Below are 230,686 nucleotides of genomic sequence, written 5' to 3'. Positions count from 1 at the left end.
ATTTTAGCTAAATTAACGGTGGGCTTTATTTTATATATCTTTTGATTTTACTCGTAGCCATTCATGTTGATCTAAGCCAATTCTTGAAAGATTTCCAACGATATCCGTTGTTATTTTTTGTGCATGGCTTGTTTTTATTTCACCAATCCATTTTAATAATTTAGAGGGGGGGGCATCTGTGATAAATAGTGGAGAAGATGATATTTGGTTAAGGTATTCGGTATCATGTTTCCTTCCGATTACTACACCTTTTCCAGGTTCAACAAGAAAAGCAAATGAAACTATATTAGAGGCTTTTGCTGGCATCTTTATCTTAAAGAAACCGCTATCGGCATCCTCAATTAATAAATTATAGTTATTTTCATCGATAGTGCCTTTAATGAATAAAAAGTTTGCTTTTTCGTGCAATCGAACGCTATCACATAATGGTTGAATACATAGATATACCATATTATCATTATCTAAAAGTAAGGTCCCCTGTTTTAAAGAGACGTTATCTATATTAGAGTGGTATCTTAAATTTCTACGAGTGATTTCGAGAGAACATAATTGCATTAGTTTTTTATCTTCTTCACCATCTTGGCTTAAGTATTCTTTTTTTCCCAGAGATGCGCGTTCGATAGCACTTTGAGTTTCTACTAAAGAATCAGCAGAGAGTATTGCACTTAGATTTTCAACTGATAATTCTTTTTGCTTTTTCCCAGTTAACAGAAAATCCTTGCAATTATTTCTTTTGTAATGAAAAACAGGCCAATGAGATAGTGTTTCTTTGCTTAAAGATTTTTTTAACTTCTCACTTATTTGCAGTGTTGATCTTATTTCTTCAGAAATTAAATCGACTGCATAATCATGAGCATTTTCATAGGCGTATGGTCTTAATTCTCTGGACGTTATTAAATTTAAAATATGTGAAACATATGCTGTATCTAATTTATTGTTATATCGGGTTAATATACTGTGGGTCTTTTCTCTTATTTCAGAAATGCATGAAAGCGCGGCGTTGGATAACAATCCAGCTGTAAGGCTCGTGAATTTCTTTATTAGCACATTTGGAAGATCTTTTTCATAGATGTCTTTGCTAATAACAACTATACACCATTGTTCTAGTGCATGGTTATCTTCAATAAAAATACTATCATTATTTTTTATTATGCTATTGTATTTTTTCTTTAGTTCATTATTCAACTTGGTTATAACAACATCAACATTTTCACCGGTATAGATAGAAAGAAGACGTAAACGCCCTCCAGAATTTACATCTGATGTGATAATTGACTTTATTATTTCAATAGCAAATTGTCCACTATCGCTTTGCATATCCCAGTCAAGTATTGTTATATCCGCTTTACGGGACGAAGCTGTAATGATGTCTCTTTCTTCAACATCAAAGCTTTTAGCTAATAATCCGCAACAAGCAATACCATCTTTGGCGAAAGCCTCTGCTAGAGCTTGGTAATCAAAAGGATGGTTTTTTATCTTTGATTTTGATTTAGTAGATTCTACCTCTCGGTGTGCTAAGGGTGTTATTATTTTTGTAGGTTCATCATCAGGATCAACTAAAGCATCAATATCGTCGTCTGTAGGGAAAGTATCACTACCTGCTCCAAAAGACATGTTGTCATCTACAGCAACTACAGAATGTAAAAAACGGCGAACGCAGTCTTCTGAAATTTTATGGAAATCCGTAGAGCTTGTCATTAATTTATATCCATTATTCACTTGTTTCTTCTGATGGTTCAATAATAAAGAAAGCACCTTGATCAGGAGTGTAATCATCCAATCTTATAGTAAACCCATCTCGGGATAAACATTCTTTCGAAATGAATAATCCCATTCCACGACCTCCTGCTTTTCTTGTAAAACCCATATCAAATATTATATCTCGATCTCTAGTTGAAACCCCGGGTCCAGTATCACCAATAACAAACCCAGTATCTGTTGCATCAAGTATAAGTCTTTTTTCTCCAGTTGTTTTCCCGAGCCAGTATATTGCATTATCAATTAGATTTATAAAGACAGGGTAAATAGTTGATGTGTAAGTTATAACTTCTTGGCTAACAAATTTTGAGGTAGTGAATAATTCAATCCCTTCTTTCTCAAGGCGATCATCGAATACATCTCTGATAAACTCTAAAATAGCAGTTCCAGTTATATTTATTTTAGAACGACTTAAACGTCTAGTCATTGGTGTAAAGGTTCTTAAATAACCATCTAAATGATCAAAACTAGTTCTGATTTTCTGGTATATAATATCAAGTTTAGAGTTTCTGTCAGCCCACGCTTTCAATTCCCTTAACGCGCTTCTAATTGCCCTTATATTACCATTAAATTCATGATGTACTACCGAAAGAGCCATGCCAAGCAGTATTAGCTCTGCGTTATTTGCTTGTTGGTCACGTAAATGTTCAAGTTCCGTTTCGATGGCTTCAGTTACTTGAGCTGAAGATAAATTTTCTGGAGTAGTGCTATCACTAATTATAGCAATCTGGTCAGTTAGTTTTTTTATTTCATTAATAACTTCGTTTGAAGTATTCTCAATTTTACTTTCTAATTTCTTCTTTACATCTAAAATATACGCAGTGTCTTTGCCATTGAGATTAGTCGATTGGAACTCATAAGAAATATTTTTTAGCTCACTTTTATGTTTTTTCTTATTATCATAAATTAGCTTATTTGCTTTAGATTGCACATTTTTTAAAGCATTTTTTGCATCATTATATAGTTTAGTTAGTTCTTTGTCGTAGTAATTCTGTTGTAAAGTCAATGAATCCTCAAGTCTCTTCCTTAAGTTGAGAAAATCATTATTTTTATTATCTAATTCTATAAGCTTTCTATCAACGTTATCTTTTAATTCATTTAATGATGATAATATTTTTTGCTTTCTATGTGATATCTATCCCATAGGTTAGATAACTCTTTTGTTAGTCCAACCCCAGTGGGTTTCCTAATGTCTACAGAATCACGTAAAATTTTTATAATAGCGTCATTCTCTTCTTTAATTTTATTATAAACATAATCGATATTGGTTTCTGTTATTTCGATGCTGGAAAAGTATTCTTCGTTTTTATTTATTAACTTATTTATTTCATTATTCCAGTAATCATTATCTAATTTATCAAAAAAATCATACAAATCTTTTTTTAATTTGTCTTTTTTAGCTTTAGTTTGTTTAGATCTTTTAGATAACAGATCATGCTCTTCGTTTCTACGTTGCCTTGTCTCAACAAACAATTCAGACATATCGCCATCATCTTTAAAAAAGTCTCTTGCTATTTCTATAAAGAAATTTTCAAGCATTTCTTTAAACTGTTTATATGACTTATTTTCAATGAACCCTTCTCGGCCAGCTTTTTCGACTAACGAAGCATTGTTTTCTTTTGTTAATTCAATTGCTCCAAACAGACGTCGATATGAGAAAAAATATTCAGAAGCAGATAACGTTCTTCGCTTTTCTATTTTCAGAAAATCTGTATCTGAATCTCCATAAGGCAAAATTCTTAATCCATCTCGATAGATATATAAACCACCATACCTATCAGTTTTCTCCTTCAAAGGGGCCCACAACTCCATAGGTAACCGTGAATCACGGAGACGGCCATGAATATATGCTAATTTTATTTTCAAGGGGCCGCATTGGGTTAATTGATTATTGTTTTTCCAAGTCACAACATGGTGAATTGGCTTTTCACCATAAACGGAAACAGTACCACTAAATTGGCCAAATTCATTGAACCATCCTTCAATATGGTGGTCTGCAATATTGAATTCTTGCGGTGTGAAAAAAATTGATTCGCTAATTCTGTCAATGCATTCGCCATCCTCCAAATAATCTCTAAAACGAGCTATAATAGGAGGGTTCGAATCGCTGTACATTGTATTTGTGAAACCTAATAAAGCTTTTTCTAAGCGGGAAGACTGCTCTGTTGATTTATTACTATCGCTCGATGAAATGTCATCTATTAATATTTCTTCAGTAGGTGTTATTATGAAGTGAGTTCCATGGCCATCCCCAGATAATTTTAGGCCGCCTAGTTTTTTTTCCCATAAAACAGGATCAAATTCAAAGGATGATAATTGTTTTTTTATTTGTGATACTTTTGTTTTTGATATTTTATGTGATAAGTAGTCTAAGTTATTCTTTGCTTGCTCAAGCATTTCATCAAGATTTTTTTTACTAAGCAGATCGCCATTGTTAATGCTTCTAATCGGTATATCTATATCCTCAAGATCAAGTGATGGTATGGCAAATAAACTCCAGTTAACAAATGCAGCAACTAAAGGCTTAAGTTCATTGTCTCTTTTAGCCCTAGAAAGAACCAGCACTTGTGGTCCAATCGCTGCGATGGATAGACGGCCTATCCCTTTCTCGCCCATGATAGGACGGAAGGCTTTACTACTATCCACTGCTGGTTTATGAATTGCATCTTCGTCAATTAATTTGCTGGAGGTTCCAATAGTCAACCATCTTTCTTCAAATTCATCAGCAGTCATGCCTAAACCATCATCTCTCAAGATAAGAAGATTTTCTTTCCTGAAGAAATCAACTTCAACATTATCGGCATAAGCATCGTGAGCATTTTTAAATAACTCACTTAAGGCAGTAGGTATACCTGCAATTTGTTGCCTGCCAAGCATATCCAAAGCTCGGGCTTTTGTTCTTATTTTAGCCATATATCTATCAATCCTTATCAGTGCAATTTTCTATAAGATGTTTTCCAAATATTTTGGCTAGTTCACAAGGTACAGCATTGCCGATTTGCTTCGCCATTGAGTTTAGTGAACCTTTAAATACATAACTTAGAGGAAATGTTTGTAATCTTGATGCTTCTCTTATACTTATTGCTCTATGTTGGGTAGGATCTGGATGTCCAAAACGACCATTAGAGTAACTATTACATTTCGTGGTAAGTGTAGGTGCGGGCTTATCCCAACTCATTCTTCCGTAAGTATCGGTATGGCCATCATAATTTTTATGGCATTTATTAACTAATTCTACTGGCCAATTTCTTCTATCACCACCCTCTGGAGTGTGCATAATTCTTTTTAAGTTAAGAGGAGTTAGTGTTCCTGCCCTATGTAAAGGATCTTGTGGATCGATTTCGCCTGAACATAACGTTTTGAAATCTTGGATATAATCCCGCACAGTCTTGAATGGGATCTTATTTTTACCATGAGTTATATTTGGTGGAGTAACTTTACCTACTCTACTGGCTAAAAGGACCAGTCTTTTTCTTCTTTGGGGGATCCCATAATTCTCAGCATTAGCTATAAAAGATATATAATTATACTCTAACTCTTTAAGTACTTTAATAAACTCATGAAATGGGCCTTCTTTTTCTTCATCAATTTTTTGCATTCCAGGCACATTTTCAAGCATAATATATTCAGGAAGGAGTTTTCTAATAAAACGGTGGGTCTCATTTAATAGATTTATTCTTGAGTCGTCACTGCTTTTATTTTTATTCTGTTGCGAAAATGGCTGACATGGCGCACATGCACTTAGTAGCAAAGGACGTTTAGCTTGGATATCAATGATGTCGGAAATATCTTCAGGTTCGGTTTTCCTAATATCACCTTGAATGAATTTTGCACCAGGAAAGTTTGCTTTAAACGTTTCTGATGCTTGCGGGTCAATGTCTAATCCAAGCTCGATATCAAAGCCAGCCTGACGTAGCCCTTCACTGGCTCCGCCACAGCCACAAAAAAAATCTATAACTATCAATTTGATACCTTCTTTGAACTAAATAAAATAACTCGGATAAGTTGATATTTTAAATAAAATTGGTTGGCATGGATATAAACTTTGGTCACGCTACCGCCCTGAGGTCAATGGCCATCCCCAGACCTTTTGAAGGGATTATGAACAACACTCAACCGATGTTCAATGCTGTTAACCCATACATATCACAAAGTTAATTAATGGATTGGTTGTAAAGCGACCAAAAATCAATATGGATAATGCTAAAAAAACACTAAAAAATCTTTTGCCGCGCGTGCTTGGAAGATGCCAAGCCTGAAAAAATTTGGAATGTAGTTTACTCAATAGAAGCGATATTTCATTACATTTTATGTGGATAATACTAAAGAAAATCTGGTTAATCACCTCCAATTCATCCCCCCAGCTTTATCCACACTATCTTGCTCCACCTTAACCCCACCTGCTAGTTCACCATTTACCGCCGCGCCAAGCCCTTACTCTATCCCACGTTATCGCGCCCAGCCAGAACGTCGGCAGTGCCAGAAACATCGATACTATTACTAAATTAATTATGACGTCATCCCGCTTATTCTGGAGCACAGCCAGATTTCAGCTACTGTGAGTATCGCTATTATATGGCTCACCCAGCGGCCAGCTATCAAGCCACCGCGCCGGCTCCCATCAGTAGGTGAGTAAGATCAGTGCAAACTGCATAAACGTCAGCGTCATTACCGCCTTCACATCCAACACCGAACAGAGCGTTATTAACAGAATGCAGATCACCAGTGCCATTTACAGCAGCGCCTGTACCATCAGCAGTGCCTGGCCACGCTGTCAAACGCTGGAAACGTCACAAGGCTGCCGAGGATATTTCCGGCGCTGGATATCAGCCGGATTGCTGCATTGACGACGGTGCCATCGATATTGCCAGCCGCAAGGCAGACAGCGCCAGCAGCCAATTGGAATAGGTTTACAGCAGCATTTGCGGCACCATATCGCCGCCAGCAAGGCCGCGCTGGCAGTGCAAAGCTCCAATGTTGGGCACAAGATAAAATCAAGCCTCACTGTTCCCGCCTCTTGTCGGTGATAAGTACCGGATAGGCGGAGATAGGCAGGTGTTTCGCCATATCGTCAGCGCTGACGGGCAACAGCGTCAGTTCCGGCGCGATGGTCCAAAGAATATTCATCCGCGCTAGTATGGCGACGTTCACTACCAACCTATGGGCGGGCAGTTTTTTTTAATGCGTCCCGGTGCTGGCGCAGCTATTCTGTGGATAGCGGATCGTCACCGATTAAAAATAGCGGCGTCACTCCTGGCAGGCTGAGCGCCAGGCAAGGTTGTTGACCGGAGTGTAGGCTGGCGCCTATTCGCTGCCAGTCGTCGTCACCGAGACCGCCGCTGCTTAGTCGGGTTTGCGAGACGCGGCTAATCAGGGATACCCATTACAAGCAATACTGCTATCCCACTTTCCCAATAATCGCATTAACCCACCTGTCATTTCGATCAGGCCGCCGATCCTCACTCATCCATTCCTGCACCACCCTCAGCCCCGCAATTTCATTATCCGTTAACATCCCCCCAATCTCCCCCTCACGCATATCCGTAAACACCCGCCCATTATCCTCCCGCTTGCCCTGACCATATTTAAAGGACGCATACAGTACGCCGCCAGCCTTTAACGCTTTCGCCAGCCGCCTGAACACCTCCGGCAGCTCCGCACGTGGCACATGCAGCAGCGATGCGCAGCACCAGATGCCGTCATAGTGCGCAGAGACATCCAGCTCCTGAAACCGCATCACCTTAACCGGCAAGCCGCTATGCTGACTCGCCAGCTCAGCCAGTTCCGGCGAGGCATCAAACGCCTCTACCTGAAATCCCTGTTCAGCAAAGGCCTTAGCATCACGTCCAGAACCACAACCCGCATCCAGAACAGAGCCATGCGCAGGCAGTAGGGCAGTGAACCGATCGCGGATCTGTGCCATATCAACTGCGACCGTGCTCTCGAAGAACTGCTGTGCATTGTGCTGATAATAGTGTTGTGTGCTCAAAATAAGGCATCTCCACAGGCCTGAGGTTGCCAGATATGGAACAGCATACTGCGCGCCGCCTGCCAGCCTGATGCCAAAAAGCTGCGACGCATGGCTTCACTACTGCCAGTCTGTTGAATCAGCGTCTCGCGCAGCGGCAGATGGCTGTTAATAAAATACTCGTTGCGCTTATGCAACCGTTCCAGCAACTGTTGCGACGGGATATGGGCGAACTTACCTTCCTTGCCGCGATTGCAGCTCTGACACGCCAGCACCAGATTCCATACGCCGTTGAGGTTCGGCACCTGGTCACGCGCCGCCCAGGGAATAAAGTGATCGACGTCGGTGAGATCTGCGTGACCCCGCTCAAGACTGACCGGCCGATAGCAGTAGAAGCAGCGGCCTTTCTGATAGCCGTTCAGGCTGTTGCGACAGCTGGTGATATCGACGCGCCGCTCACGCTGGCGCGTAAACAGAATCTGCTGCTCACTGTCATACTCCACCGCCACCAGATTACGTGATACGCCCATCGACCAGGCCTGTTCGACCAGCCGCCAGCGCGCATCGGTTTCATGGATGAGGTTCTGAAACTGCTGGGTCTCGGTCAGCCGGAAGAACGCTTCGGTGAGCCGGATACCCTTATGCGTTTTACGTTCATCGAGAAAAAAACGCACGTCAATCTCAGCGCGGTTCACGTTGTGAAAGGCATCAATCACGTTAGCGAAGCCACGCTTAACGGTTAACGCCAGCAGTGTTTCTTCACTGATGTCGCCATGATTGAACTGCGTACAGGCGTCGAGGAACTGACTGCTTTTGGTGGTGATCTGCTTTGGGGCCTGCTCTAGATGGCGGCACAAATGCTGGCTGAAAGGACGCGCCAGCGCTTCCAGAGAGATGAGATCGTTGCCCTGTGTATGCAGATCGTAAAGCGCATGCGCCAGGGCGAATTTGTAGGATGCGACGTTGTTGCCAAACAGAATGACGCCGCGCCAGTAGTTTTCCAGCGTGGGATCGGCCTGGTAAAAAAGCATGTTGCCTTGTCCTGAACGGAGCCGATTTGCGAACTGGCTTCCAGATTAACGAAACAAGTAACAGCTTTGCATAACAGGTAAAGAAATGCATCTCGCCCCTTTTTCTAATTCCAACCCTGTATAACTTTTCCCAACTTCCTCTAAAAACCCTTTGTGATAACAAACAGTCTTTACCTGTTTCCCGACGCGTTTTATTAGCACAAAGGCAGCCCCCGACATCCCTTCTTAAAAACACGCCACGCTCTGCTTACCAATGCAGGATCTGCCGCAGCGCGTCATCAGCGAAACCAAACATCACCCTTACAAAACGAACGCTCACCGACCACACCTCATTCAGCTGGCGTCACAGCGTAAATTTCCTACATGCGTCGAGGGAAATGTGTTGGCTGAATCTCAGTCCAGTCGGGACGTTCGCCCGACATTATTGCTCGCTGCTGAGAAGGGGAGACCGACTGGAAAATATCTGGCATGGTGCGTCCTGCTTTTCCCGGCGCTCTGCTCGTCCCGCTGTTATCGTAGCTACAGGCTGATAAGCCGCAGGTAATCAGCGCCGATACGAGAAGTTTTTTCATAAATCCTTTTCTCCCGAGTAAGTAAAACAGGGAACAGTCGGGCAGAGCGCTCGTCATTGCTGCTCCGTTCTGTGCTTCGTCCTGAATACGTCAGCTGTATGGCGCTATGCGCAGCACGCGCTTGAGGTAACGAGAAAGAATGACCTAACCCGCTATGCCTGAGTTAAAATCCATTGAAAGATAACACTATGCTGTCAGACAGCATAATCAGGCTGCCCGTCTTACCTTGTATGAGCCTGACTGCGTTAATGGCAACTACTGGCTGACTTTTATGCGATTAAGGATCTATCGAGGGTTATTCCTCTCTGCCATTGCGCTCCTGCTAACCGGATGCGCGCGCTCTGACGCGCTGTGGATGGTCACGCAGGATCTCTGCATGACCAACTACCGCTACCGGCACGATCCCGCGCCATGTCAGCAAATCTATCAGCCGCAGAGTAAAGAGCAGGGCTTCAGCATCCTGCAGAACCCCCGCTACAAATATCATTTTATCCTGGTGCCAAACCTGGCGATGTCCGGTATCGAGAGCATCTCGCTATCGCGCGCGGGCCGCACCGACTACTTTGGCTATGCCTGGCTGATGCGTTATCGCTTAATGTCGGCCTATGGCGCAGATGTTCCCGACGATATGTTGGGGCTGGCGATTAACTCCGCCTGGGGACGCAGCCAGAACCAACTGCATATTCATCTGACCTGTCTGCGGGAAGATGTGCGTCGTCAGCTTCAGGCTGAGCGACCCTTCATAGATGAGCAGTGGCGTCCTTTGCCTGACCGGCTGCTGAACCATACTTATTATGCCCGCCGCGTGATGCAGCCGACGGTGATGGGCATCTATCCCATCGCCTTAGTGGCGCGCGACTTCCGCTTATCGTCGCCTGAGCTGGCTGACTATGGCATCGCGTTGATACCAGCCACCTTCTCGGGAGAGAAAGGGTTTATCCTGTTAACCACCCGTCGTGGCTGGGATAAGGGCAACCGTGCCTCGGTGGAATCTTTATTAGATAAGCGCTGCGAGATACTTACGGCTCCGTTGGCTGTTCATGCAGTCGACAGAGAAGGTTGATGTTGCGTGTTCAATGCTGGCTATCGCCTAAAAATTAAAGGCAGATTGCGTTACACGGGATCGTTAATACTGTCACAGGAAGTTTTTAACTAACAGCTATTAAAACTCTCGCTTCACCACCACGTATCCATTCCAGCGCACCGCGCAGTCGGTATCACTGACGAATGCAGAGATAATTAAAATATTCTCCTTTCCCTGATGATTATAAAAATTATATTTCACTATTATATTTTTAGCGTTGTTCCGCATAAATCCTTCTGCGTATTGCTCTGCGGTGGTTTTGTCATCACTCATTTCTCCGCCACTAAGGATTCTCTCTTTTTTACCATAGAGCATGGCAAGCTCATGATTTACAGGCTCTGTATAGAGTATCTCTGTTTTGGTTTTGCTCCGGTCTACTTGAGCAATTGGGATATCAAAATCCTCTACCATAGTAAAAAGCGTAGCTATGCCTACATGGTTTTTAACTGGTATGCATTGTTCAGGTTTTACAGAGGAGACAACGCTAAAACTAATGAAGAATATTGTTAAAATAAAAATTTTTTTCATATGACGATAACCTCACGATCTCGCGATTCAAAAATTTGTTGTCTGTATCGAGGCGCTAAAATAATGCAACCATTTGATGCCGCTCCGGGGTTTTTTCTACTGTCTCCGTGGATAAGAAAACCGGCTCTGCCGCACATGTTATTTTCTGCATAAGGTTCAAGTCTCAATGTAAAAGCACCTGCGATCTCATGGGTGAAAGGAATTCCTACGATTCGATACTTACCTCTTGGCAGCGGCCCTTTATTTTTCAAACACTCATAATCAGGATTGTCTTTATAGCCCGGCGCGCCCGCATAGCGTGCGCTAAACTGATACACACCGTTATGCGTGAATGTCTTTTTTCTGACATCATAAACCCATGTCATCACTCTTCTCCTTGTGATGGATGGCGCAAACCTGCGCCATGCAAACTCAACCTTATGCTCGCTCTTTCCAGCTGTCGGAATGCTGAATATTACCATCGCAATATTTCCAGGTGATTCGCTCGTAGCGCAGCGTGACAGACTCGAGATGGTTCATGTTTTCGATGGTTTTAATATTATGCATCAGAGGGTTAACAGAGACGACCTTTACGCCTTCAAGCAACATGTTGAAGTACTCCTCTTCCTGGCCAGCGTAATTGATGCAATACCATTTTATTTCAGCACTTTTTAGCGTCTGGCCGGAGGCTACAGCCTTATAAAGATAAGGGCTGGATGAATCAAATTCTTTTTCAAACTCAAGCGCACTGTGGATACGTGTACCCGTTAGCTTTCCGGTATGAGGATCGGTAGGAATACTCACACCATGCATAAAGCTAAGGATCTCAATGCTGCCTTCCCGATCTTGTACATCTACCGAACCTTTAATATCTGCGCCGCCGTCATCTTTTAGCCATAAATAAGCAGGGATAGCCATGATAAAAAATCCTTTTCATTAAAAGAGCATTGACGCTACCCCTCCAGTTGAGACCGATTATTGATCGGTATCAAAAATATATAGCCTGTTGCTTCTGAGATTCTCAAATTACTATAAATTCCGCAATTTAATTGCTTCTATCATTAATGCCTTTATGTAAGAGGGATGTAGTTAAAATAAATGATGAGCGGGCTGATGGTTATTTTGTTTATGGCTTTCTAATTAAAGGGAATTTTAAAATACTGCGAGATTAGCGATACAGATAATGCCGCGCAGCAAGTAATGTGCTGGAGCAGTCTTGCATAGCCCGGCATGGCGACGGATTTCCCCGCCGGGGAGGTGATAAAGATTTGTTCCCGACGGCTGGGCGGATCGGGAGCGGCGCGACGCGTTTCTTTACATTTACCTGCCTCGCATGCGGAACTGAGAGGCTGTACAGATTGTCTTTATCCTGGTCTACTGTTAACAAAATCAATCAACGTGGAAAACACTATGCGCAGGACTCAGAACGCACTCTTTTTAGCGGGATTACTGTTTGGCTCGCTGAGCCTTGTTCCCGCCGCACAGGCGGAAGGCGACGCTACCGATACCGTTCCGCCACCGCCGCAGGTGCAGCAGCAGGCACCTGCCGATGCGCAGCCGCAGGGCGATAGCACCGACAGCAGCGGCCAGCCGCCGCTGGGACCAAACGCGGAAGAGCCGGAAGCGGGCAGCACCCCCTCGCCAGCGCCAGACGCTAACGCCGGCACTTCGCAACCGCAGTCAAAATACGATCTCGACCGCATCATCATCGACTACAAAGAGTACAAGGTCGGCGACAGCGTGCCGCAGCAGTATCTGGATAAAACCTACACCATCGTTGAGTGGCAGAAGCGTAACCTGCCTGCGCCGGAAACCGGCAGCCACTGGACCTATATCGGCGGCAACTATCTGTTGATCACCAATGACGTCGGCAAAATCCTCAAGGCAGAAACAGGCGATATCTACTATCGCGGCTAAGTGCGAACGCGGCTAAGAAGGCAGCGCTAACCACGCGTATACGTACCTCATCCCTGAGGTGCGCCTGTCGCCGGGCCAGCGCGCCCGCGTGCCATATACGGGCACCAGCAGTTTACAGCCGGTCAGCGTGACCGGCTTTTTTATGCGAAACGGGCAGGCCGGAAGCTCTCCAGCATCGGCTGCTTCTCGCCCGTCAGGATCTCCTCCGCCAGCAGCTCGCCCGCAATCAGCGCCAGGGTCGCGCCAGAATGGGTAAAGGCGACAAAGCAGCCCGGCACGCTCTCCAGCTCGCCCAGCACCGGTTCGCCGTCGCCGGGGATCGGTTTTAACCCCAGCTTCCAGCTCGCGGCGCGCAGCGGCTCGCCTTTCATTAACTTGCTCGCCTCGGCGGCGAGCTGCGCCACCACGCGCTCATCAATGGAATAGCTGCCGTCAGCCTGTTGCTGAATATCCTCTTCGTACCAGTCGTGATCCAGCGCGAAGGTATTGCCCGGATTGGGGCGTACCGCCGCGCGTGGCGTATTCAGCACCGCCTTCAGCCCGTGCGCGCTGGGTGCTGTGATCACCAGCATGGAAACGGGCGAACCGTTGGGGATAGTGACGCCGAGCGGCGCGACCACATCCGGCGTGGCGGGGCCGCAGGCGACCAGCACCGCGTCGGCGTGCAGGATATCCCCGCTCGCCAGCCTGATGCCGCTGGCGCGTTGCCCGTCACGCACGACTTCACATTTCCCGGCGTGCTCGACGATCTCGCCGCCCAGCGCGCGCAGCTGATGCGCCAGATGCGCCACCAGGTGCGGCAGGCTGACCCAGCCTTCGCCAGGGTTGAAGATCGCCTCCTGCGCCTGCGCCAGCGCCTCGCCCTCTACCTGTGCATCCGCCTGCGCCAGGCTGTCGCGCGTGACCAGCCGCGAGTCGTAGCCGTGTGCCTTCTCATAGGCATGGCGCGCGCGCGTACCGCTCAGGTCGTCCGCCGTCCAGTACAGGCCGCCGTCGAAGCGCAGCCAGTCGCGCGAGGGATCGTCAGCGAACAGCGTGCGGTAGCGATCGATGCCCGCCATGCGCAGCGCGTGATAGGGCGTGGAGCGTTCGCCCGCTGAGTTCAGCCACGAGAGCGAACGGCCAGAGGCGCCGGAACAGAGTTCTGCCTCAGTCACCAGCGTGACCGCCGCGCCGCGTTTTGCCAGCTGCAGCGCGCTGGAGACGCCAAGCGCGCCGCCGCCCAGTACCACTACGCGAGGGAGTTGTTCAAAAGCCATGATTCGGTTCCTTGTTCATTACGAAAGAGAGAAGGCTTACAGCACTTCCGACAGAAAACGTTGCAGGCGCGGCGACTGGGGCGCGTCGAACAGTGCGGCGGGCGGGCCCGCTTCAACGATCTCCCCTTCGTCCATAAACACCACCTGATCGGCGACCTTGCGGGCGAAGCCCATCTCATGGGTGACCACCACCATGGTCATGCCGCGCCGGCAGAGATCGGCCATCAGCGTCAGCACCCCTTTCACCAGCTCGGGATCGAGCGCCGAGGTCGCCTCGTCAAACAGCATCACCTCGGGGTCCATCGCCAGCGCGCGGGCAATCGCCACGCGCTGCTGCTGGCCGCCGGAGAGATCGCGCGGGCGGTGATCGGCGCGCTGGCCTAAGCCCACCTCCTCAAGCCGCTGGCGTGCAATCGCCATCGCCTGCGCCTTCGGCAGGCCTTTTACCTTCCAGGGGGCCAGCGCCACGTTCTCCAGCGCGCTGTGGTCGGGAAACAGGTTGAAGTGCTGGAACACCATACCGATGCGCAGCCGCAGCGCGTCGGGCTTGTCTTTCAGCACCGAGCGTCCCGCCAGCAGCACGTCGCCCGATTTAGGTTCATGCAGGCGGTTGATGCCGCGCAGCAGGGTCGATTTGCCGGAGCCGGAAGGCCCGATAATGCAGGTGGTGGTGCCGGGTGCGATGCGCAGCGACACGCGACGCAGCACCTCGATCGGTCCGTAGGCCAGCGAGAGATCGCGCAGCTCCAGGCTCGATCCTTTCCAGCTCGCCGCAGCGGGCGGTTCACTCAGTTTCATTGCAACGCTCATTATTGCCCCCGATTGCTGGTTAAGGATGGTGTGGTCAGCGCGCCCTCGGGGCGCTTTAGCACTTCTTCGACCTCTTTCAGGCCGCTCTGCGGCGCGGTGAGGCGACGACGACCGGTGCGGTAGCGCACGTCGATATAGTTCACCGCATGGGTCAGCGGCACGGTAATCACCAGGTAGAAAAGCCCTGCCAGCATCAGCGGCGACAGGTTGCCGGTAAGCACCGCCGCGTCCTGTCCGACGCGGAACAGCTCGCGCTGGCCGGTCATCAGGCCGAGCAGGTAGACCAGCGACGAGTCTTTAATAATGGCGATAAACTGGTTCACGATAGCGGGCAGCACGCGGCGGATGCCCTGCGGGATCACCACCTGGCGCATCGCACGACCATAGCTCATGCCCAGCGCGCGGCACGCCTCCATCTGCCCGCGCTCCACGCTCTGAATACCGGCGCGGAAAATCTCGCCCATATAGGCGCTGGCGATCAGGCTGAGGGCGAAAATGCCGAGCGGGTAGGGCGTCGGCCCGAACAATTGATAGCTGAAGCGTGCCAGACCCTGCCCAATCAGCAGAATGGTCAGAATCGACGGCAGGCCGCGAAACAGGTCGGTATAAAGACGCGCGGGCAGCCGTAGCCAGCGCGACGGCGAAATGCCCATCAGCGCCAGCAGCAGGCCGAACAGCGTGCCGAGCAGCGTGGCGGCAACGGAGATGATCAGGGTATTGACCAGCCCGGTCGCCAGCAGCTGCGGCAGCACTTCCTTCATTGAGTCGAGATCGAAGAAGGTGCGGGAAAGCATTGTCAGAAGATCCATCGCCGTACTCCATCAGTACGCGTGACGGACGATGCCGTCACTGGTGAAAAGCCGAACGCTCAGCGCTCACGCATTACTGGCCGCCGGGCAGATACTGCTCAGGCATCGGCGAGCCGGGAAACCACTTCTGATAAAGCTGTTTCCAGGTGCCGTCCTGCATGGCGGCTTTGATCGCCTTGTCGAGCGCGGCCTTAAACGCCGGTTTATTTTTGGCGATGGCGACGCCCGCCGGCGCATCGAACGACGGGATATCGGCGGCGGAGATCAGCTTGAAGCGTTCGGCGTAGCTTTTGGCGGCTTCATAGTCGAGGAATACCGCGTCCAGCGTGCCGTTGTTCAGCGCGGAGACCGCAGCGTTATTGTCAGGAAAGCGCACCACGTCGCTCTGGGTGAAGTGCTGGACGGCGTAGTTCTCCTGCAGCGTGCCCTGAACCACCCCGAGCCGATGCTTCGCCAGCGTCTCAACGTTTTTCACGCCGCTGTCGCTGCGCGTCAGCACCGTCAGGTAGCCCGCCAGATAGCCGGTAGAGAAGTCCACCGTCTTCTCGCGCGCCGGGGTGATGCCGATAGCGGCGACCGCGGCGTCAAACTGACCGTTGGCGACGGCGGGCAGGATGGCGGAGAAATCCTGTCCGACGAAATCCACCTGATCGATGCCCATGCGGTGCGCCACATTTTTAAAGAACTCCACGTCGAAGCCGGTGAACTGGCCGCTGGCGTCGGTAAAGGTATAGGGTTTAGAGTCGCCCACGCTGGCGATGCGCAGGTGGCCCGGCTCCAGCAGCCCGTAGGGGTTATCGCTGCTGGCCGCCAGCGTGCTGAACGAGAGTGAACAGAGTGCGATTGCGGCGCCGCACAGGGCGCTCAGGTGAATTGGCGATTTCATAGCTCATCCGTTTTTGCAGGTTAAACATCAGAGACAGTCGAGCCGGTAGTAATAGAGTTATGAGACCGGTCTCAACGCAGGTGACGACAAGAGCACAGTTGTTGTGAGACCGGTCTCAAGGCGTTACAATGAGTTTAAGCACAGCCTTTTTTCGACGTCAATCTTCCTGTCATCAACCTGTGATTCGAATTAATTATGACCATTCAAAAAATGCGATCCAAAGCGCCTACCGTTGCCGACGTCGCCCGGGCGGCCAGCGTTTCAAAAGCGCAGGCGGCCAGGGCGCTCGGCGGCTACGGCGCCGTCAGTGAAGAGGTACAGACGCGAGTCAACCGCGCGGCGGCATCGCTGGGCTACCGGCCTAACGAGGTGGCGCGCACCATGAACACCGGGCGATCTAACACGATCGGCGTGATTGTCGGCGATATCGAGAACCCGCATTTTGGTCTGGCGCTGCGCGGCATGGCCGACGTGGCGCGCCAGGCGGGCTTTCATCTGCTGCTGGGCAACAGCGACGAGAAAGGGCAGGCCGAGCAGGATGCGGTGCGGGTGATGCTGGAGAAGCGGGTCGACGGCATTATCGTCGCTCCCAGCCACTCGTCGCGGGAAAAAAACGGCCATCTGCTGCAGGTTCTGGAAGAGGGACGCGCGCTCAGGCTGTTCGATCGTGCGGTAATCGATCTGGATGTCGAGGCGATCTGCTGCGATTTTACCGCCGTGGCGCGCGAGGCGACGCAGCAACTGCTGGAGGCGGGTCACGAGCGCATCGCCTATATCACCAGCATGGAGCTGGAGGGGGAGTACCGCGAAGCGGCGGACTTTGGCCTGACGCCGGTGGCGCAGCGCGTAGGCGGTATGATGGCGGCTTTTGCCGCCGCCGGTCGTCGCTATGACACCTCGTTAATCCAGGCGAATGCCGGTAGCGACGCGCAGATTGCGCGCATCGTCGAGACGCTGTGGCAGCGCAGCGCGCCGCCGACCGCGCTGATCGCTTCCGACAGCCTGGTCGCCATGTCGCTGCTGCGCGCCGTGGCGCAGCGCGGGCTGCGTATCCCGCAGGATCTCTCGTTCATCATGTACGATAACTTTCCCTGGAGCGAAATCGTCGCGCCGCCGCTGACGGTGGTGGCGCAGCCGGTCTATGAGATGGGCCGCGAAGCGGCGCGTCGCCTGATTGCCGACATTCGCGGCGAGCCGGTCGGCCCGCTGCCCGCCTTCGGCGCCGAGCTTATTCTGCGGCACTCTGTCGCCGCGCCCGCTCCGTAGCGGACGGCGCGGCGTCCAGCAGCCGACGGATTTGTCGCGCCCCCGCCTTAAGCTGCGCGGTGCCGGTATTGCCGTAGCCCAGCACCAGCCCGCGCGGCGGCGCATCGCCAGAGCAGTAGCTGGAGAGCGCGCCAGGGGCGTAACCGGCCTGCCACAGCCGCGCCGCCAGCGCAACGTCGTCGATCTCGTCAGCCAGCCGCAGCACCAGATGCAGACCGCATTCGCCGCCCAGCAGCCTGACGTTTTCGCCCAGTGTCTCGCGCAGTGCCTGTCGCAGCGTCTGCTGTCGCTGACGGTAAAGACGGCGCATCTTGCTCAGATGACGCGTAAAGTCGCCGCTGGCGATAAAAGCGGCCAGCGCCTGCTGCTCAAGGCGGTTGCCGCCGCGCAGCAGCTCATGCAGCGCCGGATGCAGCGTCGTCGCCAGCGCGGCAGGCAGCACCATAAATCCCAGGCGCAGCGCGGGAAACAGCGTTTTGCTGAATGAACCGATATAGATAACCGGTGCGCCGGACGTCATGCCCTGCATGGCGCCGATCGGTTCGCCAACGTAGCGAAAATCGCCGTCGTAATCATCCTCGATAATCCACGCCTGATGCATCTGCGCCTGTGCAAGCAGCGCCAGCCTGCGCGCCGCGCTCATCACCGCGCCGGTTGGGTACTGATGGGTTGGCGAACAGTAGATCAGGCGCGGCGGAGCGCTCTGCCACAGCCGGGCGTCGGGCGCTAATCCCTGCTCATCCACCGCAACCGGCTGCACACGCAGGCTACCGGCCAGCATGGCCGCTTTCGCGCCGCGATAGCCGGGTTCTTCCACCCAGCCGGTATCGCCGGGATTGCTGAGCAGCGTGACGCAGAGCGACAGTGCCTGCTGCGCGCCCTCGGTGATAACGATCTGCTGCGGCTGGCAGCGCACGCCGCGCGTCAGGCTGAGATGCTGCGCCAGCGCAACGCGCAGCGCTATTTCGCCCAGCGGATCGCCATAGCCCAGCAGGCGCTGCGGCGTGTCGCTCAGCACTCTGTTAAGCGCGCGACGCCAGGCGGCGAAAGGAAAGTGCGTCAGCGCCGGCACGCCGGGACGTAGCGGCATCTCTTCGCTGCTGTAGCGATGACCGGAACGCAGCAGCGCTACTCGGTCGGCCACCGGCACTTCGCTGCCGACGGCGGGGGCAGGCGGGGCGGGCAGCGCAATCGGGCTGACGCGGCTGCCCTGACGATCGCTAATCAGATACCCTTCCGCCTGCAGCTGCATCCAGGCATTGATTACCGTGTTACGCGAAATCCGCAGATCCTGCGCCAGCTGGCGCGTCGCGGGCAGGCGCGTGCCTGCCGGAAGCTGGCCCGTCAGGATCGCACGCTTCACGCGCAGAAAAAGCTGCTGCTGAAGGGTTTCGCCGTCGCGCAAGGCGAGCGGGGTGGAGAGCAGCTGGCCGGTCGGGAAGGGGCGGGCATCAGGCATCATGGATCCATCATTCTCTCTGGCGGTGGCGCTTTTTAGCCTACCAGAAAAGCGGCAATCTCAGGATGACCACAACAAGGAGATGCTATGTCACACACCATCAATGAATATGGCCAGCCGGTGGGCCAGCCTTTGCCGGGCTGGCAGCCGCGCCCGCTTCCGCAGCGCGAGACGCTGGAGGGACGCTACTGTCGGCTGGAGCCGCTAAGCCTGGCGCAGCACAGCGACGATCTGTTTGCCGCCTGGGCGCTGGCGCAGGATGGCCGCGACTGGACCTATCTGTTCGCCGGGCCTTTTAACGATCGGGCTGAATGGCTCAGCTATATGCAGCAGATGGAGAACAGCCGCGATCCGCTGCACTTCGCCGTGGTTGATCGCGAAAGCGGGCGCGCAGTGGGCACGCTGGCGCTGATGCGCATCGCGCCGGAACATGGCGTGATCGAAGTCGGGCACGTCGCCTTTTCGCCGCCGTTGAAACAGACGCGACAGGCGACCGAAGCCCATTATCTGCTGATGCGCTACGCCTTTGAGCAGCTCGGCTATCGTCGCTATGAGTGGAAATGCGACAGCCTGAACGCGCCTTCGCGCCGCGCCGCCGCACGGCTGGGCTTTCAGTATGAGGGCGAGTTCCGCCAGGCAATTGTGTATCGCGGGCGAACGCGCGACACCAGCTGGTTCTCGATTATCGACGGCGAGTGGCCGCAGGTGAAAAGGGGCTTTGAGCGCTGGCTGGCCGTGGAGAACTTTGATGCCGGGCAGAAGCAGCGGGAACGGCTGGAGACGCTGCGGAAGAACCTCTAGGTTTTAGACGTTACGTATATAAAATGGCTAAATGCTGACGTTTCATTCTGCTGATGCGTCAGCATAAATAGCGGGTTCTCTCTTTATGAAACCGGTCTTTGCTAAATTTCTATTCTCATTTTGGAACGCATTTTAATTTTTTGATCGTTATATTTTATTAGCGTAAAGATAAATGCGACCACCTCTTGCCTGACAACAATATTCTTATTTGAGAATGGGTAGGGATATATTAAGGCTGCTAAAGGCTAATAAAGAAAACGCGCTTTCGCTAACGCATTGAATGCTATTGTTAAATTTATAACATTGTGTTTTTTGTAAGGTTTATGTAATGGAAAAGGTAATAAAATAGATCTTCAAATCAGGAAAATGAGAGTATATAGTGCCTGAGTGGTTAGCACAGGGAATCACTTAAAGATTATCGCCAGGTGAGGGCTGAATTAATGGAATGCGTTATAAGAACGATTCATTTCAGGCTGGGTGTTCCTATTCAAATCCTGAGCAATCAGTAAAATAAAACTCAACGTTAACCCGTCGCAGGGCGTAATGCCTGTTTAACGTGTGGCTAACGTAACGTTTCTCGTTAAATTGACTACTTAGACATCACCTTATGGAAAATTATTACCTTATTGACGGACGCCTCTGTTTTTATCCTGTGACGAACGTACTCAAGCCGCTCGATGACAGTATAGCTGAGGTTGTTTTAAGTAAACCCGCTTCGCGTTGCTTTTTATTACTGATTGAGCGGCAGGGCGAGGTGGTGAGTCATGATGATTTCATTAATGAGGTATGGGGTAAAAAGGGTATTGTTGTCACAAGAAATACCTATTACCAGAGCATATCCATTTTAAGGAAAAGGTTAAAAGCGCTGGGTTTTGACGACGATGTTATTGTTACCTTGCCGCGTAAAGGGCTTATGCTTTCAGAAGAGGTAGCGGTTATTAAGCAAAACAATCTCAACCCTGAGTCTGTTAGCGCTGAGGCAGAAGAAGCCAGCGCGCCCGGTGGTGACGCAATGACCAGCAGCAGTTTGCCGGGCGACAATCAGCAGGCACTCCTTCATGCTAGCGAAACCGAAAAGAGTAACAGTCAATCCTGGCTTTTAAATGTGAAAGCCAGATATGGCGGCGTAATAATAGCGGCCATTGTTTGCGCGCTGGTCGTGGCGGCTTATCTGGCTTTGTGAAAGGTTCTGCTCTTTCATATAAAAAACCTGATCTACTTCTTTTTTTAACTGCATGCCTCCGGGCATGTTTCCCTGCCTCAAACTTATCTTCTCCCAGAAGCAAATTCCCCTTTCTAAACGCAGAACGTTGCCGCACTCTATGTAATAAAACAACGGATTTAAATCCCAGGCTTGTCTGAAGCTAGTGGTGATATTTTCGCGGGATAACGGTCTGTTTTTTATCTGCCGCTTTATTTAACTTCCGTTCCGTTTTTATAATCCATGATGTATTTAAGTTAATATCGAACGTTTTTACACGCCTCTTTGATTAAGATGCTTTTTTGCTGCGCGCTAATAAGTAAATAAAGTCGTTTTCGTTTTGTGAATTTAGCGCGTAACTGTTTTATTTTCACTTTTTTTGTATCCCTTCATGACTAATTATAGCCCCCGTTGAAGAGAACGCGTCTTAACAGGCGTAATACACTCTGGTTCTGTTCTCTATCAGCCCTATGGAAACTCTTTGTGTAATTATAATCTGGAGAAAAGAAAAATGGGTAAAACGAAAGTTGCTCTGCTGGCGGCTTCTCTGTTACTGGCGAACGTCGGCGCTCAGGCAGCATCAAGCGTGACTGCTTCAGGCGGCACCATTCACTTTACGGGTAGTCTGGTAAATGCCGCTTGCGCGGTTGCCACCGAATCTGCGGATCAAACTGTAGCCCTGGGTGAATACCGTACCGGTGCTTTCTCGGCGGTTGGCGATAAAACGGCGCTGATTCCTTTCGAAATCGTGCTGAACGAATGTGACACCAGCGTATCTACTGCCGCTACCGTTACCTTTACCGGTCAGACTGACAATGAGAACTCCGGCCTCTTTGCGGTTAACTCCTCTTCTAACCAGACAACGGCAACTGGCGTAGGTATTCAGATCCTGGATACTGCAGATAAAGAAGTAACGCCGGGCACCGCAACGTCTTCTTTCACCCTGGCTGACGGCACCAACACGATGCACTACACCGCACGCTATGTTTCAACCAGCGCCACACCAACAGCCGGTGTTGCTAACGCCGACGTCACCTTTGTCGTTAACTACTCATAATATCGACGTTAACGTGAAGTGATTTGAATTAAAGAAGGAGACTAAAAAATGCTTAATCGGACTATCTCTTTATTCATTTTTTCTGGTCTCCTTCTTTATTGCTCGTGGTGTTCCGCTGATATTGGCATCTATAACCAGGGCAAGGTGAAAATGCGCGGTAACCTCATCAATGGCGCATGCGTTGTTACAGTCAATAACCATGCTTCAGATGATATTATTGTGGATATGGGGAGTTACAGAAGCGATCAGCTAAAAGAGGTTGGCTTCTATCCTGACAAAGAGTACGTCACGTTCCGGATCTACGTAGGGCAGTGCAATATCGATTCTAAAAGAAACATTGAAATAGTGTTTAACGGTGAAACGGCACCTGAAGACAGCACGCTGTTCAGGGTGTATACCGACAAAACGCCTTCGGCCCTGAAAGAAGAAAGGGGCAGTAAAGAGGTTGGCCTGGGGCTGGCTCTGTTCGACCAGGAATATAATGCGCTTATTCCCAACAGGGTACTCAGTAGTTCGAAATTTCGTGGAAGAGACGGGTTACTGACTTTTCTGGCAAAATATAAAGTATTAAAAAATGAAGTGCGTCCCGGAGAGCTTTTCTCCGAAGTGAATTTTAAGGTTTTTTATCCCTGATAACGCAGAGATTTTAACATGACACTATTCAGTTCTCCTCTGAGAAGAGGAATGGCTTCGCTTTTTGTTTTTTTTGCGCTTGTATTTGCTAACAGTTATTCAGCTGTAGCGGGTGGCGTGTTGCTTGGCGCCACGCGGGTGATTTATTCTCAGGGCGATAAACAGGCGTCTCTCGCCGTTAAAAATACGGATGATAAACTTCGCTACCTTATTCAGACGTGGGTTGAAGACAAAGGCGGAAAGAAATCATCTGATTTTATTATTACGCCGCCTTTATTTGTCAGTAATGCCAAGAGTGAAAATACGCTCAGAATCGTCTACGTTGGCGGCGCGCTGCCTACTGACAGAGAATCCGTGTACTACCTTAATTCCAAAGCGATCCCTGAGTTCGATAAAGATAAGCTTGAAAATAAAAACGTGCTAAAAATGGCGGTGCTGACGCGTATTAAGATATTCGTCAGGCCGAAAGATCTTGCTTTAATGTCAGAAAGCGCCCCCGAAGCGCTAAAGTTCCATTTTGACGGCAGCAAGCTGACAATTGATAACCCAACTCCTTATTATGTTTCGCTCGTTCAGTTTTATGTGGGCGGAAAAGAACAGCCTAACACCCTGGTTGCACCTAAAGGTAAAACAATAGTTAACACCGGGAACTCTATAAAAAGAGATATTACCTATAAAGCGGTGAATGATTACGGTGCAATAACGAAAAAATACAATGGTGTGCTTTTTTAACAGAGAGTCTGCCCGCCATTGTTCCAGTGAATACGGATTATTAAAATGAGAAAAGTGAACCGAAAGCTACTCTTTTGGAGCGCACCATTCATGACGATTTTTTCCGGTTCGTCAGGCGTTCAGGCAGGGATGTATTTTGATCCAGCATTCTTATCGGAAAATGGGAGTACCGTCGCCGATCTTTCGCGCTTTACCAGCGGCAAGCAGGCACCAGGGAAATACAGGGTCGATATCTATGTTAACGATCAGTTTATTACCGCCTCTGATATTGAGTTTCGTGACGCCGAAAAAGACGCTGCCGCGAAAAGCGATGATAACACCGGGCTGTACCCCTGCCTGAGCGCGAAGTGGCTGCGGCGGTTTGGCCTGGATTTTAAGCAGTTCCCGCAATTGCAAAGTCAGGATGGTAATCAGTGTCTCGTCCTGAAAAAACTGATTACCGAGGCAACGGTAAACTTCGATTTCGATAAGCTGAAGCTCAAAATTACCCTTCCCCAGGCGATGCTCAGCAATTCCGCCAAAGGTTATATTCCACCAGAGGAGTGGGACGAAGGCGTACCAGCCTCCTTACTCAGCTATACCCTGACGGGGGATCGCTCCAGCCATAGCGAGAGCATCTACCTTGGACTGAATGGCGGCGTGAACTGGGGGCCATGGCGATTAAGGCATAACGGAAGCTATACCCATTCCGAGAGCGACAGCTATACGCGAAACAGATGGAACAGCATCAGCACCTATGCTGAAAGGGCCATTATTCCGCTGAAATCGCAGCTGGTGTTGGGGGATACCTCAACAGACGGCAAAATATTCGACAGCCTCTCTTTCCGCGGTCTCAGACTCTACTCTTCAGAAAGTATGTATCCCAATAGTCAGCAAGGATACGCGCCGACGGTAAGAGGCATTGCGCAAAGCAAAGCCAAAGTGGTGATCAGGCAAAATGGTTACGTTATCTACACTACCTACGTTCAGCCTGGCCCCTTCGTTATTAACGATATTTCGCCTGCGTCGTCCAGCGGTGACCTGGTGGTGTCGGTTGAGGAAACGAGCGGAAAAACACAGACCTTTACCGTTGCCTACTCAACCGTGCCGTTCCTGCAGCGCGAGGGACGCGTGGTTTACAACATGAACGTGGGTGAGTATCGCAGCGGTTCATCCAACCGCAGGAAACCGATATTCGCTGAAAGCGCCGCCATGTATGGCATTACGAAAAGCAGTACGCTTTATGGCGGGATGCAATACGCTGAACGCTATAGATCGCTCGTCGGCGGCATTGCGCAAAATATCGGACATGTTGGCGCGGTTTCTTTAGATGTGACTCAGGCCTGGAGCAAGCTCGCAGATGATAAAGACTACTCAGGGCAATCCCTGCGCTTTTTATACGCGAAATCTCTGAACGAGTGGGGGACGACCTTCCAGCTGCTGGGATACCGTTACTCAACCAAAAACTTTTATACGCTGGAAGATACCACCTATAAGAACAGCTCAGGCTACGAGTACGACTACTATACGGATGAGAACGGCAATAAGCAGAAGGTATTATTAAACTACTACAACACCCGTAATGCCAAAAAAGGAAAGTTTCAGGCCAACGTCACTCAGCAGCTTGGCGATTATGGTTCCGTCTACTTTAGCGCAACGCAGCAGAGTTACTGGAATACCGATGAAACGGACTCAACATATCAGGCCGGTTATAATTCTAACTGGAATGCGCTGAGCTATAGCGTATCCTGGTCATACAATAAAAGCCGTGGTACCTCTGAATCGGATCAGGCTATCGCGCTGAGCTTCTCTTTACCGCTGGCGTTTTTAACGAATAATAATGCTTACCGGCAGAAGCTGAAAAATATCCACGCCACCTCGACATTTAACAATAATTCAGACGGCAAAACGTCAATCCAGACAGGCGTGAGCGGCACTGCGCTCAGTGACGGTCGCCTGCAATACAGCGTTAATCAGGGATACAGCAACAGAAGTTATTATACCGGCAGCGCCAACCTTAACTATATGAGTGAATATGGCAACGCTGGCCTGGGTTACTCCTATAACCGCAGTTATAAAATGCTCGACTATCGGTTAACCGGCGGCCTCGTCGCGCATCACGACGGCATAACGCTAAGTCAACCGCTGGGCGATACCAACGTATTAATTAAAGCGCCAGGCGCGCAAAGCGTTAAGGTGCAAAATACCACCGGAATTAAAACTGACCTGCGCGGTTATGCGGTAGTGCCTTATTCCACCAGCTACAGAAATAACCGTGTCGCGCTGGATACAAGAACCTTAGACGATCATACGGATCTGGATGACAGCGTGGTCAACGTGGTGCCAACCAAAGGCGCGCTGGCGCTGGCGAGTTTCAATGCCAGAGTCGGCTACCGGGCCATCTTTAATTTGCTGACGGCTGATAAAAAGCGCCTTCCTTTTGCCTCTACGGCGCTGGAGAAAGCGAGCAGCGCAACCGGCATTATTGATGACAACAGCCATGTCTACCTGACCGGTATTGGCGAAAAAGGCACCATCGTGGTGAGCTGGGGCCCAGGCGATCAGGATAAATGCACCGCCAGCTACACCTTTACCGCAGCCCAGTTAAAACAGCCGGTTATTCAAACCGACGCCGTTTGTCTCCAGTAGACAGGATGAGTATTTAATGAATAACAAATATTTCCTCGCACTGCTTATTGTGCTGCTGAATATGTGCATCGTTAGCAGAAGTTACGCCATAAATAACGGGGTTTGTCAGTTTTCATCAGGTAATACGCTTAAAGAACTGGATATCCCTGCCGATATTATTAGTGATGCCACCGTAGGCACGGTGGTAACCAGCACCAGCAAGGATTACGTGGGCGTTAATGCCGTATGTCCTAATACAAGCTGGTACCTGGGGGCAGGAGATGACACTACATACCGTAGCTATCGCACTTCGCTTACCGCCGTTTCAACGGAAGACAGCTATCAGTTTCTGAAGGTGAATGATTATCTTGCTATCGCTGTCTCTATCGTTGACGACTACGCAAAACGTTTTTACCCGCCCGCTGAGTATGTGCATATGGGCTGGCACGGTAACGTTAATAAATCTCAAGAGTTCCCTGTGCGTGACAGCAACCTGATATATAAGTTTAAGGTGCTTAAAGCCTTTACCGGGACAATGACTATTCCTTATACCGAAATATTTAGCGTGTATGTCGGCGCGGATATAGGCTCCTATAACCCGCCAGAGATGAAAAGCGTGGTATATAAAATTGTTATCAATGGCGCGACGATCTCAGTGCCGCAAACCTGTACCGTTAATGCCGGAACAACCATAGATTTTGACTTTTCAGATATCAACGCCTCTTCTTTTAGCCGTGCGGGCGCAGGGGTTAAACCCAGCGATGTCTCAACGCTGTCTAAGTCATTTGATATTGCATGCACAGATGGCGAGGCGAACTCTACGTTAAAAATAACGCTGCAAACCTCAACCACCTCAGGCAATACCATTGTTTCTTCTAATCCGGATCTCGGTTTTATTATTACAGATGACCAGGACAATATTATTGTTCCGAATGATACCACCAGCGCTATTACCACGACCTTAGACAGCACCTCTCAGGCTACCGTGACGATCAAGGCCTATCCGGTCAGCGTAACGGGCAGTAAACCCGAAGAGGGCACCTTCTCTGCGACAGCCTATTTACTTGTTGAGTTTGCCTAGAATCGGAGAGAGAAAAGATGAAAACACCTTTTTGTTTCAGGGGAACGGCGTGGGCTCTCGCGCTTGCACTCTTTAGCCCCTCTTTGCTGGCTACCAACGCAGGTTCGGTTGAGATCACCCTACACGGTAATATCGTCGCCTCTTCCTGTACCCTAAGCGAAGGGGACGATAGTCAGACTATCGTGCTGGGTGACTGGGCAGTAAAAAATTTCACTGACAGCGGAGTACGTTCGCAACCGGTCTATTTTGGCATTGCGCTGACCGATTGCTCGGCATCTACCGCTGAGCTCACTTTTAGCGGCACGCAGGACAGCAGTTCGGCAGAATTACTGGCGTTAGACAGCGACAGCACGGCGGAAAATATCGCGATCGAGATCCTCGATGCGGATAAAAACCGCGTGCCGCTTAACCAGTCTGTCTCAACGACCATCGATAGCGACGGCACTGCCGCCTACACCTTTTACGCCAACTATATCTCTACCGGCACCGTCAGCGCAGGCACGGCGAATGGAACCTTAACCTTCACCATCAACTATTCCTGACTTAACTCTGCGGCTGCACGATTTTAATCTCTACCATCCCGATACCCAGCCGGCGCGGGTCCTGGCCGGTAATATTGCCCAGATTGCTCTGCTGCGGCTGCGGCGGCGCAATCGTCAAGGTATGCGCCCCTGTCGGGTTGCTGAAGTGCAGGGTGGTGGTGGTGAGTTCCTCGCCCAGCGTCAGCTGCTGCTGCTGATCGCCGACGCGTACCGGAATCGGCTGGTGCGCGTTAGGCCCGAAAGCGCGCGCGGTGATCACCAGGTCGAAGCGCGCGGGCAGCGGATCGACATATTCAATGTTAACCGCCGGCGCCAGGTTGGCGTTAGACCAGCGGCCCCAGTTCTCCCAGCGCGAAATACCGCTAAAGCGCTTCACGCTGGCCGGCGCGCCCGGCACAGCGAAGAGAAAGCGATCAGCATCGTAGCGAATATCGTTATCCTCAACGCGGAGCAGCGCTTCATTCCGCTGATAGTTCGCCGCGCTCAGCGTCTCCTCAGGGAATTTCGCCTGGCCTTTCCACTGCGCTTTGTCGATACGCGCCACGCTCGGCTGGCCGCCGAGCCGCCCCATCGCCACGCAGAAATCGGTGGAGAGCGCCAGTTCAGGCTTCCACAGCCGCGCCATACGGAAGCAGCGATCGACCCAGACAAACTTTTCGCTGGCGGTGAAGTCCGCCAGCTGGTAGCGCAGCGGCGCGGAATATTCCCCTTCCGGCAGCGGCTCGACGTGGCTGCTGGCGACGCGGAACAGGATCGGCAGTTTGAACGTGGCACCGGAGAAGCTGAAGCTGTTTTTCGTCTGGTCAATGACGAAGCGGTCGAGCTTTTTCGGGAAATTCCACAGCTGAATAATATCCGCCTTCCAGCGGCTGATATGGTTCTGGAAATCGGTAAAGCGGCCGGTCAGCGTCGCGCCCGCCAGGCTGCTGCGGCCAAGACCGATCGCCTTATCGCCGCCGAGGATGTCCAGCACCGTCGCACCGTTATCCAGCGTGCTGCGCGGCCGGTCGATCACCTCCGCCTGCGGTCGATCGCCGCGGATCACCATAAAAAGATCGCGCCGCGGCTGCTTGATCAAATAGGGGTGAGCGGTGTTATTCATCGCCAGATGATCTGAGGTTACGACGATAACGGTGTTTTTAAAGTACGGAGAGGCCTTGATGCGCTCAATCAGCCGCGCCACATGCTCCTGCGAGCAGGCCACCGCGCTGAAAGACTGGTTGGGCTTGCCTGCATAGCTGTAGCTTTTGCGCTGGCAGCTCCGTGAAATAAAGCCATCGGGATGGTGCGTGTCCACGGTAAGGGCGAACAGGGCGAAGCGTTTCTGCTGGCGCGACAGCGCCTCATATTGTTCATACACCTCATCCATTACCGTATCGTCGTAGTAGCCCCAGTTGTTGCGGTAGGCGGGATCGGCGACGCGATCTTTTAGCTCCTGCGATCCGTACATATGAGCGGGATCGAAGCCGTGCGATTTCAGGAAGAGGTCTTTCCCGGCAAAGCGCAGATCCGCGCCCTGAATAAACCAGTTTTCATAGCCGGAATTTTTCAGAATATCGCCGAGGCAGATGTTTTGCGGATAGAAGCTGGAAAGCGCGGCGGAAGCGTTGCCGTCAAAGGGCGCGAACAGCGGAATGCCGCACTGTGAGGCCACCATACCGGCAATGGTGTAATCGGTGCCGGGCAGCTGTACGGTCTCGCTGAAATCCAGGCTTTGTGCTTTTTCTCGTCCCAGCTCCGGCGCGAGATCGGGAAACGCCTGATCGTTAAAATAGGTGCGCTCCAGGCTTTCGCCGTAGATATAGACCAGGTTGAGATGAGGGTTGCTGATGACCTTCTGCGGCACTTTATAGTAGTCGTCGAAGTCGGAGTCAGCGGGGCGGGTATGCGAAGCGACCAGACTGGCGACCTGGCGAAACGCGGGCGTAGTCTGCACCGATCCGGCGGCGCAGGCGAACGCCAGCAGGCTCCAGCCGAGATGGTGCGGTCGCTCATGGCGGCGCAGCAGCCAGGTCAACAGGCAGATCAGCAAAAAGAGCAGCAGCAGCAGCGCGAGAGCGGGCACCACATATTTGCTGACGCCCGCGCCGGTCAGGCTGTTGGTCAGTGTATAAAGCACCGCATCATTGATGCCGTCCCCGGTGAAGTAGTTGCTGGCGAAAAGGGTGGCGTTGAGTAGCACAAACAGCACCAGCAGAAGCAGCACAAAGGAGAACCAGATTTTATTTCGTCCGGCTTTCCAGGAGTAAACGGCAATGGCGGCCAGAAACAGCGCCACTGAGACACATTCGGACAACGTCAAATCCTCTCTTGAAGTGAATTAGCGCTTCCTGCGCAGCCCGCGATGAGCATGAATAGATTTGCGTCAATCTATAATGGCTGTCATAGCGCTGCAACATATGCCGCCCGAATTGTGCAGTGGGTAATCTTTCAGAGAAAAAAGAGGACGACAGCCGCCTGGCTGCCGTCGATAACGGGGGGAAAACTGCGTGGAATCAAAGCCGACCGGTGAGGTATTGCGCTTCGCCGTCAGCGAAGCTCCAGTCGCCTTTGTCGTTAGTGATAAAGCTGATCATTAAATCGTTGCCCTGCACGCCGCTGCTTTCGCGCAGCTCGCGCGCCAGCTCCGCCATAAAGTGCTGCTTTTGCTCGGCGCTGCGCGGGCTGGTATAGACGCGCACCATCACCAGATTGTCGCTACGCTGGAAGCCGAGTCCGGTATCCTGGAAAACCATCTGGTAGCCTTTGTTTTCGTGAACAATCTGATAGCGGTCGCGCTCCGGCACCTTAAAGGCGGTCAGCACCGCGCGATGCGCCGCGTCCAGCAGCGTGCGCAGTTCTGACTCTGATCGGCCTTGTATCACATCGAATTGCAGTAATGGCATCGCTATTTCTCCTGTTGAACGCGTAATTTTTGTATGCTCTGGTGACTATCCTGGCGTTTCTGCGGGCAAAGAAAAAGCGCGCTCGCTAAACTGATTATTCAATATTGTGAACAATCCAACATGAAAGAGATGAAAACGGACGCGCTCTGGATGCATCTGCACTGGCTGCTGGTGCTGGCGGAGCAGGGCAGCTTTACCCGCGCGGCGGAGCGGCTCGACGTCAGCAAAGCGGCGATGAGCCAGAAGATCAAAGAGCTGGAGAAGGCGGCGGGAACAGCGCTGGTGCAGCGCACTACGCGCAGCGTTCGGCTGACGGCGGCCGGGGAAAAGCTGGTGGAAGAGCTGCGAGACCCCTTCGCGCGTATTGAGCAGAGCTTTTTCGGCGTGCGCGACGCCGCCGGGCCGGTGCGCGGTCTGGTCAGAGTTACCGCGCCGGTCGCCTTTGCCCGCCAGCAGCTGGTGCCAATCGTCGGGGATTTTCTGCGCGCTTACCCGCAGATTCGACTGCAGCTCGACGTGACGGACCGCATCGTCTCGCTCAGCAGCGAAGGGTTCGACCTGGCGATTCGCCACAGCAGCGCGCTGCCGGAAACGCACGTCGCGCTGCCGCTGTGCGAAACGCGCACCCTGCTGGTGGCCTCGCCGGACTATCTTGCGGCGCACGGCGCGCCGCAGACCCCGCACCAGCTGACGCAGCACAACTGCTTATACTACCCGCGCGGCGTGGAAACCCCGCGCTGGACCTTCGCCGACGCAGAGCAGGAAGAGCGGGTGCAGGTACGGGTGCAGGGCAGCTTCGCCACCAACAACAGCGAGTCGATACGCGATGCGGCGCTACAGGGGCTGGGCATCGCCATGCTGCCGGACTTTAGCGCCAGCGAGGCGCTCGCCTCCGGCGCGCTACAGCAGGTACTGCCGCGCTGGCGAGCCGTTGAGGCGTTTGCGGAGAAGCTGTGGATCGTCAGGCCTTACGCCGCGCAGGTGCCGCGCGCGGTAACGACCTTTACGCACTGGCTACGCGCGCGCTTTGTCGGCGCCTGAAGGCAACGCCAGCGTCGGGCGCACGGGTGTCAGCATCATCTCGCCCAGCAGACTGGCGCGGTTATAGAGGCCAATGCGCAGGTTAAAGTCGAGATGCAGCCGTTCGTCGCCGCTCAGCCTGATCACCGGCGGCGGCGTTTGCGGCCGCTGATGGAACAGCACCGAGCAGGCGAACGCATCGCTGTTGCCGGCGTGCAGCCGCTGATAAAACCAGGCGTTGGCCTCCGCTTTGCGTAAATGGAGATTCACGCGGCGGTACTCTTTGACCGCCACCTGCTGTGCCAGCGATAACAGCGCCTGCGCTGGATGATGGATTTTCTGCACGATAAGCGGATAGTCGTCGCGCTTCTTCAGCTCGTTAATATAGTTCTGCGCGCCGAGGTTTTTAATCGGTGCCAGCTGCTTCAGCCATTCGCGAATAAAGGCGTTGCCTGGCGCGGCGGCGATAAACCAGCTTTCGATAACCGGCGACAGAAAATTAAGCGTGCAGCTTTCACGATAATAGCCAATAACGTCCATCGGCTTATCCTGCTGCGTCTGATGGACCCAGTCGAGCTTCTCAAATAACAGCGTGCCGCAGTCGATGCCGATGCCGCCGAAGCGGTGGAGCAGCTCCAGCCGGATAATTTCGCTTTTATGCCTCGGCGTCAGGTCGGCGGAAATAAACTCCATATCCGGCAGCCACTGCGCCAGCGTGCTCTGCGTCACCAGATGCAGCGTATGGTCGGGATTATCCTGACGCAGCTGGTTGATATTCAGGCGCAGAGAGAGCGGCAGCTGATCCTCATGCCAGTACATCCAGATGGTTTTCGGGATCTCCGCAGGGGCCTTCTCCGCCGACAGGATCACCAGGTTCTCCTCCTGGCTGGCGTCATATTCCGGCGCGGTAAGGGCGCTGTGCTTTTTCTTCTGCCACAGCATTTGACTGCTGAAAGAGACGCGTTTCCAGTTGCGCCAGAGCGTATGTGCAGGATGTCGACGGTGTTGATTCATGATGCACCTGTTATTGTGATGACTGTCGCGGATATTTCCCCGGTGAGGCGCAGCGCAGAACGCGCATTGGTTTCCTCACGGTTGTGTATAAAATCTCTTCACCGATTTAATAAAGCATTATTTATATGCGCGCTACGTCTTTTGCTGAATTTCAGATAAACCGGAAAGCGACAGAGGTATTTGTCGCTTACCGTTTCCCGTCTGCCTTATATTTAAATAACGCGCTTATTTTTATTTTTTACCGGGCGGCTAAAGAAATTCCTGGTTTTTACCTGTGCGCTCCAGCAACAGAAGGCGCTGGCCCATTATTTAAGCGCGCGTTGGGCTTATTCAGGTTGTTTAATCATGCTGATGTTTTTCTGCGGTCATGATGGCATAACAGCGGTTGTCTACGCTTAAGGAAGGCTTACTGAGAAAGGAGTGGCTATGTCTGAACCAACCCGTGGGTTGCTGGCGGTCGACAAGCAGGGCAACCGCGTGCTGTTTCTTAATCCTGAGACCTTCGCTGTCGAGCGCGAACTCAACGCTTTCCCGCCGCGCCCGCATGAGCTGCTGATGCTGACCGCCTTGAAAAAAGCCTATGTGCCCATCTACGGCGACGGTATCCACGGCGACAATCCGCATCCGGGTCATAAAGTGGCGGTGATCGATCTGGCGAAGCGCGAAATTAGCGGCTTTATCGATCTGTCGCCGCTGCGCGCGCCGCACAGCGGTCAGCTGGGGCGCGACGGCAAGGTATACCTCTGCTGCGAAAACAGCGCGGCGGTCGCGGTAATCGATCCGGTGAGCGATCGGGTAGAGAAAACCATTCCCCTGCCTTCGCATAACGCCCACCGCCTGACGCTGTCGCCCAGCGGGCGCAAGCTGTTTACCGAAAATGAGGAAGATGCCAGCATTACCGTAGTGGATCTGTGCGAAGCGGAAGGGCGGGTTATCGATACTATTCTGCTGCCCGGACCCATCGCCGGGATCGCGGCGTCGCCGAAGCATCCCTATCTGGTAGCCAGCGCGGCGGATGCGACTTATCTTTACGTTATCGATCGTCAGAGCCATCGCGTGCGCCAGCGTCTGGCGCTGCCGGGACATAAAAAGCCCTGTCAGGTGGTGCGGTTCAGCGCGGACGGCGAGCGGCTGGTGGCGATAGGCGATGAGGAGCCGGTGATTACCCTGTTCGACGATCTGCTCAATCCGCTGGGCGATATCACGGTAGGGAATAAACCGATGGATGGCTGCTTTAGCCCGGATAATCAGCAGCTGCTGATCGCTAACGAAGGCGACGGCACGCTGAGCGTGATCGATCTGGCGACGGCCCGCGTCATCGCCACGCCGCGCGTCGGCACTGGCTGCGAAGTGCTGAGCTTTTTCGATCTGGTCAGATAAAAGGGCGGTGATAGATCGCGGAACTCCAGTGGCGGCTGCTGGCATGCTTTTCCGCCTGCCAGCCGCGCTTACGCAGCTCCCGCGCAATCATTTTATTCATCAGGCCGTGGCCGAGCAGCAGCACCGTACCCTGTTCCGAGAGCGCGATCAGCCTGTCGGCGGCGCGTGCGGCGCGCTGGCGCGCCAGAAGCAGCGACTCGCTTTCGCCTGCGTAGCCGCACAGCCACAGCATACGCAGCAGCGCCAGCCAGAGCAGCGTGGGTAGTTCAAGGCGCTGCGCGGCAATCAGCGGAACGGAAACTTCGCTGAACAGCGCATCAACATGGACCGGCTGCAGGCCCAGACGCGCCAGCGAAGAGCGCGCGCGCGGCAGCGGGCTGCAGACGATCACCGACGCCTGACGCGCAATCGCAAGGCTGCGGTCGGGCGGCATATCGCACACCAGCGCCATGTCATACGCCTCGCACCAGTCCGCCAGGCCCTGGGCGCTGAGTCGGCCGCCTGCGCGATGGTCCGGTTTGCCGTGTCGCATCAAGATAATGGTCATAAGCCTCCTGCTTCGCTCTCTCTTAAGACTAATGCAAAGCGGCGCAATGTTAAAATTTGCGCTTTCCAGAAGAAATAAAACGCGCTGTCATCCTCCGGTCATGATTTCAGGCGATAACTCTGTCCGCTGCGGCTGACAGGTTGCCAATGGGTATTATTAAGAGAAAGTGTTACTTGTTTAGCGACAAGAGTTAACCTGCAGGCAGGCGGTAATGGTTAATTTATTGAAAAATAGTAGTAATTTTTCTTTATGCTCTTGCGGTATACTGTGATTCCTGACGCCTATGGCTAAATTTACTTGATTTATCTACGCGCGTAGATAAACTGGCGCCCAGTGATTGCTCGCGGCGGACGATGCGAGAACGGCCCAGAAGGTTTAGTCCTTTGCCTGCTTAATGCGACCGGTGATTAACATCGGCAGAGCACGGCAAAGATAGAGATCCTGACACCAGGGAATCCTTTACTGACCGCGACAAGGGTTAGCCAACCAGTACATCGCCACCCGGGGATATCTGATTGCTATCAGGGCTCGTCCCACGGAAGGGCGTTCACAATCGCTGAAACAGGGAAATGGTATGACGGTACGACACTCCGTTGAGCGTGATTCAACACGTTCGCACTCCGCCGCCGACGAGCGGCTGACCACCTCTTCCGGGCGCAAAGATTTCTGGCGCGCCACCTTATCCTGCTGGCTGGGCACGGCGATGGAGTATGCGGATTTCGCGCTCTACGGCCTGGCGGCGGGCATTATCTTTGGTGACGTCTTTTTCCCGCAGGCGACTCCGGCGATGGCGCTGCTCTCCAGCTTCGCTACCTGGTCGGTCGGTTTTATCGCGCGCCCCATCGGCGCGGTGCTGTTCGGCTGGATTGGCGACCGGAAAGGACGAAAGACGGTGATGGTTATCACCATTATTCTGATGGGCGCTTCTACTACCTTAATCGGCTTAATCCCCAGCTATGCGTCTGTCGGCCTATGGGCGCCCGCCTGTCTGGTGCTGCTGCGTTTTACCCAGGGGCTGGGCGCGGGCGCGGAGCTTTCCGGCGGAACGGTAATGCTTGGCGAATATGCGCCGGTCGAGCGGCGCGGGCTGGTCTCGTCGGTTATCGCCTTAGGCTCCAACAGCGGCACGCTGCTTGCCGCGCTGGTGTGGCTGGCGGTGGTGCAGATGGATCAGGAGAGTTTGCTGGCCTGGGGATGGCGTATTCCGTTTCTCAGCAGCGTGCTGATAGCGCTGGCGGCGCTGTGGATCCGTCGCCATTTGCGCGAAACGCCGGTTTTTGAACGCAGAAAGCAGGAGCTGGAAGCGGAACGCGCCGCCATGCGCGACGGGCAGCCTGTCGCGGATACGCGCGGATTCTGGAGGCGCACCCGCGCCTTCTGGACGCTGGTGGGCCTGCGTATCGGCGAGAACGGCCCTTCCTATCTGGCGCAGGGATTTATGGTCGGCTATGTGGCGAAAGTGCTGATGGTCGATAAGTCGGTGCCGACGACGGCGGTCTTTATCGCCTCGGTGCTGGGATTCGCGGTGATCCCGCTGGCGGGCTGGCTGTCAGATCGCTTTGGTCGACGCATCACCTACCGCGGATTTTGTCTGCTGCTGATGTTTTATGCCTGGCCTGCGTTTTACCTGCTCGACAGCCGCGAGCCCGCGATTGTTATTCCGGTGATTGTCGTGGGTATGGCGCTGGCGTCGCTGGGCATCTACGGCGTGCAGGCTGCGTGGGGCGTTGAGCTGTTCGGCGTCAGACATCGCTACACTAAAATGGCGGTAGCAAAAGAGCTGGGCTCGATTCTCTCGGGCGGCACGGCGCCGCTGCTGGCGGCGGCGATGCTCTCCTGGAGCGGCCACTGGTGGCCGATCGCGGTCTACTTCTCTGCGATGGCGGCCATCGGTTTCTTTACCACCTTTGTCGCGCCGGAAACGCGAGGGCGCGACCTTAATTTGCCGGAAGACGCCATCTAGTGCGGCGTTATCTCTGGCGCACTAACGAGCAGGCCGTGATGATTCACGGCCTTTCGTGTTTACATCGGGAGCGAAAAGCTTGAAACAGCCGTCAGGCAAAGTGACGCGCAGCGACGTCGCAAAACTGGCTGGCACATCGGTTGCGGTGGTCAGCTACGTCATCAATAACGGTCCGCGTCCAGTGGCGGAAAGTACGCGCCAGCGCGTCCTCGACGCCATCCGTCTGACCGGCTATCGCCCCAACGGCGTGGCGCGCGCGCTGGCGTCGGGCAGCACCAAAACCTATGGCCTGATCGTGCCGAATATCGGCAATACCTTCGTCGCCTCCATGGCGCACGTGCTGCTGCAGGCCTCGCTGGATCACGGCCACGTGATGCTGCTTGGCGACGCGGGCGACGACCGGCAGCGCGAGCTGGAGCTGATCCACAGCCTGCTGAACCGCCAGGTCGACGGCCTGTTTTATAACAGCGTCGATCGCCATCCCTATATCGACGTGATTAAGGCCAGCGGCACGCCATTTGTGATGCTGGATCGCGTCGAGCCGCAGCCCGGCGTCAGCATGCTGCGCGTCGATGAGCGACAGGCGGCGTTTCAGGTCACCTCCCACTTGCTCAGCCACGGCTATCAGCAGGTCGGCATCATCAGCGGTCCGCTGGATATGCTTAACGCGCAGGATCGGATTCAGGGCTGGCGCGAGGCGATGGCGGCGCACGCGGTGCCGGTCGATGAATCACAGATTTTTCCCGCCAGCTATACGCGACAGGGCGGTTACGCGGCGGCGCAGCGGATGCTGGCGGGTCCAGGCGCGCCGCGGGCGCTGTTCGCCAGTAACGAAGGTCAGGCGATCGGCGCGATTCGCGCTTTCTCCGAGCGCAATATTCGCGTGCCGCAGGATGTGGCGCTGGTCTGTTTTAACGGCACCGATCAGTCAGCCTTCCATGTCCCGACCTTAACCACCGTGCGCCAGCCGCTGCGTGATATGGCGCGCTGCGCCATCGCCATGCTGCAGAACTGGAACGGCGAAGCGCAGCTTCAGGAATTTCCGCACTACCTTGAAATCGGCGAATCCTGCGGCTGTATGCCGCATAAAGAAAATAACGCGACGACAATATGAAAAGAGTAATTATTGACTGCGATCCGGGCAACGGCATCGCTGGCGCCAATACCGATGATGGCCTGGCGATCGCGCTGGCCCTCGCTTCGCCAGCGCTGTGTGTGGAGCTGATCACTACCGTGGCAGGCAATACGCCGAGCGATATCGGCGCGCAGGTGGCGAAAGATCTGCTGGTGCGCCTTGGCTCGACCATTCCGGTGGTGCAGGGCGCGGCGCAGGCGCTGGCAGAGGATCAGGCGCCCTGGCGAGCAGCGCTCGATAAACGCGTACAGCAGCTTGATATGGTAAAGCTCTGGCAGGGCGTGCGCACGCCTGCGCCGGTGACGGTGGATGGCGACGACGCGGCTGAGGCTATCGGCAGGCTGATTTGCGACAATCCCGGCGAGATCACCCTGGTGGCGATCGGTCCGCTGACCAACGTGGCGCTCGCGATGCAGCGCTACCCGGCAATGGCGGAAGCGGTGGCGGAAATCGTGATTATGGGCGGGGTTTTCGCGCTGGATGACTATATCAAGGACACCAATTTCGGTCTCGATCCTGAAGCGGCGCATCAGGTACTGCACAGCGGCGCGGCCATTACGCTGGCGCCGATGGACGTCACCACCCAGACGCTGCTGACGCATCAGGATCTGGCGCGCATTACCGTCAGCGATCATCCCCTTTCTCACTTTGTGCGCGATACGCTGCGTCCGTGGATCGACTACTCCGTCCGCACCCGCAATCTGCCGGGCAGCTGGATCCACGACGCGCTGGCGGTCGCCTGGCTACTGAATCAGCGCGTGGCGAACGGCACCGACTATCGGGTGGATATTGAGCTTCGTCCCGGCGCAACGCGCGGCAAAAGCTGGCGCTACCGCACGCCGCTGCGCGTTGACGTCGGCATCCCCGCTGACAGCGGCGCGCTGGTGCATGTGCTGCACCACGTCGATAACAGCCTGCTGCTCACGATTATTGAACAGGCCCTCACGCAGCTCAGCCGCTAACCCGCATTAAAACAACCCTGCCCGCGCGGGCAGGGTTGTCGCTTTTTCCTCTTTTCGAGCGGGCCATTTTATCTGCCTGCCCCCACGCTTTTTAAGCGCCTCCCCTCAACCAGCATGAAACCTGCCGACACCCTTAGTTACATCCTGACGTCAGGGATAACAGCTTTTGAACGCGCTAACGTTTAGCAAGGTGGTATAAACAAAATGTTAACAATGTCGTAACCGTTACGGCGGCTGCGCCCCTCTTTTTCGGACGGTTGTCCGATTGGCACTGAAGGATACGTTTATGTTTAACTGGACCCCGACCCAGCGGAATGTGGCGTTTGCCAGCTTCGCCAGCTGGACGCTGGACGCGTTTGACTTCTTTATACTGGTGTTTGTTCTAAGCGACCTCGCGCAATACTTTCATACCTCCGTTTCCGACGTCTCAATCGCCATTATGCTGACGCTGGCGGTGCGCCCGATTGGCGCGCTACTGTTTGGCCGTCTGGCGGAAAAATTTGGCCGTCGGCCGATACTGATGCTCAATATCGTGATGTTTTCGCTGTTTGAGGTGCTCTCTGCCTGGTCGCCGAGCTTTGGCGCCTTTCTCGCGTTTCGCGTCATTTACGGCGTGGCGATGGGCGGTATCTGGGGCGTCGCCTCGTCGCTGGCGATGGAGACCATTCCCGACCGCTCGCGCGGGCTGATGTCCGGCATCTTTCAGGCGGGCTATCCGTGCGGCTATCTGCTGGCGTCTGTGGTCTTCGGGTTGTTTTTCGAAACGGTGGGCTGGCGCGGCATGTTCCTGATCGGCGCGCTGCCGATTTTGCTGCTGCCGTTTATTTACTTCAAGGTGCCGGAGTCGCCGGTCTGGCTGGCGGCGCGCGAACGCCAGGAGAGCAGCGCGCTGCTGCCGATTATTCGCCAGCACTGGAAAATGTGTATCTATATGGTGCTGCTGATGGCCTGCTTTAACTTTTTCAGCCACGGCACCCAGGATCTTTATCCCACCTTCCTGAAAGTGCAGCACCAGTTTGATGCGCACACCGTCAGCATTATCGCCATTAGCTACAATATTGCAGCGATGCTGGGCGGCGTGTTCTTCGGCTCGCTGTCGGAGCGCATTGGCCGTAAAAAAGCGATTATTCTGGCGTCGCTGCTGGCGCTGCCGGTGCTGCCGCTCTGGGCCTTCTCCAGCGGCTCCTGGGCGATTGGGCTGGGGGCGTTTCTGATGCAGTTTATGGTGCAGGGCGCGTGGGGCGTGGTGCCAACCTATCTTACTGAGCTGGTGCCCGCAAACGCGCGCGCGGTGCTGCCGGGTTTTGTTTATCAGCTGGGTAATCTTATCGCCTCGGTCAACGCCACGCTGCAGTCGCGTATCGCCGAGGCGCATAACGGCAACTACGGCCTGGGGATGGCCATTGTTGCAGGTACGGTGGCGGTGCTGATCTCGCTGTTTGTCGCCTTCGGCCGCGAAACGCGCGGCATTGAAATCTCAGGCGCGGTGTCGAAGCCGCCTCATTAAACCGCTTCGCACACGTCTACCCACTGCGCATGCGTCAGTTCGGCCATGCGCTGTGGCGTAATACGCACGGCGCTATGGATGGCGCCGGCTGCGGGCAACACTTCCTCGAAGTGGCGCAGCGACTCATCGCAGTAAACCTTCAGCGGATTCTCCAGCCCGAACGGGCAGACGCCGCCGACCGGATGGCCGGTCCAGTTCACGACCTCATCGACGCTCAGCATGCGCGCTTTCGCGCCCAGCGTCGCTTTTAGCTTGCGGTTATCGAGCCGCGCATCGCCGCGCGTGACAATCAGCACCACTTCATCTTTGACTTTCAGCGACAGGGTTTTCGCTATCTGTCCCGGCGTAACGCCGTGAACGCGCGCAGCCATCTCAACGGTGGCAGTGCTTTGCGCCATCTCGATAATTTCAATCTCAGGTGCGTGTTCGGCGAAAAACTGCCGTACCGACTCCAGGCTCATCTTTTTCTCCATGCAGGTCGAAGGCGTAAAAACTGCCACAAGGCGGAAAAAGTGTAAACGAGAGAAAGAGAGAAATTGCGTCGGGATGCGTATTTATACGCTGAGCGTGCAGTTGCCGCAGCGTTCGACGTCCGGGATGCGGTAGCGCTGACAGCAGCTGCGTCTCACCATCTCGCCGCTGCGCGGCAGCATGGTGCGGTAGAGCGGGTTATCGCTGCCGTCCTGCAGGCGGCTGGTGAAAAAAAGCGTCTGCTCAAGCTGCAAAATGGTTGCCTCATCCAGCAGCGTTTTCAGTTCACCGAGGAACCAGTAGAAGGAGAAACCCATATTGTTCCAGATCAGCCGGGTATTAATGCCGCCGTGCTGGGCGATAGCATTTACCACCGGGATGAGATGCTGCTGGATCAGGCGATCGATACGCTGCGGCGCATTAAGGTAGCGCGCCTCTTCATCTTCATGCGTTGCAATCCAGAAGGCGCAGGGGTGGCCATTCTCGTGGAACTGGACGTGAATATGCTGTGGCGAGCAGTCAAGGGCGCGCGATTCCGCCAGCAGCGCCAGCATCAGCGGCGGTAACAGCAGGCCGAAATACCACTGCGCCCAGAGTGACTGAACCGGCTTCGCCTCCTGAACGGCGTCGGGATGCTGGCGATAAAGGTAATCGCTGTAGCGCTGCGCCAGCGTGGGGAAATGGTCAGGGCGAGCCCAGTCGGCCAGCGTCAGGGCGTCGGAAGGGGCGGCTTCATCAAGGTGAATGCTGTCCAGCATATAGCTGTGCTGCTCATGCATCAGATCGCGCAGGGCGCGCGCCAGCGTGCGATCGCGCTGCATAAAGACTGGCTGAGCGTGCTGAAAGCGTTGAGAGTGCTGCCTGATGATCGCCATGCTGAGTAACGCGTCCTGGAAGCAGAGAAGAAAGAATGATAATCGTTCTTAGTCCTATTCACAAGATGGCTGTTTTGATTGCGCGTCAGGAAAAAGCAGGGCGGGTGAAGGGGAAAACCGGCACGGCGGAAAGCGCAGGATAAGCGGCGAGGCTCAGCGACTACCGGGCATCGCCGCTAAGATTGAGCGAAGATTAAAGCGCTTCGCCGCTGACAGTCAGCGTTTTAGGCAACTCTTCCCAGGCGAGAATCGTATTGCGGCCCTGATTTTTAGCGACGTAAAGCGCGCGGTCAGCATTCGCGACCGCCTGATCGAATTCATCGTCAAATATCGGCGCGATACCGGCGCTGACGGTGACATGCGTGGAGACCTTTTCGTTGAAGCGATGAGGGATCTCCAGATCCAGCACGTACTGACGGATTCGCTCCGCCAGCTTCATGGCGATAGACGCGTTAACGTTGGTCATCAACACCAGAAACTCTTCACCACCGTAACGCACCACCACATCGCGTGAACGGACGGCGTCGCGGATCGCCACCGATACGCGCGCCAGCGCCTGATCGCCCATGGCGTGGCCGTAATTGTCGTTGTACGCCTTGAAGTGGTCGATATCCAGCAGCAGGACGAAGTGGCTGCCCGCGTGGTTTTCCAGAATATTGTCCAGCCGGTTTTTCAGGCCGCGCCGGTTATAGAGGCCGGTGAGCGGGTCCAGCATGCTGAGATCGCTGAAGGTCTCTTTCTCTTCGTAAAGCTGGCGCATCAGGCGGCGGGTAAAATGGTCGACGCGACGGCGCATCAGATGTTGCAGAGAAAAGCCGATCAGCGGCAGGGAGATCGTCAGCAGCAGCATCGCCAGATGTTCGCCATTATCCAGCAGCAGCACCGTTATCACCGGCGGGCAGATATGCAGACAAAATGCCAGCAGGTAATCACTCAGGGCGATGGCGCTGATAAAAAAAACGCTGAGCAGGCTGATAATCAGAAAATTGCCGTCAAAAAAGAATACCTGATGGTATTTCAGGTAAATATGCCAGGCCCAAAGCGCGCCAAGCAGCAAAGCGACAGGATTTAATAAAGGTAATTTTAGTTTTGGCCTGATTAAACAACAAATTAATGTCGTTGCGCTAAAAAGAGCGACAGTAATAACCGGAAAAGGCCATTCCCCTGTCGGGCTGCCGGTAAAAGGGATCAGGCAAAAAAGCGATACGGCGACATTTAAAAACAGGAAAAGCATCAGCGACAGCCGATATTTACTGTGTTTCAACTCATCGTAAGATTGTAATTTCATTATTAATACTCGAAACGGCCCTGAAATATCAAAGCGCATTCCGGCGAGAATAAATTCTTTTGCCGGAAAATGAGCAAATTTGCTGTGTTATGAAAAGTGTTATCGGCCGCAATCTAGCATTTTCCAACTGGTCTGTCATCTTCGGCCAGAGGGCGAAAAAAACAGGCTGCAAGATAAGAATTATTACATTATGATAATGGTAATTATTATCATCTGAGGTCAGCGCGATGTTAATGGCAGTGTTCGCCGCCTGCGGCTTGTGGGGAGTTAGCTGGATGATGGGGAAGAGACTCGACAGCGCCTGGGGCGTGCTGTTGCCCTGCGCGGCGATGCCATGCTTTGCTCTCTGGGAGCCGAGCTTTAGCCAGTGGCGTATTGTGATGATCGTGGCGCTGCTGCTGACGGTGGTTATGCTGTTTCATAGTCGGCTGCGTCACTATCTGCTGCTGCCTTCGTGCCTGGCGTTAGCGGGCGGACTCGCGGCTGTCGCAGTGAATTTTCATGGGGTTTGAAAAGGAGAGGCAAAACAGGGAGGTGAAGCAGGGAAGGACAACTCTGGTGCGAAGAGAGGGACTTGAACCCTCACGTCCGTTAAGACACTAACACCTGAAGCTAGCGCGTCTACCAATTCCGCCACCTTCGCGCAGTGCGATGCGAGATGAAAATCGTGGTTGTTGGTGCGAAGAGAGGGACTTGAACCCTCACGTCCGTTAAGACACTAACACCTGAAGCTAGCGCGTCTACCAATTCCGCCACCTTCGCGCAGTGCGATGCGAGATGAAAATCGTGGTTGTTGGTGCGAAGAGAGGGACTTGAACCCTCACGTCCGTTAAGACACTAACACCTGAAGCTAGCGCGTCTACCAATTCCGCCACCTTCGCGCAGTGCGATGCGAGATGAAAATCGTGGTTGTTGGTGCGAAGAGAGGGACTTGAACCCTCACGTCCGTTAAGACACTAACACCTGAAGCTAGCGCGTCTACCAATTCCGCCACCTTCGCGTACCAGCAATACATGACAGTATTGCAACCACGGAGGCGCATTCTAGAGATTTTACACCCGGCGTCAACAGATATTTCGCGACGGCGAATCGACTGCTGTAAAAAGCAACGTTTTCACCGTCGCCTCTCTTTAGCGCGCTCGGGCGCCGCGGCCGTAAACGGCGCGGTAGACCTTAAAGCGACCGTTTTGCGCCAGCACTTCATGGCTGCCGAAGGTCTCATCCAGCACCTGCGGGTAGGGCAGGAAGGCGTTGGCAACAATACGCAGTTCGCCGCCGGTGTTGAGGTGCTTCACCGCGCCGCGGATCAGGGTCTGCGCCGCATCCAGGCTGGTCTCGCGTCCTTCGTGGAACGGCGGGTTAGAGAGGATCAGATCGAAGCGGCCGGTCACGTCGGAGAAGACGTTGCTGGGGAAAACGTCACCCTCGAAGCCGTTGATCGCCAGCGTCGCCTTGCTTGATTCAATCGCCGCGGCGTGCACGTCGCACAGGGTCAGGCGCACCTTCGGCGAATGGTTCGCCAGCACTGCTGAGAGCACGCCCGCGCCGCAGCCGATATCCAGCACCTTGCCTTTGGTGTGCGGCTTCAGGGTAGTGAGCAGCAGCGCGCTGCCGATATCGAGGTCGTCGCGGCTAAAGACGCCAGGCAGCGTGCAGATGGTCAGCGGATCGAGATCGTAGCTGTCGCGGAAGCTCTCGGCGTCAAACGTCGGCTGGCTTTCCAGACGACCGTGATAGAATCCGCAGCGGCGCGCGCTGTCGATTTTTTCCAGCGTCGCCCACTCCTCAACCATGCCTTCGGCGCTGCGCACGCCGCTGCGGTTTTCGCCCACGACGAAAATGTCGCAGCCCAGCGGCAGCAGCGATAACAGGTTCATCAGCTGGAACAGCGCTTCTGGCTTGTTTTTCGGCCAGTAGTAGACCAGCGTGTCGCAGCCTTCAACGTCTTCCTGCGTTGCCACCAGACCGTAACGCGCCCGTTCGCCCAGCAGGCGACTCAGGTTTTGCCAGTGATGATACTGCTGGGTATGCACGCGCGACGAGGCGGTCTCCAGCTGAGCGGGCAGGTCATCCTGCATATCGCCAGCGAACAAGACATGGCGGGCGGTAAATTCATCACTGTGGCGCAGTATGACTTCGCTGGCCGGGGTAAAAGCAGACATGAAAGGCTCCTGTTAGATCAGAGCGGCGATTATAGTGGTTTGTTGGCGCATGTTCGATGGGTTTGCTAGCATAGCGTCGCATTCCGGCAGCACATCAAGGGTAAAACATGACGTCCAGGCGCGACTGGCTGTTACAGCAAATGGGAATTACGCAGTATCAACTGCGACGCCCGCGCGTGCTTCAGGGCGAAATCGCGGTACGGCTGACGCCTGGCACCAGGCTGATTATCGTCGCCGACGTCGTACCCAGCCTGCACGAGCCGCTGGTGCGCGACGTTTTGCACGCGCTCGGCCTGCAGCCCGCCCAGGTGATGACGCTGACGCTCGATCAGCTGCAGATGCTGCCCGAATCGCTCGACTGCGCGGGCTGGCTGATCGGCATCGACGGGCCGCATCCCTTTAGCGGCGTCGCGCTCCGCTCAGCCTCTTTAAATGAACTCTCCAGCAGCGGTGCGGCGAAACGCGCGCTCTGGCAACAGATGTGTAACCATGACAGCGATCTCTTTCCTCACCCCTGAGGACAACGCCCAGGCTTTTGCTATTGAGTGCCGCAGCCACGCTTTTCCGTGGCGCGAACAGACGTTCGCCAGCAATCAGGGCGAGCGTTTTCTTAACTATCGCCTCGATGTCGATGGCGTTATGGCTGCCTTTGCCATCACTCAGGTGGTGCTGGATGAGGCGTCGCTGTTCAATATCGCCGTCGATCCCGCTTTCCAGCGCCGCGGCTACGGTCGCCAGCTGCTGCAGCATCTTATCGCCGAGCTGGAGAAGCGCGAGGTGATGACGCTGTGGCTGGAAGTGCGCGCCTCTAACCATCCTGCTATCGCCCTGTACGAGCAGCTCGACTTTCATCAGGTGAGCCGCCGCCCCAACTACTATCCCACCGCCAGCGGACGTGAAGACGCCATTATTATGGCGCTGACGCTGTAGGCTTTAAGGAGCTGTAATGTTAAAAGACTGGGATTGCATCCTGTTTGATGCCGATGACACCCTTTTCCATTTTGATGCCTTCGCCGGTTTGCAGCGTCTCTTCGCCGGTTACGACGTTCAGTTCACCGATCAGGATTACGCCGACTACCAGGCGATCAACAAGCCGCTGTGGGTCGATTACCAGAACGGCGCGATCTCCGCGCTGCAGCTGCAGACGCGTCGCTTTAACGGCTGGGCGGAAAAGCTGAGCGTGGCGCCTGATGTGCTCAACAGCGGCTTTCTGAGCGCCATGTCGGAGATCTGTATGCCGCTGGAGGGCGCGGTCAGCCTGATGCACGCGCTGCACAATAAGGTGCCGATGGGCATTATCACCAACGGCTTTACCGCGCTGCAGCAGGCGCGTCTTGAGCGCACCGGTTTTCACGACTACTTCTCAGCGCTGGTGATCTCTGAACAGGTTGGGGTGCCTAAGCCGGACGCCGCCATTTTCGACTACGCGCTGGAGAAGATGGGCAACCCGGATCGCAGCCGCGTGCTGATGGTAGGCGATACGCCGGAGTCAGATATTCTCGGCGGTATGAATGCTGGCGTGAAAACCTGCTGGATCGATCACGGCACGCGCCCGCTGCCTGCGCATATCCATCCGACCTGGACGGTGACGTCGCTGGGCGAACTGAAGGCGCTGCTGCTCGCCTGAGTATCTATTCATAAATCGGTCAGCTTTATCGCTAAGAAGCCCGTATAGCGGGCTTTTTTTCATTCAGAATCGATTCACGAATCTATTCATGATAAGCGAGAGTCGGTATGGACGGGCAAAGCAGTGACGGGATATCGCCTTCATGAACTTACCAACGTGCATCTTGAAAGCATACTATTTGACCGCATGTAGGTTGCACCTGGCGGTAAATAGCGTGACGGGAGAGGCGAAGCGGGCGTTTCCGTCTACAGAAAGCATTCCGCAGGCGCAGGGCGCATCTTACTTAAGGCGCAGGATCTTTTTTCTCGCCCTCGTCGTCGCGATCCTCTTTAACCGGCGTGCTGGCGGTCAACAGAAACGGCGACTGCTGCCAGCGGGTGCGGCGATCGCGCAGCAGGGTACGGGTCAGAATAATGCCGATCGCCAGCGCCAGCAGCATCATCAGACGCAGAATATTGGTGGTGTTGTCGACCTGACGCGATTCGGTAACCAGCACGTGGGTATCCAGCGTGACGCGCAGAAAGCCGAGCGGGCCGTCGCTGTTGCCGAGCGGCTCCACCAGCTGGTGATTGAAGTAGCTGCCAGCGCGCTTGCCATCGAGCGCCAGGCGGTCGCGGACGTTGATGTTTTCGCCGCTGTGCGCCACCAGGCTGCCGTCGTCGGCATAGACAGAGGCGTCGAGAATACGGCTGTTGGTGGTCATCTGGTTGAGGATGGCTTCGATCTGACCGCGGTTATCGTCGCTGTTGTCCATCAGCGGCGACAGGCTAAAGGCGACCTGCTTCGTCAGGGTCTGCGCCAGTTCTTCGACCTGCTCGGAACGCGCCATCTGATGGCCGAGGCTGAACCATGAGGCGCCCTGCATCAGGACGACCAACAGCGCCAGCGAGATCAGCACAATCACCGTGCGATGTAAGCGAAATTTCAGTGCCCTTTTAGCCATCAATAACCTGTGTCACGTCACAACAGAAACCAGGAGATTATGTTGCCAGAAGCGGCGCAGACAAGGTAGCCTCTTGCGTGGTTTTGTTGTCCCCCTACAGGAGCTCTGATGCCGAACCGTCTTACCTGGTGCGATTTGCCCGCCGAACTCTCCGAATGGCCGGGTTTACCTCTTTCCCTTAGCGGCGATGAAGTGATGCCGCTGGACTACCGTGCCGGTCGGACCGGCTGGCTGCTGTATGGTCGCGAACTGAATAAACAGCAGCTCACCGACTATCAGCACCAGTTAGGCGCGGCGATGGTGATCGTCAGCGCCTGGCGCGTCGATGAGTATCAGGTGGTGCGACTGGCAGGCTCCCTGACGCCGCGCGCCACGAAGCTGGCGCATGACAACGGCCTCGACGTCGCGCCGCTCGGCAAGATCCCGCATCTGAAAACGCCAGGCCTGCTGGTAATGGACATGGACTCCACCGCGATTCAGATCGAGTGCATCGACGAGATCGCCAAACTGGCGGGCAGCGGCGAGCTGGTGGCGGAAGTGACCGAACGCGCGATGCGCGGCGAACTGGACTTCGCTGCCAGCCTGCGCCAGCGCGTAGCGACGCTGAAAGGCGCCGACGCCAATATCCTGAAGCAGGTGCGCGACGCGCTGCCGCTGATGCCGGGCCTGACCGAGCTGGTGCAGAAGCTGCAGGCGCTGGGATGGCAGGTCGCCATCGCCTCCGGCGGTTTTACCTATTTTGCGGAATACCTGCGCGACACGCTGCATCTGGCGCACGTCGCCGCCAATGAACTGGAGATGCGCGACGGCAAGCTGACCGGCGAGGTGCAGGGACAGATTGTCGATGCGCAATACAAAGCCGACACCCTGAAGAAACTGGCGCAGCGTTTTGATATCGCGCCGGAGCAAACTGTCGCTATCGGCGACGGCGCCAACGACCTGCCGATGATAAAGGCCGCGGCGCTGGGTATCGCTTATCATGCTAAACCAAAAGTGAATGAGCAGACGCAAGTGACTATCCGTCACGCCGATCTGATGGGCGTATTTTGCATCCTCAGCGGCAGCCTGATTCACGAAGAGCGTTAGAGGTACTGATTTGGCCAAAGCGGCAAAACGCGCCTTCGTTTGTAACGAATGCGGCGCAGATTATCCGCGCTGGCAGGGGCAATGCAGCGCCTGTCACGCCTGGAACACCATCACCGAAGTGCGCATTGCAGCGTCGCCAGCGGCGGCGCGCAACGAGCGCCTGAGCGGCTACGCCGGCAGCGCGGGCGTCAGCCGGGTGCAGAAGCTGTCGGAAATCAGCCTGGAGGCGCTGCCGCGCTTCTCTACCGGCTTTAAAGAGTTCGACCGCGTGCTGGGCGGCGGCGTGGTGCCGGGCAGCGCCATCCTGATCGGCGGCAGCCCCGGTGCGGGGAAATCGACGCTGCTGCTGCAGGTAATGTGTCGTCTGGCGCAGGAGATGAAAACGCTCTATGTGACCGGCGAAGAGTCGCTGCAGCAGGTAGCAATGCGCGCGCATCGTCTCGGTCTGCCGAGCGAAAATCTCAATATGCTGTCGGAAACCAGCATCGAGCAGATCTGCCAGATCGCCGAGCAGGAGCAGCCGAAGCTGATGGTGATCGACTCCATTCAGGTCATGCATATGGCGGATATTCAGTCGTCGCCAGGCAGCGTGGCGCAGGTGCGCGAAACCGCCGCCTATCTGACGCGCTTCGCGAAAACGCGCGGCGTGGCGATAGTCATGGTCGGCCACGTCACCAAAGATGGCTCGCTGGCGGGTCCGAAAGTGCTGGAGCACTGTATCGACTGTTCGGTACTGCTGGACGGCGACGCCGACTCGCGCTTCCGCACGCTGCGCAGCCATAAAAACCGCTTTGGCGCGGTCAATGAACTGGGCGTTTTCGCCATGACCGAGCAGGGGATGCGTGAAGTCAGCAACCCTTCGGCGATCTTTCTGTCGCGCGGCGACGAGATTACCTCCGGCAGCTCCGTAATGGTGGTGTGGGAAGGCACGCGCCCGCTGCTGGTCGAGATCCAGGCGCTGGTGGATCACTCGATGATGGGCAATCCGCGTCGCGTCGCGGTGGGGCTGGAGCAGAACCGTCTGGCGATCCTGCTGGCGGTGCTGCACCGTCACGGCGGCCTGCAGATGGCCGATCAGGATGTTTTCGTTAACGTGGTCGGCGGCGTAAAGGTGACCGAGACCAGCGCCGATCTGGCGCTGCTGCTGGCGATGGTGTCGAGCCTGCGCGACCGACCGCTGCCGCAGGATCTGGTCATCTTTGGTGAAGTGGGGCTGGCGGGCGAGATCCGTCCGGTGCCGAGCGGTCAGGAGCGTATCTCCGAAGCGGCCAAACACGGCTTTAAGCGCGCCATCGTTCCGGCCGGCAACGCGCCGAAGAAAACCATCGACGGCATGAAAGTTTACAGCGCGAAAAAACTGGCGGACGCGCTGGCGATACTGGATGAGCTTTAAAGACTGAGCGGGTACACTCGCAGGCAACTTCAATCCATGCAGGAGGCAGCATGACGTCGTTCGACTATCTGAAAACCGCCATTCGCCAGCAGGGGCATACCCTGCAGCAGGTGGCCGACGCCAGCGGGATGACCAAGGGCTATCTGAGCCAGCTGCTCAACGCCAAAATCAAAAGTCCGAGCGCGCAAAAACTGGAAGCGCTGCATCGCTTTTTGGGTCTGGAGTTTCCGCGCCGCGATAAAACCGTCGGCGTGGTGTTCGGCAAGTTTTATCCGCTGCATACCGGCCATATTTACCTGATCCAGCGCGCCTGCAGCCAGGTCGACGAGCTGCATATCATTATGGGGCACGACGAGCCGCGCGATCGCGAGCTGTTCGAGAACAGCGCCATGTCGCAGCAGCCGACCGTCAGCGATCGGCTGCGCTGGCTGCTGCAGACCTTCAAGTACCAGAAGAACATCCGGATTCACTCTTTCAATGAAGAGGGCATCGAGCCTTATCCACACGGCTGGGACGTCTGGAGCAAGGGCGTAAAAGCCTTTCTCAGCGATCAGGGCGTCGCGCCCGACTGCATCTACACCAGCGAAACCGCGGACGCGGAGATGTATCAGCAGCACCTGGGCGTGCGCACCGTGCTGGTCGATCCGGCGCGATCCTTTATGAATATCAGCGGTGCGCAGATCCGTCAGGATCCCTTTCGCTACTGGGAATATATTCCGACCGAGGTTAAGCCCTTTTTCGTGCGCACCGTCGCCGTGCTCGGGGGCGAATCAAGCGGCAAGTCCACGCTGGTCAACAAGCTGGCGAATATCTTCAACACCACCAGCGCCTGGGAGTACGGCCGCGACTACGTCTTCTCGCACCTGGGCGGCGACGAGATGGCGCTGCAATATTCCGACTACGACAAGATCGCTCTCGGCCAGGCGCAGTACATCGACTTCGCGGTGAAGTACGCCAATAAAGTCGCCTTTATCGATACTGATTTCATCACTACGCAGGCGTTCTGCCTGAAGTATGAAGGGCGCGAGCATCCCTTTGTGCAGGCACTGATCGACGAATACCGTTTCGACCTGGTGATCCTGCTGGAGAATAACGTGCCCTGGGTGGCGGACGGCCTGCGCAGCCTGGGCAGCTCAGTGGATCGCCGCGAGTTTCAGTCGATGCTGGTGACGATGCTGCGCGAGAATAACGTCTCGTTCGTGCATGTGCGCGAGGATGATTACGACACGCGTTTCCTGCGCTGTATTGAGCTGGTGAAAGAGATGATGGACGGCAAAACGACATAACCCTTCGTCTGCCGTCCATCAGTAGCGTTGTCCGCGCCTGACAGTCGGCCTTGCTCAGGCGCAGTGATTAACTGCGCCTGGGCTTTACGCCTGCCGCACCGGCTGACGCTTGCCTTTCAGCATGTTACGCACCGCCGGTTCGGCATATTTTGTAATAGCCAAAGCGATAAAATAGAGCGCGACGGCAATAATAACCGGCATCAGCAGCATTAGCGTCTCGCTCTTAATATACCTGTTCGTCTTAATAAGCGTCGCCACCAGCAGATTCTCGTAGATTAAGTAGAAGGCGTAACTGACGAAGCCAACGGCCGTAAAAAAGCGGAGCGAAAGAAAGCGTTCTATCTGCTTTGAGTAAAAGCTTGCGATAAAAAACAGCATAACGATGAGCAGCGGTACAAGGCTTATAACGCCGCTATTTTTTACGTAGTAACTGAAGTTAATCAGCAGCGCCAGTACCACCAGCGCATAATGATAGCCCTTGTCGCGCTCATGAAATCTTTCGTAAACCAGGCAGCCCACCATAAACCAGGCGTAATGAATAAAGCCGAATTTAGACACAACATCAATTAACAGTGGATGTCCCAGCGATTTTAATACCGACGAGGCTGACAGCAGCAGCATTGGCACGATAAGCGCAGGCAGGCAATATTTTCTCCCGGCGGTAAAGTAAACCACCCCAATAATCAGATAAAACATTGCCTCCACATACAGCGACCAGAAAGAACCTGCCATTGAATGGAGTTCCACACCGCTAATCTGCGTCAGGGTCTCTGGGTTAAAGAATAACAGCCCCGGCAGAAGGTTCTTTGCGTAGGGCGTCATCGCTGACCATTCGGGAAAAAAGCCGTCCGTAAAATAAAGTAGCACGCTAACAGTTAGCATTGCAGGGAACAGGCGCAGCCAGCGTTTTTTCAGGAAGCTCATGTAGCTCTCTGACTTATCCAGCGACATAAATATAACAAAGCCCGAGATCATGAAAAAAAGCTGTACGCCCACCCAGCCAAAAGAAAACAGGGGAATATGCTGCGTCGTCTGGACAAAAGGTAATAAATCGGGCCAGCGAGCGTAGGCGTGGTAGCCCATGACCAGCAGGATGGCTAAGCCGCGCATCCCGTCCAGATGCGTAATACGTGCGCGCATAATTCCCTCATTAATCGTGGTCTTAAATGTAAACGCGAATTTACATTAACGAAAAACTGTGATCAATCAGACGAATTCTTAATAACAAATATAAGAAACTAAAGTTATTTATCTCAATCAGGAAAGTAAGAGCGCTATTTTTCGCTTTTATAATGCTGAAGATTCTGGCAGGAAATTAAATATTATTATTGATATACAGGCGATTATCGAAAAACTGGAAAGCAAGGTTCCATAAATTTTAAGTCCACTATTTGGCAGGGGGCGAACATTTTATTCTTATATTAACGAACGCTAATTATAAATAACGGAATAATCTTAACTTGAGAGGGTTGCACAGGCTAAGAAAAAGGGTTCATGCATGAGCATGAACCCTTTTTACAGCAGCAGGCAGCCTGATGCTTACTTGGTAATACGCTTGTACTTGATACGTTTTGGCTCCAGCGCATCCGCGCCGAGCGTGCGTTTCTTGTACTCTTCGTATTCGCTGAAGTTGCCTTCGAAGAACTCCACCTTGCCCTCATCCTGATAGTCGAGGATATGGGTGGCGATACGGTCGAGGAACCAGCGGTCGTGCGAGATCACCATGGCGCAGCCCGGGAACTCAAGCAGGGCGTTTTCCAGCGCGCGCAGGGTTTCTACGTCCAGGTCGTTGGTTGGTTCGTCAAGCAGCAACAGGTTGCCGCCGACCTGCAGCAGCTTCGCCAGATGCAGACGACCGCGCTCGCCGCCGGAGAGTTCGCCGACGCGTTTGCCCTGATCGGTGCCTTTGAAGTTAAAGCGGCCGACATAGGCGCGGCTCGGCATTTCGAAGCTGCCGATGCGCATAATGTCGAGACCGCCGGAAACCTCTTCCCAGACGGTTTTGCTGTTATCCATCGAGTCGCGGAACTGATCGACCGACGCCAGCTTCACGGTTTCGCCCAGCTCGATGCTGCCGGAATCAGGCTGTTCCTGACCGGTCATCATGCGGAACAGGGTCGATTTACCTGCGCCGTTAGGGCCGATAATCCCGACGATAGCGCCTTTCGGCACGGAGAAGGAGAGATCGTCGATCAGCACGCGGTCGCCGTAGGATTTGGTCAGGTTTTTCACCTCAACCACTTTATCGCCCAGACGCGGACCTGGCGGAATAAAGAGTTCGCTGGTCTCGTTACGTTTCTGATATTCGGTGCTGTTCAGCTCTTCAAAACGGGCCAGACGCGCTTTGCCTTTAGACTGACGGCCTTTAGCGCCCTGACGCACCCACTCCAGCTCTTTCTCGATCGACTTACGACGCGCAGCTTCGGCAGAAGCTTCCTGCGCCAGACGCTGATCTTTTTGCTCCAGCCAGGAGGAGTAGTTGCCTTCCCACGGAATGCCTTCGCCGCGGTCCAGCTCAAGGATCCAGCCCGCTACGTTGTCGAGGAAGTAACGGTCGTGGGTAATTGCCACAACGGTGCCTTCAAACTCGTGCAGGAAGCGCTCCAGCCAGGCCACAGACTCGGCGTCCAGGTGGTTGGTCGGTTCGTCCAGCAGCAGCATGTCCGGCTTTTCCAGCAGCAGGCGGCACATCGCTACGCGACGACGTTCACCCCCGGAGAGGTTGCCGATTTTGGCATCCCAGTCCGGCAGACGCATCGCATCGGCGGCGCGCTCCAGCTGAGTTTCCAGGTTATGGCCGTCGTGCGCCTGGATAACCTCTTCGAGACGACCCTGTTCGGCCGCCAGCTTGTCGAAATCGGCGTCCGGCTCGGCGTAGAGCGCGTAAACCTCATCCAGACGCTTCAGCGCGCCGACCACTTCGGAGACGGCTTCTTCAATAGATTCGCGTACTGTCTGTTCCGGGTTGAGCTGCGGCTCCTGCGGCAGATAACCCACTTTGATGCCCGGCTGCGGACGCGCTTCCCCTTCGATATCTTTGTCGATGCCCGCCATGATGCGCAGCAGCGTTGATTTACCCGCGCCGTTCAGGCCAAGCACGCCGATTTTCGCGCCCGGGAAAAAGCTGAGGGAGATGTTCTTCAGAATATGACGCTTCGGCGGTACCACTTTACCGACGCGATGCATGCTATAGACGAATTGAGCCACGTTGTAATGAGCCTCTGATTCTGGTGGGTGAATTAGTGACGAAGTTTAGCCTTTTTGACTGGCTAATCCCAGCCGCGCGCCGGGATTATTCCGGGCGCGCCAGCTTGTTACGCGTAAAGAGAAAAAGGCGAGCTCAGGCTGAATCGGGCAGACGCAGCGGCAGCGGCTGCTGCGCCAGCCACTCCGCCAGCGCTTTGTCCGGCGCGCTGTCGCTCACCAGCAGGTCGAAGCGGTGCAGCTCGCCGATGCGAGCAGGCAGCACCTTGCCGAATTTGCTGCTGTCCGCCACCAGGATTCGCTGACGCGCGCGCAGCATCGCATGGTGCTTCATCGCCAGCTCGTTGAGGTTGTAACAGGTCGCGCCCTGATCTTTGTCGATGCCCGCCGCCGAGATAAACGCCAGCGACGGGCAGAGATCGTCAAGGATCGTGTGCGCCCCGATCGGCGTGAACAGGGCGTTATCGACGTGAAACTCGCCGCCGCTCAGAATAACGTTGCAGGCCGGTTTCTCTTTTAAGGCCAGAAAGGTATTCATGGCGCAGCAGACAGCGGTGAAGGGCAGATCGTCAGGCAGGGCGTCAATGATATAGGGAATGGTGGTACCGCAGTCGAAAAAGACCGTATCGTTCTCGCCAATCAGGCTGGCGGCAGCCTGCGCCAGACGCTGCTTTTTCGCCGCGTTCTGGCCGTGCTGGTCAGAGACAAAATAGTGCCCGACATGGTTTTTCGGATCGCTGACGATGTAACCGCCCAGCAGCACCACGGTCGATGCCGGTTCGCTCAGATCGCGTCGAATGGTCATCTCCGAGACGCCCAGCAGCTGCGCAGCATCTTTCAGATGTAGCTTGTCGGTACGTTTTAACGCCAGGGTCAGTTTCTGGATGCGTTCGTCGCGCCGGGTTTCCATAGACGTCTCTGTTGTGGTTGATGGCCGAAAGGGATGCGATGCAGGCGATCGGGCCGCCTCGCCGATAAACAGCGATAATTCTCGCAATTTTAATAAGTTGCGTGTTTAGTCTACTAAGCGATCAATCTTACCTGTAATAAGATCGCCTCGCAAACGCCGCCGTGCTCGCTCCCGCTTCGGGCTACTGTCATAAAAGTGTCATGTAAAACATTGGTTTATGGCGTAAAGCCTGCGCCCGCCGGGACGATAACCAGGGGGGATGCCGTCCGGCGTCTCACTTAATTATCTGCGGGTATCGGCTTTATGAAGCTTAATCATTTCAAAATCGGTCAGCGACTGGGATTTCTCGCCACGCTGTTGTTGCTCGCCACCCTGCTGATGGGACTGCGCGCCCTGCAGATCAACCTGCAGGCGTTGCATAATAATGAGGCGATAATGGCGCGTGAGATGCTCATCGCCGAGAGTATCGATACGGCGCGCAGCGCCCAGGTTCAGTTCAAAATTCAGGTCCAGGAGTGGAAAAACACGCTGCTGCGCGGGACGCAGGGCGAGGAAGTCTTCAATAAATATAAAAACGCCTTTCTGCAAGAGAGCCGCCAGACCCAGACGCTGCTTACCAGGCTGAGCCACATCCAGGCGGCGCTTGGCATCGACGGCGCCAGCGTCGCGAAGACGCGCGAGGTGCATGCCGGGCTGGAACAGCGCTATCTGAGCGCGCTCAGCGACTATAACGTTCAGGACGTCAACAGTGCAGGACGTGTCGATAAGCTGGTCACCGGCATCGACCGCGCGCCGACGCAGATGATCGATGGACTGGTTAACGACACGCTGCAGCGCGCACAGGTGATGCATAAAGAGATTGAGAGCGATAACCTGGCGCACTATCACCAGACCCGGCTGCTGCTGCTGGCGGTTATGCTCTGCATTTTGCTGACGGGCGGCCTGGTGACGCTGTGGCTGATCAAAAGCATTACGCGACCGTTAAATCAGGCGATCGACATTGCCAAAACCGTGGCGTCGGGCGATCTGCGCGCCCATATCGAGGTGTCGGGCCGTGACGAAACTGCACAGCTGATGACGGCGCTGCGCGATATGAACCATAGCCTGACGCGGATTGTGACCGGCGTGCGTACCGGCACCGACGCTATCGCGCAGACCACCGAACAGGTCGCGCACGGCAGCCGCGAACTTTCATCGCGCAATGAGGCGCAGGCGAGCGCGCTGGAGCAGACGGCGGCATCAATGGAGCAGCTTACCTCCGTGGTGAAAAACAACGCCGGCAATGCACAGCACGCCAGCGATATCGCCCGTGAGGCGCGGCAGCGCGCCGGGGAGGGCGGCGAAGTGGTGGAGAAAGTGGTGGTAGCGATGGATGAGATCCATCAGTTCTCACGCGAAATCAACGAAATCGTCAGCGTTATCGACGGCATCGCCTTCCAGACCAATATCCTGGCGCTCAACGCGGCGGTAGAAGCGGCGCGCGCCGGTAATGATGGTCGCGGCTTTGCGGTGGTGGCCTCGGAAGTGCGCGCGCTGGCGCAGCGTTCGGCCTCGGCGGCGCGTGATATCCGCACCCTGACCGATCGCTCCGTCAGCCTGATCTCGCAGGGCAATGCGCTGGTGAAAGGCGCTGGCGTCTCTATTCAGGAGATTATCGCCAGCGTCAAGGCGCTGGCCGCGCTGATGGAGGATATCTCGTCAGCCAGCGCCGAACAGAGCACCGGCATCGAGCAGGTCAACCTCGCCGTTACGCATATGGATGCCGCCACGCAGCAGAACGCCACGCTGTCGCAACAGTCGGCACAGGCGGCGCGCGCGCTCAATCAGCAGGTCGGCGCGCTCATGGAGAACGTAAGCCTGTTCCAGCTTAACCTCAGCGAAACGCCGGCCGCTTAAGCGATGGCTCCCGCGTCCAGCGGGAGCCAGCACCATCCTTACGACGCCTCTTTAGCCTGCATTGCGCTTCGCGCTGCGTAAATTTTGTGAAGAACATGGCAAGAGCCGGTTCCCCTGGTTAGCATGAAGAATGCCTGGCACGCAGCCGGAGAGCAGCAACATGAGGAGATTTTCGTGGAGAAGTGGCGTAACTGGATGATAGGGATCTGTCTGGCCGGAGCGGCCAGCAGCGCGTGGGCAGACTCGCTGGATCAGCAGCGACAGCGTTATCAGGAGATCAAGCAGGCGTGGGACAGCAACCAGATGGCGACGGTGGAGCAGTTGCTGCCGACGCTGCAGGATTATCCTTTATACCCTTATTTGCAGTACCGCCTGCTGGCACAGGACCTCGACCAGGAAACGCCGCTCGCCGTTAAAAACTTTATTCAGCAATATCCGACGCTGCCACCGGCGCGCTCGCTGAAAACCCGCTTTGTCAACGTGCTGGCGCACCGCCAGGACTGGCAGGGCATTCTGAGCTTTAGCCCGGAAGCGCCAGGCCCGGTACAGGCGCGCTGCAACTGGCTCTACGCCAAATGGGCGACGGGCGCGCAGCAGCAGGCGTTTGAGGGCGCGAAGGAGATCTGGCTGCGCGGCACCTCCTTGCCCAACGATTGCGATCGTCTCTTCTCCGTCTGGCAATCTTCCGGCCAGATGTCGCCGATTACCGTACTGGAGCGCATACGCCTGGCGATGAAGGCGGGCAACGACAGCCTGGTGAGCTTCCTGGCAAAAACCCTGCCGGAGGATTACCAGACCATCGCTAACGGCGTGCTTGCTCTGCAGAACGATCCGCAGACGGTGGTGACGTTCGCGCAGTCCGTCGGCCCGACCGATTTTACCCGCCAGGCGACGATTTACGCCTTTACCCGCGTCGCGCGCGCCGATATGGAGAACGCGCGCAGCATGATCCCGCTGCTGGTGCGCGGGCAGAAGATGGAGGCGGACGACGAGCAGGCGCTGAAAGAGATTGTGGTCTGGCGCATGATGGGCTCCGATTTAACTTCGGAGCAGGCGCGCTGGCGCGATACGGTGATCATGAACAGCCAGTCGACGTCGCTGGTTGAACGGCGCGTGCGTCTGGCACTGTCGCAAAACGATCGGCGCGGCCTGAATACCTGGATCGCGCGACTGCCGCTCGAGGCGAAAGAGAAAGATGAGTGGCAATACTGGCAGGCCGATCTGCTCTACGCCCAGGGGCGTAAAGAGGAGGCCGACGAGATCCTGCATAAACTGATGCAGGCGCGCGGCTTCTATCCCATGGTGGCGGCGCAGCGGCTGGGCGTGAAGTATCCGATGCAGATCGACGAAGCGCCGAAGCCGGACAGCGCGACGGTGCAGGGACCGGAGCTGGCGCGCGTGCGTGAGCTGATGTTCTGGGGGCTGGATAACCTGGCGCGCAGCGAGTGGGCCAATCTGATCGCCAGCAAGAGCCGCACGCAGCAGCAGATGCTGGCGCGCTACGCCAACGAGCAGGACTGGTGGGATCTCAGCGTGCAGGCGACGATTACGGCGAAGATGTGGGACAGCCTGAAAGAGCGCTTCCCGCTGGCGTGGGAGAGCTTCTATAAGAGCAACACTCGCGACAAAGGCATTGCGCCGAGCTACGCCATGGCGATCTCGCGCCAGGAGAGCGCCTGGAATCCGAAAGCGCGTTCCCCGGTCGGTGCCAGCGGTCTGATGCAGGTGATGCCGGCGACGGCGGCGCATACCGTGAAGATGTACAATATTCCCGGCTATATGAACAGCAATCAGCTGCTGGATCCGCAGACCAATATCCAGATAGGCACGCAATATCTGGAGTATGTCTATCAGCAGTTCGGGCAGAACCGCATTTTCGCCTCCGCGGCTTACAATGCGGGACCGGGACGCGTGCGCAGCTGGCAGAACGTCAGCGCGGGCAATCTCGATGCGGTCGCCTTTATCGAAACCATTCCCTTCTCAGAAACGCGCGGCTACGTGAAGAACGTGCTGGCCTACGACGCCTACTATCGCCATTTTATGGGCGAGCCGGATAAGGTGCTGTCGGACAGCGAGTGGAACCGCCGCTACTAGCGTGTTATGCTTCCGTACTCGCTAGTGAGTACGGAAGCCTGTTTTATGACGCAATCTCCCGCCCGGTCGGCGCAACGTTCCCTTTCTGAAGATAACTGGCGGCGTTTTATCGCGCTGATGCAGCAGGCTTACGCCGATGACGTGGCGTTGCCTTTGCTGCAGCTGATGCTGACGGCCGATGAGCGCGAAGCGCTCGGTACACGCCTGCGCATCGTGGAAGAGTTAATGAACGGCACCATGAGCCAGCGAGAGCTGAAAAATGAACTGGGCGTCGGTATCGCGACGATCACGCGCGGCTCGAACAGTCTGAAAGAGGCGCCGCCTGAACTGCGGCGCTGGCTGGAGGCGCATCTGGGACGCGCCGGGATCAACGCTGATAAAGCGGATGAGTAAAAGGGCAGAGCGCCAGGATTAACGCCTGGTGATAAACGCTGGAGCGCGTCAGCAGGCCCTGCGTAAAGGCACCGATGGCGCCGCCTTTGTGTTTGATATTTTCCACGCCGGTCAGCCGCGCCATCTCATCGCCCAGCTCGCGCCCGGCGCGTAAGCCGGTCAGCACCACCTGCGGCAGCGTAAAGCTGGCGGAGCGCGACTCGCCGCGCCGTTCGGCATTTTCCACCACCATCCAGGCGAAAGCGCACTCCTCTTCAATCCCGGCCTCAATCGCCACCCAGAAATCCGCCTCTGGTTCTGCCAGGCGCGCATTGGCGACGCGCTGACGTGCGCCGGTTCGCGTTTCCGCATCGCTCAGGGGCTGCGCCGCGACGCCGCTATCGACCTCGACCCCGCGAATATGGCAGGATCCTTCGCCGAAAACGTCGTTGAACGCCTGAGAGATTGCGCGAATTTTTGCCGGATTGATGGTGGCTGCGATAACCTGGTACATAATCTATTGAACCCTTTAGGCAAATTTGTCGCAGTATAACGGAAACTCAGCATGCTACAGGTCTATCTTGTTCGTCACGGTGAAACGGTATGGAATGCGGAGCGCCGCATTCAGGGACAATCCGACAGTCCGCTGACGGAGAAAGGAGAGCAACAGGCCCATCAGGTGGGCGAGCGCGTTAAACATCTTGGCATTACCCATGTTATCGCCAGCGATCTGGGGCGCACGCAGCGCACCGCCGAGATCATCGCCGACGCCTGCGGCTGCGCGGTGACGCTGGAGCCGCGCCTGCGCGAGCTGAATATGGGCGTGCTGGAGAAGCGTCCGCTGGACGGGTTAACCGAAGAAGAGGAGCGCTGGCGCCGCACGCTGGTGGACGGCACCGAAAATGGCCGTATTCCGCAGGGCGAATCAATGGCGGAGATGGCAGCGCGCATGCACGAGGCGCTGAATGCCTGTCTGGCGCTCCCCGCGGGCAGCCGACCGCTGCTGGTGAGCCACGGTATGGCGCTTGGCGTGCTGATCAGCACTATCCTCGGCCTGCCGGCCCATGCGGAGCGTCGTCTGCGCCTGCGCAACTGCTCAATCTCGCGCGTCGATCATCAGCACAGCGCCTGGCTGGCGGAAGGCTGGGTGGTAGAGACGGCGGGTGATATATCGCATCTGGACGCGCCTGCGCTGGATGAGCTGCAGCGCTAAAGAAAAAGCCGTCGTGGCGACGGCTTAATGGTCAGTTCGCCTGCTGATGGCGAATCGGGATCAGGTATTCGCAGCGGATCTCTTTTGGTGGCTCGCTGCGCTTCTTGCCGCCGTGGGTAATGAAGCGTTCGATATCCTGACCCTGACGACGCGTCAGGCCGAGCGTCGGCATGCAGGTGCCGTAGAGCAGCAGGATAAAGTCCTGCAGTTCGTTGCGCGGGCCGTTATAGGTGAACTGCACATAGTCTCCCGCTTCCAGCAGCACGCTCTGGCCGGAGTGCAGGTTAACCGCCTGGTCGGACGGCACGGCGGTGGTGTAGAGGATCTCCTGCTCGTCGTCCTTCTCCTGGCTGGCGCGTACCTGATGCAGGCCATACAGCACCGGCGGAATGGTGTCGGTTTCCAGTAGAAACTGCTTCCAGAAATGGATACGCATTTCGTCGCGATAGCGTGAGATCTGCTCCAGAGTGCAGTTATAGCTTTGCGTTTGCCCCACCAGCACGGTTTCTGGCAGCGTGACGAAGGTCGACTCCGGCATGCTGTTGTCGTCGAGACGAATCGGCGGGCGAATGCCGAATGAATTCCATTCCGATGAACGACGATACCACGCGGGCGTCTGGTTAAACTGCTTTTTAAAGGCGCGGGTAAAGGTTTGTTGTGAATCGAAACGGTATTGCAGAGCGATGTCCAGGATCGGGCGGCTGGTCAGGCGTAGCGCCACGGCCGCTTTAGACAGGCGGCGGGCACGAATATAGGCGCCGATTGCATGGCCTGTTACGTCTTTGAACATCCTCTGTAAATGCCATTTAGAATAACCCGCCTTCAGGGCAACATTGTCCAGTGAAAGGGGCTGATCCAAATGGCTCTCCAGCCAGACAAGCAAATCGCGAATGATACCGGCTTGGTCCATAAAACATCCTCATACTCTCTGGGTGCGACTAACGCAGTCGCCGAATAATAGCACTAATTGCACATCTGGCGTGGGCAGTTTTGTTGGGAGATTGTGCCATGTCAATGTGGGATAAAACCGGTTCTGGTTTGGTCAACGCGGACAATTGCCAGTACATTACATGCTCGTCTATTAGGTTTGCAATGGTAACGCTATGACAATATCTCGCTTTTTCGCTGCTTCATTCGCTACGCTGCTGCTGGCGTCCCCGGTTCTGGCCGAAGAGATCGGCTCGGTAGATACGGTGTTCAAGATGTTTGGCCCCGATCATAAGATCGTGGTGGAGGCGTTCGACGATCCCGACGTAAAAAATGTAACCTGTTATATCAGCCGGGCAAAAACCGGCGGAATCAAAGGCGGCTTAGGACTGGCAGAGGATACCGCCGATGCGGCGATCTCCTGTCAGCAGGTAGGGCCGGTGGAGCTGAGCGACGCCATTGCTAACGGTAAGGCGCAGGGCGAAGTGGTGTTCAAGAAACGCACCTCGCTGGTGTTCAAAAAGCTGCAGGTGGTGCGCTTCTTCGATCAAAAACGCCATGCGCTGATCTACCTGAGCTATTCCGACAGGGTCGTTGAGGGGTCGCCGAAAAACGCGCTGAGCGCAGTGCCGATTATGCCGTGGCGGGAATAAAAAACGCCCGTAAGGGCGTTTAATTCCGAGCCTGCGTGAGTCAGCTCGAGGCGTAACGCAGCGCGTTGGCCCGTTCAGGGGCGCACCTCAGGGATGAGGTGCGTAGCCGCGCGGGCCAAACCGGCATGGATGCCGCTTTTTGCGTCTTTGCGATCGGGCCGTCTCACCCGCATTAGCGCGGTTTCAACCAGCCCTGACTTCCGTTAAGGAATTACTCTTCCAGGTCGCCGCAGAAGCGGTAGCCTTCGCCGTGAATGGTGGCGATGATCTCCGGCGTATCCGGCGTGGACTCAAAGTGTTTACGAATACGGCGAATAGTGACGTCGACGGTGCGATCGTGTGGCTTCAGCTCGCGGCCGGTCATCTTCTTCAGCAGATCGGCGCGGGTCTGGATTTTGCCAGGGTTCTCGCAGAAGTGCAGCATGGCGCGGAATTCGCTACGCGGCAGCTTATACTGTTCGCCGTTAGGGCTGATCAGCGAGCGGCTGTTGATGTCCAGCTCCCAGCCGTTGAACTTGTAGCTTTCTACCTGACGGCGCTCTTCATTCGGCATCGCCAGATTCATGGTGCGCGACAGCAGGTTACGTGCGCGAATGGTCAGCTCACGCGGGTTAAACGGTTTGGTGATGTAATCATCCGCGCCGATCTCCAGACCCAGGATCTTGTCCACTTCATTATCACGACCGGTCAGGAACATTAGCGCCACGTTTGCCTGCTCGCGCAGTTCGCGCGCCAGCAACAGGCCGTTTTTACCGGGCAGATTGATATCCATGATCACCAGGTTGACGTCGTTTTCGGTGAGCACCTGGTGCATTTCAGCGCCGTCGGTTGCCTCATACACGACATAACCTTCCGCCTCGAAAATGCTTTTGAGGGTATTACGCGTGACCAGTTCGTCTTCAACGATAAGAATGTGTGGGGTCTGCATGTTTCGCTACCTAAAATTTGCCAACAAATCGAAAACAGGGCGTACGCGGGTATTCAGGCTCGCTAAAAAGCGCGTTATGTGGCGCTTAACCGTTGTACGAAATTATGTTCTTGATAAACCATCTATCAACGTCAACAACAGTGTTAGCTCAGCCAGTCAGAATGAATATTGCCTGCCCCAGGAGAGAATCTTTTGGCGCATATCCTAACCGCATTAACAGCAACCTAACAGCACCGACAACAACCGATAAGCATAAAAACAACGCTTCGTTGACTTATATCAAATGCAATTGTAGCACGTTAACACTTATGTGAAAAACTTCTCTTGTAATGCAAGCTTAGCTCACAAAAAATATCAATTTCGCTACATATTTACGCGATGTATACGTAAAACAAAATTGTAGTTACGCTTTTGCTATTAGCCTGTTTAAAAAGCTATTTCGCCTGTTAATTTGATTTATTGCCCGTTCGTAACGCAATAGGGTTCTGCAGGGTTTTTTATTAAATTTTAATATCCTTAACAAATTATTTTCTCAGCCTGCTGCATTCCGGCTTTAACAGCGGCGCGTGCTACTATACGGCGCGATTTCTAAACACAAATGGAATAATCATGCGTTTCCCCCTTATTCTGGTTTCGCCCGCCCGGGCGGAAAATATTGGCGCAGCGGCGCGTGCGATGAAAACAATGGGCTTCAGCGAACTGCGCATCGTCGCCAGCGACGCCTGGCAGGATCCCGCCGCGCGGCGAGTCGCGCATGGCGCCGGGGATATCCTGGATAACCTGCGCACCTTCGACAGCCTGAACGACGCGCTGGCCGATATCGACTTCTCCGTAGCCACGACGGCGCGCAGCCGCGCGAAGTTCCGCTACTACGCCACGCCGCAGCAGGTTGAGGCGCAGCTGCTGGAGAAGCGTCAGTGGGTAAACAGCATGGCGCTGGTCTTTGGCCGGGAAGATAGCGGGCTGACTAACGAAGAGCTGGATCAGGTCGATCTGCTGACCGGCATCCCCATGGCGCAGGATTATCCCTCGCTTAACCTCGGTCAGGCAGTGATGGTTTATTGCTATCAGCTCTCCGCGCTTAATCGCGTGGCGCCGCCTGCCGCGCCGCAGGCCGACGCGCAGCAGCTGGACGCGCTGCGTCAACGCTTTGAACGCCTGTTGCAGACGCTGGAGGTCAGTGACGATCGCAAGATGGCTGACTGGATCGATCAGCGTATCGGCCTGCTGGAGCAGCGCGACAGCGCAATGCTGCACCGTCTGCTGCATGATGTAGAAAAAAAACTTATAGATAAATCTTCCTGAAAAATCGCCTTTCGTAGCGGCTGATCGTAAAAAGCGCGTGGCGAGCAAACGATTCTGCAAGCGTTTTTGCCGACAGCGCGCAGCAGTGCGCAGCGGCGATAAAATGACCGCCGGACAAATTCGTTGACTTGACCGGCGCTTTGCTTTACTTCTGGAAGGCAGACAGACTTTAAAAGACAGACAGAAAAAATCCCAATGCGTAACTCAACCAGCCTGAACACCATCATTATTACCACCACCATTACCACAGGTAACGGTGCGGGCTGACGCATACAGGAAAAACAAAAATAAGCCCGCACCTCAACAGTGCGGGCTTTTTTTTCGGCATAAATTCAGGAGAGTTTTAATATGCGAGTGCTGAAATTCGGTGGGACCTCGGTAGCGAATGCGGAACGTTTTCTTCGCGTCGCTGACATTCTGGAAAGTAATGCGCAGCAGGGACAGGTTGCCACCGTACTCTCTGCACCTGCAAAGATCACCAACCATCTGGTGGCGATGATTGAAAAGACCATCAGCGGTCAGGATGCGTTGCCAAACATCACCGACGCCGAGCGCATTTTCGACGAGCTGCTGCAGGGGCTGGCGGCGGCGCAGCCGGGTTTCGACTATGACGGACAGAAAACCCGCGTCGATCTGGAGTTCGCCCAGCTAAAACAGGTGCTGCACGGCATCAGCCTGCTGGGGCAGTGTCCTGACAGCGTCAATGCCGCCATTATCTGCCGCGGCGAAAAGCTCTCTATTGCTATTATGGAGGCACTGCTGCTGGCGCGCGGACACGGCGTCACGGTCATCGATCCGGTAGAAAAGCTGCTGGCCGTCGGCCACTATCTTGAATCCACCGTTGATATTGCCGAATCGACTCGCCGCATCGCCGCCAGTCAGATCCCGCCGCAAAATATGATCCTGATGGCCGGCTTTACCGCAGGCAACGAAAAGGGCGAGCTGGTGGTGCTGGGGCGCAACGGTTCTGACTACTCCGCCGCGGTGCTGGCCGCCTGTCTGCGCGCCGACTGCTGCGAAATCTGGACCGATGTAGACGGCGTTTATACCTGCGATCCGCGTCAGGTGCCCGACGCGCGCCTGCTGAAGTCGATGTCTTATCAGGAGGCGATGGAGCTCTCCTATTTCGGCGCGAAAGTGCTGCATCCGCGCACCATTGCGCCTATCGCGCAGTTCCAGATCCCGTGCCTGATCAAAAACACCGCCAACCCGCAGGCGCCCGGCACCCTGATTGGCGGCGAAGGCGACCAGGACGAAAACCCGGTGAAGGGCATCACCAACCTGAACAACATGGCGATGTTCAACGTCTCCGGGCCGGGCATGAAGGGCATGGTGGGGATGGCGGCGCGCGTTTTCGCCGCGATGTCGCGCACCGGCATTTCGGTGGTGCTGATTACGCAATCCTCCTCTGAATACAGCATCAGTTTCTGCGTGCCGCAGAACGAGCAGGCGCGGGCGCGTCGCGTGCTGGAAGAGGAGTTCTATCTGGAGCTGAAAGACGGGCTGCTCGATCCGCTGGGCGTGATGGAACAGCTGGCGGTGATCTCCGTGGTCGGCGATGGTATGCGCACGCTGCGCGGCATCTCCGCCAAATTTTTCTCCGCGCTGGCGCGCGCCAATATCAATATCGTCGCCATCGCGCAGGGCTCGTCAGAGCGTTCTATCTCGGTCGTGGTCAGCAACGATGACGCCACGACCGGCGTGCGCGTGGTGCATCAGATGCTGTTCGCCACCGATCAGGTGATTGAAGTCTTTGTGGTCGGCGTCGGCGGCGTCGGCGGGGCGCTGCTGGATCAGCTTTATCGCCAGCAGGCGTGGCTGAAACAGAAGCATATCGATCTGCGCGTCTGCGGCATCGCCAATTCGCGCGCGCTGCTGACCAACGTGCACGGCATCGACCTGAGCGACTGGAAGGGCGCGCTGAGCGAGGCCAAAGAGCCGTTTAACCTTGATCGCCTCAATCGACTGGTAAAAGAATACCATCTGCTGAACCCGGTGATTGTCGACTGCACCTCCAGCCAGGCGGTGGCCGATCAGTACGCCGATTTCCTCGCCGACGGTTTTCACGTCGTGACGCCGAACAAAAAGGCCAACACCTCGTCATGGAACTACTACCAGCAGATGCGCGCCGCCGCCGCGAAATCGCGTCGCAAATTCCTTTACGACACCAACGTCGGCGCGGGCCTGCCGGTCATTGAAAACCTGCAGAATCTGTTAAACGCCGGTGACGAGCTGATCAAATTCACCGGTATTCTTTCCGGCTCGCTCTCTTTTATTTTCGGCAAGCTGGATGAAGGCGTTTCGCTCTCGGAAGCGACGAAGATGGCGCGCGAGATGGGCTTTACCGAGCCCGATCCGCGCGACGATCTCTCCGGCATGGATGTGGCGCGCAAGCTGCTGATCCTGGCGCGTGAAGCGGGCCATAAGCTGGAGCTGAGCGATATTGAGATTGAGCCGCTGCTGCCCGCCAGCCTGAATGAGATCGCTGACGTCGAAGAGTTTATGCAGCGTCTGCCGGAGCTGGATAACGCCTTCGCCGCGCGCGTCGTCAAAGCGCGTGATGAAGGAAAAGTGTTACGCTTCGTCGGCGCGATTGAAGAGGGCGGCGTTTGCAAAGTGAAGATCGACGCGGTCGACAGCAACGATCCGCTCTATAAAGTGAAAAGCGGCGAGAACGCCCTGGCGTTCTACAGCCGTTATTATCAGCCGATTCCGCTGGTGCTGCGCGGATACGGCGCGGGAAATGATGTGACGGCGGCGGGCGTATTCGCCGATCTGCTGCGCACACTGTCGTGGAAGTTGGGAGTTTGATGATGGTAAAAATTTACGCACCGGCCTCGATTGGCAACGTCAGCGTCGGCTTTGATGTGCTGGGCGCGGCGGTGTCGCCGGTGGATGGGTCGCTGCTGGGCGACTGCGTCACGGTGGAAGCCGCGCAGCGCTTTTCGTTGCAGAACAGCGGACGCTTCGTCAGCAAACTGCCGGACGATCCCAAAGAGAATATCGTCTATCAGTGCTGGCAGCGTTTCTGCGAGGCGATCGGCGACGAGGTGCCGGTGGCGATGACGCTGGAGAAAAATATGCCGATCGGCTCTGGCCTCGGCTCCAGCGCCTGTTCGGTAGTGGCCGGTCTGATGGCAATGAACGAGTTTTGCGGCAAACCGCTCAGCGACACCCAGCTGCTGGCGCTGATGGGCGAGCTGGAAGGGCGGATTTCCGGCAGCGTGCACTATGACAACGTGGCGCCATGCTTCCTCGGCGGCATTCAACTGATGCTGGAAGAGAATGGCATCATCAGCCAGTCTGTGCCGGGATTCGACGACTGGCTGTGGGTAATGGCCTATCCGGGCATTAAGGTTTCTACTGCCGAAGCGCGCGCGATTCTGCCCGCGCAGTATCGCAAAGAGGATGTGATTAAACATGGCCGCCTGCTGGCCGGCTTTATTCATGCCTGCCATAGCGGTCAGCCGCTGCTGGCCGCTAAACTGATGCAGGATGTGATCGCCGAACCTTACCGCACCAAGCTGCTGCCGGGCTTTGCCGAGGCGCGGCTGGCTGCCGCCGATATCGGCGCGCTGGCCTGCGGCATCTCCGGTTCCGGCCCCACGCTTTTCGCCGTTTGCAATCAGATGGAAACGGCGCAGCGGATGGCAGACTGGCTGCGCCAGCACTATCTGCAGAATGATGAAGGCTTCGTCCATATTTGCCGTCTTGATACGGCTGGCGCACGTAAACTGGGATAACGCATGAAACTCTACAACCTTAAGGATCATAACGAGCAGGTGAGCTTTTCGCAGGCGGTGAAACAGGGCCTGGGCTCACAGCAGGGGCTGTTCTTCCCGCTTGAGCTGCCGGAATTCGAGCTGACCGATATCGACGCGATGCTGGAAATGGATTTTGTCAGCCGCAGCAGTAAGATTCTCTCCGCCTATATCGGCGATGAAATCGCGCCGCATCAGTTGGCCGAACGTGTAAAAACCGCTTTTGCGTTTCCCGCGCCAGTGGCGAAAGTCAGCGAAGATATCTCCTGCCTTGAGCTGTTCCACGGCCCGACGCTGGCGTTTAAAGATTTCGGCGGCCGTTTTATGGCGCAGATGCTCTCTTACGTGTCAGGCGCGGACGAGCAAATTACCATCCTGACCGCGACCTCCGGCGACACCGGCGCGGCAGTGGCGCACGCCTTTTACGGTATGGAAAACGTGCGCGTGGTGATCCTCTACCCGCAGGGCAAAATCAGCCCGCTGCAGGAAAAACTGTTCTGCACGCTGGGCGGCAATATCGAAACCATCGCCATCGACGGCGATTTCGACGCCTGCCAGGCGCTGGTTAAGCAGGCGTTCGACGATGAAGAGCTGAAAAAAGCGATTGGCCTGAACTCCGCTAACTCCATTAACATCAGCCGCCTGCTGGCGCAGATCTGCTACTACTTCGAAGCGGTCGCGCAGCTGCCGCAGGAGAAACGCAACCAGCTGGTGGTGTCGGTGCCGAGCGGCAACTTCGGCGATCTTACCGCAGGCCTGCTGGCGAAATCGCTGGGTCTGCCGATTAAGCGCTTTATCGCCGCCACCAACGCTAACGACACCGTGCCGCGCTTTCTGCAGGGCGGCAGCTGGACGCCGAACGCGACGGTCGCCACCCTGTCGAACGCCATGGATGTCAGCCAGCCGAATAACTGGCCGCGCGTGGAGGAGCTGTTCCGCCGTAAGACCTGGCGTCTGACCGATCTCGCCTACGGCGCGGTGAGCGACGAAACGACCGAAGCGACGATGCGCGAGCTGGCGGAGATCGGCTATATCTCCGAGCCGCATGCGGCTATCGCCTATCGCCTGCTGCGCGATCAGCTGCAGGAAGGGGAGTTTGGTCTGTTCCTCGGTACGGCGCATCCGGCGAAATTTAAGGAGAGCGTAGAGGCGATTCTGGGCCAGGCGCTGCCGCTGCCGCAGGAGCTGGCGGATCGCGCCGGGCTGCCGCTGCTGTCGCACAGTATGCAGGCTGATTTCGCGCCGCTGCGGGCGTTCCTTCTGAAGGCGTAACGGCTGACGGCGCGCCTGCTGTTAAGCGCGCCGGTTTACCCGGCTTTTGCGGGCATAAACCGGCGCGCTGCATTCCTGCTTAGTTATAAACAAGGTTAAAGGTCGCGCTGCTGCGGGCTTTTCCTGCCTCGATCCGCTCACTCGTCTGAATAGACTGCGCGCTGAACGCCAGCGACTAAACCTGGTACGCCCTATAGAGAGTGGCTAACACCGGCAATTCTGACTGTTAATTATTCTGGCTGAAGCGCAGCCAGAACACTTTACTTTTGCTCGTAGCGTTTAAAGACCAGTTCGTTCTCGCTGCTGCTGGCTTCATCGAAAAAATAGCCATCTACATCGAACGCTTTCAGCGCGTCGGGTGTGGTTAAGCGATGCTGGATCACGTAGCGGCTCATCAGCCCGCGCGCCTTTTTAGCGTAAAAGCTGATCACCTTAAACGCGCCATTCTTTTCGTCGAGGAAGACCGGCTTCACCAGACGGCCTTTTAGCTGCTTCGGCTTAATCGCCCGGAAATATTCATCTGACGCCAGGTTAATCAGCACGTCGTCGCCCTGTTGCTGCAGCGCGGCGTTGAGATTTTCCGTCAGCAGATCGCCCCAGAAGCTGTAGAGATCTTTGCCTGCCGGACTGGCCAGCTTAATACCCATCTCCAGGCGGTAGGGCTGCATAAGATCGAGCGGGCGCAGCACGCCATATAAGCCAGACAGCATGCGCAGATGCTGCTGAGCAAAGTCGAAATCCGCTTCGCTGAAGCTCTCCGCCTGCAGACCGGTATAGACGTCGCCTTTAAACGCCAGAATGGCCTGGCGCGCATTTTCCGGCGTGAAATCAGGCTGCCAGCTGTTGAAACGTTCAGCGTTCAGATGCGCCAGCTTGTCGCTGATGCCCATAAGCGAAGCGATCTGCGCCGGTGAGAGATCGCGCGCCACCTCAATCAGCTGTTGTGATTTTTCTAACAGCGCAGGCTGGGTAAAACGCTGGGTCGCCAGCGGGCTGGTAAAATCGAGCGTTTTGGCGGGTGAGATCACCATTAACATAGTCGCTTCCTCGGTTATCCCTTGTCATGACAGGGAAACTGTTAATTATCAGGCTGCCGAGTGTAACAAAAAAGCCGCAGCGACAGGCAAATCACAGCCATTCGTTAGCGCTATCGTAAACGGCATCTGGCGACCTTGCGCCTCGGTTGCCGCATGATATTATCGCAACAGCCTTTTTCACCCTGACATTACACAAGAGACAAGAGACATGACGGACAAACTGACCTCCTTGCGTCAACTCACCACCGTTGTCGCTGACACCGGCGATATCGCAGCAATGAAGCTCTACCAGCCGCAAGACGCCACTACTAACCCTTCTTTGATCCTTAACGCCGCGCAAATCCCGGAATACCGCAAGCTGATTGACGAAGCGATTAGCTGGGCGCGCGAGCAGAACGGCAGCAAAGATGAGCTGATTTCGCTGGTGTCGGATAAGCTGGCCGTCAACATTGGTCTGGAAATCCTCAAGCTGATCCCCGGCCGTATCTCGACTGAAGTCGATGCGCGTCTCTCTTACGACACCGAAGGTAGCATCGCCAAAGCGCGCAGCCTGATTAAACTCTACAACGATGCGGGCATCAGCAACGACCGTATCCTGATCAAACTGGCGTCGACCTGGCAGGGTATCCGCGCAGCGGAGCAGCTGGAAAAAGAGGGCATCAACTGTAACCTGACGCTGCTCTTCTCCTTCGCTCAGGCGCGCGCCTGTGCGGAAGCGGGCGTCTTCCTGATTTCGCCGTTCGTCGGCCGTATTCTCGACTGGTACAAAAATAACACCGACAAGAAAGAGTACGCGCCGCATGAAGATCCAGGCGTGGTGTCAGTGTCTGAAATCTACAGCTACTACAAGCAGCACGGTTATGAAACCGTGGTGATGGGCGCGAGCTTCCGTAACACAGGCGAGATCCTGGAACTGGCGGGCTGCGATCGTCTGACCATCTCCCCGGCGCTGCTGAAAGAGCTGGCGGAGAGCGAAGGTACGGTCGAGCGTAAGCTGAGCTACAGCGGCGAAGTCAAAGCGCGTCCGGCGAGAATGACCGAATCTGAGTTCCTGTGGCAGCATAACCAGGACCCGATGGCGGTTGCGAAGCTGGCGGAAGGTATCCGTAATTTCGCCGTCGATCAGGGCAAGCTTGAGAAAATGATCGCCGACCTGCTGTAATCTTTTGCCGTGGCGGCCAGGCCGCCACGGTTTTCTCTTTGCGCCACTTTCTATTATTCTTCCTGCTATTCCTCTCTTTTCACCGCTTTGCGGTCAACCCGGGTAACACATTCATGGATACTTTACGCATTGGCCTGATCTCCGTTTCCGATCGCGCCGCGAATGGCATTTATCAGGATCAGGGCATTCCCGCGCTGGAAGCCTGGCTCAGCAGCGCGCTGGCGACCCCTTTTACCACCGAAACCCGGCTGGTGCCGGATGAGCAGCCGCTGATTGAGCAGGCGATCTGCGAGCTGGTGGATGAGCGTTTCTGTCATCTGGTGCTGACCACCGGCGGCACCGGTCCGGCGCGCCGCGATGTGACGCCCGACGCGACGCTGGCGGTCGCCGATCGCGAGATGCCTGGTTTCGGCGAACAGATGCGCCAGATTAGCCTGCAGTTCGTGCCTACTGCTATTTTGTCGCGTCAGGTCGGCGTGATCCGTAAACAGTCGCTGGTGCTTAACCTGCCGGGACAGCCGAAGTCGATTAAAGAGACGCTGGAAGGGGTGAAGGATGCCGACGGCAAGGTAAAAGTGCCGGGTATTTTTGCTGCTGTACCTTATTGTTTACAGCTGCTGGAGGGTCCCTACGTTGATACGCATCGCAATGTGGTAGCAGCTTTTCGCCCTAAAAGCGCGATACGAGAGATAAATAACTAAATATTCGTCATTTCAGGCATAGCCTCTGGCGGCGCTGGTGTGGTGAAAGATGAACGGTATAGTAAGCCTGGGTTTACAATTCCTCTTTTACCTCTGGAACCGGTACGCTTATGGATTCACAAGCTGCTCATCGCCTGAACGCTCAGGATTATAAAACGTTGTCGCTGGCCGCGCTCGGTGGCGCGCTGGAGTTCTACGACTTTATTATTTTTGTCTTTTTCGCCGCGGTTATCGGCGAACTCTTTTTTCCGCCTGACATTCCTGACTGGCTGCGCCAGCTGCAAACCTTTGCGATCTTCGCTGCTGGCTATCTGGCGCGTCCGCTGGGCGGTCTGATTATGGCGCATTTCGGCGACAAGGTCGGGCGCAAGAAAATGTTCAGCCTGAGCATCCTGCTGATGGCGCTGCCCACGCTGGCGATGGGCGTGCTGCCTACCTATGACTCGGCGGGCATTATCGCGCCGCTGCTGATGTTGCTGCTGCGCCTGTTGCAGGGAGCGGCTATTGGCGGCGAAGTGCCGGGCGCCTGGGTGTTTGTGGCGGAGCACGTGCCGGAAAAACGCATCGGTTTCGCCTGTGGCACGCTGACCGCCGGGCTGACAATGGGCATCCTGCTGGGATCGCTGGTCGCGACCGCTATCAACAGCAGCATGACGCCGCAGATGGTCGCCAGTATCGGCTGGCGCATTCCTTTTTTTCTTGGCGGTCTGTTTGGGCTGCTGGCGATGTATCTGCGCCGCTGGCTGCATGAGACGCCGGTCTTTCAGCAGATGCAACAGCGCAAAATGCTGGCTGATACGCTGCCGCTGAAAACCGTGCTGACCCGCCATAAAGGTAGCGTTCTGCTCTCTATGCTGCTCACCTGGATGCTCTCCGCCTGTATTGTGGTGGTGATCCTGATGGCGCCTGCGCTGATGCAGAAACAGCACGGCATCAGCGCCGCGCTGAGTCTGCAGGCTAACTGCCTGGCGACGGTGATGCTGCTGGTGGGCTGCATAATCGCCGGATGGCTGGTGGACTGGATAGGCGCGGCGAAAACCCTGACAGGCGGCTCGCTGCTGCTGGCGGTCTGTAGCTGGCACTTCTTTGCCAGCCAGACGCCGGGTGCCAACGGCCTCTTCTTTAGCTATGGGCTGGCGGGGCTGAGCGTCGGTGTAGTGGGCGTGGTGCCCTTTTTGATGGTGCGCGCCTTTCCTGCGGCGGTGCGCTTCACCGGTATCTCATTCTCCTATAACGTCGCCTACGCCATCTTTGGCGGTCTGACGCCGATCTTCGTGACGCTGATCCTGCGGCTGACGCCGCTGGCGCCTGCCTGGTATGTGCTGGCGCTGGCGCTGACCGGGCTGATTATCGGGCTGTGGCTGCACAGTGCCGGACGGCAGGGCGCGCTGGCGAGTGAAACGCATCTGTAGTCAGTAATAGCCGCAGTACGCGACCCGCAGCTAATGCCTTAGCGATAAATTAACGCGCCTGTCTCCAGGCGCGTTACGCGCTTATTCGGCGGCTCTCTCTTTCGGCGTAACCGCCGCGCGCTTCATCAGCGGCGCGGTCAGCAGATAAACGAGGCAGGCAACGATAATCGAATTGAAAACCGGCACGCCGCGCTCAACCAGCAGCCCGGCGGCGCTGCCTGCGACGCTGGCGATCAGCGCAGGCCAGCCGATGAGCCGAGAAGTCGGCGGCAGCGCATTGCTGTCGCGGCTCTGCGCCAGCGTCTGGCGATCGGTTTTCAGCAGATAGTAATCGACAATCATTACGCCCAGCACCGGCGGGAAGACCACGCCCAGCAGCTCAAGAAAATCCACGAAGCGATCGAGAATACCCAGCACGGAGCAGAGCGTGCCAAGGAAGCCCAGCAGCAGCGTAATCACGCTGTAGCGCGGTTTAAAGCCGGTCAGCCCTTCCGTAGCGTTGGCGATGCCCAGCGCCGAGGAGTAGAGGTTAAGGTCGTTAATGCGCAGGGTTGAGAAGACCACCGCGAACAGCCCCAGCGTGCTGGTGGTCTGGGTAATAATGGCAATAATGTCGGAGGTATGCAGCTCTTTCGCTATCAGGATAGCCAGCCCGTTAACGCCATACTCGCCTGCGAGGATGGTCAACAGCGTGATGGCGAAAACGTCTTTGCCGCTGCGTGAGAAACGCGTCAGATCCGGGGTCATCAGGCTGGCGAGAATGGCGCCGCCAATCACCATGGTAATGGCGGCGCTCACCGTAATGGTCTCCGTCGCGGCGACCGACGGTATGCCGCTTCCCGTTTCACCGTGGAACGCGTGCCAGAAAATCCAGCCAACCAGCGCGATAAACAGCGGCACCGCCACGCGCGCGGTAAAGCGCAACGCTTTAAAGCCAAAGGCGACCAGCAGGGTCAGTACTGCGCCTGACAAGGAGGCGGACTGCGCGAAGCTCAGTTTGTCCCCCAGGGCGTAGCTTAGCGAGCGGGCGAAAACCGCATTCTGGATGCCAAACCAGCCCAGCAGGCTGACGGCGACCAGTAGTCCGATCAGGACCGAGCCGTGGCGGCCGAAGCCGCACCAGCGTGCCAGCAGAGTGCCTGATAAGCCTTCGCGCATCCCGGCATAGCCGAGCGCGAAAGTCAGAAAGCCAAACAGCAGGCTTGCCAGAGTGATGGCGGTGAAGGCTTCGCCGAGCGTCATGCTGTTGCCCAGCACGGCACCGAGCATAAACTGATCGAGCGCGGTCAGCATGCCCATATGCACAATGGCGACGCTAAGCAGCGAGAGCCTTTCGCCCGCAGGCACCCGGCTCAACGGGTAGTCATCAAATTTACTCACAACAGGTTTTCCTTGCCGGTTTAAATAAAAGAGACGCCTTTACTGAGCAGTTTCTCTGGCAGATAGTTCTCCAGCGACTCAGCGCGGCAGTACTGCTCGAACTGTTGCAGCGAGTGCACGCCCGCCTTTTGGTAAAGGGTGGCGATGCGATTGCCGATGGTCTTCACGCTGAGGTTGTAAATCCTGGCGATCTCTTTGGCACTGAATCGCCTGAGCAGCAGAAAGATCACATCCAGTTCGGCAGGGGTAAAAAGAGGGTGTTCGAGCTGCGTCGTCAGCACAGAGGCCTTTTGCGGATGAATAAACGTCAGCGCGGTGATGCTCTCCAGCGGTCGTGCATTCCAGATGCAGCCCAGGAAAACGTTGCGGCTATCGAATACCGGATATTTTTCGCTGATAAAAGGTGTGAGATAGTTTTTGCCATACCAGTAATGGGTTTCTATAACCGCAACGCCGGTGTTCAGCGCTCTGGCTTTTTCATCATGCTCACAAAATTCATCAGCGCAGTCGCTCCAGGGCGTGGGAAACTCATTATCTTTTTTGCCCTCTAATGAATAGTTTTTCGGCGTGGCGGTATATAACCTCGCCGCGCTATTCATATATAGATGCTGCGACGCTGCATCTTTAAACCCCCATGGCGTGGGTAATAGATCCATGGTAGTGGCAAAGGCGGCAAGAAAATCGTCGATACTGCGATATGGGCTGCCCATAGCGCCTCGCTGATTAAGTGCGGGTTATAATCTTTTTGCCAGATAATAACGGGCAAAGCGCTGCGCATAGCCATCCTGTTCGCCATAGACGCGATAGCCGAGCTTTTCATAAAATCCGCGCGCCTGAAAGCTTAAGGTATCCACCACAGCCATATGGCAGCCGCGGCTGCGCGCCTCTTCTTCGGCTTTTTGCATCAGCTGACGCCCTGTGCCGTGCTGGCGATGAGCCTCATCTATCCATAAATAGTGAATATCCAGCGTGCCGAACCAGGTGTGAGCCAGCAGGCCGCCCTTAATATGTTGATCGTCATCGTACAATATAACGTTCAGCGGCTTCATATTAACGTCGGCGAAGCGGCTATTATGCTGCCAGAGCTGCTGAATAATATATTCTTCGGTCTGACGGTCCTCAATATGGCCGATCTTTATTTCCATATAATAATGCCCATATGATAGAAATATGAATAGAGACAGGAGGGATGGAAAACTTCCGGAATTTTCATTATTACCATGTGGCTCAGTCGGACGCAAGGGCTAATATTACCCCTGCGGAATAAAAGGTCTGATATTATGATAGCGGCAGTTGTTTGATGGATATGGCATCCGCATATTCGCTGACATCAGGGAAAATCGACAAGTAATTTAGTTTTGCGATAATAACGATAATATATTTTTGTCAGTCCTGTGCTGGCCTGACCGCTCCACACCGCACTTGCTCAACACTGCGTTCACAAGGCCGCGCTTTGCGCGGCCTTTTTCTTTGCTTCAGCAACGTACGGACTGCGCGCGGCTCAGAAAAGGCTGGTCTGAAAAAAAATTTTCTTTTAACCCTTGATGCGCTTCGAAGCGGCCCCATTTAGTTGTCATCGAGCGTTGTGAGCCCGGAAAAAAAGCGAGTCACGGCGGTTGAAAGCCAACAAAGCGACCGCATTAAGGGGTCACAACCCAAATTGACAAAGAATTTAAGTGGGAGACGTTTAGATGGGTAAGATTATTGGTATTGACCTGGGTACAACCAACTCTTGTGTTGCGATCATGGACGGCACGAAAGCGCGCGTACTGGAGAATGCCGAAGGCGATCGCACCACGCCTTCAATTATTGCTTATACGCAGGATGGCGAAACTCTGGTGGGCCAACCGGCTAAACGTCAGGCGGTGACCAACCCGCAGAACACGCTGTTCGCTATCAAGCGTCTGATCGGCCGTCGTTTCCAGGACGAAGAAGTGCAGCGTGATATCAAAATCATGCCGTACAAAATTACCTCTTCCGACAATGGCGATGCCTGGCTGGAAGTAAAAGGTCAGAAAATGGCGCCGCCGCAGATCTCTGCGGAAGTGCTGAAAAAAATGAAAAAGACCGCAGAAGATTATCTTGGCGAGCCGGTCACCGAAGCCGTTATTACCGTTCCGGCCTACTTTAACGATGCGCAGCGTCAGGCGACAAAAGACGCCGGCCGTATCGCCGGTCTGGAAGTAAAACGCATTATCAACGAACCGACCGCAGCGGCGCTGGCCTACGGCCTGGATAAAGGTCAGGGCAACCGCACCATCGCGGTATACGACCTGGGCGGCGGTACGTTCGATATCTCTATTATCGAAATCGACGAAGTCGACGGTGAAAAAACCTTCGAAGTGCTGGCGACCAACGGTGATACCCACCTGGGTGGTGAAGACTTCGACAGCCGTCTGATCAACTATCTGGTAGCGGAATTCAAGAAAGATCAGGGCATCGATCTGCACAACGATCCGCTGGCAATGCAGCGTCTGAAAGAAGCCGCAGAGAAAGCGAAAATCGAGCTCTCTTCCGCGCAGCAGACCGACGTTAACCTGCCGTACATCACGGCGGACGCAACGGGCCCGAAACACCTGAACATCAAAGTGACCCGCGCTAAGCTGGAGTCGCTGGTAGAAGATCTGGTCAGCCGTTCTATCGAACCGCTGAAAGTGGCGCTGCAGGATGCGGGACTCTCTGTTTCCGACATCAACGACGTCATCCTGGTCGGTGGTCAGACGCGTATGCCGATGGTACAGGCTAAAGTGGCGGAGTTCTTCGGTAAAGAGCCGCGTAAAGACGTTAACCCGGATGAAGCGGTCGCCGTAGGCGCTGCGGTACAGGGCGGCGTGCTGGCGGGCGACGTAAAAGACGTACTGCTGCTGGACGTAACCCCGCTGTCGCTGGGTATCGAAACCATGGGCGGCGTGATGACTTCGCTGATCAGCAAGAACACCACGATTCCGACCAAACACAGCCAGGTGTTCTCAACGGCTGAAGATAACCAGTCTGCCGTGACCATTCACGTGCTGCAGGGCGAGCGTAAGCGTTCAAGCGATAACAAATCGCTGGGCCAGTTCAACCTGGACGGCATTCAGCCGGCACCGCGTGGTATGCCGCAGATCGAAGTAACCTTCGATATCGATGCGGACGGCATCCTGCACGTCTCAGCCAAAGACAAGAACAGCGGTAAAGAGCAGAAGATCACCATCAAAGCCTCTTCCGGCCTGAACGAGGATGAGATCGAAAAAATGGTTCGCGATGCAGAAGCGAACGCTGAATCGGATCGTAAGTTCGAAGAGCTGGTACAGACCCGTAACCAGGGCGACCAGATTGCGCACAGCACGCGTAAGCAGCTGGAAGAAGCGGGCGATAAACTCTCCGCCGACGATAAAGCGCCAATCGAGTCCGCGCTGAGCGAGCTGGAAACGGCACTGAAAGGCGAAGACAAAGAGGCGATCGACGCTAAGATGCAGGCGCTGATGCAGGTTTCCAGCAAGCTGATGGAAGCGGCGCAGCAGCAGGCACAGGCGGGCGGCGCGGATGCAGCCGACGCTTCTGCGAAGAAAGACGACGACGTGGTCGACGCTGAATTCGAAGAAGTGAAAGACAACAAAAAATAATTGCCCCTGACCGGGCGCGACGGTTGGCCTGACAGCCGTTGAAACCAGCACGGGCGTAGGAGTTCTCTCCACGCCCGTGCGAGCATGTTAAGGGCTAAAAATGGCGAAGAGTGACTACTACGAGATTTTAGGCGTCTCCAAATCCGCGGACGAACGTGAAATTAAAAAGGCGTACAAACGCCTGGCGATGAAGTTTCACCCCGATCGCAATCCGGGTGATAAAGAGGCTGAAGCCAAATTTAAAGAGGTCAAGGAAGCCTACGAAATCCTGACCGACGCGCAGAAGCGCGCGGCATACGATCAGTACGGTCATGCGGCGTTTGAACAGGGCGGTATGGGCGGCGGTGGATTCGGTGGCGGCGGCTTCGGCGGCGGCGCGGACTTCAGCGATATCTTTGGCGACGTCTTCGGCGACATCTTTGGCGGCGGTCGTCGTCAGCGCGCAGCGCGCGGCGCCGATTTACGCTACAACATGGAGCTGACGCTGGAAGAAGCGGTGCGCGGCGTGACCAAAGAGATCCGCATCCCGACGCTGCAGGAGTGTGACGTTTGCCACGGCAGCGGGGCGAAAGCGGGCTCTCAGCCGCAAACCTGTCCGACCTGTCATGGCGCAGGCCAGGTGCAGATGCGTCAGGGCTTCTTTACCGTACAGCAGGCCTGTCCGACCTGTCACGGCCGCGGTTCGGTGATTAAAGATCCGTGCAACGCCTGTCATGGCCACGGCCGCGTCGAGAAGTCGAAAACCCTGTCGGTGAAAATCCCCGCAGGCGTCGATACCGGCGACCGCATTCGTCTGAGCGGCGAAGGCGAAGCAGGAGAGCAGGGCGCGCCAGCAGGCGATCTCTACGTTCAGGTTTCGGTGAAGAAACACCCGATCTTCGAGCGTGAAGATAATAACCTTTACTGCGAAGTGCCGATTAACTTTGCTATGGCGGCGCTGGGCGGCGAAATCGAAGTACCGACGCTGGATGGCCGCGTGAAGCTGAAAGTACCGGCTGAAACCCAGACCGGCAAGCTGTTCCGTATGCGCGGCAAAGGGGTGAAATCGGTACGCGGCGGCGCGGTCGGCGATCTGCTGTGTCGTGTCGTGGTGGAAACGCCAGTCAATCTGAATGAAAAACAGAAAAAGCTGCTGCGCGATCTGGAAGAGAGCTTCGGCGGTCCGACCGGCGAGAACAACAGCCCGCGTTCAAAAAGCTTTTTCGACGGCGTGAAGAAGTTTTTTGACGACCTGACCCGCTAAACCGCACTCAGTGAAAATGAAGCCAGCGCTCTGTCGCTGGCTTTTTTTTGCCCGTCGTTACGCGATTAACCCACGCCTGATAATAAACCGCGATTACAACCTGTTATTATTATGACTCTGTACGTTTTTTATTTTCTGGGAAGGATGATTTGTGAATATCGGGCTTAAAAAATTGCTTAATAATGACGCCACCAGCGGCGTCGTGCTGATCCTGGCGGCTGCGCTGGCGATGTTTCTGGCGAATAACGCCGCTACGCAGCAGGCTTATCAAAACCTGCTGGCCGTGCCGGTAGAGTTTCGCTTTGGCTCGCTCGATATCAGCAAGAACCTGCTGCTGTGGATCAATGACGCGCTGATGGCGCTCTTCTTTCTGATGGTCGGCTTAGAAGTGAAGCGCGAACTGGTGATGGGCGCGCTGGCGAAGCGCGAGCAGGCGGTTTTTCCGCTGATTGCCGCGCTGGGCGGCATGCTGGTGCCGGGCCTGCTGTTTCTGGCGTTTAACGGCGCGGATGAGGCCACGCGCAGCGGCTGGGCGATTCCTACCGCCACCGATATCGCTTTTGCGCTGGGCATCCTCGCGCTGCTGGGCAGCCGCGTGCCGCCAGCGCTGAAAATCTTTCTGATGGCGCTGGCGATTATCGACGATCTCGGCGCGATTGTGATTATTGCGCTCTTCTACACCAGCGATATGTCGATGACGGCGCTGGGCGTCGCTGCGCTGGCGATTGTGGTGCTGGCGGCGATGAATTTGCTCAACGTGCGCAATACCGGGCTCTATCTGCTGGTCGGTATGGTGCTGTGGACCGCCGTGCTGAAGTCAGGCGTTCATGCGACGCTGGCGGGCGTCGTGGTGGGCTTCCTGATTCCGCTGAAAAAGGAGGAGGGACACTCACCCGCTATTCATCTTGAGCATGCGCTGCATCCCTGGGTGCGCTGGCTGATCCTGCCGCTGTTCGCCTTCGCCAACGCGGGCGTGTCGCTGGATGGCGTTCACGCAGGGGATATCTTCTCGCTGCTGCCGTTGGGGATTATGGCGGGACTGCTGATTGGCAAACCCGCAGGCATTACGCTCTTCTGCTGGCTGGCGGTAAAATTCAGGCTGGCATCGCTGCCGAAAAACACCCATCTCGCGGATATCGCCGCGGTCGGCGTGCTGTGCGGCATCGGTTTTACTATGTCGATTTTTATCGCCTCGCTGGCCTATGGCGAGAGCAATCCGCAGCTGATCACGCTGGCGAAGCTGGGTATTTTGCTGGGGTCGATTCTGTCGGCGGTAGCGGGCTATCTGATTCTGAGGCTGCGTCTGGCGCAACGTGCCGCTTAATTGAGACGAAAAAAAACCGGCTAAGCGCCGGTTCTTTTTACAAAGCGATAAACAAAGGCTTACGCCATTTTGTTGATCTGAGCAGTCAGGTTAGCTTTATGACGTGCAGCTTTGTTTTTGTGGATCAGACCTTTAGCAGCCTGACGGTCCACGATCGGTTGCATTTCGTTAAATGCGTTCTGCGCAGCAGCTTTGTCGCCAGCTGCGATCGCCGCGTATACTTTCTTAACGAAAGTACGCATCATAGAACGACGGCTCGCGTTATGCTTGCGACGTTTTTCAGATGTTACGGCGCGTTTCTTAGCTGATTTGATATTAGCCAAGGTCCAACTCCCAAATGTGTTCTATATGGACAAATCAAAGGCCGAGGACTATGCCTTTTGAGCCTTCTTTTGTCAATGGATTTGTGCAAATAAGCGTCGTTTTACAAACCACGCCCGGTTACGTAATTGATGGCGCAAGATTCTACCAGCTTCCCCTCCCTGAATACAGCCTTTCCCAACAAAATTCTCTGAGGAGAGGGCGACGCGCGCCAGCCCCGGAGAAATGGCGCGTTCTGCCCAGGAAAGGTGGCGTTGACGGGTTAACCTTCGCCGGTTTCAAGGGTATAATCCGCCGATTTCCACCGGTTTGAGTCAGCCATGAAGTTTATCCGCGGTATTCATAATTTAAACGAGCAGCATCGCGGCTGCGTCCTGACCATTGGTAACTTCGACGGCGTGCATCGCGGCCATCAGGCGCTGATGGCGCGCCTGTGCGAAGAGGGACGAAAACGCCAGCTCCCGGTGATGGTGATGCTGTTTGAGCCGCAGCCGCTTGAACTGTTTGCCGGAGACAAAGCGCCGGCGCGTCTGACGCGCCTGCGGGAGAAGCTGAAATTCCTGGCGGAGGCGGGCGTCGATCGCGTGCTCTGCGTACGCTTTGACCGTCGCTTCGCCGCGCAGTCGGCGCAGTGTTTTATCACCGATCTGCTGGTGGATAAGCTGGGCGTCAGGTACCTGGCGGTGGGGGATGATTTCCGCTTTGGCGCTGGTCGTCAGGGCGATTTCCTGTTATTACAGAAGGCCGGTGCCGAATACGGCTTTGATGTCGTCAGCACCGAAACCTTCTGCGACGGCGGCAAGCGCATCAGCAGCACCGCCGTGCGTCAGGCGCTGGCCGATGACGATTTAGCGCTGGCGCAAACGCTGCTGGGCCATCCTTTCAGTATCTCTGGCCGCGTCGTGCACGGCGATGCACTGGGACGCACCATCGGTTTTCCCACCGCGAATATCCCGTTACGCCGCGTTGTCTCGCCGGTGAAAGGCGTTTATGCGGTGGAGGTGCTCGGCCTGGGCGCGCCCGTTCCCGGCGTCGCTAATATCGGCACGCGTCCAACGGTAAAAGGATTGCGTCAGCAGCTTGAAGTTCACCTGCTTGACATCAATATCAATCTGTACGGAAAGCACATTGATGTGGTGCTGAAGCATAAGATACGTAACGAGCAGCGCTTTGCCTCACTGGAGGCGTTGAAAGAACAAATTGCGAAAGATGTGGTAACCGCCCGGCGCTTCTTTGGGCTTTAACCCCGCAAAATACGGAAACGAGAATCTGATGAGTGACTATAAATCTACCCTGAATTTGCCCGAAACGGGGTTCCCGATGCGCGGCGATCTTGCCAAACGCGAGCCGGGAATGCTGCAACGCTGGTATGATGACAACCTGTACGGCATCATCCGCGAAGCCAAAAAAGGGAAAAAAACCTTTATCCTGCATGACGGCCCTCCCTATGCGAACGGCAGCATTCATATTGGTCACTCAGTTAACAAGATTCTGAAAGACATTATCGTTAAGTCGAAAGGCATGGCGGGCTTCGATTCGCCTTACGTGCCGGGCTGGGACTGCCACGGTCTGCCGATCGAACATAAGGTCGAGCAGATGATCGGTAAGCCGGGCGAGAAAGTGACGCCAGCCGAATTCCGCGAAGCGTGTCGCAAGTACGCCGCTGAGCAGGTAGAAGGGCAGAAAGCGGACTTTATCCGCCTCGGCGTGCTGGGTGACTGGGAGCGTCCTTACCTGACGATGAACTTCCAGACCGAAGCCAACATCATTCGCGCGCTGGGCAAGATCATCGGCAACGGCCATCTGCATAAAGGCGCCAAGCCGGTGCACTGGTGTCTGGACTGCCGTTCTGCGCTGGCGGAAGCGGAAGTCGAATACTATGACAAAACCTCGCCTTCTATCGATGTGATGTTCAACGCGGTGGATCGCGACGCGGTACGCGCTAAATTTGGCGACGCGCCGGTGAACGGCCCGATCTCGCTGGTGATCTGGACCACCACGCCCTGGACCATGCCGGCTAACCGCGCCATCTCGCTGCATCCGGAGTTCGATTATCAGCTGGTGCAGATCGACGGGCGCGCGCTGATCCTTGCGAAAGAGCTGACTGAGAGCGTGCTGAAGCGCGCAGGCGTCACCGAGTGGACCGTGCTGGGCGAATGCAAGGGCGCGGCGCTGGAGCGTCTCACCTTCCAGCATCCTTTCCTGGTGAACATCCAGTCGCCGGTGGTGCTGGGCGAGCACGTGACGCTCGACGCCGGTACCGGCGCCGTGCATACCGCACCGGGCCACGGTCCGGACGACTATGTCATCGGCCAGAAATATGGCATCGAGGTAGCGAATCCGGTGGGTCCGGACGGCACCTATCTGCCAGGCACCTATCCGACGCTCGACGGCCTGAATGTATTCAAGGCTAACGACGTCATCGTCGAGCTGCTGAAAGAGAAAGGCGCGCTGCTGCATGTGGAAAAGCTGCTGCACAGCTACCCGCACTGCTGGCGTCATAAAACGCCGATTATCTTCCGTGCGACGCCGCAGTGGTTTATCAGCATGGATCAGAAAGGGCTGCGCGCGCAGTCGCTGAAAGAGATCAAAGGCGTTCAGTGGATCCCGGACTGGGGTCAGGCGCGCATCGAAGCGATGGTAGCGAACCGTCCTGACTGGTGTATCTCTCGTCAGCGCACCTGGGGCGTGCCGATGGCGCTGTTCGTGCATAAAGAGACCGAGCAGCTGCATCCCGATACGCTGGCGCTGATGGAGAAAGTCGCGCAGCGCGTTGAGCAGGATGGCATTCAGGCGTGGTGGGATCTCGATCCGCGCGACCTGATGGGCGACGACGCCGACAACTATGTGAAGGTGCCGGATACGCTGGACGTCTGGTTCGACTCCGGCTCTACCAGCTATGCCGTCGTCGACGCGCGTCCGGAATTTGGCGGCCACTCTGCCGACATGTATCTGGAAGGCTCCGACCAGCATCGCGGCTGGTTTATGTCATCGCTGATGATCTCTACCGCGATGAAGGGCAAAGCGCCTTATCGTCAGGTACTGACCCACGGCTTTACCGTGGATGGTCAGGGCCGCAAGATGTCCAAGTCGATCGGCAACACCGTATCGCCGCAGGACGTGATGAACAAACTGGGCGCGGATATTCTGCGTCTGTGGGTCGCCTCTACCGACTATTCCGGCGAGATGGCGGTCTCCGACGAGATCCTGAAACGCTCCGCCGACGCCTATCGTCGTATCCGTAACACCGCGCGCTTCCTGCTGGCGAACCTTAACGGTTTCAACCCAGAGACCGATATGGTTAAACCGGAAGAGATGGTGGTGCTGGATCGCTGGGCGGTTGGCCGCGCGCAGGCTGCGCAGGCGGATATTGTCGCTTCTTACGAAAACTACGACTTCCATGAAGTTATCCAGCGCCTGATGCAGTTCTGCTCGGTAGAGATGGGTTCTTTCTATCTGGATATCATCAAGGATCGCCAGTACACCGCGAAAGGCGACAGCCTGGCGCGCCGCAGCTGTCAGACTGCGCTGTGGCACATCGTTGAGGCGCTGGTGCGCTGGATGGCGCCGATCATGTCCTTTACCGCTGATGAAATCTGGGGCTATCTGCCGGGCAAACGCGCGCAGTACGTCTTCACAGAGGAGTGGTATGAGGGCCTGTTTGGTCTGTCGCAGGATGAAGTGCTGAACGATGCCTACTGGGCGGAGCTGCTGAAAGTGCGCGGTGAAGTCAACAAGGCGATCGAGCAGGCGCGCAGCGACAAGCGTATCGGCGGCGCGCTGGAAGCGACCGTCACGCTCTATGCCGATGCGGCGCTGGCGGCGAAGCTGCAGGCGCTGGGCGACGAGCTGCGCTTTGTGCTGCTGACGTCGGGCGCGACGGTGGCGGATTACGCGCTGGCCAGCGAAGAAGCGCAGCAAAGCGAACTGGTAAAAGGTCTGAAAATCGCGCTGCACAAAGCAGAAGGCGAGAAGTGCCCGCGCTGCTGGCATTACACTACGGACGTCGGCCAGAACGCGGAGCATCTTGCCGTGTGCGGTCGTTGTTATACCAACCTGGCCGGTAACGGCGAAGAGCGTAAATTTGCCTGATGCGTAAACCTATTCTCTCAACCGGCTTACGCTGGGTATGGCTGGTGCTGGCGGTGATCCTGGTCGATTTCGCCAGCAAACAGTGGGTGATGAACAACATGATGCTGCATGAAACGCAGCCGCTGATGCCGTTCCTCAACCTGTTCTACGCGCACAACTACGGTGCGGCGTTCAGCTTCCTGGCGGATAAAGGCGGCTGGCAGCGCTGGTTCTTCGCTGGCATCGCCATCGCTATCGTGGTGGCCTTGCTGGTGATGATGTACCGCAGCCGCGCCAGCCAGAAAATCGTTAATATCGCCTACGCGCTGATTATCGGCGGTGCGGCAGGCAACCTGTTCGATCGTGCTTATCACGGATTTGTCGTCGACTTTATCGACTTCTATATTGGTGACTGGCACTTCGCCACCTTTAATATCGCTGACTGCGGCATCTGTATCGGCGCCGCGTTAGTGGTGCTGGAGGGCTTTTTCAGCCCCTCCGGCAAACAGGCAAAACAAGGGTAAGCCATGACAGTCTCTGTACAGCGCGACAGCGCAGTGCTGCTGCATTTCACGCTGAAGCTGGAGGACGGCTCTGTTGCGGAGTCGACCTCCGCTTCCGGCAAACCGGCGCTGTTCCGTCTGGGCGACGGCAGCCTTTCCGCTGCGCTGGAGCAGGAGCTGCTGGGACTGAAGGCGGGAGACAAGCACGCCTTTACGCTGGAGCCGGAAGCGGCTTTCGGCACCGTCAGCCCCGATCTGATCCAGTACTTTTCGCGCCGCGATTTCATTAATGCGGGCGAGCCGGAAATCGGCGCCATTATGCTCTTTACCGGCATGGGCGGCAGTGAAATGCCTGGCGTGATCCGCGATATTTCCGGCGATTCCATTACGGTGGATTTCAATCATCCGCTGGCCGGTCATCAGGTTCATTTCGATATCGACGTGCTGGAAGTCGATCCGGTACTGGAGGCAAACGATGCAAATCCTGCTGGCTAACCCGCGCGGCTTCTGCGCTGGCGTCGATCGCGCCATCAGCATCGTCGAGCGTGCGCTGGAGATGTACGGCGCGCCGATTTATGTGCGTCATGAAGTGGTGCATAACCGCTACGTGGTAAACAGCCTGCGCGAGCGCGGCGCGATCTTTATTGAAGAGATCAGCGAAGTGCCGGATAACGCCATACTGATTTTTTCCGCGCACGGCGTCTCGCAGGCGGTTCGCGCGGAAGCGAAGGCGCGCAGTTTGACGATGCTGTTCGACGCCACCTGTCCGCTGGTGACCAAGGTTCATATGGAGGTCGCGCGCGCCAGCCGCAAAGGCGTGGAAGCGATCCTGATCGGCCATGCGGGCCACCCGGAAGTGGAAGGCACCATGGGCCAGTACAGCAACCCTAACGGCGGCATGTATCTGGTGGAGTCGCCGGAAGATGTGTTTAAGCTGCAGGTAAAGGATGAGAGCAATCTCTGCTTTATGACGCAGACCACACTGTCGGTTGATGACACCTCTGATGTGATCGATGCGCTGCGCACCCGTTTTCCGGCGATTATCGGCCCGCGCAAGGATGATATCTGCTACGCCACCACCAACCGTCAGGAAGCGGTGCGCGTGCTGGCACGCGATGCGGAAGTGGTGCTGGTGGTCGGATCGAAGAACTCCTCAAACTCTAATCGCCTGGCGGAACTGGCGCAGCGCGCCGGCAAGCTGGCGAAGCTCATCGATTCCGCGGACGATATTCAGGAAGAGTGGGTAAAAGGCGTAGAGTGCATCGGCGTGACGGCTGGGGCATCCGCGCCGGATGTTCTGGTGCAGCAGGTGATCCAGCGTCTGCGCGAGCTGGGCGGCGAGGCGGTGATCGAACTGATCGGACGTGAAGAGAACATCGTGTTTGAAGTACCCAAAGAGCTGCGCGTCGAAGTACGCAACGTGCAGTAACGCACGGGTATCCGCTTGCTGAAAGGCCGACTCTGTTCGGCCTTTTTTATTGGCTAAACGTCGCCGTCCCTTCAACGGAATTGCTTTTACTGATAATCGGTAAGCGCTACCCTGAAATTCTTATTATCCCCTGTTAATAGTGGCGTGTCTGTTAACTGACCGTTAACCTGATAACGCTTTGCATGCATAAATTTGTATCAGGAATGAATAAATATGAGTAATTACCGCATTGCCGTCGTAGGCGCGTCTGGCCGTATGGGGCGCAACCTGATTGAAGCGACGCACCAGACAGAAGGCGTCGAGCTGGGCGCAGCGCTGGTACGCCCAGGCTCTTCGCTGGCAGGCAGCGACGCTGGCGAACTGGCCGGAGTGGGCAAAAACGGCGTCATCATCACGGATGATTTACGCAGCGTAATGGATGATTTCGACGTGCTGGTGGATTTCACTCGCCCTGAAGGCACGCTCCACTATCTGGCGCTGTGCCGCGAATACAACAAGGCGATGGTAATCGGCACAACCGGTTTTGACGAGGCGGGCAAAGCCGCCATCCAGGCGGCTTCCGCTGATATCGCTATCGTGTTTGCCGCCAACTTCAGCGTCGGCGTAAATCTGGTGCTTAAGCTGCTGGAGAAAGCGGCGAAGGTCATGGGCGACTACGCTGATATCGAAATCATCGAAGCGCACCATCGTCATAAAGTCGATGCCCCTTCCGGCACTGCGCTGGCGATGGGTGAAGCCATTGCTGACGCCATGAGCTGGGATTTGAAAGATCACGCTGTTTACGCGCGCGAAGGCCATACCGGCGAACGTAAACCGCAGACTATCGGCTTCGCCACAGTGCGCGCGGGCGATATCGTCGGTGAACATACCGCAATGTTTGCTGATACTGGCGAGCGCGTAGAGATAACCCACAAGGCTTCCAGCCGTATGACCTTTGCAAATGGGGCGGTTAAGGCGGCATTGTGGCTTAAAGAGCGCAAAAACGGGGTTTATGATATGCGAGATGTGCTGGATTTATCGATGTTGTAATTGATTTGTACCCTCGTGATGTGGTTATTTCAATCTGTAATCTATTGATTGTAAAGGGCGATATTTTTATCGCCCTTAATTTTGTTATAAAATAAGCTTTACTATGCTTTTTTTAATCCTTTCTCTGTAAATTAAGATTTTTCCCTTCTCTTCGGTCTGTAAAAAGAACAATTTTGACCAAATGGTCAAAAAAAAGAGGCTTCAGGCACCCGGTTTATCTTTTTTTGGTCAGGCAACCGATTATTCCGCCTGTTAATCTCTCTTTTTCACGCCTTATGTCGCGTTTTAACATTCAGTGACCCGAAAAGGGTAAAAAAATCGCTGTTCAGGGTAGACAATCAGCAGGGCGATCATTAGAATGCGCGCAATTTGCCAAAAATCGACCATTCAGGCGGTTTTTGCCTTGATTCAGGGCCAAATTTTGAATTAATATGCAAATATTGTGACTGTTTATTCCCTGGAGGATGTTTTGATTAAGTCAGCGCTCTTGGTTCTGGAAGACGGAACCCAATTCCACGGTCGGGCCATAGGGGCAACGGGATCGGCAGTGGGGGAGGTCGTTTTCAATACGTCAATGACCGGTTATCAAGAAATACTCACTGATCCCTCCTATTCCCGCCAGATCGTCACCCTCACTTATCCCCATATCGGCAATGTTGGCGTTAACGCCGCCGACGCAGAGTCCACCCAAATTCACGCACAAGGCCTGGTTATTCGCGACCTGCCGCTGCTTGTCAGCAACTTCCGCAGTGAAGAGAGCCTGTCAGCTTACCTGCAGCGCAATAACATCGTCGCTATTGCCGATATCGACACCCGCAAGCTGACGCGCCTGCTGCGCGAAAAAGGGGCGCAAAACGGCTGCATTATCGCGGGCGATAACCCGGACGCCGCGCTGGCGCTGCAGAAAGCCCAGGCGTTCCCGGGTCTGAAAGGGATGGATCTGGCGAAAGAGGTCACAACGGCGGAAACTTACAGCTGGCAGCAGGGTTCATGGACGCTGGAAGATGGGCTGCCGCAACCGCAGAGCGCAGAGGCGCTGCCGTATCATGTCGTCGCTTACGATTACGGCGTTAAATTCAATATCTTTCGCATGCTGGTGGATCGCGGCTGCCGCCTGACGGTTGTGCCGGCGCAGACGCCAGCCGATGAAGTGCTGAAGCTTAATCCAGACGGCATTTTCCTCTCTAACGGACCGGGCGATCCGGAGCCGTGCGATTACGCCATCAGCGCGATTAAAACTTTCCTTGAAACCGAAGTCCCGGTGTTCGGCATCTGCCTTGGCCATCAGCTGCTGGCGCTGGCGAGCGGTGCGAAAACCGTGAAAATGAAGCTTGGCCACCACGGCGGCAACCATCCGGTGCAGGATCTCGACAACAACAGCGTCATGATCACCGCGCAAAACCATGGCTTCGCCGTTGATGACGCCAGCCTGCCTGCGAACCTGCGCGTGACGCATATTTCGCTGTTCGACAAAACGGTGCAGGGCATTCACCGCACTGACAAACCGGCGTTCAGCTTCCAGGGACACCCGGAAGCGAGCCCCGGCCCGCATGATGCAGCGCCGTTGTTTGACCACTTTATTGAACTGATCGAAGCCTACCGTTCGAAAGCCAGGTAATCAGGAGCCCGAAGATGCCAAAACGTACTGATATAAAATCCATCCTGATCCTTGGCGCTGGCCCAATCGTCATCGGCCAGGCCTGTGAATTTGACTACTCTGGCGCGCAGGCATGTAAGGCGCTGCGCGAAGAGGGCTACCGCGTTATTCTGGTGAACTCCAACCCGGCGACCATTATGACCGACCCGGAAATGGCCGATGCGACCTATATCGAGCCGATTCACTGGGAAGTCGTACGCAAAATTATTGAAAAAGAGCGCCCGGACGCGGTGCTGCCGACCATGGGCGGCCAGACCGCGCTGAACTGCGCGCTTGAGCTGGAACGCCAAGGCGTGCTGGAAGAGTTCGGCGTGACCATGATTGGCGCGACGGCAGACGCAATCGACAAGGCGGAAGATCGGCAGCGCTTCGATAAGGCGATGAAAGCTATCGGCCTGGAAACCGCGCGGTCAGGTATCGCCCATACCATGGAAGAGGCGCTGAAGGTCGCTGAAGATGTTGGCTTCCCGTGTATTATCCGTCCCTCGTTCACCATGGGCGGCACCGGCGGCGGCATCGCCTACAACCGCGAAGAGTTTGAAGAGATTTGCGAGCGCGGTCTGGATCTCTCGCCTACTAATGAACTGCTGATCGATGAGTCGCTGATTGGCTGGAAAGAGTATGAGATGGAAGTGGTGCGCGACAAAAACGACAACTGCATCATTGTCTGCTCTATCGAAAACTTCGACGCCATGGGCATTCACACCGGCGACTCTATTACCGTCGCGCCAGCGCAGACGCTGACCGATAAAGAGTACCAGATCATGCGTAACGCCTCGCTGGCGGTACTGCGTGAAATCGGCGTAGAGACCGGCGGCTCCAACGTGCAGTTCTCGGTTAACCCGAAGAATGGCCGTCTGATTGTTATCGAAATGAACCCGCGCGTCTCGCGCTCCTCGGCGCTCGCCTCTAAAGCGACCGGCTTCCCGATTGCCAAAGTAGCGGCCAAGCTGGCGGTCGGCTTCACGCTTGACGAGCTGATGAACGATATTACCGGCGGCCTGACGCCAGCGTCGTTCGAACCCTCTATCGACTACGTCGTGACGAAGATTCCACGCTTTAACTTCGAGAAATTCGCTGGCGCTAACGACCGTCTGACTACGCAGATGAAATCAGTGGGCGAGGTGATGGCGATTGGTCGTACCTTCCAGGAGTCGATGCAGAAAGCGCTGCGCGGTCTGGAAGTGGGCGCAAACGGCTTTGATCCGAAAGTGCACCTTGATGACGCCGACGCGCTGACCCGCATTCGTCGCGAGCTCAAGGACGCTGGCGCCGAGCGTATCTGGTACATCGCCGATGCGTTCCGTGCCGGTATGTCGGTCGACGGCGTCTTTAATCTGACCAATATCGATCGCTGGTTCCTGGTGCAAATCGAGGAGCTGGTACGTCTGGAAGAGCAGGTGGCGCGCGAAGGCGTCAACAGCCTGAGCCAGCCGTTCCTGCGCGCGCTGAAGCGCAAAGGCTTTGCCGATGCGCGACTGGCGACGCTGGCGGGCGTCTCGGAAGGCGAGATCCGCAAGCTGCGTCAGCAGTTCAATCTGCATCCGGTCTATAAGCGTGTCGATACCTGCGCGGCGGAGTTCGCGACCGATACCGCCTATATGTACTCTACTTATGAAGAGGAGTGCGAGGCGAACCCCAACCAGGACCGTGACAAGATTATGGTGCTGGGCGGCGGTCCCAACCGTATCGGCCAGGGAATTGAGTTCGACTACTGCTGCGTGCACGCCGCGCTGGCGCTGCGCGAAGACGGGTTCGAAACCATTATGGTGAACTGCAACCCGGAAACGGTTTCAACTGACTATGACACCTCTGACCGTCTCTACTTTGAGCCGGTAACGCTGGAAGACGTGCTGGAAATCGTGCGCATCGAGCAGCCGAAAGGCGTGATCGTGCAGTACGGCGGCCAGACGCCGCTGAAGCTGGCGCGTGCGCTGGAAGCGGCGGGCGTGCCGGTTATCGGCACCAGCCCGGACGCTATCGACCGTGCCGAAGATCGCGAGCGCTTCCAGCAGGCAGTTGATCGCCTGAATCTGAAGCAGCCGGCCAACGCCACCGTCACTACGCTGGAGCAGGCCGTTGAGAAAGCGGCCAGCATAGGCTATCCGCTGGTGGTGCGTCCTTCATATGTGCTGGGCGGCCGCGCGATGGAAATTGTCTACGACGAGATCGACCTCAAGCGCTACTTCCAGACCGCCGTCTCTGTTTCCAACGACGCACCGGTACTGCTGGACCGCTTCCTGGATGATGCAGTGGAAGTCGACGTCGACGCCATCTGCGACGGTGAGCGCGTGCTGATCGGCGGCATCATGGAGCACATTGAGCAGGCGGGTGTGCACTCAGGCGACTCCGCCTGTTCGCTGCCAGCCTACACGCTGAGCGAGGAGATTCAGAACGTCATGCGCCAGCAGGTTGAGCGTCTGGCCTTTGAGCTCAACGTGCGCGGCCTGATGAACGTGCAGTTCGCGGTGAAGGACAACGAGGTTTACCTGATTGAGGTCAACCCACGCGCCGCGCGTACCGTGCCGTTCGTCTCCAAAGCTACCGGCGTACCGCTGGCGAAAGTAGCGGCACGCGTGATGGCGGGCAAAACGCTGGCCGAGCAGGGCGTCACGAAAGAGGTGATCCCGCCCTACTACTCAGTGAAAGAGGTGGTGCTGCCGTTCAACAAATTCCAGGGCGTGGATCCGATTCTCGGCCCGGAAATGCGTTCCACCGGCGAGGTGATGGGCGTTGGACGTACCTTTGCCGAAGCCTTCTCTAAAGCGATGCTGGGTGCGCAGAGCAATATGAAGAAGAGCGGCCGCGCGCTGCTGTCGGTACGTGAAGGCGACAAGAAGCGCATCGTCGATCTGGCGGCTAAGCTGCTGAAGTTAGGGTTTGAACTGGACGCCACCCACGGCACTGCAGTGGTGCTGGGCGAAGCGGGCATTAATCCACGTCTGGTGAATAAGGTGCACGAAGGGCGACCGCATATTCAGGATCGCCTGAAGAACGGCGAATATACCTATATCGTTAACACGACCGCTGGCCGTCAGGCGATTGAAGATTCACGCGTCATTCGTCGCAGCGCGCTGCAGTATAAAGTGCACTATGACACTACGTTGAATGGCGGCTTCGCCACGGCGATGTCGCTGAATGCGGATCCCACGGAAAAAGTGATTTCTGTTCAGGAAATGCACGCGCTTATTAACGGTTAATTTCCGTTCATAATTAAACGGCCCTTTTGGGCCGTTTTTTTTATTTTTTTATCACCAAATTTGATAATAAATAACTATAAACGATTAAAGTTTTGCTTATTTGTCTTTAGGCTTAGCGCATGGTGCTATTGCTGACATTTTCAGATAAAATCGCACAAATTTATAAAGCGAAAGCGCATCGGCTCAGCGTAATATTTCGCCGCCCATTCTTCCGGGCCAATCAGGGACCTATAAAAAAATGAAAATGCGTGCTTTCACACTAAGCGCTATTGCTGCGTTAATGGCTGCTGCGCCATTTGCCAGCCAGGCTGAAATTACTCTTCTTAAACAAGATCCGCAGGCAGGCGATCCGCTGAGCCGTCTGAACTTCACCGTGGGCGGCAGTATTCGTCCGCAGTTTGAACATCAGACCGGCGTCAACGACAAATCTTACAAACGTAATGGCTTCGACGGCGGTACGCGTTTCCGCTTCGCCGCTGATTATTATCTGTTCGATGATATTAGCTGGGCCAGCTATTACGAAGTGGGCGTAAATATTCCGGCCGTATTTGACTGGGATAACCATTATAAAGATGGCGCCAACGATACCACGCGTCGCCAGCTCTATACCGGTCTGAAAAGCAAAACCTGGGGCGAGATCTATTTCGGCCAGCAGAACAGCGTCTTCTATGACGTGGTGGGCGCGAAGACCGATATCTGGGATTACGACATGAAAGGCCAGGCGCCGGGCAACGGCATCAACGGCGACTATGACGGCTCCTACCGCTCGCGCAAACAGCTGAAGTATAAAAACACCTTCGGCGCGGTCGATCTCTACGCTTCTTACCTGTTCAGCGACAACGAATATCTGCCGGGCAACGGCCTGCGCTACAAGCGCAAAGGCGGCGGTTCGCTGGGCGTGGATTACCACATCACGGATGACCTGACCTGGGGCACCGCGTGGAACTATACCCGCGCCACTATGCGTAACCCGCGCAACGGCGATGACGGCGACTACAACCAGAACATCTACGGCACCGCATTAAGCTGGAAGCCGGGCAACTGGACGCTCTCTGCGGGCGGCGGCTGGTATCAAAACTTCCTGCTGACCAAACGCAGCAATGTTAACGACTACTTCGCCGACGACGCGTGGGGCCTGGAATACTTCGCCGGCTATAAAATCCCGGTCAAGCAGTACGGCCTGAAAGCCGTTCAGCCTTACGTGATGGGCGATCGTCTGGAGTATGTGAACGGCCGCAACTACCAGCGCATCGACAACGGTCTGGGCGTGACGCTGTTCCTCGACTACGGCTTCCGCGTCGACTACGAACACGTCTTTACCTCCAGCACCGACAACCTGGGCGATATCAACGTGGTACGTCTGCGTTACGATTTCTAATCGTCAAAAGCGTAAAACGGCTCCCGAGGGAGCCGTTTTTTTTACTGGGCTGGCGCCGCCTCATCCAGCGGATCGGGACCAAAGCGGTTTGGGCCGACCGTACCGCGCAGGCAAAAGTAAATCAGCAGCAGCAGCGTTCCCAGCAGGGGAATAAGCATAATCAGCAGCCACCAGCCGGAGCGATCGAGATCGTGCAGGCGGCGCACGCCGACGGCGACAGAAGGGATCAGAACAGCAACGGAATACACCAGCGAAAGCAGACCCTGGTCAGAAAAAACCTTCAGTCCGAGCAGTTCGTCTACCGCGCTACATGCCAGCGAAAACAGCGTGCTGAATAATAAAAAGAGCCAGAATGTTTTACGACGGCAGCGGCCATTGACCACCGCATACATTTTTAAAACGGTCAGATAGTGGTGCACTTAAATTTTCCTTTTTGATGAAACCCCGAGCTGCAGCTTCCGTTACGTCAAGCTGAAACGCACTATTCCTGCCCTTGTGCCAGGTAACCTATTTTATCTGGCGGCTTAGGGTACTGCACAGGTAAAAAGCGGTGTAAAACTCTGTCGAGTAATAAAAACGTGGAGGCAAAAGCGCTTTACGTAATTAGACTCTTCCCGCTATCGACGAAAGTTTCGCCTTTACGTATGATGGCGCCAATTTTTTATCTGTGAGTCTTTTAACATGATTAGTCTGATCGCGGCATTAGCAGCGGATCGCGTCATTGGTATGGAAGGTGCCATGCCGTGGAACCTGCCTGCAGATTTGGCGTGGTTTAAACGTAACACCTTAAACAAGCCGGTGATTATGGGGCGTCTGACCTTTGAATCAATTGGTCGTCCGCTGCCGGGACGTCTCAATATTGTGGTCAGCCGTCAGCCGGGCACTGCGGAAGGCGTCACCTGGGTCACCTCGCTGGATGAGGCGATTAAAGCGGCTGGCGACGTACCGGAGATTATGGTGATTGGCGGTGGGCGTATTTATGAGCAGATGCTGAAGCGCGCCGATCGTCTTTATCTCACGCATATCGACGCTGAAGTAGAAGGGGATACGCAGTTCCCGGATTACGAGCCGGATGAGTGGCAGTCGACCTTTAGCGAGTTTCACGATGCCGATGAGCAGAACTCGCATAGCTACTGCTTCGAAATCCTTGAGCGTCGCTAACAGCCGGCAGGTTTAAGAGAAGGGCGACTCTACGATCGCGCCCTCTCTACCACCGCGGCACGCTTTGCAGCATTTCACGCCTTGTCTCTGACAAGGCGTTTTCGTTTGCGCGCCTTCAGGCGGACTGCTGCGGCGGGACGCTGTCGGTTGCCGACGGCTGGCGGTTCGATGCCTGCGTATAGTAGCGCTGGCTCTCCCAGTGCAGCAGCGTCAGCACGCCGCCCCAGCAGCAGCCGGTATCCAGCCCAATCACGCCGCGCGGCGTGCCTTTGCCCTCCAGCGAGGCCCAGTGGCCGAAGACCTGGGTATAACCGTCTGGCAGCTTGCCTGGAATAGTGAACCAGGGTTTCAGCGGCGGCGGCGCGGAGTCCGGCGCCTCTTTGCAAATCATATCGAGCTGGCCGTTGGGAAAGCAGAAGCGCATGCGCGTCAGCGCGTTGGCGGAGAAACGCAGGCGTGCCAGACCGCTCAGTTCCGGCGTCCAGTTATTCGGCATATCACCATACATGGCGTCCAGGAACAGCGGGTAGCTGTCGCTGGAGAGCACGGCTTCCAGCTCGCGCGCGCAGGCTTTCGCCGTTTCTAAATCCCACTGCGGCGTAATACCGGCGTGCGCCATAACCAGCTTTTTTTCTTCATCTACCTGCAACAGGGGCTGACGGCGAAGCCAGTTGATTAGCTCGTCGGCATCTTCCGCGTCCAGCAGCGGCGTCAGGCGATCTTTGGGCTTGTTGCGGCTGATGCCGGCAAACACCGCCAGCAGATGCAAATCGTGATTGCCCAACACGATACGCACACTCTGGCCCAGCGATTTTACGTAGCGCAGCACGTCAAGCGAGCCAGGGCCGCGCGCGACCAGATCGCCGGTCAGCCACAGCGTATCCTGTTCAGGCGTAAAGTCGACTTGCTTCAGCAGGGCGCGCAGCTCATCGTAACAACCGTGAACGTCGCCAATCAGATATGTGCTCATAGAGAATAATCCGCAATAAAAAACCGCGCCCGGCAGAACCGGGCGAAGCGTAAAAAGATCAGTGTATGTGGGTTTCTACAGCGAGGCGAAACACCGGGATGTCGATGTTAAAGGTTTCACCCTCTTCATCCTGCATCACATAGTGTCCCTGCATGGTGCCCATCGGCGTTTCGATAATGGCGCCGCTGGTGTACTGAAATTCGCTACCGGGCGCGATCACGGGCTGTTCGCCCACCACGCCTTCGCCCTGAACTTCGGTTTCGCGCCCGTTGCCGTTAGTGATTAGCCAGTAGCGACCCAGCAGCTGCACGGCGTTGCGGCCCAGATTGCGGATGGTGATGGTATAAGCAAAGACGAAGCGCTCCTCTTCCGGCGAAGACTGGGAAGCGATATAGAGACTTTGTACCTGAACAGACATCCGGGCCGATTCACTCATGCATTACTCCAGCGGTTCACCTTGATGTGTCGCCAGCCAGTTTGCTAACTGACAATATTGCGCCACCGACACGTTTTCCGCACGTAAACCTGCATCGATGCCCAGCTCATCCAGCGCGCCGGCTTCAAACAGATAGCCGAGGCTATTGCGCAGGGTTTTGCGGCGCTTACCGAAGGCCTCGGTAGTGATGCGGCTCAGTACGCGAATATCGCTTACCGGATGCGGCGGCTCCGCATAGGGCACCAGGCGCACTACGGCCGAATCCACTTTAGGCGGCGGCGTAAACGAGTGCGGCGGTACTTCAAGCACCGGGATGACCTGGCAATAGTATTGCGCCATCACGCTGAGTCGGCCGTAGGCCTTGCTGCCTGGGCCTGCGACGAGGCGGTTAACCACCTCTTTCTGCAGCATGAAGTGCATATCTTTGATCGAACCAGTATAGCTGAAAAGGTGAAACATCAGCGGGGTCGAAATATTGTAAGGCAGGTTGCCAAATACGCGCAGCGGCTGACCTTTTTCCTGCGCCAGCGCGGCGAAATCGAAAGCCATCGCATCCTGCTGATAGATCGTCAGTTTGGGGCCGAGAAACGGATGGGTCTGCAGACGCGCAGCCAGATCGCGGTCCAGCTCGACCACCGTTAAGGCGTCGAGACGTTCGCCGACGGGTTCCGTCAGCGCGCCGAGGCCAGGGCCGATCTCCACCAGCGCTTCGCTGCGCTGCGGATGAATGGCGGAGACAATGCTATCGATAATGTACTGATCGTTCAGGAAGTTCTGCCCGAAACGTTTACGGGCGTAGTGCCCCTGATGGACGCGATTATTCATTACTGCTCTTGATCATAGTGATGGCGAGGTTAAGCGCCGTAATAAAGCTGCCCGGCTCCGCCTGTCCCAGTCCGGCCAGTTCCAGCGCGGTACCGTGGTCAACGGAGGTACGGATAAAGGGCAGGCCAAGCGTGATATTCACCGCGCGGCCGAACCCCTGAAATTTTAGCACCGGCAAACCCTGATCGTGATACATCGCCAGCACTGCATCGGCGTGCTGCAAATATTTTGGCTGGAACAGGGTGTCGGCCGGAAGCGGCCCGGTGAGATGAATGCCCTGTTCGCGCAGGGAGTCGAGCGCCGGGGTAATTGTGTCGATCTCTTCGCGTCCCATATGTCCGCTCTCGCCCGCATGGGGATTAAGCCCACAGACAAAGATATGCGGCTGCGGGATAGCGAACTTCTGCTGCAGATCGCGATGCAGAATGGTAATGACTTCACGCAGGCTGGCATGGGTAATCGCCGCAGAGACATCTTTCAGCGGCAAATGCGTCGTCGCCAGCGCGACTCGCAGCTCTTCGGTCGCCAGCATCATCACCACGCGATGGCCGCCGGCGCGATCGGCGAAGAACTCGGTATGTCCGGTAAACGGGATGCCCGCATCGTTAATCACCCCTTTATGCACCGGGCCGGTGATCAACGCGGCGAATTCGCCGTTCAGGCAGCCGTCGCAGGCGTGCGCCAGGGTCGCCAGCACGTAGGGACTGTTAGCGGCATCGAGTTTGCCGGGCGTAACCGGCTGAGCGAGCTCTACCGGCAGAATCGTAAGCGAGCCCGCCTGCTGCGGTTGCGGTGCAAGGCCGGGCTGATAGTCGCGCAGCGTCAGCGGCAAACCGAGCTGAGCGGCGCGTTCACGCAACAGCTGTGGCGACGCGCATACGACCAGCTCAACTGGCCAGTTCTGCTGGGCCAGTTGAATGGTGAGATCGGGACCAATCCCGGCGGGCTCGCCGGGAGTGATCGCTACGCGATAGTTACTGGGCATTGCCATCCAGAATCTTCACGTAGGCGCTGGCACGCTGTTCCTGCATCCAGGTTTGCGCTTCTTCAGCAAACTTGCGGTTGAACAGCAGGCGATAGGCGCGCTCTTTTTGCGCCGCATCGGTCTTGTCGACCTGACGGGTATCCAGCAGCTGAATCAGGTGCCAGCCGAAGGAAGAGTGAACCGGCTGGCTGGTCTGGCCTTTTTGCAACTGCAGCAGGGCGTCGCGGAACGCCGGATCGAACGCTTCCGGCGAGGACCAGCCCAGATCGCCGCCCTGGTTGGCAGAGCCCGGATCGTCAGAGAATTGCTTGGCGGCAGCGGCGAAGCTGGTTTTACCGCTGCGGATATCCGCAGCAATCTCTTCCACTTTCGCGCGCGCCTGGGCATCGGTCAGAATCGGCGACGGTTTGATCAGGATATGACGCGCATGCACCTCGGTGACGGAGATATTTTTGCTCTCGCCGCGCAGGTCGTTCACCTTCAAAATATGAAAGCCGACGCCGGAGCGGATCGGGCCGACAACATCGCCTTTCTTCGCTGTCGACAGCGCCTGTGCGAACAGGGTAGGCAGCTCTTCAATCTTGCCCCAGCCCATGTTGCCGCCTTTCAGCGCCTGCGGATCGGCGGAGTAGGTCACGGCCAGCTTGCCGAAATCCGCGCCGCCTTTCAGTTCGCCCACCAGCTGCTTAGCCAGCGCTTCCTGATCGTCTACCTGCTGCTGCGACGGGTTTTCCGGCAGCGGCAGCAGGATCTGGCTGACGTTCAGCTCGGTGCCCTGGGCATTTTGCGCGCCGACCTGAGTAGCCAGCGTATCGACTTCCTGCGGCAGGATAGTGACGCGACGACGCACTTCATTGTTGCGCACTTCGGCGATCAGCATCTCTTTACGGATCTGTCCGCGATAGTCGCTGTAGTTAACGCCGTCATAGGCCAGGCGGCTGCGCAGCTGATCGAGGCTCATATGGTTCTGCGCGGCGATATTGCTGATTGCCTGGTCGAGTTGCTGATCGTTGATCTGCAGGCCCGCTTTTTCGCCCATCTGCAGGATGATGTTGTCCATGATCTGACGTTCAAGGATCTGGTGGCGCAATGTCTTGTCGTCCGGCAACTGCTGACCGGCCTGTTGCGACTGCGCTTTTACGGTGCGCAGCATATTATCTACGTCACTCTCCAGAACGACGCCGTTATTCACAACGGCAGCGACTTTATCAACCACTTGTGGTGCTGCGAACGCGGTGTTGGCGGCTACCGCCACACCCAGAATCAGCATTCTCCAGTTCTTCATACTTTTTCCATAGTTGTTTCCGCAGAGCGGGAATTACCAGTCAAACATCGCAACATCAGAAAGCGCGCTGATAAGGGATAATGCCCTGACGCAGCATCTGCTCGGTGCCTAAGCCATAACCAGAGCTCAAACCGCGCAGCTCAATGTTGAATGAGATTTGGTTGTCATACTTACTGTCGTTGTTTTCCCAACCGTTGATCTTACGTTCGTAACCGACGCGGATCGCGTAGCAGCAGGAGCTGTACTGCAGGCCAACCAGCTGCGAAGCGGGTTTGCTGTTGCGCGTATCGTAGTAGTACGCACCCACCACTGACCAGGCGTCCGCGATGGGCCAGCTGGCGGTGCCGCCGACCTGGGAAATCCCGTTTTTGTAGATCGGGTTGTTCACCAGGCTGGAGTTGTTCAGCGCGGTCGCCACATACTCCGGACTGCTGTAGCGATAGCTCAGCTGCACAACGCGGTCGGCGTCGCGACGATACTCCAGCACGGTATTGCCCTGTGCGACGTTATCGAGACGGGTATCGTACTGCAGCCCGCCGCGTACCGCCCAGCGATCGCTGACTTTCCAGTAGGTGTCACCGGCCCAAATCAGGCTGCCGGTGTCATCTTCTTTGTTAGTCTGGTTTACGCCGGTACGTGAAGGGGTAAACGAGTAGATTTGACCCACGGAAACGTTAAAACGTTCAACCAGATCCTGATCATAAATACGCGAGGTGACGCCGGTCGACACTTCGTTAGCCGAGGCGATACGATCCAGGCCGCTATAGGTGCGGTCGCGGAACAGGCCGGTATAGTCAGTCTGCAGCAGCGTCGAGTCGTACGGATAGATATCGCTCTGGTTGCGGTATGGAATATAGAGATACTGAACGCGCGGCTCGAGCGTCTGGGTATAGCCTTCCGCCCAGTCCATATCGCGATCGAATACCAGTCTGCCGTCGACCTTGAACTGCGGCATGGTGCGGTTCACCGAGCTTTTCAGCTGGCCGCTCTGACTGTTCTCGTTATTCGCCAGATTAGCGTTGTAGTAATCCAGCGAATCCTGTTGATAGTGCGTCGCCAGGAACTTCGCTTCGGTATCCAGGCTCGCCCACCCGTTAGAAAGCGGCAGATTAAGCGTCGGTTCGATATGCAGACGGGTCGCTTCTGGGTAGTCGTTGTTAACATTGGTAAACTTCACCGCCTGCGCATAGATACGGCCGTCGAACGGACCCATATCGTTCTGGTAGAAGTTCAGATCCAGCTGCGGCTGCGCGCGATAGACGTTGTTGTTGCTTGTGTCGCCGAAGACCTGAAAATCACGACTGGAGAGCGTGGCGTCCCAGTTGGTGTCGGCGTAGCCGAAGCTGAATTTCTGCGTCGCGTAGCCGTCGGTCGAATTGTAATATTTCGAGTCGAGATCGTTAAAGTAGTAGGGATCGCTGACTTTGGTGTAGTCGGCGTTGAAACGCCAGTGCTGGTCATAAACACCGGCGTGGCGCCAGTAGAAGAGCCAGCGGTCACTGCTTTTATCTTCCGCGATGCCGCGTACCGCTTTGTCTTTATCGTACTGGTCGTCTGACGGCAGATAGTCAAACTCCATCAGGCCGGCGCCGAACTGCGTCAGGTAGCGGAATTCGTTCTCCAGCTGCATGCCGCGCTTCGACATATAGTGCGGCGTAATGGTGGCATCCGCCTGCGGCGCGATGTTCCAGTAGTAGGGCAGAATAAACTCGAACCCTTTGCTGCTGCCATATTTCGCGTTGGGGATCAGGAAGCCGGAGCGGCGGCGATCGCCAATCGGCAGTTGCAGATAGGGGCTGTAGAAGATCGGCACGGAGCCTAGCTTAAAGCGCGCATTCCAGATCTCCGCCACTTCTTCCTGGCGATCCTGGATCACCTGCGATCCCACTACGCTCCAGCTATTGTAGCCGGGCAGACAGGAGGTGAAGCTGCCGTTTTCCAGAATGGTATAGCGATTATCGGCGCGCTGCTTCATCAAATCGGCGTCGCCGCGCCCCTGACGTCCCACCATCTGGTAGTTACCGTTCCAGACGTTGGTGTCTTTACTGTTCAGATTGGACCAGGCTTTCGGACCTTTCAGGATGACCTGATTGTCGTCGTAGCGCACATTACCCAGCGCGTCGACGGTGCGTACCGGCGTGGTTTGCCCCTCTTGCTGGCGCTGATGCAGCTGCATTTCATCCGACTGCAGACGGCTGTTGCCCTGCTGAACATCTACGTTTCCGGTGAATACCGCGTCGTCCGGATAGTTTCCCTTCGCCGCGTCGGAATGGATCGTGACCGGCAGCTGGTTCGTCTGGCCATTGACCAGCGGGCGATTATAGCTCGGCACGCCCAGCATACACTGCGACATAAGATCGTCGGCCAGAGCAGACTGACTGGATATCGCTGCGCCAATCATGGTGGCCAGCAGGGTAGGTAGTCGTTTATTCATACGCGGTATCGAGAATTCCATGAAAACTGGCATCATGCCGACAATCGGGTCAGAGACTAACGTACTGCCCGGCGTTGTGCCAGTGTTAATCCTTGTCTGTCCGCGTTGCCGTTAGGCGCTGGGGTAAATGACAGGTATGATAATGCAATTTTCAGCCGCAAGCATGGCGAATTGAGGAGTTTATGCGCTACTGGGGAAAAGTTATTGGGCTGGTGCTGGGGCTGCTTTCCGGCGCCGGTTTTTGGGGCATTGTGTTCGGCCTGCTGATTGGCCATTTGATCGATAAGGTTCGCAGCGCAAAAGGACAGGCCTGGTTCGCGAATAACCAAACCCGCCAGACGCTGTTTTTTCAGACCACATTTCAGGTAATGGGCCACCTTACCAAATCGAAAGGGCGCGTTACCGAAGCCGATATTCAAATCGCTTCTTTATTAATGGATCGCATGCAGCTGCATGGCGAGGCGCGTACCGCCGCGCAGCGCGCCTTCCGCGAAGGCAAACAGGGCGATTATCCGTTACGCACCAAACTGCGCGAACTGCGCAGCGCCTGTTTCGGCCGCTTCGATCTGATTCGGATGTTTCTGGAAATTCAGATTCAGGCTGCCTTCGCCGACGGTTCGCTGCACCCGAACGAGCGGCAGGTGCTTTACGTCATCGCCGAAGAGCTGGGCATTTCGCGCATTCAGTTCGATCAGTTCCTGCGCATGATGGAGGGCGGCCAGCAGTTCGGCGGCCAGGGCGGCGGCTATCAGCAGGCGCAGCGCGGGCCGACGCTGGAGGATGCCTGCAGTGTGCTGGGCGTCAAAAGCAGCGATGACGCCACCACCATTAAGCGCGCCTACCGCAAGCTGATGAGCGAGCACCATCCCGACAAGCTGGTGGCGAAAGGCCTGCCGCCGGAGATGATGGATATGGCGAAACAGAAGGCGCAGGAGATTCAGGCGGCTTACGATCTGATTCGCCGCGAGAAAGGATTTAAGTAACCGCAGGCGCGAGGTTAAAAATCCGCTGGCTGGCGAAACGTCATGCTGTTGCCGAACGCCGGGTGGGTAATAGTCAGCGACTCGGCATGCAGCAGCAGACGCGGCGCGCGCGCCTTCGCCTCAGGATGAGCGTAAAAGCCGTCGCCGAGAATAGGATGACCCAGCGCCAGCATATGCACGCGCAGCTGGTGCGAACGGCCGGTAATCGGCTTTAGCGCCACGCGCGCGCTGTTGTCGGCCAGATACTCCAGCACTTCATATTCGGTCTGCGCCGCTTTGCCGGTTTCAAAACAGACCTTCTGTTTTGGCCGGTTCGGCCAGTCGCAAATCAGCGGAAGATCCACCACGCCTTTTTCCGCAGCCGGATGACCCCAGACGCGCGCCACGTAGCGTTTAGAGGGTTCGCGCTCGCGAAACTGACGCTTCAGCTCGCGCTCCGCCGCTTTGGTCAGCGCCACCGCAATCACGCCGCTGGTAGCCATATCGAGGCGATGCACCGACTCCGCCTGCGGGAAATCGCGCTGAATGCGCGTCATTACGCTGTCTTTGTGCTCTTCCAGACGGCCAGGTACCGACAGCAGTCCGCTCGGCTTATTGACCACCATAATGTGCGCATCCTGATAAAGGATATGCAGCCAGGGCTCGCGTGGCGGATTGTAGGGTTCCATTTTTATATCTGCTTATAGATCAAAGAAAAGGGGCGAAATAGCCCCTGCGTATATTCTCACTTCGCCAGCGCGGCGAGAGACCGCTATAGCAAAGACGTTAAAGGCGCGTCCCGCCTCATCTCTGATGCGGGACGCTGGCGCTTCGGCTCCTCTCGCCCGACGGAGAGAGGTTACTGATGCGTGACCACGATCAGGCGCAGCGCGTCGAGACGCCAGTTCGCCTGGCTCAGGCTTTCCAGCACCTGCTGACGATTGCTCTCCAGCGCCTCAATCTCATCTTCACGGATGTTGGGATTGACCGCCTTCAGCGCTTCAAGACGCGACAGCTCCGCGCCCAGCCTCTCGTCCGCTTCGGCGCGCGCCGCGTCGATCAGCGTCTGCGCTTCCGCCACCACTTTCTCTTCAGCCTGCATCAGAATCGCGTGTACGTCCTGCTGCACTGCGTTGACCAGCTTGCTGCCGGTGTGGCGATTCACCGCATTGAGCTGACGGTTAAAGCTTTCAAACTCGACCTTGCCCGCCAGGTTGGTGCCGTTGCGATCCAGCAGCATGCGGATCGGCGTCGGCGGCAGAAAACGGGTCAGCTGCAGATGCTTCGGCGCCTGCGCTTCTACCACGTAGATCGTCTCGACCAGCAGCGTGCCTACCGGCAGCGCCTTGTTTTTCAGCAGCGACAGCGCGCAGCTGCCGGTGTCGCCGGAGAGGATCAGATCCAGACCGTTGCGGATCAGCGGATGCTCCCAGGTGATGAACTGGGTATCTTCGCGCGACAGCGCCTGGTCACGGTTAAAGGTGATGGTGCAGCCATCTTCCGGCAGACCAGGGAAATCGGGTACCAGCATATGATCGGACGGCGTCAGCACGATGAGGTTATCGCTGCGATCCTCCTGATTGATACCGACGATATCGAACAGGTTGAGCGCGAAGTTCACCAGCTCGGTGTCGTTATCCTGCGCGGCGATCTCCGCCGCCAGCGCCTGCGCCGCTTCGCCGCCGTTGGAGTTGAGCTCCAGCAGACGGTCGCGCCCGTGCTCCAGCTGCGACTTCAGCGACTCGTGCTGCTTGCGGCACTCGGCGATAAATTCATCCAGACCTTCACTGTTTTCCGGCGCGGCAAGGAAGTTAATCAACGGCTGATGGACGCTGTCGTAGATTGTGCGGCCGGTCGGGCAGGTATGCTCGAACGCGTCGAGCCCTTCGTGATACCAGCGCAGCAGCACCGCCTGAGCGGTCTTCTCCAGCCAGGGCACCATAATCTGAATGTCGTGCGCCTGACCGATACGATCGAGACGACCGATGCGCTGCTCCAGCAGATCCGGGTTAAAGGGCAGATCGAACATCACCAGGCGGCTGGAGAACTGGAAGTTACGCCCTTCAGAACCAATTTCCGAGCAGAGCAGCACCTGCGCGCCGTTCTCTTCCGAGGCGAACCAGGCGGCGGCGCGGTCGCGTTCGATAATCGACAACCCTTCGTGGAACACGGCGGCACGGATGCCTTCGCGCTCGCGCAGCACCTGCTCCAGCTGTAGCGCGGTGGCCGCTTTGGCGCAGATCACCAGCACTTTCTCTTTGCGGTTGCTGGTCAGGTAGCCAAGCAGCCACTCGACGCGTGGGTCGAAGTTCCACCAGGTGCCGCTGTCGCCTTCAAACTCCTGATAAATTTGCTCGGGGTAGAGCAGGTCGCGTGCGCGCTCTTCCGCGCTTTTGCGGGCGCCCATAATACCGGAGACCTTGATGGCGGTCTGATACTGAGCGGGCAGCGGCAGACGGATCTGATGCAGCTCGCGTTTCGGGAAGCCCTTCACGCCGTTACGCGTGTTGCGGAACAGCACGCGGCTGGTGCCGTGGCGATCCATCAGCATAGAGATCAACTCTTTGCGCGCCTCGAGTTTGCCGTCGCGCTCGCTGTTGGCGACCTGCAGGAGCGGCTCAATATCTTCTTCGCCCACCAGATCGTTGATCATATTCATCTCATCCTGCGAGATGGCTTTATCAGCCAGCAGTGAGGAGACCGCGTCGGCAATCGGACGAAAATGCTGTTGCTCCTCGAGGAACTGCGCGAAGTCGTGGAAGCGGTCAGGGTCGAGCAGGCGCAGACGCGCGAAGTGGCTCTCCATACCCAGCTGTTCCGGCGTCGCGGTCAGCAGCAGCACGCCGGGGATCTGTTCCGCCAGCTGTTCAATAACCGCATATTCGCGGCTCGGCTCCCCTTCGCTCCAGGCGAGATGGTGCGCTTCGTCGACCACCATCAGATCCCATTCAGCCTCCGCCAGCAGTTCAAGGCGCTGCTTGTTGCGACGAACGAAATCGAGCGAGCAGATAATCAGCTGTTCGGTCTCAAAGGGGTTGTCGCTGTCGTGCTGCGCCTCGGCGTAGCGATCGTCGTCAAACAGCGCGAAACGCAGGTTAAAGCGGCGCAGCATCTCTACCAGCCACTGGTGCTGCAGGGTTTCCGGCACGATGATCAAGACGCGATCGGCGCGCCCGGCCAGCAGCTGCTGCTGGATAATCATGCCGGCTTCAATGGTTTTGCCGAGGCCCACTTCGTCCGCCAGCAGCACGCGCGGCGCGTGACGGCGGCCCACGTCGTGGGCGATATGCAGCTGATGCGGGATCAGGTTGGTGCGCATGCCGCGCAGACCGCTGACCGGCAGGCGATACTGGGCGCTCTGATATTTGCGGGCGCGATAGCGCAGGGCGAAGCGGTCCATGCGGTCGAGCTGACCGGCGAACAAGCGATCCTGCGGTTTGCTGAACACCAGCTTGCTGTCGAGCATCACTTCCCGCAGCACCACCTCGCTTTCGTCAGTATCAAGACGCGTGCCGATATAGGTCATCAGGTCATTTTCATTGCGTACTTCATCGACGCGCATTTGCCAGCCTTCGTGGCTGGTCACCGTATCGCCCGGATTAAAGATAACGCGAGTCACCGGGGAGTCGTTACGGGCATAGAGGCGGTTTTCACCCGTTGCCGGAAACAGCAGCGTAACCATGCGCGCGTCTGCCGCCACGACCGTGCCGAGTCCCAGTTCACTTTCCGTATCACTAATCCAGCGCTGACCTAATGTAAAAACCATATCTTTTTAGCTCGAATTTTTAAGGTGTTTTTGGTGATGTTTCCCCGCCACAGGCAATACCTTTTCCCCAGACAAAGGGAGGTCTGGTCAGGTTTTAAGAGCGGTGAGATGCAGGAAGGGCGCTATGGTACTGGAAGGCAGGCCGTTCGTCACCTGTCAAAAAAGCCCCAGCTGCCCAGTAATCAGTATAGCAAAGTCGCCGTCGACGAAAGGCAAAATGCCGTCGGCCACCGGCTGTAGCTGCTTGCTGACGTAGTGATCGTAATCAAGCGGCGTGACGCGCGCCTCCAGGGGTTCAGGGCCTGCCGTGGCGATAACATAGCGGATCGAGCCGCCGTTTTGATACTGCAAAGGGCGGTTCAGCTTGCGGTTCTGCTCATCCGCCAGCCGCGCGGCGCGCACGTGCGGCGGCACGTTGCGCTCATAGTCAGCCAGGGGACGGCGCAGCCGTTTTTTATAGATCAGCAGGTCGTCCAGTTCGCCCGCCAGCAGCCGCGCCACCGTGTCGCGCACGTAATCCTGCCAGGGTTCGCCGCGGAAGATATGGCCATAGAGCGCCTGCTGAAACTGCTGCGCCAGCGGCGTCCAGTCGGTGCGCACCGACTCCAGACCTTTGAATACCAGCCGCTCCTGCGCGCCGTCGCGGATCAGCCCGGCGTAACGCTTTTTGCTGCCCTGTTCGGCGCCGCGAATGGTCGGCATCAGGAAACGGCTGAAGTGGTTTTCATACTCCAGCTCCAGCGCGCTGGCGAGGCCGTACTGCTGCTGCAGATGCTCACGCCACCACGCATTTATCTGCTGCGCCAGAGCGCGGCCGATCGCTGCCGCCTCCGCTTCGCTGTGCGGTGATTTCAGCCAGACAAAGGTCGAATCGGTATCGCCGTAAATAACGTCGTAGCCCTGCGCCTCTATCAGTTCGCGCGTCTGCTGCATAATAAGGTGGCCGCGCAGCGTAATCGACGAGGCGAGACGAGGATCGAAGAAGCGACAGGCGCTGGTGCCGAGCACGCCGTAAAAGGCGTTCATAATAATTTTCAGCGCCTGTGACAGCGGCTTATTGCCCTGTTTTTTAGCCGCTTCGCGCCCCTGCCAGATCTGCTCGACGATAGCGGGCAGGCAGTGGGTGTGACGCGAAAAGCGCGCCTCGCGAAAGCCGGGCACTGAATCGGCGTCGTCCGGGTGGGCCAGGCCTTCAACCAGCCCGACCGGATCGATCAGGAAGGTGCGGATAATCGACGGGTAAAGGCTTTTGTAATCCAGCACCAGCACCGAGTCGTAGAGGCCGGGGCGGGAATCCATCACGTAGCCGCCGGGGCTCGCTTCCGGCGCGACTTCGCCGAGGCCGGGTGCCACAAAGCCCGCGCGGTGCATACGCGGAATATAGAGATGGCTAAAAGCCGCCACCGATCCGCCGTGGCGATCCACCGCCAGGCCGTTGACCGCCGCGCGCTCCAGCAAAAAGGGCATAATCTCGGTTTTATGGAAAATGCGCGTCACCAGCTCGCAGTCTTTCAGGTTGTAACGCGCCAGCGCTGGCTTATCGTTGGCGAAGCGCCAGTTGATCTCTTCCATGCGATGCCAGGGATTATCGATCGCTTTGCCTTCGCCCAGCAGCTGTTGCGACACCGCTTCCAGACTGAATGAGGGAAAAGTCCAGAAGGCGGACTTCAGCGCCTCGATGCCGTCGATAATCAGGCGGCCAGCGGCGCTGGCAGAAAAGACGCCGGGCTTAAAACCGTGTTCGCGCCACTCCAGCGGCGCATTCTGGCGTCCCAGGCGCAGCGGGATGGCGTAGCGGTCGGCATGTTTCTGCAGGACACGCAGGTCGAACTGCACCAGGTTCCAGCCGATTATCACGTCGGGATCGTGCTGCGCAAACCAGGCGTTGAGCGCCTCCAGCAGCTGCGGACGCGTATCGCAATAGATCAGTTCGAAATCGAGCGCGCTGGCGTCGCCGTTGGGCGGCCCCAGCATAAAAACCTGACGCTGGCCGCAGCCTTCAAGGCCGATGCAGTAGAGTTCGCCGTGTTGGGTGGTCTCGATATCCAGCGACACCCACTTAAGCGGTGGACGGTAGTCGGGATGGGGCTTCAGGCGGGCATTGATCAGCGCGTCGCCCTGCGGCTCGCCGCTGAACCAGACCGGCGCGGTGATAAAGCGCTCCATCAGAAAACGCTCCGGCGGCCGGATATCCGCCTCAAAGACCGGGATGCCCTGTTCGCGCAGCAGCTTCTCCAGCCGCTGCAGCTGACGGTGCTGGCGGCAGTAGAGGCCGAATACCGGACGACGGCGAAAATCCTTTAGTTCCAGCGGCTGCAGGCGCACCTGACGTTCGTCACGCAGCAGTGCTTCCACCTGCGGCTGATAGTCGCGCGGAATAAAGGCCACCGACTCCTGAACCGGCAATACCAGACGCTGCGGGCCGTTGTCCGTCGCCAGCCAGAAAATGATTTCGGTGCCCTGAGCGCTGTCGCGCCAGTGGCGGGTAAGCAGGAATCCTGCGCGGGGCGTATTCACGTCGGCTCCAGAGGAAAAAACAGCCAGAGTATAACATGGTTATTTATCCAGTGCGCGCGGCGTGCTTTTGTCAACATCGCCCTACAATTCTTGCCTTGACGCTGTCACGCCGCCTCTGGACAATCCAGCATCCAAATTCTGATAAGGAAGGTTATGGAAGCCTGGATTCAACATCTGTTTACGCAGTCGCTGGAGTATGCGCTTATTGCCGTTGCGCTGGTGACCTTTCTTGAATCGCTGGCCTTTGTCGGCCTGCTGCTGCCGGGCACCGTTATGATGGCAAGCCTGGGCGCGCTGGTTGGCAGCGGACAGATCGGGCTTTATCCCGCGTGGGCGGCGGGCTTTATCGGTTGTCTGGTGGGCGACTGGCTCTCTTACGGCATCGGCTGGAAGTTTCAGGGACCGCTGCACCGCTGGAAATATCTGCAAAAGTATAAAGGCCTGCTGGATAAAACCGAGCACGCGCTGCACCAGCACAGCATGTTCACCGTTCTGGTCGGGCGGTTCGTCGGGCCGACGCGTCCGCTGATCCCGCTGGCGGCTGGCATGCTGGAGCTGCCGGTGCGCAAGTTTCTGCCGCCGAACCTGATCGGCTGCCTGCTATGGCCGCCGCTCTATCTTCTGCCGGGCATTCTGGCGGGCGTGGCGATCGACGTGCCGAAGGATGCGCAGAGCGGCGCGTTTAAGTGGCTGCTGCTGCTGGTCGCGCTGCTGGTCTGGCTGGGCTGCTGGCTCGGCTGGCGCTGGTGGCGCAGCGGCAAAAGCCGCGACTGGGCCACGGCCTGGCTGCCGCCGCAGCGTCTGCGCTGGCTGGCGCCGCTGGGAATAGCCATCGCGCTTGCCGCCTTTACGGCGATCCAGTTCCATCCGATGATGCCGATGTTCCGCCAGCTTTTATGGCGCGTCTTCTTTGCCTGACGAGCGCGCGATGCCAAGCACGTCGGCCTCGCGCGTGTCGCCCGACAGCAGCGTTTCGGTCGCGCCATCCCAGTAGACGCGGCCATCGACGATCACCAGACTGCGCGGCGCAATCTGCTGCGCATCCTCAAGGCTATGCGACACCATCAGCAGGGTAATGGCCTGCGCCTCGCAGACGCGCCGTACCAGCTGCAACATCTCATTACGCAGGGCGGGATCGAGCGCTGAGAAGGGCTCGTCCAGCAGCAGGACCGGACGGTCGCGCAGCAGGCAGCGCGCCAGCGCCGCACGCTGCCGCTGACCGCCGGAGAGCTGGCCCGGCAGGCGCGTCAGCAGATCGCTTAATCCCACCTGATGGGCAATCTCCTCCAGCTGTTGCCGCTGCGCGGCGTTCAGCTTCAGGCCAGGATGCAGGCCCAGCGCCATGTTCTGCTGCACGCTGAGGTGCGGGAACAGGTTGTTCTCCTGAAACAGCATCGAAACCGGGCGCTGCGCCGGTACGCTGTGGGTGTGATCCGCGCCGTCAATGCACAGCGCGCCCTGGCTGACCGGCAAAAATCCGGCGATCAGGCTGAGCAGCGTGCTTTTGCCTGCACCGCTCGGGCCGAGCACAGCCAGCCGCTCGCCGCGCTCAGCGCTAAAGCTGAAACGCATCGGCAGATGTTGATAGAGGTAGGTCAGATTAGTCAGTGTCAGCATGGCGGCCAGGTAATTTTTCCATCAGGGTAAAGAGCAGCAGGCAGATCGCTAACAGCAGCAGGGCGGTGACCGCGCCGTCCGCACCGCGATAGGCGCCAGTCTGCTGGTAGAGGTAAAAGGGCAGCGTGCGGAAGTCGGCGCTGCCAAACAGCGCCACTACGCCGAAGTCGCCGATCGACAGCACGCAGGCGAAGGCGAGCGCCTGCGCCAGCGGGCGTTTCAGCGCGCGCAGCTCGATCAGCCACAGCCGGTTCCAGCCGCTGATGCCCAGCGAGGCGCACAGGTGAGCGTAGCGCTCGGCGCTGTCGCGCATCGGGTTTTCCAGCACCTTTAATGCATAGGGAATAGCGAGCAGAGCGTTGGCGAAGATGACCAGCCCGTCGGGCGAGTCGGGCAGGCCCGTGGTGGCATTGAACAGCAGAAAGAAGCCCGTTGCCAGCACGATGCCGGGCATCGCCAGAATCAGCATGCCGCTGGTCTCCATCAGCTGCGCAGGCAGCGCGCGCTGGCGCAGACGCAGCTCGCGGCTGCTCCACAGCAGCATCATGGTCAGCGTGACGCAGAGCACGCCCGCGCCGATTGCGATACGCAGCGACGTCAGGGTCGCCTGCCAGAGCGCTGGCTGGGCCAGCGCGCCGCCCAGTCCGCCGCGCAGCCCGTCAACGACGACCGCCAGCAGCGGCGGCAGCAGCAGCAAGAGCGCCAGCGCGATAATCAGACCGTCGCCGACCTGCGCGCGCCGCGAGTCCTGCGGATCGCGCCAGCCTCGTAGCAGCGCCCGGCCAGCCGGGATCACCTTGCTGAAACGCTGGCTCAGCAGCACCAGCGTCAGACAGAAAGCGAGCTGGATCAGCGCCAGCAGCGCGGCGCGGCCAGGATCGTAGTCGAAACTCAGCGCCTGAAAGATCGCCAGTTCAATGGTGGTGGCCTGCGGGCCGCCGCCGAGCGAGAGGACGGTCGCGAAGCTGGCGAAGCAGAGCATGAAAATCAGCGCGCCGGTCGGCAGCAGCTGACGGCGCAGCCAGGGCCACTCCAGCAGGCGGAAAAAGTGCCAGCCACGCAGGCCGAGCTGGGCAGCGAGCTGGCGCTGTTCGCCCGGAATATTTTCCAGCGTCTGGAGCATCAGGCGCGTCGCCAGCGGCAGATTAAAAAAGCAGTGCGCCAGCAGAATGCCCTGCAGCCCATAGGGGGAGAAGCGGTAGTCGATGCCGAGCAGCTGACAGATCTGCGCCAGCCAGCCGACGCGGCCATAGACCGTCAGCAGGCCAAATACCGCCACCAGCACCGGCAGTACCAGCGTCATGGCGCAGAGGCGCAGCAGCAGCTGACGGCCGGGGAAGCGCCTGCGGTAAAGCGCGCGCGCCAGCGGTATTGCCGGCAGCAGCGAGAGCAGGGCGGAGAGCAGCGCCTGCGCGAAGGAGAAAAGCACCACATGGCGCAGATAGCTGTCGTGCAGCAGCGCGCGCCAGTCGCCTTGCGGCGCGCTGAACCAGAGCGCGCCGAACGCCAGCAGCGCCACGGCGCACAGCAGCAGCGCGGCGCTGCTGCCGGGCACCATCCACAGCGGGATTAGCGGCTGACGGCGCGTTGCCATGCACTGATCCAGTTTGCGCGCTGCTGCGCCACTTCCTGCGGGCTGTACTGGAGCGCGGTTTGCGGCACGCTAAGCGTCTGGAAACCTGCCGGCAGGTCGCTTTTAATTACCGGATACATCCAGTTGCCCGTGGGGATCGCGTTCTGGAAGGCAGGCGTCAGCATAAACTGCATAAACTGCTGCGCCAGCTTCGGCTGCTTGCTGCTGGCGAGCTGCGCGGCGACCTCAACCTGCAGATAGTGGCCTTCGGCGAACGGCGCCGCGGCGTAGTTCTCTTTCTTCTCTTCGATAAGGTGATAAGCGGGCGAGGTGGTGTAGCTCAGCACCAGATCGCCTTCGCCTTTCAGGAACAGGCCGTAGGCTTCGCTCCAGCCTTTGGTGACGGTAACGGTTTTGCGCGCCAGCTTCTGCCAGGCTTCCGGCGCGTTGTCGCCATAAACCTTCTGCATCCAGAGCAGCAGACCCAGGCCAGGGGTGCTGGTGCGCGGATCTTCATAAATCACGCGCCATTTTTCCGGGCTCTCCACCAGCTCTTTCAGGCTGGTCGGCGGGTTTTTAAGGCGTTTTTTGTCGTAGACGAAGGCGAAGTAGCCGTAGTCGAAAGGCACAAAGGTCTGATCCTGCCAGCCGCCCGGCAGCGCCAGCGTGCGGGTATCGACCCCGCTTTTGGCGAACAGGCCGGTCTGCTGTGCGGCCTGCAGCAGATTGTTGTCGAGGCCGAGTACCACGTCAGCTTTACTGTTTTTACCCTCCATGCGCACGCGGTTCAACAGCGAGACGCCATCCTCCAGCGCCACATAGCGCAGCTCGCAGCCGCACTGCGCTTCGAAGGTTTTTTTCACCGCCGGGCCGGGGCCCCATTCCGCAGAGAACGAGTCGTAGGTGTAGACGGTCAGGAGAGGTTTTGCCGCCAGCGCTGGCAAGGACAGTAACATCAGCAGAGGGAGAATCTGTTTAACCACTTTGCGCTCCTTGGGGAGAGTTGTTATGAGTCGCAAAGGATCTGAGCGTAGCAGCCTCTCAAATCCCTACGTCGGTATTAACCGAATCAGGTTCGACGGGTTTCTCTCAGCCTTTTGCAGGCACCCCGTTGAGAACGGCTCATTCTAGACATTTCGTCGACAGGGGGAAAGCGTCACAGCGTGGGCGGCGCGAACCAGGCGGATTTAAAGTCAAACCAGCCGAGCGTATTGAGCCGCACGCCGCGCATGCTGCGCTGGCCCTCCAGCAGTAGCCAGTGATGGAACAGCGGATGCACACCGTCTGTGTCCAGCAGCCGTTTGCTCCATTCGGCGAGCGGCAGCGCTTTACGTCGCCAGCGCGCGGCGTCCTCTTCCCAGTCGAGCGGCAGGCAGCGATGCAGCAGCGGGATCTCATAAAGCTGGGCAAACAGCGCATACTCCAGCGGCAGAGTGAAGTTCACGCTGCCGAGCCAGACATCGCTTTCCGCTTCGCCCTGATGCCAGGTCTCGTAGTCGACCGCGCGGGTAATCAACCGTACATTATGCTGCGCCAGCAGCGGACGCAGCGCGTTGGCAATGCCCTCATGTTCGACGTGCTGGCTGTACCAGGTCAGCGTCAGGCTCTCCAGACCGGGCGGTTTCGTCGCTGGCGTCAGGTCGCGGCGGTGATGCCAGCGCGGCAGCAGTCCGTAAGCGGGATACCAGTAGCGCTGATAGCCCGTCTCGGCATGGTTGAGCAGGGCGACAGGATTAAACAGATGACAGAGCCAGCGCCGGATAGCCGCGTCGCGCCCCTGGGCCGAACGCTGGTCGAACAGTAAAAAATAGCAGCCCTCTTCAAGGCGGCTCTCTTCCAGTTTTTCATCCTCGGCGGCGCCCTGCAGCCGCACGCCAGAATAGACCAGCTCGTCGCTAATCTCCGGCAGCACCCAGATAGAGACGTCATCTATCAGCGCGCGAAAGCCGAAGTAGTCGTCAAACGCCTCGATCTTCAGCTGGCTGTGCTGGTTGCGCACCACGCGGTAGGGCCCGGTGCCGACGGGATGGCGTGCGAAGTCGCGCATCTGCGGCCACTCGCGCGGCAGGATCATGGCGCTGACGCTGCCGAGCAGCCACGGCAGCCAGTCGTCCGGCGCGCTGAGACTGATATCCAGCGTCCAGGGGGCGGGCGAATCGATCTGGCGGATATGGGAGAAGAGCGGCAGCGCACGCAGGCGCTCCAGGCTTGCCATCACATCCGCTATTTCCAGTTCGCGACCGTGATGAAAGCGGATCGCCGGGCGGACGTAAAAGCGCCAGTGCAGCGGCGAAAGCGCCTGCCAGTGATGCGCGATATCCGCCTCGACTTCCCCATTTTCCTCATTTATGCGCGTCAGACCGTTAAAAATCTGACGGGCAAGATGCGTTTCAGAGCGGCGCAGCGGCGAACCGGGAAGCAGATTCAGCAGCGGTCGATAGTAAAGCACGCGCAAAATATGTTTGCCCTGCCGGAAACTGCGGCCAAGATGTGCGCGGATCATCTGGCCCACTTCCGCCTTGTCGCCAACCAGCTGCACCAGCTGATCGATGCGATCCTGCTCCAGCAGATCTTCAGCGCGCTGCTGCTGTAGCGCGAGGCCGGTGTAGCAAAAGGTGAGCTGTGAACGTTTGCCGCGCCCCGCCTCCGCCTGCCAGGTAAGCCAGCCCGCCTCCTGCATCGCATTGAGCAGGTTGCGCATATGGCGACGCGAACAGTGCAGCCGCTCGGCCAGTTCGTTTAGCGTCACCAGCTGACTTTCGCCCTGACAGCTTTGCCACAGCCGGATGAACTGCTGCTTGAGGCGTGATGAGGACATAAAAGAGGAACTCCCTGTGAAAAGCGCTCAGTTTTTCCTGCCTCATATTAAGGGCAAACTTAGCACTATTGGAAGAGCGGGAGGCATTCACGACTGAATGGCGCTCGACCATGATGCCGCTGCGGCGGGATCTTTTCTGAGTAGGGTGCAATTACACCGCCAGCAGAGATTTTTCCTGCTGGCTTTTTTATGTTGCGTTAGAATTTATCTTCTTGTTTTTCCTGCTTCGACTTCAAAGGGATTTCGCTATGAAATCGCTGTTAACCCGGAAGCGCCGTATCAATCCGGTCTTTCTCGCCTTTATGGCTGCCTCTTTTATGATTGGTGTCGCCGGCGCGCTGCAGGCGCCGACGCTGAGCCTGTTTCTGACCCGTGAAGTGCAGGCACGTCCTTTCTGGGTAGGGCTGTTTTTTACCGTTAACGCCATCGCAGGTATTGCCGTCAGCATGCTGGTGGCGAAACGCTCCGACAGCCGCGGCGATCGCCGCACGCTGATCCTCTTTTGCTGTCTGATGGCCTTTTGTAACGCGCTGCTGTTCGCCTTTACCCGCCACTATCTGACGCTGATTACGCTTGGCGTGCTGCTCTCGGCACTGGCCAGCGTCTCGATGCCGCAGATTTTCGCGCTGGCGCGCGAGTATGCCGACCAGTCGGCGCGCGAAGCGGTAATGTTCAGCTCGGTTATGCGCGCGCAGCTTTCGCTTGCCTGGGTAATTGGCCCGCCGCTGTCGTTTGCGCTGGCGCTTAACTTTGGCTTCGTTACGCTCTTTCTGGTGGCTGCCGCGCTGTTTCTGCTTTGTATTCTGCTGATCAGGTTTACGTTGCCTTCGGTGCCGCGCGCCGCGCCGCTGATGCAGAGCGGCGGTATGCCGTTGAGCGGCTGGCGCGACCGCGATGTACGCCTGCTGTTTATCGCCTCGATGACCATGTGGACCTGCAATACCATGTATATCATCGATATGCCCCTTTATATCAGCGTGACGCTGGGGCTGCCGGAGAAGCTGGCGGGTCTGCTGATGGGGACGGCGGCTGGGCTGGAGATCCCGGTGATGCTGCTGGCCGGGCACTATGCGAAGCGCGTCGGCAAGCGCAATCTGATGCTGATCGCGCTGGCGGCGGGCATCCTGTTTTACGCCGGGCTGGCGATGTTCGCTTCGCAGACCGCGCTGATGGCGCTGCAGCTGTTTAACGCGGTTTTTATCGGCATTATCGCCGGTATCGGCATGCTGTGGTTTCAGGATTTAATGCCGGGCAGGCCGGGGGCGGCGACCACGATGTTCACCAACTCCATTTCTACCGGGATGATTCTGGCAGGTGTGATTCAGGGGACGTTAAGCGAGCGCTTCGGGCATATTGCGGTCTACTGGCTGGCGCTGGGACTGGCTGTCGCGGCCTTCGCTATGTCGGCGCGCGTGAAGAACGTATAAAAGGAAGGGCGACGCAGTGGTCGCCCTGGGCTTGAACCGTGGCCGGCGTGGGTGGCATGGGCCGATCGCAAAGTCGCTCAAGGCATCCATGCTCGCTCGGCCCGCGACATCCCTGTCGCGGGACGCTGTGCTCCTCTGCCCACACCACCCGCGCTTTAACTCTGGTGTCGTCTGGGCTTGAGGCTTTATCCGCCTTAATTCAGAAACGCAGGCTGGCGCTGTTCGTAGTCGCTGATAGCGGCTTCGTACTGCAGCGTCAGACCGATACTGTCGAGGCCGTTCAGCATGCAGTGGCGGCGGAAGCTGTCGATCTCGAATGGATAAACTTTATCGCCCGCCGTTACCGTCTGCGCTTCAAGATCGACGGTAAAGCGAATGCCCGGCTGCGCCGCGACCAGCTTAAACATCTCGTCGACCTGCTCGTCACTGAGGCGAACCGGCAGCAGCTGGTTGTTAAAGCTGTTGCCGTAGAAAATGTCGGCAAAGCTCGGCGCAATCACAACGTGAAAACCAAAGTCGGTCAGCGCCCAGGGGGCGTGCTCGCGCGATGAGCCGCAGCCGAAGTTTTCACGCGCCAGCAGAATGCTGGTGCCCTGAAACTCCGGCTTGTTCAGCACAAAGCTGGCGGTCGGCACGGTGCCCGCGTCGTCGTCAAAACGCCAGTCGTGAAACAGATGTGCGCCAAAGCCGGTGCGCGTTACCTTCTGCAGGAACTGTTTGGGAATAATGGCGTCGGTGTCGACGTTCGCCGCGTCCAGCGGGGCGACGATGCCGGTATGCTGAGTAAATTTATTCGCCATGATTAAGCTCCTGTCAGTTCACGGATATCGGCAAAATGGCCGGAAACAGCGGCGGCGGCGGCCATCGCCGGGCTGACCAGGTGGGTGCGTCCGCCGCGGCCCTGACGGCCTTCGAAGTTACGGTTGCTGGTTGAGGCGCAGCGCTCGCCCGGATTCAGGCGGTCATTGTTCATCGCCAGACACATTGAGCAACCCGGCAGACGCCATTCAAAGCCAGCCTCGAGGAAAATCTTGTCCAGACCTTCTGCTTCTGCCTGCGCTTTTACCGGGCCGGAGCCCGGCACCACCATCGCGACCACGCCCGGCGCAACCTTACGCCCTTTGGCGATAGCCGCTGCGGCACGCAGATCTTCAATACGCGAGTTGGTGCAGGAGCCGATAAATACTTTATCGATCGCCACGTCAGTCAGGCGAATGCCCGGCTGCAGGTTCATATAGGCCAGCGCTTTCTCGGCGGAGGCGCGCTCGACCGGATCGGCAAACGAGGCCGGATTCGGGATCGCCTGATCCACGGCGATCACCTGGCCTGGGTTGGTGCCCCAGGTCACCTGCGGCGCGATATCGGCGGCGTTCAGCGTGACGACGGCGTCATAGTGCGCGCCTTCATCCGACTTCAGGGTACGCCAGTACTCTACCGCCTGTTCCCACTTCTCGCCCTGCGGCGCGAACTGACGACCTTTCAGGTAGTTGAAGGTAGTATCGTCCGGCGCGACCAGACCCGCTTTGGCGCCCATCTCAATCGCCATATTGCACAGCGTCATACGACCTTCCATGCTCAGCGCTTCGATAGCCGGACCGCAGAATTCGACCACATGGCCGGTGCCGCCCGCGCTGCCGGTTTTACCGATAATCGCCAGCACGATATCTTTCGCGGTAATGCCTGGGGCGGCTTCGCCCAGCACTTCGATTTTCATGGTCTTCGCGCGACCCTGCTTCAGCGTCTGGGTAGCGAATACATGCTCTACTTCCGAGGTGCCGATACCAAAGGCGAGCGAACCGAATGCGCCGTGGGTGGCGGTGTGCGAATCACCGCAGACGATGGTCATGCCCGGCAGCGTCATGCCTTGCTCAGGCCCGATAACGTGCACGATGCCCTGGAAGGGATGGTTCAGATCGTAGAGCTGCACGCCGAACTCGGCGCAGTTCTTGATCAGCTCTTGCATCTGGATGCGCGCCATCTCGCCAGAGGCGTTGATGTCTTTGGTCTGGGTCGAGACATTGTGATCCATGGTGGCGAACGTCTTCGACGGCTGACGCACCTTGCGGCCATGCGCGCGCAGACCGTCAAAAGCCTGCGGAGAGGTCACCTCATGAATCAGGTGACGATCGATATAGAGCAGCGGCGTCTCGTCAGGCGCTTCGTGAACGACATGTGCATCAAATAACTTCTGGTATAAAGTTTTCATTATTTTATTTTTCCTCGGCGATAAAGCGGGCAATGATGCTGCCCATCTCATCAGTCGTGACGGCGGGGCCGTCACCGGCCAAATCTCGGGTGCGGTAGCCTTCTTCCAGCGCGCGGCTGATGGCGCGCTCAATGCTGTCGGCGGCAGCGTCTGCATTCAGGCTGTAGCGCAGCAGCAGCGACAGCGACAGGATCTGCGCTACCGGGTTAGCGATATTCTGTCCGGCGATATCCGGCGCGGAGCCACCTGCCGGCTCATACAGACCAAAGCCCTCTTCGTTCAGGCTGGCTGAGGGCAGCATGCCCATCGAGCCGGTAATCATGGCGCACTCGTCAGAAAGGATGTCGCCAAACAAGTTCGAGCAGAGCAGGACGTCGAACTGCGACGGATCTTTAATCAGCTGCATGGTGGCGTTGTCGATATACATATGGCTCAGCTGCACATCGGGATAATCCTGTGCCACTTCATTCACGATCTCGCGCCACATCACCGACGTTTGCAGCACGTTGGCTTTATCGATCGAGGTGACTTTATTGCGGCGCTTGCGCGCCGATTCAAAGGCGATGCGCGCAATGCGTTCAATCTCGAAGCGGTGGTAGACTTCGGTGTCGTAGGCGCGCTCATGCGGGCCGCTGCCTTCGCGTCCTTTCGGCTGGCCGAAGTAGATGCCGCCGGTCAGTTCGCGCACGCACAGGATATCGAAACCTTTCGCAGCGATATCGGCGCGCAGCGGGCAAAAAGCTTCCAGACCCTGATAAAGCGCGGCTGGGCGCAGGTTGCTGAACAATTTGAAGTGCTTGCGCAGCGGCAGCAGCGCGCCGCGTTCCGGCTGTGAAGCGGGCGGCAGGTGCTCCCATTTCGGGCCGCCGACCGAGCCGAACAGAATCGCGTCGGCCTGCTCGCAGCCCGCAACGGTGGCGGGCGGCAGCGGTTCGCCGTGACGGTCGATGGCGATGCCGCCGACGTCATATTCGCTGGTGGTAATACGCATATCAAAGCGGTGACGAATGGCGTCCAGCACTTTCAGAGCCTGCGCCATAACTTCCGGACCGATGCCGTCGCCAGGCAATACTGCGATATGAGAAGAGGTAGACATAGTTACACCGTTTCCTTCTGAAATTTGCGCTGCAATTCTTTTTCGACTTCTTTGGCGCGCCAGATGTTATTCAGCGCGTTAACCATCGCTTTCGCAGATGATTCGACAATATCGGTCGCCAGACCGACGCCGTGGAATTTGCGGCCGTTGTAGTTGACCACGATATCCACCTGGCCCAGCGCATTCTCGCCGTGACCTTTCGCCGTTAACTTGTAGTTCATCAGCTCGGCTTCAAAACCGGTAATGCGGTTGATCGCCTGATAAACCGCGTCGACCGGGCCGTTGCCGGTGGCGGCGTCCGCTTTGGTCTCTTCGCCGCAGCCCAGCTGCACTGATGCGGTCGCTGTGACGCTGGAGCCGGTCTGCACATTGAATTCGTTCAGCTGGAAATATTCCGGCTCTTCATGCTGCTTGTTGATAAAGGCCAGCGCTTCCAGATCGTAATCAAATACTTGGCCTTTTTTATCAGCCAGCTTCAGGAAGGCGTCATACAGCGCGTCCAGGCTGTAGTCGCTCTCTTTGTAGCCCATCTCTTCCATACGGTGTTTCACCGCGGCGCGGCCGGAACGCGACGTCAGGTTCAGCTGGATTTTGTGCAGGCCGATCGATTCCGGCGTCAGGATTTCGTAGTTTTCACGGTTTTTCAGCACGCCGTCCTGGTGGATGCCGGAGGAGTGCGCAAAGGCGTTAGAGCCGACCACCGCCTTGTTCGCCGGGATCGGCATGTTGCAGATCTGGCTGACCATCTGGCTGGTGCGGTAAATTTCCTGGTGATTGATGTTGGTATGGACGTTCAGGATCTGCTGGCGGGTTTTAATCGCCATAACGACCTCTTCCAGCGCGCAGTTGCCGGCGCGCTCGCCCAGGCCGTTCAGTGTGCCTTCGACCTGACGCGCGCCCGCCTGGACCGCGGCCAGCGCATTGCCGGTCGCCATGCCTAAATCGTCATGGGTGTGCACCGACAGGATCGCTTTATCGATATTGGGCACCCGATTGATCAACTGACTGATGATGCTGGCGTATTCGCCCGGCAGGGTGTAACCCACGGTGTCTGGAATGTTGATAGTGGTTGCGCCCGCGTTGATTGCCGCCTCTACCACGCGACACAGGTCGTCGATCGGCGTACGGCCGCCATCTTCGCAAGAGAATTCAACGTCGTTAGTGTAGTTACGGGCGCGTTTCACCATCTGTACCGCGCGCTCAATCACTTCAGGCAGCGTGCTGCGCAGTTTGGTGGCGATATGCATCGGCGACGTCGCGATGAAGGTGTGGATACGATAGGCCTCCGCTACGCGCAGCGCTTCATAGGCCGCATCGATATCTTTTTCGACGCAGCGTGCCAGTCCGCAGACGCGGCTGTTTTTAATGGTGCGCGCGATGGTCTGTACGGATTCGAAGTCGCCCGGCGACGAAACCGGGAAGCCGACTTCCATCACGTCTACGCCCATGCGCTCCAGCGCCAGTGCGATCTGCAATTTTTCTTTCACACTCAGGCTGGCCTGTAATGCCTGCTCACCGTCGCGCAGAGTGGTATCGAAAATAATGACTTGCTGGCTCATCGTATTCATCCTTATTCGTTAGCTTCACCGTGCAACGAGCATAAAAAAACCCGCGCAAGGCGCGGGTTTTTAACTTTCAGCAGGTTCGAATCAGTGTTTGATTCTGCCCACGAGTCTACCGCGCAAACTGAATGCGTTAAGTAGTAGACCGAGTAGGCGGAATGAATGAAACATGGATTCGAACCTCGTAAATTTTGTGCTGCACATATTGGTACTGGAATCAGGTCGGGATGTCAACCATAAGCAAAAGGGTATTTTCAATGCGCGCTAAGGAAAATATCCTGCGATTTACCGCCAGCTTAGTGGAACTGGTAATCCCTGAAAAAACAGGGCGTAAATCGGCCTTTATGACAGGGGCTGTTTATTTTAACTCTTTGAAAGTTATCTTTTTTACTGATTGTTTATCACCTGTTGCCCAGAATTATTTTACCGCTGTGGGGCAGCATATTGTCGCGCGTCGGCTTTATTTAAGAGTTAATAACGCCAGAAATGAATTTTACAGGAAAATTGTGGGCTAAAGGATACGGAATTATTTTTTTGTTATTTCTTATAACCCGCTGGAAATGAATTGGTCTCCAGCATTTTCTTCTGCCTAACTTCCGGTGAATTAGATAATTCCGCGCGCGGTCAACTTATCGCGCAGAGGCTTTAAAGCCCGCTTAACGATAAGCGCGGAGTCTGACGTTTGCCTGCCGGGTTTTCTACGGTTATGGTAATCGACCAACTCTTAAAACAATCAACCAAGCAGATTTCTCTGTATCTGGATGTCGGAAACGAATTCCGGCGTCTGCGCATAAACATAAGGTTTTGATCTTAACTGGCGAAACTGGGGCAGGATGCCAGTGGCGCGCTGGAACAGCGAGCGTCAGTGGATTCAGTTCCTCAAGCCTGGAGGCAGAAAATGGAGATGTTGTCAGGAGCCGAGATGGTCGTCCGTTCGTTGATCGATCAGGGCGTAAAACAGGTGTTCGGTTATCCGGGCGGCGCGGTGCTGGATATTTATGACGCGCTGCAAACCGTCGGCGGAATTGATCACGTACTGGTGCGCCATGAGCAGGGCGCGGTGCATATGGCGGATGGCCTGGCACGCGCCACGGGCGAAGTCGGCGTAGTGCTGGTGACGTCGGGTCCCGGCGCAACCAATGCGATCACCGGTATCGCCACCGCCTATATGGATTCGATCCCGCTGGTCATCCTGTCGGGTCAGGTGCCTTCCTCGCTGATTGGCTACGACGCCTTTCAGGAGTGCGACATGGTGGGGATTTCCCGTCCGGTGGTGAAGCACAGCTTTCTGGTGAAAAGCACCGAAGAGATCCCGACCGTGCTGAAAAAAGCCTTCTGGCTGGCGGCCAGCGGGCGTCCAGGCCCGGTCGTTATCGATCTGCCGAAGGACATTCTGAACCCGGCCAATAAACTACCTTACGTTTATCCGGAATCGGTGAGCATGCGCTCCTACAACCCGACCATTCAGGGGCATAAAGGGCAGATCAAACGCGCTTTAAACACGCTGCTCGCCGCGCACAAGCCGGTTATTTACGCTGGCGGCGGCGCGATTACCTCAGCCTGCGAAGCGGAGCTGCTGCAGCTTGCGGAAAAGCTGAATATTCCGGTCACTACGTCGCTGATGGGGCTGGGCGCGTTTCCCGGCACGCACCGTCAGGCAGTGGGTATGCTCGGCATGCACGGCACCTATGAAGCCAACATGACGATGCATAACGCCGATCTGATCTTTGCCGTCGGCGTGCGCTTTGACGATCGCACCACCAATAATCTGGCTAAATATTGCCCGAACGCGACGGTGCTACATATCGACATCGATCCTACCTCGATTTCGAAAACCGTGGCGGCGGATATCCCTATCGTTGGCGATGCGAAGCAGACGCTGCAGCAGATGCTGGAGCTGCTGGCGCAGAGCGAAACGAAGCAGGAGTTCGACAGCCTGCGCGACTGGTGGCAGAGCATTGAAGGCTGGCGCAGCCGTAAATGTCTGGCGTTCGATCGCAGCAGCGACGCGATTAAACCGCAGGCGGTGATCGAGACGATCTGGCGCCTGACCAACGGCGACGCTTACGTCACCTCGGATGTCGGCCAGCATCAGATGTTCGCGGCGCTTTACTATCCCTTTGATAAACCGCGTCGCTGGATCAACTCAGGCGGACTCGGCACCATGGGCTTCGGTCTGCCAGCCGCGCTGGGCGTCAAAATGGCGCTGCCAGAGGAAACGGTGATTTGCGTGACCGGCGACGGCAGCATTCAGATGAATATTCAGGAGCTCTCCACCGCGCTGCAGTACGATCTGCCGGTGCTGGTGCTGAGCCTGAATAACCGCGTCCTCGGCATGGTGAAACAGTGGCAGGATATGATCTATTCAGGCCGCCATTCGCAATCTTATATGGAGTCGCTGCCGGACTTTGTGCGTCTGGCTGAGGCCTATGGTCACGTCGGCATCGCCATTCAGCATCCTTCCGAACTGGAAGAGAAACTGCAGCTGGCGCTGGATACGCTGGCGAAGGGCCGCCTGGTATTTGTCGACGTCACCGTCGACGGCAGCGAGCATGTGTACCCGATGCAGATTCGCGGCGGGGCGATGGATGAGATGTGGCTGAGCAAAACGGAGAGAACATAATTATGCGTCGTATTTTATCGGTTCTGCTGGAGAATGAATCCGGCGCATTGTCGCGCGTGGTGGGCCTCTTTTCTCAGCGCGGCTACAACATCGAAAGCCTGACCGTCGCGCCGACTGACGACCCAACGCTGTCGCGTATGACCATTCAAACCGTCGGTGACGAGAAGGTGCTGGAGCAGATTGAAAAGCAGCTGCATAAGCTGGTGGACGTGCTGCGCGTCAGCGAGCTGGGGCAGGGCGCTTACGTCGAACGCGAGATCATGCTGGTGAAGCTGCAGGCCACCGGTTACGGCCGCGAAGAGGTAAAGCGCAGCGCCGAGATCTTCCGCGGTCAGATTATCGACGTGACGCCGACGCTGTACACGGTTCAGCTTGCGGGCACCAGCGATAAGCTCGACGCCTTTCTCAATACCGTGCGCGAAGTCGCTGAGATTGTCGAAGTGGCGCGTTCCGGCATCGTCGGCGTGTCGCGCGGCGATCGCATTATGCGTTAATCACAACAGGTTACTGTCTCTAACCCGGCGTAATGCCGGGTTTTTTTATTTTATGCGCTAAACAGGGATCGCTAAGAAAAGCGGTTGCTCAGCGCGGAGTTCTGCTGTTAGATGTTACAAACGAGTTACCCTTAGCTTAGTTGCGGACATCTGTCGCAACGCGGCTCGCCGTGAAGTATGGAGTTATCGTGAAACTGGATGAAATCGCGCGTCTGGCGGGCGTGTCGCGCACCACGGCCAGTTATGTCATCAATGGCAAAGCGCGGCAGTATCGTGTCAGCGAAAAAACCGTCGAGAAAGTGATGGCGGTCGTGCGTGAGCATAACTATCACCCTAATGCAGTGGCGGCGGGCCTGCGCGCCGGCCGCACGCGTTCTATCGGCCTGGTGATCCCCGACCTGGAGAATACCAGCTACACCCGCATCGCCAATTATCTGGAGCGTCAGGCGCGTCAACGCGGCTATCAGCTGCTGATCGCCTGTTCAGAAGATCAGCCCGACAATGAAATGCGCTGTATCGAACATCTGCTGCAGCGTCAGGTTGATGCGATTATCGTTTCTACCTCTTTGCCGCCTGAGCATCCCTTTTATCAGCGCTGGATCAACGATCCGCTGCCGATTATCGCGCTGGACCGTGCGCTGGATCGCGAGCATTTCACCAGCGTCGTCGGCGCCGATCAGGACGACGCTTTTGCCCTGGCGGCTGAATTGCGTCAGCTGCCGGTAAAAAACGTCCTGTTCCTCGGCGCGCTGCCGGAGCTTTCCGTCAGCTTTTTACGCGAAATGGGGTTCCGCGATGCCTGGAAAGAGGATCCACGACCCATCGACTATATCTACTGCAACAGCTTCGAGCGTACGGCGGCGGCCGCGCTGTTTGAGAAGTATCTTGACGATCATGATATGCCAGAGGCGCTTTTCACCACCTCGTTCGGCCTGCTGCAGGGCGTTATGGACGTGACGTTAAAACGTGACGGGCGGCTGCCGACCGACCTCGCTATCGCGACCTTTGGCGACCACGAATTACTGGACTTTCTGGACTGTCCGGTGCTGGCCGTAGGGCAGCGTCATCGTGATGTTGCGGAGCGCGTGCTGGAGTTAGTTCTGGCTTCGCTTGATGAGCCGAGAAAACCGAAACCGGGATTAACGCGTATTCGGCGAAATTTATTTCGCCGTGGGCAGCTAAATCGCAAAATTAAATAGCCGACGGGCAGCAATACCGCTGCCCTTAAATTTTTATGTATTAATATTCGTCAATTTTTAGGGTAAAAAAGCGTAAATCTGCGACACCTCATCTAACAAATTAGCGGCGATGTGATTGTTAATTGTCCATTTCTTCGGGCTGGCAACCCCTCCCGCCGTGCCTGGGGCGGGTGTGGCCGCTTTCAGAAATCCCCTAAAATGCAGCCCCTGTCTCAGAAACAGTGAAGAATATTAGCGCAGACCATCAGGTTTATTTTTAATCATTTTTTTAAGCACTATGGTTTTTATTCCACTATTCATCAGGTTAATTTTTAAAATTGACCTTTTGACCCCTTTGTCGCTTTTCAATCAGCGAAATTCCCCCCTGTAAATAGTTATATTCCCGCCGCGCTTCGGCTTGACAACGATTTCATCGCCTCCGTAAACTCGTGGCGTGGTAAAAAGTGGGGTAAAGTGGTGAAAACGGGGAGCTGAGGGGAAGACTGGCATGTTCCGTGGGGCAACGTTAGTCAATCTCGACAGCAAGGGGCGACTGGCCGTACCTGTGCGCTATCGCGACACGCTGATCGGGGAATCTCAAGGGCAGATGGTGTGCACCATCGACCTTCATCAGCCCTGCCTGTTGCTTTATACCTTGCCCGAATGGGAAATCATCGAAAAAAAGCTGTCTCGCTTATCCAGCATGAACCCCGTTGAGCGACGCGTACAGCGTCTGCTGCTGGGCCATGCCAGTGAGTGTCAGATGGACAATGCAGGCCGTTTACTGCTGGCGAATACGCTTCGGCAGCACACGGGCCTGACAAAAGAAGTGATGCTGGTCGGCCAGTTCAATAAGTTTGAACTGTGGGATGAACAGACCTGGTATCAACAAGTTAAGGATGACATTGACGCAGAACAGTCGGCTCAGGAACCGTTATCTGAGCGGTTGCAGGACTTGTCGCTATAGCTATGCAGGAAAATTTTAAACATACCACGGTGCTACTGGACGAGGCGGTTAACGGCCTCAACATCAGGGAAGACGGCATCTACATCGACGGCACCTTTGGTCGCGGCGGACATTCACGATTGATTCTGTCGCAGCTGGGCGCGCAGGGACGGCTTATCGCCATCGATCGCGACCCGCAAGCTATCGCTGCAGCTGCTGAAATCGCCGATCCGCGCTTTTCCATTGTGCATGGCCCGTTCTCCGAGCTGGCCGAGTATGTCGAAGCGCTGGAGTTAAGCGGCAAAATTGACGGCATCCTGCTTGATCTCGGCGTGTCGTCGCCGCAGCTGGATGACGCCGAACGCGGTTTCTCTTTTATGCGTGATGGGCCGCTGGACATGCGAATGGACCCGACGCGCGGGCATTCCGCCGCTGAGTGGCTGTTGCAGGCCGAAGAAGCGGATATCGCCTTTGTGCTGAAGACCTACGGCGAGGAGCGTTTTGCTAAACGTATCGCACGCGCCATCGTGGAGCGTAACCGCGAGCAGCCGATGACGCGCACCAAAGAGCTGGCCGAAGTCATCGCGGCGGCGACGCCGGTGAAAGATAAGTTTAAACATCCAGCGACGCGCAGCTTTCAGGCGATACGTATCTGGATCAACAGCGAGCTGGAAGAGATCGAAAAGGCGCTGAAAGGCGCGTTAACGGTGCTGGCACCTGAGGGGCGTCTCTCCATTATCAGCTTCCACTCGCTGGAAGATCGCCTGGTGAAGCGTTTTATGCGCGATCAGAGTCGCGGTCCGCAGGTGCCAGCAGGGCTTCCGATGACCGAAGCGCAGCTTAAGGCGCTGGGCGGACGTCAGCTGAAGCTGCTCGGCAAAATGACGCCGGGCGAAGCGGAAGTGGCGGACAATCCACGCGCGCGCAGTTCGGTTCTGCGTATCGCGGAGAGAACCGACGCATGATCGGCAACGAACGTCACAGCCTGCCCGGGGTTATCGGCGGCGATCTGCTGCGATTCGGCAAAATCCCGGTGATTTTGCTTATCGCCGTATTGGTGTCGGCCATCATGGTGGTGACGACGACGCACAAAACGCGTCTGCTGACCGCGCAGCGCGAGCAGCTGGTATTAGAGCGCGACGCGCTCGACATTGAATGGCGTAACCTGATCCTTGAGGAGAACGCGCTGGGCGATCACAGTCGGGTGGAGCGTATCGCTACCGAGAAGCTGCAGCTACAGCATGTTGATCCCTCTCAGGAAAACATTGTGGTACAGAAATAAGGAACGCTAAATCGCCATGAGCGGCGCAAGCAAAACGCTGAAGTTGAAAAAACAGGAAGATAAAGCCAGCTTTGTAAGCTGGCGTTTTGCGTTGCTGTGCGGCTGTATTTTACTGGCGCTGTTCGGCTTGCTGTCTCGCGTCGCCTGGCTGCAGGTCATCAAGCCGGATAAGCTGGTGAAAGAGGGCGATCTGCGCTCCTTGCGCGTACAGGCTATCCCCACCGCGCGCGGCATGATCAGCGATCGCGCCGGTCGTCCGCTGGCGGTCAGCGTGCCGGTCAACGCCATCTGGGCCGATCCCAAAGAGCTGCACGACGCGGGCGGCGTGACCCTCGACAGCCGCTGGAAGGCGCTTGCCGACGCGCTCTCGATTCCGCTCGATCAGCTGGCGACGCGCGTCAACGCCAATCCCAAAGGACGCTTCATCTATCTGGCGCGTCAGGTCAATCCCGCCATCAGCGACTACATCAAAAAGCTCAAGCTGCCTGGCATCCATCTGCGTGAAGAGTCACGTCGCTACTATCCCGCCGGTCAGGTGACTTCTCATCTGATCGGCTTTACCAATATTGACGGGCAGGGCATCGAAGGCATCGAAAAGAGCTTCGATAAGTGGCTGACCGGCGCGCCTGGCGAGCGAACGGTGCGTAAAGATCGCAACGGCCGCGTCATTGAAGATATCTCATCGGTAGACAGCCGCGCCGCCCATAACCTGACGCTCAGCATTGACGAACGTCTGCAGGCGCTGGTTTACCGCGAGCTCAATAACGCCGTCGCGTTCAATAAAGCTGAATCTGGCTCCGCCGTGCTGGTCGAGGTTAATACCGGCGAAGTGCTGGCGATGGCGAACAGCCCGGCTTACAACCCTAATAACCTCGGTAACACGCCGAAAGAGATCATGCGCAACCGCGCCATCACCGATATTTTCGAGCCGGGCTCGACCGTTAAGCCGATGGTAGTGATGACGGCGCTGCAGCGCGGCGTGGTGCGGGAAAACAGCGTGCTTAATACCGTGCCGTATCGCGTTAATGGTCATGAAATCAAAGACGTGGCGCGATACAACGAACTAACCCTTACTGGGGTTTTGCAGAAGTCGAGTAACGTCGGTGTTTCACGACTGGCGTTAGCGATGCCCTCCTCAGCGCTTGTAGATACTTATGCGCGCTTTGGCCTGGGTAAACCGACCAATTTGGGGCTGGTCGGGGAAAGTAGTGGCTTATACCCTCAAAAACAACGGTGGTCTGACATAGAGAGGGCCACCTTCTCTTTCGGCTACGGGCTAATGGTAACCCCGTTACAGTTAGCGCGTGTCTACGCGACGATCGGCAGCTACGGCATCTTTCGACCGCTGTCGATCACTAAAGTCGATCCGCCTGTGGCGGGCGAGCGCGTCTTCCCGGAATCGCTGGTGAAAACCGTGGTTCATATGATGGAAAGCGTCGCGCTGCCGGGCGGCGGCGGCGTGAAAGCGGCGATTAAGGGCTACCGCATCGCGATTAAAACCGGTACCGCGAAAAAAGTCGGACCGGATGGCCGTTACGTTAACAAATATATTGCTTACACCGCAGGCGTCGCGCCTGCCAGTCATCCTCGTTTTGCGCTGGTGGTGGTGATCAACGATCCCCAGGCCGGTAAATATTACGGTGGTGCGGTCTCCGCGCCGGTGTTCGGTGCCATTATGGGCGGGGTTTTACGCACCATGAATATCGAGCCGGACGCGTTGCCGACCAATGACAAAAACGAGCTGGTGACTAACAGAAGTGAGGGAAAAAGTGACAGATCGTAACCTGCGCGACTTGCTGGGCCCGTGGGTGCCAGGCGCGCCGGCGCGTCCCTTGGGTGACATGACACTGGACAGCCGCAAAGCGGCCTCCGGCGATCTGTTTGTGGCCGTCGCAGGCCACCACGCCGACGGACGGCGTTTTATTCCGCAGGCGATCGCGCAGGGCGTTGCCGCCGTGATCGCGGAAGCTGAAGGCGAAGCCAGCGATGGCGATATTCGTGAGATGCATGGCGTGCCGGTGATTTATCTGGCGCAGCTGCCGCAGCGCCTCTCCGCGCTGGCGGGGCGTTTTTATGGTCAGCCGGGCGAAAAGCAGAAGCTGATAGGCGTGACCGGCACCAATGGCAAAACCACCACCACGCAGCTGCTGGCGCAATGGGCGCAACGGCTGGGTGAAACCGGCGCGGTGATGGGCACGGTCGGCAATGGCCTGCTCGATCAGCTGACCGCCGCGGAGAACACGACCGGATCGGCCGTTGAGGTGCAGCATCTCTTACGGGATCTGGCGCAGCAGGGCGCGACGCTGACCGCAATGGAGGTCTCCTCGCACGGTCTGGTGCAGCATCGCGTTGCCGCGCTGCCGTTCGCCGCTGCGGTCTTTACCAATCTGAGCCGCGATCATCTTGACTACCACGGTGATATGCAGACCTACGAATCGGCTAAGAAGCTGCTTTTTACCGACCATCAGGTTGGCGAAATGATCCTTAACGCCGATGACGAAGCCGGGCGCCGCTGGCTGGCGACGCTGCCGGACGCCGTCGCCGTCACCATGGCAAATAATTTACAGCCGGGCTGTCACGGTCGCTGGGTGAAAGCCGAAGAGGTGAAATATCACGATAACGGCGCCCATATTCGTTTCAGCTCAAGCTGGGGCGAGGGCGAATTCGACAGCCGACTGATGGGCGCGTTTAACGTCAGCAATCTGCTGCTGGCTTTCGCTACGCTGCTGGCGCTTGATTATCCGCTCGCCGATCTGGTGCGGACCGCGCCGCAGCTTCAGCCGGTCTGCGGTCGCATGGAAGTTTTCAGCGCGCCGGGCAAACCGACCGTTGTAGTGGATTACGCCCACACGCCGGACGCGCTGGAAAAAGCACTGGAGGCTGCGCGCCTGCACTGCAAAGGCAAGCTGTGGTGTCTGTTTGGCTGCGGCGGCGATCGCGATAAAGGCAAGCGTCCCCTGATGGGCGCGATCGCCGAGCAGTTCGCGGATGTTGTGGTGATTACCGACGACAATCCGCGCAGCGAAGATCCACAGGCCATCGTTAACGACATTTTGACCGGCCTGCTCGAGCCGCATCGCGCGCGCGTCGTGGCTGGACGTGCGCAAGCGGTCACTAACGCTGTTTTGCAGGCGCAGCCTGACGACATCGTGCTGGTGGCGGGCAAAGGTCATGAAGATTATCAAATCGTGGGGAATCGTCGTCTGGATTACTCTGACCGCGCCACGGTTGCTGCGTTATTAGGAGTGACGGCATGATCCCGGTTTCCCTTACCACTCTGGCTGAGATCAGCGGCGGCACGCTACACGGCAACGATCTTACGCTTAACGACGTCACTACCGATACGCGCAACGTGACGCCGGGCAGCCTGTTTGTGGCGCTGGTCGGTGAACGCTTCGACGCGCATGACTTTGCCGCTGACGCTATCGCCAGCGGCGCGCAGGCGCTGTTAGTGAGTAAGTATTTACACGTCTCCGTGCCGCAGGTCGTGGTCGCTGACACGCGCATTGCGTTCGGCAAACTGGCCGCCTGGGTGCGTCAGCAATCGAAAGCGCGTGTAGTCGCGCTCACCGGTTCGTCCGGCAAAACCTCGGTCAAAGAGATGACCGCCTCTATCCTGCGCGAATGCGGCGAAACGCTTTATACCGCGGGTAACCTGAATAACGATTTCGGCGTGCCGATGACGCTGCTGCGCCTGACAGAGCAGCATCAGTATGCGGTTATCGAACTGGGCGCGAATCACCAGGGCGAAATTGCCTATACCACCGAGCTGACGCGTCCTGAGAGCGCGCTGGTGAATAACCTGGCGGCGGCACATCTGGAGGGCTTCGGTTCGCTGGCGGGCGTAGCGAAGGCGAAAGGGGAGATCTTCAACGGTCTGCCCGCGAACGGCACCGCCATTCTGAACGCCGACAGCAACGACTGGCCGCACTGGCAGGCGAACCTGCACGGCAAGCGCGTATGGCGCTTCTCGCCGCAGGCGGCCGACAGCGATTTTACCGCGCGCGATATCCGTCTGACCGTGGACGGCACTCACTTCACCATGCAAACGCCGCGCGGCGACATCGATGTCACGCTGCCGCTGCCGGGACGTCATAACATCGCTAATGCGCTGGCCGCCGCCGCGCTGGCGCTGTCGGTCGACGCACCGCTTAGCGCCATTCAGAGCGGGCTGAAAAGCCTGCAGGCCGTGCCTGGCCGCCTGTTCCCGATTCGTCTCTCCGAGACGCAGCTGCTGCTCGACGACAGCTATAACGCCAATGTCGGCTCGATGACGGCCGCCGCGCAGGTGCTGGGCGAGATGCCCGGCTACCGCGTAATGGTAGTAGGCGATATGGCGGAGCTGGGCGAAGAGGCGGAGCAGTGCCATCGCGAGGTCGGGCTGGCGGCGAAAGCCGCAGGGGTCGATCGCGTGCTGAGCGTTGGCGCGCTGAGCGCGCACATTAGTGAAAGCAGTGGGGTTGGCGAACATTTCGACACAAAAACCGCGCTGACTGAACGTTTACGGACGCTGTTGTCCGAACATCGGGAATTAACCGTTTTGATTAAGGGTTCGCGTAGTGCTGCCATGGAGCAGGTCGTGCAGAACCTACAGGAGATGGGAACATGTTAGTCTGGCTGGCCGAGCATCTGGTCGCTTTTTATTCCGGCTTCAACGTCTTTTCGTATCTGACGTTTCGCGCCATTGTCAGCCTGCTGACCGCTTTATTTATCTCTTTATGGATGGGGCCTCGCCTGATCGCCTGGCTGCAAAAGCTGCAAATCGGCCAGGTAGTGCGCAACGACGGTCCGGAATCGCACTTCAGCAAGCGCGGTACGCCGACCATGGGCGGGATTATGATCCTCACCTCGATCACCGTTTCGGTGCTGATGTGGGCTTATCCTTCGAATCCCTATGTCTGGTGCGTACTGGTGGTGCTGGTGGGCTTTGGCATCATCGGCTTTGTCGATGACTATCGCAAAGTGGTGCGTAAGGACACGAAGGGCCTGATCGCGCGCTGGAAATATTTCTGGATGTCGGTGATTTCGCTGGGCGTGGCGTTTGCGCTCTACGCCGCCGGTAAAGGGACGCCCGCGACGCAGCTGGTGGTGCCTTTCTTCAAAGATATCATGCCCCAGCTTGGCCTGTTCTACGTGGTGCTCGCCTACTTCGTTATCGTCGGCACCGGCAACGCCGTTAACCTGACCGACGGCCTGGACGGGCTGGCAATTATGCCGACCGTATTCGTCGCGGCAGGGTTCGCGCTGGTGGCCTGGGCGACCGGCAACGTTAAGTTCGCTGAGTATCTCCATATTCCTTATTTACGCCATGCGGGCGAGCTGGTGATCGTCTGTACCGCTATCGTCGGGGCAGGGCTGGGCTTCTTGTGGTTCAACACCTATCCGGCGCAGGTCTTTATGGGCGACGTGGGTTCGCTGGCGCTGGGCGGCGCGCTCGGCACGCTGGCTGTGCTGCTGCGTCAGGAGTTTTTGCTGGTGATTATGGGCGGCGTGTTTGTGGTCGAGACGCTCTCTGTGATCCTGCAGGTAGGATCGTTCAAGCTACGCGGACAGCGCATTTTCCGCATGGCACCGATTCATCATCACTATGAACTGAAAGGCTGGCCGGAACCGCGCGTGATCGTGCGCTTCTGGATCATCTCGCTGATGCTGGTGCTTATTGGCCTGGCCACGCTGAAGGTACGTTAATTATGGCTGACTATCGGGGCAGAAAAGTCGTCATTATCGGGCTGGGCCTGACCGGGCTCTCCTGTGTTGATTTCTTTTTAGCGCAAGGCGTAACGCCGCGCGTGATGGATACCCGTGTGTCGCCGCCGGGACTCGACAAGCTGCCTGAGCAAGTAGAGCGCTATACCGGCGGGTTGAACAGCGACTGGCTGCTGGCGGCGGATCTTATCGTCGCGAGCCCAGGCATCGCGCTGGCGCATCCGGCGCTCAGCGAGGCGGCAGATGCGGGCGTTGAGATCGTCGGCGATATTGAGCTTTTCTGCCGCGAAGCGCAGGCGCCGATCGTCGCGATCACCGGTTCCAACGGCAAAAGCACCGTCACCACGCTGGTTGGCGAAATGGCACGGGCCGCTGGCTGGCAGGTTGGCGTCGGCGGCAATATCGGCCTGCCGGCGCTGTCGCTGCTGAAGTCGCCCGCGCAGCTCTATGTGCTGGAGCTTTCCAGCTTTCAGCTGGAGACCACGTTCAGCCTGAAGGCCGCGGCGGCGACCATTCTTAACGTCACCGAAGATCATATGGATCGCTATCCGCTCGGCATGCAGCAGTATCGCGCCGCGAAGCTGCGTATCTATGAAAATGCGCGAGTATGCGTAGTCAACGCTGACGATGCGATGACGATGCCGGTGCGCGGCGTCGATGCGCGCTGCGTCAGTTTCGGCATCGACTTCGGCGACTATCACCTTAACCGCCAGCAGGGCGCGACCTGGCTGCGCGTGAAGGGCGAAAAAGTGCTCAACACCGACGAGATGAAACTGGTGGGGCAGCACAACTATACCAATGCGCTGGCGGCGCTGGCGCTGGCGGATGCCGTGGGCCTGCCTCGCGCTTCCAGCCTGGCGGCGCTGACCAGCTTTAGCGGGCTGGCGCATCGTTTTCAGCTGGTGCATGAGGCGAAGGGCGTGCGCTGGATCAACGACTCTAAAGCCACCAACGTCGGCAGCACCGAGGCGGCGCTTAACGGTCTGCAGGTTAAAGGCCGACTCTGGCTGCTGCTGGGCGGCGACGGCAAATCGGCCGATTTTTCCCCGCTGGCGCGCTACGTGCAGGACGAGAAGGTTCATCTCTACTGCTTTGGCCGCGATGGCGACGCGCTGGCTGCGCTGCGCCCTGACAGCGCCGTGCGCACCGAGACGATGCAGCAGGCGATGGAGCAGATTGCGCCGCAGCTGCAGCCTGGCGATATGGTGTTGCTCTCGCCAGCCTGCGCCAGCCTCGATCAGTTCCGTAATTTCGAGCAGCGTGGCGACCGCTTCGCGCAACTGGCGAAGGAGTTAGGCTGATGCGTATTCCTGGCGCCGGACTGATAATCGGACTTTTTGCTTTTGTCGGCAGCCGACTGAAAGACTGGGTAATGGGCGCGCGCGAAAGCGACGACTCCGCGCTGGTGCTCTATGACCGCACGCTGCTGTGGCTGACCTTCGGTCTGGCGATTGTGGGCTTCGTGATGGTGACCTCGGCTTCTATGCCGGTCGGTCAGCGTCTGAACGACGATCCCTTTTACTTCGCCAAGCGCGACGCGTTCTATATTGCGCTGGGTCTCGGCATCGCGCTGGTCACGCTACGCGTGCCGATGGATTTCTGGCAGCGCTACAGCAACGCCATGCTGCTGGCTTCGGTAGTGATGCTGCTTATCGTGCTGGTCGTGGGCAGCTCGGTGAACGGCGCGTCTCGCTGGATCGCTCTGGGTCCGCTGCGTATTCAGCCCGCGGAGCTGTCGAAGCTGTCGCTGTTCTGCTATCTCGCCAGCTATCTGGTGCGTAAGGTCGAGGAAGTGCGAAATAACTTCTGGGGCTTCTGCAAACCGATGGGCGTGATGGTGGTGCTGGCGGTGCTGCTGCTGGCGCAGCCTGACCTCGGCACCGTGGTCGTGCTGTTCGTCACCACGCTGGCGATGCTCTTCCTGGCGGGCGCGAAGCTGTGGCAGTTCCTGGCGATTATCGGCTCCGGCATTTTCGCCGTGGTGCTGCTGATTATCGCCGAGCCCTACCGCATGCGTCGCGTGACTTCCTTCTGGAACCCCTGGGAAGATCCCTTCGGCAGCGGTTATCAGCTGACGCAGTCGCTGATGGCGTTTGGCCGCGGCGAGTTCTGGGGACAGGGGCTCGGTAATTCGGTGCAAAAGCTGGAATATCTGCCGGAAGCGCATACCGACTTTATCTTCTCCATCATCGGCGAGGAGCTGGGTTATATCGGTGTGGTTTTAGCGTTGTTGATGGTATTCTTCGTCGCTTTTCGTGCGATGTCGATTGGCCGCCGCGCGCTGGAGATCGATCAACGTTTTTCCGGCTTTCTGGCCTGCTCGATCGGCGTGTGGTTCAGCTTCCAGGCGCTGGTAAACGTCGGCGCGGCAGCGGGCATGCTGCCGACGAAAGGTCTGACGCTGCCGTTAATCAGCTACGGCGGCTCCAGCCTGCTGATTATGTCGACCGCGATCGTGTTTTTGCTGCGTATTGATTATGAAACGCGCCTGACCAAAGCGCAGGCGTTTACCCGAGGTGCCCGATGAGTGGGAAGCGTTTGATGGTGATGGCGGGCGGAACCGGCGGGCATGTCTTCCCCGGTCTGGCCGTCGCCCATCATCTGATGGAACAGGGGTGGCAGGTTCGCTGGCTCGGTACGGCCGACAGAATGGAAGCGGATCTGGTGCCGAAACACGGTATTGAGATTGATTTTATCCGCATCAGCGGCCTGCGCGGCAAGGGGCTGAAAGCGCTGCTGCTGGCGCCGATGCGTATTTTCAACGCCTGGCGTCAGGCGCGCGCCATTATGCGGGCGTGGAAGCCGGATGTGGTGCTGGGCATGGGCGGTTACGTCTCAGGTCCCGGCGGCCTCGCCGCCTGGAGCTGCGGCATCCCGGTGGTGCTGCATGAGCAGAACGGCATCGCCGGGCTGACCAACAAGTGGCTGGCGAAGATCGCCAGCAAAGTGATGCAGGCGTTTCCCGGCGCCTTTCCGCATGCGGACGTCGTCGGCAACCCGGTACGTACCGATGTGCTGGCGCTGCCGCTGCCGGAGCACCGTCTGGCTAACCGCAGCGGCCCGGTCCGCGTGCTGGTGGTCGGCGGCAGCCAGGGCGCGCGCGTGCTGAACCAGACGCTGCCGCAGGTCGCGGCCGCGCTGGGCGACACGATCACGCTGTGGCACCAGACCGGTAAAGGGGCGCTGCAGGATGTGCTTAAGGCCTATCAGCAGGTCGGCCAGACGCAGCATAAGGTTACGGAATTTATTGATGATATGGCGGCCGCCTACGCCTGGGCGGATGTGGTGGTTTGCCGCTCCGGCGCGCTGACCGTCAGCGAAATCGCCGCAGCGGGTTTACCGGCGATTTTCGTGCCCTTTCAGCATAAAGATCGTCAGCAGTACTGGAATGCGCTGCCGCTGGAAAAAGTGGGCGCAGCCAAAATTTTTGAGCAGCCGCAGTTTACCGCGGATGCCGTGGCGGAGACGCTGCGCCACTGGGATCGCCCCACACTATTAAACATGGCGGAAAAAGCCCGTCAGGTGGCGATCCCCGATGCAACCGAACGGGTTGCGCAAGAAGTGGCGCGCGCCGCGAAGTGATAAATCGGGTCAGCGTAGCTGGCCGGTGCCGCAACAGGCACAGATAAAGATGACAGGTAACTGAGAACGATGAATACACAACAACTGGCAAAACTGCGCTCCATTGTGCCCGAGATGCGTCGCGTCCGGCACATTCACTTTGTCGGCATCGGCGGTGCCGGCATGGGCGGTATTGCCGAAGTGTTGGCGAACGAGGGTTACCATATTAGCGGCTCCGATCTGGCGCCGAACGCGGTGACGCAGCATCTGGCGGCGCTGGGCGCCATCATTTATTTCAACCATCGCCCGGAGAACGTCACCGACGCCAGCGTCGTGGTGGTCTCCAGCGCGGTGGCGCAGGACAACCCGGAACTGGTCGCGGCGCGCGAACAGCGTATCCCCGTTATCCGTCGCGCTGAGATGCTGGCGGAGCTGATGCGTTTTCGGCATGGCATCGCCATTGCCGGAACGCACGGTAAAACCACGACTACAGCGATGGTATCAAGCATCTATGCCGAAGGCGGTCTGGATCCGACCTTCGTCAACGGCGGGCTGGTTAAGGCCGCGGGCACGCACGCGCGGCTCGGCAGCAGCCGTTACCTGATTGCGGAAGCGGACGAGAGCGACGCCTCTTTCCTGCATCTGCAGCCGATGGTAGCGGTGGTGACCAATATCGAAGCTGACCACATGGACACCTATCAGGGCGACTTCGAGAACCTGAAGCAGACATTTATTAATTTTCTGCACAACCTGCCGTTTTACGGCCGCGCGGTCATGTGCATTGATGATGTGGTGATCCGCGATCTGATCCCTCGGGTCGGACGGCACATCACCACCTACGGTTTCAGCGACGACGCTGACGTGCGCATTGAGCACTATGAGCAGCGAGGCGCGCAGGGGCATTTTACGCTGGTGCGTCATGACAAGCCGCGCCTGCAGGTGACGCTGAACGCCCCTGGCCGCCATAACGCGCTCAACGCGGCGGCAGCAGTTGCGGTAGCGAGCGAAGAGGGCATTGAAGACGACGCCATTCTCGCTGCGCTGGAAAGCTTCCAGGGCACAGGCCGTCGCTTCGACCTGCTGGGCGAATTCCCGACGGAGCCGGTGAACGGCAACCCGGGCACCGCGATGCTGGTAGATGATTACGGCCACCATCCGACGGAAGTTGACGCCACGATTAAGGCGGCGCGCGCCGGCTGGCCGGATAAAAAGCTGGTAATGGTCTTTCAGCCGCACCGTTATACGCGCACCCGCGACCTGTTCGACGATTTCGCCAATGTGCTGTCGCAGGTCGACGTGCTGCTGATGCTGGATGTCTATTCGGCGGGCGAAACGCCGATTCCAGGCGCGGACAGCCGGGCGCTGTGCCGCTCTATTCGCGGCCGCGGTAAGGTCGATCCGGTACTGGTGCCGGATCATGACGCGCTGCCGGAAATGCTGGCGCCGCTGCTGTCGGGCAACGATCTGATTCTGGTGCAGGGCGCCGGTAACGTAGGCAAAGTGGCGCGCAAGCTGGCGGAGTGCAAGCTGCAGCCGGAGCGTAAAGCGGAGGAGCGTCATGGCTGATAAAGTCGCTGTCCTGATGGGCGGCACCTCGGCGGAGCGCGATGTTTCGCTGATGTCGGGCAAGGCAGTGCTGGCGGGTCTGCGCGAAGCGGGCATCAACGCGCACGCGGTCGACACGCGTGAAGTCTCGGTGCTGACGCTGAAAGAGCAGGGCTTCGACGCTGCCTTTATCGCGCTGCACGGTCGCGGAGGCGAAGACGGCACCCTGCAGGCGGTACTGGAATTTTTGCAGCTGCCCTATACCGGCAGCGGCGTAATGGCGTCAGCCATTACCATGGATAAGCTGCGCACCAAATTACTCTGGCAGGGGCGCGGTTTGCCGTCAGGCCGTTTTGTCTGGCTGACGCGCGAGCAATATCAGGCAGGTCTGACCGCGGAAACGCGCAACGCCGTTGAGGCGCTCGGCCTGCCGCTGTTCGTCAAGCCGAGCAGCGAAGGCTCAAGCGTCGGCATCAGCCGCGTCAACGCGCTGGAAGCGCTGCCTGCGGCGCTGGATGAAGCCTTTCGTCATGACGATAACGTGTTAATCGAAGCTTTTCTCAGCGGCGCTGAGTACACCGTCGGCATTATTGGCGATCACATTCTGCCTTCAATACGCATTCAGACCGCCAGCGAGTTCTATGACTATGAAGCAAAATACATTTCTGACGATACTCAATACTTCTGCCCGGCAGGATTAAGCGCGGAGCGGGAGGCGGAGCTGCAGAAACTGGTATGGGACGCATGGCGCGCGCTGGGCTGTAGCGGCTGGGGACGCGTAGATGTTATGGCGGACGGTGAAGGCAATTTCCAGCTGCTGGAGGTGAATACCTCGCCGGGAATGACCAGCCACAGCCTGGTGCCGATGGCGGCCAGAGAAGCGGGAATGAGCTTCTCCCGGCTGGTGGCGCGTATTCTGGAGCTGGCCGACTGATATGTCACAGGCGGCACTTAACGCACGGAACCGCGAGCCTCAGGAGCGCGTGCGCACGGGGCGCAGCAACGGGGCCAGACTTTTCGGCATCGTTTTTTTGCTGATGGTCATTGGCATTATGATTTTCGGCGGGCTGGTCGTGCTGAAGTGGATGAACGACGCGTCGCGACTGCCGCTCTCAAAACTGGTGGTGACGGGCGAAACCCACTACACCACGCACGATGATATTCGCCAGGCGATTTTGTCGCTGGGCGCGCCGGGCACCTTTATGTCGCAGGATGTCAACATCCTGCAGCAGCAGATTGAGCGTTTGCCGTGGATTAAGCAGGTCAGCGTGCGCAAGCAGTGGCCTGACGAGCTGAAGATCCATCTGGTGGAGTATGTGCCGGTGGCGCGCTGGAACGATCTGCATATGGTGGATGCGGACGGCGTCTCCTTCAGCGTACCGGCCAGCCACATCGGCAAAGAAACGATGCCGATGCTGTACGGACCGGAAGGCAGTGAAAAAGAGGTGTTGGCGGGTTACCACAGCATGAGCGACGTGCTGAAGGCCAACAAATTTACCCTGAAGGTAGCGTCGATGACGGCGCGGCGGTCATGGCAGCTGGTCACCAGCGACGATGTGCGCATCGAACTGGGACGCGGCGAACCCATGAAACGTCTCAACCGATTTATTGAGCTCTATCCGGCGTTGCAGCAGCAAGGGCAGAACGAGCACAAGCGTATCAGCTATGTGGATTTGCGGTACGACTCGGGTGCAGCCGTGGGCTGGACGCCGGAGCCCGTAGAGCTCCAGGACAGTAATCAGCAACAGAACCAGGCACAGGCTAAACAATGATCAAGGCAACGGACAGAAAACTGGTAGTTGGACTCGAAATTGGCACCGCGAAGGTTGCCGCCCTGGTTGGGGAAATTCTGCCCGATGGCATGGTCAACATTATCGGGGTGGGCAGCTGCCCGTCTCGCGGTATGGATAAAGGTGGCGTAAACGACCTTGAGTCGGTGGTGAAATGCGTACAGCGCGCCATCGATCAGGCCGAGCTGATGGCGGATTGCCAGATCTCTTCCGTCTATCTTGCTTTATCGGGCAAACATATCAGCTGTCAGAACGAAATCGGGATGGTTCCGATTTCCGAAGAGGAAGTGACTCAGGATGATGTGGAGAATGTCGTACACACTGCGAAGTCAGTGCGCGTGCGCGATGAGCACCGCATCCTGCATGTTATTCCTCAGGAATACGCTATCGATTATCAGGAAGGCATTAAAAATCCGGTGGGTCTCTCGGGCGTGCGCATGCAGGCGAAAGTGCACCTGATCACATGTCACAACGATATGGCGAAAAATATCGTCAAAGCCGTTGAACGTTGTGGCCTGAAAGTTGACCAACTGATTTTTGCCGGCCTGGCGTCCAGTTTTGCCGTGTTGACGGAAGACGAACGTGAACTTGGCGTCTGTGTTGTCGACGTCGGTGGCGGTACAATGGATATCGCTGTTTATACAGGCGGGGCGCTGCGTCACACTAAAGTGATCCCTTATGCAGGTAACGTGGTCACCAGCGATATCGCCTATGCTTTCGGCACGCCGCCGACAGACGCAGAGGCGATTAAGGTTCGCCACGGTTGCGCGCTGGGTTCGATTGTCGGCAAAGACGAAAACGTCGAAGTGCCGAGCGTTGGCGGACGACCGCCGCGCAGTCTGCAACGGCAGACGCTGGCTGAAGTGATCGAGCCGCGATACACCGAATTGCTGAATCTGGTTAATGACGAGATTTTGCAGCTACAGGAACAACTGCGTCAGCAGGGCGTTAAGCATCATCTGGCAGCCGGGATCGTGCTGACCGGAGGTGCTGCGCAAATTGAAGGGCTGGCCGCCTGCGCGCAACGCGTTTTTCATACGCAGGTGCGCATTGGACAGCCGCTCAATATCACAGGATTGACGGATTACGCGCAGGAACCTTATTACTCAACCGCAGTGGGGCTGCTGCACTATGGCAAAGAGTCCCATATGAACGGCGATGCAGAGACGGAAAAACGCGCATCGGTGGGCAACTGGTTCAAGCGCATTAATAGCTGGTTGAAGAAAGAATTTTAATTTTAGAAAGGAGACCATGCAGGCACTGTTTATGGTCTCCAGGCGACAGGCACATAACGGAGAGAAATCATGTTTGAACCGATGGAATTGACCAATGACGCGGTGATTAAAGTCATCGGCGTCGGCGGCGGCGGCGGCAACGCCGTAGAGCACATGGTACGCGAGCGTATCGAAGGTGTAGAATTCTTCGCTGTGAACACCGACGCCCAGGCGTTGCGTAAAACAGCGGTTGGCCAGACGATCCAGATCGGCACCAATATCACCAAAGGTCTGGGTGCTGGGGCGAATCCGGAAGTTGGTCGTACCTCGGCTGAAGAAGATCGCGAAGCACTGCGTTCTGCGCTGGAGGGAGCAGACATGGTGTTTATCGCTGCCGGTATGGGCGGCGGTACCGGTACCGGCGCTGCGCCGGTAGTCGCGGAAGTGGCCAAAGACCTGGGCATTCTGACCGTTGCGGTCGTGACCAAGCCGTTCAACTTCGAAGGCAAAAAGCGTATGGCTTTTGCCGAGCAGGGCATCGCTGAACTGTCGAAGCATGTGGATTCGCTGATCACTATCCCGAACGACAAGCTGCTGAAAGTGCTGGGTCGCGGCATCTCTCTGCTCGACGCCTTCGGCGCGGCAAACGACGTGCTGAAAGGCGCGGTACAGGGCATCGCCGAGCTGATTACGCGTCCGGGCCTGATGAACGTCGACTTCGCTGACGTGCGCACCGTTATGTCCGAAATGGGCTACGCCATGATGGGCTCCGGCGTCGCTTGCGGTGAAGACCGTGCGGAAGAAGCGGCAGAAATGGCGATCTCCAGCCCGCTGCTGGAAGATATCGATCTTTCTGGCGCGCGCGGCGTGCTGGTCAACATCACGGCGGGCTTCGACCTGCGTCTGGATGAGTTCGAAACCGTGGGTAACACCATCCGCGCCTTCGCCTCCGACAACGCGACCGTGGTTATCGGTACCTCGCTGGATCCAGAGATGAACGACGAGCTGCGCGTTACCGTGGTAGCAACCGGCATCGGTATGGACAAGCGTCCTGAAATCACACTGGTGACCAACAAGCCTGCCAGCCAGCCGGTCATGGATCATCGCTATCAGCAGCACGGCATGTCGCCGCTGCCGCAGGAGCAAAAACCGGCAGCGAAAGTGGTCAACGACCAGAGCGCGCAGTCAAACAAAGAGCCCGATTACCTTGATATTCCAGCGTTTCTGCGTAAGCAGGCCGACTAGGAATAACCTGAGAATTGGGATTCTCCGCTCTTTGTGCTAAAGTGTTCGCCCGCTGGTAAAGTATACTAGCGGTCGGATGGGTAATATTGCGAGATAATACGATGATCAAACAAAGGACTTTAAAACGTATTGTTCAGGCGACTGGCGTCGGTTTGCATACCGGCAAGAAAGTCACACTGACATTACGCCCTGCGTCGGCTAATACCGGGGTCATCTATCGTCGCACTGACTTGAATCCACCGGTTGATTTCCCGGCTGATGCAAAATACGTGCGCGACACCATGCTGAGTACCTGCCTGGTGAATGATGAAGGCGTGCGTATTTCAACGGTTGAGCATCTGAACGCCGCGCTGGCCGGGCTGGGCATCGACAACATTATTGTTGAAGTGGATGCGCCAGAAATCCCGATCATGGACGGCAGCGCCGCGCCCTTTATCTATCTGCTGATGGATGCGGGCATTGAGCAGCTGAACAGCGCGAAGAAATTTGTGCGCGTTAAGCAGACTGTTCGCGTGGAAGATGGCGATAAGTGGGCTGAGATTAAGCCGTACAACGGTTTTTCTCTCGATTTCACTATCGACTTCAACCATCCGGCGATCGACTCCAGCTCTCAGCGCTATCAGCTGAACTTCTCTGCCGACTCTTTTGTTCGTCAGATCAGCCGCGCCCGTACCTTCGGCTTTATGCGTGAAATCGAGTACCTGCAATCCAAAGGCCTGTGCCTGGGCGGTAGTCTGGATTGCGCTATTGGCCTCGACGATTTTCGCGTGCTGAACGAAGAAGGCTTGCGTTTTGAAGACGAATTCGTTCGTCATAAAATGCTTGATGCAATCGGCGACCTGTTTATGTGCGGCCATAATATTATCGGCGCGTTTACCGCGTTCAAATCAGGCCACGCACTGAACAACAAGCTGCTGCAGGCCGTCCTGGCGAAACAGGAAGCCTGGGAATGGGCTACCTTCGAAGACGAAGCGGAACTCCCGCTGGCATTCAAGGCACCAAACCTGGTTCTGGCTTAATTACCCCAGAACGTTGAAAGGCTGGTTATGCTGACACCCCTCTCCGGTCAGCGGCGCCAGCCTTTTTTATTGCCTTTTTTGCTCCTCTGAGATTTCCGGCACGCCTCGCAATAAATGATGTCATGCTGCTGAAACGCTGAACAATCAGGCGTCTTTTCTTCCAGAGCGACTTTAAACACTGATGTGGTCGCCCCACATTAATGGTACTATCAGGCGCTCTGAAAAGCTGAGCGCCGCTGTTCAAAGACGAGCGGCAAACCCCCAACAACGACGCGATCGTTGATGCGCAATGGAAGAGCTGTGATCGGAATTTTTCTACGCTGGCGACACTTAGGCAGACGCTATTTCTGGCCTCATCTCCTGTTGGGGATGGTGGCGGCCAGCTTTGGTTTGCCTGTCTGCGCGCAGAGTGCCGAACTTAACACCTCATCTGAATCCTCTTCCAGCAGCCTGTTCGTCGGTAACGCCGCGCGCTTCGATCACCTGATCCGGCTGCAGGAAACGGCGCGACGTCCCAGCTTTACTATCGATTACTGGCATCAGCACGCCATCCGCACCGTTATCCGCCACCTTTCGTTTACCTTAACGCCGCAGGCGGAAACACCGGATACTGTCCCGCTGGCTGCGCATAAGCTGGCGCTTATCGATTCGCTCCAGGCGTTACTGACCACGCACACTTCTCTGCGTCAGCCGTCGCAGCAGGTCGCGCAGGCGCCGCGTGATGCCCTCGTACCTGTCACTTCGCTGGCCGACTGGCGCAGCAAAACGCATGCAATTCGCGCCGGACCGTCTACGCTGCTTGTCTGAAACCGTTATTTAAATACCCTTTTTCATTATCGCAGCCCGTGTAAAGCGGCTGAATTGAGAAGTTTTTAATATGTTAATCAAACTGTTAACGAAAGTATTTGGCAGCAGCAACGATCGTACTCTGCGCCGTATGCGCAAAGTGGTAGACGTCATCAACAAGATGGAGCCGGATTTCGAGAAACTTTCAGACGATGAACTGAAAGCGAAAACCAATGAATTCCGTGAGCGTCTGAAAAAGGGCGAGTCGCTGGAAAGCCTGATCCCGGAAGCTTTCGCAACGGTACGTGAAGCGAGTAAGCGCGTCTTCGGCATGCGCCACTTTGACGTGCAGCTGATTGGCGGCATGGTGCTGAACGATCGCTGTATTGCTGAGATGCGTACCGGTGAAGGTAAAACGCTGACCGCGACGCTGCCTGCCTATCTTAATGCGCTGAGCGGCAAAGGCGTGCACGTCGTGACCGTCAACGACTATCTGGCGCAGCGCGATGCGGAAAACAACCGCCCGCTGTTTGAATTCCTTGGCCTGAGCGTCGGCATTAACCTGCCTGGCATGCCTTCTGTGGCGAAGCGTGAAGCCTACGCGGCAGATATCACCTACGGCACCAACAACGAATATGGCTTCGACTATCTGCGCGACAACATGGCGTTCAGCCCGGAAGAGCGCGTACAGCGTAAGCTGAACTACGCGCTGGTGGATGAAGTTGACTCCATTTTGATCGATGAAGCGCGTACGCCGCTGATTATTTCCGGCCCGGCTGAAGACAGTTCTGAACTCTATATCAAGGTCAACAAAATCATCCCTAGCCTGGTACGTCAGGAGAAAGAAGATTCTGATAACTTCCAGGGTGAAGGCGATTTCTGGGTCGACGAGAAAGCGCGCCAGGCGCATATGACCGAGCGCGGTCTGGTCAAAGTCGAAGAGCTGCTGGTTAGCCAGAACATTATGGCCGAGGGCGAATCGCTCTACTCGCCGACCAACATTATGCTGATGCATCACGTCACGGCGGCCTTACGCGCGCATGCGCTGTTTACGCGCGACGTAGATTACATCGTAAAAGATGGTGAAGTGGTTATCGTCGACGAGCACACCGGCCGTACCATGCAGGGCCGCCGCTGGTCTGACGGCCTGCATCAGGCGATTGAAGCTAAAGAAGGCGTAGAAATCCAGAACGAGAACCAGACGCTGGCTTCCATCACCTTCCAGAACTACTTCCGTCTCTATGAGAAGCTGGCCGGTATGACCGGTACGGCGGACACCGAGGCTTTTGAGTTCAGCTCCATCTATAAACTCGACACGATTGTGGTGCCGACCAACCGTCCGATGGTGCGTAAAGATCTGCCCGATCTGGTCTATATGACCGAAAAAGAGAAGATCGACGCGATCATTGAAGATATTCGCGAGCGTACCGCAAATGGCCAGCCGGTGCTGGTGGGTACGATTTCCATCGAAAAATCGGAAGTGGTCTCTAACGAACTGACGCGCGCGGGCATCAAGCACAACGTGCTGAACGCCAAATTCCACGCCCGTGAAGCGGACATCGTGGCGCAGGCTGGTCAGCCGGGCGCGGTCACCATCGCGACCAACATGGCGGGTCGTGGTACCGACATTATGCTGGGCGGCAGCTGGCATGCGGAAGTCGCTGAGCTGGAAGAGCCCACCGAAGCGCAGATTGAAGCGATCAAAGCCGCGTGGCAGCAACGCCATGATGCGGTACTGGCTTCAGGCGGTCTGCACATTATCGGCACTGAGCGTCATGAATCGCGCCGTATCGACAACCAGCTGCGCGGCCGCGCCGGTCGTCAGGGCGACGCCGGTTCTTCCCGTTTCTATCTGTCGATGGAAGATGCGCTGATGCGTATTTTCGCCTCGGATCGCGTCTCTAATATGATGCGTAAACTGGGTATGAAGCCTGGCGAAGCGATTGAGCACCCGTGGGTGACCAAAGCTATCGCCAACGCGCAGCGCAAAGTGGAAAGCCGCAACTTCGATATTCGTAAGCAGCTGCTGGAGTATGACGACGTGGCGAACGACCAGCGTCGCGCTATTTACAGCCAGCGCAACGAATTGCTGGACGTCGCCGACGTCAGCGAAACCATTAACAGCATTCGCGAGGACGTATTCAAAACCACCATCGACAGCTACATTCCGCCGCAGTCGCTGGAGGAGATGTGGGACGTGCCGGGTCTTGAAGAGCGTCTGCGCAACGACTTCGATCTTGATCTGCCGATCGCCGAGTGGCTGGATAAAGAGCCGGATCTGCATGAAGAGACGCTGCGCGAGCGCATCATGACGCATGCCCGTGAGAGCTACGCCAGTAAGGAAGAGGTTGTCGGCGTTGAGATGATGCGCAACTTCGAAAAAGGCGTGATGCTGCAGACGCTGGACTCGCTGTGGAAAGAGCATCTGGCGGCGATGGACTACCTGCGTCAGGGCATCCATCTGCGCGGCTACGCGCAGAAAGATCCGAAGCAGGAGTACAAACGCGAATCTTTCGCTATGTTCGCGGCGATGCTGGAGTCGCTGAAGTATGAAGTAGTCAGCACCCTGAGCAAGGTGCAGGTTCGTATGCCGGAAGAAGTCGAAGCGATGGAGCAGCAGCGTCGCGAAGAAGCTGAACGTCTGGCGCAGCAGCAGCAGCTCAGCCATGTCGATGATGAAGCCGCCGCAGCGGCGTCGCTGGCGGCGCAGAGCGGCGAGCGTAAAGTCGGACGCAACGATCCCTGCCCATGCGGCTCCGGTAAAAAATATAAGCAGTGTCATGGCCGACTGGCCTGACAGGCGCTAAGAAAAAGGAGCTTCGGCTCCTTTTTTCTTGCCCGCGGAGTGTGATTAACATTACGCCGCCCATGCTTTAGAATCAGCGCACATTGACTCACCTGACGTGGAAAAACCTTATGAAGCACCTGCAGGTTGCCGTTGGCATCATCCGTAACGCCGATAAACAGATCTTTCTGGCTCAGCGCCCGGCCTCATCGCATATGGCGAATATGTGGGAGTTCCCCGGTGGCAAAATCGAGGCGGGGGAGAGCGCTGAAGAGGCGCTGAAGCGCGAGCTGCTGGAAGAGACAGGCATTGACGTGACGCAGGCGACAGCGATTGGCGCAGCGGATCATACCTACGAAGATCTGTGCGTTACGCTGAACTTCTTTCTGGTGGAAGGCTGGAACGGCGAACCGTGGGGACGTGAAGGGCAGCCGCAGCGCTGGGTGGCGCAAAGCGCGCTGGTGGCGGAAGAGTTCCCGCCAGCAAACCATACGCTGATTGCACGTCTGGTCGCCGGCGAGCTTTAACAGCAGGGGCTGCGCCCCTGCTCTCAGTGCTGCTCTTCGCTCCAGTCCTCGCTGTCGTTCAGATCGCCCTCGCTGGGAATGCGTTTCTCTTCCTCTGCCCATTCGCCTAAGTCAATCAGCTGGCAGCGCTTGCTACAGAATGGGCGCCACGGGCTCAGTTCATCCCAGATTACATCTCTACCGCAGTGCGGGCACTGAACGGTAATCACTTCATTTTGCATAGCTACCTCTAACAACAGGCCAGTTCAAAGTTGAGTCGTGCGGGTACTTCGCCATGTTCGCTGTCCAGCGGCAGGAAACGGATGGCGTAACGACTTTTGTGGCCGGAAACCTGGGGGTAAAGCGCATCTTCCAGCTGCAGCTGCAGGCGCAGCAGTTCCGCACCCTCCGCATTATCCTGATAAAAACCGTTCAGGCTGGTCTGATGGCGGAATGCCCCCGACTGACGAATAAGATCCAGAATCATCGCCAGGCTCTGATGCAGCGGCTCCAGCGTTTCCAGCCAGGCGGCGACGTGGCTGTCGCGCATCTCCTGAGGCTGATGCAGCCAGATATGCAGTCCTGGCAGATCGAAACTACAGCATCCGCCGGGAATGCTAAGCCGTTGACGCACCAGCCCGATAAGCCGATCCTCACGCAGCTGCTGCCCCATACGCGGCGCACTGTTGAGCTGAACTGCCTGCGCGCGTAGCTGGTCGCGCAGTGCATCGACCACGGCCATATCAACGCCGGGTACGTCAGCCCAGGCGCGTAGTTTTTGCTGCTGACGCTCCAGCTCTTTCAGGAGTTCAGTGCGCATATCGCCGCGCTCGAAAATATCCAGCAGCTCGCCGATGATGCGGAAAAAGGTCAGGGCCGAGGCGGTACGGGTTATCGGCACGGTTTCCTGCAGCTGCTGGATCAGGAATTCCACGCGCAACCAGGTGCGCATTTTTTCATTCAGAGGATGTTCAAACAGAACGACTGTACTCATGGCGTTAATCCTGTTGCGTTGCCGCCAGCGCCAGATAGCGCTGGTGCAGGGCGGCAACCTGCGGCAGCGCCTCATCGGGCGTGCCGCTGTTATTGATGACGTCGTCGGCTACGGCGAGGCGCGCGCTGCGCGTCGCCTGAGCGGACAGAATATTTTGCGCCTGCTGTCGGTCGATGCCGTCGCGCTGGATGGTGCGCATGAGCTGTGTCGCTTCATCGACGTCGACGACCAGTACGCGATCCGCCTGGCGCTGCAGGCCATTCTCGACCAGCAGCGGCACGACCCACAGCACATAGGGCGCTGTGGTCAGCGCTTTCAGCTGCTGCGTGCGGGCGTTAATCAGGGGATGAAGCAGATTATTCAGCCAGGTTTTTTCATCAGGCGACCGGAAAATAATGTCTCTCAGCCGGGCGCGATTCAGCGTACCTTCTTCCGTCAGGATGCCGTTGCCGTGGCGCTCTGCGATTTTCTGTAGCGCCGCCGAGCCTGGCTCGACCACTTCGCGCGCAATAATATCCGCGTCGATAATGGGTACGCCAAGCGCCGCAAAAGCATTGGCGATGGTGCTCTTTCCACTGCCGATTCCACCGGTCAGCGCCACGGTATAAGGCATATCACTCTCTCAGGCGCGCTACACAGCCAGGCAAGCCGAAGCGCAGAACTGTGTGCGCGATCACAATGAAAATTCTCAGCTAAATTTATGGGATTGTAGCTTAAATAAAGTGAAATTCGCAGTCTTGTCGGCAGGCGTATGGCGCGTATGATTATGCCACTGGAGCCGTGCGCGCTACCCGAACTGCGGTTCGTTGCCACTTACCAGGACATTTTTTATGCGTATTGAAGAAGATTTAAAGCTGGGTTTTAAAGATGTACTGATCCGTCCTAAACGCTCCACGCTGAAAAGCCGCTCTGAAGTCGAACTGGAACGTCAATTTACCTTTAAGCATTCCGGGCTGAGCTGGAGCGGCGTGCCCGTGATCGCGGCGAACATGGACACCGTCGGTACTTTCAGCATGGCGGAAGCGCTGGCGAGCTTTGATATTCTTACGGCTGTGCACAAGCACTACAGCGTCGAAGAGTGGCGCGCCTTTATTCAGCGCTCGTCTGTTGCAGTGCTGAACCACGTTATGGTGTCGACGGGCACCTCCGATGCCGATTTGCAAAAGCTGACCGCCATTCTGGCGCTCTCCGCCGATCTTAAATTCATCTGTATTGACGTGGCTAACGGCTATTCCGAGCACTTTGTCACCTTCCTGCAGCGCGCGCGTGAAATCTTCCCGGATCGCACCATTTGCGCAGGCAATGTGGTCACTGGCGAGATGGTGGAAGAGCTTATCCTTTCCGGCGCGGATATCGTTAAGGTGGGCATTGGTCCAGGCTCAGTGTGCACAACGCGCGTCAAAACGGGCGTCGGCTATCCTCAGCTCTCCGCCGTTATCGAATGTGCGGATGCGGCGCACGGCCTGGGTGGTCAGATTGTCAGCGACGGCGGCTGCGCGGTGCCGGGTGATATCGCCAAGGCATTCGGCGGCGGTGCCGATTTCGTAATGCTGGGCGGCATGCTCGCCGCGCATGATGAGTGCGAGGGAACGGTGATCGACGAGAACGGCGAGCAGTTTATGCTGTTCTATGGCATGAGCTCTGAATCGGCGATGAAGCGTCACGTTGGCGGCGTCGCGCAGTATCGTGCAGCGGAAGGCAAAACGGTGAAGCTGCCGCTGCGTGGTCCGGTTGCCGAAACGGCGCGCGATATTCTTGGCGGTTTGCGCTCAGCCTGTACCTATGTCGGCGCTGAGCGGCTCAAGGAGCTGACCAAGCGAACCACCTTTATTCGCGTTGCCGAGCAGGAAAACCGCGTTTTCAACCGTTAACGGTGTCTATGCATTAGGGTGCCGCGCGCACCCTAATGCATCACGTTTCCCAGTCCAAATACCGGCAGATACATCGCGATCACCAGCGTGCCGACAATAGCGCCGATAATCACCATCATTACTGGCTCCAGCGAGGCGGCGAGCGCATCGGCAAGCGCCAGCGTTCGGGCCTCATGCCACTCCGCTAGCTGCGCCAGCATGGTATCCAGCGCACCAGCCTCTTCCCCGACCAGCACCAGCTGCATACAGAGCGGCGTAAACAGCGGATGCGCCCGCATCGCCTGATGCAGCGGCTCTCCCCGCGTAATATGCTGCTGAAGCGCAATGACGGCGTCGCGCCATAACCGCGTCGTCAGCGTCGCTTCAGCCGCCTGTAAACCCTGCAGCAGCGTAATGCCTGCCTGTTGCGTCAGCTGCAGAATGGCGTAAATCTGGCTGAGCTGGCTGCCGCGCCACAGATCTGAGAAAAGCGGCAGGCGCAGCATCAGACGCTGTTCCCACCGTTGCCATGCTGACGAGCGTTGTTGTAGCGCTCGCCAGCCCGCTGCGGCGAACAGCAGCGCGACCGCGAGCCAGCCGCCCCAGCGCTGCAGGCCCACTGAGAACGCCAACACCGCCGCCGTAAAGGCGGGGAGCGGCGCGTTGAACGAGGCGTAGACCGAGACGAACTCCGGCAGCACAAACAGCAGCATGCCGCCGCTTACCGCGACTGCCACCATTAAAATAAAGAGTGGGTAGCGCAGCGCCTTGATGACTTTATTCCTCAGATGTTGCTGACGTGCCTGTTGATCGGCCAGCTGCGCGCAGCAGACGTCAAGCTGGCCGGTCAGTTCGCCCACCTGCATTATGGCGGCGAACAGGGGTGGAAAAATTTGCGGCCACTGGCTTAACGCCTGGGAGAAGGGGACGCCGCTTAAGACGCGCAGCCGCAGCGCATGCAATAGTAACCGCCAGCCAGGATGGGGACGACCTTGCGACAGCAGCTCCAGGCCTTGCGCCAGCGGCAGACCCGCTTTAAGCAAGGTTGCCAGTTGCCTGACAAGGTCTGTTTTGTGCTGCCACTTCCAGTCACGTGCCCGCCACACTTTACGACGCTGCCAGCTAACCGGTAGCAGATCCTGTTCGGCCAGCTGGCGCAGCAGGCTCTCTTCATCAACCGCCAGGCTCTGCCCCTCGTGCAGCTGCTGCTGGCTGTTGAGCGCTTGCCAGCGGTAGAGGCTAAGCCTGGACATCTTCCAGACCGGTAACGCGCTGCATCTCCTCCAGCGAGGTTTCGCCGCGGCTGACCGCCTCCAGGCCAGCGCTGAACAGGGTGCGCATACCCTGCTTTTTTGCCAGCGCCAGCACACTGTCGAGCGGCATCTCGGCGGCGATGGCATTTTGCAGTTTGTTGCCGACCGGCAGGATTTCAAACAGCGCCAGCCGCCCGAAATAGCCGGAAAAACAGTGGTCGCAGCCGGGCGCGCGCCAGGTTTGCAGCGTGCCGGGCCAGATGTCGGGCGGGAAGTGCGCTATCGCCTGCGCCGGCTGTCGACAGTGGGGGCAGAGGCGGCGCACCAGCCGCTGCGCCACAATCAGCCGTAACGCCGGGCCGAGCAGATAGCCAGGAATGCCCATCTGCCGCAGCCGCGTCAGGGTCTCCGCCGTTGAGTTGGTATGCAGCGTCGATAAGACCAGATGGCCGGTCTGCGCCGCTTTGACCGCAATTTCTGCCGTTTCCGCATCGCGTATCTCGCCCACCATAATGACGTCCGGGTCCTGGCGCAGCAGGGCACGCAGCACCCGGTTAAAATCGAGGCCGCATTTCGGGTTGATCTGCGTCTGGTTAATGCCGGCCAGTGGAATTTCGACCGGATCCTCTACGCTGCTGACGTTCATTTCCGGTCGGTTCAGCGTGCTCAGGCAGCTGTAGAGCGTAAAGGTTTTTCCGCTGCCGGTGGGGCCAGTCACCAGAATTAGCCCCTGCGGCTGCGCCAGCGCGGCATCCAGCAGACGCCGCTGCGCAGCGGGCAGGCCGAGCTTATCCAGCGCCAGGGCGCTATCCTCGCTTTGCAGCAGACGAATGACCGCTTTTTCACCGTACTGCACCGGCAGCGTCGCCAGGCGGAAAGCGGCGGGCTTGCCCTCCAGCGTCAGAGTAAACTGACCATCCTGCGGCAGTCGTCGCTCGGCAATATCCAGACCGCCCAGAATTTTCAACCTGGCGAGCAGCGCGGCGGGCGGCGCTTCGCTCAGGAGCGTCAGCGGCTGCAGCACGCCGTCTATGCGCAGCCGTATCCGCACGCCGTCCCGCTGCGGTTCAATATGAATATCGGACGCCCGTCGCCGCAGCGCCTGCTGCAACATCTGGTTAACGGCCTCGATAGCCGACTCCGGCAGGGCGTCGCGCGGCGCATCCGTAGCGGCACTGCCGTGCTGGTGAAGCTCAAGGCGCGCCAGAGGCCAGCACTCAACTTCAACCTGACACTGGCTGGCGAAGGAGAGCGCCTCGCTTAAGCCCTCCGGCACCTGTTCCGCAACGGCGACGCGCAGCAGCGTCGCATCATGATGCAGTAAGACGGCGCGATAGCGCTGGCACAGCGCGCGAATAGCGGAATCAGCCATTGCCATCGCTGGCTCCTTTGTCATCGAAGCGGAACTGTTCCAGACAGTTATCACGCAGGCTGTCGCTGGTGCTGGTACAGCTACGTTGCCACCTCAGGCTGCCTTCCGCACTGTCCCATACCGGCGTCATCTCGACACTCAGTCCAGTCAGGCTCTCCTGACCGGTTAAGGTGATCGCGCCGTTTACGACGCTGAGCGTCGAAACGTAACGCGAGCCTTTTGCCGCCGGTATCCCTTTTTCGCCCGCCTGGCACTGCGCAGGGCCGCCTCGCTCCATAGCGCATAGCTCAACGGCCGTTTTGTAGGGCACCATCGTTTGCAGCATGTCGGTGAGCGCCGCGCGTTGCAGGTAGTTTTGATAGGCTGGTAAGCCGATAGCGCTAAGGATCGCCACGATCCCCACCACAATCATCAGCTCGACCAGGGTAAAACCCTGTTGATGAGTCATTACATCGCCTCCTGAGTAGATTAAGAGGCGGCAGAATAAAAAAGCGCAGGCGTTAAACCCAGCCGCGGATTTTCAGGCCGGGAAAGGGAACGCAATAAAGCGACGGAGTTGCAGCGTTCTGAACAACGAAGCGGAAGCGGGCGCGCAAAAAAGCCGTGTGCAGCGCCACGGCATAGTTGGTTTACAGGGAAGTGAAGCGCATCGAGAGATCGAGCGCACGGACATGCTTGGTGAGCGCGCCGACAGAGACGTAGTCGACGCCGGTCTGCGCAATTTGCGGCAGCGTCGTTTCCGTGACGTTGCCCGAAACCTCAAGCTGCGCGCGCCCCTGCGTACGCGCGACGGCCTCTCGCATCTCGTCGAGGGTGAAATTATCCAGCATGATAATGTCAGCCCCCGCCGCAAGCGCCTGTTCCAGCTCATCCAGCGATTCCACTTCCACTTCTACCGGCACGTCCGGATGCATCCAGAACGCTTTTTCCACCGCCTGCTGAATCGAACCGCTGGCGATAATATGGTTCTCTTTAATCAGGAAGGCGTCAGAAAGGCCGAGACGGTGATTTGCGCCGCCGCCGCACAGCACGGCATATTTCAGTGCCGTGCGCAGGCCCGGCAGAGTTTTGCGCGTATCCAGCAGCTGCGTGTCGCTGCCTGCAAGCAGTTGCACATAACGGCGCGTTTCGGTTGCCACGCCTGACAGCGTTTGAACGAAATTGAGAGCGGTGCGTTCAGCGGTCAGCAGGCGACGAGAAGGGCCGCTCAGGGTAAACAGCTGCTGGTCAGGCGTCACGTTGTCGCCATCTTCGACCTGCCAGCTCAGCGTCACATGACCGCCAAGCTGATTAAACACCTCTTCCACCCAGCGTTTACCACAGAAAACACCCGCTTCCCGCGTGATCACCTGGGCTTGTGCCTGGCTCTCTTCGGGAAGCAGCTGGGCGGTGATGTCACGGTCGGCATCGATCTCGCCGCCCAAATCCTCCTGCAAAGCGCGCGCGACCGTGGCGGGAATATCCTGTTCAATACGGGCGATCAGCGCCTGTCGGCGGCTATCGGCATTATAACGGCGGGTTGGCATAACGAATTCGCTCCTGATGACCTGAAACAGTGAGGCAGCCACAATAGATCGAAAAGGCCAAATTCACCAGCCGAAGTCTGAGTTTTGTTTAGTATACTTAACATGGGCGCGTCACCGCCGTAGCGCAGCACCTTTAGGCTGCCGAAAATCAGTGGAAATCATGCTATTCTCAGCCCGACTCTGCTAAGGAAAAACCGGCATGAAACTGGAACAGGGCTGGCTGACCGACATTCGTCAGGTGCCGTCGCCGCATTTTAATCAACGTCCCAACGACGAGGCGCCCTCGCTGTTGGTCATCCACAATATCAGCCTGCCGCCGGGCGAATTCGGTGGGCCGTGGATCGATCGGCTGTTCACCGGCACTTTGCCGCCCGAAGCCCATCCCTATTTTGCCGATATCGCCCACCTGCAGGTCGCCGCGCATTGCCTGATTCGTCGCGACGGTGAAATCGTGCAGTATGTCTCTTTCGAAAATCGCGCCTGGCACGCCGGGGTTTCCTGCTATCAGGGCCGCGAAAACTGCAACGATTTTTCTATCGGCATCGAGCTGGAAGGCACCGACGATCTGCCTTATACCGATGCGCAGTACCAGGCGCTGGCCGCAGTGACGCGACTACTGCTGCAGCACTATCCTTTGACGCCTTCGCGCATTACCGGACACAGTGATATTGCCCCGACACGTAAGACCGATCCGGGTCCTGCTTTTGACTGGGCGCAGTATCAGCGACTGTTGGCGCAGACTTCTTGTTGATTTTCCCGGAGTGGGTATGACGTTGTTTTCCTTGTTACTGGTTTTAGGTTGGGAACGCCTGTTTAAGCTGGGTGAGCACTGGCAACTCGACCATCGGCTGGAGCCTCTCTTCCGCCGTCGCCGTCATTTTTCGCTGCTGCGCACGCTGGGCATGACCCTGCTGGCGATGGCGCTAACGGCGCTGGCGATCTGGTGCGTAAAAGGCCTGCTGTTCGGCGTCGTGCAGCTGCTTTTCTGGATCCTGGTCGGTCTGCTCTGCATCGGCGCCGGCTCGGCACGCCTGCACTATCACGCCTATCTGAAGGCGGCGAGCCACGACGATGTGGCGGCCCATCAGATGATGGCCGCCGAACTGACGATGATCCACGGCGTGCCGGTGGAGTGCAGCGAGCGTGAGTTTCTGCGCGAGCTGCAAAACGCGCTGATCTGGATTAATTTCCGCTTCTATCTGGCGCCGATGTTCTGGTTTGTGGCGGGCGGCCCCTATGGGCCGGTGCTGCTGGTGGGATATGCTTTCCTGCGCGCATGGCAGAGCTGGCTGGCGAAGCATAAGTCACCCCTTGAGCGCGCGCAGTCAGGCGTTGACGGCCTGCTGCACGTTATCGACTGGATCCCGGCGCGGCTGGCTGGCGTCGCCTACGCGTTGCTGGGGCACGGCGAGAAGGCATTGCCCGCCTGGTTCGCCGCGCTGACCGACTTCCATCGTTCGCAATATCAGGTGCTGACCAGTCTGGCGCAATTTTCGCTGGAGCGCGATCCGCACATGGATAAAGTCGAAACGCCGCGCATCGCTGTTGCCCTGGCGAAACGCATTTCGCTGGTGCTGGTGGTCGTGGTGGCGTTGCTGACCATCTACGGCACGCTGGTCTGATCCGCAGGCGGCACGCCGAAATCGGGCGTGCCGTCGTCGCGCCAGTGAAAATTCTTAAGCCGCGTATGACGATTGGGGTCCCACAGCGGATCCCCTTCAATTTCCGTATAGTTGCGTGCGTGATAGACCAGCACATCCTCGCCGTTCTCATCCTGAGTGAAACAGTTATGGCCTGGTCCATACTGATGGTTATCCCAGTTTGAGGTGAAAACCGGCCGCGCCGACTTATGCCAGTTGGCGGGGTTAAGCAAATCCTGCTCGCTGTCGATCGACAGCAGTCCCAGGCAGTAGTTTTCATCCGTCGCGCTCGCGGAGTAGGTGACGAAGAGCCGGTCGCCGTGCTTAATCACCGCCGGCCCCTCATTTACGCTGAATCCCGCGCACTCCCACTCATATTCAGGTCGACTCAGCATCGCTGGCGCGCCTGTCAGCGTCCAGGGATTAAGCAGTTCCGCCAGATAGAGGTTAGAGTTGCCGGGAATCGCCGGATCCTTCTGCGCCCACAGATACCAGTTTTTGCCCTGATGCACGAAGTGCGTGGCGTCCAGCGCAAAGGTGTCGAACTGGCTAAAGACCCGACGCGGCGCTTGCCAGCGTCCGCTCAGCGGATCGGCGTCGTCGCTCACCAGTGCATACATGCGGTGCTGAAACAGGCCCTCTTTAATATCGCGCGTCGGCGCGGCGGCGAAATAGATCACCCACTGGTTGTCGATGCGGTGCAGCTCCGGCGCCCAGATTAGCTCGCTGCACGGACCGCTCTCCGGTTTGCGCCAGACCACTACCGGTTCGGCGTCGCGCAATCCCAGCAGCGTGCTGGCACGACGCAGTTCCAGCCGGTCATAGGCGGGTACGGAGGCGATAAAGTAGTAGTGCTGCTCATGGCGCAGAATAAAAGGGTCGGCCCGTTGTTCAATAAAAGGATTCGGCCAGTGTAGGGTCATTTCACTTCTCCTGGTTGGGTGACGGCGCCGTCGCGCTGACGCAGTTCATGCAGTTCGCGGAAATTGGCGCGGCGCAGCGCGAGATCGTCCTGAATAGTGCGCATGAGCGCGCGGTCGACCTTCAGCAGACGGACAACGCCTGCGGTAATCAGATAGCCCACGCCGGGGATGACGGTGAACAGCAGCATAATGCCGTTTACCGCCTGCGAAGACTGCTGTTTCGCACCTGCGTCGTAGCCGTAAATCGAGAGAAGAAAGCCGACCATCGCGCCCGCCACCGCCAGCCCAACCTTAAGGAAAAACAGGTTGCCGGAGAAGCTGATGCCGGTGATGCGCTTGCCGGTTTTCCACTCACCGTAATCATCGACGTCGGCCATCAGCGACCAGTGCAGCGGCGACGGGATTTGATGCAGCACGTTCAGCAGGAAGTAGGCGATCACTATCGCGACGGTGGCGTGCGGATCGATCCAGTAAAAGCCGCAGGAGAAGAACGCCAGCGCGATATTGGTCCAGAAAAAGACTTTCAGTTTACACCAGCGGTCAGTAAGCAGCTTCGCCAGCGTACTGCCGAACATCATGCCCACGACGCCGAGGCTGATAAACAGCGTGGCGAAGTGGGTCGACTGGCCCATTACCCAGGTAACGTAGTACATGGTGGCGGCCATACGGATAAAGCCGGGACAGACGTTGCAAAAGGTAAGCAGCAGGATGCGCACCCACTGGTCGTTTTTCCAGACGTCGCGCAGATCGTTTTTCAAATCGTCATGGGTCGGCACCGCCGGGCGAATACGCTCGCGCACTGTGGCGAAGCAGAACAGAAACATCCCCAGCCCAATCAGCGCCAGTACGCTCATCGCCAGCTGATAGCCGCGCGCCTTGTCATCGCCGCCGAACCACTCCGCCATGGGCAACAGCGACAGAGAGAGGATCAGCGTCGCGATGCCGACCATAACAAAGCGGTAAGACTGGCAGGAGACGCGTTCGCCAGGATCGTTGGTGATAACGCCACCCAGCGAGCAGTAGGGGATATTGATGGCGGTGTAGGTCAGAGACATGAAAAAGTAAGTAACGAAGGCCCAGATAACTTTGTTTTCGTAGCTCCAGTCTGGCGTGGTGAACATCAGCACGCTGAACAGCACGTAGGGCACTGAGACCCACAGCAGCCAGGGGCGAAAACGGCCCCAGCGGCTTTGCGTACGATCGGCGATGGCGCCCATAATCGGGTCGGTAACGGCATCAAGCACGCGCACCGAGAGCAACAGCGTACCCACCAGCGCAGGCGCCAGGCCAAAGACATCGGTATAGAAGTAATTAAGAAACAGCATGATGGCGCCGCCAATCATATTGCAGCCCGCATCGCCCATGCCGTAACCCAACTTTTCGCGAAAAGAGAGGGCGGAATCCTTCATGGTTATTATCCTGCGCATTTGGTATGAGCAGAGAAGTATCGTTGCTGAGTCAGCAGGATGGCTGGGAGCAAATAGTCAGTAAGATGGACAAAACAGGCGCGGCGGGAAAAATGTGAGCTGGATCCAGAGGAAAAGAGCCCGCCGACCTGAATCGGCGGGATGAAGATCGCATCAGGCGCGCTGCGTTCTGTTTTTAACGGTGTAGCCAATGGCGAGGATGACCAGCCAGACCGGGATCAGCCAGACGGAGATCGCCATGCCGGGGGTCATCAGCATAATCACCAGGATAGCCACCATAAACGCCAGGCAGAGCCAGTTGCCGAAGGGATAGAGCAGGGCTTTAAAGCGCGTGGTGACGCCCTGCTGATCTTTCTTACGGCGGAATTTCAGATGCGCCATGCTAATCATCGCCCAGTTGATCACCAGCGCGGAGACCACCAGCGACATCAGCAGGCCAAAGGCTTCGCCCGGCATCAGATAGTTGATTAGCACGCAGAGCGCGGTCGCCACGGCAGAGACCAGAATCGTAGCCACCGGCACGCCGCGGCGGTCTACCTTCAGCAGCGCTTTCGGCGCGTTGCCCTGTTGCGCCAGGCCGAACAGCATGCGGCTGTTGCAGTAGACGCAGCTGTTATAGACCGACAGCGCCGCGGTCAGGATGACCACGTTCAGCGCGTTCGCCACCAGCGCGTCGCCCAGATCGTGGAAAATCAGCACAAAAGGGCTGGTGTCTGCGGTCACGCGCGTCCAGGGCATCAGCGACAGCAGCACCGCCAGCGAACCGATATAGAAGATCAGGATGCGGTAGATAACCTGATTGGTGGCTTTGGGGATGCTCTGCTCCGGATTATCAGCTTCCGCAGCGGTAATGCCCACCAGCTCCAGACCGCCGAAGGAGAACATAATTATCGCCATCATCATCACCAGCCCGCTGAAGCCGTGCGGCAGAAAACCGCCCTGCGCCCAGAGGTTGCTGACGCTGGCCTGCGGGCCGCCTGTGCCGCTGAACAGCAGCCAGCCGCCGAACAGGATCATGCCGATGACCGCAACCACTTTTATGATAGAGAACCAGAACTCCATTTCACCGTAGACTTTTACATTGGTCAGGTTAATGGCGTTGATCAGCACAAAGAATACCGCGGCGGTAATCCAGGTCGGCACATCTGGCCACCAGAACTGAATATATTTGCCCACGGCGGTCAGCTCGGCCATGGCTACCAGCACATAGAGCACCCAGTAGTTCCAGCCTGACGCGAAGCCGGCAAAGTTGCCCCAGTATTTGTAGGCGAAGTGGCTAAAGCTGCCGGCAACCGGCTCCTCGACCACCATCTCTCCCAACTGACGCATAATCAGAAAAGCGATAAAGCCAGCAATGGCGTAGCCCAGAATAACACCCGGACCGGCAGCCTGAATGACCGATGCGCTGCCCAGAAACAGGCCGGTACCCACCGCCCCGCCCAGCGCGATCAACTGAATATGACGGTTTTTCAGGCCGCGCTTCAGCGTATCGCCGTGCTGTTGTTCCATACAAACCTCGTGTTGTTTTAATTCTTCTTTTGCAGCGCGCGATGGCTGTCAGGAAGTGGTTACAATAACGTACTGTTTTATTTACGGTATCAGGCGCCTTCTCTGTAAGCGGATGCTACCCTGGCGACAAGAATAGTGATATGCGGTGCGCTTTGCACCTGCTTTCTCTTTTCGTGCTGGGAGTTAACTGAAAATCATCGTTGCCATCACACTGCCGCCTGCGTCTGTTCTGCCACGAACGAGCGGCAAAGACGAATAAGGTTGTCTTATGACCCGACGGGAAATTGTGCTTAACGCTGTGTAAGGTTTGGTAAAAATCCCGGCATCTCACTTTTTTCGTACAGCGCCGTTTCTGGTTTTCCGGCGGTAACTTAACCTTGCGCAGCCTGTTGTCTGGCAAGGATTGTGACGGGCGTCATATAGACACAAGGTGAATACTTTGTTACTTTACGGCCAACTTTTTGGAATTGGTATTACCAATTTACTCCGGACGACGGCTTGATAAGAAGGGAAGATGGCTTACAGTAAGATTCGCCAACCCAAGCTCTCTGATGCCATTGAGCAGCAGCTGGAATCTCTGATTATGGAAGGGACGCTACGTCCTGGCGAGAAGCTGTTGCCCGAGCGCGAACTCGCCAAACAATTCGATGTCTCACGTCCATCCCTTCGCGAAGCCATACAGCGTCTGGAAGCGAAAGGTCTGCTGCTGCGCCGTCAGGGCGGCGGCACCTTCGTCCAGCAGAATCTCTGGCAAAGCCTGAGCGATCCGCTCGTCAGCCTGATCACTAAACATCCAGAATCTCAGTTCGATTTACTGGAAACGCGCCATGCGCTGGAAGGGATCGCCGCCTACTATGCGGCGCTGCGCGGCACCGAAGAGGATATCGAGCGTATCCGTCACTGCCACGTACAGATTCAGCAGGCTCAGGAGAGCGGTGACCTCGACGCGGAAGCGGATGCAGTGATGCAGTATCAGATCGCTGTCACAGAAGCCGCCCATAATGTGGTGCTTTTGCATTTGCTGCGGTCGATGGGCCCTATGCTGGAACAAAACGTTCGACAGAATTTTGAATTGCTCTACTCGCGCCGGGAAATGCTGGCGAAAGTGAGCGGTCACCGCGCCAGTATTTTCGAGGCGATTGTGGCTCGCGAGCCAGAACAGGCACGCGAGGCCTCGCATCGTCACCTGGCGTTCATAGAGGAAATCTTGCTGGACAGAAGTCGGGAGCAGACTCGTCGTGAACGCTCCCTGCGTCGTTTACAGCAACGTAAGGAATAACGCGCGACAAAGAACGCGCGACATCAACGACGGGCCTGTCTCCTTGTGCTCTGGCAAATGAAGCAAGCAGAGCACATGGAGACAGGCTCCAGACAATTCAACGTATTAGACACAGATAAGGAATACCCCCCATGTCAGAACGTTTACAGAATGACGTGGATCCGATCGAAACTCGTGACTGGCTACAGGCGATCGAATCGGTCATCCGTGAAGAAGGTGTTGAGCGTGCGCAGTATCTGATCGATCAGGTGCTGAGCGCAGCCCGCAAAGGCGGCGTAAAAGTGGCGGCAGGTGGTAACGCCGTCAGCAACTATATCAACTCTATTGCCGTTGAAGACGAGCCGGAGTATCCGGGCAACACGTCTCTGGAGCGTCGTATCCGTTCCGCAATTCGCTGGAACGCCATCGTAGCGGTGCTGCGCGCCTCGAAGAAAGATCTGGAGCTGGGCGGCCATCTCTCCTCATTCCAGTCTTCTGCGACCATCTATGAAGTGTGCTTTAACCACTTCTTCCGCGCGCGCAGCGACAAGGACGGCGGCGATCTGGTTTACTTCCAGGGTCATATCTCGCCGGGTATCTACTCGCGCGCGTTCCTTGAAGGCCGTCTGACCGAAGAGCAAATGAATAACTTCCGTCAGGAAGTGCACGGCAACGGTCTGTCATCTTACCCGCACCCGAAACTGATGCCGGACTTCTGGCAGTTCCCGACCGTTTCTATGGGCCTGGGGCCGTTGAACGCTATTTATCAGGCGAAGTTCCTGAAATATCTGGAACACCGCGGCCTGAAAGATACCTCTAACCAGACCGTTTACGCCTTCCTCGGCGATGGCGAGATGGACGAGCCGGAATCCAAAGGCGCGATCACCATCGCGACCCGCGAGAAGCTGGACAACCTGGTGTTCATCATCAACTGTAACCTGCAGCGTCTGGACGGCCCGGTTACCGGCAACGGCAAGATCATCAACGAACTGGAAGGCATCTTCGCAGGCGCCGGCTGGAACGTGATCAAAGTCATCTGGGGCGGTCGCTGGGATGAGCTGCTGCAGAAAGACACCAGCGGTAAACTGATCCAGCTGATGAACGAAACCGTCGACGGCGACTACCAGACCTTTAAATCCCGCGACGGCGCCTACGTGCGCGAACACTTCTTCGGTAAATACCCGGAGACGGCGGCGCTGGTTAAAGACTGGTCAGACGAAGAGATCTTCGCCCTGAACCGCGGCGGCCACGATCCGAAGAAAATCTACGCGGCACTGAAGAAAGCGCAGGAGACCAAAGGTCAACCGACGCTGATTCTGGCGCATACCATCAAAGGCTATGGTATGGGCGACACCGCTGAAGGTAAAAACATCGCGCACCAGGTCAAGAAGATGAACATGGATGGCGTTCGCTACATCCGCGATCGCTTCAATGTGCCGGTTGCCGACGACAAGATCGAAGAGCTGCCGTACGTGACCTTTGAGAAAGGTTCCGAAGAGTACAACTACCTGCACGGCCAGCGCGAGAAGCTGGGTGGCTACCTGCCGTCCCGTCAGGCGGAGTTTACTGAAAAACTGGACATGCCGAAGCTGGAAGAGTTCAAGGCGCTGCTGGAAGAGCAGAGCAAAGAGATCTCAACCACCATCGCCTTCGTGCGCGCCCTGAACGTGATGCTGAAGAACAAGTCGATCAAAGATCGTCTGGTGCCGATCCTGGCGGACGAGGCGCGTACCTTCGGTATGGAAGGTCTGTTCCGTCAGATTGGTATCTACAGCCCGAACGGCCAGCAGTACACGCCGCAGGACCGCGAGCAGGTTGCTTACTACAAAGAAGATGAGAAAGGCCAGATTCTGCAGGAAGGGATCAACGAGCTGGGCGCAGGTTCATCCTGGCTGGCGGCGGCGACCTCTTACAGCACCAACAACCTGCCGATGATCCCGTTCTATATCTACTACTCCATGTTCGGTTTCCAGCGTATCGGCGATCTGATGTGGCTGGCGGGCGACCAGCAGGCGCGCGGCTTCCTGATCGGTGGCACCTCCGGTCGTACCACGCTGAACGGCGAAGGTCTGCAGCACGAAGATGGTCACAGCCACATTCAGGCGCTGACTATCCCGAACTGTATCTCTTACGATCCGGCGTATGCGTACGAAGTGGCGGTCATCATGCATGACGGCCTGGTGCGTATGTACGGCGAAGCGCAGGAGAACGTTTACTATTACATCACCACGCTGAACGAAAACTACCACATGCCAGCGATGCCGGAAGGCGCCGAAGAGGGTATCCGTAAGGGTATCTACAAGCTGGAAACCGTGGAAGGCAGCAAAGGCAAAGTGCAGCTGCTGGGTTCAGGCTCTATCCTGCGTCACGTGCGTGACGCGGCGCAGATCCTGGCGAAAGAGTACGGCATCGGTTCCGACGTCTACAGCGTGACCTCGTTCACCGAACTGGCGCGCGACGGCCAGGACTGCGAACGCTGGAACATGCTGCATCCGACCGAGGAAGCGCGCGTGCCTTACATCGCTCAGGTGATGAACGACGCGCCGGCGGTGGCATCGACCGATTACATGAAGCTGTTCGCTGAACAGGTTCGCAGCTACATTCCGGCCAGCGACTACCGCGTGCTGGGCACCGACGGCTTTGGCCGTTCTGACAGCCGCGAAAACCTGCGTCACCACTTTGAAGTGGACGCCTCCTACGTGGTGGTGGCTGCGCTGGGCGAGCTGGCTAAACGTGGCGAAATCGACAAGAAAGTGGTGGCGGACGCGATCGCTAAGTTCGACATCGATGCCGATAAAGTTAACCCGCGTCTGGCTTAAGAGGTAAGAGAGTAATGGCTACTGAAATTAAGGTACCGGATATCGGGTCTGATGAAGTTGAAGTCACCGAGATCCTGGTGAAGGTTGGCGACAAGGTGGAAGCCGAGCAGTCGCTGATCACCGTAGAAGGCGACAAAGCCTCTATGGAAGTTCCCTCGCCGCAGGCGGGCGTAGTGAAAGAGATCAAAATCGCGACCGGCGACAAAGTCGAAACCGGCTCGCTGATTATGATTTTTGACGCAGAAGGCGCGGCGGCAGACGCGGCGCCAGCGGCGGAAGAGAAGAAAGCCGAAGCCGCTCCGGCGCCGGCTGCTGCCGCCACCGCAGCAAAAGACGTCAATGTGCCCGATATCGGCGGCGACGAAGTGGAAGTCACCGAGATCCTGGTGAAAGTCGGCGACAAAGTTGAAGCCGAACAGTCGCTTATCGTCGTTGAAGGCGATAAAGCCTCGATGGAAGTGCCTGCGCCGTTCGCGGGTACCGTAAAAGAGATCAAAATCGAAACCGGCGCGAAAGTCAGCACCGGCTCGCTGATCATGGTCTTCGAAGCAGAAGGCGCGGCGCCGGCAGCGGCGGCGAAGCCGGAAGTGAAAGAAGCGGCGACCTCCGCACCTGCGGCTACCGCTGGCGCGAAAGAGGTCAAGGTGCCGGATATCGGCGGCGACGAAGTGGAAGTCACCGAAGTGCTGGTGAAGGTCGGCGATAAAGTGGAAGCCGAACAGTCGCTGATTGTTGTTGAAGGCGACAAGGCCTCAATGGAAGTGCCTGCGCCGTTCGCTGGCACCGTCAAAGAGCTGAAAGTCTCAACCGGCGATAAAGTGAGCACCGGCTCGCTGATCATGATCTTCGAAGTGGAAGGCGCGGCGAAAGCCGAAGCGCCGAAGCAGGAAGCTGCGCCCGCACAGGCTCCGGCGAAAGCCGCTGCGCCTGCCGCACCGGCCGCGCCTAAAGCTGACGCGAAGAGCGACTTTGCCGAAAACGACGCTTATGTGCACGCGACCCCGGTTATCCGTCGTCTGGCGCGCGAATTTGGCGTGAACCTGGCGAAGGTGAAAGGTACCGGCCGTAAAGGCCGTATCCTGAAAGAAGACGTTCAGAGCTACGTGAAAGACGCGGTGAAACGCGCTGAGGCCGCTCCGGCTGCCGCCAGCGGCGGAAGCCTGCCTGGCCTGCTGCCGTGGCCGAAAGTGGACTTCAGCAAGTTCGGCGAAGTTGAAGAAGTGGAGCTGGGCCGCATCCAGAAAATCTCTGGCGCTAACCTGAGCCGTAACTGGGTAGTTATCCCGCACGTTACGCACTTCGATAAAACTGATATCACCGATCTGGAAGCGTTCCGTAAACAGCAGAACGCGGAAGCCGAGAAGCGTAAGCTGGATGTGAAATACACCCCGGTGGTGTTTATCATGAAAGCGGTCGCTGCCGCGCTGGAACAGATGCCGCGCTTCAACAGCTCGCTGTCTGAAGACGCGCAGCGCCTGACGCTGAAAAAGTACATCAACATCGGTGTGGCGGTCGATACGCCGAACGGCCTGGTGGTTCCGGTCTTTAAAGACGTGAACAAGAAAGGCATCACCGAGCTCTCTCGCGAGCTGATGGCGACCTCGAAGAAAGCGCGCGACGGCAAGCTGACCGCGAGCGACATGCAGGGCGGATGCTTCACCATCTCCAGCCTTGGCGGTCTTGGCACCACGCACTTCGCGCCGATCGTCAACGCGCCGGAAGTGGCTATCCTCGGCGTGTCTAAATCGGCGATGGAGCCGGTCTGGAACGGTAAAGAGTTTGTGCCGCGTCTGATGATGCCGATCTCGCTTTCCTTCGATCACCGCGTGATTGACGGCGCTGATGGTGCGCGTTTCATCACCATCATCGGCAATATGTTGTCCGACATCCGCCGTCTGGTGATGTAAGTACAATCAAGGCCGGCAATCGCCGGCCTTGTTGTAAAGATTCGTGGCATCGCGGTTTGCAGTTTGTTAACAATTCTGTAAACTCTTGCGGTGAAAAATGTCCCGGTGGAGCAAAGGACATCGTGAGCCTGTTTCGTCAGGCGTACCTGGCGCAGTCAGTTGTTGACGCCCAGCGCGCAGAACCTGCAGCGTACTTAAGATACGCAAGGCGTCGCGCACTGCCCGGATGCAAGTGGCCTCCCAGCCTGATGAAAAACGCTCTACGTCTGACCCGCCGGATCACAACTAAGAGGTCATGATGAGTACAGAGATTAAAACCCAGGTCGTGGTACTTGGGGCTGGTCCTGCAGGTTACTCTGCAGCCTTCCGTTGCGCTGATTTAGGTCTGGAAACCGTACTGGTAGAGCGTTACAGCACCCTGGGCGGTGTCTGTCTGAACGTGGGCTGTATCCCGTCAAAAGCGCTGCTGCACGTTGCTAAAGTGATCGAAGAGGCGAAAGCCCTGGAAGAGCATGGCATTGTGTTTGGTCAGCCCTCTACGGACATCAACAAAGTCCGCACCTGGAAAGAGAAAGTCATTAACCAGCTGACCGGCGGTCTGGCTGGCATGGCGAAAGGCCGTAAAGTCAAAGTCGTTAACGGCCTGGGCAAATTCACCGGTGCAAATACTCTGGTTGTGGAAGGAGAAGGCGGCGCGACCACCATCAACTTCGACAACGCTATTATCGCGGCCGGTTCTCGTCCGATCACGCTGCCGTTTATTCCGCATGACGACCCGCGCGTATGGGACTCTACCGATGCGCTGGAGCTGAAAGAAGTGCCGGAGCGTATGCTGGTTATGGGCGGCGGTATTATCGGTCTCGAGATGGGTACCGTTTACCATGCGCTGGGCTCGCAGATTGACGTGGTTGAGATGTTCGACCAGGTTATCCCGGCAGCCGACAAAGACGTGGTGAAAGTGTTCACCAAGCGCATCGCTAAGCAGTTCAACCTGATGCTGGAAACCAAAGTCACCGCGGTTGAAGCGAAAGAAGACGGCATCTACGTTACGATGGAAGGCAAGAAAGCGCCGGCCGAACCACAGCGTTACGACGCGGTGCTGGTCGCGATCGGCCGCGTGCCGAACGGTAAAGGTCTGGATGCAGGTAAAGCGGGCGTGGAAGTGGACGATCGCGGCTTTATCCGCGTCGACAAGCAGATGCGCACCAACGTTCCGCACATCTATGCTATCGGCGATATCGTCGGTCAGCCGATGCTGGCGCATAAAGGCGTGCACGAAGGCCACGTAGCGGCCGAAGTTATCGCTGGCATGAAGCACTACTTTGATCCGAAAGTGATCCCGTCTATCGCTTACACCGAGCCGGAAGTTGCATGGGTCGGCCTGACTGAGAAAGAAGCGAAAGAGAAGGGCATCAGCTACGAAGTCTCTACCTTCCCGTGGGCAGCCTCAGGCCGCGCTATCGCGTCTGACTGCGCAGACGGCATGACCAAGCTGATTTTCGACAAAGAGACGCATCGCGTTATCGGCGGCGCGGTTGTCGGCACCAACGGCGGCGAGCTGCTGGGCGAAATCGGTCTGGCGATCGAGATGGGTTGCGATGCAGAAGATATCGCGCTGACTATCCACGCGCACCCGACGCTGCACGAGTCGGTTGGCCTGGCGGCAGAGATCTTCGAAGGCAGCATCACCGACCTGCCGAACCCGAAAGCGAAGAAAAAGTAATTTTCTCCGCTAATAAAAAAAGCTCCCGCAAGGGGGCTTTTTTTTGCGCCCGATCCACGGTGAGCGTCGCGGGCAAAACAGAGGCGCCAGACGCCTTTATTCATAACCCAGAAGTGCATCAATACGGAAAAAGTTGGTGTAAAAGTTATACCTGCCTCCTGAATGTCGCCGTGCCGCTTCGCCAGACAGTCGCCTGACGAAAGCACATTTTGCAAACAACCTCTGACGCCACGCCGTTCCCCGCCAGCTAGCTCAAAAATTCAAAAAGCGCACTTTTTTACCCTGTTAATTATGTTGTGTTTTTGTAAACAGATTAACAAACAGCCTGAACCCTGCTATGCTGCCCCACGCGGAACCGGGCACCTTACCCTACTCATGGAATGCTTTGTCACCAGGGTGCACCGGAAACCCATACAATGTGAGCGAGGAGAACGTCGTGCTAGTAGAATACCGTAAGCACGTTGCTGAGCGTGCAGCCCAGGGGATCGTACCTAAGCCGTTAGATGCTTCCCAGATGGCCGCGCTGGTTGAACTGCTGAAAAACCCGCCAGCGGGTGAAGAAGAATTCCTGACCGATCTGTTGGTCAACCGTGTCCCACCCGGCGTTGATGAAGCCGCCTACGTTAAAGCGGGTTTCCTTGCCGCGGTGGCTAAAGGCGAAACGACCTCTCCTCTGGTATCCCCCGAAAAAGCGATTGAACTGCTGGGCACCATGCAAGGCGGTTACAACATCCATCCGCTGATTGACGCGCTGGATGACGCGAAGCTGGCACCGATTGCCGCGAAAGCGCTGTCGCACACGCTGCTGATGTTTGACAGCTTTTACGACGTTGAAGAGAAAGCGAAAGCGGGCAATCCCCATGCGCAGCAGGTGATGCAATCCTGGGCAGATGCTGAGTGGTACCTGTCACGCCCTGAGCTGGCAGAAAAAATTACCGTCACCGTGTTCAAAGTGACCGGCGAAACCAATACCGACGACCTCTCTCCGGCGCCGGATGCATGGTCACGTCCGGATATTCCACTGCACGCACTGGCGATGTTGAAAAACGCCCGTGAAGGCATTAACCCGGATGAGCCTGGCAACGTCGGCCCGATCAAGCAGATTGAAGCGCTGCAGGCTAAAGGCTATCCGCTGGCTTATGTCGGCGACGTCGTCGGCACCGGCTCTTCTCGTAAATCAGCGACCAACTCCGTACTGTGGTTCATGGGCGACGATATCCCGAACGTCCCGAACAAAAAAGGCGGCGGTCTGGTGCTGGGCAGCAAAATCGCGCCGATCTTCTTCAACACCATGGAAGATGCGGGCGCGCTGCCGATCGAAGTGGACGTTGGTGAGCTGAATATGGGCGACGTGATTGACGTCTATCCCTATAAAGGCGAAGTACGCAACCACGAAACCGGCGAGCTGCTTGCCAGCTTTACGCTGAAAACCGACGTGCTGATCGACGAAGTGCGCGCGGGCGGCCGTATTCCGCTGATTATCGGCCGCGGCCTGACCAGCAAAGCGCGCGAATCGCTGGGTCTGCCGCACAGCGACGTGTTCCGCCAGGCGAAAGACGTTGCTGAAAGCACGCGCGGCTACTCGCTGGCGCAGAAAATGGTCGGTCGCGCCTGCGGCGTCGACGGCGTCCGTCCAGGCGCCTACTGCGAACCGAAGATGACCTCGGTAGGTTCTCAGGACACCACCGGTCCAATGACGCGCGACGAGCTGAAAGATCTGGCGTGCCTCGGCTTCTCCGCCGATCTGGTGATGCAGTCATTCTGCCACACCGCCGCCTATCCGAAACCGGTTGACGTCAATACGCACCATACGCTGCCGGACTTCATTATGAACCGCGGCGGCGTATCGCTGCGTCCGGGCGACGGCGTGATCCACTCCTGGCTGAACCGCATGCTGCTGCCTGACACCGTCGGCACCGGCGGCGACTCGCATACCCGCTTCCCGATCGGCATCTCGTTCCCGGCAGGCTCTGGCCTGGTGGCCTTCGCCGCCGCGACCGGCGTAATGCCGCTCGATATGCCGGAATCGGTGCTGGTGCGCTTTAAAGGCAAAATGCAGCCGGGCATCACGCTGCGCGATCTGGTGCATGCGATCCCGCTGTACGCGATCAAACAGGGTCTGCTGACCGTTGAGAAGAAAGGCAAAAAGAACATCTTCTCTGGCCGTATCCTGGAAATCGAAGGTCTGCCGGATCTGAAAGTTGAGCAGGCGTTTGAGCTTACCGATGCCTCGGCCGAGCGCTCGGCGGCGGGCTGTACGATCAAGCTGGATAAAGCGCCGATTATCGAATACCTCAACTCCAACATCGTGCTGCTGAAGTGGATGATCGCAGAAGGCTACGGCGATCGCCGCACGCTGGAGCGTCGTATTCAGGGTATGGAAAAATGGCTGGCGGATCCGCAGCTGCTGGAAGCGGACGCCGATGCCGAATACGCTGCGGTAATCGAGATCGACTTGGCTGATATCAAAGAGCCGATTCTGTGCGCGCCGAACGATCCGGACGACGCGCGTCTGCTCTCTGACGTACAGGGCGAGAAGATCGACGAAGTCTTTATCGGTTCGTGCATGACCAACATCGGTCACTTCCGTGCGGCAGGTAAACTGCTCGACAGCCATAAAGGCCAGCTGCCGACCCGCCTGTGGGTTGCGCCGCCGACCAAAATGGATGCGGCTCAGCTGACTGAAGAGGGCTACTACAGCGTCTTCGGCAAAAGCGGCGCGCGTATTGAGATCCCGGGCTGCTCGCTCTGCATGGGTAACCAGGCGCGCGTGCAGGACGGCGCGACGGTGGTCTCCACCTCAACCCGTAACTTCCCGAACCGTCTTGGCACTGGCGCGAACGTCTACCTGGCATCGGCTGAACTGGCTGCGGTCTCTTCGCTGCTTGGCAAACTGCCGACGCCGGAAGAGTATCAGCAGTTTATGGTGCAGGTGGATAAAACCGCCAGCGACACCTACCGCTATCTCAACTTTGACCAACTGAATCAATACACCGATAAAGCGGACAATGTGATTTTCCAGACTGCGGTCTGAGTGACTCACTAAAATACAAAGGGGCGATAATCGCCCCTTTTTCTTTTGCCTTTTCCTCGCAATAATGTCGCCCCGATCTCACTTTAGCGTTGATGATGCGCACACTCTATTTTGGTGCGGATTACTCGCGTCATTAACCAAAGGGTTAGCCCATGGAATACGAATTTTTACGCGATCTCACCGGGCAGGTGAAAGTACGCATGTCGATGGATCACGAGGCGGTGGGCCACTGGTTCAACGATGAGGTCAAAGAGGATCTGGCGCTACTGGATGAAGTAGAAGCCGCCATGCGCGCTATCAAGGGCAGCGAGCGCCAGTGGCAGCGCATCGGCCATGAATATACGCTGTGGATGGATGACGAAGAGGTCATGATCCGCGCCAACCATCTCGCATTAGAGGATGACGGGCTGGAAGAGGGGATGAATTATTACGATGAAGAGAGCCTGTCGTTCTGCGGTGTTGAAGACTTTCTGGCCGTTATAAATGCCTACCGTCAGTTTTTACAGGGACGCTGAGTCAGCGCGCCCATGCCCAGGGTTAACCCGCTGCGCGCCCATAAATTAAGGACGACCCTCATGTTTTCTCTGTTAAAACTTACCGCTGTTTCCCTGCTGCTTAGCGCTGTGGCCGCTCACGCCTCGATAAATGACGACGCCGCGCTGGCGACCGTCGCGAAGCAGGAGGAGCAGGCGCTGAAGGCGCGTATCGGCATCGCCGTAATCGATACCGCCACAGGAAGCGTCACGCGCTATCGCGGCGATGAGCGCTTCCCGCTCAACAGTACGCATAAAGCGCTGCTGTGCGGCGCGCTGCTTAGCCAACAGGATAAGGGCAGGCTGATGCTTTCGGAACGTACGCAGTTCGATCGCGCTGCGCTAGTCACCTGGTCACCGGTGACTGAAAAATCTGTCGCGCCCGCCACCATGAGCTGGCAGCAGCTCTGTCATGCAGCTATCGCCTACAGCGATAATACGGCGGCGAATCTGATTGCGAAAAAGCTGGGCGGTCAGGCGGCGGTTACCCGCTTTTTTGCTGATCTTGGCGACAAGGTAACGCGACTGGACCGCTTTGAGCCAGAGCTAAACAGCGCCATACCCGGCGATATGCGCGATACCACGACGCCGGTCGCCGTCAGCGAGACGCTGCAAAAGCTGACGCTGGGAGAGGCGCTGAAGCCCGCCTCGCGCGCGCAACTGGTGCAATGGATGCGCGACGATCGGGTCGCAGGGGCCTTGCTACGTTCGGTTTTACCAGCGGGCTGGTCAATTGCTGACAAAACCGGGGCGGGGGAATATGGCTCGCGGTCGATTATCAGCGTGGTCTGGCCGGAAAACGGCAAGCCGCTGATTGTCGCTATCTATGTGACGCAAACAGAGGCGACGCTCGCGCAGAGCAATGCGGCTATCGCCCGTATCGGCAAAGCGATTTTCGCCGCGGCGCGCTAGTTTGATGCAAAACGAGAAAAGGCTCTGAACATGGTCAGAGCCTTTTTTGCAGGCCACCCTCAGACGCCGCTGGTGACTGCCCGAGGCTGATGAGCCTTCTCTTCATCGACGATAGGCTCAACCTTGCCCATCAGGAACAGGTAGTTGATGATCCCTATCACTACCAGCACGGCGGAAAAGACCAGCGCCCAGGTAAAGTTGCCGGTCGCGCCGACAATCGCGCCGGTAATAATCGGGCCGACCGCACCGCCCATATTCGACACCGTATTCTGCAAACCAGCGACGATAGAGACGCTGTTCTTCGGCGCGACGTCGCCCGGCAGCGCCCAGATCTGCGAGGCGGCCACGGTGGTGCCTGACTTGGCGATACAGAGCAGCAACACGGTCATAAACACCGAGTCGGTAAAGGGCGCGAAGCCGATGCACAGCGCCATTAGCAGACCGATGGTAAGGAACAGCTTGCGCGTGGCGGTCAGCGACAGCACCTTTTTATGCACCATACGATCCGACGCCCAGCCCGCCAGCACCTCAATCAGCATGCCGCAGATCAACGGCAGCGCGGCGACAAAGCCCATCTTCAGGAAATCCATACCCTTATCTTTCACCAGATAGGTCGGCAGCCAGGTAATAAAAAAGTAAGAGGTGTAGTTAATGGTGAAAAAGCCGATGCACATCGCCCAGATATTGCGGTAGCGCAGCAGTCGGTACCACCTCATCGGCCGCACCCCTTTTTCGCCATGATTTTGCGCCTGGCCGTCGCGGATCAGGCGAACTTCACTTTGATCGATCTTTTTATGATCTTCCGGATTCTCGGCATAAACAAAATACCAGGCGATCACCCAGAACAGGCCGATCGCGCCGATCGCCAGGAAGGTGATGCGCCAGTCCACCATGGCGATCATCCAGACAATGAGCGGCATCGCCACTGCGCCGCCGAACTTCGAGGCGCTGTCGAACAGGCCCGATACGGTGGCGCGCTCGCGATCCGGGAACCAGCGCGCGGCGATACCCGCATTGCTGGGGTAGGCGGCCGCTTCGCCGACGCCCAGCGCCAGACGCAGCGCCAGCAGCGACTTGAAGCCGGTCGCCAGTCCCATCGCCATGGTGGCGATCGACCACCAGCCGACCGCGATGCCGAGGCCTTTTTTCTGGCCGAAGCGGTCGGCGAACCAGCCCGCAGGAATTTGCAGCAGCGCATAAGACCAGAAGAAGGCGGCCATAATCAGGCCCATCATTTCTGGATCGATCTCCAGTTCGGTGATCAGGTGCGGTGCGGCGGCAGAAAGAACGGTTCGGTCAATATAGTTAATAGCGACCGCCAGCCACATCAGGCCAGCGATCCACCAGCGGATCCTGGTCGAGCGCGTCGTAGCGTTCATTGTTGTTTTCCACTCGAATCGGTTTGCAGATCAAGGCGGCGCTTACGCCAGCCCGTTCATTACGTTTACTGGCCGCTCTTCCTGCCTGACGCACTGCACAATCTGCGCCACGCAGCGTTCGCCAATGGCGCTGATAGCGCCATCGGTATAACCGGCGATATGCGAGGTCGGGATAAAACTGGGCAGGCTAAAGAGCGGATGCGTTGTCAGCGGCTCCTGCACAAACACATCGGCCGCCGCTCCGGCGATCGTCTGGTCCTGTAGCGCATGGAACAGATCCGCTTCATTCACTACGCCGCCGCGCGAGACATTGATCAGAAAGGCGCTTTTCTTCATGCGGCGCAGGCGCGCGGCGTCGAACAGATCGCGCGTCTCGTTGGTCAGCGGCGTATGCAGCGTGATGAAATCGCTCTCCTCCGTCAGCCGATCGAGGCTGACAAAAGTAACGCCCTGTTCGGCGGCAAAGGTCTCGTCAGGGTAGAAATCAAAGGCGATGACGCGCATGTTGAAGCCTTTCGCGCGCAGCGCCACCTGCTTGCCGATATTGCCCAGCCCGATAATGCCCAGCGTTTTGCCGTAAACGTCGGTGGCGAAAATGCGCGGCCAGCCGCCCGCGCGCGTTTCTGTCGCTGCCTGCGTCACCTGACGCGCACTGTTGAGGATCAGCGCAAAGGCGAAATCGGCGACGGCATGCTTGTTGGCGTCCGGCACGTTAGTGACATAAATTCCACGCGCGCGCGTGGCGTCAAGATCGATATTGTCGACGCCGACGCCGTGCTTGCAGACAATTTTTAACCCTGGCGCCTGGTTGAGCAGCGCTTCGTTCACCTCGGTGAAGGCGACGATCATCGCCACGGTCTCCGGCAGATGCGGAGCCAGCGCTTCCGGCGGCGCGTCGGCGGGCAGGGATATCAGTTCAAAGCCGTGCTGTTTCAGGGTTTCAATCGGCGTCGTGTCATATCTGGCGAACGACGGCGAGGTGCAGATTACTTTCATCACGTTTCCCGGTGCTTAAGTGATACAGGCAAGGGCAGCAACGGCCGCCCTGACGGCCTTACTTCAGGTACTGATTGACGACCTGACGAATTTTTTGCTCTTCGTCGGCGCTGAAACGCACCGCATAGCGGCTTTCGCCAACGTCGTAGCCAAGCAGAGAGACCGCTTTCTTCACCGCGGCCGGTGAGAAGCCGATGCTGTAGAGATCGGTACGCAGGCCGGTCACGTTTTCCTGCGCCGCGCGCGAACCGTCAATGTCGCCTGCGCTGAAGCGCGCCCAGATCGCGTTGATCTCTTTCGGCGCGGCGTTGGCCAGGCCGGAGATACAGGCGGAACAGCCATCAACGAAGCCCTGATGGATCAGCGAGTCCGGGCCGTTGAGGACGTTAAAGTTATCGATGCCTTCCGCTGCTTTAATAAAGCCGCTCAGGCTTTCATAGCTGCCCGCCGAATCTTTAATGCCGATAATATTGGGATGCGACGCCAGGGTGCGTACGGTTTCGGGCTGCAGCGTATTGCCGGTGCGCGCCGGGATGTTATAGAGGAACAGCGGCACGTCGAGCGCGTCAGCCACGGTCTGATAGTGATAAATCAGCTCTTCCTGCCTGAGCGGCACGAAGTAAGGGGTGATCGCCGATACCGCATCCACGCCCAGCTTTGCAATCTGTTTGCCGAGGCGGATGGTTTCGCGCGTCGAGATTTCGCCGATATGCGCCACCACCGGCGCGCGGCCGTTGACCTCATCGACGCAGGTCTCCGTGACCGCGATTTTTTCCTGCTCGTTCAGCACAAAGAATTCGCCGTTGGTGCCGCCGCAGAAGATGCCGTTGCCTGCCGCCAGCTGACGCTTAATCTGCTCGCGCTGTGCGGTGGGATTCAGGGCGCCTTCCTGATCAAAGCAGGTGACGATAGCGGTCAATACGCCGGTTATTTTCTGACTCATACAATCCTCTTTATTCCTGGTGTGACGGGAACAGCGTCAGGTAGACGTCACGGACGTCGCTGGCGCTGACGGCAGCGGGCACGTTCTTCATCAGACGTTGAACGTCGAGCGCGGCCTCCACTAAGTAGGGCAGGTGATCCGGGCCGATGCCAAGCTCTTCAAGGCTGGCTGGCAGCTTCAGACGTTTAACCAGCGCGGTGAAATAGTCCACCAGCGCGTGCGATTTGGCCTCGTCATCCAGCGCCGGATTGGCATCGGGCAGCAGATCGTAGGCCTGCGCAAATTTGCTCACCGCGGCAGGACGCACAAAAGCCATGCAGGGCGCCAGCAGAATGGCGTTGGCAACGCCGTGCGGCAGGTGATATTTGCCACCCAGCGGATAGGACATGGCGTGCACCAGGTGCGTGCCCGCATGGGCGATCGCCGCGCCGCCATAATAAGAGGCCCAGAGCATATCCAGGCGTGCACGCAGGTTATGCGGCTCTGCAACGGCGGTTTCGAGGCTGGCGAACAGCTTTTTCATACCAATCAGCGCGTAGTTGTCGCTTACCGGATTCGAAACCGTGGCGGTGAAACATTCGATAAGATGACAAAGCGCATCGATACCGGTTGAAGAGGCGATATGCGCCGGCATGCTGGTGGTCAGTTCCGGCACCAGCGCCACGAAATCGGGCAGCATCACCGGCGAGATAATACCGACTTTCGTTTCGCGCTCCGGGATCGCCAGAATCGCATTCGGCGTCGCTTCTGAACCGGTGCCTGCGGTGGTCGGGATTAACAGTGAGGTGGTGCGCGTGGTCGGCTTTTCGCCCGCCAGCAGCGCCTCCAGAGATGGCGCGTTAACCACGCACAGCACCGACAGCAGCTTGGCGACATCCAGCACGCTGCCGCCGCCGACGCCAATCACCAGATCCACCTCACGCATGGGCAGCGCCGCCAGAATCGCCGCGACATCGTGCTGGCTCGGCTCCGGCGGCACGCTGTTGATCACGCTCACGCTGGCGATATGCTGTTTCAGCTGGGCGATTAGCGCCTGCACAGCCGGAATGGTTTCAATGTTCTTGTCAGTGACCAGCAGCGCGCTGGCTTTTCCTTTCAGCAAATAGCTAATGTCGTTCAGCGCCTGATAGCCGCTAATTACCGTGCTGTTGATCGTCATTTCACACCCTTATTACTGCGAAGTCGGACTGAATGATTGTTTTTGCTCACTACAGTGCGATATCTGTCACTTACTGTGCCTCAATTTATAGGGCATATCGATTTCAATTAATTTGATCTTGCTCACATATAATCAATCGTGATTGAATATAATCATACAGAGCGGCATGCAGCCGAATCAGGAGAGAAGATGACGCAAAGGTCATGGAAAACGCCGGTGCTGGTTATCGCCGACGATTTCACCGGCGCTAACGACGCGGGCAGCGGCCTGGCGCAGGCGGGCGCACGCGTCCATGTGCTGTTCAGCAGCGAGACGCCGCTGGATGCCGCCGCCGCCGACGTCTGGGTGATCAGCACCGACAGTCGCGCCATCAGCGCACAGGATGCGGCGGCACGCACTGAGGCTGTAGTGCATCGACACCAGGCATTTATTACGCAGGGCTGGCTGTTTAAAAAGATCGATTCCACGCTGCGCGGCAATGTCGGCGCTGAAGTGCGCGCCGCGCTGGCCGCCAGCGGTAAAAAACGCGCGTTGATTGTGCCTGCCGTGCCCCGGCTGGGACGCGTTACGCGCAACGGCGAGGTGCAGGTAAACGGCGTGCCGCTGACCGAGACCGAATACGCCAGCGATCCAAAAACGCCGGTGGTCAGCGCCCACGTATTAACGCAGCTGGGGATCGACGGCAGCGAGATCGATCTCGCCACGCTGCGCAGCGATCGCTTTGCTGCGCTGCTGGCTGAACAGCAGGGCGCAGTGGTGATCGATGCGGAGCAGGAGAGCGATATTGCACGCATCCTGGCCGCCGCCGCGCAGCTGGACGAAACGCCGCTGCTGGTCGGCGCCGCCGGACTGAGCGACGCGCTCGGCGCGCAGCTTGCCGCACGCGCCGCCGCGCCGGTTCTGGCGGTGATCGGCTCGATGAGCGCCAGCGCGCAGCAGCAGATCGCCCGGCTGGCGGCACAGCGCGATATTGCGCTGGTGGATGTCGATATTCGTCAGCTGTTTGTGCAACCTCGCTGGCCGGAGAGCCCGCACTGGGCGGCGCAGGCGCTTGCCGCAATGCGCGCGGGTCGGCATACGGTGATTCGGACCTGCCAGCGCGCCGATCAGCGCCACGAGATTGACGCGCTCTGTCTGCAGCATCAGCTAACGCGCCAGCAGCTCGGCGAGGCGATTTGCCACTTTTTAGGCGAGCTGACCCTGACGCTCTGCCGCACGCAGCGGCCCGCCGGGCTCTATCTTTCCGGCGGTGACGTGGCGATTGCGGTGGCGCAGGCGCTGGGCGCCAGCGGTTTTCAGATTCAGGGCATCGTGGCGGGCTGTGTGCCGCACGGCGTCCTGCTTAACAGTGAATTTACCCTGCCGGTGATGACCAAAGCGGGCGGTTTTGGCGACGAAAACACCCTGGTAGCAGCCATTCGTTTTATTGAGGAGAAGTCGAGTGAGTAAAATTATTGCGGTGACCATGGGCGATCCGGCGGGCATCAGCCCGGAGATCATCATCAAAGCGCTGGCGGAAGGGGACCTTAACGGCGCGCCGGCGGTGGTGGTGGGATGCGCGGCGACGCTGCGTCGCATTCTTGCCCTGAATATTACGCCGCAGGTGGAGCTGCGCGTGCTGGATAGCGTAAAAGAGGCGCACTTCGCGCCGGGCATCGTCAACGTTATTGACGAGCCGCTGGCCGAGCCGGATGCGCTGAAGCCAGGCGTGGTGCAGAAGCAGGCGGGCGATCTTGCCTGGCGCTGCGTAAAGCGCGCCACCGAGCTGGCGCTGGCGGGCGAGGTACAGGCTATCGCCACCGCGCCGCTGAATAAAGAGGCGCTGCACTCGGCAGGCCATCTCTATCCTGGCCATACCGAACTGCTGGCGCATCTCACCAACACCAAAGATTACGCGATGGTGCTCTATACCGATAAGCTAAAGGTCATTCACGTCACCACCCATATCGCGCTGCGCAAGTTCCTCGACACGCTGAACCGTACGCGTATCGAAACGGTGATTGGCATGGCAGATACCTTTTTGCGCCGCGTCGGCTTTGAAAAGCCGCGCATCGCGGTGGCGGGCGTCAATCCGCATGCCGGAGAGAACGGCCTGTTCGGCGACGAGGAGATCACCACCGTCGCGCCTGCGGTGAAGGCGATGAAGGCGCAGGGCATTGAGGTTTTTGGTCCCTGTCCGCCTGATACGGTTTTCCTGCAGTGTCAGGAAGGACAGTACGACATCGTGGTGGCGATGTACCACGATCAGGGACATATCCCGTTGAAACTGCTTGGCTTTTATGACGGCGTTAATATCACGGCCGGTCTGCCGTTTATCCGCACGTCTGCGGACCACGGCACCGCTTTTGATATCGCATGGACAGGTAAAGCGAAGTCTGAGAGCATGGCGATCTCCATTAAACTCGCGATGCAGCTGGCATAGGGAAATATGAAGGGACAAAGTCGCCTTGACCAGATTATGGACTATCTGAAAAGCCATAATCTGGTGACTGTTGATCAGCTGGTGAGCGCTATCTCCGCCTCGCCAGCAACCATTCGACGTGATTTGATTAAGCTGGATAAAGAAGGGGTGATTAGCCGCAGCCACGGCGGCGTCACGCTGAACCGTTTTATTCCGGCGCAGCCCACTACGCTGGAGAAGATGCAGCGTAACCTGGCGGAGAAGCAGGCTATTGCCCATCACGCCGCTACGTTTGTGCAGTCGGGCGATGCGGTGGTGCTGGACGCTGGCACCACCATGCTGGAGCTGGCGCGGCAGCTGACGCATTTGCCGCTGCGCGTCATCACGGCCGATCTGCATATCGCGCTGTTTCTCTCTGAATTCAAACAGATTGAAGTGACTATTATCGGCGGCCGTATCGACGACTCCAGCCAGTCATGCGTCGGCGAACACGGGCGTCGTCTGCTGCGCAGCATCAATCCTGATATCGCTTTCGTCAGCTGTAACTCCTGGAGCCTTGAGCGCGGCATTACTACGCCGACGGAGGAGAAGGCGGGGCTGAAGCGGGATCTACTGGCGAATGCGCGACGCCGCATCCTGCTGGCGGACAGCAGCAAATATGGCTCCTGGTCGCTGTTTTGCGCCGCGGCGATAGACGATTTGACCGATGTGGTAACCGACAGCCGCTTAGACGACGACGTATGCCGCACGCTGCGCGAGCGCGGCATTGCGCTGGCGCTGACGGAGTAGAGGTAGGCAGAGAGCGCGCTGTTGCTCACAGCGCGCATGCGACTAAAACGTCTTCAACCCCACCGCCGGAATATTGCGCCCGTAGTAAATCTCGCGCATCTCCTTCCACAGCAGGTCAGTAATACGCTTATGTTCCGCCGGGCTGAGATCTTCAGGACGGGTATTAAACAGATAGTGTTTCAGGTCGAACTCTTTCAGCAACATCTTGGTGTGAAAGATATTTTCCTGATAAACGTTTACGTCCACCATGTCATACATCGCCTTCATATCTTCCGACATAAAGTTCTGGATCGAGTTAATTTCATGGTCGATAAAGTGCTTCACGCCGTTCACATCGCGGGTAAAGCCGCGCACGCGGTAGTCGACGGTGACGATATCGGATTCCAACTGGTGGATCAGGTAGTTCAGCGCCTTCAGCGGGGAAATCACGCCGCAGGTTGAGACTTCAATATCGGCGCGGAAGGTGCAGAGTCCCCCTTCAGGGTGGCTTTCCGGGTAGGTGTGCACGCAGATATGGCTTTTATCCAGGTGCGCGACGACGGAGTTCGGCAGCGGGCCGGGATGTTCCGAGTTGTCGATATCTTTAGGATCGATCGGCTCTTCGCTCACCAGAATGGTGACGCTGGCGCCCTGCGGCTCATAGTCCTGGCGCGCAATATTCAGCACGTTCGCGCCAATGATCGCACAGGTTTCCGTCAGGATCTCGGTCAGACGGTTGGCGTTGTACTGCTCGTCGATATAGGCGATATAGCCATCGCGCTCGGCTTCAGTATTCGCATAACAAATATCGTAAATACAAAAACTCAGGCTTTTGGTCAGGTTGTTGAAGCCATGCAGTTTAAGCTTTTGCAATTTGGTTCACCTCCTTATACAGGCTGTTCAGCGGACAGGGCGTTCAGCAGATATTGCGGCAGCGCGAAACTACCAGCATGGATAGCCGGATTATAGTAGCGGCACGTCAGGCCAGCCGCAGCGAAACGCGCTTGAAGCGTGGCGACATCAAGCTGACGCAGCGCCGGATTATCGCTTGCCCAGGCGAAGGTCATGATCCCGCCGTAATAGGTGGGGATCGCCGCCTGGTAAAAACTGACGTCGGCGAAATAGTGGCTGAGTTTGCGATGGCTGTTGACCGCTTCCTCTTGTTGCAGAAAACAGACACCGTTTTGCGCCACGAAAATGCCGCCAGGATTCAGCGCGTTTTTGCAGCCAGCGTAAAATTCCGAGGTGAACAGACTCTCGCCCGGACCGACAGGATCGGTGCAGTCGGAAATGATCACGTCGAACTTTTCCTGGGTCTGGTTAACGAAGTTTACGCCGTCGTCGATCACCAGATTGAGACGCGGATCGTTATAAGCGCCCTGGCTATGTTCAGGAAGATATTGCTGGCAGAAGGTCACCACGCCGGCGTCAATCTCGACCATGGTAATGCTTTCCAGCTGGGCGTGACGCGACACCTCGCGCAGCATCGCCCCGTCGCCGCCTCCGATAATCAGCACGCGCTTCGCCGCGCCGTGCGCCAGCAGCGGCACATGCGTCATCATTTCGTGATAGATGAATTCGTCGCGCTCGGTGGTCTGCACCACGCCGTCCAGCGCCATTACGCGGCCCATCTGCGCGTTTTCGAAGATAATTAAATCCTGATGCGCGGTCTTTTCCCGGTAAAGCGTTTTGTCGACCGTGAAATATTGTCCGAAACCGGCATGAAGGGTTTCATACCACATCTCTTTTTGCGCCATGGTGGGCTCCTCTCTGATGACTTCGCCATGAAAAGAGCGGCACATGATAACCAGGAGTGACCGTGCATGCACGGTCAAATGATCGGCAGAAGGCGGATAGCGACTTATTTAACGTAGGCGAGCAGGCTGAGAGAATCGCGCGCCAGCGACTTGCACTTCTTGTCGTTGGTGATGGCGATGCCGCTCAGATCTTTGTAGCTCGCTTCGCCAAGCGCTTTCATATTGTAAGTGGCGTAATTGCTTAAATCCCAGCGGTTCTGCTGGGCGAAAAACACCAGAGCCTTGCGGATTTGCGCATCAGGGAGATCCTGATAGCCGCAATCGTTTTTCAGATAAACGAATACGGCGGTAAGATCGGCCAGATCTTCTGCTTCGGATTCGCTCAGGGCAAAACTGGTGGAGGAGAAGCCAAAGAGTCCTGCCAGTAACAGGATCCTGATGCTTTTCTTCATAGTGGTTCTCATTCATTGATCATCATGTGACGATAGCACAGTGACTGGCAGGATTCCGATTATTTTGCCGCGGAGAGCCCGCGCCAGCACTTTTTTCAGGCGTTTCCGCTATCAAGACTTGACCCTCCCGCAGGGGAAGGGTTTAGGCTGTGGTTCCCTTACCACACGGATGAATAAGCTATGCATCGTCGCCATTTTCTTAAACTGACCGCAGCGCTGAGCGCAGCCGGGGCGCTGCCGATCTGGAGCCGCTCCCTGATGGCGGCCAGTCGCCCGCTGCTGCCGGTTCCTTCAAGGCTGGAGCCCGATCCGCGCGGCCAGATCCAGATCACCGCCATGACCGGCACCAGCCAGTGGCAGGGCAAGGATGTGGCGACATGGGGCTACAACGGCAGTTTGCTGGGGCCGGCCATCGTGCTGCGGCGCGGCAAAACGGCGACGGTCAATATCAATAACCAGCTGCCGGAAGCGACGACGCTGCACTGGCACGGACTGGCGATCCCCGGCGACGTCGACGGCGGGCCGATGGCGCGTATCGAACCCGGCGCGACGCGGCAGGTCAGCTTTACGCCCGATCAGCCCGCCGCGACCTGCTGGTTCCATCCACACCTGCATGGCAAAACCGGCCATCAGGTGGCGCAAGGCCTGGCGGGATTGATCCTGCTGCAGGACGATGAGACCGACAAGCTGCGGCTGCCGACGCAGTGGGGCTCGGACGATGTGCCGCTGATCTTCCAGGATAAGCGGCTCACTCAGGACGGCAGCCGCATCGACTACCAGCTCGATATCATGAGCGCCGCGGTCGGCTGGTTCGGCGATATGATGCTGACTAACGGCGTACAGTATCCGCAGCAGGCGGTGCCGCGCGGCTGGCTGCGGCTGCGCCTGCTGAACGGCTGCAATGCGCGCTCTCTGCATATCGCCGCCAGCGATAACCGACCGCTCTACGTTATCGGCAGCGACGGCGGACTGCTGGCGGAGCCGGTGAAAGTGGCGTCGTTGCCGCTGCTGCCGGGCGAACGTTTCGAGGTGATGGTCGATACCTCCGACGGCAAAAGCTTCGATATCATGACGCTGCCGGTAGAGCAGATGGGCATGACGCTGGCGCCGTTCGATCAGCCGCTGCCGCTGGTGCAGATCCTGCCGCTGCGCGTGATGGCGAGCGCCACGCTGCCCGACACGCTGGTGCAGCTGCCGCCGGTTCCCTCCGCGGAAGGCGCCAACGCGCGCTGGCTGCAGCTGATGATGGATCCGCAGCTGGATCAGCAGGGCATGGCGGCGCTGATGCAGCGCTACGGCGATAAAGCGATGGGCAATATGGGCGGGCATCATGCTATGCCATCGAAGAGCGAAAGCCACGACCAGATGGCGATGGGCGATCATGATATGTCGGCGATGAGCGGCCATGATATGTCGATGCCCAAGGCGCACGGCGCTAAAGCGGCCTACGACTTCCATAACGGCAATAAGATCAACGGCCAGGCCTTTAATATGACGAAGCCGATGTTCAACGTTACGCCTGGCCAGCTGGAGAAGTGGACCATCTCCGGCGAAGGGGACAAGATGCTGCATCCCTTCCATATTCACGGCACGCAGTTCCGCATTCTTTCAGAAAACGGTAAGCCGCCTGCACCGCACCGCCAGGGATGGAAGGATATGGTCAATGTCAACGGCTGGCGCAGCGAAGTGCTGGTGCGCTTTGACCACCGCGCCGCCGCCGAACACGCCTATATGGCGCACTGTCATCTGCTGGAGCATGAGGATACCGGCATGATGCTGGGCTTCAGCGTCGGCTGATCAGGCTTTCTCCAGCGCCAGACGAATATCTTCCACCAGATCGCCGGCGTTCTCGATGCCAATCGAGAGGCGAATGGTGGCGTCGCTGATGCCGATACGCTGCCTGACCGCTTCCGGCACGCCGGAGTGCGTGGTGCTGCCGGGATGGCTGGCAAGCGACTCGGTGCCGCCGAGACTCACCGCCTGCTTAAACAGCGCCAGCGCGTTAAGAAAGCGGAACGCAGCGGGCTGTCCGCCGACAATATCAAACGAGAAGGTCGAACCGGCGCCGCTGCACTGCTGGCGGAAGGTGCGGCCTTCGGCGCTGTTCTCATCGAGATAGGGCAGCCACTGTAGCTTCGCCACCTTTTCATGGCTGCGTAAAAAGGCCGCTACCGCCTCGGCGTTCTGCCAGGCTTTCTCCATGCGCAGCGACAGCGTCTCCAGCGAACGGCCGATCATCCAGCTGGAATGCGGATCGAGCTGGGTACCAATGGCGCTGCGCAGCGCGCGTATTTGGGTAATCAGCGCCTTGCTGCCCATTGCCGCCCCGGCGAACAGATCGGAGTGGCCGCCGACATATTTGGTTAACGAATAGAGCGACAGGTCGGCGCCAAAATTCAGCGGGCGCTGAAACAGCGGACCGAGCAGCGTATTGTCGCAGGCGACAACCGGACGCGATCCCTGCTGCTGACCGATTTCATCAGCGATACGCGCAATCAGCGCAATATCAACCAGGCTGTTGGTGGGGTTGGCAGGCGTCTCAATCAGGATCAGCGCTACGCGCCCCAGGCTCAGCGCCTGCTGCGCGGCGGCGCGTACTTTTTCTTCATCGGTGCCGTCGCTGAAGCCCACCGGCTCAATATTGAGGTTGTGCAGGGTCTTGCTCAGCAGCGTCTCGGTGCCGCCGTAAAGCGGCTGCGAGTGGAGGATTACGTCGCCGGGACGCGCAAAGGTCAGCAGGGTGGTAGAGATGGCCGACATGCCGGATGAAAACAGGGCGCAGCTCTCCGCCTCTTCATAGATAGCCAGACGATCCTCAACGATTTCACTGTTGGGATGATTAAAGCGCGAATAGACCAGACCGCCGCTTTTGCCTGCCGGCGGCTCGCGCCGTCCCGCCACGTAATCAAAGAAATCGCGTCCCTCTTCGGCGCTGTTAAAGACAAAAGTTGACGTCAGGAATACCGGCGGTTTGACCGCGCCTTCCGACAGCCGCGGATCGTAGCCGTAGTTGAGCATCTGGGTTTCCGGATGCAGCTTGCGCTCGCCGATATGGTTTTTTTTACTGGAGTGGTCAGACATGGGATCTCCTGCTCAGCGCAGATGTAATATAACGATATGTTGACCACAGGCTATCATGTAGCGATTTGTTCTGTTAAAGGCCGGGAAGTTCTAAGTTTATAGCTTCCGCTCATCAGGAAGCCGCCAGCGGTGCGGCGCTGCATCTCGCCGCGTCTGGCAAGCTGTGATACTCTCCTGCGAATCGCTACCCGCTCAGGTCTGAGCGGGTTCTCTCTGTTCATCCGCTGCTGAGGATGGACGATCCCTTTAAAATCAACGAGAAGTACAGGTTTTGAAACATACTGTTGAAGTGATGATTTCCGAAGAGGCGATCGCAACGCGCATTGCCGAACTGGGTAAAGAGATTTCCGAGCGCTATCGCGACAGCGGCAGCGAGATGGTGCTGGTCGGGCTGCTGCGCGGCTCCTTTATGTTTATGGCCGATCTCTGCCGCGCCGTCGAGGTGCCCCATGAAGTCGATTTTATGACCGCCTCCAGCTACGGCAGCGGCATGTCCAGCTCACGTGACGTGAAAATCCTGAAGGATCTCGACGAAGATATTCGCGGCAAAGATGTGCTGATTGTGGAAGATATCATCGACTCCGGCAACACGCTGAGCAAGGTGCGCGAGATCCTGCGTCTGCGCGAGCCGAAATCCCTCGCCATCTGCACGCTGCTGGATAAGCCCGAGCGTCGTGAAGTCGACGTGAAGGTAGAATATGTCGGCTTCGCCATTCCTGACGAGTTCGTGGTCGGCTTCGGTATCGACTACGCCCAGCGCTATCGTCATCTGCCCTATATCGGCAAAGTGGTGCCGCTCGAATCCTGAGCCTGACCGCACAATCTTCCAAGGCTGACTGCGTCGGCCTGGTGTAGGCTGTGCTCCGGTTCAGGAGTTCAGCCTTCACCTCCGCAAAAAAGTGTCCATCCAGGAAGATTTTACGCTCAGGGTGGCTCATCATAAGTAGCAACGTTGCGGCGACATCGCGTCAGCCAGCGACTCGCTATGTCCATCGCGACACACCGACATTAAAACAGGATATGGATTCGGAATGACTTATGCACTGGAACTTTCCCGGCTGACCAAGACCTATTCCGGCGGCGTACAGGCGCTGAAAGGCATAGATCTTAACGTCGAAGCCGGCGATTTTTATGCGCTGCTGGGGCCAAACGGCGCAGGTAAATCCACCACTATCGGCATTATCAGTTCGCTGGTAAACAAATCAGGCGGCAGCGTGCGCGTGTTCGGTTACGACCTTGAGAAAGACGTCGTCAATGCCAAACGCCAGCTCGGCCTGGTGCCGCAGGAGTTTAACTTCAACCCCTTTGAGACCGTGCTGCAGATTGTGGTCAACCAGGCGGGCTATTACGGTGTTGAGCGCCGCGAGGCGCAGCAGCTCGCGGAGAAGTATCTGACGCAGCTCGATCTCTGGGGTAAACGCAACGAGCGCGCGCGGATGCTCTCCGGCGGTATGAAGCGCCGTCTGATGATCGCACGCGCGCTGATGCACGAGCCGAAACTGCTGATCCTCGACGAACCGACGGCGGGTGTGGATATTGAGCTTCGTCGCTCTATGTGGACCTTCCTCAAGGAGCTGAATGAAAAGGGCACCACTATTATTCTGACGACGCACTATCTTGAAGAGGCGGAAATGCTGTGTCGCAACATCGGCATTATCCAGAGCGGCGAGCTGGTAGAGAACACCTCAATGAAAGGGCTGCTGGCCAAACTGCAGTCGGAAACCTTTATTCTCGATCTCGCGCCGGGCAGCGCGCCGCCGACGCTGGAAGGGTTTCAGTATCGTCTGGTGGATGCCTCGACGCTGGAAGTCGAAGTGATGCGCGAGCAGGGCCTGAACAGCGTTTTCGGCCAGCTCAGCGCGCAGGGCGTGCAGGTACTGAGCATGCGTAATAAAGCGAACCGTCTGGAAGAGCTGTTTGTCAGCCTGGTGCAGGGCAAAGGAGTGAAAGCATGACACATTTGTACTGGGTGGCGCTGAAGAGTATCTGGGCCAAGGAGATCAACCGTTTTGCCCGCATCTGGATCCAGACGCTGGTGCCGCCGGTGATCACCATGACGCTCTATTTTATTATTTTCGGCAACCTGATCGGTTCGCGCATCGGCGATATGCACGGCTTCAGCTATATGCAGTTTATCGTGCCGGGCCTGATTATGATGGCAGTGATCACCAACGCCTACGCTAACGTCGCCTCGTCGTTCTTCAGCGCCAAGTTTCAGCGCAATATTGAAGAGCTGCTGGTGGCGCCGGTGCCGACGCATATTATCATCGCCGGTTATGTCGGCGGCGGTGTGGCGCGCGGTCTCTGCGTTGGGATACTGGTTACGGCGATTTCGCTGTTTTTCGTGCCGTTCCACGTCCACTCCTGGTCGATGGTGGCGCTGACGCTGCTGCTGACGGCAATTCTTTTTTCGCTGGCCGGTCTGCTGAATGCGGTGTTTGCACGTACCTTTGACGATATCAGCCTGATCCCGACTTTCGTGCTGACGCCGCTGACCTATCTGGGCGGGGTGTTCTATTCGCTGACGCTGCTGCCGCCCTTCTGGCAGGCGGTATCGAAGCTCAACCCTGTAGTCTATATGATTAGCGGTTTCCGCTTCGGCTTCCTCGGCATTAATGATGTGCCGCTGGTCTTTACCCTGTCGGTGCTGATCGCCTTTATCCTGGTGTTTTATATTCTGGTCTACACGCTGATCCAGCGCGGACGCGGCCTGCGCACCTGATAAGCAAAGAAGCAGCCAGAGGGCTGCTTCAGTTTAGCGCTGAGAGAGGGGGCGGGTAACAGGGTCGATCGCAAAGTCGCTCAAGGCATCTTTGCTCGCTCGTCCCGCGCTATCCACGGTGCGGGGCGCTTTGCTCTTCGGCCCCGGTTACCCACGCTTCAGCATTGAGACGTCTGGAATAGCGTCTTTGCGAGCGGGCCATGCCGCTCGCGCAGGCGCCATGTCCAACCGTGCTTTCCGCTACGCGCGTTAAACTCAGGCAACCTGCACCGGCAGCGCTTTCGCCAGACGCTTCATCTCATTCTCGCCTTCGAAATAGGCGACTTTCGGCTGCCACTGGCGCGCTTCCGCATCCTCAACCTGCACGTAAGAACAGATAATCAGGATATCGCCTTCGCAGGCGCAGCGCGCCGCCGCGCCGTTCACCGAAATAATTTTCGAGCCGCGTTCGGCGGCGATAGCGTAGGTGGAAAAACGCTGCCCGTTGGTGACGTTATAGATATCAATGGCTTCATATTGCAGGATGCCGGACGCGTCGAGAAAATCCTGATCGATGGCGCAGGAACCTTCATAGTGCAAATCCGCCTGGGTCACTTTCACGCGGTGCAGCTTGCCCTGTAAAACGGTACGAATCATAACCGAAAGACCTTATTGTTCTGCCTGAAAACGACCTCGCTTACTGCGTAAGGTCGACCTGTTGATTATCAATAAGACGCGCTTTGCCCAGCCATGCCGCCATCAGGATCACCGCGCGTCGGCTCTCTACCGTCAGCGGCTCCAGCGTGTCGGCGTCGCAAATCGCAAGCCCGTCCGGGCGCAACCCTTTCTCGCTGAGTTCCGCTTCGGCGGCCTCGATAATCTCTTCGATATGGCGTTCGCCATTGGCGAGGCGCGCCGCCATGCCGTTCATCACCTGCGCCAGCGCGGGCGCGAGCTGACGCTCGTCGGCGCTGAGATAGCCATTGCGCGAGCTGAGCGCCAGGCCGTCTTTGGCGCGCACCGTTGGCACGCCGACAATCTCAATGTCAAAGCCCATATCCGCGACCATCTTGCGGATAATTGCCAGCTGCTGAAAATCCTTCTCGCCGAAACAGGCGATATCGGGCTGCACCAGATTAAACAGCTTGCTGACGATAGTGGCGACGCCGCGAAAATGGCCGGGACGGCTTGCGCCTTCCAGCAGCGACGAGAGGCCGGGCACCTCGACGAAGGTCTGATTCTCCAGCCCATGAGGGTAAACTTCCGCGGGCGCAGGCGCGAACACCACATCGACGCTGCGGCGGTTAAGCTTCTCGCAGTCCTCCTGCAGCGTACGGGGATAGCGCGCCAGATCGTCGGCGCGATCGAACTGCATCGGGTTGACGAAAATCGAGACCACAACGATATCGCCGCGCTCGCGCGCTTCATCGACCAGCGTCAGATGACCGTCATGCAGATTGCCCATGGTCGGCACTAGCGCGATACGTTTTCCTTCCTGCCGCCAGCGGCGAATTTCACGACGCAACATCGGCAGCGTTTCAATGATCAGCACGGTAAGGCTCCTGAATTACTGGAAACTGTGTTCAGCCGCAGGATAGGTTCCCGCTTCGACTTCGGCGATATAGTGACGGATAGCAGCGCGCATGTCGCCCGCCTCGGCGAGAAAGTTTTTCGCAAATTTCGGGATATGGCCGCCGGTAATGCCGAAGGCGTCATGCATCACCAGAATCTGGCCGTCAGTGACGTTGCCCGCGCCGATGCCAATGACCGGGATGGTCAGCGCCTGGGTAATGCGCTGCGCCAGCGAGACCGGCACGCACTCCAGCACCATCAGCTGCGCGCCTGCGGCTTCCAGCGCCAGCGCGTCGGCCAGCAGCCGTTCGGCGGCCGCCTCGTCGCGGCCCTGCACCTTATAGCCGCCGAAGATATTCACCGACTGCGGCGTCAGGCCGAGATGGCCGCACACCGGAACCGCGCGTTCGGTCAGCATACGCACCGTCTCCGCCAGCCATTCGCCGCCCTCCAGCTTCACCATATTGGCACCGGCGCGCATCAGCTGTGCCGCGCTGTCAAAGGTTTGCTGCGGCGTGGCGTAACTCATAAAGGGCAGGTCAGCCATGACCAGCGCCTGCGGCGCACCGCGGCGTACGGCGGCGGTGTGGTAGGCGATATCGGCGACGGTCACCGGCAGCGTGGAGTCATGGCCCTGAACGGTCATGCCGAGCGAATCGCCGATCAGCATCACCTGAATGCCTTCATCGGCGAACAGACGGGCAAAGCTGAAATCGTAGGCGGTCAGGGTGGCGAACTTACGTCCGCTCGCTTTCCACTGACGCAGATGAGAAATAGTGGTGGGTTTCATTGCGCTCTCAACTCAGGTATTTCAGATGGGCGCAGTGTACTGGATAGCAGGGGAGAGCGGAATCTCCCGCGATCAATCTATGCGGCGGTCAGCCGTGCCAGAAGCGAATGGCGCTGGTGTCGAGCCCGGTCAGCAGGTTGCGCAGCGGGCGCCCGTCCGGTAGCGCCGCGTCGGGCGCAATCTCCAGCAGCGGTACCAGCATAAAGGCGCGGTTGTGCATATCATAGTGCGGCACGATCAGGCGCGGCGTATGCAGGCGCTGCTGGCCGAAGAGCAGAATATCGATATCGAGGGTGCGCGGCCCCCAGCGTTCCGCTTTGCGCACGCGGCCGTGCTCAAGCTCGATACGCTGGGTATGATCCAGCAGGGCTTCCGGCGCGAGAGCGGTCTCCAGCGCAACCGCCGCGTTCAGATAATCCGGCTGATCCGGCGGACCGTAAGGCGGCGTGCGGTAGAGAGAAGAGGTGGCGACGCGCGTGGTATCGGGCAGCCCGTCCAGCGCGCGCAGCGCCGCGTCGACCTGATGCAGGGGATCGGCAAGATTGCTGCCGAGCGCCAGGTAGACGCGGGTCACGAGGCGTTCTGACTGTCGCGGCGCGGCGCAGTGGGACGACGGCGCGGACGACGCGTTTTGCGGCGCGGCGCCGGATCGTCGCCCAGCGTATTGAGCATGGTTTTCTGCTGCGTCGGCGCGGCGGCCTGGAACTCGCCCCACCAGTGGCTCAGGCGGATCAGCTCCGGGTTGTTCTCGACTTCGGCGCGCAGCGCCAGCAGATCGTAGGCGGCGCGGAACTTCGGATGCTCCATCAGCTTCCAGGCGCGTTTGCCGTGGCGGCGCGACATGCGCAGCTGCAGCTGCCAGATATCCCGGATGAGCGTCGTGATGCGTTTCGGGATCGCCAGCGCGCGGCAGGCTTCATCCAGCGTATCGTTCATCGCCATCGCAAAGGCGTCGAAATAGGTCAGGCCACTCTCCTGAGCGATGCGCTGCGCGGCTTCGAGCTGCGGATACCAGAACATCGCCGCAAACAGGAAGGCTGGATTAACGCGCATATCGTTATGGATGCGGTTGTCGGTGTTTTTCAGCACCTGCGCCACCATACGCTCCATATAACTGTCGCCTTCGTCGGTGAAGTTACGCGTAATGGTCGGGAACAGTGGCTGGAACAGCTGGAATTCACGCAGCTTGACATAGGTGCTGTAGCCGTAGCCCGCCTGCAGCAGCTTCAGCGACTCTTCGAACAGACGCGCCGGCGGAATATCGCGCAGCAGCGTGGCGAGACGCGGGATCGGCTCGGCGGTTTCCGCCGCGATCGACATATCCAGCTTAGCGGCGAAGCGCACCACGCGCAGCATGCGCACCGGATCTTCGCGGTAGCGCGTCTCTGGATCGCCAATCAGGCGAATAATGCCCTGCTGCAGATCCTGCAGGCCGCCTACGTAGTCGCGCACCGTAAAATCGGCGACGTTGTAATAGAGGCTGTTGATCGTCAGGTCGCGACGCTGCGCATCGTCTTCGATGCTGCCGAAGATATTGTCGCGCAGCAGCATGCCGCTCTGGGCGCGCTGCGACAGATTGCGATCCTCTTCAACATCCTCTTCGGCCTGATGATGGCCGCGGAAAGTCGCGACTTCAATCACTTCGGGACCGAACATAACGTGCGCCAGACGGAAGCGACGCCCGACCAGACGACAGTTGCGGAACAGCTTACGCATCTGTTCTGGCGTGGCGTTGGTGGTGATGTCAAAGTCCTTGGGCTTTTTACCCAGCAGCAGGTCGCGAACGCCACCGCCCACCAGATAGGCTTCATAGCCCGCTTTATTCAGGCGGTAGAGCACCTTCAGGGCATTTTCGCTAATGTCTTTGCGCGAGATGTTATGGCTCTCACGAGGGATAATGGTCATCTGATGACGCTCAGTTTCAACCTCGACGGGCGCCTCCTCATCACGCATGAGGACTTTCCGGCAAAAATTAGCAACTCGGGTAAAAATGGGACACCTCGACAGCGACGTAAAGTGGTGTAAATAAAATCAGCGGCTAATCATAGCCTGTTGCGATTCATTTAGGAATGGTGTTGTCGGCTCAGCCGGTTTCAGGGCGTTCTCATGGGGTATCAAAGCGATATTCCACTGTGAGACCGCGCTTTCCAGCAGTTTCTCCTGCGTTTCGTCGCGCCATTCCGCCGCCACAGGCTGTCCCAGAAAGCGAAGCGCCTGCACCAGCAGCGGTCGCGGGTCGCCTGCGGGCAGCGAAGGCGCATGATTCTGCTTCGACAGTTTATTGCCGTCGGGATTGATCGCCAGCGGCAAATGCAGCCAGTCAGGCGTCGGCCAGCCGAACTGCTGATAAAGCGCTATCTGCCGCACCGTGGGCTCAATTAAATCCGCGCCGCGCACGATCTCCGTTACGCCCTGAAAATGGTCATCGACCACCACGGCAAGGTTGTAAGCGAACAGGCCATCGCGCCGATGAATAATAAAATCTTCCTGGGCCAGACGCACATCCACGTTCACGATGCCGCGCAGCCGATCGTCAAAGCTGAAAACCGGCGCGTGCTGACGTAAACGCAGCGCGGCGTTTTCCGGCCCCAGATGGCGATCGCGGCAGTGACCGTCGTAAAACCCGCCAATCTGCTGGATGCGGCGACGCGTACAGGTACAGTAATAACTCTGACGATGCGTCTGCAGCCACGCCAGCGCCTCGCGATAGGCTTCATGGCGCTGCGACTGCCACAGCACCTCGCCGTCCCAGTGCAGGCCGTAATGCTCCAGCTGATGCAGAATGCGCGTGGCGGCGCCTGCGACTTCGCGCGGCGGATCGATATCTTCGATGCGTACCAGCCAGCGGCCTTTTTGCGCGCGCGCGCTGAGATAGCTGCCAAGCGCGGCAATCAGCGAGCCGAAATGAAGATCGCCAGAAGGAGAGGGAGCGAAACGCCCGATACAGGGAAGCGTGGACATAGGCATTAAAAGTCACCGCACAGCGGAACAACAGCGTGCTCTTCCGCAGTGCGGTGATAGAGGCATGGCATTAGCCAGCCATCTGTTTCTCGCGGATTTCAGCCAGCGTCTTGCAGTCGATGCAAAGATCGGCGGTCGGACGCGCTTCCAGACGGCGGATGCCGATCTCCACGCCGCAGGACTCGCAGTAGCCGAAGTCGTCATCTTCGACTTTCTTCAGCGTCTTCTCGATCTTTTTGATCAGCTTACGCTCGCGGTCGCGGTTACGCAGTTCAAGGCTGAATTCCTCTTCCTGCGCGGCACGGTCAACCGGATCCGGGAAGTTCGCCGCTTCGTCCTGCATATGCGAGACGGTACGGTCAACTTCATCACGCAGCTGATTGCGCCAGGCTTCCAGAATCTTGCGAAAATGTTGCAGCTGGGCTTCATTCATATACTCTTCGCCCGGCTTCTCCTGGTATGGCTCCACCCCAGCGATGGCGAGAATACTCAGGGACGATGTTTTACGGTTTTGCCCTTCTTGCATGTTGTTTCTCCTGGATAACACGCACTATACCTTTTGTGGTTCAGCGCCAGCGATTAGGCGTCAGGCGGTTGAGTGTAGTCATTACGCTACATTTTGCCTGCCGGGTTTCGCCGCGTTGCCGCAAACGGGTACATCGATCCCCCTACGGGGAAAAACAGGCCGCTATAAATAACAGAAGCAGTCAAGGTTGGCAATTATTCATGATCGCACCTTGACAAGCCTGTGAGGAACAGCGTATTTGGCGCCGCGCGTTAAACATTCATAACACAACAATTTGCAAAAGATATTACAAGCTTACGGCAACCGGCTTTTTCAGAAACACGCCTGCCGGTGATAAATCTGCGCGATACGCCAAAATCTCTACGCCATCCTGCTGCGCCTGGACCAGTTGGTCTGCGTAACGTGCGTCAATGTGACGCGCGGGGGAGACGTCCTCAATCCCCGAGTGCAGAACCGCAAACAACAAAACAGCCCGATGACCGGCAGCCGCGACGGCGCTTAGCTCGCGCAGATGCTTCTGGCCTCGGACCGTCACCGCATCCGGAAAATAGCCTTTTCCTTGATGTAAAAGGGTCACGGACTTGACTTCAATATAGCAGTTGCGTCTGCCGCCTGCCTGAAGCAGGAAGTCGATTCGGCTCTTTTCCGCGCCATATTTGACTTCAGCCTGGCAGGCGTCGTAGCCGGACAAGGGCGCAATGACGTCTGCCGCCAGCGCCTCTTTCACCAGCTGGTTGGCGCGCAGTGTGTTAACGCAGATCCAGTGGCCCTGCTGCGTTTCGGTCAGCTCCCAGCTGTGCGGGTATTTGCGCGTCAGGCTGTCGGAGGTGGAGTACCACACTCTGTCGCCTGGCGTGGCGCAGCCGGTCATCGCGCCGGTATTGGCGCAGTGAATGGTCAGGGTTTCCCCTTCCGGCGTCACCACGTCGGCAAGAAAACGCTTATAGCGGGCGATCAGTCGGGCGGGCTTTAACGGCGGTGAAAACAGCATAGCGCTCCAGAATCAGGTCAGCGGCCAGCTCGCCAGCGCCTGGTAGCGCGTGCGGCCCCGCGCGTACTGCGACGAAAACAGCGAAAAATGGTCGACGCGAAAGCGCCAGTGGAAGCCGCGCGGCGGCAGCGCGATGCGCGCTGCTGCGTCGCGCAGCAGCGTAACGTGCGGATGAAAAGGTTGGGCGCTCTGCGCGCAGCCGTGGCGCGCCGCCTGGGCCCGCAGCAGATCGGCGAGCTGCAGCAGACCGCGTGGCGGCCGCTGGCAGCCGAGCCACACCACGCGGGGACGCGGCCAGTGGCCGGCGTCGTCCAGATCGAGATCGAAGGCGGGCTGCTGAATACGCGCGGCCAGCTGTTGCAGCTTTTGCGCGGTCTCGCTTTTCACCTCGCCGAGAAAGGCGAGCGTCAGGTGCAGGTTGGCCGCAACAACAGGGCGGCCGGCGTCGTCGGCGAAGTTATCGGCGCGCCAGCGCACCAGCTGCTGCTGCAGCGCGTCAGGCAGCCCGATGCCAAAAAACAGGCGTTGCGTCTCCATGGCGGTCTCCGGCAATCCTCGCGGATGAATGCTACAATGCGCGCCATCTTAACACAGGCTGAACGGGAGTTTGCCGTGAGTGATTTACCGGTCAGCGCCGTGCTGCCCGACCTGCTGCAGGCGCTCGACGCGGCGCCGCAAATTCTGCTGGCGGCCCCGACCGGCGCGGGCAAGTCGACCTGGCTGCCGCTGCAGCTGCTGCAGCGGGCGAATCTGTCGGGCCGCATTATTATGCTGGAGCCGCGTCGGCTGGCGGCGCGCAACGTGGCGCAACGTCTGGCGGAGCAGCTTGGCGAGCAGCCCGGCGAAACCGTCGGCTACCGCATGCGCGGCGAAAACTGCGTCGGCCCGGCTACCCGGCTGGAAGTGGTGACGGAGGGCATTCTGACGCGCATGCTGCAGCGCGATCCTGAACTCAGCGGCGTGTCGCTGGTGATCCTCGATGAGTTCCACGAGCGCAGCCTGCAGGCGGATCTGGCGCTGGCGCTGCTGCTCGACGTACAGCAAGGGCTGCGCGACGATCTGAAAATCCTGCTGATGTCGGCGACGCTGGATAACGCGCGCCTCTCGGCGCTGCTGCCCGACGCGCCGCTGATTGTCTCCGAAGGGCGCAGTTTCCCGGTGACGCGCCGTTTTGCCTCGCTCAGCGCAACGCTGCGCTTTGAAGAGGCGGTGGCGCGCGAAACGGCGCAGCTGCTGCGCGAAGAGAGCGGCTCGCTGCTCCTGTTCCTGCCCGGCGTGGCGGAGATTGAGCGGGTTAAACGCGAGCTGGAATCGCGCGTGGCGGAGGATGTCGACCTCACGCCGCTCTATGGCGCGCTGCCGCTGGCGACACAGCGCCGCGCAATTCTGCCTGCGCCGCCCGGCCGCCGCAAAGTGGTGCTCGCCACCAATATCGCTGAAACCAGTCTTACTATCGAAGGCATCCGTCTGGTGGTGGATAGCGCGCTGGAGCGCACGGCGCAGTTTGACGCGCGCAGCGGCGTGACGCGGCTGCTGACCCAGCGTATCAGCCAGGCGTCGATGACGCAGCGCGCCGGCCGCGCCGGTCGTCTGATGCCCGGCATCTGTCTGCATCTGATCGCCGAAGAACAGGCGTCGCGCGCCGCCGCGCAGAGCGAGCCGGAGATCGCGCACAGCGACCTCGCCGCGCTCTGGATGGAGCTGTTGCAGTGGGGCTGCAACCAGCCGGACCAGCTTACCTGGCTCGACCTGCCACCAGAAAAACATCTGCGCGCGGCGCGGCAACTGCTTGCCCGCCTTGGCGCGCTGGATGAGAGCGGCAAGCTGAGCGCGCAGGGACGACGCATGGCGCAGCTCGGCGGCGAGCCGCGTCTGAGCGCGATGCTGTGCGCCGCCGGGCAGGATCCTGATGCGGCCGCCAGCGCCGCGCTGCTGGTGGCGGTTCTTGAGGATCCGCCGCGCAGCGGCACGCCCGATCTGCGTGACGCGCTGCACCGTCCGCAGCCGCAATGGCAGCGGCGCGCAAAGCAGTGGCAGTCACGGCTCGGCGTCAGCGGCGGCCGCGTCGATGAAGACCGCTTTCCTGCGCTGCTGGCGGCGGGCTTCGGCGATCGGCTGGCGCGACGTCGCGATAACGGCGGCCGCTATCAGCTCGCCAACGGCCTGGGGGCGATGCTCGATTCGCAAGAGGGGCTGAACCGCTACGAATGGCTGATCGCACCCGCTTTGCTGCAGGGCAGCGCGACGCCGGACGCACGCATGCTGCTGGCGCTGCCGGTTGATATCGACGCGCTGCGCCAGGCGCGCCCGGAGCTGGTGGAAGTGCGCACCGAAGTCGAATGGGACGAAGAGAAAGGCACGCTGCGCGCGCTGCGTCGCGAACAGGCTGGCGTACTGGTGTTAAAGGCGCAGCCGATGGCGCGTCCGCAGCCTGAGGTGCTGCACGCGGCGATGCTGCGCTGGGTCGCGCAAAAGGGTCTGGCAGTGCTGGGCTGGAGCGAGGCAGCGGAACAGCTGCGCGTGCGGCTGCAGTGCGCGGCGCAGTGGTTGCCGGAGGAGACATGGCCCGCCGTAGATGATGAAACGCTGCTGGCGACGCTCGATGTGTGGCTACTGCCGGAGATGGGCGCGGTGCGCGATCTGAAATCGTTGCAGGCGGTTAACCTTGTCAGCGCGCTATTACATTTGCTCACATGGTCACAACGCCAGCGGCTGGATAGTGCGCTGCCAACTCATTACACTGTGCCGACCGGAAGCCGACTGCCCATTCGCTACCATGCCGACAAACCGCCCGCGCTGGCGGTGCGCATTCAGGAGATGTTTGGCGAGGCGAGCAATCCCGCCGTGGCGGAAGGGCGCGTGCCGCTGGTGCTGGAGCTGTTATCGCCCGCGCAGCGTCCGTTGCAGATAACCCGCGACCTGGCCGCCTTCTGGCGCGGCGCGTATCCGGAGGTGCAAAAAGAGATGAAAGGGCGCTATCCCCGACATCCCTGGCCCGACGATCCGGCCAGCGCCTTGCCCACAAGGCGCACCAAAAAATATTCCCCGCAAGGTTGAGCCAGCTGGATCGATTTCAGAGGGTTCCGCCATGCGGAAGAGGTAAAAGCCGCTAGAGTATCGGCGCAGCCAACGTAATGCCTGGAGAATGAAACCAATGTCTGGGAACGATCGCGAACCCATTGGGCGCAAAGGAAAACAGCCCAAGCCGCCGCGTAACGCTACGCGCCGGGGTCGCCGCAGGGATGAAGACGATTTTGATAATGATGATTTTGATGATGAGGTTGAGGAGAAAGCGCCTGTGCCGCGTAAAAGTAAAGGAAAGCGTCCGCCGCGCGGGAAGCGTCGCTGGTTAAGTTGGCTTATCAGGCTGTTCCTTGTGTTTGTGGTCGTCATGGCCGTCTGGGGTGTTTACCTCGACTCTGAGATCCGCGCCCGCATCGACGGAAAAGTGTGGCAGCTACCCGCGACCGTTTATGGCCGCATGGTCAGCCTGGAACCAGGCATGGCCTACAACAAAAAAGAGATGATTGCGCTGCTGGAAGGCACGCAGTATCGCGAGGTGTCGCGTATTACGCGTCCCGGCGAGTTCTCGGTAAAAGGCAACACCATCGATCTGCTGCGCCGTCCGTTTGATTTCCCGGACAGCAAAGAGGGTCAGGTGCACGCGCAAATGGTGTTCGACGGCGATGAGCTGGGCGAAATTAAAAATATCGATTCCGGTCGTGATTTTGGCTTCTTCCGCCTCGATCCGCGCCTGATCACCATGTTGCAGTCACCGAACGGCGAACAGCGCCTGTTTGTGCCGCGCGCCGGTTTCCCGGATCTGCTGGTCGACACGCTGATCGCCACCGAAGATCGTCATTTCTACGAGCATGACGGCATCAGCCCTTATTCTATCGGCCGCGCCTTCCTCGCCAATATCACCGCCGGGAAAGCGGTGCAGGGCGGCAGTACGCTGACGCAGCAGCTGGTGAAAAACCTGTTCCTGACCAACGAGCGCTCGCTGTGGCGTAAAGCGCGTGAAGCCTATATGGCGGTCATTATGGATGCGCGTTACAGCAAGGATCGCATTCTGGAGCTCTACCTGAACGAGGTCTATCTCGGCCAGGCGGGCAACGACCAGATCCGCGGCTTCCCGCTGGCGAGCCTCTACTATTTTGGCCGTCCGGTCGACGAGCTGAGCCTCGATCAGCAGGCGATGCTGGTGGGCATGGTGAAAGGCGCCTCGCTCTATAACCCGTGGCGTAATCCGAAACTGGCGCTGGAGCGACGCAATCTGGTGCTGCGTCTGCTGCAGCAGCAGAAGGTGATCGATCAGGAGCTGTACGACATGCTTTCAGCGCGTCCGCTCGGCGTACAGCCGAAGGGCGGCGTGATCACGCCGCAGCCCGCCTTTATGCAGATGGTGCGCAACGAGCTGCAGGCGAAGCTGGGCGATAAGGTGAAGGATCTCTCGGGCGTGAAGATCTTCACCACGCTCGATCCGGTATCGCAGGACGCAGCGGAAAAAGCGGTGCTTGACGGTATCCCGGCGCTGAAAAAACAGCGTGGCCTGAAAGATCTGGAAACCGCGATGGTGGTAGTCGACCGCTTCAGCGGCGAAGTGCGCGCCATGGTAGGCGGCGCGGATCCGCAGTTCGCTGGCTACAACCGCGCGCTGCAGGCGCGTCGCTCTATCGGCTCGCTGGCGAAACCGGCCACCTATCTGACCGCGCTCAGCCAGCCGAACACCTATCGTCTTAACAGCTGGATCGCCGATGAACCTATCGCGCTGAAACAGCCGAACGGCAGCGTCTGGAAACCGATGAACGACGATCGTCGCTTCAGCGGCAAGGTGATGCTGGTGGATGCGCTGACCAACTCCATGAACGTGCCGACGGTAAACCTCGGTATGACGCTGGGGCTGGACGCGGTGGTGGATACCTGGACCAAGCTGGGCGTGCCGAAAGATCAGCTTAACCCGGTGCCAGCGATGCTGCTCGGCGCGCTGAACCTGACGCCGATTGAAGTGGCGCAGGCGTTCCAGTCGATCGCCAGCGGCGGCAACCGCGCGCCGCTCTCGGCGGTGCGTTCCGTTATCGCGGAAGACGGCACCGTGCTCTATCAGAGCTTCCCGCAGGCGCAGCGCGTAGAGCCAGCGCAGGCTGCCTATCTGACGCTCTACACGATGCAGCAGGTAGCCGATCACGGTACGGCGCGGGCGCTGGGCGCGCGTTATCCCAAGGCGCATCTGGCAGGCAAAACCGGCACCACTAACGACCTGATCGACAGCTGGTTTGCTGGTGTTGACGGCAAAGAGGTCGCCATTACCTGGGTGGGCCGCGACAATAACCAGCCGAGCAAGCTGTACGGCGCAAGCGGCGCGATGCAGATCTATCGTCGCTACCTGGACAACCAGGCGCCAATGCCGCTGGTGCTGACGCCGCCGGAAGATGTCTCCATGATGAACATCGACTCAGCGGGTAATTTCGTCTGCGGCAACGGCAGCAGCACCTGGCGTTCGCTGCCGGTGTGGGCGCTCGATCCCGACGCGCTCTGCCAGCAACAGCAGCAGCTGTTCCAGCAGCAGCAGCAGCAGTTGCAGGAGCAGCAGAACCAGCAGCAAAATCAACAGCAGATGCAGCAGCAGCAACAACAGCCGCAGCAGCAGAAAGAGAGCGACGGCGTCGCTGGCTGGATTAAAGATATGTTCGGCGGTAACTAAAACGTCGGTTAAAAAGGGCGCTACGGCGCCCTTTTTTTGTGCCTGATCAATACTGCGCGAATGCCCGCCAGACGGCGCTGCGCGCGGGATTATCCCTTGCAGAGAAGTAAGAGTTTCGCCTAAAATCCATTCGGCATAATAATCATTCTCGTTTCCATTCGCCTGCCCACTATATTATTCAAGAGACACTATTATGAATGCGCGAACGACTTTTCCTTGTTACCTGCGCGGCGCGCTTGCTCGCCGTCCGCTGGCTTTGAGCATTGCCGTCATTTTGGGCTCAGTAAGCGCCTCCGCGCTGGCTGAGGAGACGCTGGTGGTTTCGTCGGATGCTGCCTCTGCCGCGGCGCAGGAGAGCGCATGGGGCCCGGCGCCGACCATCGCCGCCAGACAGAGCGCCACCGGCACCAAAACCGATACGCCGATTGAGAAAAACCCGCAGTCGGTTTCGGTGGTGACGCGCGAAGAGATGGAAAAGCGTCAGGTAACATCGGTAAAAGAGGCGTTCAATTACACGCCGGGCGTCCTGACCGGCAACCGCGGCAGCTCGCAGGTGATCGATGCGCTGTCGATTCGCGGCTTTAGCGAAACCAACACCAACCAGTATCTTGACGGCCTGAAGCTGCAGGGCGACAACTATTCCGAATTCGCTATCGATCCTTACTTCCTGGAGCGCGCCGAGCTGCTGCGCGGCCCGGTTTCAGTGCTCTACGGCAAGAGCAATCCCGGCGGCGTAGTGGCGCTGGTGAGCAAGCGTCCGACACAGGAAACGCTGCGCGAAGTGCAGTTCCAGATGGGCAGCGACAACCTTTTCTCTACCGGGTTCGATTTCGGCGGCTCGCTGGATGACGATGGCGTCTACAGCTACCGCCTGACCGGCCTTGCGCGCAGCGCCGACGCGCAGCAGGAGCGGAATAAAGAGAAACGCTACACCATTGCGCCCTCGTTCAGCTGGCGTCCGGACGAAAATACCCGCTTCGACCTGCTGACCTATTTCCAGAACGAGCCGGAAACCGGCTATTACGGCTGGCTGCCGCGTCAGGGCACGGTGGTGCCAATCAGACGCGCGGACGGCAGCGAATACAAGCTGCCGACTAATTTTGATGAAGGCGAAGAGAGCAACAAAATCTCGCGCAACACCAAAATGGTGGGTTACAACTTCGAGCACAGCTTCAACGAGACCTGGACGGTACGTCAGAACCTGCGCTACGCCGATCTGCGCACCGACTATCGCAGCATTTACGGCAACGGCTTTGATGCCGCTACCCAGACCATTACGCGTGGTTCGGCGGTCTCTGAGGAAGAGCTGAATCAGTTCGCCGTCGATACCCAGGCGCAGGCTAAATTCGCCACCGGCGCGCTGGACCATACGCTGCTGCTGGGCGTCGATTTCCAGCGCACGCGTAACGATATCAATGCGCAATTTGGCACCGCCAGCAGCCTGAACGCCGTTAACCCGCACTATGGCGATGAGAGCGTTACGCCGTTCGCTCCTTTCCAGCACCTTAATAAACAGCGTCAGACCGGCCTTTATGCGCAGGATCAGATGGCGTGGAACCGCTGGGTGCTGACGCTGGGCGGCCGCTACGATTACGCCATGGCGTCAGTATACGATCGCTATAACGGAACCTTCGATCGCCAGAACGATCAGGCCTTTACCTGGCGCGGCGGCCTGAACTATGTGTTCGATAACGGTATCGCGCCCTACTTCAGCTACAGCGAAGCCTTTATTCCCAACTCTGGTTCTACCTACGCAGGTCAGGCCTTTGATCCTTCACGCGCAAAACAGTATGAAGCGGGCGTGAAATATGTGCCGAAAGATCGCCCGATCACAATGACCGCTGCGGTTTATCAGCTGACCAAAACTAAAAATCTGACGGCCGATCCCGACACGGTAAACCATCCGAACGGCAGCGTGCAGAGCGGCGAAATTCGCTCGCGCGGCGTAGAGCTGGAGGCGAAAGCGGCAGTTAACGCTAATATCGACCTGACGGCTGCCTACACCTACACCGACGCGGAATATACCCACGATACGCAGCTGAAAGGCCGCACGCCGGTGCAGGTGCCAAAGCATATGGCGTCGCTGTGGGCGGATTATACCTTCCATGAGACCGCGCTCTCCGGCGTCACTGTCGGTGCAGGCGTGCGTTACGTCGGCGAAAGCAAAGGCCTTTACAGTAGCGGTACGCAAAACAACCAGAACTTCGATGTCGCTGGCTACACCACGGTCGATGCGACGCTGAAATATGATCTGGGTCGTTTCGGTCTGCCGGGCTCGTCAGTGGGCGTCAACGTGAAAAACCTGTTTGACCGCGACTATGTGGCCAGCTGTTACCGCGACTACGCCTGCTACTGGGGCGCAGAGCGACAAATCATCGGCACCGCCACTTTCCGTTTCTGATGCAACCGGGCGCCGCGGCGCCCGTTTAACCTGGGATGACCATGCAGCCTCCGCACGACGCAGCCACTTTTACGCTGGATAATGTCAGCTTTCACGTGCCCGGCCGCACGCTGCTGCATCCGCTCTCATTAACCTTTCCGCCTGGCAAAGTCACCGCGCTTATCGGCCATAACGGCTCCGGCAAATCCACGCTGTTAAAAATGCTGGGACGACACCAGACCGCCAGCGAGGGACGCGTACTGCTCAACGGTACGCCGGTCGAAGCCTGGAACAGTAAAGCCTTTGCGCGCGAGGTCGCCTATCTGCCGCAGCAGCTGCCCGCCGCCGAAGGCATGACGGTGCGCGAGCTGGTGGCGATTGGCCGCTACCCGTGGCATGGCGCGCTGGGCCGTTTTCGCCAGGAAGATCGCGTTCGGGTGGAGGAGGCGATCGCGCAGGTCGGGCTGAAGCCGCTCGCTGCTCGCCTGGTGGACAGCCTCTCCGGCGGCGAGCGTCAGCGCGCCTGGCTGGCGATGCTGGTGGCGCAGAACAGCCGCTGTCTGCTGCTGGATGAACCGACGTCGGCGCTGGATATCGCCCATCAGGTCGAGGTGCTGGCGCTGATCCAGCGTCTCAGCCGCGAACGCGGCCTGACGGTCATCGCCGTACTGCACGATATCAACATGGCCGCGCGCTACTGCGACCATCTGGTCGCGCTGCGCGGCGGCAAAATTATCGCTGAAGGCGCGCCGGAGGCCATTATGCAGCCCGACGTGCTGGGCGCGATTTACGGTATTCCTATGGGCATTCTGCCGCATCCCCAGGGCGGGGCGGCGGTTAGTTTTGTCTACTGAGGGGTTGAGCATGGAGATCACGCGTCGTCGTCTGCTGGCGGCACTGGCTGTCTCGCCCTGGCTGAGCGCCTTGCCGCTGCGCGCCGCGACCCTGCCTGAGCAGCGCATTATTGCGCTGGAGTGGCTGCCGACCGAACTGCTGCTGGCACTCGGCGTCGCGCCGCTGGCCGTTGCTGATACCCGCAACTACAACGTCTGGGTCGGCCAGCCGCCGCTGCCGCCGCATACGGTGGACGTAGGGCTGCGCACCGAACCCAATCTGGAGCTGATGACTCAGCTGCAGCCGTCGCTAATCCTCTGTTCAAACGGCTACGGACCGTCGCCGGAAAAACTCCAGCGCATCGCGCCGATCATGGGCTTCGATCTTAACCGCGGCGACGGCAAACCGCTCTCTGCCGCGCGCGATTCGCTGCGCGCGCTGGCGGCGCGTATCGGTCGTGAAGCGGAGGCGGAGGCGCATCTGCAGCAGCTGGATCAAGCGCTGGCCGCCGCGCGTCAGCGGCTTGCGTCCCATGCGAAGCGCCCGGTGTTGCTGATGTCGCTGATGAACAGCCGTCATGCGCTGGTCTTCGGCAAAAACAGCCTGTTTCTGGAAGTGATGGAGCAGCTTGGACTGACCAACGCGTGGCAGGGCGAAACCAACTTCTGGGGCAGTGCGGTCACGGGCATCGAACGGCTGGCGTATTTGCGTGACGCAGAGGCCATCTGCTTCGATCATGATAACGACGGCGATATGGCGCAGCTCGGGCGCAGCCCGCTGTGGCAGGCGCTGCCGTTTGTTCGTGCCGGACGCTTTCAGCGGGTTCCGGCGGTGTGGTACTACGGCGCGACGCTGTCGGCGCTGCATTTTGTTCGCGTGCTGGAACGCGCGCTGGAGACGCGCTGATGCGCCATCGTTATTTTCCTGCCGCGCTGCTGAGTCTGCTGTTTGTGCTGGCGCTGCTGCTGAGCATTATTAATCTGCGCGCGGCGCTGCCGTCGGCGCAATGGTCGCAGGGTCTGCTGTCGCCGGATCAGAACAACATCGAGCAGATGCTGTTTCACTATAGCCTGCTGCCGCGGCTCGGTCTGGCGCTGCTGGTCGGCGCCGGGCTGGGGCTGGCGGGGCTGCTGTTTCAGCAGGCGCTGCGCAACCCGCTGGCGGAGCCGACGACGCTGGGCGTCTCGTCCGGTGCGCAGCTCGGTATTACCGTCGCCACGCTGTGGCAGCTGCCGGGCGGCGCGGCGACGTCGCAGCTGGCGGCGCTGATCGGCGCGCTGGCGGTGGGCGCGGTGGTGTTCGGCGTCGCCTGGGGCAAACGGCTGTCGCCGGTCACGCTGATCCTCTCCGGGCTGGTGCTGAGCCTCTACAGCGGCGCGGTGAACCAGATCTTCGCCATATTCAATCACGACCAGCTGCAGAATATGTTCCTGTGGAGTACCGGCACGCTGAACCAGATGGGCTGGGAGAACGTCAGTCTGCTCTGGCCGCGTCTGCTGCTCGCCTTTGTGCTGGCGCTGGCGCTGCTGCGTCCGCTGACGCTGATGGGGCTGGATGACGGCGTAGCGAAGAACCTCGGCCTGGCGCTGGCAATGGCGCGCGTCGGCACGCTGGCGCTGGCGATCCTGCTCAGCGCGCAGCTGGTGAGCGTGGCGGGCATTATCGGCTTTATCGGTCTGTTCGCGCCGCTGCTGGCGAAGCTGCTGGGGGCGCGTCGGTTGTTAAGCCGCATGCTACTGGCGCCGCTGATCGGCGCGCTGCTGCTGTGGCTGGCGGATGCCGGCGTGCTGTGGCTCACCGCGCACTGGCGCGAACTCTCCACCGGCACGCTGACCGCCCTGACGGGCGTGCCGCTGCTGCTCTGGCTGCTGCCGCGCCTGCGCACCGGCTCGGTGCCGCCCGCGCTCGACAGCGGTGATAAGGTGCCGGCTGAGCGCCACGCGGTGCTGCGCTGGGCGCTACTCGGTCTTGCGCTGCTTGCGCTGCTGGCGTGGGCCGCGCTCGCCTTCGGTCGCGATGCGCACGGCTGGCTATGGTCGAGCGGCGAGCTTTTCCACCAGCTGCTGCCGTGGCGCGCGCCGCGTCTGCTGGCGGCGCTGGCGGTGGGGCTGATGCTCGGCGTGGCGGGCAGTCTGATCCAGCGCCTGACCGGCAATCCCATGGCGAGCCCGGAAGTGCTGGGTATCAGCTCCGGCGCGGCGTTCGGCGTGGTAGTGATGCTGTTTTTCGTGCCGGGCGACGCGCTGGCGTTTTTGCTGCCGGCGGGCGCGCTGGGCGCTGCGGGAACGCTGCTGCTGATTATGCTGGTGGCGAGTCGCGGCGGCTTTTCGCCGGAGCGTATGCTGCTGGCGGGGATGGCTCTTAACAGCGCCTTCGTTACGCTGCTGATGCTGCTGCTGGCGAGCGGCGATCCGCGCATGGGCGGCCTGCTGAGCTGGATTTCCGGTTCGACCTATAACGTCAGCGAAAAGGCGGCGCTGCAGAGCGCCGTGTTGGCGCTGGTGCTGACGGCGCTGGCGCCGCTCGCCAGCCGCTGGCTGACGCTGCTGCCGTTGGGTTCCGCTACGGCGCGCTCGGCGGGCATGGCGCTGAACGCCTCGCGTCTGGCGCTGCTGCTGCTGGCGGCCGCGCTGACTGCCGCCGCGACGCTGACGATCGGTCCGCTGAGCTTTATCGGCCTGATGGCGCCGCATATCGCGCGTATGCTTGGCTTCCGTCGCGCGCTGCCGCAGATGACGATGGCGGGGCTGTTTGGCGCGGGCCTGATGCTGCTGGCCGACTGGTGCGGACGTATGCTGGCGTTCCCGGATCAGATACCGGCGGGACTGATGGCGACCTTTCTCGGCGCGCCTTACTTTATCTGGCTATTAAGACGTTCCCGGTAAAAGCTTTTCACAGGCGGCGTTCGCGTTGACCTCTTTTCCGCCAGCAAAAAAAAGACCGGCATCTGCCGGTCTTTTACTTACTCTCTTTTTTACAGCTTCGCAAAACAGCGACGCGCGGCGTCAACGGTGCGCTCGATATCTTCAGCGCTGTGCGCCAGCGACATAAAGCCCGCTTCGAAGGCGGAAGGGGCAAGGTAAACGCCCTCTTCAAGCATTAGATGGAAGAAGCGCTTAAAGCGCTCTACGTCGCACTTCGTCACGTCGGCGTAGCAGGTAACGCTGTCGGCTTCGGTGAAGAAAATACCGAACATGCCGCCAACGTGATTCACCACCAGCGGAATATTTTCCGCCTGCGCCGCCGCCAGCAGGCCCTGTGCCAGCTGCGTGGTGCGCTCGGTCAGCGTCTGGTGGGTGCCCGGCTGAGCAATCTGCGTCAGGCAGGCGAAACCGGCCGCCATCGCAATCGGGTTGCCGGAGAGCGTGCCCGCCTGGTAGACCGGGCCGGTCGGGGCCAGCGCGTCCATCACTTCGCGGCGTCCGCCAAAGGCGCCTACCGGCATGCCGCCGCCGATAATCTTGCCGAGACAGGTGAGATCCGGACGCACATTGTAATACTCCTGCGCGCCGCCCAGCGCGACGCGGAAGCCGGTCATCACTTCGTCGATGATCAGCAGCGCGCCAAACTCGTCGCACAGCGCGCGCAGGCCAGGCAGGAACGCCGGAAGCGGCGGAATGCAGTTCATATTGCCCGCGACTGGCTCGACGATGATACAGGCGATATCATCCGGATACTGCTCAAACGCGGCGCGCACGGAGTCGAGATCGTTATAGGTGCAGGTCAGGGTATGTCTGGCGAAATCGGCCGGCACGCCAGGGGAGTTAGGCTGGCCAAGCGTCAGCGCGCCGGAGCCCGCTTTCACCAGCAGGCAGTCGGCGTGGCCGTGGTAGCAGCCTTCAAATTTAATGATCTTGTCGCGGCCGGTAAAACCGCGCGCCAGACGAATGGCGCTCATGGTCGCTTCGGTGCCGGAGTTAACCATACGCACCATATCCATGCTTGGCACCAGCTCGCACACCAGCTGCGCCATTTTCACTTCCATCTCGGTAGGCGCGCCGAAGCTCAGGCCGCGCGCTGCGGCTTCAATTACCGCGTTGCGGATCTCGACGTTGTTGTGGCCCAGCACCATCGGTCCCCATGAACCGACATAGTCGATATAGGCTTTGCCGTCGGCGTCATACAGGCAGGCGCCGTCGGCGCGCTCGATGAACAGCGGCGTGCCGCCTACGCCGTTAAACGCGCGCACCGGCGAGTTAACGCCGCCGGGGATCAGGCGTTGCGCTTCGGCAAACAGGTTTTCGGACTTACTCATTTATTCGGCTCCAGCGGTTCATAAAAAATCTCGCGCCATTCTACGGGAAGATAACGACATGAAGAAAGGGCGGAAAGGGCGCGCTATACTTACCTTAGCTGAAGGCCGGAGGCACACAGTGCGAAGGGCAAAACTTGATTGCGCTATCGCGCTGGCAGATAATACGGCAATTGAGGTCGTTTTATGACCTGGACGTTTACCGGAGTATGAGATGAGTGATGATGTTGCAGCACTGCCGTTACAGTTTACCGATGCGGCGGCCAGCAAGGTAAAAAACCTGATTGCCGACGAAGAGAATCCCGATCTGAAACTGCGCGTCTATATCACCGGCGGCGGTTGCAGCGGCTTCCAGTATGGTTTCACCTTTGACGATAAAATGAATGACGGCGACATGACCATTGAGAAGCAGGGCGTGGCGCTGGTGGTGGATCCCATGAGCCTGCAGTACCTGGTCGGCGGCTCGGTGGATTATACCGAAGGTCTGGAAGGATCGCGTTTCATCGTGACCAACCCTAACGCCAAAACCACCTGCGGCTGCGGCTCCTCCTTCAGCATCTGATGCAAAAAGGCCGTCTTACGACGGCCTTTTCATTACCATTCAACGGTTATCAGCTTCGCCGTTTCCTTACGCATCGTATCCTTTTTTAGCACGCTTTCCGTCACGCGCGGCTGCGCGTTAGTGCGGCGACCGCAATCGATCTGCGGCAGCGCCCGTTGCGGCTGGCTGTTAATTTCACAGCGCGAAAAGATAATGAGCTGAACGCCTATCGTTCCCGTGGTCGACGCAGTCGCAAAGGGCGCGACGATCGCGATCGCGAAGGCCAGCAGCAAGGCTCTGGTCATGTTGGATTCCTGGTGTAGCAAAAATGCGCGGCGCGCATAAAAGGACGCTGAGCTTACGTGGCATCAACGTCTCGTTTCATAATTAACGGCAAAATTAGCGGAATCTTTAATCGCTTTCTGCTGCTTTATTGTTCCGGATGCAGGGCGGCGCAGAGCCGTTTTGCCGCCAGCAGCATACGCGGGCCTGGACGGCTGATCCAGTCATCATCGATGGCGATGACCGGCACGTTTAGCTGGGGTTGCCAGAAGCGGGAGACGTTTTGCGCCTGTGCGGCGCTGCCGCCGATAACGATAGCCTGCGGATGGCGCATCAGCACCTGCTCGCGGCTGACCTGCGGCCAGCTGACGCGGCTGTCGGCAAAGATATTCTTTCCGGCGCACAGCGCAATGATGTCGTTCTGCAGGGTGTCGCGCGCGGCGGTAAACAGCGGCTGCTGGCCGAACTGAAGAAAGAGTGGCACCGCAGGCAGCGCAGCGTAGCGCGCGCGCAGAGAGGTTACTTGCTGCCTGAGCTGCTGCGCGGCGTTCAGCGCCTGCTGCGGCTGCGGGCTCCAGCGCCGCAGCGCCGCCACGGCATCCGCCATCTCATCCAGCGAGCCGGGATCGATCCACTCGACGTTAACCCCGAGCTGCTTTAGCTGATCGATCTGGCGCTGCGGGTTGCCGCCGCGCCAGGCCAGCACCACGTCCGGCTTCAGCGCCAGAATACGTTCGACTTTAATGCCTTGCCAGTTGGCGACCTGCTCCAGCTCTTTAGCGGCGGGCGGATAGTCGGACCAGGCGCTGACCGCCACCGGCGTAATGCCTGCGGCGAACGCCATTTCGGTGAGATGGGGCGCGAGGGTAATAACGCGCGGGGCGGCGGCGAACAGGCTGCCGCAAAACAGCAGCAGCCCGATCAGCCAGAGCAGCTTAGCCACGCGCCAGGCGCGCCAGCAGCTTCTCCACCATTAGCGACGACTGCTGCGCCGCGACGCTGAGGAACTCTTCAAAGCTCAGATGCGACGCCTTATCAGCCACGTCGGAAATGGCGCGCACTACGACGAAAGGCACCTTGAACTGGTGGCAGACATGGCCGATAGCGGTGGCTTCCATCTCTACGGCGATCGCCTGCGGGAAGGTGGTGCGAATGCGCGCCAGCGGCTCGGCGCCGTTGATAAAGGCGTCGCCGCTGACCACCAGGCCGCGCACGGCGTTCAGGTTCAGCTCGCTGATGCAGGCCTCTGCGGCGGCAATCAGCTGTGCATCAGCGGTAAAGGCCGCCGGGCAGCCCGCCATCTGGCCTGGCTCGTAGCCGAAGGCGGTGACGTCGGCGTCGTGATAGCGCACTTCGTCTGAGACAACGATATCGCCGACGGAGAGGGTAGGGGCCAGGCCGCCAGCCGATCCGGTGTTGATCACCAGATCTGGCTTGCACAGCTCAAGCAGCAGCGTGGTGCCCAGCGCCGCCGACGTTTTACCGATACCCGATTTCAGCAGGGCGACCTCAACGCCGTTAAGCGTGCCGGTGTAAATTTCGCATCCGGCCAGCGTCAGGGTCTGGCGGTTCTCGATTTTGTCGCGCAGCAGGGTAACTTCCTGCTCCATCGCGCCAATAATGCCTGCTTTCATAAAAGAGTCTCGCTAATGTGGTGGAAGTAGTCGTAAAAAGTGAGGCATAGTCTAGCATGGCTGGCAGGGGATTGATTCACGAAGTAATAAGGGGTAACGATGGCGACGGTCAATTTCAGGAAGAAGATAAGTTTTACCCGCCCTTATAACACGCGCAAAGAGCCGGAAGGGGAATACTATATTACCCGCCACTTTGAGAGCGATCGTGGCCGTATTATCAACTCGGCGGCGATTCGCCGACTCCAGCAAAAAACCCAGGTCTTTCCGCTGGAGCGCAATGCCGCGGTACGCTCGCGCCTGACCCATTCGCTGGAAGTGCAGCAGACGGGACGCTATATCGCCAAAGAGATCCTGCAAACTCTGAAGAATCAGGGCGGCCTGGCGCAGTACGGACTGGATGAAATGGAAGGGGCGTTTGAAAGCCTGGTGGAGATGGCCTGCCTGCTGCACGACGTGGGCAACCCGCCTTTCGGCCATTTCGGCGAAGCCGCCATCAATGACTGGTTTGAAGAGCATCTTCCTCTGGAGCTGGTCGACCCGCTGGTGGCAGGCGTTGAAGGCGACCAGCAGCGTGCCGATTTTGAGCGGCTGAACGCCATGATCCGTCAGGATCTGTGCCATTTCGAAGGCAACGCGCAGGCGATCCGCATGGTGCATACTCTGCTGCAGCTTAACCTGAGCTACTCCCAGGTCGCCTGCATCCTGAAATATACCGCACCCGCCTGGTGGCAGGGCGAGAAGCCCGAGCAGTTCAGCGCCCTGATGAAAAAGCCCGGTTTTTATCTCTCCGAGCGGGAATATATTGCCGAACTGCGCGAAGCGACCAATATGGCCGAACACCATCGCTTTCCGCTGACCTATATTATGGAAGCGGCGGATGATATCTCTTACTGTATTGCCGATCTGGACGATGCCGTCGAGAAAGATATATTTAACATTGATGCTCTTTATGACTATTTATGTAAAAACTGGGGGCCGATAAAAAATAATGACGCTTTCAGTCGAACGGTCGGCGATGCCTGGCGCGAAGCCTGTAACAAAAAGCGTCGCAGCAGAAGCGATCAGTTCTTTATGTCATTACGCGTTAACGTCCAGAGCGTGCTGGTCAGCCACGCGGTTAAGCGTTTTGTCGATAATTTACCCGCCATTTTCAATGGCGATTTTAATCATGCGCTATTAGAAGATGATGGTGAAGAGGGGCGCTTATTGCAGATGTTCAAAACGGTAGCGCGCCGTCATGTATTTAACCATGCTGAGGTTGAGCAGCTGGAATTACAAGGTTATCGTGTTATTAAGGGATTGTTAGAAATATACCAGCCTCTGATGTCGCTAACCTTTGAAGCTTTTACCACATTGATTAATGAAGATTTTCTCCGTCAGCACCCTATCGAAACCCGCCTGTTTCATAAGCTTTCCGGTAAACACCGTAAAGCCTACCAGCAAAAAATGCGGACGCTGACGGTCGAGCATAAATATCAGCGCCTGCTATGGGAGCGTTATTATCGCTTTCGTCTGATTCAGGACTATATTAGCGGGATGACCGATCTTTATGCGTGGGATGAGTATCGCCGACTGATGGCGGTGGAATAACAGGAGTTTTGTAAAGAGCGTGCATAAATTTTTACTTTTGCCGCAAACTTTTGCTGGAACTTCGCGATAAAAGATAAATCTCATAACTGACCACAGCAAGGGTCTGACGTTAATTACTGGATGAGACTAACACGAATGAAAAAAAACACCTTAACGTTGAGCGCGCTGGCGCTCAGTCTTGGCCTGGCGTTAAGCCCTGCCGCCGTTTTTGCCGCTGAATCGGCTTCTTCTACCAGTCAGCAACTACCGAGCCTGGCGCCGATGCTGGAAAAAGTCATGCCTTCGGTGGTCAGTATCAGCGTTGAAGGCAGCACCACGGTGAAAACGCCGCGTCTGCCGCAGCAGTTTCAGCAGTTCTTTGGCGATAACTCGCCCTTCTGTCAGGAGGGATCGCCTTTCCTGAGTTCGCCGATGTGTCAGAGCGGCGTGGGTGGTGGTGGCGGCAATACCCAGCAGGAAAAATTCCGCGCGCTGGGTTCCGGCGTCATCATCAACGCTGAAAAAGGGTACGTGGTGACCAATAACCACGTCGTTGACAACGCCACCAAAATCCAGGTGCAGCTCAGCGATGGCCGTCGCTACGATGGTAAAGTGATTGGCAAGGATCCGCGCTCTGATATCGCGCTGGTGCAGCTTATCGATGCGAAAAACCTGACGGCGATTAAAATCGCGGATTCCGATAATCTGCGCGTCGGCGACTACACCGTCGCTATCGGCAACCCGTACGGCCTGGGTGAAACCGTGACCTCGGGCATCGTCTCGGCGCTGGGCCGCAGCGGCCTCAACGTCGAAAATTACGAAAACTTTATTCAGACTGATGCGGCGATTAACCGCGGCAACTCCGGCGGCGCGCTGGTGAATCTCAACGGCGAGCTGATCGGCATTAACACCGCCATCCTCGCGCCGGACGGCGGCAATATCGGCATCGGCTTCGCTATCCCGAGCAATATGGTGAAAAACCTGACGGGCCAGATGGTGGAGTATGGTCAGGTGAAACGCGGCGAGCTGGGTATCCTGGGTGCCGAGCTTAACTCAGAGCTGGCGAAAGCGATGAAGGTCGATGCCCAGCGCGGCGCCTTTGTCAGCCAGGTGCTGCCGAACTCCGCCGCGGCGAAAGCGGGCGTGAAAGCGGGCGACGTGGTGGTGTCGATGAACGGCAAACCGCTGAGCAGCTTTGCCGCGCTGCGCGCCGAAGTCGGTTCGCTGCCGATTGGCACCAAACTGCAGCTCGGCCTGCTGCGCGACGGCAAACCGGTCAGCGTTACCGTTGAGCTGCAGCAGAGCACGCAGGATAAAGTGCAGTCGGCCACTATCTATACCGGCATTGAAGGCGCCGATCTGAGCAACGACAGCGGTAGCGATAAAGGGGTTCGCGTAGACAACGTTAAGCCTAACAGCGCTGCGGCGCGTATCGGCCTGAAAAAAGGCGACGTGATCCTTGGGGTTAACCAGCAGCGAGTCACTAACCTGGGCGAGCTGCGTAAAATTCTCGATACTAAACCTTCGGTGCTGGCGCTTAACGTTAAGCGCGGCGACAGCAGCATCTATCTGCTGATGCAGTAACGCTATTTTCCCTGTCAGGCGGACTCCGGTCCGCCTTTTTATTTAGGCTGGTCAGAGTGTGACCAGTGCCGCAAAACCTGTAAATCCCCCTCTTGCTCTGTGCATTTGCACAATGCCTGGCCCTGCTGCCATGCGTATGCTGTCTCTTCTACTCTCTGTCAGGATTAACAGATGGCAACCTATCATCTTGATGCGCGCCTCGCGCAGGATATTGTGGCGCGCACCATGAAGATTATTGACAGCAATGTCAACGTGATGGATGCGCGCGGGCGCATTATCGGCAGCGGCGATCGCGAGCGTATTGGCGAATTGCACGAAGGCGCGCTGCTGGTGCTGTCGCAGGGGCGGGTAGTGGACATCGACGAGGCGGTGGCGAAACATCTGCACGGCGTGCGGCCAGGCATCAATCTGCCGCTGCGCATTGACGGCGAAATCGTCGGGGTGATTGGACTGACCGGCGATCCGGTCGCGCTGCGCCACTACGGCGAACTGGTCTGCATGACGGCGGAGATGATGCTGGAGCAGACGAGACTGCTGCATATGCTGGCGCAGGACAGCCGTCTGCGCGAGGAGCTGGTGCTGAACCTGATCCGCAGCGAAACCCTGACGCCGCAGCTGACCGAATGGGCACAGCGTCTCGGCATCGATCTTAACCAACCGCGCGTCGCGGCGGTGGTGGAGGTCGACAGCGGTCAGCTGGGCGTCGACAGCGCCATGTCTGAGCTGCAGCAACTCCAAACGCTGCTCACCACGCCGGAGCGCGATAACCTGATCGCTATCGTTTCTCTGACGGAGATGGTGGTGCTGAAACCGGCGCTCAATGCGCATGGGCGCTACGATCAGGACGATCATCGCAAGCGCGTCGAACAGCTACTGCAGCGTATGAAAGAGAGCGGGCAGGTGCGGATGCGCATCGCGCTTGGCAACTATTTTACCGGGCCGGGCAGCATTGCGCGCTCTTACCGCACCGCGCGCACCACCATGATGGTCGGCAAGCAGCGTATGCCGGAGCTGCGCAGCTATTTCTATCAGGATTTAATGCTGCCGGTGCTGCTCGACAGCCTGCGCGGCGGCTGGCAGGCGAATGAGCTGGCGCGTCCGCTGGCGAGGCTGAAGAGTATGGACAATAACGGCCTGCTGCGGCGCACGCTGGTCGCCTGGTTCACCCATAACGTGCAACCCAGCGCCACGGCGCGCGCGCTCTTTATTCACCGCAACACGCTGGAGTATCGGCTCAACCGTATATCGGAGTTGACCGGGCTGAATCTCAGCCAGTTTGACGATCGTCTGCTGCTCTATGTGGCGCTACAGCTGGACGAGCAGAGTTAAGGCAATAAAAAGGCCAGCATCAGCTGGCCTTCAAATTGTCGTTAAGCTGGGCGCTGGCGCGATTAGCGGCTGTTGCGGGTCAGCTTGTCCAGATCGCTCTCGATCTCGCTAATTTTATTGGTAACCACGCTCTCCAGATGGCGCAGATCGGCAAGGATCTTGCGCTTCAGATCCACTTCCACCTGATCGCGCTGGCAAATCTGATCCAGCTCATCAATCACGTAGCGCAGATTCGGGCTGATCTCCTGCACCTCTTTGTAACCCTGGTTGATGTTATCCGCTACCACGGTTTTGCGCTGGCGTGGATATTTGAACTTCACGCTTTTAGCGAAGAATTCGCCTTTATCTTTGCGGAAGTAAATTTTCAGGATGTCGTTATTGGCTTCCTGACGCAGGCTATAGCGATCGATATCGTCCGGGTTATTAATGCCTAAGCTTTTAAGATTGTCATACATAGCGATTTTTCCACCAAAAAGAGAGAAGCGCGCATCTGTGTTCATGGCACAAAAATAACTGTAGACAAAAAACGGGTTGAACACTGCGCGACAGGAGATAACTGGCGCGGATTATGACCTGGGTAAAAAGTAAACGCACCTGTTAATTCGGCTCGCGAATCAGGTCAGGGAAGGGAGAAGTGTAAAGAAAATATGACGGGCCGGAAAGGCCCGTCGGAAAAGCTTAGTCGATAGTGCGCAGCAGTTCGTTAATGCCCACTTTGCCGCGCGTTTTCGCGTCGACTTTCTTCACGATCACCGCGCAGTAGAGGCTGTAGCTGCCATCTTTCGAAGGCAGGTTACCGGAAACCACCACAGAGCCTGCCGGTACGCGGCCGTAATGCACTTCGCCCGTTTCGCGATCGTAGATTTTGGTGCTCTGGCCGATATAAACGCCCATGGAAATCACAGCGCCTTCTTCTACGATCACGCCTTCCACGATTTCAGAGCGCGCGCCGATGAAGCAGTTATCTTCAATGATGGTTGGATTCGCCTGCAGCGGCTCCAGCACACCGCCGATGCCGACGCCGCCGGAAAGGTGAACGTTTTTACCGATCTGCGCGCAGGAACCCACGGTCGCCCAGGTATCAACCATGCTGCCTTCGTCGACGTAAGCACCGATGTTGACGTAAGAGGGCATAAGCACGGTATTGCGCGCGATATAGGCGCCCTGGCGCACCGCAGCGGGTGGCACGACGCGGAAGCCAGCGGCTTTAAAGCGCGCGTCATCCCAGCCGGCGAATTTCATCGGCACTTTGTCATAAAAGCGGGTTTCTGCGCCTTCCATAACCTGATTGTCGTTAATGCGGAACGACAGCAGAACTGCCTTCTTCAGCCACTGATGCGTTACCCACTGACCCTCGATTTTTTCCGCTACGCGCAGCGCGCCGCTGTCCAGCTGAGAGATGACCTCGTTGATGGCTTCACGGGTTACGGTGTCCACGCTCGCCGGGGTAATCTCGGCGCGGCGCTCGAAGGCCGCTTCAATAACGCTCTGTAACTGTTGCATAATTTTTTCCTGATCTGTCTGGTGCATGTCGGGCCACTTCCCGACACAAAGAATAAGTAAGTAAATCGATTGCGGTCACACTTTATCGTTTGGATTAAGGGCTTCTGTCAACCGTTGTTGCAATGCTTTGCGCATTTCCGCGTCAAGCGCGCGCCGCTCGCTGTTGGCCAGAATAAATAAATCCTCGACGCGCTCGCCAATGGTGCTGATGCGCGCGCCGTGCAGCGAGACGCCCATATCGGCGAAGACTTCGCCGACGCGCGCCAGCAGACCAGGCTGATCGAGCGCCACCAGTTCCAGATAGCTGCGGCGATCGGTATGGGTCGGCAAAAAGTTAACTTCGGTATCAACGCTGAAGTGGCGAAGCTTCGCTGACGCGCGGCGCGTGCGCGGCGGATGCCAGCTGGTCTGCGCAATCGCCTGCTCCAGCGCCTGACGGATCATCAGGTGGCGATCGGGCGCCAGCGGGCTGCCGTCCGGCTCCAGCACGATAAAGGTGTCCATCGCCATACCGTCGCGGCTGGTGAAAATCTGCGCGTCGTGCACGCTGAGATTGCGCCGATCCAGCTCGCCCGCCACGGTAGCAAAAAGGTAAGGGCGATCGGGGCTCCAGATAAAGATCTCGGTGCCGCCGCGCGTCGCCTGCGGGCTGACCAGCACCAGCGGCTGGCGAAGGTCGTGCTCCATTAAATGACGCGCGTGCCACGCGAGCTGGTTAGGCGTATGGCGCAGGAAATAGTCGGCGCGGCAGCGATTCCAGATATGGTGCAGCCGCTCCTCGTCAATATTGTCCATCCGCAGCAGCGCCAGCGCCTGAAGACGGTGGTGGCGCACGCGCTCGCGCAGATCCGGGCTGTTCTCCATGCCGCGCCGCAGCTGCTTCTCGGTAGCGAAAAAGAGTTCGCGCAGCAGGCTCTGCTTCCAGCTGTTCCACAGGGTTTCATTGGTGGCGCAGATATCGGCCACGGTAAGGCAGACCAGATAGCGCAGCCGGTTTTCGTTCTGCATCACCTCGGCGAACTGCTGGATGACGGTAGGATCCTGGATATCGCGGCGCTGCGCGGTCACCGACATCAGCAGGTGGTGACGTACCAGCCAGGCGACCAGCTGCATCTCCCGCGAATTCAGGCCGTGCAGCTCGGCGAACTCCAGCGCATCCTGCGCGCCGAGAATAGAGTGATCGCCGTTGCGGCCTTTAGCGATATCGTGCAGCAGCGCCGCCATCAACAGCAGCTCCTGCTGCGGCAGGCGCGGCCAGAGCTCGACGCAGAGCGGATGCATTGGGCGCGTTGCCTCGCTGGCGAAGCTCTCCAGCTTTTGCAGCACGCGGATGGTGTGCTCGTCGACGGTGTAAGCATGAAACAGGTCGAACTGCATCTGTCCGACGATATGTCCCCACAGCGGCGTATAGGCCCAGAGCACGCTGTGACGATGCATCGGCAGCAGGGCACGTTTGACCGCGCCGGGATGACGCAAAATCGACATAAAAAGCTGACGCGCCTCGGGGATCTGACACAGCGGCTGCTTGAGATGGCGGCGTGCATAGCGCAGCTGGCGCAGCGTAGTGGAATAGATGCCGCGAATATTCTCGTTGCGCACCATAACGTAAAACATGCGCATAATCGCCTGCGGCTCGCGTTCAAACAGCGTTTCGTCGCGCAGGTCGATCAGATTGCCGCGCAGCTGGAAAGTATCGTCCAGCGGGCGGGGTTTTTCCGTCGTGGAGAGCGCCAGAATCGCTTCGTCGAACAGCTGCAGCAGCATCTGGTTAAGCTCGCCGATGCGGCGCGTGACGCGGAAAAAATCCTTCATCATGCGCTCGACCGGCTCGTTGCCTTCGCCCTGATAGTTAAGGCGCTGCGCGACGTTGAGCTGGCGATCGAACAGCAGCCGGTTGTCATAGCGCGTCAACGTCAGATGCAGGGCAAAGCGGATGCGCCAGAGAAACGCCTGACACTCGTTAAGCTCGATGCGCTCAGCTTCGGTAAGAAAGCCGAACCCTACCATTTCATCCAGCGTAGTGGCGCCGAAGTGGCGACGCGCTACCCACTGCAGCGTATGAATATCGCGCAGGCCGCCTGGGCTACTTTTAATATCGGGCTCAAGGTTGTAGCTGGTGCCGTGATAACGCTGGTGGCGCGCCTGCTGCTCTTCGATCTTGGCGGCGTAGAAGGTCGCCGACGGCCAGAAGCCTTCGCTGAAGATATTCTTCTGCATCTCCAGAAACAGGGCGACATCGCCGGTCAGCATACGCGACTCGATAAGGTTGGTGGCGACGGTCAGATCGGCTAACCCCTCCAGCAGACACTCCTCCAGCGTGCGCACGCTGTGGCCTACCTCCAGCTTTAGATCCCACATCAGCGTCAGCAGTTCGCTGGTTTGCTGCGCGCTCGCGTCGTCGAGCGGCTCGCGGCTGAGGATCAGAATATCGACGTCGGAAAGCGGATGCAGTTCGCCGCGACCGTAGCCGCCGACCGCGACCAGCGCGATAGCAGGCAGGGCGTCGAAGCCGTAAAAGCGCCACAGGCGACGCAGCAGGCGGTCGATAAACAGAGTGCGCGCATCGATCAGAGCCTCAACCGATTCGCCGGCGTCGAACGCCGTGGAGAGAAAGGTATTAAAGGTTTCCAGCTTCTGCTTCAGGACGTCGCGGGTTAACTGCGCATCATCCCAGTGCGCCGGGGAGTCTTTCAGGCCGTCAATGACCTCATCCGTCAGGATCGCGCTCATACCGCTTCTCTCTTCTTGAGCCATAAAAAAACCGGCACAGGGCCGGCTTTTTATCAGTGGGGGACGTTTACCCTTCGTTGACCAGCACCGCGTCGATGGTGTCGTCGCTACGCAGGGTCAGGATTTCACAGCCGTTATCGGTCACCACAATAGTATGCTCGTACTGTGCGGACAAGCTGCGATCTTTAGTTTTTACCGTCCAGCCATCTTTCATGGTGCGGATGCGGTAGTCGCCAGCGTTGACCATCGGCTCGACGGTAAAGGTCATGCCCGCCTGCAGCACCACACCGCCGTCATCCGCATCGTAGTGCAGCACCTGCGGCTCTTCATGGAAACCTTTGCCGATGCCGTGGCCGCAATATTCGCGCACCACTGAGAAGTCATGGGATTCGACATATTTCTGAATCGCGCGTCCCAGCTCGCGCAGGCGGATGCCCGGCTTCACCAGGCGCAGCGCCAGATAGAGGCTCTGCTGGGTGATATGGCACAGACGCTCGCCCTGGATGGTCGGCTTGCCGACGATAAACATCTTCGAGGTGTCGCCGTGGTACTCATCTTTGATAACGGTAACGTCGATATTGATGATGTCGCCATCCTTCAGCAGACGATCGTCGCTGGGAATGCCGTGACACACCACCTCGTTGACCGAGATGCAGACCGATTTCGGGAAGCCGTGATAGCCGAGGCAGGCGGAGATGGCGTGCTGCTTGTTAGTAATGTAATCGTGACAGATGCGGTCCAGTTCGCCGGTAGAAACGCCCGGTTTGACGTGCGGCGCGATCATCTCCAGCACCTCAGCGGCCAGACGGCCCGCGACGCGCATTTTTTCGATTTCTTCAGGGGTTTTAATTGAAATTGCCATTAAATTAATCCGCAGTTGCCGAAAATTTCAGCAATAATGAACGATGTGCTGTCATGTTAGCAGCCGAAAACAAGGCAGCCAAACAGTTCGCGTTGCGCGGCCCCGCACTGAACAAATTCTGGCTTCAGCAGCGTGGTTGTGGTATAAAGCGCGCCGACGATTCTCTGTCAGGTCCGTAATGGCCGACAGGAAGCGCGAATTGCATAATGCGTGAGCGAAATGAGAGCGAGTGCGCTCATCCGCCGCCGTTAGCAACAATCTCATTATGTGTACTAAAACACACATGTATCGACACATGCGCCGGGGTGCTTCGAAAGAGGTCGGTCGCATGGGATACATGGAGGCCCAACCCCAATCTAAATTTAGAGGTAATCATGGCAACTGTTTCCATGCGCGACATGCTCAAGGCTGGTGTTCACTTCGGTCACCAGACCCGTTACTGGAACCCGAAAATGAAGCCGTTCATCTTCGGTGCGCGTAACAAAGTTCACATCATCAACCTTGAGCAGACTGTACCGATGTTCAACAACGCTCTGGCTGAGCTGCACAAAATCTCTGCCCGTAAAGGCAAGATTCTGTTCGTCGGTACCAAGCGCGCTGCCAGCGAAGCGGTAAAAGAGTCTGCACTGAGCTGCGACCAGTTCTTCGTAAACCACCGCTGGCTGGGTGGCATGCTGACCAACTGGAAAACCGTTCGTCAGTCTATCAAACGTCTGAAAGACCTTGAGACTCAGTCTCAGGACGGCACCTTCGACAAACTGACCAAGAAAGAAGCGCTGATGCGCGGTCGCGAACTGGCCAAGCTGGAAAACAGCCTGGGCGGTATCAAAGACATGGGCGGTCTGCCGGACGCGCTGTTCGTTATCGATGCCGATCACGAGCACATCGCGATTAAAGAAGCAAACAACCTGGGTATCCCGGTATTTGCTATCGTTGATACCAACTCTGATCCAGACGGCGTTGACTTCGTTATCCCGGGTAACGACGATGCGATCCGTGCTGTTAGCCTGTACCTGACTGCCGTTGCCACTACCGTGCGCGAAGGCCGTTCACAGGACCTGGCTGAGCAGGCTGAAGAAGCGTCTTTAGAAAACGCTTAATAAGGTTCGCTCTGACAAAGAGCCCTTAGACATCAGATGTAATCTGTTAAGGGGCCAGTCTTGGCCCCTTTATTTTATCTCCGTCTGTCACGCCTCCTTTTCTGGCGGGCGGGACAGAGTAAATTTTCCGCAACAGGTGCCTTAGTGCGTAAGCACGGGGGTACGAACCGAGGATTCTGGAATGGCTGAAATTACCGCTGCACTGGTAAAAGAACTGCGCGAGCGTACTGGCGCGGGCATGATGGACTGCAAAAAAGCGCTGACCGAAGCGAATGGCGACATCGAGCTGGCGATTGAGAACATGCGTAAGTCCGGCGCGATCAAAGCGGCGAAAAAAGCAGGCAACGTAGCTGCTGACGGCGTGATCAAAACCAAAATCGACGGCAACTACGGCGTGATCCTGGAAGTCAACTGCCAGACCGACTTCGTTGCGAAAGACGCTGGTTTCCAGGCGTTCGCTGACAAAGTGCTGGACGCGGCGACCGCAGAGCGCATCACCGACGTTGAAGCGCTGAAAGCGAAATTCGAAGAAGAGCGCGTAGCGCTGGTGGCGAAAATCGGCGAAAACATCAACATCCGTCGTATCGCTGTGCTGGAAGGCGAGCAGCTGGGTTCTTACCTGCACGGCGCGCGTATCGGCGTACTGATCTCCGCGAAAGGCGCTGACGAAGAGCTGATCAAGCAGATCGCTATGCACGTTGCTGCCAGCAAGCCGGAATTCGTTAAGCCGGAAGACGTTTCTGCTGACGTGGTTGAAAAAGAGTACCAGGTTCAGCTGGACATCGCGATGCAGTCTGGCAAGCCGAAAGAGATCGCTGAAAAAATGGTTGAAGGCCGCATGAAGAAATTCACCGGCGAAGTCTCTCTGACTGGCCAGGCTTTCGTTATCGATCCGAGCAAAACCGTTGGCCAGGCGCTGAAAGAGAAAGGCGCTGACGTCATCAACTTCATCCGCTTCGAAGTGGGCGAAGGCATTGAGAAAGTCGAAAGCGACTTCGCTGCTGAAGTAGCAGCGATGTCCAAACAGTCTTAATGCTGTTAAAGGAACCGCCAAAAGGCGGTTCTTTTTTGTCTGCTGCGCTAAGCAGACGCTTTTCAGTCTCATCCCAATAGTAATTTACGCGCGCTAAGCGGATGATCGATCAGATTTAACTTCTCCTTTTCAACTCTTCCAGGAAGAACCGACCATGGCGACCAACGCAAAACCTGTATATCAACGTATCCTGCTGAAACTGAGTGGCGAAGCACTGCAAGGTGCCGAAGGTTTTGGTATCGACGCGAGCGTGCTTGACCGCATGGCGCAAGAGGTGAAAGAACTGGTCGAGCTGGGCATTCAGGTAGGCGTGGTAATTGGCGGCGGCAACCTGTTCCGCGGAGCGGGGCTGGCGCAGGCGGGTATGAATCGCGTCGTGGGTGATCATATGGGCATGCTGGCGACCGTAATGAACGGGCTGGCGATGCGCGACGCGCTGCACCGCGCGTACGTGAACGCGCGCCTGATGTCCGCTATCCCGCTTAACGGCGTGTGCGACAACTACAGCTGGGCCGAAGCCATCAGCCTGCTGCGCAATAACCGCGTGGTGATCTTCTCCGCCGGCACCGGCAACCCGTTCTTTACCACCGACTCGGCGGCCTGTCTGCGCGGCATCGAAATCGAAGCGGACGTGGTGCTGAAAGCAACGAAAGTCGACGGCGTTTACTCAGCCGATCCAGTGAAAAACCCGGATGCGACGCTGTATGACCAGCTCTCCTACGCCGAAGTGCTGGAAAAAGAGCTGAAAGTAATGGATCTGGCGGCCTTTACCCTGGCGCGCGACCATCAGCTGCCGATCCGCGTATTTAATATGAACAAACCTGGCGCGTTGCGTCGCGTAGTGATGGGTGAAAAAGAAGGCACCCTGATTACGCATTAATACCCGACGCAAGGTAAAATAAGGTATATTCTGTCGGCGCGGTGAACGTCACCGCGCACCATTCAGGATTATCGCTCAACAGCGATACCGCTTCCGGCCCCGCCGGAATGGCCAGGTCAAACCGAATCCAAGGGTTTCAACGTGATTAACGACATCAAAAAAGATGCTGAAACGCGCATGGACAAATGCGTCGAAGCGTTCAAAAACACCATCAGCAAAGTGCGCACCGGTCGCGCTTCTCCTTCACTGCTCGACGGTATCGTGGTCGAATACTACGGTACGCCGACGCCGCTGCGTCAGCTCGCTTCTGTCACCGTAGAAGACTCACGCACGCTGAAAATCAACGTGTTCGACCGCTCCATGGGCCCGGCAGTGGAAAAAGCCATCATGGCTTCTGACCTCGGCCTCAACCCAAGCTCAGCGGGAAGCGACATCCGTGTTCCGCTGCCAGCGCTGACCGAAGAGCGTCGTAAGGATCTGATCAAAGTTGTGCGCGGCGAAGCCGAGCAGGGCCGCGTCTCTGTGCGTAACGTGCGCCGCGACGCTAACGACAAAATCAAAGCCTTGCTGAAAGATAAAGAGATCAGCGAAGACGACGAGCGTCGTACTCAGGACGAGATCCAGAAAATGACCGATGCGCGTATCAAGAACGTAGATGCGGCGCTGGCTGAAAAAGAGAAGGAGCTGATGGAGTTCTGATCCCATCAGTTGCTTTCTATACCCGATATCCTTGGGTATAAAACGCCGTTCAGAGCTGTGTTCATTGCGAATGCGCTCTGGCGGCGTTTTACATTATGCCTTCCGCGCGAGCGGAGTTATTCGACGTCTTCACAGGGACAGCTTAATGAAGCGATTAACCTTGCTGGGTTCCACCGGATCTATTGGCGCCAGCACGCTGGCGGTAGTCCGCGCTAATCCTGAGCTTTATCAAATTACCGCGCTGGTCGCCGGCCAGAATGTCGCGCTGATGGCGGAGCAGTGTCAAACGTTCCAGCCGCGCTACGCCGCGATGGCGGACGAGGCGTCCGCACAGGCGCTGCGTGAACGACTGAAAGCACTCAATGTCTCAACCGAAGTGCTCTCCGGCGTTCAGGCCGCGTGCGAGCTGGCCGCGCTTGACGAGGTCGACCAGGTCATGGCGGCGATTGTCGGCGCATCCGGGCTGCTGCCGACGCTGGCGGCGATCCGCGCCGGAAAAAGCGTGCTGCTCGCTAACAAAGAGTCGCTTGTCACCTGCGGCCGTTTGTTTATGGAGGCGGTGCGCCACTATCAGGCGCAGCTGCTGCCCGTCGACAGCGAGCACAACGCGATTTTTCAGAGTTTGCCCGCTTCCATCCAGCATCAGTTAGGATACGCTGACCTGCGGGAAAATGGCATTGAGTCCATTATCCTTACGGGATCGGGTGGTCCTTTTCGTGACACGCCGCTGGCCGACCTCGCGACCATGTCGCCGGAGCAGGCCTGTGCGCATCCGAACTGGTCGATGGGACGTAAAATCTCCGTCGACTCGGCCACCATGATGAATAAAGGTCTCGAATACATTGAAGCCCGCTGGTTATTTAACGCCAGCGCAGCGCAAATGGAGGTGATCCTGCATCCGCAGTCGATGATCCACTCCATGGTGCGCTACTGCGACGGCAGCGTGCTGGCTCAGCTCGGTTCACCGGATATGCGCACCCCCATTGCACACTGCATGGCCTGGCCCGCGCGTATTTCAGCAGGCGTAACGCCGCTGGACTTCACCCGCATGTCCGCGCTGACGTTCGCCGAACCTGACTTTGCCCGCTACCCTTGCCTGAAACTGGCGATAGATGCCTGCGAGGCAGGGCAGGCGGCGACCACTACGCTCAACGCGGCCAATGAAGTTGCGGTGGCGGCCTTTCTGGATAACCAGATTCGCTTTACCGACATCGCGGCGCTCAACAGCGAAGTGCTGGCGGCGCAGGCGTTTGCGGAGCCGGATTCAGTGGACGCCGTGCTGGATATCGACCGCGCCGCGCGCGCCAGAGCCACAGAGATGCTGCCGCGTTTCGCGACCTCGCGTTAACGCGCGCCGCTATTTGTTCGCCTGTGGCGAAAATGGTATAGTCGCTCGCTCGCGTTTCCGTGTATGGCATCGCATCAGATGCGCCTCGCCCCTTTTGGGCGGGAGAGTACCGGGCGCAATGTATTCAGAAACCACAGCATTTCTGACAACAGGAATTAATTACGCGTTATGTCGTCCAATAATCACAACAAAACCGATGACCAACAGGGAACGGGCCCACGTCACGTGGCTATCATTATGGATGGCAATGGTCGTTGGGCTAAAAATCAGGGAAAACTGCGTATTTCCGGCCATAAAGCGGGCGTAAAAGCGGTGCGCCGCTCCGTCAGCTTCGCCGTCAGCAATAATCTTGAAGCGCTGACGCTCTACGCCTTCAGCAGTGAAAACTGGAGCCGTCCGGCTCAGGAAGTCACTGCGCTGATGGAGCTGTTTGTCTGGGCGCTCGACAGTGAAGTAAAGAGCCTGCACAAGCACAACGTGCGTCTGCGCATCATCGGGGACGTGAGCCGTTTCAGTAACCGTATTCAGGAGCGTATTCGTCGCGCCGAGGAACTGACTCAGCAAAATAGTGGACTGACTCTCAATATTGCCGCGAACTATGGCGGACGTTGGGATATTATCCAGGGAGTGAAAAAACTCGCTGAACAGGTTCAGGAAGGTTTATTGCGTCCTGACCAGATCACCGAGGAGAACTTGTCTGCACATTTGTGCATGCAGGGGCTGGCTCCAGTGGATTTAGTGATAAGGACCGGGGGAGAGCATCGGATTAGCAACTTCCTGCTGTGGCAGATCGCCTATGCTGAGTTTTATTTTACCGATGTTCTCTGGCCTGATTTTGATGAACACGTTTTTGAAGGTGCACTGAATGCATTCTCTCTGCGGGAGCGTCGTTATGGCGGCGCTGCACCAGGCGGCGCCTGAGCAAACAGGGGGTAACCTTTGCTGAAGTCTCGTCTGATTACCGCGCTTATTCTCATTCCGCTGGTGATTGCTGCGCTTTTCTGGTTACCGCCCGTTGGTTTTGCGATTACGACGATTATCATCTGCATGCTGGGCGCCTGGGAGTGGGGCCAGCTTGCGGGCATGGCGTCGCGTCAACAGCGTATCTGGCTCTCTGTAATTTGCGGGCTGCTGCTGGCGGGGATGCTTTTTACCCTTCCTCCTTATCAGCGCGATGTTCATCTGCCGCAGGTTGCCGCTTCACTCTGGGCATCGCTGGCGTGGTGGATCGTGGCGCTGGTTCTGGTTCTCTTCTATCCGGCATCGGCCTCTCTGTGGCGTAATTCGCGTCCCTTGCGTCTGGTGTTTGGTATTCTCACGCTGATCCCGTTTTTCTGGGGCATGATGGCGCTGCGTCAGTATCATTACGACAGCGACCACTATGCGGGTGCATGGTGGCTGCTGTTCGTCATGTTTCTGGTGTGGGGCGCCGATTCCGGCGCCTATATGTTCGGTAAAATGTTCGGCAAGCATAAGCTGGCGCCCAAAGTGTCGCCCGGAAAAACCTGGGAAGGCTTTCTCGGCGGTCTGGTCTCCTCCGCACTGCTCGCCTGGCTGTTCGCCAGCTTCGCGCCGCTGAGCGTCTCCGCCGGTACGCTGATCGTCTGCGCCGTGCTGGCGACCCTCGCCTCGGTGCTGGGCGACTTGACCGAAAGCATGTTCAAACGTGAAGCGGGTATCAAAGACAGCGGCAACTTGATCCCGGGTCACGGCGGCATACTCGATCGCATCGACAGCCTGACTGCCGCGGTGCCGGTTTTCGCCTGTTTGTTGTTGCTGGTGTTCCGCACTCTCTGAGGACAGGCGTAGATGTTGAGTATATTGTGGAGTTTTGTCGCCTTTATCGTCGCCCTTGGCGTGCTCATCACCGTACATGAGTTCGGTCATTTCTGGGTGGCGCGCCGCTGCGGCGTACGCGTTGAGCGCTTCTCGATAGGTTTCGGCAAGGCGCTGTGGCAGCGCCGCGACCGTCAGGGCACCGAATATGTTATCGCGCTGATCCCGCTCGGGGGCTATGTCAAAATGCTCGACGAGCGCGTGGAAAGCGTGCCCGCCGAACTGCGTCATCAGGCTTTTAACAATAAAACCATCTGGCAGCGCGCCTCGATTATTGCCGCTGGTCCCGTCGCTAACTTCATTTTCGCCATATTCGCCTACTGGGTCGTTTTTATTCACGGCGTGCCTGGCGTGCGTCCGGTGGTTGGCGAAATTGTGAACGGTTCGGTGGCGGCGGAAGCGCAAATTGCCAGCGGGATGGAACTTAAGGCGGTAGATGGCATCGAAACGCCTGACTGGGATGCCGTGCGTATGGCGCTGATCGGCAAAATCGGCGACGCACATACGGTGCTGACCGTCTCTCGCTTCGGCGAAGAGGCGACGCAGCAAAAAGATGTCGACCTGCGCAACTGGCAGTTTGAGCCAGACAAAGAGGATCCGGTTGTTGCGCTGGGCATACGTCCGCGTGGTCCGCAAATCGAAACCACGCTGGCGGAGGTTCAGGCAAAGTCGCCTGCGAGCGTTGCCGGTTTGCAAGCGGGCGACAGGATCGTTAAAGTCGATGGTCAGCCGTTAACGCAATGGCAGACTTTTGTGACGCAGGTACGGGATAATCCCGGCAAAAATATGGCTCTGGAGATTGATCGCGGCGGCGAGACGGTGCAGCTGACGTTGACGCCGGAAGCCAGGCCAGGCGCGAAAGCAGAAGGTTTCGCCGGGGTAATCCCGCGCGTGATTCCGCTGCCAGAAGCCTATAAAACGGTAAGGCAGTATGGCGCGTTTGACGCTATTGGTGAGGCCAGCGCGAAAACCTGGCAACTGATGAAGCTGACGGTCTCCATGCTGGGCAAGTTAATTACTGGCGATGTGAAGCTGAACAACCTGAGCGGGCCGATTTCGATTGCGCAGGGTGCAGGATTGTCAGCGGAATACGGGATGATTTACTACCTGATGTTTCTGGCGTTGATTAGCGTCAACCTCGGAATCATCAATCTCTTCCCACTGCCGGTGTTAGATGGTGGGCATTTGCTCTTCCTGGCGATCGAAAAGATCAAAGGTGGACCGGTGTCCGAGCGAGTTCAGGACTTCAGTTATCGCATTGGCTCAATCCTGCTGGTGTTGTTAATGGGGCTTGCACTTTTCAATGATTTCTCACGTCTGTAATCGCTGGAACGCAGACAGACGCGGGATGTGTTAGGAAAACGCATAATAACGATGGCGATGAAAAAGTTGCTCATAGCGTCGCTGCTGTTTAGCAGCGCCACCGTTTACGGTGCAGACGATTTCGTGGTGAAGGATATTCATTTCGAAGGGCTGCAGCGAGTCGCCGTCGGCGCGGCTCTGCTGAGCATGCCGGTACGAGTTGGCGATACGGTTAATGACGAAGATGTCAAAAATACCATTCGTTCACTCTTTGCTACCGGCAACTTTGAGGATGT

At 57.4% G+C, this 230,686-nt stretch carries 202 protein-coding genes, 4 tRNA genes, 1 pseudogene, 1 riboswitch and 1 other annotated feature; of the genes and pseudogenes, 113 read left to right on the top strand and 94 right to left on the bottom strand.

What is annotated here, in order from left to right; genetic code table 11:
- Positions 1-30: 30 nt before the first annotated feature.
- The 8 genes and pseudogenes from EKL29_RS05500 to EKL29_RS05465 form a co-directional block, all read right to left on the bottom strand.
- Positions 31-1,698, bottom strand: coding sequence for a response regulator receiver domain (locus EKL29_RS05500; protein ID WP_376749705.1), 1,668 nt, complete (start codon positions 1,696-1,698; stop codon positions 31-33).
- Positions 1,699-1,711: 13 nt separating this feature from the next.
- Complete coding sequence (locus EKL29_RS23215; RefSeq protein WP_311778974.1) at positions 1,712-2,764, bottom strand: ATP-binding protein; 1,053 nt, start codon at positions 2,762-2,764, stop codon at positions 1,712-1,714.
- Positions 2,765-2,856: 92 nt separating this feature from the next.
- Entirely contained in the window at positions 2,857-4,671 is a 1,815-nt protein-coding gene (locus EKL29_RS23210) for an ATP-binding protein (protein ID WP_311778973.1), read from the bottom strand.
- A 7-nt stretch (positions 4,672-4,678) separates the two neighbouring features.
- A complete protein-coding gene (locus EKL29_RS05490) occupies positions 4,679-5,722 on the bottom strand; it encodes a DNA cytosine methyltransferase (RefSeq protein ID WP_126689072.1) in 1,044 nt (347 codons plus the stop codon).
- A gap of 377 nt (positions 5,723-6,099) precedes the next feature.
- Positions 6,100-6,627, bottom strand: a pseudogene (locus EKL29_RS05480) (conjugal transfer protein TraG N-terminal domain-containing protein); the annotation flags it as partial.
- A gap of 132 nt (positions 6,628-6,759) precedes the next feature.
- Positions 6,760-6,885 carry a DUF2859 domain-containing protein gene (locus tag EKL29_RS23205; RefSeq protein ID WP_311778972.1) on the bottom strand — a complete coding sequence of 42 codons (126 nt, stop codon included), beginning with the start codon at positions 6,883-6,885 and terminating at the stop codon, positions 6,760-6,762.
- Between the two features lie 271 nt (positions 6,886-7,156).
- Entirely contained in the window at positions 7,157-7,747 is a 591-nt protein-coding gene (locus tag EKL29_RS05470; RefSeq protein WP_311778971.1) for a class I SAM-dependent methyltransferase, read from the bottom strand.
- Positions 7,744-8,757 (bottom strand): HNH endonuclease, encoded by a 1,014-nt coding sequence (locus EKL29_RS05465; RefSeq protein WP_120455521.1) that lies wholly within the window; start codon positions 8,755-8,757, stop codon positions 7,744-7,746. The genes EKL29_RS05470 and EKL29_RS05465 overlap by 4 nt, the downstream gene beginning before the upstream one ends.
- A gap of 843 nt (positions 8,758-9,600) precedes the next feature.
- Between EKL29_RS05465 and EKL29_RS05460 the strand changes: the two genes are divergently transcribed.
- On the top strand, positions 9,601-10,392 hold the full coding sequence (locus EKL29_RS05460; RefSeq protein ID WP_126689071.1) for a CDP-diacylglycerol diphosphatase: 792 nt from the start codon (positions 9,601-9,603) through the stop codon (positions 10,390-10,392).
- 99 nt (positions 10,393-10,491) lie between these two features.
- Here the strand turns inward: EKL29_RS05460 and EKL29_RS05455 are convergent, their stop codons facing one another.
- From EKL29_RS05455 to EKL29_RS05445, 3 genes are read right to left on the bottom strand one after another with little or no spacing between them, the layout of a single operon-like run.
- Positions 10,492-10,941 carry a hypothetical protein gene (locus tag EKL29_RS05455; RefSeq protein ID WP_120455523.1) on the bottom strand — a complete coding sequence of 150 codons (450 nt, stop codon included), beginning with the start codon at positions 10,939-10,941 and terminating at the stop codon, positions 10,492-10,494.
- The gene (locus tag EKL29_RS05450) at positions 10,938-11,306 is read right to left on the bottom strand and encodes a tlde1 domain-containing protein (RefSeq protein WP_120455525.1); all 369 of its coding nucleotides are present in this window, start codon (positions 11,304-11,306) and stop codon (positions 10,938-10,940) included. Before EKL29_RS05450 ends, EKL29_RS05455 begins: the two co-directional genes overlap by 4 nt.
- Before the next feature lie 52 nt (positions 11,307-11,358).
- Positions 11,359-11,838 (bottom strand): Hcp family type VI secretion system effector, encoded by a 480-nt coding sequence (locus EKL29_RS05445; protein ID WP_126689070.1) that lies wholly within the window; start codon positions 11,836-11,838, stop codon positions 11,359-11,361.
- A 492-nt stretch (positions 11,839-12,330) separates the two neighbouring features.
- Between EKL29_RS05445 and EKL29_RS05440 the strand changes: the two genes are divergently transcribed.
- Positions 12,331-12,837: an RcnB family protein gene (locus EKL29_RS05440; RefSeq protein ID WP_126689069.1), complete on the top strand. Its 507-nt coding sequence runs from the start codon at positions 12,331-12,333 to the stop codon at positions 12,835-12,837.
- A 140-nt stretch (positions 12,838-12,977) separates the two neighbouring features.
- Here EKL29_RS05440 and EKL29_RS05435 read toward each other — a convergent pair whose 3' ends face one another.
- From EKL29_RS05435 to EKL29_RS05420, 4 genes are all read right to left on the bottom strand, one after another.
- On the bottom strand, positions 12,978-14,096 hold the full coding sequence (locus EKL29_RS05435; protein ID WP_126689068.1) for an FAD-binding oxidoreductase: 1,119 nt from the start codon (positions 14,094-14,096) through the stop codon (positions 12,978-12,980).
- Between the two features lie 36 nt (positions 14,097-14,132).
- Positions 14,133-14,894, bottom strand: a complete 762-nt coding sequence (locus EKL29_RS05430) for an amino acid ABC transporter ATP-binding protein (protein WP_158591253.1) — start codon at positions 14,892-14,894, stop codon at positions 14,133-14,135.
- An 11-nt stretch (positions 14,895-14,905) separates the two neighbouring features.
- Positions 14,906-15,715, bottom strand: a complete 810-nt coding sequence (locus EKL29_RS05425) for an amino acid ABC transporter permease (RefSeq protein ID WP_126689067.1) — start codon at positions 15,713-15,715, stop codon at positions 14,906-14,908.
- A 73-nt stretch (positions 15,716-15,788) separates the two neighbouring features.
- Complete coding sequence (locus tag EKL29_RS05420; protein ID WP_120455537.1) at positions 15,789-16,601, bottom strand: ABC transporter substrate-binding protein; 813 nt, start codon at positions 16,599-16,601, stop codon at positions 15,789-15,791.
- Between the two features lie 195 nt (positions 16,602-16,796).
- On the opposite strand from EKL29_RS05420, the gene EKL29_RS05415 reads away from it, so the two are divergent.
- Positions 16,797-17,867 carry a LacI family DNA-binding transcriptional regulator gene (locus EKL29_RS05415; protein WP_120455539.1) on the top strand — a complete coding sequence of 357 codons (1,071 nt, stop codon included), beginning with the start codon at positions 16,797-16,799 and terminating at the stop codon, positions 17,865-17,867.
- On the opposite strand, the gene EKL29_RS05410 is transcribed toward EKL29_RS05415, so the two are convergent.
- Positions 17,830-19,329, bottom strand: a complete 1,500-nt coding sequence (locus EKL29_RS05410) for a PLP-dependent aminotransferase family protein (protein ID WP_311778970.1) — start codon at positions 19,327-19,329, stop codon at positions 17,830-17,832. The genes EKL29_RS05415 and EKL29_RS05410 overlap by 38 nt on opposite strands.
- A gap of 84 nt (positions 19,330-19,413) precedes the next feature.
- On the opposite strand from EKL29_RS05410, the gene EKL29_RS05405 reads away from it, so the two are divergent.
- The 8 genes from EKL29_RS05405 (at position 19,414) to EKL29_RS05370 (ending at position 27,980) form a co-directional block, all read left to right on the top strand.
- Positions 19,414-20,127, top strand: coding sequence for a GNAT family N-acetyltransferase (locus EKL29_RS05405; RefSeq protein WP_126689066.1), 714 nt, complete (start codon positions 19,414-19,416; stop codon positions 20,125-20,127).
- A 607-nt stretch (positions 20,128-20,734) separates the two neighbouring features.
- Positions 20,735-21,310, top strand: a complete 576-nt coding sequence (locus EKL29_RS05400; RefSeq protein WP_126689065.1) for a winged helix-turn-helix domain-containing protein — start codon at positions 20,735-20,737, stop codon at positions 21,308-21,310.
- 529 nt (positions 21,311-21,839) lie between these two features.
- Entirely contained in the window at positions 21,840-22,385 is a 546-nt protein-coding gene (fimA, locus tag EKL29_RS05395; protein ID WP_120455544.1) for a type 1 fimbrial major subunit FimA, read from the top strand.
- A 48-nt stretch (positions 22,386-22,433) separates the two neighbouring features.
- Positions 22,434-23,018: a fimbrial protein gene (locus EKL29_RS05390; RefSeq protein WP_120455546.1), complete on the top strand. Its 585-nt coding sequence runs from the start codon at positions 22,434-22,436 to the stop codon at positions 23,016-23,018.
- 51 nt (positions 23,019-23,069) lie between these two features.
- Positions 23,070-23,750 (top strand): fimbria/pilus periplasmic chaperone, encoded by a 681-nt coding sequence (locus EKL29_RS05385; protein ID WP_120455548.1) that lies wholly within the window; start codon positions 23,070-23,072, stop codon positions 23,748-23,750.
- Positions 23,751-23,879: 129 nt separating this feature from the next.
- The gene (gene fimD / locus EKL29_RS05380; RefSeq protein ID WP_158618920.1) at positions 23,880-26,378 is read left to right on the top strand and encodes an outer membrane usher protein FimD; all 2,499 of its coding nucleotides are present in this window, start codon (positions 23,880-23,882) and stop codon (positions 26,376-26,378) included.
- A 16-nt stretch (positions 26,379-26,394) separates the two neighbouring features.
- The gene (locus EKL29_RS05375; protein ID WP_126689063.1) at positions 26,395-27,438 is read left to right on the top strand and encodes a fimbrial protein; all 1,044 of its coding nucleotides are present in this window, start codon (positions 26,395-26,397) and stop codon (positions 27,436-27,438) included.
- Between the two features lie 17 nt (positions 27,439-27,455).
- A complete protein-coding gene (locus EKL29_RS05370; RefSeq protein WP_126689062.1) occupies positions 27,456-27,980 on the top strand; it encodes a fimbrial protein in 525 nt (174 codons plus the stop codon).
- Position 27,981: 1 nt separating this feature from the next.
- On the opposite strand, the gene opgB is transcribed toward EKL29_RS05370, so the two are convergent.
- Complete coding sequence (gene opgB / locus EKL29_RS05365) at positions 27,982-30,276, bottom strand: phosphatidylglycerol--membrane-oligosaccharide glycerophosphotransferase (protein WP_126689061.1); 2,295 nt, start codon at positions 30,274-30,276, stop codon at positions 27,982-27,984.
- A 199-nt stretch (positions 30,277-30,475) separates the two neighbouring features.
- Positions 30,476-30,865, bottom strand: coding sequence for a tautomerase family protein (locus tag EKL29_RS05360; protein WP_120455558.1), 390 nt, complete (start codon positions 30,863-30,865; stop codon positions 30,476-30,478).
- A gap of 120 nt (positions 30,866-30,985) precedes the next feature.
- On the opposite strand from EKL29_RS05360, the gene EKL29_RS05355 reads away from it, so the two are divergent.
- Positions 30,986-31,906, top strand: coding sequence for a LysR family transcriptional regulator (locus EKL29_RS05355; protein WP_120455560.1), 921 nt, complete (start codon positions 30,986-30,988; stop codon positions 31,904-31,906).
- On the opposite strand, the gene EKL29_RS05350 is transcribed toward EKL29_RS05355, so the two are convergent.
- Positions 31,880-32,899, bottom strand: coding sequence for a glycosyltransferase family 32 protein (locus EKL29_RS05350; RefSeq protein WP_126689060.1), 1,020 nt, complete (start codon positions 32,897-32,899; stop codon positions 31,880-31,882). The two genes, EKL29_RS05355 and EKL29_RS05350, sit on opposite strands and share 27 nt — an antisense overlap.
- Positions 32,900-33,024: 125 nt before the next feature.
- Here EKL29_RS05350 and EKL29_RS05345 point away from each other — a divergent pair, with 125 nt between their 5' ends.
- Positions 33,025-33,270: a hypothetical protein gene (locus tag EKL29_RS05345; RefSeq protein WP_126689059.1), complete on the top strand. Its 246-nt coding sequence runs from the start codon at positions 33,025-33,027 to the stop codon at positions 33,268-33,270.
- Positions 33,271-33,325: 55 nt separating this feature from the next.
- Positions 33,326-34,279 (top strand): WD40 repeat domain-containing protein, encoded by a 954-nt coding sequence (locus EKL29_RS05340; protein WP_126689058.1) that lies wholly within the window; start codon positions 33,326-33,328, stop codon positions 34,277-34,279.
- Here EKL29_RS05340 and EKL29_RS05335 read toward each other — a convergent pair.
- Entirely contained in the window at positions 34,272-34,826 is a 555-nt protein-coding gene (locus EKL29_RS05335; RefSeq protein WP_120455566.1) for a histidine phosphatase family protein, read from the bottom strand. The two genes, EKL29_RS05340 and EKL29_RS05335, sit on opposite strands and share 8 nt — an antisense overlap.
- Positions 34,827-35,400: 574 nt before the next feature.
- On the opposite strand from EKL29_RS05335, the gene EKL29_RS05330 reads away from it, so the two are divergent.
- The 4 genes from EKL29_RS05330 (at position 35,401) to EKL29_RS05315 (ending at position 40,393) form a co-directional block, all read left to right on the top strand.
- The gene (locus EKL29_RS05330; RefSeq protein WP_126689057.1) at positions 35,401-36,789 is read left to right on the top strand and encodes an MFS transporter; all 1,389 of its coding nucleotides are present in this window, start codon (positions 35,401-35,403) and stop codon (positions 36,787-36,789) included.
- A 79-nt stretch (positions 36,790-36,868) separates the two neighbouring features.
- Complete coding sequence (locus EKL29_RS05325) at positions 36,869-37,903, top strand: LacI family DNA-binding transcriptional regulator (protein ID WP_126689056.1); 1,035 nt, start codon at positions 36,869-36,871, stop codon at positions 37,901-37,903.
- A complete protein-coding gene (locus tag EKL29_RS05320) occupies positions 37,900-38,886 on the top strand; it encodes a nucleoside hydrolase (protein ID WP_126689055.1) in 987 nt (328 codons plus the stop codon). Before EKL29_RS05325 ends, EKL29_RS05320 begins: the two co-directional genes overlap by 4 nt.
- 286 nt (positions 38,887-39,172) lie before the next feature.
- Positions 39,173-40,393 carry an MFS transporter gene (locus EKL29_RS05315; protein WP_120455574.1) on the top strand — a complete coding sequence of 407 codons (1,221 nt, stop codon included), beginning with the start codon at positions 39,173-39,175 and terminating at the stop codon, positions 40,391-40,393.
- On the opposite strand, the gene EKL29_RS05310 is transcribed toward EKL29_RS05315, so the two are convergent.
- The 3 genes from EKL29_RS05310 to EKL29_RS05300 all read right to left on the bottom strand — a co-directional run bounded on the left by EKL29_RS05310 (position 40,390) and on the right by EKL29_RS05300 (position 43,027).
- The gene (locus EKL29_RS05310) at positions 40,390-40,854 is read right to left on the bottom strand and encodes a YbaK/EbsC family protein (RefSeq protein ID WP_120455576.1); all 465 of its coding nucleotides are present in this window, start codon (positions 40,852-40,854) and stop codon (positions 40,390-40,392) included. The two genes, EKL29_RS05315 and EKL29_RS05310, sit on opposite strands and share 4 nt — an antisense overlap.
- A 93-nt stretch (positions 40,855-40,947) precedes the next feature.
- Entirely contained in the window at positions 40,948-41,739 is a 792-nt protein-coding gene (fhuF, locus tag EKL29_RS05305) for a siderophore-iron reductase FhuF (RefSeq protein ID WP_126689054.1), read from the bottom strand.
- Between the two features lie 193 nt (positions 41,740-41,932).
- The gene (locus EKL29_RS05300) at positions 41,933-43,027 is read right to left on the bottom strand and encodes a diguanylate cyclase (RefSeq protein ID WP_120455580.1); all 1,095 of its coding nucleotides are present in this window, start codon (positions 43,025-43,027) and stop codon (positions 41,933-41,935) included.
- 227 nt (positions 43,028-43,254) lie between these two features.
- Here EKL29_RS05300 and EKL29_RS05295 point away from each other — a divergent pair, with 227 nt between their 5' ends.
- Positions 43,255-43,539, top strand: coding sequence for a DUF1435 domain-containing protein (locus EKL29_RS05295; protein ID WP_120455582.1), 285 nt, complete (start codon positions 43,255-43,257; stop codon positions 43,537-43,539).
- A 44-nt stretch (positions 43,540-43,583) separates the two neighbouring features.
- On the opposite strand, the gene EKL29_RS05290 is transcribed toward EKL29_RS05295, so the two are convergent.
- From EKL29_RS05290 to rsmC, 5 genes are all read right to left on the bottom strand, one after another.
- Positions 43,584-43,670 (bottom strand) — tRNA-Leu (locus EKL29_RS05290).
- 32 nt (positions 43,671-43,702) lie between these two features.
- A tRNA-Leu gene (locus EKL29_RS05285) sits at positions 43,703-43,789 on the bottom strand.
- Between the two features lie 32 nt (positions 43,790-43,821).
- Positions 43,822-43,908 (bottom strand) — tRNA-Leu (locus tag EKL29_RS05280).
- Positions 43,909-43,940: 32 nt separating this feature from the next.
- Positions 43,941-44,027 (bottom strand) — tRNA-Leu (locus EKL29_RS05275).
- Between the two features lie 130 nt (positions 44,028-44,157).
- Positions 44,158-45,189: a 16S rRNA (guanine(1207)-N(2))-methyltransferase RsmC gene (gene rsmC / locus EKL29_RS05270; RefSeq protein WP_120455584.1), complete on the bottom strand. Its 1,032-nt coding sequence runs from the start codon at positions 45,187-45,189 to the stop codon at positions 44,158-44,160.
- A 107-nt stretch (positions 45,190-45,296) separates the two neighbouring features.
- Here rsmC and EKL29_RS05265 point away from each other — a divergent pair, with 107 nt between their 5' ends.
- From EKL29_RS05265 to yjjG, 3 genes are read left to right on the top strand one after another with little or no spacing between them, the layout of a single operon-like run.
- Positions 45,297-45,707, top strand: a complete 411-nt coding sequence (locus EKL29_RS05265) for a DNA polymerase III subunit psi (protein WP_126689053.1) — start codon at positions 45,297-45,299, stop codon at positions 45,705-45,707.
- Positions 45,679-46,119 (top strand): ribosomal protein S18-alanine N-acetyltransferase, encoded by a 441-nt coding sequence (rimI, locus tag EKL29_RS05260; RefSeq protein ID WP_120455588.1) that lies wholly within the window; start codon positions 45,679-45,681, stop codon positions 46,117-46,119. Before EKL29_RS05265 ends, rimI begins: the two co-directional genes overlap by 29 nt.
- Positions 46,120-46,135: 16 nt before the next feature.
- A complete protein-coding gene (yjjG, locus tag EKL29_RS05255; protein ID WP_120455589.1) occupies positions 46,136-46,816 on the top strand; it encodes a pyrimidine 5'-nucleotidase in 681 nt (226 codons plus the stop codon).
- A gap of 283 nt (positions 46,817-47,099) precedes the next feature.
- Here yjjG and EKL29_RS05250 read toward each other — a convergent pair whose 3' ends face one another.
- On the bottom strand, positions 47,100-47,759 hold the full coding sequence (locus tag EKL29_RS05250) for a YtjB family periplasmic protein (RefSeq protein WP_120455591.1): 660 nt from the start codon (positions 47,757-47,759) through the stop codon (positions 47,100-47,102).
- Between the two features lie 108 nt (positions 47,760-47,867).
- On the opposite strand from EKL29_RS05250, the gene serB reads away from it, so the two are divergent.
- The 3 genes from serB to nadR are packed head-to-tail and all read left to right on the top strand — an operon-like array spanning position 47,868 to position 51,524.
- Entirely contained in the window at positions 47,868-48,845 is a 978-nt protein-coding gene (gene serB / locus EKL29_RS05245) for a phosphoserine phosphatase (protein ID WP_126689052.1), read from the top strand.
- A 10-nt stretch (positions 48,846-48,855) separates the two neighbouring features.
- Positions 48,856-50,238 carry a DNA repair protein RadA gene (gene radA, locus EKL29_RS05240; protein WP_126689051.1) on the top strand — a complete coding sequence of 461 codons (1,383 nt, stop codon included), beginning with the start codon at positions 48,856-48,858 and terminating at the stop codon, positions 50,236-50,238.
- A 50-nt stretch (positions 50,239-50,288) separates the two neighbouring features.
- The gene (gene nadR / locus EKL29_RS05235) at positions 50,289-51,524 is read left to right on the top strand and encodes a multifunctional transcriptional regulator/nicotinamide-nucleotide adenylyltransferase/ribosylnicotinamide kinase NadR (protein ID WP_120455597.1); all 1,236 of its coding nucleotides are present in this window, start codon (positions 50,289-50,291) and stop codon (positions 51,522-51,524) included.
- An 84-nt stretch (positions 51,525-51,608) separates the two neighbouring features.
- Here the strand turns inward: nadR and EKL29_RS05230 are convergent, their stop codons facing one another.
- The 3 genes from EKL29_RS05230 to deoR all read right to left on the bottom strand — a co-directional run bounded on the left by EKL29_RS05230 (position 51,609) and on the right by deoR (position 55,638).
- The gene (locus EKL29_RS05230; RefSeq protein WP_126689050.1) at positions 51,609-52,664 is read right to left on the bottom strand and encodes an acyltransferase; all 1,056 of its coding nucleotides are present in this window, start codon (positions 52,662-52,664) and stop codon (positions 51,609-51,611) included.
- A gap of 399 nt (positions 52,665-53,063) precedes the next feature.
- Positions 53,064-54,731 (bottom strand): energy-dependent translational throttle protein EttA, encoded by a 1,668-nt coding sequence (gene ettA, locus EKL29_RS05225; RefSeq protein WP_120455600.1) that lies wholly within the window; start codon positions 54,729-54,731, stop codon positions 53,064-53,066.
- 133 nt (positions 54,732-54,864) lie between these two features.
- The gene (gene deoR, locus EKL29_RS05220) at positions 54,865-55,638 is read right to left on the bottom strand and encodes a DNA-binding transcriptional repressor DeoR (RefSeq protein WP_126689049.1); all 774 of its coding nucleotides are present in this window, start codon (positions 55,636-55,638) and stop codon (positions 54,865-54,867) included.
- 303 nt (positions 55,639-55,941) lie between these two features.
- Here deoR and EKL29_RS05215 point away from each other — a divergent pair, with 303 nt between their 5' ends.
- The 3 genes from EKL29_RS05215 (at position 55,942) to trpR (ending at position 60,021) form a co-directional block, all read left to right on the top strand.
- The gene (locus EKL29_RS05215; protein ID WP_126689048.1) at positions 55,942-57,534 is read left to right on the top strand and encodes a methyl-accepting chemotaxis protein; all 1,593 of its coding nucleotides are present in this window, start codon (positions 55,942-55,944) and stop codon (positions 57,532-57,534) included.
- Positions 57,535-57,657: 123 nt separating this feature from the next.
- Entirely contained in the window at positions 57,658-59,628 is a 1,971-nt protein-coding gene (sltY, locus tag EKL29_RS05210) for a murein transglycosylase (RefSeq protein ID WP_376785427.1), read from the top strand.
- Between the two features lie 45 nt (positions 59,629-59,673).
- On the top strand, positions 59,674-60,021 hold the full coding sequence (gene trpR / locus EKL29_RS05205) for a trp operon repressor (RefSeq protein ID WP_126689047.1): 348 nt from the start codon (positions 59,674-59,676) through the stop codon (positions 60,019-60,021).
- Here the strand turns inward: trpR and yjjX are convergent.
- Entirely contained in the window at positions 59,996-60,514 is a 519-nt protein-coding gene (yjjX, locus tag EKL29_RS05200; protein ID WP_126689046.1) for an inosine/xanthosine triphosphatase, read from the bottom strand. The genes trpR and yjjX overlap by 26 nt on opposite strands.
- A gap of 51 nt (positions 60,515-60,565) precedes the next feature.
- On the opposite strand from yjjX, the gene gpmB reads away from it, so the two are divergent.
- The gene (gene gpmB, locus EKL29_RS05195; RefSeq protein WP_120455610.1) at positions 60,566-61,213 is read left to right on the top strand and encodes a 2,3-diphosphoglycerate-dependent phosphoglycerate mutase GpmB; all 648 of its coding nucleotides are present in this window, start codon (positions 60,566-60,568) and stop codon (positions 61,211-61,213) included.
- A 31-nt stretch (positions 61,214-61,244) separates the two neighbouring features.
- Here gpmB and robA read toward each other — a convergent pair whose 3' ends face one another.
- Complete coding sequence (gene robA / locus EKL29_RS05190) at positions 61,245-62,123, bottom strand: MDR efflux pump AcrAB transcriptional activator RobA (RefSeq protein WP_120455612.1); 879 nt, start codon at positions 62,121-62,123, stop codon at positions 61,245-61,247.
- 193 nt (positions 62,124-62,316) lie between these two features.
- Here robA and creA point away from each other — a divergent pair, with 193 nt between their 5' ends.
- On the top strand, positions 62,317-62,793 hold the full coding sequence (creA, locus tag EKL29_RS05185) for a protein CreA (RefSeq protein ID WP_120455614.1): 477 nt from the start codon (positions 62,317-62,319) through the stop codon (positions 62,791-62,793).
- Positions 62,794-63,004: 211 nt separating this feature from the next.
- Here creA and arcA read toward each other — a convergent pair whose 3' ends face one another.
- Positions 63,005-63,721 (bottom strand): two-component system response regulator ArcA, encoded by a 717-nt coding sequence (arcA, locus tag EKL29_RS05180; RefSeq protein ID WP_120455616.1) that lies wholly within the window; start codon positions 63,719-63,721, stop codon positions 63,005-63,007.
- 609 nt (positions 63,722-64,330) lie between these two features.
- On the opposite strand from arcA, the gene EKL29_RS05175 reads away from it, so the two are divergent.
- From EKL29_RS05175 to thrC, 5 genes are all read left to right on the top strand, one after another.
- On the top strand, positions 64,331-65,026 hold the full coding sequence (locus EKL29_RS05175) for a tRNA/rRNA methyltransferase (RefSeq protein WP_120455618.1): 696 nt from the start codon (positions 64,331-64,333) through the stop codon (positions 65,024-65,026).
- A 195-nt stretch (positions 65,027-65,221) separates the two neighbouring features.
- The gene (gene thrL, locus EKL29_RS23540; protein ID WP_120455900.1) at positions 65,222-65,293 is read left to right on the top strand and encodes a thr operon leader peptide; all 72 of its coding nucleotides are present in this window, start codon (positions 65,222-65,224) and stop codon (positions 65,291-65,293) included.
- Positions 65,232-65,349: a sequence feature (Thr leader region), on the top strand. It overlaps the preceding gene by 62 nt.
- Positions 65,350-65,374: 25 nt before the next feature.
- On the top strand, positions 65,375-67,837 hold the full coding sequence (thrA, locus tag EKL29_RS05165; protein ID WP_120455620.1) for a bifunctional aspartate kinase/homoserine dehydrogenase I: 2,463 nt from the start codon (positions 65,375-65,377) through the stop codon (positions 67,835-67,837).
- A gap of 2 nt (positions 67,838-67,839) precedes the next feature.
- Complete coding sequence (gene thrB, locus EKL29_RS05160; protein ID WP_120455902.1) at positions 67,840-68,769, top strand: homoserine kinase; 930 nt, start codon at positions 67,840-67,842, stop codon at positions 68,767-68,769.
- A 3-nt stretch (positions 68,770-68,772) separates the two neighbouring features.
- Positions 68,773-70,059, top strand: coding sequence for a threonine synthase (thrC, locus tag EKL29_RS05155; protein ID WP_120455622.1), 1,287 nt, complete (start codon positions 68,773-68,775; stop codon positions 70,057-70,059).
- Positions 70,060-70,319: 260 nt separating this feature from the next.
- Here thrC and yaaA read toward each other — a convergent pair whose 3' ends face one another.
- Entirely contained in the window at positions 70,320-71,096 is a 777-nt protein-coding gene (gene yaaA, locus EKL29_RS05150; protein ID WP_120455624.1) for a peroxide stress protein YaaA, read from the bottom strand.
- Positions 71,097-71,304: 208 nt separating this feature from the next.
- Here yaaA and tal point away from each other — a divergent pair, with 208 nt between their 5' ends.
- The 3 genes from tal to EKL29_RS05135 all read left to right on the top strand — a co-directional run bounded on the left by tal (position 71,305) and on the right by EKL29_RS05135 (position 74,371).
- On the top strand, positions 71,305-72,258 hold the full coding sequence (gene tal / locus EKL29_RS05145) for a transaldolase (protein ID WP_126689045.1): 954 nt from the start codon (positions 71,305-71,307) through the stop codon (positions 72,256-72,258).
- Between the two features lie 113 nt (positions 72,259-72,371).
- Positions 72,372-72,959: a molybdopterin adenylyltransferase gene (mog, locus tag EKL29_RS05140; protein WP_126689044.1), complete on the top strand. Its 588-nt coding sequence runs from the start codon at positions 72,372-72,374 to the stop codon at positions 72,957-72,959.
- Between the two features lie 110 nt (positions 72,960-73,069).
- Positions 73,070-74,371, top strand: coding sequence for an MFS transporter (locus EKL29_RS05135; protein ID WP_126689043.1), 1,302 nt, complete (start codon positions 73,070-73,072; stop codon positions 74,369-74,371).
- A gap of 81 nt (positions 74,372-74,452) precedes the next feature.
- Here EKL29_RS05135 and EKL29_RS05130 read toward each other — a convergent pair whose 3' ends face one another.
- The 3 genes from EKL29_RS05130 to EKL29_RS05120 are packed head-to-tail and all read right to left on the bottom strand — an operon-like array spanning position 74,453 to position 76,896.
- Positions 74,453-75,751 carry a cytosine permease gene (locus EKL29_RS05130; RefSeq protein WP_126689042.1) on the bottom strand — a complete coding sequence of 433 codons (1,299 nt, stop codon included), beginning with the start codon at positions 75,749-75,751 and terminating at the stop codon, positions 74,453-74,455.
- 20 nt (positions 75,752-75,771) lie between these two features.
- Positions 75,772-76,461 (bottom strand): PAS and helix-turn-helix domain-containing protein, encoded by a 690-nt coding sequence (locus tag EKL29_RS05125; protein ID WP_126689041.1) that lies wholly within the window; start codon positions 76,459-76,461, stop codon positions 75,772-75,774.
- 24 nt (positions 76,462-76,485) lie between these two features.
- A complete protein-coding gene (locus EKL29_RS05120; RefSeq protein ID WP_120455637.1) occupies positions 76,486-76,896 on the bottom strand; it encodes an N-acetyltransferase in 411 nt (136 codons plus the stop codon).
- Positions 76,897-77,442: 546 nt separating this feature from the next.
- Here EKL29_RS05120 and dnaK point away from each other — a divergent pair.
- The 3 genes from dnaK (at position 77,443) to nhaA (ending at position 81,923) form a co-directional block, all read left to right on the top strand.
- On the top strand, positions 77,443-79,356 hold the full coding sequence (gene dnaK, locus EKL29_RS05115; RefSeq protein ID WP_120455639.1) for a molecular chaperone DnaK: 1,914 nt from the start codon (positions 77,443-77,445) through the stop codon (positions 79,354-79,356).
- Positions 79,357-79,456: 100 nt separating this feature from the next.
- Positions 79,457-80,599 carry a molecular chaperone DnaJ gene (gene dnaJ, locus EKL29_RS05110; RefSeq protein WP_120455641.1) on the top strand — a complete coding sequence of 381 codons (1,143 nt, stop codon included), beginning with the start codon at positions 79,457-79,459 and terminating at the stop codon, positions 80,597-80,599.
- 151 nt (positions 80,600-80,750) lie between these two features.
- On the top strand, positions 80,751-81,923 hold the full coding sequence (gene nhaA, locus EKL29_RS05105; protein WP_120455643.1) for a Na+/H+ antiporter NhaA: 1,173 nt from the start codon (positions 80,751-80,753) through the stop codon (positions 81,921-81,923).
- A gap of 59 nt (positions 81,924-81,982) precedes the next feature.
- On the opposite strand, the gene rpsT is transcribed toward nhaA, so the two are convergent.
- Positions 81,983-82,246: a 30S ribosomal protein S20 gene (gene rpsT, locus EKL29_RS05100; RefSeq protein ID WP_033749434.1), complete on the bottom strand. Its 264-nt coding sequence runs from the start codon at positions 82,244-82,246 to the stop codon at positions 81,983-81,985.
- Positions 82,247-82,564: 318 nt separating this feature from the next.
- Between rpsT and ribF the strand changes: the two genes are divergently transcribed.
- From ribF to EKL29_RS05050, 9 genes are all read left to right on the top strand, one after another.
- Positions 82,565-83,488, top strand: a complete 924-nt coding sequence (gene ribF / locus EKL29_RS05090; protein ID WP_120455645.1) for a bifunctional riboflavin kinase/FAD synthetase — start codon at positions 82,565-82,567, stop codon at positions 83,486-83,488.
- Between the two features lie 28 nt (positions 83,489-83,516).
- Positions 83,517-86,336, top strand: a complete 2,820-nt coding sequence (gene ileS, locus EKL29_RS05085; RefSeq protein ID WP_126689040.1) for an isoleucine--tRNA ligase — start codon at positions 83,517-83,519, stop codon at positions 86,334-86,336.
- The gene (gene lspA / locus EKL29_RS05080) at positions 86,336-86,839 is read left to right on the top strand and encodes a signal peptidase II (RefSeq protein WP_120455647.1); all 504 of its coding nucleotides are present in this window, start codon (positions 86,336-86,338) and stop codon (positions 86,837-86,839) included. The genes ileS and lspA overlap by 1 nt, the downstream gene beginning before the upstream one ends.
- 3 nt (positions 86,840-86,842) lie before the next feature.
- A complete protein-coding gene (gene fkpB / locus EKL29_RS05075) occupies positions 86,843-87,313 on the top strand; it encodes an FKBP-type peptidyl-prolyl cis-trans isomerase (protein ID WP_120455649.1) in 471 nt (156 codons plus the stop codon).
- The gene (ispH, locus tag EKL29_RS05070) at positions 87,294-88,247 is read left to right on the top strand and encodes a 4-hydroxy-3-methylbut-2-enyl diphosphate reductase (protein ID WP_120455651.1); all 954 of its coding nucleotides are present in this window, start codon (positions 87,294-87,296) and stop codon (positions 88,245-88,247) included. The genes fkpB and ispH overlap by 20 nt, the downstream gene beginning before the upstream one ends.
- A gap of 213 nt (positions 88,248-88,460) precedes the next feature.
- Positions 88,461-89,276 carry a 4-hydroxy-tetrahydrodipicolinate reductase gene (dapB, locus tag EKL29_RS05065; protein ID WP_126689039.1) on the top strand — a complete coding sequence of 272 codons (816 nt, stop codon included), beginning with the start codon at positions 88,461-88,463 and terminating at the stop codon, positions 89,274-89,276.
- Positions 89,277-89,745: 469 nt separating this feature from the next.
- Positions 89,746-90,894, top strand: coding sequence for a glutamine-hydrolyzing carbamoyl-phosphate synthase small subunit (gene carA, locus EKL29_RS05060; RefSeq protein WP_126689038.1), 1,149 nt, complete (start codon positions 89,746-89,748; stop codon positions 90,892-90,894).
- 14 nt (positions 90,895-90,908) lie between these two features.
- Positions 90,909-94,133 (top strand): carbamoyl-phosphate synthase large subunit, encoded by a 3,225-nt coding sequence (carB, locus tag EKL29_RS05055; RefSeq protein ID WP_126689037.1) that lies wholly within the window; start codon positions 90,909-90,911, stop codon positions 94,131-94,133.
- 238 nt (positions 94,134-94,371) lie between these two features.
- Positions 94,372-95,511 carry a porin gene (locus EKL29_RS05050; protein WP_120455658.1) on the top strand — a complete coding sequence of 380 codons (1,140 nt, stop codon included), beginning with the start codon at positions 94,372-94,374 and terminating at the stop codon, positions 95,509-95,511.
- Positions 95,512-95,552: 41 nt separating this feature from the next.
- Here the strand turns inward: EKL29_RS05050 and EKL29_RS05045 are convergent, their stop codons facing one another.
- Positions 95,553-95,930 carry a DUF805 domain-containing protein gene (locus tag EKL29_RS05045; protein WP_120455659.1) on the bottom strand — a complete coding sequence of 126 codons (378 nt, stop codon included), beginning with the start codon at positions 95,928-95,930 and terminating at the stop codon, positions 95,553-95,555.
- Positions 95,931-96,192: 262 nt separating this feature from the next.
- Between EKL29_RS05045 and folA the strand changes: the two genes are divergently transcribed.
- On the top strand, positions 96,193-96,672 hold the full coding sequence (gene folA, locus EKL29_RS05040) for a type 3 dihydrofolate reductase (protein WP_120455661.1): 480 nt from the start codon (positions 96,193-96,195) through the stop codon (positions 96,670-96,672).
- 115 nt (positions 96,673-96,787) lie between these two features.
- On the opposite strand, the gene apaH is transcribed toward folA, so the two are convergent.
- Genes apaH through lptD form a run of 6 tightly spaced genes read right to left on the bottom strand, consistent with a single transcriptional unit; the run spans position 96,788 to position 103,607 of the window.
- A complete protein-coding gene (apaH, locus tag EKL29_RS05035; protein ID WP_126689036.1) occupies positions 96,788-97,642 on the bottom strand; it encodes a bis(5'-nucleosyl)-tetraphosphatase (symmetrical) ApaH in 855 nt (284 codons plus the stop codon).
- A gap of 58 nt (positions 97,643-97,700) precedes the next feature.
- On the bottom strand, positions 97,701-98,078 hold the full coding sequence (apaG, locus tag EKL29_RS05030; protein ID WP_120455664.1) for a Co2+/Mg2+ efflux protein ApaG: 378 nt from the start codon (positions 98,076-98,078) through the stop codon (positions 97,701-97,703).
- A 3-nt stretch (positions 98,079-98,081) separates the two neighbouring features.
- A complete protein-coding gene (rsmA, locus tag EKL29_RS05025; RefSeq protein WP_120455666.1) occupies positions 98,082-98,903 on the bottom strand; it encodes a 16S rRNA (adenine(1518)-N(6)/adenine(1519)-N(6))-dimethyltransferase RsmA in 822 nt (273 codons plus the stop codon).
- Positions 98,896-99,888: a 4-hydroxythreonine-4-phosphate dehydrogenase PdxA gene (gene pdxA, locus EKL29_RS05020; protein ID WP_126689035.1), complete on the bottom strand. Its 993-nt coding sequence runs from the start codon at positions 99,886-99,888 to the stop codon at positions 98,896-98,898. The genes rsmA and pdxA overlap by 8 nt, the downstream gene beginning before the upstream one ends.
- Complete coding sequence (gene surA, locus EKL29_RS05015) at positions 99,878-101,173, bottom strand: peptidylprolyl isomerase SurA (protein ID WP_126689034.1); 1,296 nt, start codon at positions 101,171-101,173, stop codon at positions 99,878-99,880. The genes pdxA and surA overlap by 11 nt, the downstream gene beginning before the upstream one ends.
- A 55-nt stretch (positions 101,174-101,228) precedes the next feature.
- Entirely contained in the window at positions 101,229-103,607 is a 2,379-nt protein-coding gene (gene lptD, locus EKL29_RS05010; RefSeq protein ID WP_311778969.1) for an LPS assembly protein LptD, read from the bottom strand.
- Positions 103,608-103,789: 182 nt separating this feature from the next.
- Here lptD and djlA point away from each other — a divergent pair, with 182 nt between their 5' ends.
- Complete coding sequence (gene djlA, locus EKL29_RS05005) at positions 103,790-104,590, top strand: co-chaperone DjlA (protein ID WP_126689032.1); 801 nt, start codon at positions 103,790-103,792, stop codon at positions 104,588-104,590.
- Positions 104,591-104,604: 14 nt separating this feature from the next.
- Here the strand turns inward: djlA and rluA are convergent, their stop codons facing one another.
- The 3 genes from rluA to polB form a co-directional block, all read right to left on the bottom strand.
- Positions 104,605-105,264 carry a bifunctional tRNA pseudouridine(32) synthase/23S rRNA pseudouridine(746) synthase RluA gene (rluA, locus tag EKL29_RS05000; RefSeq protein WP_120455672.1) on the bottom strand — a complete coding sequence of 220 codons (660 nt, stop codon included), beginning with the start codon at positions 105,262-105,264 and terminating at the stop codon, positions 104,605-104,607.
- 164 nt (positions 105,265-105,428) lie between these two features.
- Positions 105,429-108,335, bottom strand: a complete 2,907-nt coding sequence (gene rapA, locus EKL29_RS04995) for an RNA polymerase-associated protein RapA (protein WP_126689031.1) — start codon at positions 108,333-108,335, stop codon at positions 105,429-105,431.
- A 156-nt stretch (positions 108,336-108,491) separates the two neighbouring features.
- On the bottom strand, positions 108,492-110,852 hold the full coding sequence (gene polB, locus EKL29_RS04990) for a DNA polymerase II (RefSeq protein WP_126689030.1): 2,361 nt from the start codon (positions 110,850-110,852) through the stop codon (positions 108,492-108,494).
- A 153-nt stretch (positions 110,853-111,005) separates the two neighbouring features.
- On the opposite strand from polB, the gene EKL29_RS04985 reads away from it, so the two are divergent.
- On the top strand, positions 111,006-111,770 hold the full coding sequence (locus tag EKL29_RS04985; RefSeq protein WP_126689029.1) for a DedA family protein: 765 nt from the start codon (positions 111,006-111,008) through the stop codon (positions 111,768-111,770).
- Here EKL29_RS04985 and thiQ read toward each other — a convergent pair.
- The 4 genes from thiQ to sgrR form a co-directional block, all read right to left on the bottom strand.
- Complete coding sequence (thiQ, locus tag EKL29_RS04980) at positions 111,747-112,469, bottom strand: thiamine ABC transporter ATP-binding protein ThiQ (RefSeq protein ID WP_126689028.1); 723 nt, start codon at positions 112,467-112,469, stop codon at positions 111,747-111,749. The two genes, EKL29_RS04985 and thiQ, sit on opposite strands and share 24 nt — an antisense overlap.
- Complete coding sequence (gene thiP, locus EKL29_RS04975) at positions 112,453-114,063, bottom strand: thiamine/thiamine pyrophosphate ABC transporter permease ThiP (protein ID WP_126689027.1); 1,611 nt, start codon at positions 114,061-114,063, stop codon at positions 112,453-112,455. Before thiP ends, thiQ begins: the two co-directional genes overlap by 17 nt.
- Entirely contained in the window at positions 114,039-115,025 is a 987-nt protein-coding gene (gene thiB / locus EKL29_RS04970) for a thiamine ABC transporter substrate binding subunit (RefSeq protein ID WP_126689026.1), read from the bottom strand. The genes thiP and thiB overlap by 25 nt, the downstream gene beginning before the upstream one ends.
- Before the next feature lie 45 nt (positions 115,026-115,070).
- Positions 115,071-115,163, bottom strand: a riboswitch (TPP riboswitch).
- Positions 115,164-115,198: 35 nt separating this feature from the next.
- Complete coding sequence (gene sgrR, locus EKL29_RS04965) at positions 115,199-116,860, bottom strand: HTH-type transcriptional regulator SgrR (protein WP_126689025.1); 1,662 nt, start codon at positions 116,858-116,860, stop codon at positions 115,199-115,201.
- Positions 116,861-117,108: 248 nt separating this feature from the next.
- Here sgrR and EKL29_RS04960 point away from each other — a divergent pair, with 248 nt between their 5' ends.
- On the top strand, positions 117,109-118,287 hold the full coding sequence (locus tag EKL29_RS04960) for an MFS transporter (protein WP_120455687.1): 1,179 nt from the start codon (positions 117,109-117,111) through the stop codon (positions 118,285-118,287).
- A gap of 194 nt (positions 118,288-118,481) precedes the next feature.
- Here the strand turns inward: EKL29_RS04960 and leuD are convergent, their stop codons facing one another.
- From leuD to leuL, 5 genes are all read right to left on the bottom strand, one after another.
- Positions 118,482-119,087 (bottom strand): 3-isopropylmalate dehydratase small subunit, encoded by a 606-nt coding sequence (leuD, locus tag EKL29_RS04955; protein ID WP_126689024.1) that lies wholly within the window; start codon positions 119,085-119,087, stop codon positions 118,482-118,484.
- Between the two features lie 2 nt (positions 119,088-119,089).
- Positions 119,090-120,493, bottom strand: coding sequence for a 3-isopropylmalate dehydratase large subunit (gene leuC, locus EKL29_RS04950; protein ID WP_120455691.1), 1,404 nt, complete (start codon positions 120,491-120,493; stop codon positions 119,090-119,092).
- Positions 120,494-120,497: 4 nt separating this feature from the next.
- Positions 120,498-121,589 (bottom strand): 3-isopropylmalate dehydrogenase, encoded by a 1,092-nt coding sequence (gene leuB / locus EKL29_RS04945; RefSeq protein WP_126689023.1) that lies wholly within the window; start codon positions 121,587-121,589, stop codon positions 120,498-120,500.
- Positions 121,590-121,591: 2 nt separating this feature from the next.
- On the bottom strand, positions 121,592-123,148 hold the full coding sequence (gene leuA, locus EKL29_RS04940; protein WP_126689022.1) for a 2-isopropylmalate synthase: 1,557 nt from the start codon (positions 123,146-123,148) through the stop codon (positions 121,592-121,594).
- Positions 123,149-123,238: 90 nt separating this feature from the next.
- Positions 123,239-123,322 (bottom strand): leu operon leader peptide, encoded by an 84-nt coding sequence (leuL, locus tag EKL29_RS23535; RefSeq protein WP_127908400.1) that lies wholly within the window; start codon positions 123,320-123,322, stop codon positions 123,239-123,241.
- A 56-nt stretch (positions 123,323-123,378) separates the two neighbouring features.
- Between leuL and EKL29_RS04930 the strand changes: the two genes are divergently transcribed.
- From EKL29_RS04930 to mutT, 23 genes are all read left to right on the top strand, one after another.
- Positions 123,379-123,666 carry a hypothetical protein gene (locus tag EKL29_RS04930; protein ID WP_126689021.1) on the top strand — a complete coding sequence of 96 codons (288 nt, stop codon included), beginning with the start codon at positions 123,379-123,381 and terminating at the stop codon, positions 123,664-123,666.
- Positions 123,667-124,049: 383 nt separating this feature from the next.
- A complete protein-coding gene (ilvI, locus tag EKL29_RS04925; RefSeq protein ID WP_120455701.1) occupies positions 124,050-125,774 on the top strand; it encodes an acetolactate synthase 3 large subunit in 1,725 nt (574 codons plus the stop codon).
- 2 nt (positions 125,775-125,776) lie between these two features.
- Complete coding sequence (ilvN, locus tag EKL29_RS04920; RefSeq protein WP_033749472.1) at positions 125,777-126,268, top strand: acetolactate synthase small subunit; 492 nt, start codon at positions 125,777-125,779, stop codon at positions 126,266-126,268.
- Positions 126,269-126,456: 188 nt separating this feature from the next.
- On the top strand, positions 126,457-127,467 hold the full coding sequence (gene cra / locus EKL29_RS04915) for a catabolite repressor/activator (RefSeq protein ID WP_120455705.1): 1,011 nt from the start codon (positions 126,457-126,459) through the stop codon (positions 127,465-127,467).
- A gap of 487 nt (positions 127,468-127,954) precedes the next feature.
- Positions 127,955-128,413: a division/cell wall cluster transcriptional repressor MraZ gene (gene mraZ, locus EKL29_RS04910; protein ID WP_126689020.1), complete on the top strand. Its 459-nt coding sequence runs from the start codon at positions 127,955-127,957 to the stop codon at positions 128,411-128,413.
- Between the two features lie 2 nt (positions 128,414-128,415).
- Positions 128,416-129,357: a 16S rRNA (cytosine(1402)-N(4))-methyltransferase RsmH gene (gene rsmH, locus EKL29_RS04905; protein ID WP_120455708.1), complete on the top strand. Its 942-nt coding sequence runs from the start codon at positions 128,416-128,418 to the stop codon at positions 129,355-129,357.
- Positions 129,354-129,674, top strand: a complete 321-nt coding sequence (ftsL, locus tag EKL29_RS04900) for a cell division protein FtsL (RefSeq protein ID WP_120455710.1) — start codon at positions 129,354-129,356, stop codon at positions 129,672-129,674. The genes rsmH and ftsL overlap by 4 nt, the downstream gene beginning before the upstream one ends.
- A 16-nt stretch (positions 129,675-129,690) precedes the next feature.
- The gene (locus EKL29_RS04895; RefSeq protein WP_126689019.1) at positions 129,691-131,457 is read left to right on the top strand and encodes a peptidoglycan glycosyltransferase FtsI; all 1,767 of its coding nucleotides are present in this window, start codon (positions 129,691-129,693) and stop codon (positions 131,455-131,457) included.
- Positions 131,444-132,931: a UDP-N-acetylmuramoyl-L-alanyl-D-glutamate--2,6-diaminopimelate ligase gene (murE, locus tag EKL29_RS04890; protein WP_126689018.1), complete on the top strand. Its 1,488-nt coding sequence runs from the start codon at positions 131,444-131,446 to the stop codon at positions 132,929-132,931. Before EKL29_RS04895 ends, murE begins: the two co-directional genes overlap by 14 nt.
- A complete protein-coding gene (gene murF, locus EKL29_RS04885; protein WP_126689017.1) occupies positions 132,928-134,286 on the top strand; it encodes a UDP-N-acetylmuramoyl-tripeptide--D-alanyl-D-alanine ligase in 1,359 nt (452 codons plus the stop codon). The genes murE and murF overlap by 4 nt, the downstream gene beginning before the upstream one ends.
- Positions 134,280-135,362 carry a phospho-N-acetylmuramoyl-pentapeptide-transferase gene (mraY, locus tag EKL29_RS04880; protein ID WP_033749483.1) on the top strand — a complete coding sequence of 361 codons (1,083 nt, stop codon included), beginning with the start codon at positions 134,280-134,282 and terminating at the stop codon, positions 135,360-135,362. The genes murF and mraY overlap by 7 nt, the downstream gene beginning before the upstream one ends.
- 2 nt (positions 135,363-135,364) lie before the next feature.
- The gene (gene murD / locus EKL29_RS04875; RefSeq protein WP_126689016.1) at positions 135,365-136,681 is read left to right on the top strand and encodes a UDP-N-acetylmuramoyl-L-alanine--D-glutamate ligase; all 1,317 of its coding nucleotides are present in this window, start codon (positions 135,365-135,367) and stop codon (positions 136,679-136,681) included.
- A complete protein-coding gene (ftsW, locus tag EKL29_RS04870; RefSeq protein WP_120455718.1) occupies positions 136,681-137,907 on the top strand; it encodes a cell division protein FtsW in 1,227 nt (408 codons plus the stop codon). Before murD ends, ftsW begins: the two co-directional genes overlap by 1 nt.
- Positions 137,904-138,962 carry an undecaprenyldiphospho-muramoylpentapeptide beta-N-acetylglucosaminyltransferase gene (gene murG / locus EKL29_RS04865; RefSeq protein WP_126689015.1) on the top strand — a complete coding sequence of 353 codons (1,059 nt, stop codon included), beginning with the start codon at positions 137,904-137,906 and terminating at the stop codon, positions 138,960-138,962. The genes ftsW and murG overlap by 4 nt, the downstream gene beginning before the upstream one ends.
- A 69-nt stretch (positions 138,963-139,031) precedes the next feature.
- A complete protein-coding gene (gene murC / locus EKL29_RS04860) occupies positions 139,032-140,507 on the top strand; it encodes a UDP-N-acetylmuramate--L-alanine ligase (protein WP_120455721.1) in 1,476 nt (491 codons plus the stop codon).
- Positions 140,500-141,420, top strand: coding sequence for a D-alanine--D-alanine ligase (locus EKL29_RS04855; protein WP_126689014.1), 921 nt, complete (start codon positions 140,500-140,502; stop codon positions 141,418-141,420). The genes murC and EKL29_RS04855 overlap by 8 nt, the downstream gene beginning before the upstream one ends.
- A gap of 1 nt (position 141,421) precedes the next feature.
- Entirely contained in the window at positions 141,422-142,258 is an 837-nt protein-coding gene (gene ftsQ, locus EKL29_RS04850; RefSeq protein WP_120455724.1) for a cell division protein FtsQ, read from the top strand.
- On the top strand, positions 142,255-143,511 hold the full coding sequence (gene ftsA, locus EKL29_RS04845; protein WP_033749492.1) for a cell division protein FtsA: 1,257 nt from the start codon (positions 142,255-142,257) through the stop codon (positions 143,509-143,511). Before ftsQ ends, ftsA begins: the two co-directional genes overlap by 4 nt.
- Before the next feature lie 69 nt (positions 143,512-143,580).
- Positions 143,581-144,735, top strand: coding sequence for a cell division protein FtsZ (ftsZ, locus tag EKL29_RS04840; protein WP_120455726.1), 1,155 nt, complete (start codon positions 143,581-143,583; stop codon positions 144,733-144,735).
- 101 nt (positions 144,736-144,836) lie between these two features.
- Positions 144,837-145,754 (top strand): UDP-3-O-acyl-N-acetylglucosamine deacetylase, encoded by a 918-nt coding sequence (gene lpxC / locus EKL29_RS04835; RefSeq protein WP_120455727.1) that lies wholly within the window; start codon positions 144,837-144,839, stop codon positions 145,752-145,754.
- A gap of 300 nt (positions 145,755-146,054) precedes the next feature.
- Positions 146,055-146,561: a secA translation cis-regulator SecM gene (gene secM, locus EKL29_RS04830; protein ID WP_269949496.1), complete on the top strand. Its 507-nt coding sequence runs from the start codon at positions 146,055-146,057 to the stop codon at positions 146,559-146,561.
- 70 nt (positions 146,562-146,631) lie between these two features.
- Positions 146,632-149,337: a preprotein translocase subunit SecA gene (gene secA / locus EKL29_RS04825; RefSeq protein WP_126689012.1), complete on the top strand. Its 2,706-nt coding sequence runs from the start codon at positions 146,632-146,634 to the stop codon at positions 149,335-149,337.
- A gap of 119 nt (positions 149,338-149,456) precedes the next feature.
- The gene (gene mutT, locus EKL29_RS04820) at positions 149,457-149,852 is read left to right on the top strand and encodes an 8-oxo-dGTP diphosphatase MutT (RefSeq protein ID WP_126689011.1); all 396 of its coding nucleotides are present in this window, start codon (positions 149,457-149,459) and stop codon (positions 149,850-149,852) included.
- Between the two features lie 23 nt (positions 149,853-149,875).
- Here the strand turns inward: mutT and yacG are convergent, their stop codons facing one another.
- Genes yacG through coaE form a run of 3 tightly spaced genes read right to left on the bottom strand, consistent with a single transcriptional unit; the run spans position 149,876 to position 151,438 of the window.
- Positions 149,876-150,073, bottom strand: coding sequence for a DNA gyrase inhibitor YacG (yacG, locus tag EKL29_RS04815; protein ID WP_120455734.1), 198 nt, complete (start codon positions 150,071-150,073; stop codon positions 149,876-149,878).
- Between the two features lie 8 nt (positions 150,074-150,081).
- On the bottom strand, positions 150,082-150,825 hold the full coding sequence (zapD, locus tag EKL29_RS04810; RefSeq protein WP_120455736.1) for a cell division protein ZapD: 744 nt from the start codon (positions 150,823-150,825) through the stop codon (positions 150,082-150,084).
- 4 nt (positions 150,826-150,829) lie between these two features.
- A complete protein-coding gene (gene coaE / locus EKL29_RS04805; protein ID WP_126689010.1) occupies positions 150,830-151,438 on the bottom strand; it encodes a dephospho-CoA kinase in 609 nt (202 codons plus the stop codon).
- A gap of 217 nt (positions 151,439-151,655) precedes the next feature.
- On the opposite strand from coaE, the gene EKL29_RS04800 reads away from it, so the two are divergent.
- Entirely contained in the window at positions 151,656-152,696 is a 1,041-nt protein-coding gene (locus EKL29_RS04800; protein ID WP_120455740.1) for a GMP reductase, read from the top strand.
- Positions 152,697-152,728: 32 nt separating this feature from the next.
- Here the strand turns inward: EKL29_RS04800 and hofC are convergent, their stop codons facing one another.
- The 4 genes from hofC to nadC form a co-directional block, all read right to left on the bottom strand.
- Positions 152,729-153,928, bottom strand: a complete 1,200-nt coding sequence (gene hofC / locus EKL29_RS04795) for a protein transport protein HofC (RefSeq protein WP_126689009.1) — start codon at positions 153,926-153,928, stop codon at positions 152,729-152,731.
- Positions 153,915-155,306: a type II secretion system protein GspE gene (gene gspE, locus EKL29_RS04790; RefSeq protein WP_126689008.1), complete on the bottom strand. Its 1,392-nt coding sequence runs from the start codon at positions 155,304-155,306 to the stop codon at positions 153,915-153,917. Before gspE ends, hofC begins: the two co-directional genes overlap by 14 nt.
- Positions 155,293-155,748, bottom strand: a complete 456-nt coding sequence (gene ppdD, locus EKL29_RS04785; protein WP_120455744.1) for a prepilin peptidase-dependent pilin — start codon at positions 155,746-155,748, stop codon at positions 155,293-155,295. Before ppdD ends, gspE begins: the two co-directional genes overlap by 14 nt.
- A gap of 181 nt (positions 155,749-155,929) precedes the next feature.
- Positions 155,930-156,826 (bottom strand): carboxylating nicotinate-nucleotide diphosphorylase, encoded by an 897-nt coding sequence (gene nadC / locus EKL29_RS04780; protein ID WP_120455746.1) that lies wholly within the window; start codon positions 156,824-156,826, stop codon positions 155,930-155,932.
- Between the two features lie 199 nt (positions 156,827-157,025).
- Between nadC and ampD the strand changes: the two genes are divergently transcribed.
- Together ampD and ampE are read left to right on the top strand one after the other, a co-directional pair.
- On the top strand, positions 157,026-157,577 hold the full coding sequence (ampD, locus tag EKL29_RS04775; protein WP_126689007.1) for a 1,6-anhydro-N-acetylmuramyl-L-alanine amidase AmpD: 552 nt from the start codon (positions 157,026-157,028) through the stop codon (positions 157,575-157,577).
- A 16-nt stretch (positions 157,578-157,593) separates the two neighbouring features.
- Positions 157,594-158,448, top strand: coding sequence for a beta-lactamase regulator AmpE (gene ampE / locus EKL29_RS04770; RefSeq protein ID WP_126689006.1), 855 nt, complete (start codon positions 157,594-157,596; stop codon positions 158,446-158,448).
- Here the strand turns inward: ampE and EKL29_RS04765 are convergent.
- The 3 genes from EKL29_RS04765 to aroP all read right to left on the bottom strand — a co-directional run bounded on the left by EKL29_RS04765 (position 158,430) and on the right by aroP (position 162,325).
- Positions 158,430-159,389 carry a family 43 glycosylhydrolase gene (locus EKL29_RS04765; RefSeq protein ID WP_126689005.1) on the bottom strand — a complete coding sequence of 320 codons (960 nt, stop codon included), beginning with the start codon at positions 159,387-159,389 and terminating at the stop codon, positions 158,430-158,432. The two genes, ampE and EKL29_RS04765, sit on opposite strands and share 19 nt — an antisense overlap.
- Positions 159,386-160,798: a glycoside-pentoside-hexuronide (GPH):cation symporter gene (locus EKL29_RS04760; RefSeq protein ID WP_120455753.1), complete on the bottom strand. Its 1,413-nt coding sequence runs from the start codon at positions 160,796-160,798 to the stop codon at positions 159,386-159,388. Before EKL29_RS04760 ends, EKL29_RS04765 begins: the two co-directional genes overlap by 4 nt.
- A 171-nt stretch (positions 160,799-160,969) precedes the next feature.
- Positions 160,970-162,325: an aromatic amino acid transporter AroP gene (gene aroP, locus EKL29_RS04755; RefSeq protein ID WP_120455755.1), complete on the bottom strand. Its 1,356-nt coding sequence runs from the start codon at positions 162,323-162,325 to the stop codon at positions 160,970-160,972.
- A gap of 514 nt (positions 162,326-162,839) precedes the next feature.
- Here aroP and pdhR point away from each other — a divergent pair.
- The 7 genes from pdhR (at position 162,840) to bla (ending at position 174,511) form a co-directional block, all read left to right on the top strand.
- A complete protein-coding gene (gene pdhR / locus EKL29_RS04750) occupies positions 162,840-163,604 on the top strand; it encodes a pyruvate dehydrogenase complex transcriptional repressor PdhR (protein ID WP_120455757.1) in 765 nt (254 codons plus the stop codon).
- Positions 163,605-163,735: 131 nt separating this feature from the next.
- Positions 163,736-166,402: a pyruvate dehydrogenase (acetyl-transferring), homodimeric type gene (gene aceE / locus EKL29_RS04745; protein WP_120455759.1), complete on the top strand. Its 2,667-nt coding sequence runs from the start codon at positions 163,736-163,738 to the stop codon at positions 166,400-166,402.
- Positions 166,403-166,416: 14 nt separating this feature from the next.
- Positions 166,417-168,309: a pyruvate dehydrogenase complex dihydrolipoyllysine-residue acetyltransferase gene (aceF, locus tag EKL29_RS04740; protein WP_120455761.1), complete on the top strand. Its 1,893-nt coding sequence runs from the start codon at positions 166,417-166,419 to the stop codon at positions 168,307-168,309.
- Between the two features lie 298 nt (positions 168,310-168,607).
- The gene (gene lpdA, locus EKL29_RS04735) at positions 168,608-170,032 is read left to right on the top strand and encodes a dihydrolipoyl dehydrogenase (protein WP_120455910.1); all 1,425 of its coding nucleotides are present in this window, start codon (positions 168,608-168,610) and stop codon (positions 170,030-170,032) included.
- 436 nt (positions 170,033-170,468) lie between these two features.
- A complete protein-coding gene (gene acnB, locus EKL29_RS04730) occupies positions 170,469-173,066 on the top strand; it encodes a bifunctional aconitate hydratase 2/2-methylisocitrate dehydratase (RefSeq protein WP_126689003.1) in 2,598 nt (865 codons plus the stop codon).
- Between the two features lie 152 nt (positions 173,067-173,218).
- On the top strand, positions 173,219-173,581 hold the full coding sequence (yacL, locus tag EKL29_RS04725) for a protein YacL (protein WP_120455764.1): 363 nt from the start codon (positions 173,219-173,221) through the stop codon (positions 173,579-173,581).
- Positions 173,582-173,641: 60 nt separating this feature from the next.
- Positions 173,642-174,511, top strand: coding sequence for a class A beta-lactamase (gene bla / locus EKL29_RS04720; protein ID WP_126689002.1), 870 nt, complete (start codon positions 173,642-173,644; stop codon positions 174,509-174,511).
- A 59-nt stretch (positions 174,512-174,570) separates the two neighbouring features.
- Here the strand turns inward: bla and EKL29_RS04715 are convergent, their stop codons facing one another.
- The 4 genes from EKL29_RS04715 to EKL29_RS04700 are packed head-to-tail and all read right to left on the bottom strand — an operon-like array spanning position 174,571 to position 178,988.
- Positions 174,571-175,890, bottom strand: a complete 1,320-nt coding sequence (locus EKL29_RS04715) for an MFS transporter (protein ID WP_126689001.1) — start codon at positions 175,888-175,890, stop codon at positions 174,571-174,573.
- Positions 175,891-175,932: 42 nt separating this feature from the next.
- Positions 175,933-176,886 (bottom strand): phosphoglycerate dehydrogenase, encoded by a 954-nt coding sequence (locus EKL29_RS04710; protein WP_120455770.1) that lies wholly within the window; start codon positions 176,884-176,886, stop codon positions 175,933-175,935.
- A 58-nt stretch (positions 176,887-176,944) separates the two neighbouring features.
- A complete protein-coding gene (locus EKL29_RS04705) occupies positions 176,945-177,829 on the bottom strand; it encodes a dihydrodipicolinate synthase family protein (protein WP_120455771.1) in 885 nt (294 codons plus the stop codon).
- Between the two features lie 10 nt (positions 177,830-177,839).
- Positions 177,840-178,988 carry an iron-containing alcohol dehydrogenase gene (locus EKL29_RS04700; RefSeq protein WP_126689000.1) on the bottom strand — a complete coding sequence of 383 codons (1,149 nt, stop codon included), beginning with the start codon at positions 178,986-178,988 and terminating at the stop codon, positions 177,840-177,842.
- 189 nt (positions 178,989-179,177) lie between these two features.
- On the opposite strand from EKL29_RS04700, the gene dtnK reads away from it, so the two are divergent.
- Genes dtnK through EKL29_RS04685 form a run of 3 tightly spaced genes read left to right on the top strand, consistent with a single transcriptional unit; the run spans position 179,178 to position 182,178 of the window.
- Complete coding sequence (dtnK, locus tag EKL29_RS04695) at positions 179,178-180,437, top strand: D-threonate kinase (RefSeq protein WP_126688999.1); 1,260 nt, start codon at positions 179,178-179,180, stop codon at positions 180,435-180,437.
- A complete protein-coding gene (locus EKL29_RS04690) occupies positions 180,430-181,410 on the top strand; it encodes a D-threonate 4-phosphate dehydrogenase (protein WP_120455777.1) in 981 nt (326 codons plus the stop codon). Before dtnK ends, EKL29_RS04690 begins: the two co-directional genes overlap by 8 nt.
- Before the next feature lie 6 nt (positions 181,411-181,416).
- Positions 181,417-182,178 carry a DeoR/GlpR family DNA-binding transcription regulator gene (locus EKL29_RS04685; RefSeq protein WP_120455779.1) on the top strand — a complete coding sequence of 254 codons (762 nt, stop codon included), beginning with the start codon at positions 181,417-181,419 and terminating at the stop codon, positions 182,176-182,178.
- Positions 182,179-182,220: 42 nt separating this feature from the next.
- Here the strand turns inward: EKL29_RS04685 and speD are convergent, their stop codons facing one another.
- The 3 genes from speD to EKL29_RS04670 all read right to left on the bottom strand — a co-directional run bounded on the left by speD (position 182,221) and on the right by EKL29_RS04670 (position 184,366).
- The gene (gene speD / locus EKL29_RS04680) at positions 182,221-183,030 is read right to left on the bottom strand and encodes an adenosylmethionine decarboxylase (protein ID WP_126688998.1); all 810 of its coding nucleotides are present in this window, start codon (positions 183,028-183,030) and stop codon (positions 182,221-182,223) included.
- Between the two features lie 14 nt (positions 183,031-183,044).
- On the bottom strand, positions 183,045-183,914 hold the full coding sequence (speE, locus tag EKL29_RS04675; RefSeq protein WP_120455783.1) for a polyamine aminopropyltransferase: 870 nt from the start codon (positions 183,912-183,914) through the stop codon (positions 183,045-183,047).
- A gap of 104 nt (positions 183,915-184,018) precedes the next feature.
- Complete coding sequence (locus tag EKL29_RS04670) at positions 184,019-184,366, bottom strand: YacC family pilotin-like protein (RefSeq protein WP_081138496.1); 348 nt, start codon at positions 184,364-184,366, stop codon at positions 184,019-184,021.
- 180 nt (positions 184,367-184,546) lie between these two features.
- Between EKL29_RS04670 and cueO the strand changes: the two genes are divergently transcribed.
- Positions 184,547-186,163 (top strand): multicopper oxidase CueO, encoded by a 1,617-nt coding sequence (gene cueO / locus EKL29_RS04665; protein ID WP_126688997.1) that lies wholly within the window; start codon positions 184,547-184,549, stop codon positions 186,161-186,163.
- Here the strand turns inward: cueO and EKL29_RS04660 are convergent, their stop codons facing one another.
- A complete protein-coding gene (locus EKL29_RS04660; protein WP_126688996.1) occupies positions 186,164-187,447 on the bottom strand; it encodes a cystathionine gamma-synthase family protein in 1,284 nt (427 codons plus the stop codon).
- 271 nt (positions 187,448-187,718) lie between these two features.
- Here EKL29_RS04660 and hpt point away from each other — a divergent pair, with 271 nt between their 5' ends.
- From hpt to EKL29_RS04645, 3 genes are all read left to right on the top strand, one after another.
- Positions 187,719-188,255: a hypoxanthine phosphoribosyltransferase gene (hpt, locus tag EKL29_RS04655; RefSeq protein ID WP_120455789.1), complete on the top strand. Its 537-nt coding sequence runs from the start codon at positions 187,719-187,721 to the stop codon at positions 188,253-188,255.
- Positions 188,256-188,478: 223 nt separating this feature from the next.
- Positions 188,479-189,402 (top strand): ABC transporter ATP-binding protein, encoded by a 924-nt coding sequence (locus EKL29_RS04650; RefSeq protein WP_126688995.1) that lies wholly within the window; start codon positions 188,479-188,481, stop codon positions 189,400-189,402.
- Complete coding sequence (locus EKL29_RS04645) at positions 189,399-190,169, top strand: ABC transporter permease (protein WP_120455792.1); 771 nt, start codon at positions 189,399-189,401, stop codon at positions 190,167-190,169. Before EKL29_RS04650 ends, EKL29_RS04645 begins: the two co-directional genes overlap by 4 nt.
- A gap of 255 nt (positions 190,170-190,424) precedes the next feature.
- Here EKL29_RS04645 and panD read toward each other — a convergent pair whose 3' ends face one another.
- The 9 genes from panD to thpR all read right to left on the bottom strand — a co-directional run bounded on the left by panD (position 190,425) and on the right by thpR (position 197,525).
- Positions 190,425-190,805, bottom strand: coding sequence for an aspartate 1-decarboxylase (gene panD / locus EKL29_RS04640; RefSeq protein ID WP_120455794.1), 381 nt, complete (start codon positions 190,803-190,805; stop codon positions 190,425-190,427).
- Between the two features lie 40 nt (positions 190,806-190,845).
- Positions 190,846-191,700 (bottom strand): pantoate--beta-alanine ligase, encoded by an 855-nt coding sequence (gene panC / locus EKL29_RS04635; RefSeq protein ID WP_120455796.1) that lies wholly within the window; start codon positions 191,698-191,700, stop codon positions 190,846-190,848.
- Between the two features lie 15 nt (positions 191,701-191,715).
- Positions 191,716-192,510: a 3-methyl-2-oxobutanoate hydroxymethyltransferase gene (panB, locus tag EKL29_RS04630; RefSeq protein WP_126688994.1), complete on the bottom strand. Its 795-nt coding sequence runs from the start codon at positions 192,508-192,510 to the stop codon at positions 191,716-191,718.
- A gap of 88 nt (positions 192,511-192,598) precedes the next feature.
- Complete coding sequence (gene folK, locus EKL29_RS04625) at positions 192,599-193,084, bottom strand: 2-amino-4-hydroxy-6-hydroxymethyldihydropteridine diphosphokinase (protein WP_126688993.1); 486 nt, start codon at positions 193,082-193,084, stop codon at positions 192,599-192,601.
- Positions 193,081-194,502, bottom strand: a complete 1,422-nt coding sequence (gene pcnB / locus EKL29_RS04620) for a polynucleotide adenylyltransferase PcnB (RefSeq protein ID WP_205685230.1) — start codon at positions 194,500-194,502, stop codon at positions 193,081-193,083. The genes folK and pcnB overlap by 4 nt, the downstream gene beginning before the upstream one ends.
- A gap of 39 nt (positions 194,503-194,541) precedes the next feature.
- Complete coding sequence (gene gluQRS / locus EKL29_RS04615; protein WP_126689164.1) at positions 194,542-195,471, bottom strand: tRNA glutamyl-Q(34) synthetase GluQRS; 930 nt, start codon at positions 195,469-195,471, stop codon at positions 194,542-194,544.
- A gap of 70 nt (positions 195,472-195,541) precedes the next feature.
- Positions 195,542-195,997 carry an RNA polymerase-binding protein DksA gene (dksA, locus tag EKL29_RS04610; protein WP_033749555.1) on the bottom strand — a complete coding sequence of 152 codons (456 nt, stop codon included), beginning with the start codon at positions 195,995-195,997 and terminating at the stop codon, positions 195,542-195,544.
- A 286-nt stretch (positions 195,998-196,283) separates the two neighbouring features.
- Complete coding sequence (sfsA, locus tag EKL29_RS04605; protein ID WP_120455803.1) at positions 196,284-196,988, bottom strand: DNA/RNA nuclease SfsA; 705 nt, start codon at positions 196,986-196,988, stop codon at positions 196,284-196,286.
- A 12-nt stretch (positions 196,989-197,000) separates the two neighbouring features.
- Complete coding sequence (thpR, locus tag EKL29_RS04600; RefSeq protein ID WP_126688992.1) at positions 197,001-197,525, bottom strand: RNA 2',3'-cyclic phosphodiesterase; 525 nt, start codon at positions 197,523-197,525, stop codon at positions 197,001-197,003.
- A 36-nt stretch (positions 197,526-197,561) separates the two neighbouring features.
- On the opposite strand from thpR, the gene hrpB reads away from it, so the two are divergent.
- From hrpB to fhuB, 6 genes are all read left to right on the top strand, one after another.
- On the top strand, positions 197,562-200,045 hold the full coding sequence (hrpB, locus tag EKL29_RS04595; protein WP_126688991.1) for an ATP-dependent helicase HrpB: 2,484 nt from the start codon (positions 197,562-197,564) through the stop codon (positions 200,043-200,045).
- Between the two features lie 97 nt (positions 200,046-200,142).
- The gene (mrcB, locus tag EKL29_RS04590; RefSeq protein ID WP_126688990.1) at positions 200,143-202,692 is read left to right on the top strand and encodes a bifunctional glycosyl transferase/transpeptidase; all 2,550 of its coding nucleotides are present in this window, start codon (positions 200,143-200,145) and stop codon (positions 202,690-202,692) included.
- Positions 202,693-202,885: 193 nt separating this feature from the next.
- Complete coding sequence (fhuA, locus tag EKL29_RS04585; protein ID WP_126688989.1) at positions 202,886-205,093, top strand: ferrichrome porin FhuA; 2,208 nt, start codon at positions 202,886-202,888, stop codon at positions 205,091-205,093.
- Between the two features lie 35 nt (positions 205,094-205,128).
- Entirely contained in the window at positions 205,129-205,926 is a 798-nt protein-coding gene (gene fhuC / locus EKL29_RS04580; RefSeq protein ID WP_371315470.1) for a Fe3+-hydroxamate ABC transporter ATP-binding protein FhuC, read from the top strand.
- Between the two features lie 10 nt (positions 205,927-205,936).
- Positions 205,937-206,812 (top strand): Fe(3+)-hydroxamate ABC transporter substrate-binding protein FhuD, encoded by an 876-nt coding sequence (fhuD, locus tag EKL29_RS04575; protein WP_126688988.1) that lies wholly within the window; start codon positions 205,937-205,939, stop codon positions 206,810-206,812.
- The gene (gene fhuB, locus EKL29_RS04570; protein ID WP_126688987.1) at positions 206,812-208,791 is read left to right on the top strand and encodes a Fe(3+)-hydroxamate ABC transporter permease FhuB; all 1,980 of its coding nucleotides are present in this window, start codon (positions 206,812-206,814) and stop codon (positions 208,789-208,791) included. The genes fhuD and fhuB overlap by 1 nt, the downstream gene beginning before the upstream one ends.
- Positions 208,792-208,880: 89 nt before the next feature.
- Here the strand turns inward: fhuB and hemL are convergent, their stop codons facing one another.
- Positions 208,881-210,161, bottom strand: coding sequence for a glutamate-1-semialdehyde 2,1-aminomutase (gene hemL, locus EKL29_RS04565; RefSeq protein ID WP_126688986.1), 1,281 nt, complete (start codon positions 210,159-210,161; stop codon positions 208,881-208,883).
- A 211-nt stretch (positions 210,162-210,372) separates the two neighbouring features.
- On the opposite strand from hemL, the gene erpA reads away from it, so the two are divergent.
- Entirely contained in the window at positions 210,373-210,720 is a 348-nt protein-coding gene (gene erpA, locus EKL29_RS04560; RefSeq protein ID WP_033749565.1) for an iron-sulfur cluster insertion protein ErpA, read from the top strand.
- 32 nt (positions 210,721-210,752) lie between these two features.
- Here erpA and EKL29_RS04555 read toward each other — a convergent pair whose 3' ends face one another.
- The 3 genes from EKL29_RS04555 to mtnN all read right to left on the bottom strand — a co-directional run bounded on the left by EKL29_RS04555 (position 210,753) and on the right by mtnN (position 212,615).
- Positions 210,753-211,004 carry a hypothetical protein gene (locus tag EKL29_RS04555; protein ID WP_120455819.1) on the bottom strand — a complete coding sequence of 84 codons (252 nt, stop codon included), beginning with the start codon at positions 211,002-211,004 and terminating at the stop codon, positions 210,753-210,755.
- 125 nt (positions 211,005-211,129) lie between these two features.
- Positions 211,130-211,924, bottom strand: coding sequence for a vitamin B12 ABC transporter substrate-binding protein BtuF (gene btuF / locus EKL29_RS04550; RefSeq protein ID WP_126688985.1), 795 nt, complete (start codon positions 211,922-211,924; stop codon positions 211,130-211,132).
- The gene (mtnN, locus tag EKL29_RS04545; RefSeq protein ID WP_103793992.1) at positions 211,917-212,615 is read right to left on the bottom strand and encodes a 5'-methylthioadenosine/S-adenosylhomocysteine nucleosidase; all 699 of its coding nucleotides are present in this window, start codon (positions 212,613-212,615) and stop codon (positions 211,917-211,919) included. Before mtnN ends, btuF begins: the two co-directional genes overlap by 8 nt.
- Positions 212,616-212,714: 99 nt before the next feature.
- Here mtnN and dgt point away from each other — a divergent pair, with 99 nt between their 5' ends.
- The 3 genes from dgt to EKL29_RS04530 all read left to right on the top strand — a co-directional run bounded on the left by dgt (position 212,715) and on the right by EKL29_RS04530 (position 217,097).
- Complete coding sequence (gene dgt / locus EKL29_RS04540; protein WP_120455822.1) at positions 212,715-214,205, top strand: dGTPase; 1,491 nt, start codon at positions 212,715-212,717, stop codon at positions 214,203-214,205.
- Between the two features lie 135 nt (positions 214,206-214,340).
- Positions 214,341-215,768: a serine endoprotease DegP gene (degP, locus tag EKL29_RS04535; protein ID WP_126688984.1), complete on the top strand. Its 1,428-nt coding sequence runs from the start codon at positions 214,341-214,343 to the stop codon at positions 215,766-215,768.
- A gap of 171 nt (positions 215,769-215,939) precedes the next feature.
- Positions 215,940-217,097 (top strand): CdaR family transcriptional regulator, encoded by a 1,158-nt coding sequence (locus EKL29_RS04530; protein WP_126688983.1) that lies wholly within the window; start codon positions 215,940-215,942, stop codon positions 217,095-217,097.
- 62 nt (positions 217,098-217,159) lie between these two features.
- On the opposite strand, the gene EKL29_RS04525 is transcribed toward EKL29_RS04530, so the two are convergent.
- From EKL29_RS04525 to map, 4 genes are all read right to left on the bottom strand, one after another.
- A complete protein-coding gene (locus EKL29_RS04525; protein WP_120455828.1) occupies positions 217,160-217,552 on the bottom strand; it encodes a DUF3461 family protein in 393 nt (130 codons plus the stop codon).
- A gap of 223 nt (positions 217,553-217,775) precedes the next feature.
- Complete coding sequence (gene dapD / locus EKL29_RS04520) at positions 217,776-218,600, bottom strand: 2,3,4,5-tetrahydropyridine-2,6-dicarboxylate N-succinyltransferase (RefSeq protein ID WP_120455914.1); 825 nt, start codon at positions 218,598-218,600, stop codon at positions 217,776-217,778.
- A gap of 75 nt (positions 218,601-218,675) precedes the next feature.
- Positions 218,676-221,330 (bottom strand): bifunctional uridylyltransferase/uridylyl-removing protein GlnD, encoded by a 2,655-nt coding sequence (gene glnD, locus EKL29_RS04515; RefSeq protein ID WP_120455830.1) that lies wholly within the window; start codon positions 221,328-221,330, stop codon positions 218,676-218,678.
- A gap of 67 nt (positions 221,331-221,397) precedes the next feature.
- Positions 221,398-222,192, bottom strand: coding sequence for a type I methionyl aminopeptidase (gene map, locus EKL29_RS04510; protein WP_120455832.1), 795 nt, complete (start codon positions 222,190-222,192; stop codon positions 221,398-221,400).
- A 374-nt stretch (positions 222,193-222,566) separates the two neighbouring features.
- Between map and rpsB the strand changes: the two genes are divergently transcribed.
- The 9 genes from rpsB to EKL29_RS04465 form a co-directional block, all read left to right on the top strand.
- Entirely contained in the window at positions 222,567-223,292 is a 726-nt protein-coding gene (rpsB, locus tag EKL29_RS04505; protein ID WP_147402107.1) for a 30S ribosomal protein S2, read from the top strand.
- 181 nt (positions 223,293-223,473) lie between these two features.
- Complete coding sequence (gene tsf, locus EKL29_RS04500) at positions 223,474-224,325, top strand: translation elongation factor Ts (RefSeq protein ID WP_120455836.1); 852 nt, start codon at positions 223,474-223,476, stop codon at positions 224,323-224,325.
- A 154-nt stretch (positions 224,326-224,479) separates the two neighbouring features.
- Positions 224,480-225,205, top strand: a complete 726-nt coding sequence (pyrH, locus tag EKL29_RS04495) for a UMP kinase (protein ID WP_033793563.1) — start codon at positions 224,480-224,482, stop codon at positions 225,203-225,205.
- Between the two features lie 141 nt (positions 225,206-225,346).
- Positions 225,347-225,904, top strand: a complete 558-nt coding sequence (frr, locus tag EKL29_RS04490; RefSeq protein ID WP_120455838.1) for a ribosome recycling factor — start codon at positions 225,347-225,349, stop codon at positions 225,902-225,904.
- Between the two features lie 145 nt (positions 225,905-226,049).
- A complete protein-coding gene (gene ispC / locus EKL29_RS04485; protein WP_120455840.1) occupies positions 226,050-227,252 on the top strand; it encodes a 1-deoxy-D-xylulose-5-phosphate reductoisomerase in 1,203 nt (400 codons plus the stop codon).
- Positions 227,253-227,420: 168 nt separating this feature from the next.
- A complete protein-coding gene (gene ispU / locus EKL29_RS04480) occupies positions 227,421-228,173 on the top strand; it encodes a (2E,6E)-farnesyl-diphosphate-specific ditrans,polycis-undecaprenyl-diphosphate synthase (RefSeq protein WP_120455841.1) in 753 nt (250 codons plus the stop codon).
- A gap of 18 nt (positions 228,174-228,191) precedes the next feature.
- Complete coding sequence (gene cdsA, locus EKL29_RS04475) at positions 228,192-229,049, top strand: phosphatidate cytidylyltransferase (RefSeq protein WP_120455843.1); 858 nt, start codon at positions 228,192-228,194, stop codon at positions 229,047-229,049.
- Positions 229,050-229,061: 12 nt separating this feature from the next.
- Positions 229,062-230,411 carry a sigma E protease regulator RseP gene (gene rseP, locus EKL29_RS04470; RefSeq protein ID WP_126688982.1) on the top strand — a complete coding sequence of 450 codons (1,350 nt, stop codon included), beginning with the start codon at positions 229,062-229,064 and terminating at the stop codon, positions 230,409-230,411.
- Between the two features lie 51 nt (positions 230,412-230,462).
- On the top strand, positions 230,463-230,686 hold a 224-nt coding region (locus tag EKL29_RS04465; RefSeq protein ID WP_148104573.1), incomplete at its 3' end, for a hypothetical protein.

Source organism: Pantoea sp. YU22 (genome assembly GCF_003970755.1).
GTDB lineage: Bacteria > Pseudomonadota > Gammaproteobacteria > Enterobacterales > Enterobacteriaceae > Pantoea > Pantoea piersonii.
This window is presented reverse-complemented; position numbering and strand designations above follow the sequence as displayed.

What these genes read in the sequence shown, in the direction of transcription:
- EKL29_RS05500 (WP_376749705.1), bottom strand. Translation starts at nt 1,698, where the DNA reads ATGACAAGCTCTACGGATTTCCATAAAATTTCAGAAGACTGCGTTCGC.
- EKL29_RS23210 (WP_311778973.1), bottom strand. Translation starts at nt 4,671, where the DNA reads ATGGCTAAAATAAGAACAAAAGCCCGAGCTTTGGATATGCTTGGCAGG.
- EKL29_RS23205 (WP_311778972.1), bottom strand. Translation starts at nt 6,885, where the DNA reads ATGAATATTCTTTGGACCATCGCGCCGGAACTGACGCTGTTGCCCGTC.
- EKL29_RS05465 (WP_120455521.1), bottom strand. Translation starts at nt 8,757, where the DNA reads ATGCTTTTTTACCAGGCCGATCCCACGCTGGAAAACTACTGGCGCGGC.
- EKL29_RS05460 (WP_126689071.1), top strand. Translation starts at nt 9,601, where the DNA reads ATGCGATTAAGGATCTATCGAGGGTTATTCCTCTCTGCCATTGCGCTC.
- EKL29_RS05455 (WP_120455523.1), bottom strand. Translation starts at nt 10,941, where the DNA reads ATGAAAAAAATTTTTATTTTAACAATATTCTTCATTAGTTTTAGCGTT.
- EKL29_RS05450 (WP_120455525.1), bottom strand. Translation starts at nt 11,306, where the DNA reads ATGACATGGGTTTATGATGTCAGAAAAAAGACATTCACGCATAACGGT.
- EKL29_RS05445 (WP_126689070.1), bottom strand. Translation starts at nt 11,838, where the DNA reads ATGGCTATCCCTGCTTATTTATGGCTAAAAGATGACGGCGGCGCAGAT.
- EKL29_RS05440 (WP_126689069.1), top strand. Translation starts at nt 12,331, where the DNA reads ATGCGCAGGACTCAGAACGCACTCTTTTTAGCGGGATTACTGTTTGGC.
- EKL29_RS05435 (WP_126689068.1), bottom strand. Translation starts at nt 14,096, where the DNA reads ATGGCTTTTGAACAACTCCCTCGCGTAGTGGTACTGGGCGGCGGCGCG.
- EKL29_RS05430 (WP_158591253.1), bottom strand. Translation starts at nt 14,894, where the DNA reads ATGAAACTGAGTGAACCGCCCGCTGCGGCGAGCTGGAAAGGATCGAGC.
- EKL29_RS05425 (WP_126689067.1), bottom strand. Translation starts at nt 15,715, where the DNA reads ATGGATCTTCTGACAATGCTTTCCCGCACCTTCTTCGATCTCGACTCA.
- EKL29_RS05420 (WP_120455537.1), bottom strand. Translation starts at nt 16,601, where the DNA reads ATGAAATCGCCAATTCACCTGAGCGCCCTGTGCGGCGCCGCAATCGCA.
- EKL29_RS05415 (WP_120455539.1), top strand. Translation starts at nt 16,797, where the DNA reads ATGACCATTCAAAAAATGCGATCCAAAGCGCCTACCGTTGCCGACGTC.
- EKL29_RS05410 (WP_311778970.1), bottom strand. Translation starts at nt 19,329, where the DNA reads ATGATGCCTGATGCCCGCCCCTTCCCGACCGGCCAGCTGCTCTCCACC.
- EKL29_RS05405 (WP_126689066.1), top strand. Translation starts at nt 19,414, where the DNA reads ATGTCACACACCATCAATGAATATGGCCAGCCGGTGGGCCAGCCTTTG.
- EKL29_RS05400 (WP_126689065.1), top strand. Translation starts at nt 20,735, where the DNA reads ATGGAAAATTATTACCTTATTGACGGACGCCTCTGTTTTTATCCTGTG.
- fimA (WP_120455544.1), top strand. Translation starts at nt 21,840, where the DNA reads ATGGGTAAAACGAAAGTTGCTCTGCTGGCGGCTTCTCTGTTACTGGCG.
- EKL29_RS05390 (WP_120455546.1), top strand. Translation starts at nt 22,434, where the DNA reads ATGCTTAATCGGACTATCTCTTTATTCATTTTTTCTGGTCTCCTTCTT.
- EKL29_RS05385 (WP_120455548.1), top strand. Translation starts at nt 23,070, where the DNA reads ATGGCTTCGCTTTTTGTTTTTTTTGCGCTTGTATTTGCTAACAGTTAT.
- fimD (WP_158618920.1), top strand. Translation starts at nt 23,880, where the DNA reads ATGTATTTTGATCCAGCATTCTTATCGGAAAATGGGAGTACCGTCGCC.
- EKL29_RS05375 (WP_126689063.1), top strand. Translation starts at nt 26,395, where the DNA reads ATGAATAACAAATATTTCCTCGCACTGCTTATTGTGCTGCTGAATATG.
- EKL29_RS05370 (WP_126689062.1), top strand. Translation starts at nt 27,456, where the DNA reads ATGAAAACACCTTTTTGTTTCAGGGGAACGGCGTGGGCTCTCGCGCTT.
- EKL29_RS05360 (WP_120455558.1), bottom strand. Translation starts at nt 30,865, where the DNA reads ATGCCATTACTGCAATTCGATGTGATACAAGGCCGATCAGAGTCAGAA.
- EKL29_RS05355 (WP_120455560.1), top strand. Translation starts at nt 30,986, where the DNA reads ATGAAAGAGATGAAAACGGACGCGCTCTGGATGCATCTGCACTGGCTG.
- EKL29_RS05350 (WP_126689060.1), bottom strand. Translation starts at nt 32,899, where the DNA reads ATGAATCAACACCGTCGACATCCTGCACATACGCTCTGGCGCAACTGG.
- EKL29_RS05345 (WP_126689059.1), top strand. Translation starts at nt 33,025, where the DNA reads ATGCGCGCTACGTCTTTTGCTGAATTTCAGATAAACCGGAAAGCGACA.
- EKL29_RS05340 (WP_126689058.1), top strand. Translation starts at nt 33,326, where the DNA reads ATGTCTGAACCAACCCGTGGGTTGCTGGCGGTCGACAAGCAGGGCAAC.
- EKL29_RS05335 (WP_120455566.1), bottom strand. Translation starts at nt 34,826, where the DNA reads ATGACCATTATCTTGATGCGACACGGCAAACCGGACCATCGCGCAGGC.
- EKL29_RS05330 (WP_126689057.1), top strand. Translation starts at nt 35,401, where the DNA reads ATGACGGTACGACACTCCGTTGAGCGTGATTCAACACGTTCGCACTCC.
- EKL29_RS05320 (WP_126689055.1), top strand. Translation starts at nt 37,900, where the DNA reads ATGAAAAGAGTAATTATTGACTGCGATCCGGGCAACGGCATCGCTGGC.
- EKL29_RS05315 (WP_120455574.1), top strand. Translation starts at nt 39,173, where the DNA reads ATGTTTAACTGGACCCCGACCCAGCGGAATGTGGCGTTTGCCAGCTTC.
- EKL29_RS05310 (WP_120455576.1), bottom strand. Translation starts at nt 40,854, where the DNA reads ATGAGCCTGGAGTCGGTACGGCAGTTTTTCGCCGAACACGCACCTGAG.
- fhuF (WP_126689054.1), bottom strand. Translation starts at nt 41,739, where the DNA reads ATGGCGATCATCAGGCAGCACTCTCAACGCTTTCAGCACGCTCAGCCA.
- EKL29_RS05300 (WP_120455580.1), bottom strand. Translation starts at nt 43,027, where the DNA reads ATGAAATTACAATCTTACGATGAGTTGAAACACAGTAAATATCGGCTG.
- EKL29_RS05295 (WP_120455582.1), top strand. Translation starts at nt 43,255, where the DNA reads ATGTTAATGGCAGTGTTCGCCGCCTGCGGCTTGTGGGGAGTTAGCTGG.
- rsmC (WP_120455584.1), bottom strand. Translation starts at nt 45,189, where the DNA reads ATGTCTGCTTTTACCCCGGCCAGCGAAGTCATACTGCGCCACAGTGAT.
- EKL29_RS05265 (WP_126689053.1), top strand. Translation starts at nt 45,297, where the DNA reads ATGACGTCCAGGCGCGACTGGCTGTTACAGCAAATGGGAATTACGCAG.
- rimI (WP_120455588.1), top strand. Translation starts at nt 45,679, where the DNA reads ATGACAGCGATCTCTTTCCTCACCCCTGAGGACAACGCCCAGGCTTTT.
- yjjG (WP_120455589.1), top strand. Translation starts at nt 46,136, where the DNA reads ATGTTAAAAGACTGGGATTGCATCCTGTTTGATGCCGATGACACCCTT.
- EKL29_RS05250 (WP_120455591.1), bottom strand. Translation starts at nt 47,759, where the DNA reads ATGGCTAAAAGGGCACTGAAATTTCGCTTACATCGCACGGTGATTGTG.
- serB (WP_126689052.1), top strand. Translation starts at nt 47,868, where the DNA reads ATGCCGAACCGTCTTACCTGGTGCGATTTGCCCGCCGAACTCTCCGAA.
- nadR (WP_120455597.1), top strand. Translation starts at nt 50,289, where the DNA reads ATGACGTCGTTCGACTATCTGAAAACCGCCATTCGCCAGCAGGGGCAT.
- EKL29_RS05230 (WP_126689050.1), bottom strand. Translation starts at nt 52,664, where the DNA reads ATGCGCGCACGTATTACGCATCTGGACGGGATGCGCGGCTTAGCCATC.
- deoR (WP_126689049.1), bottom strand. Translation starts at nt 55,638, where the DNA reads ATGGAAACCCGGCGCGACGAACGCATCCAGAAACTGACCCTGGCGTTA.
- EKL29_RS05215 (WP_126689048.1), top strand. Translation starts at nt 55,942, where the DNA reads ATGAAGCTTAATCATTTCAAAATCGGTCAGCGACTGGGATTTCTCGCC.
- sltY (WP_376785427.1), top strand. Translation starts at nt 57,658, where the DNA reads ATGAAGAATGCCTGGCACGCAGCCGGAGAGCAGCAACATGAGGAGATT.
- trpR (WP_126689047.1), top strand. Translation starts at nt 59,674, where the DNA reads ATGACGCAATCTCCCGCCCGGTCGGCGCAACGTTCCCTTTCTGAAGAT.
- yjjX (WP_126689046.1), bottom strand. Translation starts at nt 60,514, where the DNA reads ATGTACCAGGTTATCGCAGCCACCATCAATCCGGCAAAAATTCGCGCA.
- gpmB (WP_120455610.1), top strand. Translation starts at nt 60,566, where the DNA reads ATGCTACAGGTCTATCTTGTTCGTCACGGTGAAACGGTATGGAATGCG.
- robA (WP_120455612.1), bottom strand. Translation starts at nt 62,123, where the DNA reads ATGGACCAAGCCGGTATCATTCGCGATTTGCTTGTCTGGCTGGAGAGC.
- creA (WP_120455614.1), top strand. Translation starts at nt 62,317, where the DNA reads ATGACAATATCTCGCTTTTTCGCTGCTTCATTCGCTACGCTGCTGCTG.
- arcA (WP_120455616.1), bottom strand. Translation starts at nt 63,721, where the DNA reads ATGCAGACCCCACACATTCTTATCGTTGAAGACGAACTGGTCACGCGT.
- EKL29_RS05175 (WP_120455618.1), top strand. Translation starts at nt 64,331, where the DNA reads ATGCGTTTCCCCCTTATTCTGGTTTCGCCCGCCCGGGCGGAAAATATT.
- thrA (WP_120455620.1), top strand. Translation starts at nt 65,375, where the DNA reads ATGCGAGTGCTGAAATTCGGTGGGACCTCGGTAGCGAATGCGGAACGT.
- thrB (WP_120455902.1), top strand. Translation starts at nt 67,840, where the DNA reads ATGGTAAAAATTTACGCACCGGCCTCGATTGGCAACGTCAGCGTCGGC.
- thrC (WP_120455622.1), top strand. Translation starts at nt 68,773, where the DNA reads ATGAAACTCTACAACCTTAAGGATCATAACGAGCAGGTGAGCTTTTCG.
- yaaA (WP_120455624.1), bottom strand. Translation starts at nt 71,096, where the DNA reads ATGTTAATGGTGATCTCACCCGCCAAAACGCTCGATTTTACCAGCCCG.
- tal (WP_126689045.1), top strand. Translation starts at nt 71,305, where the DNA reads ATGACGGACAAACTGACCTCCTTGCGTCAACTCACCACCGTTGTCGCT.
- mog (WP_126689044.1), top strand. Translation starts at nt 72,372, where the DNA reads ATGGATACTTTACGCATTGGCCTGATCTCCGTTTCCGATCGCGCCGCG.
- EKL29_RS05135 (WP_126689043.1), top strand. Translation starts at nt 73,070, where the DNA reads ATGGATTCACAAGCTGCTCATCGCCTGAACGCTCAGGATTATAAAACG.
- EKL29_RS05125 (WP_126689041.1), bottom strand. Translation starts at nt 76,461, where the DNA reads ATGGGCAGCCCATATCGCAGTATCGACGATTTTCTTGCCGCCTTTGCC.
- EKL29_RS05120 (WP_120455637.1), bottom strand. Translation starts at nt 76,896, where the DNA reads ATGGAAATAAAGATCGGCCATATTGAGGACCGTCAGACCGAAGAATAT.
- dnaK (WP_120455639.1), top strand. Translation starts at nt 77,443, where the DNA reads ATGGGTAAGATTATTGGTATTGACCTGGGTACAACCAACTCTTGTGTT.
- dnaJ (WP_120455641.1), top strand. Translation starts at nt 79,457, where the DNA reads ATGGCGAAGAGTGACTACTACGAGATTTTAGGCGTCTCCAAATCCGCG.
- ribF (WP_120455645.1), top strand. Translation starts at nt 82,565, where the DNA reads ATGAAGTTTATCCGCGGTATTCATAATTTAAACGAGCAGCATCGCGGC.
- ileS (WP_126689040.1), top strand. Translation starts at nt 83,517, where the DNA reads ATGAGTGACTATAAATCTACCCTGAATTTGCCCGAAACGGGGTTCCCG.
- lspA (WP_120455647.1), top strand. Translation starts at nt 86,336, where the DNA reads ATGCGTAAACCTATTCTCTCAACCGGCTTACGCTGGGTATGGCTGGTG.
- fkpB (WP_120455649.1), top strand. Translation starts at nt 86,843, where the DNA reads ATGACAGTCTCTGTACAGCGCGACAGCGCAGTGCTGCTGCATTTCACG.
- ispH (WP_120455651.1), top strand. Translation starts at nt 87,294, where the DNA reads ATGCAAATCCTGCTGGCTAACCCGCGCGGCTTCTGCGCTGGCGTCGAT.
- dapB (WP_126689039.1), top strand. Translation starts at nt 88,461, where the DNA reads ATGAGTAATTACCGCATTGCCGTCGTAGGCGCGTCTGGCCGTATGGGG.
- carB (WP_126689037.1), top strand. Translation starts at nt 90,909, where the DNA reads ATGCCAAAACGTACTGATATAAAATCCATCCTGATCCTTGGCGCTGGC.
- EKL29_RS05050 (WP_120455658.1), top strand. Translation starts at nt 94,372, where the DNA reads ATGAAAATGCGTGCTTTCACACTAAGCGCTATTGCTGCGTTAATGGCT.
- folA (WP_120455661.1), top strand. Translation starts at nt 96,193, where the DNA reads ATGATTAGTCTGATCGCGGCATTAGCAGCGGATCGCGTCATTGGTATG.
- apaH (WP_126689036.1), bottom strand. Translation starts at nt 97,642, where the DNA reads ATGAGCACATATCTGATTGGCGACGTTCACGGTTGTTACGATGAGCTG.
- apaG (WP_120455664.1), bottom strand. Translation starts at nt 98,078, where the DNA reads ATGAGTGAATCGGCCCGGATGTCTGTTCAGGTACAAAGTCTCTATATC.
- rsmA (WP_120455666.1), bottom strand. Translation starts at nt 98,903, where the DNA reads ATGAATAATCGCGTCCATCAGGGGCACTACGCCCGTAAACGTTTCGGG.
- pdxA (WP_126689035.1), bottom strand. Translation starts at nt 99,888, where the DNA reads ATGCCCAGTAACTATCGCGTAGCGATCACTCCCGGCGAGCCCGCCGGG.
- surA (WP_126689034.1), bottom strand. Translation starts at nt 101,173, where the DNA reads ATGAAGAACTGGAGAATGCTGATTCTGGGTGTGGCGGTAGCCGCCAAC.
- lptD (WP_311778969.1), bottom strand. Translation starts at nt 103,607, where the DNA reads ATGAATAAACGACTACCTACCCTGCTGGCCACCATGATTGGCGCAGCG.
- djlA (WP_126689032.1), top strand. Translation starts at nt 103,790, where the DNA reads ATGCGCTACTGGGGAAAAGTTATTGGGCTGGTGCTGGGGCTGCTTTCC.
- rapA (WP_126689031.1), bottom strand. Translation starts at nt 108,335, where the DNA reads ATGGTTTTTACATTAGGTCAGCGCTGGATTAGTGATACGGAAAGTGAA.
- EKL29_RS04985 (WP_126689029.1), top strand. Translation starts at nt 111,006, where the DNA reads ATGGAAGCCTGGATTCAACATCTGTTTACGCAGTCGCTGGAGTATGCG.
- thiQ (WP_126689028.1), bottom strand. Translation starts at nt 112,469, where the DNA reads ATGCTGACACTGACTAATCTGACCTACCTCTATCAACATCTGCCGATG.
- thiP (WP_126689027.1), bottom strand. Translation starts at nt 114,063, where the DNA reads ATGGCAACGCGCCGTCAGCCGCTAATCCCGCTGTGGATGGTGCCCGGC.
- sgrR (WP_126689025.1), bottom strand. Translation starts at nt 116,860, where the DNA reads ATGTCCTCATCACGCCTCAAGCAGCAGTTCATCCGGCTGTGGCAAAGC.
- EKL29_RS04960 (WP_120455687.1), top strand. Translation starts at nt 117,109, where the DNA reads ATGAAATCGCTGTTAACCCGGAAGCGCCGTATCAATCCGGTCTTTCTC.
- leuD (WP_126689024.1), bottom strand. Translation starts at nt 119,087, where the DNA reads ATGGCGAATAAATTTACTCAGCATACCGGCATCGTCGCCCCGCTGGAC.
- leuC (WP_120455691.1), bottom strand. Translation starts at nt 120,493, where the DNA reads ATGAAAACTTTATACCAGAAGTTATTTGATGCACATGTCGTTCACGAA.
- leuB (WP_126689023.1), bottom strand. Translation starts at nt 121,589, where the DNA reads ATGTCTACCTCTTCTCATATCGCAGTATTGCCTGGCGACGGCATCGGT.
- leuA (WP_126689022.1), bottom strand. Translation starts at nt 123,148, where the DNA reads ATGAGCCAGCAAGTCATTATTTTCGATACCACTCTGCGCGACGGTGAG.
- leuL (WP_127908400.1), bottom strand. Translation starts at nt 123,322, where the DNA reads ATGTTTCATTCATTCCGCCTACTCGGTCTACTACTTAACGCATTCAGT.
- EKL29_RS04930 (WP_126689021.1), top strand. Translation starts at nt 123,379, where the DNA reads ATGTCAACCATAAGCAAAAGGGTATTTTCAATGCGCGCTAAGGAAAAT.
- ilvI (WP_120455701.1), top strand. Translation starts at nt 124,050, where the DNA reads ATGGAGATGTTGTCAGGAGCCGAGATGGTCGTCCGTTCGTTGATCGAT.
- ilvN (WP_033749472.1), top strand. Translation starts at nt 125,777, where the DNA reads ATGCGTCGTATTTTATCGGTTCTGCTGGAGAATGAATCCGGCGCATTG.
- mraZ (WP_126689020.1), top strand. Translation starts at nt 127,955, where the DNA reads ATGTTCCGTGGGGCAACGTTAGTCAATCTCGACAGCAAGGGGCGACTG.
- rsmH (WP_120455708.1), top strand. Translation starts at nt 128,416, where the DNA reads ATGCAGGAAAATTTTAAACATACCACGGTGCTACTGGACGAGGCGGTT.
- ftsL (WP_120455710.1), top strand. Translation starts at nt 129,354, where the DNA reads ATGATCGGCAACGAACGTCACAGCCTGCCCGGGGTTATCGGCGGCGAT.
- EKL29_RS04895 (WP_126689019.1), top strand. Translation starts at nt 129,691, where the DNA reads ATGAGCGGCGCAAGCAAAACGCTGAAGTTGAAAAAACAGGAAGATAAA.
- murF (WP_126689017.1), top strand. Translation starts at nt 132,928, where the DNA reads ATGATCCCGGTTTCCCTTACCACTCTGGCTGAGATCAGCGGCGGCACG.
- mraY (WP_033749483.1), top strand. Translation starts at nt 134,280, where the DNA reads ATGTTAGTCTGGCTGGCCGAGCATCTGGTCGCTTTTTATTCCGGCTTC.
- murD (WP_126689016.1), top strand. Translation starts at nt 135,365, where the DNA reads ATGGCTGACTATCGGGGCAGAAAAGTCGTCATTATCGGGCTGGGCCTG.
- ftsW (WP_120455718.1), top strand. Translation starts at nt 136,681, where the DNA reads ATGCGTATTCCTGGCGCCGGACTGATAATCGGACTTTTTGCTTTTGTC.
- murG (WP_126689015.1), top strand. Translation starts at nt 137,904, where the DNA reads ATGAGTGGGAAGCGTTTGATGGTGATGGCGGGCGGAACCGGCGGGCAT.
- murC (WP_120455721.1), top strand. Translation starts at nt 139,032, where the DNA reads ATGAATACACAACAACTGGCAAAACTGCGCTCCATTGTGCCCGAGATG.
- EKL29_RS04855 (WP_126689014.1), top strand. Translation starts at nt 140,500, where the DNA reads ATGGCTGATAAAGTCGCTGTCCTGATGGGCGGCACCTCGGCGGAGCGC.
- ftsQ (WP_120455724.1), top strand. Translation starts at nt 141,422, where the DNA reads ATGTCACAGGCGGCACTTAACGCACGGAACCGCGAGCCTCAGGAGCGC.
- ftsA (WP_033749492.1), top strand. Translation starts at nt 142,255, where the DNA reads ATGATCAAGGCAACGGACAGAAAACTGGTAGTTGGACTCGAAATTGGC.
- ftsZ (WP_120455726.1), top strand. Translation starts at nt 143,581, where the DNA reads ATGTTTGAACCGATGGAATTGACCAATGACGCGGTGATTAAAGTCATC.
- lpxC (WP_120455727.1), top strand. Translation starts at nt 144,837, where the DNA reads ATGATCAAACAAAGGACTTTAAAACGTATTGTTCAGGCGACTGGCGTC.
- secA (WP_126689012.1), top strand. Translation starts at nt 146,632, where the DNA reads ATGTTAATCAAACTGTTAACGAAAGTATTTGGCAGCAGCAACGATCGT.
- mutT (WP_126689011.1), top strand. Translation starts at nt 149,457, where the DNA reads ATGAAGCACCTGCAGGTTGCCGTTGGCATCATCCGTAACGCCGATAAA.
- yacG (WP_120455734.1), bottom strand. Translation starts at nt 150,073, where the DNA reads ATGCAAAATGAAGTGATTACCGTTCAGTGCCCGCACTGCGGTAGAGAT.
- zapD (WP_120455736.1), bottom strand. Translation starts at nt 150,825, where the DNA reads ATGAGTACAGTCGTTCTGTTTGAACATCCTCTGAATGAAAAAATGCGC.
- coaE (WP_126689010.1), bottom strand. Translation starts at nt 151,438, where the DNA reads ATGCCTTATACCGTGGCGCTGACCGGTGGAATCGGCAGTGGAAAGAGC.
- EKL29_RS04800 (WP_120455740.1), top strand. Translation starts at nt 151,656, where the DNA reads ATGCGTATTGAAGAAGATTTAAAGCTGGGTTTTAAAGATGTACTGATC.
- hofC (WP_126689009.1), bottom strand. Translation starts at nt 153,928, where the DNA reads ATGTCCAGGCTTAGCCTCTACCGCTGGCAAGCGCTCAACAGCCAGCAG.
- gspE (WP_126689008.1), bottom strand. Translation starts at nt 155,306, where the DNA reads ATGGCAATGGCTGATTCCGCTATTCGCGCGCTGTGCCAGCGCTATCGC.
- ppdD (WP_120455744.1), bottom strand. Translation starts at nt 155,748, where the DNA reads ATGACTCATCAACAGGGTTTTACCCTGGTCGAGCTGATGATTGTGGTG.
- nadC (WP_120455746.1), bottom strand. Translation starts at nt 156,826, where the DNA reads ATGCCAACCCGCCGTTATAATGCCGATAGCCGCCGACAGGCGCTGATC.
- ampD (WP_126689007.1), top strand. Translation starts at nt 157,026, where the DNA reads ATGAAACTGGAACAGGGCTGGCTGACCGACATTCGTCAGGTGCCGTCG.
- ampE (WP_126689006.1), top strand. Translation starts at nt 157,594, where the DNA reads ATGACGTTGTTTTCCTTGTTACTGGTTTTAGGTTGGGAACGCCTGTTT.
- EKL29_RS04765 (WP_126689005.1), bottom strand. Translation starts at nt 159,389, where the DNA reads ATGACCCTACACTGGCCGAATCCTTTTATTGAACAACGGGCCGACCCT.
- EKL29_RS04760 (WP_120455753.1), bottom strand. Translation starts at nt 160,798, where the DNA reads ATGAAGGATTCCGCCCTCTCTTTTCGCGAAAAGTTGGGTTACGGCATG.
- aroP (WP_120455755.1), bottom strand. Translation starts at nt 162,325, where the DNA reads ATGGAACAACAGCACGGCGATACGCTGAAGCGCGGCCTGAAAAACCGT.
- pdhR (WP_120455757.1), top strand. Translation starts at nt 162,840, where the DNA reads ATGGCTTACAGTAAGATTCGCCAACCCAAGCTCTCTGATGCCATTGAG.
- aceE (WP_120455759.1), top strand. Translation starts at nt 163,736, where the DNA reads ATGTCAGAACGTTTACAGAATGACGTGGATCCGATCGAAACTCGTGAC.
- aceF (WP_120455761.1), top strand. Translation starts at nt 166,417, where the DNA reads ATGGCTACTGAAATTAAGGTACCGGATATCGGGTCTGATGAAGTTGAA.
- lpdA (WP_120455910.1), top strand. Translation starts at nt 168,608, where the DNA reads ATGAGTACAGAGATTAAAACCCAGGTCGTGGTACTTGGGGCTGGTCCT.
- yacL (WP_120455764.1), top strand. Translation starts at nt 173,219, where the DNA reads ATGGAATACGAATTTTTACGCGATCTCACCGGGCAGGTGAAAGTACGC.
- bla (WP_126689002.1), top strand. Translation starts at nt 173,642, where the DNA reads ATGTTTTCTCTGTTAAAACTTACCGCTGTTTCCCTGCTGCTTAGCGCT.
- EKL29_RS04715 (WP_126689001.1), bottom strand. Translation starts at nt 175,890, where the DNA reads ATGAACGCTACGACGCGCTCGACCAGGATCCGCTGGTGGATCGCTGGC.
- EKL29_RS04710 (WP_120455770.1), bottom strand. Translation starts at nt 176,886, where the DNA reads ATGAAAGTAATCTGCACCTCGCCGTCGTTCGCCAGATATGACACGACG.
- EKL29_RS04705 (WP_120455771.1), bottom strand. Translation starts at nt 177,829, where the DNA reads ATGAGTCAGAAAATAACCGGCGTATTGACCGCTATCGTCACCTGCTTT.
- EKL29_RS04700 (WP_126689000.1), bottom strand. Translation starts at nt 178,988, where the DNA reads ATGACGATCAACAGCACGGTAATTAGCGGCTATCAGGCGCTGAACGAC.
- dtnK (WP_126688999.1), top strand. Translation starts at nt 179,178, where the DNA reads ATGACGCAAAGGTCATGGAAAACGCCGGTGCTGGTTATCGCCGACGAT.
- EKL29_RS04685 (WP_120455779.1), top strand. Translation starts at nt 181,417, where the DNA reads ATGAAGGGACAAAGTCGCCTTGACCAGATTATGGACTATCTGAAAAGC.
- speE (WP_120455783.1), bottom strand. Translation starts at nt 183,914, where the DNA reads ATGGCGCAAAAAGAGATGTGGTATGAAACCCTTCATGCCGGTTTCGGA.
- EKL29_RS04670 (WP_081138496.1), bottom strand. Translation starts at nt 184,366, where the DNA reads ATGAAGAAAAGCATCAGGATCCTGTTACTGGCAGGACTCTTTGGCTTC.
- cueO (WP_126688997.1), top strand. Translation starts at nt 184,547, where the DNA reads ATGCATCGTCGCCATTTTCTTAAACTGACCGCAGCGCTGAGCGCAGCC.
- EKL29_RS04660 (WP_126688996.1), bottom strand. Translation starts at nt 187,447, where the DNA reads ATGTCTGACCACTCCAGTAAAAAAAACCATATCGGCGAGCGCAAGCTG.
- EKL29_RS04650 (WP_126688995.1), top strand. Translation starts at nt 188,479, where the DNA reads ATGACTTATGCACTGGAACTTTCCCGGCTGACCAAGACCTATTCCGGC.
- EKL29_RS04645 (WP_120455792.1), top strand. Translation starts at nt 189,399, where the DNA reads ATGACACATTTGTACTGGGTGGCGCTGAAGAGTATCTGGGCCAAGGAG.
- panD (WP_120455794.1), bottom strand. Translation starts at nt 190,805, where the DNA reads ATGATTCGTACCGTTTTACAGGGCAAGCTGCACCGCGTGAAAGTGACC.
- panB (WP_126688994.1), bottom strand. Translation starts at nt 192,510, where the DNA reads ATGAAACCCACCACTATTTCTCATCTGCGTCAGTGGAAAGCGAGCGGA.
- gluQRS (WP_126689164.1), bottom strand. Translation starts at nt 195,471, where the DNA reads ATGTCCACGCTTCCCTGTATCGGGCGTTTCGCTCCCTCTCCTTCTGGC.
- dksA (WP_033749555.1), bottom strand. Translation starts at nt 195,997, where the DNA reads ATGCAAGAAGGGCAAAACCGTAAAACATCGTCCCTGAGTATTCTCGCC.
- sfsA (WP_120455803.1), bottom strand. Translation starts at nt 196,988, where the DNA reads ATGCTGTTTTCACCGCCGTTAAAGCCCGCCCGACTGATCGCCCGCTAT.
- thpR (WP_126688992.1), bottom strand. Translation starts at nt 197,525, where the DNA reads ATGGAGACGCAACGCCTGTTTTTTGGCATCGGGCTGCCTGACGCGCTG.
- hrpB (WP_126688991.1), top strand. Translation starts at nt 197,562, where the DNA reads ATGCGCGCCATCTTAACACAGGCTGAACGGGAGTTTGCCGTGAGTGAT.
- mrcB (WP_126688990.1), top strand. Translation starts at nt 200,143, where the DNA reads ATGTCTGGGAACGATCGCGAACCCATTGGGCGCAAAGGAAAACAGCCC.
- fhuA (WP_126688989.1), top strand. Translation starts at nt 202,886, where the DNA reads ATGAATGCGCGAACGACTTTTCCTTGTTACCTGCGCGGCGCGCTTGCT.
- fhuC (WP_371315470.1), top strand. Translation starts at nt 205,129, where the DNA reads ATGACCATGCAGCCTCCGCACGACGCAGCCACTTTTACGCTGGATAAT.
- fhuD (WP_126688988.1), top strand. Translation starts at nt 205,937, where the DNA reads ATGGAGATCACGCGTCGTCGTCTGCTGGCGGCACTGGCTGTCTCGCCC.
- fhuB (WP_126688987.1), top strand. Translation starts at nt 206,812, where the DNA reads ATGCGCCATCGTTATTTTCCTGCCGCGCTGCTGAGTCTGCTGTTTGTG.
- hemL (WP_126688986.1), bottom strand. Translation starts at nt 210,161, where the DNA reads ATGAGTAAGTCCGAAAACCTGTTTGCCGAAGCGCAACGCCTGATCCCC.
- erpA (WP_033749565.1), top strand. Translation starts at nt 210,373, where the DNA reads ATGAGTGATGATGTTGCAGCACTGCCGTTACAGTTTACCGATGCGGCG.
- EKL29_RS04555 (WP_120455819.1), bottom strand. Translation starts at nt 211,004, where the DNA reads ATGACCAGAGCCTTGCTGCTGGCCTTCGCGATCGCGATCGTCGCGCCC.
- mtnN (WP_103793992.1), bottom strand. Translation starts at nt 212,615, where the DNA reads ATGAAAGCAGGCATTATTGGCGCGATGGAGCAGGAAGTTACCCTGCTG.
- dgt (WP_120455822.1), top strand. Translation starts at nt 212,715, where the DNA reads ATGGCGACGGTCAATTTCAGGAAGAAGATAAGTTTTACCCGCCCTTAT.
- degP (WP_126688984.1), top strand. Translation starts at nt 214,341, where the DNA reads ATGAAAAAAAACACCTTAACGTTGAGCGCGCTGGCGCTCAGTCTTGGC.
- EKL29_RS04530 (WP_126688983.1), top strand. Translation starts at nt 215,940, where the DNA reads ATGGCAACCTATCATCTTGATGCGCGCCTCGCGCAGGATATTGTGGCG.
- EKL29_RS04525 (WP_120455828.1), bottom strand. Translation starts at nt 217,552, where the DNA reads ATGTATGACAATCTTAAAAGCTTAGGCATTAATAACCCGGACGATATC.
- dapD (WP_120455914.1), bottom strand. Translation starts at nt 218,600, where the DNA reads ATGCAACAGTTACAGAGCGTTATTGAAGCGGCCTTCGAGCGCCGCGCC.
- glnD (WP_120455830.1), bottom strand. Translation starts at nt 221,330, where the DNA reads ATGAGCGCGATCCTGACGGATGAGGTCATTGACGGCCTGAAAGACTCC.
- map (WP_120455832.1), bottom strand. Translation starts at nt 222,192, where the DNA reads ATGGCAATTTCAATTAAAACCCCTGAAGAAATCGAAAAAATGCGCGTC.
- rpsB (WP_147402107.1), top strand. Translation starts at nt 222,567, where the DNA reads ATGGCAACTGTTTCCATGCGCGACATGCTCAAGGCTGGTGTTCACTTC.
- tsf (WP_120455836.1), top strand. Translation starts at nt 223,474, where the DNA reads ATGGCTGAAATTACCGCTGCACTGGTAAAAGAACTGCGCGAGCGTACT.
- pyrH (WP_033793563.1), top strand. Translation starts at nt 224,480, where the DNA reads ATGGCGACCAACGCAAAACCTGTATATCAACGTATCCTGCTGAAACTG.
- ispC (WP_120455840.1), top strand. Translation starts at nt 226,050, where the DNA reads ATGAAGCGATTAACCTTGCTGGGTTCCACCGGATCTATTGGCGCCAGC.
- ispU (WP_120455841.1), top strand. Translation starts at nt 227,421, where the DNA reads ATGTCGTCCAATAATCACAACAAAACCGATGACCAACAGGGAACGGGC.
- rseP (WP_126688982.1), top strand. Translation starts at nt 229,062, where the DNA reads ATGTTGAGTATATTGTGGAGTTTTGTCGCCTTTATCGTCGCCCTTGGC.